Source organism: Arthrobacter sp. AG258, assembly GCF_004364695.1.
In the GTDB taxonomy this organism is placed as follows: domain Bacteria; phylum Actinomycetota; class Actinomycetes; order Actinomycetales; family Micrococcaceae; genus Arthrobacter.
Genome location: NZ_SOBI01000004.1, coordinates 283721 through 481757, shown reverse-complemented (window position 1 = coordinate 481757; position 198037 = coordinate 283721). Strand labels below are relative to the sequence as shown.

The window sequence follows — 198037 nt, the reverse complement described above, 5'->3', positions numbered from 1 at the left end:
TCCACCCGCGAACTGGGCAAGCACATCTTCAGCGCCCCTACGTTCTACTACAAGACGGGCATCGCGTTCATGTCCTGGCTCAACGGCAAGCAGCCCGGTTTCCAGATGGTGGGCGGCCTGCATTCGGGCCGCTCGGTCTGCCACCTGGCCAGGACCTTCGAGCTCGCGGACCAGGCCGGACTGCTGAAGGACCCCGCACTGGCGGCCTTCCGGATGTCCGACTACCTGCGCATCAACGGGGTGGGCGTATGAGCGACTTCGCACGCCTGTCCATCAACAGCGCCACCACCAAGAAGTGGACGCTCGCCCAGGTGGTGGAGGGGTGCGTCAACGCCGGCATTCCCTCGATCGGCCCCTGGCGGGACCGGGTGGAGGAGGCCGGCCTGGACAAGGCGGCCCGCCTGATCAAGGATGCCGGCCTGCGTGTATCCTCGCTGTGCCGCGGCGGGTTCCTCACCGCGGCGGACGCCGACGGCCAGGCGGCTGCGCTCGCGGACAACCGCGAGGCGATCCTTGAGGCTGTGGCCCTGGACACCCGGGAACTCTTCCTGGTGGTAGGAGGCCTGGCCCCGGGGGAGAAGGACGTCGTGGCGGCGCGGCAGCGCGTTGCCGACCGGCTCGCCGACCTGGTCCCGTTCGCTGCGGAGCACGGCGTACGCCTGGTGCTGGAGCCGCTGCACCCGATGTATGCGGCCGACCGTGCCCTGATTTCCACGTTGGGGCAGGCGCTGGACCTCGCCGCGCCGTTCGATCCCTCAACGGTGGGCGTCGCCGTCGACACCTTCCATGTCTGGTGGGACCCGGAACTGAAGGCGCAAATCGGGCGCGCCGGCCGGGAAAACCGCCTCGCCTCCTACCAGGTGTGCGACTTCAACATGCCCATCGCCGCGGACCCGCTGCTGTCCCGCGGGTACATGGGCGACGGCGTGGTGGACTTCGCCACGATCGGCACCTGGGTGCGGGACGCCGGCTACACCGGAGACATCGAGGTGGAGATCTTCAACCAGGAGATTTGGGACACGGACGGCAATGCCGTCCTGGCCACGGTCAAGGAGCGGTACGCGGAGCTCGTCCTCCCGTTCGCCTGACCGGATACAGACCGTGGGCTCCTGCCGGCGTTTTCCGCAGGCAGGAGCCCGCGCCCCATATGGAAGGACCCGGACCGCCGCAGGCGGTCCGGGTCCTTCGTGGTTTCGCGGACCGACCTAGGCGTGCGCCAAGGCGACGCTGCGGTAGCGGGCCAGCACGCCGGCGTCGTCCGTTCCCACGGGCAGCTCGACGGCGTCCGCGGACCAGGCGGGGAACTGCCCGGTGAGTGCGGCGGCGGCCTGGCGGGCCGCTCCGTCCGCGACATACTCGCCCGGGAGGGGAACCGTGACACGGGTTCCCAGCAGGCGCGCTGCGACGTCCTGCACTGCGTCGGACTGGGCGCCGCCGCCCACGAGGAGGATCCTCCGCGCGGCCACGCCCTGTTCCTGCAACGCTGCCAGGCCGTCAGCCAGGGAGCAGACCACGCCTTCGACGGCGGCGCGCGCCAGGTTGGCGGGGGTGTAGTTGGCCCGCGTGATGCCATGCAGGGTGCCGGTGGCGTCCGGGAGGTTGGGCGTCCGTTCCCCGTCGAAGTACGGGACCAGGGCCAGGCCTCCGGCGCCCGGTTCGGCAGAGAGTGCCAGCCTGTTGAACTCCGCCAGGTCGACGCCCAGCAGGGCGGCGGTGGCATCGAAAACACGCGTGGCGTTCAACGTGCACACCAGCGGAAGGTAGTGGCCGGCTGCATCGGCGAACCCGGCCACCAGTCCCGATGCATCCGCCGGCGCCGTGTCCGAGACGGCAAATACGGTTCCGGACGTGCCCAGGGACATGACGACGTCGCCCAAGTCCGCTCCGGCGCCGAGCGCGGCGGCCGCGTTGTCCCCGGCACCGGCTCCGAGCAGGGAGCCGGCGGGGGTGCGGCCCGCCTGTTCCAGTGGCCCGAGAACCTTGGGGACGGTGGGGACGTGTCCCAGCGCGGATGCCAGGACGTCCGGCAGGTACCGGCCCTCCGCCGACGAGTAGTACCCGGTGCCCGAGGCATCAGAGCGGTCCGTTGCCAGTGCGGCCAGGCCCGACGCGCCGCTGCCGGGCCCGTAACCGGCGAGCCGCCAGGTCAGCCAGTCGTGCGGGAGGCATACGGCCGCGACCTTGGCGGCGTTGTCCGGCTCGTTCTCCGCAAGCCAGCGCAGCTTGGTCACTGTCAGTGAGGCCACGGGGACGGTGCCCGTGGCGTTGGCCCAGTACCGGGCGCCGGTAACGGGGTCTCCGCTGCCGGCGCCGTTGATGAGCTCCACCGCTGCCCCGGCGCTGCGGGTGTCGTTCCACAGCAGTGCCGGACGGACCACGTCACCGTCTGCGTCGAGGCAGACCATTCCGTGCTGCTGGCCGCCGACGGAGATGGCGGCCACGTCATCCAGGCCGCCCGCTTCGGCAACGGCTTTTTGCAGCGCCGTCCACCAGTGGTCCGGATGGATCTCGGTGCCGTCGGGGTGGCCGGCGCGGCCTTGGCGGAGCAGTTCTCCGGTGTCCGCGTCGCGGATTACCACTTTGCAGGACTGGGTTGAACTGTCGATCCCTGCGACGAGTGCCATGGCCTAGCGGGCGCCCAGGAGGTGTTCGATGGCAAGCTGGTTGAGGCGGACGAACGCGAAGGAGCGCTCGGCGGCCTTGTCGGCGTCGAAGTCCTCGAAGGAGGCGGCGTCGGCGAGCAGGTCCGCGGTGCTTTCGCCGGCGTTGAGCGTGGGCTCGCCGAGTTCGAAGACGCCGGAGGCCTTGAGCGCCTCCTGGACTTCGGGGTTGGCGCGGAAGGCGAGGGCCCGCTCCTTGAGCAGCAGGTACATGGACATGTTGGCCTTCGCGGATTCCCAGACGCCGTCGTAGCCGTCGGTGCGGGAAGGCTTGTAGTCGAAGTGGCGCGGGCCGTCGTACTTCGGTCCACCCCCCGGGAAGCCGTTTTCGAGCAGGTCCACCGTGAAGAAGGCGCTGGTCAGGTCGCCGTGGCCGAAGACAAGGTCCTGATCGTACTTGATGCCGCGCTGTCCGTTGAGGTCGATGTGGAAGAGTTTGCCGGCCCAGAGGGCCTGGGCGATGCCGTGGGTGAAGTTCAGCCCGGCCATCTGCTCGTGGCCGGTTTCCGGGTTCAGGCCCACGATGTCGCCGTGTTCCAGTTGGGCGATGAAGGCCAGGCCGTGTCCGACAGTGGGCAGGAAGATATCGCCGCGGGGTTCGTTGGGCTTGGGTTCCAGTGCGATCCGCAGGTTGTAGCCCTTGTCCTTGATGTAGCCCGCTGCGGTGTCCACGCCCTCCTTCATCCGGTCAAGCGCGGCGGCCAGGTCTTTGGATCCGTCGTACTCGCTGCCTTCGCGGCCGCCCCACATGACGAAGGTTTCGGCGCCGAGTTCCGCGGCGAGGTCGATGTTGCGCAGGACCTTGGAGAGGGCGAAGCGGCGGATGGAGCGGTCGTTCGAGGTGAAGCCGCCGTCCTTGAACACCGGGTGGCTGAACAAGTTGGTGGTGACCATCGGAACCTTCAGGCCGGTCTCTGCCAGGGCTGCGCGGAAGTTCTTGTGGATCAGCTCCCGCTCGGAGGCGGTGGCGTCAAAAGGGACCAGGTCGTTGTCGTGGAAGGTGATGCCATAGGCGCCCAGTTCGCTGAGCCGGTGGACTGCTTCCACGGGGTCCAGCGCGGCGCGGGTGGCCACGCCGAACGGGTCGGCGCCGGTCCAGCCGACGGTCCAAAGGCCAAAGGTGAACTTGTCAGCGGGGGTGGGGGAGTGAGTCATGATGCGTCCTTGCAATCGAGTGCTCCGCCGGATGCGAAGCTTTAGTTTATTGCCTGAACTATATGGGTGGACGTAGGGTGGGGTCAAGGGTCCGGCGGGCACATGACGGCCGGGCCCACGTGCTGACGGAGGAGCTTTGTGATGGTGATACCGGCACCCGCCGTGGCGGGATCCGGGGGGTCGGCCCCTGGAAGCGTGGGTGACGTCCGGCGAAGCAACCTGGCCTTGGTGCTGGGGCGGATCGCCGACTTCCCGCGGGGGGCCCATCCCAGCCGCGCCCAGCTGGCAGCCGCTACCGGCCTGACCAAGGCATCCGTGTCCAGCCTGGTGCTGGATCTCCTGGATGCCGGCATCATCCGCGAGATCGGCTTCAACCCGCAGGGGCGCGGGCGGCCGGGTGTCGGGCTGGAACTCAACCCCGGCCGGGCAGTGATGGGGATGGAGATCAATGTGGACTACATCTCCGCTGCAGTGGTTGACCTGGCCGGAAAAGTGCTGGTCCGTGAAGTGCAGGAACGCGACAACCGCAACAGCGTGGACGGTCCCGTCATGGCGGCGCTCGCCGTTTTGGCCGCCCGGGTTCGGAGTGCGGCCGGGGAACATGGCGTCGAGGTCCTGGGCGGCGGGCTCGCCGTGCCCGGGCTGGTGGACCCTGCCGCCGCACGGGTGCTCACGGCACCCAACCTGGGCTGGGCCGGCGTCGACCTTGACCTTGGCGCCCTCCTGCCGGAAGCGCCGTTGGGGGTTGCCCTCTTCAACGAAGCCAACGCTGCGGCCTTGGCCGAGCTGCGGCACCGGCCCGATGGGGCATCCGATTTCCTCTTTGTCTCCGGTGAGGTGGGCGTCGGTGGCGGCCTGGTGATTGGGTCCGAACTCTTCACGGGCCCCGGCGGCCACGCCGGCGAAGTGGGCCACATCGTGGTGGACCCCGACGGCGCGCGATGCTCATGCGGCGGGACGGGCTGCCTGGAAACCGTGGCCGGCCAGGATGCCATCTTCGAGGCGGCCGGGATTGGACCCGTGGAACATTCGCGTTCGGCCGCCATGGCCAAGCTCCTCCAGGCGCTGGACGCACGGCAGCCCGGGGCGTTGGCCGCCGTCGAGCGTGCGGGGCGCTGCCTGGGCATAGCGCTCGCGTCAACAGCCCGGGTGGTCAATATTGCCTCCGTCGTCCTCGGCGGCCACTTCGCCGTCCTCGAACCATGGCTCCGCAGTCCGCTGCTTGAGAGCCTGCAAAAGTACGCTCCAGGCAGGTACGCGGCCGGCCAGGTCTCGGTATCGGCCGTGGGGGAGTCGGGGGCGCTCCTGGGTGCTGCCGGCAGTGTCATCCGGTCGCTCGTCGAAGCGCCGCACAAGCTGCTGGCATAGCAAGGGTTAATGCAAAAAACGCCCCGGTCCGAAGACCGGGGCGTATCCGGGTGCCCCAGGAGGGAATCGAACCCCCGACCGGCGGATTAGAAGGCCGCTGCTCTATCCCCTGAGCTACTGAGGCAATGGGTTCCGGCCTGTACGCCGGCGCCTCGAAAAGTTTACCTTGCCGGAGCTGCCGGCGCTGTCATCCGTCACCCACTGTCCCTCCACAAAGGCGCCTGCACCCTCGTTGTCCACATACACCAACCTCCCCCTCCTTCCGTCCGCCGTCGGGCGCAATGCTGGTCATGCCTGCACAGGGCAGCACCATTGAGACAGGACGAAGAGATGAGCGAAACGATCACCATCCGGGGCTTCGTGGCCACCGAGATCACGAGTTCCACCACGCCGGGGGGAGTGGCCACGGCCTCTTTCCGCGTCGGTTCCACCAGCCGCCGTTTCGACCGGGAAACCAAAACCTGGTATGACGGCCACACCAACTGGTTCACCGTCCAGGGCTACCGCCAGCTCGCGGGAACCCTTGGATGCAGTATCCGGAAAGGACAGCCCGTCATCGTGGTTGGCAAACTGAAGATCCGCACCTGGGAGAAGGACGGGCGCATCTACCACTCCACCGTCATTGACGCCGACACCGTGGGGCACGACCTTTCGCTGGGCTCGGCCAACTTCATCCGGACATCGTCACGGCCGGCGCTCTCGCTCGTGGAACAACCACCAGCCCCCGAGCCCGGCCCCCACCCGGGCTTGGACCAACTCCCGGATGAGCCCGAGGACAGGGACGACGAACACCCGGACGATGAAGGCCATCTGTCAGTGGTCATCGAGGACAGTGATGGTGCCATGGCCTCGCTTGACCTCGAAACGGGGGAACTCGCAGAAGTCTAGGAACCACGCATCAGCCTTCAGCGCGTCCCATCAGGTCCCGGGCGGGCGGAGCGGCGGCACCCCCCGGCCGTCCACCGCCCGTCCGCTTACGGGGCCATGGCAGAATGGCACCATGCGGCACACCCTTTCCCACCGGCAGTACAACCGGGCCGGTGCAGCGCTGGCGTGCGCCGTCCTGGCCACACTCTTGACAGGGTGCGTTGCCGGTCCTGCATCGAACGATCCCGCCATGGCCCAGCCCGGCAACCCGGCTCCGTCAGCTGCCGCCCAGGCCACGCAGGGACAGTCCGCGCGGCCCCAGGCCTCGGCGGCCACTGGTGAAAACAGCGGCGGGGCGCTCGCGGACACCTCCGGAGCTTCGTCGCAGGCCGCCGACGCCGCGGCCACCGAGACGGTGAAGCGGACGGTCACCGACGCCCTGACCAAGTTGGCCGCCGGTGCCCCCAAACCCGCCACGGGGCAGGTAAGCGACGCCCTGACGGGAGCCGGCATTTCACCGGGCGTGCTCCAGGTCTCGCAAAGCCGCACGCCGACCGGGCTGGAAGCGGATGCCATCGAGGCGGCGGTGCTGCAAGGCAAGGACTGCGTGATCGGACAGGTCCGGGAAGGGGCCGTGACCGTCACCGTCCTGCCCGTCCTTGCCAGCGGGAAGTGCTTCGTCGGGTCCTGATCGATCCGAAGGATCCCTGCAAATGTGAGATCTGCCCGCCGACCCACTAGATTTGAGACCATGGCGGAATTTATCTACACAATGACCAAGGCCCGCAAGGCCGTTGGCGAAAAGCTCATCCTTGATGACGTAAGCATGTCCTTCTTCCCGGGTGCCAAGATTGGTGTTGTGGGCCCCAACGGTGCCGGTAAGTCCACCATTCTCAAGATCATGGCCGGGCTGGACACGCCATCCAACGGTGAGGCCAGGCTCAGCCCCGGATACAGCGTGGGCATCCTGCTTCAGGAACCGCCGCTGAACGAGGAAAAGACCGTCCTGGGCAACGTCCAGGAAGGCGTTGGCGAGATCTACGGCAAGATCCAGCGCTTCAACGAGATCTCCGAGGAAATGGCCAACCCGGACGCCGACTACGACACCCTCCTCGAAGAGATGGGCAAACTGCAGGAAGCCATTGATGCCGCCGACGCCTGGGACCTCGACTCCCAGCTCGAGCAGGCCATGGACGCCCTCCGCTGCCCGCCGGCCGACGCCGACGTTACCAACCTTTCCGGTGGTGAGCGCCGCCGCGTGGCACTGTGCAAGCTCCTGCTGCAGAAGCCGGACCTGCTGCTCCTCGACGAGCCCACCAACCACCTGGACGCCGAAAGCGTGCTGTGGCTCGAGCAGCACCTTTCGAGCTACCCGGGCGCCGTCCTTGCCGTCACCCACGACCGGTACTTCCTCGACCACGTGGCCGAGTGGATCGCCGAGGTGGACCGCGGACACCTCTACCCCTACGAAGGCAACTACTCCACCTACCTGGAGAAGAAGCGCGCCCGCCTTGAGATCCAGGGCAAGAAGGACGCCAAGCAGGCCAAGCGCCTCGCGGAGGAACTGGACTGGGTCCGCTCCAACGCCAAGGGCCGCCAGACCAAGTCGAAGGCGCGTCTGGCCCGGTACGAGGAAATGGCTGCGGAGGCCGACCGCACCCGCAAGCTTGACTTCGAAGAAATCCAGATCCCGCCGGGACCCCGCCTCGGCGGCGTGGTGCTGGAGGCAAAGAACCTCCAGAAGGGCTTCGAGGACCGGACCCTCATCGACGGGCTGTCCTTCAGCCTGCCGCGGAACGGCATCGTGGGCGTCATCGGCCCCAACGGTGTTGGCAAGACCACGCTGTTCAAGACCATCGTGGGCCTGGAACCGCTCGACGGCGGCGACCTGAAGATCGGCGAGTCGGTCAAGATCTCCTACGCGGACCAGAGCCGTGGCGGTATCGATCCCAACAAGACCCTGTGGGAGGTCGTGTCCGACGGGCTGGACTTCATCCAGGTCGGCAACGTGGAGATGCCCTCCCGCGCCTACGTTGCAGCATTCGGCTTCAAGGGCCCGGACCAGCAGAAAAAGGCCGGCGTCCTGTCCGGTGGTGAGCGGAACCGCTTGAACCTTGCCCTGACCCTGAAGCAGGGCGGCAACCTGCTGCTCCTTGACGAGCCCACCAACGACCTCGACGTCGAAACCCTCAGCAGCCTGGAAAACGCCCTGCTGGAGTTCCCCGGCTGCGCCGTCGTCGTTTCCCACGACCGGTGGTTCCTCGACCGGGTGGCCACCCACATCCTCGCCTACGAGGGTGACGAGGAAAACCCCTCGAAGTGGTACTGGTTCGAGGGCAACTTCGAATCCTACGAGGAGAACAAGGTCGAACGCCTCGGACCCGACGCTGCCAAGCCGCACCGTGTGACCCACCGCCGCCTCACCCGCGACTAAACCGCGGCCGACAAAGCGGCCTACCCACGAAGACATAAGGGCGGCACCCGAGAGGGTGCCGCCCTTATGTCGTCCAGGGATTCCCTATGACCCGGATTCGGGCGTTCCCGCCGTGTCGAGCGGGACCCGCACCATGCCCTCCTGGGCCACGGAGGCGACGTGCTGGCCTGCCCTGTTGAAGATCCTGCCGGTGGCCAGGCCGCGGGCACCCTGGGCGCTGGGCGACTCCTGGACGTACAGCAGCCAGTCGTCCACCCGGGCGGGACGGTGCCACCACATGGCATGGTCCAGGCTGGCAACGTTCATCCCGGGGGTGATCCAGCTCAGTCCGTGCCTCCGGAGGATTGACTCGAGCAGGGTGTAGTCGCTGGCATAGGCCAGGGCCGCCCGGTGCAGGTTGGGGTCGTCCGGCACGGGACCGAGGGTCTTCATCCAAACGGCGTTGCGCGCCTCGCGCGGACCATTGGCCGAAACGTACAGGGCAGGGTCTACATGCCGGATGTCGAAGGGCCGCTCATACGCCCAATGCCGCGCCACCGGATGGTCGAACTTGCCCAGCAGGTCCGCAGTGCTGGGAAGCGACTCCGGATCCGGGATCCCGGCCGGCATGGCGGCCGCGTGTTCAATGCCCTCGGCTTCAACCTGGAAGGAAGCAATCATGGACAGGATCGGCACACCGTCCTGGTAAGCATGGACACGCCTGGCCGAAAACGACCTGCCGTCCCGCAACCGCTCCACACCGAACGTGATGGGCTTGTTGGCGTCGCCGGGCCGCAGGAAGTAGCCGTGCATGGAATGGACCAGCCGGTCCGGATCAACCGTCCTGGTGGAAGCAACAAGGGACTGCGCCAGCACTTGGCCGCCGAAGACCCTGTGATGCGGCTGCCGCTGGGAGGGGCCGAGGAAGATGTCCTCGTCCGTCCGGGCGCCTTCGAGATCACCAAGGTCCAGCAGTTCGATCAGCGATGAGGTGGGATCGCCGCTGGGGGGCGCCAGCAGTCCGGCTTCGGCTTCAGTCATGGTCCGACTCTAGACGGCGGCCGCGGAACCACTCAACCTGCCCGCAGCCGGTAGTGTTCTTGTTGTGTCTGATCTCCTCACTTCGTCCTTCCGTTTCGCCGATCCCAGGGATCTTGCGGACCTGAAGACGTTCGCCACCCGCGCCAAGGCAATTGACGACGGCGCCATCCGGCTCCAGGCCGCCGGCTCCGTCCTGGCGGCCTACGTGTGCGTCCTGCGGCCCCGGCTGCTTGGTGAATCGACCCCCACCATCCTGGGCCTGCGCACCATGGCGCTGGCGGAGCCGTCAGTGACAGACGTCACGGTGCCCCTGGCGGCCGTCCTGGACCGGCTTGCCCGCGCCGGCGCATCCGACGTCGACCTGCCGGTTCCGCCCACCACCGTCACCGAATCCTGGACCGGGGTAGGCGCCCCGCGTGGCGGATGGGAGCCGCTGGGCGCCATCAGCGACGCCCGCCTGCGGGAGGCCGCCGAGTCGGGCATCGGCGAAGTGGCGGGCATCGTGCCGGAGAAACCCGGCGCCCTGATCGTCAACAACGCCCGGGCTGCCGTGTGGGGACGCGAACTGGACCACTCCGGCCTGCCGGCCGGCGCAGCTTTCGCAGCACTTGCCCTGGGGTTCCTTGCCGACGGCGAACAGGCACTCTACCGTGCCGGCCGCTGGTTCAGGCTCAGTGGCCCGCGCGGGCACGTCCTGGCGCGCACCGGCAGCGGCCTCCTGTAAACCCGGGCTCCCGGCGGGCGGGCATCACGCGCCGGACGGACTGTTCACCATGGACAGGGCCGCACGCTCCATGTACTCCCACAGTGTTCCCTCATAGAGCGGCGGCAGGTCCAGGGTGTCCACTGCCGCGCGCATGTGGAACAGCCACCGGTCCTTTGCTTCCGGCGTGACCTTGAAGGGCATGTGCCGCATCCGCAGGCGCGGATGCCCGCGCTCCTCACCGTAGGTTGTGGGTCCGCCCCAGTACTGCTCAAGGAACATCAGGAACCGGCGCTTTGCCGGAGCCAGGTCTTCCTCCGGGTACATCGGCCGAAGCAGCGGATCGGCGGCGACCCCGTCGTAGAAAACATCAATGAGCTTCACGAACGTCTCGTGGCCGCCCACGGCTTCGTAGAAACTGTCGGTGTACGCCGGCTGGCTGAAGGGGTCGTTCTGCATCAGCTGGGGCCGCTGTGGCTGGAGGGGGCCCGGGACGCCGGGGCGTGGTTCGATGGGAAGAGTCATGCTACTCGCCGGCTTTCTGGTCAGTCTTTGGGGTCTCCACGTGGGCAGAGGCCTGGTCGGTGGTACCGTCCTCGGACTCATGCAGCGGAAGGTAACGGCCCTGCGAGCGGTTCCCCACGCGCAGGATCTCGCCATTGCGCAGGTACCAGATGGCGCCGTCGTCGGAGCGGACCCGCGTGATCCGGAGCCCCATGGACTCCACTACGCCCACCACCTCGCTGGTTTCGATGACATCGCCGATGCCGTACTGGTCCTCGATGGTGATGAAGATCCCGGCCAGGAAGTCGCGGATCAGCTGCTGGGCGCCAAAGCCGATGGCCACACCCAGGATTCCCACGCTGGTCAGCAGGGGAGCGATGTTGATGTCCAGGTTCTGCAGGACATACATGCCGGTGATGACTGCCACCAGGACCCCGACGATGCTGTTCAGCAGCGACCCGATGGTTTCCGCCCGCTGGACGCGCCGTTCGTGGTCCAGGGCCCTGAGGGCAGGTGCCACCCACTTGAACGTGGGTTTCTTGAAGAAGTTGCTTCCGGACGCCACCCGCTTGGTGATGCGCGAGATGATGAAGGTGGCAACAAGCCAGACGCCGACACCGACACCGACGCTGATCACTATGCCCGGAACGCTGACGCCGCCGGGCTGGCTGGAGACCGGGGGGATGATGGACAACATACTGACCATGGGGGGAAATAGCTCCTTGGGGGTTTGCGCTGTTCTCTTTCAACCCTAGCGCCGTAGCGTGGAGCAATGCGCATCCTCATCCTGGGCGGTACGGCCTTCCTCTCCAAGCACATTGCCGCGCAGGCGTTGGCCGCGGGACACGCCGTCACCTGCCTGGCCCGGGGAACCGCGGGTGGACCGCCGCGGGGCACGGCATGGGTGCAGGCGGACCGGTCCGCCGGCGCTGCGGCATATGCCCAGGTGGAGGGCGAGTGGGATGCCGTGATCGAGGTGGCGCGGGACCCCGGACCTGCCCGCGGCGCACTCAAGGCGCTGGCCGCCCGGACGGGGCACTGGACCTTTGTTTCCAGCTGCTCGGCCTACGCGGACCATTCGGTTCCGGGCGCGGCGGAGGACGCACCCCTCCTGCCTCCGCTCGCTCCGGGGATTCCGTCCGCGCCGGAGAACTATGGAGAGTCCAAAGTGGCCATCGAGGCGGCCACCCTTGAGGCGACTGCCGGGAACGCCCATCTGTGCCGCGCCGGCCTGATCAGCGGCCCCGGCGACCCGTCCGACCGATACGGCTACTGGCCCGCGCGCTTCGCCCGTAACCAGGAGCCGGTTCTGGTCCCGGATATTGCCGCCCATCCTACCCAGGCCATTGACGTCCGGGACCTGGCCGCCTGGATCCTGGCCGCGGCCGTACAGGGCACCACCGGTGCTTTGAACGCCTGTGGGGAAGAGGTGCCGTTCGGAGCCCTGGTGGATGCCTGCCGGGAAACAGCAGGCCACCAAGGTGCTCCGGCCACTGCCGCCGAAGCGTGGCTGGTGGCGCAAGGGATCAACTACTGGTCAGGCCCGGACTCCCTGCCGCTCTGGCTCCCGCCCGGCCACGAGGGTTTCATGGCCCGGAGCAACCAGGCCGCCAGGGCCGCAGGAATGGTGCTGCGGCCCTGGCGGGAAACCCTGGCGGACACCTTGGCCGACGAACGCGCCCGGGGGCTGGACCGGCCCCGCAAGGCCGGCCTGTCGCCCGAGGTGGAGCAGCGGCTGATCGCTATGCTCCACCAAGGCGGTGCCTAGCCTGCCACCGTAACGGGCTGGTGCCCCACCGGGAAGTTCACGCTCCGGGCAATGAAGCACACCTGGTTCGCCTCATGGTGCAGCCCGGCGGCCAGCTCAACCTGGCCGGCGTCGGCGACGGTGACCCTGGGGTGCAACGTCACTTGTTCGAACTGGCCGCTGCCGTCGCGGTTGAGCCGCATTACCCCGGAGGCCTCGTCCCGATAGTCAGTGACCACCACGCCATGCTTCACGGCCACGTGCAGGTAGGACAGCATGTGGCACTGCGCCAGGGCCGCCAGGAGGAGCTGTTCGGGGTTGTACCGTTCCCGGTCCCCATGGAATGTCGGGTCCGCCGAGCCCTTCAATACCGGCAGGCCCGGGATGAGCACGTCATGGTCCCGCGAGTAGCTCCGGTACGACGACGTGCCGCCACCCCGGTTGCCGGTCCACTGGACCGTCAGCGTGTAGGTGTGTTCGCCGATGCTCACCCCGCGCTGCCGTCCGGCAGCACGTCGGCTGCGCGGGCGCGCAGGGCCCGGGCCACGCCGTCGCGGTTTTCCAGCATCATCCGCCGCAGCGCGGCGCTTTCCGCGGGCAGCGACGCCAGGAAGGCGTCGGTCTGGTCGATGGTGGCCTGCGTGGTCAGCAGCGCCGGGTAGAGGCCGACGACGATCTGCTGGGCGAGTGCGTGGGTCCGGGTCGCCACGATGGCCGGCACCGCCGCGAAATACTTCTCCGCGTACGGCTCCAGCAGCGACCGGTCCCGGACCCGCATGAAGCCGGCCACTGCCGATCCCTGCAGGGCGTTGGACAGGTCACCCTTGACCACGATCGACTCCCAGGCGGCCGCTTTGGCCTCCGCCGTGGGAAGCGCGGCCTTTGCCAGGGCCGCGGCGTTCTGCCCGCTGGACGTGTTGTCCCGCTCCAGCTCGGCGTCGATGCCGTCCTGGCCCATCCGGCCGCCGGCCACCAAGGATGCCACGAGCTCCCACCGGAGGTCCTGGTCGACGGCCAGCCCGTCCAGGACCGCTGAGCCGTCCAGCAGGGCCGCTACCCGGTCGAGCTGGGACGCGCTGCCGGCAAGGAGGGCAAAGGACTTCACGAACTGCAGCTGCGCGTCGGAGCCGCCGGGGACTTCCGATGCCAGCTCCCACAACCTGTCTGCGGCTGCCACCATGGTGGCTTCGCGGTGTTCTTCCGCCACGTAGAAATTCAGGGTGGTGGCCAGCTGGCGGAGCTGGACCAGGATGACGGACGAATCGGTCTCCGCGGCCACATTGGCCAGGATCAGCTCCACGTACTTCCGTGCCGGTGCCTGGCCGTCCCGGGCCGCATCCCATGCCGAGTTCCAGACGAGGGTGCGGGGCAGGCTGGCCTCGAAGTCCTTGAGGTGTGCGGTGGCGGTGGCCAGGGATTTCGGGTCCAGCCGCACCTTGGCGTAGGCGAGGTCATCGTCGTTGACGAGGATCAGGTCCGGCTGCGCCAGGCCGGCCACGCCCGCCACCTCCGTGCGTTCGCCGTCGACATCCAGCTCCTCGCGGTGCACCCGCTCCAGCTTTCCGGCGTCGTTGAGGTTGTAGAACCCCACGGCAAGGCGGTGCGGCCGGAGGGTGGGCCACTCCGGAACGGCGGACTGCACGATCGCCAGGGACTTCAGCGTCCCGTCCTGGTCCACGTCCAGCTCGGGGGTGAGGGTGTTCACGCCCGCCGTCTCGAGCCACTGCCGGCCCCAGCCGTCAAGGTCGCGTCCGCTGGCCTTCTCCAGCTCCACCAGCAGGTCGCGCAGCTCGGTGTTGCGCCAGGAGTGCTTGGCGAAGTACTCCCGGACGCCAGCCATGAACTGTTCAGGACCCACCCAGGCCACCAGCTGCCGGAGCACCGAGGCGCCCTTGGCGTAGGTGATGCCGTCGAAGTTGACCTCGACATCCTGCAGGTCGTTGATCTCGGCGAAGATGGGGTGGGTGGTGGGCAGCTGGTCCTGGCGGTAGGCCCATGACTTCTCCACGGACGCGAACGTGGTCCAGGCACTGGTGAAGGACGTGGCCTCCACCGCGGCCAGGTGGGACATGTACTCCGCAAAGGACTCGTTGAGCCAGAGGTCGTTCCACCACCGCATGGTCACCAGGTCCCCGAACCACATGTGGGCCAGCTCGTGGAGCACCGTAATGGCGCGCCGCTCGATCTGCGCGCCGGTGACCTTGCTGCGGAAGACGTAGCCCTCCAGGATGGTGACCGCGCCGGCGTTTTCCATGGCGCCGGCATTGAATTCCGGCACGAACAGCTGGTCGTACTTCTCGAACGGGTAGGGGCAGCCGAACTGGGCTTCGAAGAACCCGAAGCCCTGCCGGGTCAGTTCGAAGATATTGTCCGCGTCCAGGTACTGCATGAGCGACTTCCGCGCGAACACGCCCAACGGGATGACGCGTCCGTCCGAGCTGGCCACCTCGCTGCGGACGGACTGGTACGGTCCGGCGATCAGCGCGGTGACGTAGGAGGACAGGCGCGGGGTGGGCGCAAATGCCCATACGGACCTGGCTCCGCCGTCCTCCGCGGGCGGGGCCTGCACCGGCTCCGGGGTGGGGGAATTGGACACCACATCCCAGTGCGAGGGCGCCGTGACCGTAAACGCGAAGGTTGCCTTCAGGTCGGGCTGTTCGAAGACGGTGAACATGCGGCGTGAATCCGGAACCTCGAACTGGGTATAGAGATAGACCTCGTTGTCCACCGGATCCACGAACCGGTGCAGGCCTTCGCCGGTATTCATGTAGGGCATGTCAGCCACGACGGTCAGCTCGTTGTGCTCCTCCAGCCCGGGCAGTTGGATCCGCACGCCGTCGGACATGGTTGCGGGATCGAGGGCGCGGCCGTTCAGCGTCACGCTGTGCACGGTCCGGGTCACAGCATCAATGAAGCTGGACGATCCCGGCACGGCCGTGAATTTCACGGTGGTGGTGCTGCCAAAGACCTCTCCGCCCCGGGTCAGGTCGAGGCTGACATCGTAGGACTCGGCGGTGATCAGTTCGGCGCGCTCACGGGCTTCGGCGCGCGTCAGGTTCATACCTGGCAAAGGAGGGCCTCCAGAGAAGTTTCGGTTGCCGGCCGGTGGTCCCGGTTCCGGCACTGTGCTGCATTCTTTCATCCTTGCAGTCCTTGGCAAGTTGCCCGGGTCACAGCTTGCCCGGGTCACAGCGCGCCGCGGCCCCGGCCGCGTCATTTCCTCCCGGGGTTGCGGGGGTAGCGTTGGATGCATGGGAAAGCTGCTGGATTCGGTGGATGCCAAGGCGCTGCGCTTTGCCCTCGGGTTCCCCGTCGCGCTCGCCGCCGCCTTCGCCTTCTGCGCCTGGCTGCTCCGGCCTGACCTTCCAGACCCGCTCGCGGTGCGCTGGACGGCCGACGGCGGTGCCGCCTTCGCCCCATTCGGCGCCTATGTGGGCGCAGGGGCCGGGGCGATTGTGGTTGCCGGCTGGGTGGTCCTGCTGCAGGCGGTGCCCCTGGGCAGGCCCGTGCTGATGCGCCGGATCATGATGGGCACCGGCTTCTTCCTCAGCCTCTTTATCACCTCGGCCCTGGCGGCAGGCCTCATCGGCCAGGTGGGGCTCGCTGACGCCCGGCAGTCACGCGTGGACATGACCGTCCTGGCGCTCGGGAGCGGCGCTGCTGTTTCCCTGGGCGTCACCATGGCCATGGTCTACAAGGCTGACCGGCAGTGGTCCCCGGACGACGACCGTGCCCTGCAAACCGCCATCGCCAGGGAAACGGACCCGGATCTCGCCTTGGACACCATCCGGTTGTGGGTGCACGCCCGGAGCTCGGTCTTCGTCATGATCGGCATCGCCACGCTGTTCCCGGCAGCGCTGCTCGCCGTCGTGCTGCCGTGGCTCGGGATCCTGCTGGTCCTCCTGGCCGCCGTCAGCACGGCGTTCCTGTTCGCCCGCGTCAAAGCTGACCGCGGCGGCCTGAAAGTCCTGCTTGCCGGAGTGGTACCTGTCATGGATGTCCCCGCCGGCGCCATTTCGGCCGCCAGCGCAGCCGAGGTGAGGGCCGCTGACTACGGCGGGTGGGGCTACCGGCACCACCGCGGCACCGCGGCGATGCTGGTCAGCAGCGGGCCCGCCGTCGTCGTGCGCAAGACGGACGGCCAGCGCCTGGCCGTAAGCGGCGGCACCCTGGACTCTGCGGCACGGCTGGCCGATGTCCTGACCAGGGTCGCGGCCAGGGCACGGCGCGGGGGCGGACCGCCGGCGGTTGGGCAGCCCGGGTCCTGACCCCGGAGCAGTCCTAGTATCCTTATCGGTGTTGTTCCGGCCCCCACCCGGCCGGCCGCCAGCCCACCGAACCGAACGGATCTTGCTCGTGACAACTTCCCCTGCCTTCCCGCGGGTCCACATCGCTACCGACCACGCCGGGATGGAGCTCAGTGCCCACCTGGTGTCCCACCTGACGGGCAAGGGGTACGAGGTGGTGGACCACGGGCCCAAGGTCTACGACGCCCAGGACGACTACCCCTCCTTCTGCATTAACGCCGCCCTCGCCGTGGTCGCCGACCAGCAGGCAGGCGTGCACGCCTTGGGCATCGTGCTGGGCGGTTCCGGAAACGGTGAGCAGATTGCCGCGAATAAGGTCAAGGGCGTACGTGCCGCCCTGGCGTGGAACCTTTCCACCGCCACCCTCGCCCGCGAGCACAACGACGCGAACGTGGTGGCGGTGGGCGGCCGCCAGCACTCGGTGGAAGAAGCCACCGAACTGATTGAGGCCTTCCTTGCCGAGCCGTTCAGCAACGATGAGCGCCATGTCCGCCGGATTGGCAAGATCGCAGCCTATGAGGCCACGGGCGAGGTCATCGAGTAGTGCCTGAGGGACATTCGGTCCGCAGGCTCGCCCGGCAGTTCGGAGACGTCTTCCTTGGCGAGACCCTGGCTGTTTCCAGCCCGCAGGGCAGGTTTGCCGGGGGAGCGGCCCTGCTTGACGGGCACGCCCTCGTCGCCGCCGAGGCACACGGCAAGCACCTGTTCCTCCACTTTGACAACGCGTTGGTGCTGCACGTCCACCTCGGCCTGTACGGCGCCTGGAGCTTCGGCGGCGACAGCACTTTCGCCGGCGCCTCCAGTATTGGCGCGCCCCGCCGGGTGGGGGAGCGGGAAGCCTTTTCCGGCGGGGATGACGACGGCGGCGAAGCGTACGAGGGTCCGCCGCCACCGGTGGGGGCCGTCCGGGTCCGGCTGGCCGGGAGCCATGGCTGGGCGGATCTGCGCGGGGCAACCACCTGCGAAACCATCACCGCCGCGGAGGCGGACGCCGTCCTGGCCCGGCTCGGACCGGATCCGCTGCGGAACCTGCGGGGCGACGCGGGCCGGTTCGCGGCGAACCTTCGGGCCCGGAAGACGCCGCTGGCTGCGCTGCTGATGGACCAGAAGATCATTGCCGGGGTAGGCAACGTCTACCGCGCCGAAGTGCTGTTCCGGCGCCGGCTGGATCCGTGGCTTCCCGGCGGCGCCGTCGCGGACGGCGATGCCCGGAAGCTGTGGCGTGACGTCGTCGCCGTCATGGCCGACGGCGTCGCCGACGGACGGATCATCACCACGCCGCCGAAGTACTGGACCCTCAATGGGACCACCGCCGCCAAGGCCGCTGCAGCCGGGAATCCCGTGCCGCCCATGGGTGCGCACTTCCCCGCCGGCGAGGACGTCCACTTCGTCTACAAGCGGCAGGGCCTGCCCTGCAGGGTGTGCCGGACCACCGTGCTCGTCACCGACCTCGTGGGGCGAAACCTCTACTGGTGCCCCTCCTGCCAGCGGCCGGCCGAGTAGGAAAAACGAAGAAGGCCCCTCCATGGAGGGGCCTTCTTGTGTTTATGGAGGGGACGACGGGAATCGAACCCGCGTAATCAGTTTGGAAGACTGAGGCTTTACCATTAAGCTACGTCCCCGAAGGAAGATCCGCTTTTCGCGGAAACTCCGGGCTGGCTGTTGAAGCCGGATACAACTAAACCTAATCCATGGCCTACGTGTCAAATGTGCATTCGCGACGCGTATCACCGTAGACTTGCCTGTGCACTTACGGGGTGTAGCTCAGCTTGGCTAGAGCGCCTGCTTTGGGAGCAGGAAGTCGCAGGTTCAAATCCTGTCACCCCGACTCTGCGGCCAGGACCAGCAGGCCTGGACATCCAACGCGTTTTGCAGAAACCCATCCCACAACCCAGGAGTACTTAGACCGTGAAGAGCGCTGTCGAGAACCTCACCCCCACGCGGGTCAAGCTCAATGTTGAGGTCCCCTTTGAGGAACTGAAGCCCAGCATCGACTCGGCCTACAAGACCGTTGCCTCGCAGATCCAGGTCCCCGGGTTCCGCAAGGGCAAGGTTCCCGCCAAGCTCATCGACCAGCGCGTCGGCCGCGGCTACGTCCTGGAGACCGCCATCAACGATGGCCTCAACGGCTGGTACCAGGCTGCCGTGCAGGAATCCGGCATCCGCCCCCTGAGCCGTCCCGAGGTGGAGATCACCGAGGTGCCCGATCCTTCCGCAACCGACGGCGGCCTGAAGTTCGCCGCCGAGGTTGACGTCCGCCCCGAAATCGAACTCCCTGATTACTCCGGCATCGAGGTCCAGGTGGCCGCCGCGGAATCCTCCGAGGCTGACGTCGACAAGGCCCTCGACGAGCTGCGCGGCCGCTTTGGCACGCTCAAGTCCGTTGACCGTCCGGCCGCCGACGGCGACTTCCTGACCATCGACATCACCGCCACGATCGACGGCGAAGAGGTTGACTCCGCTGCCGGCCTGTCCTACCAGGTGGGTGCCGGCACCATGCTCGAGGGCATGGACGAGGCCGTCACCGGGCTCAGCGCGGATGAGGACGCCATTTTCGACACCACCCTGGTGGGTGGCGACCACGCCGGCGAAGCCGCCCAGGTCAAGGTCGTCGTGAAGGCCGTCAAGGAGCGTGAACTGCCGGAGGCGAACGATGATTTCGCCCAGCTGGCCTCCGAATTCGACACCCTTGCCGAGCTCCGCGAGGACCTCGCCAAGCAGGCTGCCGACTCCAAGATCGTCGAGCAGGGCGTCGAAGCCCGCGACAAGGTCCTCGACAAGCTCGTCGAGCTGGTTGAGGTTCCCGTTCCCGACTCGGTCGTCGAAGAGCAGCTTGAAGCCCACTTCCAGGAGGGCAACGGCCACGGAGACGGCGAACACGACACCGAAGAGCACCGCGAAGAGGTCCGCGCCAATACGGCCCGCGCCTTCCAGAACGAAATCATCCTCGACGCCATCGCCGAGAAGGAAGAAGTCAACGTCAGCCAGAGCGAGCTGATCGACTACATCGTCACCACCGCCAGCCAGTACGGCATGGACCCCAACCAGTTCGCCCAGATCATCGATCAGAGCGGCCAGGTCCCCATGATGGTCTCCGAGGTCCGCCGCCGCAAGGCACTGGCCGTCGTCCTGGGCCAGGCCACGGTGACCGACACCGAGGGCAACGCAGTCGACCTGAGCGACTTTGTCCGCCCCGGCGGCGAGGAAGTTCCCGCCGAGGAAGCCACTGAGGCTGACGCCACCGACGCGGCGGAAACCGAAACTGCCGAGGCAGCGGAAACCACTGCCGACGCCAAGGCATAGTCCTTCCCAGCCGCAGCGAACGGCCCCTGGATCCTTCCGATCCGGGGGCCGTTCGCGTTGGGCGGCAAACCGGAGCGGGGCGCTGTCCGCCGATCGTGCGCCGTCAGCGAACAGCAGTCAGTGCGCGAACAAATCATCCGGGAAACCGGTTAGTGTCCAAGTAGTGATTTTCAGTGATGTCACCGTCACCAGTGAGAGGTAAATAAACATGTCACAGCACTCAGAGGCCCCCCGGATGGCGACCGTCGATCCTGCAGCCCAGGACAACTACATTTACAACCGCCTCCTCAAGGAGCGGATCATCTGGCTGGGCTCGGAGGTGCGTGACGATAACGCCAACGCCATCTGCTCGCAGCTGTTGCTCTTGTCCGCGGAGAATCCTGAAAAGGACATCTACCTCTACATCAACTCGCCCGGCGGATCCGTGACGGCAGGCATGGCCATCTACGACACCATGCAGTTCATTCCCAACGACGTCGTCACCGTGGCCACCGGCCTGGCAGCCTCCATGGGCCAGTTCCTGCTGTCCTCCGGCACCAAGGGCAAGCGCTACGCCACGCCGAACGCACGCGTGCTGATGCACCAGCCCTCCGGCGGCATCGGCGGCACCGCCTCGGACATCAAGATCCAGGCCGAGCTCATCCTGCACATGAAGAAGGTCATGGCGGAACTGACTGCCGAGCAGACGGGCCAGACCGTGGAGACCATCCTCAAGGACAACGACCGCGACAAGTGGTTCACCGCCACCGAAGCCCTTGAATACGGTTTCTTCGACAAGATCGCCGCGCACGCCGGGTCGGTTTCCGGCGGCGGCGGAACGTCCAACGGATCCTCCGGCGAATCAGCCTCGCAGAACTAACCGGCATCCAGAAACCCCTTCGATCAGGAGTAAACACAATGAACTACAACTTTGGGTGGTCCGCCGGGAATCTTCCGTCCAGCCGCTACGTCCTGCCGCAGTTCGAGGAACGCACGCCCTACGGCTTCAAGCGCCAGGACCCCTACACGAAGCTCTTCGAGGACCGCATCATCTTCCTCGGCGTGCAGGTGGACGACGCATCTGCCGACGACATCATGGCCCAGCTGCTGGTTCTGGAGTCCACCGATCCGGACCGCGACATCACCTTGTACATCAACTCTCCGGGTGGCTCGTTCACGGCCATGACTGCCATCTACGACACCATGCAGTACATCCGTCCCGAGATCCAGACGGTCTGCCTGGGCCAGGCCGCCAGTGCGGCGGCCGTTCTGCTGGCCGCCGGTACCCCCGGCAAGCGGCTGGCACTGCCCAATGCCCGCGTCCTGATCCACCAGCCGGCGCTCTCCGGCGGCCAGGGCGGCCAGGCCTCCGACCTTGAGATCCAGGCGGCAGAGGTCATGCGGATGCGCTCCTGGCTGGAGGACACCTTGGCCCACCACTCCGGACGCACGTCGGAGCAGGTCAACAACGACATTGAGCGCGACAAGATCCTGACGGCCGCTGAAGCGCAGGCCTACGGCCTGATCGACCAGGTGCTCGATTCCCGCAAGATCAAACCGCAGGCGATCACGCGGTAGCAGTGCCATTAGCCGGTGCGGCCAAGTTCATTTGGCCGCACCGGCCTTTTCATTCCACCCTTGGCGTCGAATGTGACCTAGAGTGGAAGATGTCACAAACCGGTCCCCGCTGGCCGGAAGAGATTTTTCAGCAACGGCGCAGGGCTGCCTGGCAGCAGGATACTAAGGGGTTCACATATGGCTCGGATTGGCGAGAGCACTGATCTGCTGAAGTGCTCTTTCTGCGGAAAGAGCCAAAAGCAGGTCCGCAAGCTCATTGCCGGGCCCGGTGTCTACATCTGCGATGAATGCATCGAGTTGTGCAACGAAATCATTGAAGAGGAACTCGCCGAAGTCGCGGACCTGGGCAGCTTCGAACTTCCAAAACCGCGGGAGATCTTCGACTTCCTGCAGGAATACGTCATAGGCCAGGAGCCCGCCAAGCGTTCCCTCGCCGTCGCGGTCTACAACCACTACAAGCGCATCCAGGCCGGGCACGCGCCCAAGTCCGGGAGCCTCGGCGACGCCGGGCACCATGACGACGTCGAGATCGCCAAATCCAACATCCTCCTCATCGGTCCCACCGGCTGCGGCAAGACCTACCTTGCCCAAACCCTGGCCAGGCGCCTGAACGTTCCGTTCGCCGTGGCAGATGCCACCGCTTTGACGGAGGCGGGCTACGTCGGCGAGGACGTCGAGAACATCCTGCTCAAGCTCATCCAGGCTGCGGACTACGACGTCAAAAAGGCCGAACAGGGCATCATCTACATCGATGAGATCGACAAGATCTCGCGGAAGAGCGAAAACCCTTCCATCACCCGGGACGTGTCCGGCGAGGGCGTCCAGCAGGCACTCCTGAAGATCCTGGAAGGCACGGTGGCGTCGGTCCCGCCGCAGGGCGGCCGGAAGCATCCGCACCAGGAATTCATCCAGATCGACACCACGAACGTCCTGTTCATCGTGGCCGGTGCCTTCGCCGGGCTGGAAGAGATCATCGGCTCGCGCTCCGGGCGCAAGGGCATCGGGTTCGGCGCCCCGCTCAACGAGGCCAGCAAGAAGGTCGACTCATACGGCGAAGTCATGCCGGAGGACCTGCTGAAGTTTGGCCTGATCCCCGAATTCATCGGCAGGCTTCCTGTCATCACCACCGTCTCCAACCTGGATCGTGACGCCTTGATCCAGATCCTGTCCACCCCAAAGAATGCCCTGGTGAAGCAGTACCAGAAGATGTTCCAGATTGATGGCGTGGAACTGGTGTTCGACGACACCGCCCTGGACGCCATCGCGGAGCAGGCCCTTGAGCGCGGCACCGGTGCCCGCGGCCTTCGCGCCATCCTGGAGGAAGTACTGCTTCCGGTGATGTTCGATCTGCCAAGCCGCGAGGACGTTGCCAGCGTGGTCATCACCGAGGATGTGGTGCTGCGGGGCGCCGAACCCACCCTGATTCCGCACGCGGCCAAGCGCCGCAAGTCTGCCTGACCGAGAGGATTTTCGTGACTGCACCCGCCAAGAACAAAGCCGATTTCTGGTTCGACCCCCTGTGCCCGTTCGCGTGGATTACGTCCCGCTGGATTGGCGAGGTGGAGGCCGTCCGTGACATCGAGACCGAATGGCACGTCATGAGCCTGGCCGTCCTGAACGAGGGCCGCGATCTTGAGCCGGCCTACCGGGAATCCATGGACAACGCCTGGGGTATGGTCCGCGTGATCATCGCGGCCCGCGAAGGGCACGGCCCGCAGGTCATCAAGCCGCTGTACGACGCCATGGGAACCCTGATCCACGAGCGTGGGGAGAAGGACCGGTCGGAGGTCATTGCCAAGGCCCTCGCCGAATGCGGCCTCCCCGAGTCCCTCGCCGACGCCGCGGCCACTGACGCTTTTGACGCTGAGCTCCGGGCCAGCCACGAGGAAGGAATCTCCCTGGTGGGCCAGGACGTTGGGACGCCGGTGGTGGCCTTCAACGGAACAGCCTTTTTCGGCCCCGTCCTGACCCGCATTCCGCGTGGCGAAGTTGCCGGGGAGCTGTGGGATGCAACCACCGCGATCGCCGGCTATCCCCACTTCTTCGAGCTGAAGCGCAGCCGCACTGAGAGCCCCGAGTTCGACTAGAACCCGGTTCGATTGCACGCCAAGGGCCCCGGGGGAACTACATGACAGTAGTTCCCCCGGGGCCCTTGCACGTGGCCCGGCACGGGAGAACAATGGTTCTTACCCACTTCGAAAGAAGCGGGACGCAGGAACCAAAGATTCAGTGATATGCAATTTCGACGCAGCCATCGGCAAAGTCGAATGCAAGCTGCCAGTGACGGAGCAGTAAGACCTGGAAACTCAGCGGATCCTGCCAGACCATCGGACAAACGTCACCAGATGGCCGAAAAGTCGAAGCCCCACCAACGGCAAAACGCTGATGGGGCTTCCCCTTTGCCCTGGAACCAGGGCGGCCTGACGGGACCGGGTGTCAGGCCTTGGCGGGCTCGTCGCTCGCGGCGAGGGCAACGTCGGTGACCGCAAGATCCCCGTCACCCACCACTAAGGTAATTTCGCGGGCGTTTGATGCCGCCTTCAAATCCGCCAGCCCGGCCCGCAGCTGTGCCGTCAGGGCCTCAGTTGCGGTGATCGTGGCGGACAGCACCTCGGTCCGTTGCTTGACCTTTGCCTCGGATTTGGCCTTGCGGACTCCGCTGAGGGCAATCCCCACCGTGGCCAGCATGGTGGTGTCACCGCCGGGAATCTCCAGCGCCGACGGCCATGCTGCGCGGTGGACTGAGCCGCTGCGCCACCAACTCCAGACTTCCTCCGTGGCGAACGGGAGGAAGGGGGCAAAGAGCCGCAGCAGGGCGTCCAGGGTGGTTGCCAAAGCGGCCAGCACCGACGCCTGCTCTGATTCGCCGGCGGCACCGTAGGCGCGGTCCTTGATCAGTTCCACGTAATCGTCCGTGAACTGCCAGAAGAACGATTCCGTGAGTTGCAGGGCCCGGGCATAGTCGTAGTTCTCAAACGCCTTGGTGGACTGGGCAACGACGTCGGCAAGTTGCGCCAGCAGTGCGCGGTCCAAGGGGTTGGTCAACACCGAAAGATCGTCAGAGAGGACAGAGTTTTCGGTGGCGCCCAGGTTCAGCACGAACTTGGAGGCGTTGAGCAGTTTGATGGCCAGGCGCCGGCCGATCTTCATCTGCGCAATCTCATAGGCGGTATCGGCCCCGAGGCGCGCAGAGGCGGCCCAGTAACGGACCGCATCCGAGCCGTACTCATTCAGCACATCCGTGGGGACAACGACGTTGCCCTTGGACTTGGACATCTTCTTGCGGTCCGGGTCCAGGATCCAGCCGGAGATGGCCGCGTGCTTCCAGGGCGCACTCTCCTGGAGGGCGTCGGCGCGGACCACAGAGGAAAACAGCCAGGTGCGGATGATGTCATGGCCCTGGGGGCGGAGGTCGAACGGGTACACCTTCGCGAAGAGGTCCTCGTTGCGGCTCCAGCCGCCCACGATCTGCGGGGTCAGGGATGACGTGGCCCAGGTGTCCAGGACGTCGGCATCTCCGGTAAAGCCGTTTGCCTGGTCGCGCTGCGTCTCGTCGAAGCCGGGCGCGGCGTCCGCTGCCGGATCCACGGGGAGCATGTCGTCCGAGGGGAGGATGGGGTGGTCGTAATCCGGGTTGCCCTGCCCGTCCAGCGGGTACCAGACCGGAATGGGCACGCCGAAGAACCGCTGCCGGGAGACCAGCCAGTCGCCGTTCAACCCGGCGATCCAGTTCTCGTAGCGGGAGCGCATGAACGAGGGGTGGAAGTCGATCTCCTTGCCGCGGCCGATCAGGCGTTCGCGGCGGTCCTCGTCGCGGCCGCCGTTGCGGATGTACCACTGGCGTGAGGTCACAACCTCGAGCGGCTTATCGCCCTTCTCGAAGAAGTTCACCGGGTGGGTGATCTTCTTCGGCTCACCGTCCAGCAGGCCGGCTTCCTTGAGCAGTTCCACCACGGCCTCCTTCGCGGAGAACGCCGTCTTGCCGGCAATGGCCGCGTACGCCTCCTTGCCGGACTCGCTGGTGATCCACTCGGGGGTTTCGCCGATGATGCGGCCGTCACGGCCCATGATGGCGCGCGTGGGCAACTGCAGTTCGCGCCACCAGGTGACGTCGGTCAGGTCGCCGAAGGTACAGACCATGGCGATACCCGAGCCCTTGTCCGCCTTTGCCAGCGGGTGGGCCTTGACCTCCAGTTCGACGCCGAACAGCGGCGACGTCACGGTCTTGCCGAACAGCGGCTGGTACCGCTCGTCGTCGGGGTTTGCCACCAGCGCGGCGCACGCGGCCAGCAATTCCGGACGTGTGGTCTCGATGAAGATCTTTTCGCCGTCTTCGGTGAAAAAGGGGTAGCGGTAGTAGGCGCCGGGAACTTCGCGGTCCTCCAGCTCTGCCTGCGCCACCGCCGTGCGGAACGTCACGTCCCACAGGGTCGGGGCCTCGGCCATGTAGGCGTCGCCGGCGGCCAGGTTGGCCAGGAAAGCGCGCTGTGACACGGCACGGGAGGTGTCATCGATGGTGCGGTACGTCAGGTCCCAGTCGACGGACAGGCCCAGGGTCTGGAACAGGTTCTCGAAGACCTTCTCGTCCTCAACAGCCAGTTCCTCGCAGAGTTCGATGAAGTTCTGCCGGGACACGACGTCGAAATCGCGCTGGTTCTTGGCCGGCTGGGCCGGTGGCCGGTAGTCGGCGTTGTACGGAACAGCGGGGTCGCACCGCACGCCGTAGTAGTTCTGCACGCGCCGCTCGGTGGGCAGGCCGTTATCGTCCCAGCCCATGGGGTAGAAGACGTTCTTGCCCGTCATGCGCATGTAGCGCGCCTGGACGTCCGTCTGGGTGAAGGAGAACATGTGCCCCACATGCAGGGAACCCGACGCGGTGGGCGGGGGAGTATCGATCGAGTAGACCTGCTCCCGGGTGGTGTCGGGGTTGAACTTGTAGGTTCCTTCGGACAGCCAGCGCTGGGTGAGCGTGGCTTCGAGGCCTTCGAGGGCCGGCTTGTCCGGAACGTTGATGGGGGCGGTGGTGGGCGTGTCTGTACCCTGCGTGTCTTCAGCCATTGGGCAATTCTTTCATGCCCGCTTCAATCCCACCCAACCAACGCCGGGCCGCCCGGTCCCGTTAGGGTGGTGCCATGACTGAGGACTTGCAGAAAAAGGCAGCATTGGTGACCGGAGCGAGCAGCGGAATCGGGGAAGCATCCGTCCGTGCCCTGCGCGCAGAAGGCTGGACAGTCTTCGCCGTCGCGCGCCGGGCAGACCGCCTCGCCACCCTGGCGGGTGAGACAGGCGCCGTGGCGATCCCGGCCGATATCGCAGAGGACGACGACGTGTCCCGGCTTCTTGCCCGGGTCACCGATGCGGGCGGCATCGATACGCTCATCAACATCGCCGGCGGCGCCCGCGGCGCCGACAGGGTAGGAGATGCCAGCACGGAGGACTGGGAGTGGATGTTCCGGGTCAACGTCCTGGGAACCATGAAGCTGACCCGCGCTTTCCTGCCGATGCTCCGCGCCACCGGCCGGGGCACCGTGCTCAACCTGACGTCGACGGCGGGACTGGACGCCTATGAGGGCGGCGGCGGCTACAACGCGGCCAAGTTCGGCCAGCACGCCATGACCAATGCCCTCCGCCTGGAGGAAGCGGAGCGCAACCTGCGCGTCATTGAGGTGGCGCCGGGCCTGGTGCAGACCGAGGAATTCGCGCTTAATCGGCTGGGCGATGCGCAGGCCGCCGGGAAGGTCTACCAGGGGGTGGAAAAGCCGCTGACCGCGGCGGACGTCGCGGACGTGGTCCGATACGCCGTCTCCGCCCCGCACCATGTCAACCTGGACCAAATTGTTGTCCGGCCTGTGGCGCAGGCCGCGACACACAAATTGATCAGGAAGGGCTAGGAGCCCCCGACGTGCAGGGTGGCAACCACCGCCGCATGGTCGGTGCCCGGAACCGGCTGGACTGAATAGTTCGTGGCCCTGATGTCCGGGCTGGTCACCACATGGTCCAACGTGATCCCGGGCAGCCGGTAGTCGCGCATCGGCCAGGTGGGCACGAGCCTCGTTCCCAGCGAGGCGGCCACGTCCACGAGGCTTCGGGTCCGGCCGGTTCCTGCCAGCAGCGACCGGAATTCGTGATGGTCGCAGGTTGCGTTGAAGTCGCCGGCCAGCAGCAGCGGTCCGGAGCCGGTGTCCACTCTCCCCACGGCCGAGAGGTCGCTGCGCCATCGCCTGACGGCCGCGCCTACGGGCGCCAAGGTGTGAACGGCCACCACCCGCAGGGCCGTCCCGCTGTCATCGGCCAGTTCGAGGCTGGCCACGGGCATGGTGAATTGGGTGCCGGGCAGCACTCCGGACTCTTTGAGCTTGTAGGTGGAATAGATGGCGGCGCCGCCTGCGCCCTCCCTGGCATGGGCAACGCGGTGGGGGAGCAGCTGGTCCAGGCCGGCCGCCGTCAGCCTCCGTGCCAGCGCGGGCGTGTACTCCTCCACGGCCAACAGGTCCACCCGCCGGTCACGGACCATCCCCACGATGCTGGGTGCGTCCGCACCGCCCAGTTCTGCGTTAATGGTCATGGCTACCAGCGTGACCGGCGCTGCGGCCTCGACCGCGGGCTCCCTGATGTCCAGTGGAACAAGCCACAAAACCTGGACCCCCAGCAGGACGGCTGCCACAGCCTGCTGCCAGCGGCGCCGCCCTGCGAAAGCCAAGGCAAGTGCTGCGGCGCCCGGGACTGCGAGCCACGGAGTGAAGGCCACCAGTTGCACCCCGAGCACCGGCCAATCGGCTGGTATTGCACGGAGGGCTGTTCCCGCCGCCACAGGCAGGACCGCGGGAAGAAACAGCCACCTGCACACCGCAGCCGCCCGCGCGCCGGGGGAAGAACCTTTCGATGCTGTCATGGGGCGAGTCTAGGCACCCATGCCCCGGATGTGATCGTGTTGGACATGGAGGTCTCCTTTTTGCGGAATTGCCTGGCCTCGACTACATCTACTCCGCCAGGATCGACAAGGCCGCAGGTTCAACGTTGAGGCTCCAGCCACGGGGCCAACCCTGTGGCAGATCGGTATCCCCAACACATCGGCTGAAGAATTCCACGTCCACGGTGGGCTGGCCGATCCTGCGATGCCGGCCAAGGCACCCACCAGCGGCAACCTGATGCAGCCGATGGCACCGTGCCGCCACCCCCGGCCTTCGGAATGGCACTGGACGCGGCGGAAATAGTAGACTGGCCAGTGGCTATGACCCGGCAATCACCGGTGAGCTTCCGGAAGAACACGCTGCCGCCCGTCAACGGCGGCCGCGCCAGTAGAACCGGACGGGTAAGCCCGTCACAGCAGTCAACGAGAGGCCGGTGCGGCGCCCGTTCCGCGAGGGACACGCAGTGCCGGTAAGTGAGGTGGTACCGCGGTGAGCGTGCAGTCCCAGGACGGCACGGACGCCGTCCTCGCATCCTGAACGGAACAGCCGGCCCGCGCCGGAGGTTCACCGCGCCCAACCCAGGATGTCGAACATGACGTTTTACCCCAAGGCCTCAGCCTCCAGCACCCCAGCCAGCGGCAATGCCGGCGTTTCCGCCTCCGTGAAGTTTCCGGAGATCGAAGAGCGCATCCTGAAGTACTGGGACCAGGACGGAACGTTCCAGGCCAGCATCGACCAGCGCAGCGCGGATGCCCCCGGCGGCGAGCCGGGCAGCAACGAATTCGTGTTCTACGACGGCCCGCCGTTCGCCAACGGCCTGCCGCACTACGGCCACCTCCTCACCGGTTACGCCAAGGACCTCGTGGGCCGCTACCAGACCCAGCGCGGGCGCCGCGTCGAGCGCCGCTTCGGCTGGGACACGCACGGACTGCCCGCCGAGCTCGAAGCCATGAAGCAGCTGGGCATGACGGACAAGACCCAGATCGAAGCCATGGGCATCGACAAGTTCAACGACGCCTGCCGGGCATCCGTCATGAAGTACGCCGACGAATGGCGCAGCTACGTCACCCGCCAGGCACGCTGGGTGGACTTCGACAACGACTACAAGACCCTGAACGTCGAGTACATGGAGTCGGTGCTCTGGGCCTTCAAGCAGCTGCACGACAAGGGCCTGACCTACAACGGCTACCGCGTCCTGCCGTACTGCTGGAAGGACGAGACCCCGCTGTCCAACCACGAGCTGCGCATGGACGACGACGTCTACAAGAACCGCCAGGACCAGACGGTCACCGTCACGTTCCCCATCCTGGCCGGCGACTCCGCGCTGTCCAAGCAGCTCGACGGCGTCCAGGCCCTCGCCTGGACCACCACGCCCTGGACGCTGCCCACCAACGCCGCGCTCGCCGTCGGCCCCGCCATCACCTACGCGGTGCTCCCCGCCGGACCCAACGGCGTCAAGGCTGCCTCGGCCGACGCCCCCGTCACGGGCAGCTTCCTGCTGGCGGCAGACCTGCTGGGCAACTACGCCAAGGACCTCGGATACGACAGCTTCGAGGACGCCGAGGCGGCGGTCGTTTCCACCCACACCGGTGCCGAACTGGAAGGCCTGGAGTACCGGCGGCTCTGGGACGACTTCGCCGACAACGAAAAGTACGGCATGGAGAACGCCTGGCGCTTCCTGGTGGCCGACTACGTGACCACCACGGACGGTACCGGTATCGTGCACCAGGCTCCGGCCTACGGCGAGGACGACCAGAAGGTCTGCGAGGAAGCCGGCATCCCGGTGGTGCTCTCCGTTGACGAGGGCGCAAAGTTCCTGCCCCTGTTCAAGCACGGCGAACTCCACGACATTGCCGGACTGCAGGTCTTCGAGGCCAACAAGCCCATCACCCAGGTGCTCCGCGCCCAGGGCCGGCTGGTCCGCCAGGCGAGCTATGAGCACAGCTACCCGCACTGCTGGCGCTGCCGCAACCCGCTGATCTACCGGGCCGTGTCCTCCTGGTACGTCGAGGTCACCAAGTTCAAGGACCGGATGTCCGAACTGAACCAGGAGATCAACTGGATCCCCGGCAACGTCAAGGACGGCCAGTTCGGCAAGTGGCTGGACAACGCCCGTGACTGGTCCATCAGCCGCAACCGCTACTGGGGCAGCCCCATCCCGGTGTGGCAGTCCACGGATCCCGACTACCCGCGCACCGACGTCTACGGTTCCCTCGCCGAACTCGAAGCGGACTTCGGCCGCCTGCCCCTGAACAAGGACGGCCAGGTGGACCTCCACCGCCCGTTCATCGACGAGCTCACCCGGCCCAATCCGGACGATCCCCGCATCCCGGAAGAGGGCCAGTCCGTGATGCGCCGGGTCGAGGACGTCCTGGACGTCTGGTTCGACTCCGGCTCCATGCCCTACGGCCAGGTCCACTACCCGTTCGAGAACGAAGCCTGGTTCAACACGCACAACCCGGCAGACTTCATCGTGGAGTACATCGGACAGACCCGCGGCTGGTTCTACATGCTGCACATCCTCTCCACGGCGCTGTTCGACCGCCCGGCGTTCCGGAACGTCATCAGCCACGGCATCGTGCTGGGCTCCGACGGGCAGAAGATGTCCAAGAGCCTGCGCAACTACCCGGACGTCTCCGAGGTCCTGGACCGCGACGGCTCCGACGCCATGCGCTGGTTCCTGATGTCCAGCCCCATCCTCCGCGGCGGCAACCTGATCGTCACCGAGCAAGGCATCCGCGACGGCGTCCGCCAGGTCATCCTGCCGCTCTGGAACGTGTACAGCTTCTTCACGCTCTACACCAACGCCGCAGACGGCGGCCGGGGTTACGACGCCACGCTGCGCTACGACGGCTACGCGGACACCCTGGACCAGTACCTGCTGGCCAACACCGGCGACCTGGTCCGGAACATGACGGCCCAGCTGGACTCTTATGACATCTCCGGTGCCTGCGACTCGCTGCGCAGTTACCTGGACATGCTCACCAACTGGTACGTCCGCCGCAGCCGGCAGCGGTTCTTTGATGAGGACAAGGACGCCTTCGACGCCCTGTACACGGCCCTCGAGACCGTCACCCGTGCCGCGGCGCCCCTGCTGCCGCTGGTGTCCGAGGAAATCTGGCGCGGCCTGACCGGCGGCCGGTCCGTGCACCTGGCAGACTGGCCGGACGCGGGCCTCTTCCCCGCAAACCCCTCCCTCGTCGAAGCCATGGACCGGGTCCAGCAGATCTGCTCGACAGGATCCTCGCTCCGCAAGGCAGCCAACCTGCGCGTCCGGCTGCCCCTGCAGGAGCTCACCGTGGTGGCACCGGGTGCCGGTGCGCTGGACGGTTTCGCCGCCGTCGTCGCCGATGAACTCAACTTGCGCGCAGTCCGCCTGCTCGACGCCGAGAACGCGTCCCCGGAGGAATTCGGCATACAGCAGAAGCTGGTAGTCAACGCCCGCGCCGCCGGCCCGCGGCTGGGCAAGAACGTCCAGGCCGCGATCAAGGGCGCCAAGTCCGGCGATTGGTCAGTGGACGACGACGGTGTGGTCACCGCGGGCGGGTTGCGCCTGGAGCCCCAGGAGTACAACTTGGAGACCGTCGTGGCGGATTCCGATGGCGGTGACGGCGGTTCCAAGGCCGTGGCCGTGCTGCCCGGTGGCGGCTTCGTGGTGCTGAACACCGAAGTGACCCCTGAACTTGAGGCCGAAGGCCTGGCCCGCGACATGGTCCGCGCCATCCAGCAGGCCCGCAAGGATGCCGGACTCAATGTCAGCGACCGGATCCGCACCACGGTAACCGCCGCGCAGAACGTCGTGGCCGCCCTGCTGGCGAACGCCGAACTGGTCAAGGGCGAGACCCTGACCGTTGACCTGGCTGCCGAACCGGCAGACGTGGACGAACCCGCCGTCGTGGTGGAAAAAGTGGAGGCCTAGGACATGACCGACGAATTTTCGGTGGAAAGCGTCTACGCGGAACTGCTGGGCCGGGCGCCGGAAAACAAGATGGAGCCTCGCCTGGCTCCGCTGTTCCGCGCCATGGACGTCCTCGGCGAACCCAACAAGGCGTTCCCGATCATCCACGTGACGGGAACCAACGGCAAGACCTCCACGTCGCGGATGATCGAGTCGGTGCTCCGCGCCCATGGCCTGAGCACGGGGCGGTACACCAGCCCGCACCTGTCCAAGGTCACCGAGCGGATCAGCATCGACGGACACCCCGTGCCGGATGAGACGTTTGTGCGGATCTGGGACGAAATCCGGCCCTACCTGCAGATTGTGGATTCGGAACTGGAAGCCGAGGGCCAGCCGCGGCTGACGTACTTCGAATGCCTCACCATCCTTGGCTTCGCCATCTTCGCTGACCAGCCGGTCAACGTGGCCGTCATCGAGGTGGGCCTGGGCGGCATCACCGATGCCACCAACGTCGGGGACGGCCAGGTCTCGGTGGTTACCCCGATCTCCTTGGACCACACCGACCTGCTCGGTGACACCACGGAGGACATCGCCCACGAAAAGGCAGGCATCATCAAGCCCGGCGGCTACCTCATCAGTGCCGCCCAGCCCATCGACGCGGCCCAGGTCCTGCTGGAGAAGGCCAAGGAAGTTGGCGTGCCCTTCCGCTTCGAGGGGGTGGAGTTCGGCGTCGAGTCACGCACCGTGGCCGTGGGCGGCCAGATGGTCACCATCCAGGGCATCGCCGGGCGCTACCCTGACCTGCTGGTGCCCCTGCATGGATCCCACCAGGCCCAAAACGCCGCCGTGGCGGTCGCCGCACTGGAGGCGTTCTTTGGCGGCGAAAAGGAACTCGACTTCGAGGTCCTGCAGGAAGGATTCGCTGCAGTGACCTCGCCCGGCCGCCTGGAAGTGGTGCGCACGGCGCCCACCATCGTCGTGGATGCCGCACACAACCCGGACGGCATCCGGGCCTCCGCCGCCGCCCTGCAGGAAGCATTCACGTTCACCAAGCTGGTTCCGGTAGTGGGCGTACTCAAGGAGAAGGACGCCGAAGAGATCCTGCGCGAACTCAAGGAATCCCTGGGCGGCCTGGCAGACGAGTACTGCTTCACCCAGTCCAACTCCCCGCGCGCAGTTCCGGCAGCCGAACTCGCCGAGCTCGCCATTGACCTTGGCTTCGGCGAAGACAAAGTGCACATCGCCGAGAAGCTGGACGACGCACTGGAATGGGCCGTTGAGCGGGCCGAAGCCAACGACGACCTCTCCGGCGCCGTCCTGGTCACGGGCTCCATCACCCTGGTGGCTGAGGCACGGATCTTGCTCGGAAAGACTGAGGCGTAATCCATGGCCAGACTGACAAAGGCACAGCGCGAGTGGCGCCCCGGGATGCCAAAGAAGCGCCGCTCCACCAAGGTCATGTTTGCCTCCACGGTGCTGCTCCTGGAAGCGTTCGTCATGTTTTTCGCCACCCTCGCGGTGTTCGGCCTGCGCCGGGAGGAGTTCCCGCCCGCCCTCATTTTGGGCGTGGGCCTTGCCCTGAGCGCCGTCATGGTGATGGCCTGCGCGGTCCTCAATAAGCCCTGGGGGGTGGCGCTGGGGTGGATCCTGCAGGTCATCCTGATCCTGACCGGCATCTTTGAGCCGGCCATGTTCCTGGTGGGCGCCCTGTTCGCCATCGCCTGGTGGTACGGGATCCGCACCGGCATCCGGCTTGACCGTGAAGCGGCGCAGCGCGCCCGCGAGCAAGCTGAATGGGAAGCCTCCCACCCGGACCAGGCCGCCGGCCCGGCCCAGCCATAGTCCCCGTAGACTTGACCTGAAACCCCACCCGAACCATTGGAGCAGTTGTGACCACAGAGCGCACCCTCGTCCTGATCAAGCCCGACGGCGTCGCCCGTAACCTGACCGGCGCCATCCTGGCCCGGATCGAAGCCAAAGGCTACAGCCTTGTTGAGCTGAAGAAGGTTGACGCCACCCGCGAACTGCTGGAGCAGCACTACGAAGAGCACGTGGGCAAGCCGTTCTATGAGCCGCTGGTGGAGTTCATGCTCAGCGGCCCGGTCGTGGCAGCCATCTTCGAAGGCCACCGCGTCATCGAGGGCTTCCGTTCGCTGGCCGGGACCACCGATCCCACCACGGCGGCGCCGGGCACCATCCGGGGCGACTTCGGCCGCGACTGGGGCCTGAAGGTCCAGCAGAACCTGGTGCACGGCTCGGACTCCACCGAATCCGCCGGGCGCGAGATCAAGATCTGGTTCCAGGGCTGACAGGCCCCGGAACAGCAAGAAGCCCTTGGTTCTTCGGAACCAAGGGCTTCTTTCGTCTGCGGCCTAGAAGCCGGAGGTACCTGCGAACACCTGGATGAACGCAAAAAAGATGGTGGCGATGACGGCAACATACAGCAGCGCCGTGATGATCCAGCCGGAGTCACCGAGGATGCGGGTTGCCCGGGCGGGCAGGGGGATCACTCCTGCCGTGATGTTCCTGATGGTGGTCCAGACGAAGAGCGGGATCATGGCCGACCACACGATCATGCAGAACGGGCACAGGATGTGGATGGAGTACAGGGCCTGGGACCACAGCCACACGACGAATGCGAAGCCCAGCGTGACGCCCGCCTGCAGGCCAACCCAGTACCAGCGGGCGAAGGTGGCGCCGGCGAGCAGGGCCATGCCCACGGTAATGATGATGGCGAAGGCCACGATTCCGATGAACATGTTGGGGAACCCGAACAGTGAACTCTGCCAGGTCTGCATGACCTGGCCGCATGAGATCCACGGATTCACATCGCAGACGGTGGTGTGGTTGGGGTCCTTGAGAACCTCGAGCTTCTCCAGGACAAGGGTTCCGGAGGCAAGCCATCCCACGATTCCAGTGATGACCAGAAGCCAGCCGAACGGCCGGTTCCGGGTCATCCGGGGAAGGTTTTCGGCAGCAGCGGTGCGCGGCGCAACGGCTCGATCGCTTTCGTGGGCGCTGACGGGGGAGATGCTGGGCATGGGTGTGGCGTCCTTTTCATCCGGTGCTCCTGTGCCTGATTGTAACGCCGGTGGCTGGTCCCGCCACCCAGGAAGGCAGGAGCAGCGCGGGCCTCCGCGGCGATCCGGCCCGGGTATGAGAGAATGAACGTGGCTGGAAGCCGATCCACATTCGGACTCCGGTCCGGTGGTTTGTTCCCAAGACCGCCAATGATGAGCAGGGCAGGCTTCGGAATTCTCCGGCACTCCCGCGACTCCATTGAGCGGCACCTGGTTGTGGCACGCAGAACAACGGGTTTCAGAACATCCACCGGCTCCTGTGGGCTGCCGCACCCCAATGACGGTGCGAACCCGGGAGCATCCATTTGACTTCTGTCAACGCCTGCGGGTTTTGACAATATGTGCCCCAATGGGTGCCGGATGTGGCGGTACGTCAGGGGCAGGAGTGTAGCCACATATGGATATTGATCGAGAACTGGCCGTTAACGACGAAGCAGTGGCCCCGGAGGCCGCTGCTGCACCGAAGAGGGCTCCAAGGGTCCGGCGCAAGGCGGCGCCCAAGGCTGCCGAAGCCGTAGCGGACGAAGCTGCCGCACCAGAGCCTGCGGCCGACGCGCCGGTGGAAGAACCAGCCGCGGAGAAGAAGGCCCCGGCCCGCCGCACCCGCGCCCGGAAGAAAGCCGACGCCGCCGAACCCCTGCCCGCGTTCGCCGACGACGCTGCGTCCACCACCGCCGCAGCCGTTGCCGCAGTTGAGGTATCCGCACCGGCGCCGGCCGATGAGGGCCAGGCTGCCGGCCCCGCCCCGGATGCCGAGGCGGACGTCGAAACGAAGCCTGTGCGCCGCCGTCGGGTAGCCACCCGCAAGGTCGCTTCCCCGGCTCCGGCCCCGGAAACTGCAGCGGCGGAAGCTGCTGCCGCCGCTCCGGTGCAGGACGCCGTGGAGGAAACCGCAACGGAGGAAACCCCCGAGGCGTCTGTTGCTGCCCCGGAAGCCGCCGCCCCCGCGGTCGAGGAGGTCCCGCAGGCGCCGGTGCAGGCACAGGAGCCCGCCGCCGCACCTGCAGCTCCCGAGGCCGGAAGCGACGCCGCGTCCACGGCGGCAGCAAGCCCCTTTGGTTCGCTGTTCCTGGAACCAGGTTCCCCCACGTCAGTCCTCTTCCAGGCGCCGGACCTGAGCACCGTGGTCCGCCCCGCAACGCCCGCGGCGGAAGAGACCGACGAGGAAGAGACCGACGACGCAGACGATTCCGCCAGCCGCCGCCGGCGCCGCAGCCGTGGCCGCCGTGGCCGCAGCCGCATCGGCGAGCGGACAGATGAAGACGTCGAGGGCGGCACCGATGACGCCGATGCCGAAGACGAAGCCGACGAGGACGCCAACGGGCCACTGGAAGACGGCGTGACCTCCCGCCGTCGCCGCCGCCGCCGCCGCGGTGACCAGGACCTGGAGTTGACCGGTGGGGAAGGCGACGATCCGCCCAACACGGTGACGAGGGTCCGTGCGCCGCGCGCGGTCAGCGAAGCGCCGGTCAACAACCGGGTCACCAGCGTCAAGGGCTCCACCCGCCTTGAGGCCAAGAAGCAGCGCCGCCGCGAATCCCGCGATACCGGCCGCCGCCGCACCGTGATCACCGAAGCCGAGTTCCTGGCCCGCCGCGAATCCGTGGACCGCCAGATGATCGTCCGGCAGCGCGACGACAGAATCCAGATCGGCGTCCTCGAAGACGGCGTCCTGGCTGAGCACTTCGTGTCCAAGACCCAGCAGGACTCGCTGATCGGCAACGTCTACCTGGGCAAGGTCCAGAACGTGCTGCCGTCCATGGAAGCCGCTTTCGTGGACATCGGACGCGGCCGCAACGCCGTGCTCTACGCCGGCGAGGTCAACTGGGAAGCCGTCAACCTCGAAGGCAAGCAGCGCCGGATCGAAAACGCCCTGAAGTCCGGCGACACTGTCCTGGTCCAGGTGACCAAGGACCCTGTGGGCCACAAGGGCGCCCGCCTCACCAGCCAGATCTCCTTGCCCGGACGCTACCTGGTGTACGTGCCCGGCGGCTCCATGACCGGCATTTCCCGCAAACTGCCGGACGTCGAACGCAACCGCCTCAAGCGCATCCTCAAGGACCGCCTCCCCGAGCACGCCGGTGTCATCGTCCGCACCGCCGCAGAGGGCGCCTCCGAAGAGGAACTCACGCACGACATCAACCGGCTGCGCGCACAGTGGGAAGGCATCGAAAGCCAGTCCACCTCCACCAAGGTCCTTGCCCCCGAACTGCTGTACGGCGAACCTGACCTGACCATCAAGGTGGTCCGCGACGTCTTCAACGAGGACTTCTCAAAGCTGATCGTCTCCGGCGAGGAAGCCTGGGACACCATCGAGGCCTACGTCACCTACGTCGCCCCGGACCTGGTGGGCCGCCTCGAGAAGTGGACCAAGGACCAGGACATCTTCTCCGCCTGGCGGATCGATGAGCAGATCCACAAGGCACTCGAGCGCAAGGTGTTCCTGCCCTCCGGCGGATCCCTGGTCATCGACCGGACCGAAGCCATGACCGTGGTGGACGTCAACACCGGCAAGTTCACCGGCAGCGGCGGCAACCTCGAGGAAACCGTCACCAAGAACAACCTCGAAGCTGCCGAGGAAGTGGTGCGCCAGCTGAGGCTGCGCGATATTGGCGGCATCATCGTGATCGACTTCATCGACATGGTGCTCGAATCCAACCGGGACCTGGTCCTGCGCCGCCTCGTCGAGTGCCTGGGCCGCGACCGGACCAAGCACCAGGTTGCCGAGGTCACGTCCCTGGGCCTGGTCCAGATGACCCGCAAGCGCATGGGCACGGGCCTGCTGGAAGTCTTCGGCGAGCAATGCGAGGCGTGTGCCGGACGCGGCGTCGTGACCCACGACGATCCCGTGGAGCACCGCCGCGCCAACATCGTGGCGGCCGAACACCACGTCCAGCGCGCCGACAACCGTCCCGAAGCCCGCGGGGAGGCCCACCGCCCCGACGGACAGCGGACCGATGCCGGCCAGCCCGGTGCACGCCCCGAGCGGAAACGCCGCCGTGGACGCGGCGGCCAGCAGGCCGAGGCAGTACCGGCGCCGGCAGTGCACGTGCACACTGTGCAGCCGGATCCCGGTGACGCCGAGCGGCACGCCAAGGCTGAAGCCACCCGGCTCGCGTTGGCCAACATCGCCGCGGCGGCCCACGCGGCGCATCTCCACGACGACGAGCTGGCAGCTGCCCGGCACGCGCCGGCAGAGCAGGCCACGGCCCCGCAAGCACCGGTCCAGCCTGCACCGGCAGCTGACGGGGAAAAGCACGACGCCGATACGCACGGGCGTCCCGCGGCGGTCCTGACGTTCGGCGGCGAGAAAGTCCCGCTTCCGTTCGTGGAGCACGCGGAGGAGCAGCAGCCCAAGCCCGCCCTGACGCTGGACCGGCTCGCGGAAGCATTCGCGCACCTCGGCCAGCCGGTTTCCGCCGTCGAGGACGCTCCGAAAAATCCTGCAGCGGCTGAACCGGCAACGGAACAGGCCGCACAGGAGCCCCGGCCGCAGGGCGGCGAAGCCCCTGCGCGGGCCGCGGAAGCACCGGCTGAAAAGGACTACTCCGACCACACGCTGGAGCAGACAAGGCAGCGCAGGCCGCGCCGCCACCGGGCCGCCAGCCGAGCCCAGGGCGCCGCGAACGAAACCGCCGTCCAGCACCATGAGAACGTCCAAGCCGCAACTACCGGGCACTCGCACGCAGCCAAGGCCCCCGAGCCCGCGAACCAGCAGCCCGCTGATAGCGGCAAGCGTTCCGAGGAACCCATCATCCTCGGCGTGGGCGTCCCGGCTTCGGAGCTCTAAATTCCGGCAGGCCACGGCGTCGCTAGGTGAAGTCCCCGTCTCGTGGACCATTCCCCCCGAAAGTACAGGGGGAACAGTCCACGAGGCGGGGACTTCCTGCATCCGGCCGCTGTCACCTTTAGCCCGGTACCGCGCCACCGGCTAGGCTGGGAAACCGACACGGGGTGCCGCGCAGAAGGCCGGCTGAGATCCACACCCGTTGAACCTGTCCGGCTAGTACCGGCGAAGGGATGTCTGTTGTCTTCGACCCTCTCCATGCCCCTGCCAAGTGCCTCCACTGACTCCTCCGGGACCCCTGCGGGGCGCGATATCCCACGCGTCCTCTCCATTGCGGGCTCTGATCCTTCCGGCGGAGCAGGAGTCCAAGCGGACCTGAAGAGCATTGCAGCGCACGGCGGATATGGCATGGCCGCCATCACGGCACTGACGGCGCAAAATACCCGTGGCGTTGTGGCCGTCCACGTCCCGCCTGCTGCGTTCCTGGCGCAGCAGCTCGATGCCGTCAGCGACGACATCACCATCGACGCCGTCAAGATCGGCATGCTCGGCGACGAAGCGGTGATCCGCACGGTCCAGCAGTGGCTCGACAAGGTGCGTCCCGCCGTCGTAGTCCTGGACCCGGTGATGGTGGCCACCAGCGGCGACCGCCTGCTGAAGGAAACCGCCGAAGCCGCCCTCCGCGACCTGCTTCCGCTTGCCCACCTCATCACCCCCAACCTGCCCGAACTGGCCATGCTGGTGGGCGAAGAGCCAGCGGGGGACTGGGAAGGTGCGCTGGACCAGGGCAGGCGCCTGGCGGATGCCACCGGCGCCACCGTCCTGGTAAAAGGCGGACACCTGTCAGGCGAAGGCTGCCCGGATGCCCTGGTGAACACCGCCGGTGTGCTGGCCCGGGACGTGGTGGAAGTGCCCGGCCCCCGCGTCAACACCCGCAACAGCCACGGGACGGGTTGTTCGCTGTCCTCTGCCATGGCCACGGTCCAGGCCCGGTTGGGCGACTGGGAAGGGTCGCTGCGGACGGTCAAGCCCTGGCTGGCCGGAGCGCTTGAGGATTCCGGCAGGCTGGAGGTCGGCCACGGGAACGGGCCCGTGCACCACTTCCACCATGTACGGCCCCACCTGCCGGAAGGCGGCTTCGCGGCCAGGCTCTGGGCCGAAGCCCGGCAGGACCTGGCGGATATTTACGCCCTGGACTTCATCCAAGGCCTGGTCTCCGGCGAACTGGCGGAAAAGGACTTTGCCTACTATCTGGCCCAGGACGCCCAATACCTGAACGGCTACTCCCGGGTCCTGGCCCGCGCCAGTTCCCTGGCCCCCTCCGAAGAGGAGCAGCTGTTCTGGGCAGGCTCGGCCCGGCAGTGCCTGGAGGTTGAATCGGAACTGCACCGCTCATGGCTCAGCACCCGGCCCGGGCAGACGGGCCTGGGACCCGTCACCAAGTCCTACGTCGACCACCTCACAGCCGTCTCGGCGTCGGGCAGCTATGCCGTCCTTGCCGCCGCCGTCCTGCCCTGCTTCTGGCTCTACGCCGAGGTTGGCAGGACACTGCACGCCCGGTTCCTCGCGGCGGGCGAACCGGACGGGCACGCGTACGCCGCGTGGCTCCGCACCTATGCCGACGAGGGCTTCGCCGAGGCCACCCGGCAGGCCATCGCCATGGTGGATGCGGCCGGACGGAAGGCCTCCGACCATGAACAGGCCGCCATGGTCACGGCGTTCAAGCAGTCCTGCCGGCTCGAAGTGGAATTCTTCGACGCGCCGCGCATTCACTCCTGACATCCAACGGCGGCGCCCCGGCTACAATAGATACGCACGGTTGCGGCGCTGCATGCCATGCTGTGGTTACTATCACAGCCGGCCCTCCGGAACCAGCCTCATTTGCGGCTGGAGACGGATTTAGCGTATTCTGGATCTTCGGTGCTTACGCCAACACTTGGGTTATGACCCCACGGCGTTGAGGCACAGCGAGAAACCAGGCTTTTATTGAGTCGGTTCCGCACGCAAATTTTGTTATAAACGTCGAGAGAAGTGAGTTCCCAAGTGGTGTACGCGATTGTCCGCGCAGGCGGCCGCCAAGAGAAGGTTTCCGTTGGAGACTTCGTTACCCTGAACCGCGTCGCCGGTGGAGCCGGCAGCACCATTGAGCTGCCCGCACTGCTCCTGGTTGACGGTGACAAGGTCACCTCCGCAGCCAAGGACCTGGCCAAGGTAACTGTTACGGCTGAAATCCTCCAGGACCTGCGTGGTCCTAAGATTGTCATCCAGAAGTTCAAGAACAAGACCGGCTACAAGAAGCGCCAGGGTCACCGCCAGGAACTGACCAAGGTCAAGATCACCGGCATCAAGTAACCACCGGTTACTGTTCAGGCATTTCAACAGATTCCCCAGAATTTAGAGGCAGGCATTCCAGATGGCACATAAAAAGGGCGCGAGCTCCACTCGCAACGGTCGCGATTCCAACGCACAGTACCTCGGCGTCAAGCGCTTCGGCGGCCAGGTCGTTTCCGCAGGCGAGATCATCGTCCGCCAGCGTGGCACCCACTTCCACCCGGGCGCCGGCGTAGGCCGTGGCGGTGACGACACCCTGTTCGCACTGACCCCGGGCGCCGTTGAATTCGGCACCCGCCGCGGACGTCGCGTGGTCAACATCGTTGCTGCTGCAGCCGCAGAGTAACAACCAGTATTGAAGCGGTGGAGCGGGCCTGAGGGCCCGCTCCACTGTTCTTTTAACCGCATTACAATCGTTGTGGCGTCCCCGGGCGCCGCTTGAACAGCATCTGAGGAGATCCACGTGGCCAGCTTTGTAGACCGGGTAGTACTGCATGTATCCGGCGGTACCGGCGGCCATGGATGCGTTTCCGTCCACCGTGAGAAGTTCAAGCCCCTTGGCGGGCCCGACGGCGGTAACGGCGGCAACGGCGGCGACGTGATCCTCCGGGTGGACCACCAGACCACTACCCTCCTCGACTACCACCACGCGCCGCACCGGCACGCCAGCAACGGCGGACCCGGCATGGGCGACTGGCGCGGCGGCAAGAACGGCGAAACCCTGGTCCTTCCCGTTCCGGACGGCACCGTGGTCAAGTCCAAGGACGGCACCGTTCTGGCCGACCTGGTGGGTGAAGGCACCGAATATGTGGCCGCCGCCGGCGGCATCGGCGGACTCGGCAACGCAGCCCTGTCCTCCCAGAAACGCCGTGCTCCCGGTTTTGCCCTGCTGGGAATCGAAGGCGAATCCCGCGACGTGGTCCTGGAACTGAAGTCCATTGCAGACATCGCGCTGGTGGGATTCCCGTCCGCTGGCAAGTCCAGCCTGATCGCCGCGATGTCTGCCGCCCGGCCCAAGATCGCCGATTACCCCTTCACCACCCTCATCCCCAACCTGGGCGTCGTCCAGGCAGGCGACGTCCGCTTCACGATTGCCGATGTCCCCGGCCTGATTGAAGGCGCCAGCGAAGGCAAGGGCCTCGGGCACAACTTCCTGCGCCACGTTGAGCGCTGCGCCGCCCTGGTGCATGTGCTCGACTGCGGCACGCTCGAATCCGACCGCGATCCACTCTCGGACCTCGCCATCATCGAAGGCGAACTCGAAAAGTACGCGGTGGACATGAGCTACGCAGGCTCCGACGGCCAAGTGGTCCCCCTCAACCACCGCCCCCGCCTCGTCGCACTGAACAAAGTGGACCTGCCCGACGGCAAGGACATGGCAGAATTCGTGCGCCCGGAACTGGAATCGCGCGGCTACCGCGTCTTCGAGGTCTCTGCCACCAGCCATGAGGGCCTGCGCCAGCTCGGCTTCGCCATGGCCGAAATCGTCCAAGCCGCCCGCGACGCCGTCGCGGCCGAACCTCCCAAGGTCCAGCCGGTCGTGCTCCGGCCGCGCGCCGTCAATGAAACCGGGTTCAAGATCCGCCGCGAGGAAAAGAACCTGGAGCCGCTGTTCCGTGTCCTCGGCGAGAAGCCCGAGCGCTGGGTCAAGCAGACCGACTTCACCAACGAGGAAGCCATCGGCTACCTTGCCGACCGGCTGGCCAAGCTGGGCGTGGAAACCGAACTGTTCAAGCAGGGCGCCAAGCCGGGGGATACCGTGGTCATTGGCGAGGACGACGGCGTTGTCTTCGACTGGGAGCCCACCATGATCGCAGGCGCGGAACTCCTGGCTTCACCCCGTGGCACGGACGTCCGGTTCGCCGATATCGGCGACCGCCCCACCCGCAGCCAGAAGCGTGAGGAACAACAGGAACGCCGCGACGCCAAAGCCGCCGCCCGTGCCGAACTCGAGGCGGAACGCAAAGCCGGTATCTGGACCGAGTCCGTCAGCGGACGCCGTGCTGCCCGCCCCGTCCAGGACAGTGGAATGGAAGCGGACGATGACCTCTAGGGTCGTGGACGCGGCGCCCGTTGCGGGCTCCGCGGACAGAAGCCTGCTGGCAGATGCCCGCCGCATCGTGGTGAAGGTGGGGTCCTCCTCACTGACCAGCATCAAGGGCGGCATTTCCGAGGAGTCGCTCACCGCGCTGGCCGACGCCCTCGCCGCCAAGCGCAACGCGGGTGCCGAAATCATCCTGGTCTCCTCCGGCGCCATCGCCGCCGGGTTGGCCCCGCTGGGGTTGGAAAAGCGTCCCCGGGACCTGGCCACCCAGCAGGCGGCGGCCAGCGTGGGCCAGGGCCTCCTGATGGCCCGGTACACCCAGGCGTTTGGCGCCCACGGCGTCACTGTCAGCCAGGTCCTGCTCACGGCCGAGGACCTGATGCGCCGCAGCCAGCACACCAACGCCCTCCGCGCCATGGACCGGCTGCTCAGCCTCGGAGTGGTCCCCGTCGTGAACGAAAACGACACCGTGGCCACCCACGAGATCCGCTTCGGCGACAACGACCGGCTCGCCGCCCTGGTGGCACACCTGGTGCGCGCCGACGCGCTTGTGCTGCTGTCCGACGTCGACGCCCTCTACGACGGTCCGCCGGCCCACGGTGCCAAGCGCATCCCGCTGGTCACCGGAGCGCAGGACCTCGAGGGCGTGTCCATTGGCAAAGCAGGCAAGGCCGGGGTGGGCACCGGAGGAATGATGACCAAGGTGGAAGCCGCCAGCATGGCGGCAGGCTCCGGCATCCACGCGCTGGTGACATCCACGCCCAACGCCGCCGCCGCCCTGAACGGCGAGGACGTCGGCACCTGGTTCTCCGTGAACGGCTCGCGCAAGCCCGTCCGCCTCCTCTGGCTGGCACATGTCGCGTCCGTGCAGGGCCGCCTGGTCCTGGACGACGGCGCGGTGCGGGCCGTGCGCCACCATCACACGTCCTTGCTGCCGGCGGGCATCTCGGCGGTGCATGGCGACTTTGAAGCGGGCGACGCCGTCGAACTGGCCGGTGCCGACGGCACCGTAGTTGCCCGGGGACTGGTGAACTACTCATCCCAGGAGCTGCCGCACATGCTGGGGCGCTCCACGAGGGAGCTGGGCGAGGAACTCGGCAGCGGCTATGACCGCGAAGTTGTTCATGTAGATGACCTGGTGCTGGTCCAGGCCCCCGGCTCGCCTAAACTTGGACTATGACTGACGCCCTGATCCACGCTGCCGTTGATACCGGAACCACTGCTGACCACGCGCAGACGGGCCCGGCGGCAGGACAGGAGACAGGGGTGCCGGCCGCCGCAGCGGACGTCGAAGCGGCAGTCCACGCCATCGCGGACCGATCCCGCCACGCCGCCCGCAGCATGGCCACCGCCAACCGGGCATGGAAGGACCGCGGCCTCCGCGCCGTGGGCGCGGCCCTGCAGGAGAACGTGCAGGCAATCCTCGCAGCCAATGCCATGGATGTCCGGCGCGGCCGGGACAACGGCACCTCCAAAGCGCTCCTGGACCGGCTCACCCTCACCGAAAGCCGTGTTGACGGCCTGGTGGCGGCCCTCGAGAACCTGGCCAACCTCCCGGACCCCGTGGGCAACGTTGTCCGCGGCCAAACCCTCCCCAACGGACTGCGCCTCCGCCAGGTCAACGTGCCCATGGGCGTTGTGGCAGCCATTTACGAAGCACGCCCCAACGTCACTGTGGACATCGCCGGCCTGGCGCTCAAGAGCGGCAACGCCGTCATCCTGCGCGGCGGCAGTGCAGCAGAAGCCACCAACCAGGTCCTGGTGCGGGTACTGCGCGAAGCCCTCGAATCCGTAGGCCTGCCGGCCGACGCCGTCCAGACCGTGGACCAGTTCGGCCGCGCCGGCGCCAATGTCCTGATGAAGGCCCGCGGCCGGGTGGACGTGTTGATTCCCCGCGGCGGCCGCGACCTCATCCAGACGGTGGTGACCAATTCCGCCGTGCCGGTCATCGAGACGGGAGAGGGAAACGTCCACATCTTCCTGGACGAATCCGCGGACGAGACCATGGCGGTGGAGATCCTGCTCAACGCCAAGACCCAGCGGCCCAGCGTCTGCAACACCGTCGAAACCCTGCTGGTCCACTCCGGCGCGACCGTGCTGCCCGCCGTCGCAACAGCCCTTCGAGACGCCGGGGTCCGATTGCATGTGGACCAACGGATCGGTGCAGCCTTGCCCGCCGGGATCGACGCGGAGCCGGCCACGGACGAAGACTGGGCCACGGAATACATGGACTTGGACCTTGCCGTGGCCATGGTGGACAGCCTCGACGAAGCCGTGCAGCACATCCGCACATGGTCCACGGGCCACACCGAAGCGATCCTCACCAACAACCTCGCCAACGCTGAACGGTTCATCGCAGAGGTGGATTCCGCAGCGGTCATCGTCAACGCCTCCACACGCTTTACCGACGGCGGTGAACTCGGCCTGGGCGCCGAGGTGGGGATCTCCACCCAGAAGCTGCACGCCCGCGGCCCGATGGGACTGACCGAGCTGACCACCACGAAGTGGATTGTCCAGGGCGAAGGCCAGGTCCGCGGGTAGCAACGCGGTAACATAGACCAGAACCTTAGAAAGCAGCGGAAGGTTCCGCTGCCTGAAAATCCTTGACCATAGGGGAGAAAATGCTGCTCCAGCAGATCGTCACGTCCATCGCCGCGGCAGGCGACGCAGCCCATGAGGAGCCCGCCCCGCTGCTGGCAGAGCCGTGGGTCTTCGGCGTGTCAATGTTCGCCATCCTGGTGGTCCTGATGTTCATCACGCTGTCCTACAACAACCTGGGCAACCGGCACGCGGCCACCGAAGAGCACGCGGATCCGCACCGCCAGCACCCCAACAAGCACGATCGCGGGCAGGGCCACTAACATTTCGCACAACCTGCACCGCAATGGTGCCCGGGGAAGGCTGCGGCTTGGTGTCATGGGTGGGACGTTCGATCCCATCCACCATGGGCACCTGGTGGCGGCCAGCGAGGTCGCGGCCGAATTCGACCTCGACGAGGTGGTCTTCGTGCCTACCGGGCAGCCATGGCAAAAGTCCCATAAACAGGTCAGCGAGCCTGAGCACCGTTACCTGATGACCGTGATCGCCACGGCCTCCAATCCGCGTTTCACCGTGAGCAGGGTCGACGTGGACCGGCCGGGTCCCACGTACACCATCGACACCCTGCGCGACCTCCGGGCCCAGCGGCCGGACGCCGACTTGTTCTTCATCACGGGTGCTGACGCCTTGGCTCAAATCCTGTCCTGGAAAGACATTGACGAGCTCTGGTCGCTGGCCCACTTCGTGGGAGTCACCCGCCCGGGGCACGTCCTGGACGGGATGGGCCGTAAGGACGTCAGTCTCCTGGAAGTGCCTGCCATGGCCATTTCGTCCACGGATTGCCGTGCCCGCGTGGCAGCGAACCATCCGGTGTGGTATCTGGTCCCGGACGGGGTGGTGCAGTACATCGCCAAGTACGACCTCTATGCCGATCCGCCGGCAGGCGCGGATGAACCACTTTCCGAAGCACGCGAACCAGCCAGTACTGAATGAGTTCTCAATGAGTCAGGAACAGCCTCCCATCCGCAGCCGCCGGGAACTCCGGAAGGCCAGGGACGCCCAACAGGGCACCCCGGCCATCACGGAGCAACGCCCGCCTGCCGCGAATCGGCCGGCCGAGGGTGCGCCCGAACCTGCCAGGCGGGCACCTGCCGCGCAGGACCCTGCGGTCCGCCCTGCCTCGACCGCAAGCGCCGAGCCTGCCGCGCGTCCAGAGGCTGTTCCAAGCCAGTCGGCCCCCCAGCGCTCATCGCAGATCCGTGCCCGCGACCGCGCCGCATTGCGCACCATCAAGGAGCTCGAAGAGAAGGAGGGGCAGCTGTCCGCCGGCGGTCCGCCCACCCGGCGCCAGCTGCGGTTGCAGCAGCTCAAGGAGCAGGCACTGACGGCCGCCAATCCAGTGGTTCCACCCGCGGCCGGCCCAACCTCCCCGCCGGCCGCCGGAGCTCCTGCGCCCACAGCCAAGCCGGCCGGCGGAAAGAACAGTGCGCCAGGTGACACCGTCAACCCGGGACCTACGACGGAAGCCGGCAGTTCCGCCCCGGACGGCATGACCGTGGAGCAGGCCCTGGAAGCACGGGCCCTCATCGCCGCACAGGCGCGGAACCAGATCGCCAAAATGGAGCACATCGCCTCCCAGGACCCCGAAGCGGTGGACCCGGAAATCCTCGCCGAACAGATCGCGCTGGCCGAGAGGGCCGCTGTCATGAACCGGCGGGCGATGGCCCGGCAAAAACTCGCCGAACAGGCGGGAGGCCAGGCCCAGGCCGCAGATCCCGCGAAGCAGGCAGCGGCTGCGGGCACCCAGGACAAATCCGGCCCATCCACCGCCAGCAACCTTGCCATGGTCACGCCGCTTGAGTTCGTCCAGGTGCCCGGCGTGGAGCGCCCGGTGATGAAACCGCCGGCAACTTCGCATGTTCCGGTCACCACCCGGCCCGGTACGAAGGTCCAGGCGGGCGGCAAACGCCGGCCGGCAGCCCGTACCAAAGCAGCGCCAGCCGAGTCCGGCACCGGCCGGTCCCAGGTGATTGCCAGGGCCGAAGCGGCCGCAAAGGCGGCCGGCCGGCCCAAACCGGCTGCACGGCCGGAGGGCCAGTCCGAAGACCTCTTCGAAGACCTGCCCCGGGTACCCGCACGGTCCGCCTACGGCCTTGATCCGCTGGACGCCGCAACAGCAGGGCTCAGCAGGGCGCGCCGCAACCGGGTCCTCCAGTTCTGCATCCTCGCGTTCGGGATCCTGGCACTGGTTGCCGGCATCATCCTGATCGTCACCGGCATGTCCCGCTGATCCCACCAGCGGCAACAAACACTTAACCCAAACAAGGAGTCCCGTGACTGCAACACAAACGTCCATCGCCATGGCCCGTACGGCCGCCAAGGCTGCCGCTGACAAGATAGCCCACGACATCGTGGCCCTTGACGTGAGCGAACGGCTGGCCCTGGCCGACGTCTTCCTCATCGCCTCTGCACCCAGCGAACGCCAGGTCAACGCGATCGTGGACGGCATCGAGGAAGAACTTGCCAAGCAGGACCTCCGCCCGGTGCGCCGCGAGGGCCGTTCCGGTGGCCGGTGGGTGCTCCTGGATTACTCGGACATCGTCATCCACGTCCAGCACGAGGAAGACCGCGTGTTCTACGCCCTCGAGCGGCTCTGGAAGGACTGCCCGGTGGTGGACCTGCAGCTCGGCGACGACGTCCCCGCCCAGGCCGGTGCGGCGGCCGACGGCGAGTAGGCGAGACGCCAGATCCGTGAATATTCCCGATTTGGAATTTTCGGAATTGCTGTTCTAAGATATTTGAGTTGCTTCGGGGGAGACGCCGGACAAAGCTTCTCGGAGCGGCAACATTCCGGGGCTGTGGCGCAGCTGGTAGCGCACCTGCATGGCATGCAGGGGGTCAGGGGTTCGAGTCCCCTCAGCTCCACCGGACATCCGCCGGAACCATCACGGTTCCGGCGGATTTTTTGTTCTGCGTTGTTCGCGGCAGCCGCCGGCAGCTTCCGGCGGCGGTCCATCGCCGCCGGTGCCGCGGGAAAAGCCCGATTGGCGTCCAGCGGAAAAGTGCATTACTCTGGTCAGGTTGCTCCGGGGAAATCGACCGAAGGAACGCGAAGTACGGGGCTGTGGCGCAGCTGGTAGCGCACCTGCATGGCATGCAGGGGGTCAGGGGTTCGAGTCCCCTCAGCTCCACCGTGCAAAGTAGGAAAAAGGGAACCATCACCTGGTGATGGTTCCCTTTTTCATTGCTCCCTGGAAGGGGGCGGCCCCGGTGCAAAACCCTTCCCGCGCAGGTCAAACCGGCGTACAACTGATCATGGAGGGCACAGCGTCCCGCCGCTGGTCTTCATTCACCAGAGTCCAGCCCCGGGACGTCGCTGACGAGGAGGTCGCAGATGTCCCAGGCGAATGAGTCCGGCTACGGTGCGAATGGCGAAGGGGTTCCCCGCGGGACGCCGCTGTCGCGTGACACAGCCATCCGGGGACCGGCCAGGCCGGCTCCGTATATTGGGGCCGGCCTCCTGCTGGCGGCAGCCATTCTCCTCCCGCTGATGCCGCAGCTGTACTCCTTTGACGCACCCCGGCTGGGCGGCATGCCGTTTTTCTACTGGTACCAGCTGGCATGGGTGCCAATTTCCGCCGTGCTGACCGGCACAGCCTATTGGCTGGTCACCAGGGAAGACCGACGACGGCGGGCTGAGGCACGGGCCGGCGGCCCGCCGAGGGCGGGTGGCGCCTCCGCCCGGACCGGCCGGGGAGGGGACCGGCCATGAACGGGCGCGAAATCAACTGGACCGCCCTGGTCATCGTGGTGCTGCTGTTCGTCGTCGTGGCCGTGATGGGGTTCCTCGCTGCCAAGTGGCGGCGCGGATCCGAAGTGGAGGGCCTGCACAGCCTTGACGAGTGGGGCCTGGGCGGCCGCGGGTTCGGAACCTGGATCACCTGGTTCCTGCTGGGCGGGGACCTTTACACCGCTTACACCTTTGTGGCGGTCCCGGCGGCCATGTGGGCCACGGGCGCGGTCAGCGGCTTCTTCGCCGTCCCCTACACGATCGTCCTCTACCCGATCATCTTCATCATCATGAGCCGGCTGTGGTCGGTCTCCCACCGCCACGGCTACGTCACCTCGGCCGACTTCGTGGGCGGCCGGTACGGCAGCCGCTGGCTTTCCCTGGCGGTGGCAGTCACCGGAATCGTAGCCACCATGCCGTATATCGCGCTGCAGCTTGTCGGCATCAAGGCGGTGCTCACGGTCCTGGGCCTGGGCAGCTCCGGCAACGTGCTGTTGACCGACCTGCCATTGATCCTGGCTTTCGTGGTCCTGGCCGCCTACACGTACACCTCGGGGCTGCGTGCACCGGCGATGATCGCCGTGGTCAAGGACCTGCTGATCTACCTCGCCGTCATCGTGGCCGTGATCTACCTGCCCATCAAGTTTGGTGGCTGGGACACGATCTTCAATTCCGCGCAGGCCAAACTGGGCACCGTCAACCAGGCCACGGGCAAGCCGGCCGGCGTCTTCATTCCAGGCGCCGCCAACTACTCCGCATACTGGTCACTCGCCCTTGGTTCAGCCATGGCACTGTTCATGTACCCGCACTCCGTGACGGCCGTGCTGGCCTCGAAGGCACGGAACACCATCCGCCGCAACGCCGCGATCCTCCCGCTGTATTCGCTGATGCTCGGCTTCCTGGCCCTGCTGGGATTCGTTGCCATCCAGGCCGGGACCAAGCCCATCGACCTGGATGGATCGGTCAACCCGCAGCTGGTGGTCCCTCAGTTGTTCCTTGACCACTTCCCGGCCTGGTTCGCGGGAATCGCGCTGGCCGCCATCGCCATCGGTGCCCTGGTGCCGGCAGCGATCATGTCGATCGCCGCCGCGAACATGTTCACCCGCAACATCTACCGCGACTTCATCCGGCCCGACGTGGACGCCAGGACCGAAGCGAAAGTATCCAAGATCGTCTCCCTGGTGGTGAAGGTGGGCGCACTGGTCTTCGTCATCGCCATGGACCAGTCCGCCGCCATCAACATGCAGCTGCTGGGCGGCATCTGGATCCTGCAAACGTTCCCGGCGGTAGTGGCCGGCCTCTACACCCGCTGGTTCGACCGGTGGGCCCTCCTGGCCGGCTGGGCAGTGGGCATCGTATTCGGAACAGTCTCCGCCTATAACGTGGTCAACCCTGTCACCAAGGCGCACTTTGGTGGCTCGGTGGCCGCCTTCCCGGGGACGGACTTCAGCGTGTACATCGCGGTGTCCGCGTTCGCGCTCAACCTGGTGGTCGCCGTCGTCCTGACCGTGGTGCTGCGGGCACTGAAGGTCCGGACGGGGGAGGACCTGACGCGGCCCACGGACTACGCCGCCGATGAGACCGACCCGAAGGTCGTGCAGATCGAGCAGACCCAGCATTACACCCAGCCGGGAGGCCCGTCGCCAGTGGCCTAGCCGCCCATCCGGGCCTGGTGTCACAACCAGTCGTGGCGGCGCAGTGGCGGCTCAGCCCCGCCCGGCCGGCGGGCAAGGACCTGGTTGACGCCGGTCAGCCCGTTTTCGAAGCCCAGGGCGCTGGCCGCCATGTAGAGGCGCCATACCCTGGCGCGCCCCGCCCCGGCGAGGGCTACCGCTTCGTCCCAGTTCTCTTCCAGCCGCCGAACCCAGGCCCGGAGGGTCAGGGCATAGTGGCGGCGGAGGGCCTCGACGTCGAGGACTTCGAACCGGGCTGTTTCCAAGGCGGCCACCATCTCGCCCAGGCTGATCATTTCCCCGTCGGGGAAAACGTACCGGGGAATGAACGAGTCGGGATCGGGGCTGGTGGGGCCGGCATTCCAGGAGATGGCGTGGTTCAGCAGCCGGCCGCCGGGCTTGAGCAGCCCGAAGAGCGCTGCGGCGTAGGAGGGGGTCTGGGCCCGGCCCACGTGCTCGGACATGCCAATGGAGCTGATGGCGTCGAACGGTCCGTCGTGCACATCCCGGTAGTCCTGCACCCGGATCTCCACGCTGCCGGTGAGGCCGGCATCTGCAGCCCGCTTGGCGGCCAGGGCGGCCTGTTCCATCGACAGCGTCACCCCCACCACGCTGACCCCGTACCTGGCGGCCGCGTGGAGGGCGAAGCTGCCCCAGCCGCACCCCACGTCCAGGACCCGCATCCCGGGCTGGAGGCCCAGTTTGCGGCAGACCAGGTCCAGTTTGGCCTCCTGCGCGGCGTCCAGGCCCACGTCCGGCGCCTGCGGATCCGGCGCGCCGGCGGCCGGCCATACCGCGCAGGAATAGACCATGGAGGATCCCAGCACCAGGGCATAGAAATCATTGCCGACGTCGTAGTGATGGGAGATGGCGGCAGAATCCCGGCCCCGGGAATGCATCCGGCCCTTCCGTGCAATGCGGGCCTCCTCCGGCGGCGGAACCGGGTTGGGACCTACCGCGCCCAGCCTGACCGCAGTCCGTGCCAGCAGCAACAGTTCGCGGGCAGTGGGCGGACGGAAGGGGCCGGGCTCGGCAAACTTCCCTGCCGAGCTCAGTGCCCCGAAGGCCGCGAACACGTCTCCCGGAGCGTCGATCTCACCCGCTACATACGCCCGGCTCAGTCCCAGCTGCCCCGGTGACCACAGCATCCGCCGGAGTGCCCGGCGTGACCTGAACTCCAGGACCGGGGCGTCCGCGGGCCCGGCCTCGGAGCCATCCCAGGCCCTCAGGCGCAAGGGGATCCGATCCGTCCCCAGCACCACCCCCAACGCTGTTGCCAGCCGGTCAGCATGTCCCGTGGCCTTGGCGGCTCCCGCAGTGTCCATGGGCCCACCCTAAGGCTGTGCTGCCCTCCGCGACTATCATTGGGGAGTGATTCCTGAGCCGACCGATGTGGTGGTCATCGGGGCGGGCCAAGCCGGCCTGTCCGCCGCCTACCACCTGCAGCGCCGGAGATTCGATTTTGCGGTGCTCGACGCCGAGGACGGTCCGGGCGGTGCCTGGCGGCATCGGTGGAAGAGCCTGCGCATGGCAACGGTCAACGGAATCAGCGACTTGCCGGGGATCCCCAAACCGGACGTCGATCCAACCGAGCCCAGCTCCCAATTCCTGACCCGCTACTTTGGCGGCTACGAGGCCGCCCTGGGCCTTGCCGTGCACCGGCCCGTCAAAGTGCGTGCTGTCCGGCGGGAAGACGAGGACCCGGCCGGACGGCTGAGGGTGGAGACGTCCGACGGCGTCTGGAGCGCCAGGGCCCTCATCAACGCCACAGGCACCTGGAGCCGCCCGTTCTGGCCCATCTACCCGGGCCGGTCCTCATTCCGCGGCCGGCAGCTGCACGTTGCCGACTACGTCTCCGCCGCTGAATTCACGGGCAAGCACGTGATTGTGGTGGGCGGCGGCATCTCCGCCGTCGGCCTGCTGGACGAGATTTCCCGGGTGACGTCCACCAGCTGGTTCACGCGCCGGGAACCGGTCTGGCGGGACGCCCCTTTCGATGCCCGGGCCGGGCACGACGCAGTGGCCCTGGTGGAGGACCGTGTCCGCCGGGGCCTCCCGCCGCAAAGCGTCGTATCGGCGACCGGACTCATCTGGACTCCGGCGCTCCGCGCAGCACGGGAGCGCGGCGTCCTTGACCGGCAGCCCATGTTCACGTCCATCGAACCGGACGGAGTCCGCCGCGCCGATGGCAGTTTCCTGACGGCGGACGTCATCCTGTGGGCCACCGGCTTCAGGGCCGAACTGGAACACCTTGCCCCGCTCCACCTCCGCGGACCGGGCGGCGGGATCGCGATGGAAGGAACCCAGGTGGCAGCTGAGCCGCGCGTCCACCTGGTGGGCTACGGTCCGTCGTCGTCCACCATCGGCGCCAACCGGGCCGGCCGGGCTGCAGTGGCAGCCATCGCGGCACTGCCCGGGATGGCTCCGGCGGCGGAAACGGTAACGTGGGGGTGACTCCGGGGAACCCGGGGCCGGCACGGACGACAGAAGGCGGCAGGACAGCGGTGGCAGCACATACCCTGGCGGAGATTTTCGATGTCCTGCGCCGGCGGCCCGATGTTGAAGCGCCCAACCTCCACGCCTGGGACGCCACGGACCGGCTGCTCCTGGACACCGCTGTGCAGCTTGGCCGGTCCGGCAGCACCATTGCCGTCATCGGTGACCGTTACGGCGCCCTGACCTTGGGCGCCTCCGCAGTCCTCGCCCCGGCCTCCCTGCGCGTGCACCAGGATCTGGTGACGGGGGAGCGGGCGCTGCGGTTGAACGCCGCGCAATGCGACGCACAGTTGCCGGGATACGCCGGTGACGGCACGGAGTTCGTCCAGCTGCCCCTCGGGCCTGAGCTCCTGGCAGGCGCGGAAACTGTCCTGCTGCAACTGCCCAAGACCCTGGCGGAGCTGGAGGAGATTGCGGCTGCCGTCGCCCGCCATGCGGCCCCCGGGGTGCTGCTGCTGGCCGGCGGCAGGGTCAAACACATGTCCCTGGGCATGAACGCGGTCCTGGAACGCTTTTTCGCGTCCGTCCAGCCGCAGCTCGCCCGGCAAAAGTCGCGGCTGGTCCTGGCCGCCGGACCAAAGCCGGCCGCACCGCCACGCTTTCCGGTGGTGGAGCACCTCGCTGAGCTGGACCTTGACGTTGCCGCCCACGGCGCTGTCTTCGCCGGCGCCAAACTGGACATCGGCACCCGATTCCTGCTGACGTTCCTGCCCGCCATGAAACCGGCACGGCACGCCGTCGACCTCGGCTGCGGCACCGGCATCCTCGCCGCCATGTACGCCCGCCAGTTCCCTGGCGCCGCCGTGACGGCCACCGACCAGTCCGCGGCCGCCGTGCAGTCGGCCCTCGCCACCGCACGGGCGAACGGCCTGGCGGACCGGATCACTGTCTTGCAGGATGACGCGCTCAGTACCTTCCCCGACGGCGCTGCCGATGCCGTCCTGCTGAACCCGCCCTTCCACGTTGGCGCCGGCGTCCACGCGGGCGCCGGGATCAAGATGATCGAGGCGGCAGGACGCGTCCTGGCCGCCGGCGGGGAGCTGTGGACGGTCTTCAACCGGCACCTTGCCTACCTGCCGGCGCTGGAACGGCACGTCGGACCCACCGTCGTGGAAGGCATGAATCCTAAATTCACCGTCACGCGAAGCGTCCGCCGTCCCCGCTGATCCGGGCCGGCGGCTGCCACCCGTTGACCGGCGCCCACCGCCAACCCGCCGCTGACGTGGACCGTTCCCGCGCCGCGCCGCCGCCCGGCCATGTGGGCGGGCGCCCGCCCGTAACGTACGATTCAAAGCATCACCGTATGCAGGTAGCCGAAGACGTTTAGGGGACACCGTGTCTGAGATCCGCCAATCTTCTCCGAGGCGCGGAACCAACTTGCCCAGGATGGGGGATTTCAACCTCACCGTCATCCTCGACGCGATCCGCAGGACCACCGGCGGTTTGAGCCGCGTGGAACTCGCGCAGATCGTGGGCCTGTCCCCGCAGACCATCTCCAATATTTCCCGGCGCCTGCTGGACCAGAACCTGATCGTGGAAGCCGGCAAAGAGGGCAGCGGACCGGGCAAGCCACGCACCATCCTGCGGCTCAACCCTGGCGGAATGTACGCCTTGGGTGTCCACCTTGACCCGGCAGTGACCACGTTCGTGGTCCTGGACCTCGTGGGGGCGGTGGTCCGGCATTCACGCATCAAGACCCCGGGCGGGAACGATCCCTCCGCCGTCATCACCACCATCGCCGCGGAACTGGCGCAGCTCGTCACCGATTCCGGCGTGGACCGCAGCCGCATCGCAGGCGTGGGCGTGGCCGCTCCCGGCCCCATCGACCTGGACAACGGCACCGTGGTGGACCCGCCGCTGCTGCCGGGCTGGGACCGGGTGGAACTGCGTGAGGCGCTGGCCAGGGCCACCGGCTACTCGGTGCTGGTGGACAAGGACGTCACCAGCGCGGCCGTGGCGGAAACCTGGGCGGGCGGCCCCAGCGGCGCGGGGAGCTTCGTCTTCATGTACATGGGGACCGGCATCGGCTGCGGCATCGTCCTCAACGACGAGGTCATTCGCGGAACCTCCGGCAATGCCGGCGAGATCGGCCACATCGTGGTGGATCCGGACGGCCCTCCCTGCGACTGCGGCCAGCGGGGCTGCGTCAAATCCTCCTGCATCCCGCAGGTGCTGGTGGCAGAGGCGGAAGCGGCCGGCATCCTGGAAGGGCCCCCCGCCAGCAGTGCCGCCGAAATCAAGCAGAGCTTCGCCGATCTCTGCGCACGCGCCTACGGCGGGGACGAACGGGCCTCCGCCATCCTGGACAAGTCAGCCGTCCTGGTGGCACGCGCAGTTTCAGTGGTCACCAACACCCTGGATGTTGAACGGGTTGTCTTCGGGGGACCGTTCTGGACGTGCCTGTCCCAACGCTACCTGGAGCTGATCCCGTCCCTCCTGGATACCAACAGCGCCGCCCGCCTGATCCACCCCATCGAGGTTGTGGGCACCGGCGTAGGCGAGGACGTGGGCGCCATCGGCGCAGCATCGCTGGTCCTGGAACATACCCTCGCGCCCCGCGCCCAGCGGCTGCTGCTGGAAAGCTGACCGGACCATGCTTCGCCGGGTATCCGCCACGGTGTCCCTGCTGGCCGCCGCAGCACTGGCCCTCGCCGGCTGTACTCCCGCCGATCCTGCAGGCGGCAAGACGATCAAGGTGGCCTACCAGAAGACGGATTCCTTCACCGCACTGGACACCATGTTCCAGGACGCCAAGAAGGAGTTCGAAGCAGCGCACCAGGGCATCACAGTTGAACTCCAGCCCATCCAGGCAAACGACGACGACTACGGCACCAAACTGGCCCTCGCGCTCAGGTCGCCTGCCACCGCCCCCGACGTTTTTTACGAAGACACTTTCAAGGTCCGTTCGGACGTGGATGCCGGGTACCTCTTGAACCTGGACAGCCGGCTGGCGGCGTGGGAAGACTGGGACAAGTTCGACGCCGGCGCGAAGGAAGCCGGGAAGGCGGACGACGGCGGCACCTACGCAGTGCCGCTGGGCACCGACACACGGGCCATCTGGTACAACAAGAAAGTCTTTGAAGCCGCGGGCATCGCGCTGCCCTGGCGCCCGGCCACCTGGCAGGACATCCTGGACACCGCCAGGAAGATCAAGGCCTCGAACCCCGCCGTGATCCCGTTCAACATGTACGCCGGCAAAGGCACCGGCGAGGGAACAGTGATGCAGGGGTTCTACGAGCTGCTCTACGGCACCGGTGCCGGCCTCTATGACCAGGATGCGAAAAAGTGGGTCGTCGGCTCAGCAGGCTTCAAGGATTCACTCGCCTTCCTCCAGACGCTTTACCAGGAGGGCCTCGCAGTGCCGCCTGCCGATGCGCTGGACCCGAACGTCTGGAAGAAGGTGTTCGGGGACTGGTTTCCGAAAGCACAGTTGGGCGCCACCGTGGAAGGCTCCTATACGCCGTCGTTCTGGCAAAAAGGTGGAAGCTATGAATGGCCGGCGTACGCGCAGGACATGGGCGTGGCCCCGTTCCCCACGCAGAACGGCGGGGCACCGGGTGCCGTGAGCATGTCCGGCGGCTGGACCTTGGCCGTGGGCGCGGAAACCAAGCAGCCTGACCTCGCCTTCACGTTCCTGACCACGGCGCTGAATGCAAAGAACTCCCTGCAGTTCACGGTCGCCAGTTCACAGATCGCCGTCCGCACCGACGTCGCAGCCGATCCGGGCTACCAGTCCGCCAACCCCTTCGTCAAAGACGTGTCCAGCCTGGTGTCGGTGACCCGATACCGCCCCGCCACCTCGGACTACCCCCGGATCTCCGCTGCCGTCCAGGAGGCCACCGAAGCCGTCATCACGGGCAAGAGGACCCCGGAGCAGGCGGCCGCCGACTACGACACGGCCGTGGCAGGCATCGTGGGCGGCGACAAGACCGTCCGGAAGTAGCGGTGGCACGCCACCACCAACGTCGGCAGCTCGCCCGCTACCTGCCGGTCCTGCCGGCCGTCCTGCTGCTTGCTGTCTTCCTGGCGGGCCCGGTGCTGTGGGCGTTCCAGGCCTCGCTGACCAATGCCGGACTGACCGGCCGGCATGCCAGGAACCCGGAATGGGTGGGTCTGGAGAACTACCAGCGGCTGTTGCAGGACCCGGTGTTCCCGCTCTCGCTGGCCCTGACGGTGCTGTTCGTGGGCGGCTCCGCCGTTCTGGGCCAGAACGTCCTGGGACTGGCCCTGGCGGTCCTTCTGCGCCGGGCACGGCCCGCAGTCTCGGCGGTGGTGGGTACCGCCGTCGTTGCCGCCTGGGTCTTGCCCGAAATCGTGGCGGCTTTCGCTGCCTACGCCTTCTTCAGCCGCGACGGGACGCTCAACCAGTTGCTCGGCGGGATGGGACTGGCGGAGGTCGACTGGCTCTACGCCGTGCCCATGCTGGCCGTGATCATGGCGAACGTGTGGCGTGGCACCGCCTTCTCCATGCTGGTGTACCGCGCGGCGCTGGGCGGGGTGCCGGCCGAGCTCACCGAAGCGGCACACATGGACGGTGCCGGCGCCTGGCAGCGGCTGGTGTTCATCACCCTGCCGGTGATCCGGGGCAGCATCGCCACCAACCTGATGCTGGTCACGCTGCAGACCCTGGCCGTGTTCACCCTGATCTGGGTCATGACCGCGGGCGGTCCGGCCAACGGCAGCTCCACATTGCCCGTCATGGCCTACCAGGAGGCCTTCAAATTCGGCGATATCGGCTATGGCACGGCGGTCGCTTCGGTGCTGATCCTGATCGGGGCAGTGTTCGGGGCCGCCTATCTTCGACTCTTGCGGGAGCAGAAGCCGTGACCGCCGCACGGACTGCCCTCCGGCCACGGGCCCGCCGCCGTCCGCGGGGGAGCGCGGTGGCGGATGCCGTCCTGCTGGTGATCGGCGCGTGCTTCGTGCTGCCGCTGCTGTGGCTGGTCCTCGGTTCGCTGGACCCGGCCGCCGGGCATGGCACCAAAGTTCCGCTGCGGCCTGCCCTGGACAATTTTTCCGCAGTCCTCACCCCGGAGCTGCTGTTCCGGCCGCTGTGGAACAGCCTGTTGCTTTCTGCAGGGACCGGTGCCGTGACGCTGGCAGCGGCCGTATTGGCTGCCTATCCGCTCTCCCGTTTCCGGTCGCGGTTCAACACCCCGTTCCTCTACGGCATCCTGTTCGGCACCTGCCTGCCGGTGACGGCCATCATGGTTCCGGTGTACGGATTGTTCGTTCAGCTTCAGCTGTTGGATTCCTTGCCCGCCACAGTGCTGTTCCTGTCCGCGACCAGCCTGCCCATGGCCATCTGGATGACCAGGAACTTCATGGATGCGGTGCCCTTGGCCGTGGAGGAGGCCGCCTGGGTGGACGGGGCGTCCCGGCTGGCTGCCTTGCGTTCAATCGTGCTGCCGCTCATGGGCCCGGGCCTGGGCGTGGTGTTTATCTTCGTGTTCATCCAGGCTTGGGGGAACTTCTTCGTACCGTTCGTGCTCCTGCTCTCTGAAGCCAACCAGCCGGCGGCGGTATCGATCTTCGGCTTTTTCGGCCAGTACGGGGCCGTGGCGTATGGCCAGCTGGCCGCGTTCTCCATCCTGTACTCCCTGCCGGTGCTGGCCCTCTACGGCATCGTGGCGCGCGGCGCCGGCAACCCGTTGGCGCTGTCGGGAGCTGTCAGGGGTTAGTCGATGTCCTCCAGCACCACCCCGAAGGGGAGGGTATCGTCCAGGTGGGCTTGGTGTCCGTGGTGGGTGTCCACCACGCGGACGCCGTGCAGTTTGTCCGCCGCGGACTGCATCAGGACCGGCCTGACGGTGTCGACGAACAACTGGTTCTTGCCGGCGAGGTACTCCTTGTAACTGTCTGGAAGCTCGGTCATGGCAAAAGGATAGACCTGCCCGGCCCGCATGGGGAGGGGTGCCCATTGCCGTTCCGGGCCCCGCGGTCTTGGATAGGATGGCGGGCGGGACACGGCCGGCCCGGCCCGCGACTCCATCACCGTCACCAGGGGGAATACCAGTGCTTTCGACCAGCGTGCCCGCAAGAATCGAACCGGCGGAGCTGGCCAGGGCGCAGCAGGTGGTCGCGAACATTTCCCGCAGTTTCGACGCCAAGGTGGTGGGGCAGTCCCGGCTGCGCGAATCGCTCCTGGTGGGCCTGCTGACCGGCGGCCACATCCTCCTCGAAAGCGTCCCGGGACTGGCGAAAACCACTGCGGCGCAAACGGTGGCCGAGGCCGTCAGCGCCGAGTTCCGCCGGATCCAGTGCACCCCGGACCTGCTGCCCAGCGACATTGTGGGAACCCAGATCTACGACGCCGCCAAAGGAACTTTCGTCACCCAGCTGGGTCCGGTGCACGCAAACATCGTGCTGCTGGACGAGATCAACCGCTCCAGCGCCAAGACCCAGAGCGCCATGCTGGAGGCCATGCAGGAACGCCAGACCTCCATCGGCGGCCAGGACTACCGGCTGCCCTCACCGTTCCTGGTCCTGGCCACCCAGAACCCGATCGAGCAGGAAGGCACATACCAGCTCCCCGAAGCCCAAATGGACCGCTTCATGCTCAAGGATGTGCTGGACTACCCCTCGCCTGCGGAGGAAGCGGAGATTATCCGCAGGATCGATGCCGGCATCTTCACCGCGGACCAGAAGCCTGCTGCCGCCGCCTCCCTCGACGCCATCACCGAAATCCAGGCCCTCGCCAGGCGGATCTACATTGATCCTGCGGTGATCAACTACATCGTGGGGCTGGTGTACGTGACCCGGCATGCTTCGCAGTACATCGACTCCCGGCTTGCCGGATTCATCGAATTCGGCGCCAGCCCCCGCGCCAGCATCGCCTTCAGCCAGGCGTCCCGTGCGGTGGCCCTGTTGAATGGCCGCGACCACGTCATCCCCGAGGACGTCAGGTCGCTGGCCCACCGGGTGCTGCGGCACCGGCTGATCCTGAACTTTGACGCCGTGGCCGAGCAAGTACCGGTCGAATCGGTGATCGACGCCATCGTCGCAGCCGTTCAGACCCCCTGACCCCGCATGCCAAGCCTGCTCCAGCGCGTGAAGTCGAAGATGGCCATCTTCGCGCAGCGGAAAGCCCGGGGAATGCTCGACGGCGAATACGGTTCCGTCTTCCGTGGCCGCAGCCTCGACTTCGATGACCTGCGCGCCTACGTTCCCGGTGACGAGGTCCGCGACATCGACTGGAAGGCCTCGGCGCGCCACGGCTCACCCCTGATCCGGCGCTATGTGGCAGTCCGGAGGCAAACAGTCCTCCTCGTTACCGATACCGGGCGCAACATGGCTGCGGATGCCAAATCCGGGGAGGCAAAGAAGGACATTGCCATCCTCGCACTGGGAGTCCTGGGCTACCTTGCCCTCCGCCATGGGGATGTGGTGGGCCTGGTCTGCGGCGACTCTTCCACCACCCGGTCCCTGCCCGCTAAGGGCGGTGAGGAGCACCTGGAGCGGCTGCTGAGGCACGTCGACACCAACACCAGGCTGGACGGCCCCCCGAGCAGGCTCCAGGACCAGTTGCAGCACGTGGCCGGCAACGTCAAGGGCCGCCGCCTGTTGTTCGTCGTCGCGGATGAACTGCCCGCTGATGACGCCACGGGCCGGCTCCTCCGCAGGCTCCGCGCGCAGCACGAGATCCTCTGGCTGACGGTCCGGGACGCGGACCTGGCGCCGTCCAGCCAGGAAATACGGGAGTCTTCCACAGCCGATTCCTTCAGCGTCGCCGATTCCGCGGTCCTGGCCTGGCAGCCTGCGGCGGCGGCCGGCGTGGCGGCCGCCTATGCCACCGCGGCCGCCCAGCGCGATGCGGAGCGCAAGGCCATGCTGCGTGCTGCGGGGATCGTTGAGGGGGATGTGGCCGCCAGCGACGACGTCATGACCGGCCTGTTTGCCCTGCTGGAAAGGCACCGGCGTGCAGGCTGACCCCGGATTCTACGGACCGCTGCCGTACAACCCCGCATGGGTGTGGTGCGGAGCGGCAATCCTGGCCCTGGTGGCCGGCTGGTACGCCTTCGTGTGGTTAAGCTCCCGTGCCGGCCGCGCTTCCGGTTCCGCACCGGCGCGTCCCGCCCTGACAGACCTCCCGTCGCTCAAGGCCGCCTACCTGCAGCGCATCCGTGACGTGGAACGCGATGCTGCAGCGGGCACCCTCGACGCCCGGGCCGCGCACCAGCAGATCAGCATGCTCCTGCGCGGATTCGTCCGGGACGCCACCGGGGTGGACGCCACCCGGATGACGCAGCAGGACCTGGCGCAGCACCCGCTTCCTGCGGCCGCGGACGCGGTCGAAGCCCTCTACCCGGCCGAATTCGGGCCCGGTCCGCTGCCCTCCGTGGGCGCCTCCGCGGCACGGACTTCGGCGGTGGTGCGCGCATGGAGTTGATGTTGTGGTGGGTGCTGCTGCCGGCTGCCGCTGCCGTGGCGTGGGCCGTGTGGGCCGGGCTGCGGCGCAACGGACGGGAAGACGTTCGACGCCGTCCGGTGGCCCACGCGGACCGGCTCACCGCGCTGCCGGAATACCAGGCAGCCCTTCGGCGGCACCGGAGATGGCTGCTCGTGGCCGGGACCGCGTGTGCCCTGCTGCTGGCCTCGACGGCGGTGGCTGCTGCCCGCCCCGTGGACGTGGCAACCACCAGGCCGGAGCAGCACAACCGGGACATCATGCTGTGCCTGGACGCATCCGGCTCCATGAGCAACGCCGACGCCGCAGTGGTGGACGTCTTCGCCGGCCTGGCCAGGAAGTTCGACGGCGAGCGGATCGGCCTGACCATTTTCGACAGCAGCGCTGTCCAGGTGTTCCCGCTGACGGACGATTACGCTTACGCCCAGGAGCAACTCCAGGCCGCCAAGGACGCTTTCGACGGCAAGCCCGGCAGCTCCGGATTCCTGGACGGCACCTGGAGCGGCCGTGGTTCCTCGCTGATCGGCGATGGCCTGGCGTCCTGCCTGAACAGTTTCCAGGGCGCCACCGGCCCGGGTGCCGCCGGACCGCAGCGCTCGCGGTCGGTAGTGCTGGCCACTGATAACTTCCTTTCCGGCAAACCCATCATGACCCTGGAGCAGGCGGCGCAACTGGCCAAGGAAAGGTCGGTGCACGTCTACGCCCTGAATCCGGGAGACGTTGACTACGGCGCCGGGACGGACCAGCCGGGCGCCCGGCTGCGGGCTGCGGCGGAGTCTACGGGCGGCTCCTACTACGCCCTGGACAGCCCTGACGCCGTGGCCGGGATCGTGTCCGGCGTCGAAAAGACCGAGGCTGCTGCAATCCAGGGAGCGCCGCGGGCCGTGCTGACGGAGGTTCCCGGAGTACCGCTGGCCACCGCAGCTCTGTCAGCACTGGTACTCTGCGCTGCACTGTGGCAGGTGCAGCCACCGCTGAGGCGCGGCCGGCATGGCACGCCGCCACGTCCCGCCGGGCCGGGGCGCCGTGCATGGTTCAGGCGTTCCGCCGTCGTCCTGCTCGTCGGGGCAGCAGCCCTGCGGCCCGGCCTGCCCGGCGGTAACGTGCCGGCCGCCTCGACGGACCTCAACGTGTTCTTCGTGGTGGACACCACCACCAGCATGGTGGCCGAGGACTACGGCGGCGCAACCCCGAGGCTGGAAGGCGTCCGCAAGGACATCAAGGCCATTGCGGAACAGCTGCCGGGCGCGCGTTTTTCAGTCATCACCTTCGACACCACCGCCCATGTCCGGATGCCGTTGAGCACCGATACCCTGGCCCTTGAGACCATCACCGACGTCCTCGAGCCCCAAGTCACCGCGTACGCCAAGGGCAGCAGCATCACCGCCGCCAGGCAGGTCCTCGCAGAGCGGCTGGCCGCCGCCCGGGACAGCCACCCCGGCCGCCCGCGGCTGGTGTACTACCTGGGTGACGGGGAACAGACCAGCGGCACGGAACCGGAGGCAATGGCGTTCGACGCCGGACTGGTGGCTGGGGGAGCGGTCCTCGGCTATGGCACGGCGGAGGGCGGCCGGATGAAGGAAAACTCCGGCCTGGACGCCGGCGACGGCTCTGCCGGCGGCGCTGGGACAGGACCGCACGGCGGATATGTCCAGGACAACGGCGCAGGGGACGCACGCTCCGTCATCGACGAGGGACGGCTCCGGACCATTTCGGCGCAACTGGGCCTACCGTACGTGCATCGGGACGCGGGCGCCCCGGTGGCGGACATGATGCGGCAGGCGCACCCGGGAAAGGCGGAACACTCGGACGGCGACGGTTCCGTCGCGGCCCGGACCGAGGTGTATTGGCTGTTGGCCGCCGGTGCGTTCCTGCTGGCCCTGCCCGAAGCGGCGGCGGTCCTGCGCCGGCTGCGCGGGCTCCCGCGGCCGGCACGGGCGGAGGCCGTACGGTGAGGCCTCCGGTCCGCCGCCGTCGCCTGCTGCTCTGGTCGCTGCTGCCGGTGCTCCTGGCGCTGTGCGTGGCGGCAAAGCTCCTCAGCCTCGGCGTCCTCGCCGAGCATGCTGCCGTACGGTACGCGGCCGGGGACGCCGCCGGCGTGGACGCCGCCGCCGGTGGCCTCGGCGTGGCCAACGTGGTGGAGCCGCACAAAGCGCCGTTCGCCGCCGGCGGCGCTGCGGTGCTGCGCGGAGACTACGGGGCAGCCCGGACCGACTTCGAAACGGCTCTCCGCACCGTCCCGGCCGGTTCCGGGGATGAATGCCTGATCAGGGTCAACCTGGCCCTGGTAATCGAACGCCTTGGTGACGAACGGCTGGAGGCCGGGGATCCGGCGTCGGCCGCTGCCCTGTACCAGGCCGCACTGTCCGCGGCGAAGGAGGCGCCGGGTTGCTTGTCGCCGGACGCGCCAGCCGGGGCCGGTGGACGGTTGGGGCAAGCCGCCGAACGGCTGGAAGGAAAGCTTAGCTCGGCCGCCCAAGGGCCAGGCCCAACAGCGGCACCATCGACGGAGCCCGCGCCCGACCCTTCGGCAGAGGCGCGGCAAAGCCAGCTGGACCAACTTCAGGACAGTGCGCGGCAGGCCGAGCGGGAACGGAACAGCGGCCGTGAACGCGAGCAATACCTGGACGACTCCAGCGGAACGGCGCCGGACCGGCCCTGGTAGGGCTGGTCCACCGGCGAAGGAAATTCTGCAGAGGGTGTGGAACACGCCGTAAAACTGCGTCTTATTCGGTTGCCGACTTGAATGCACCCTCCGTGCCCCCATAGAGTCGTAGACAAGTTACCGCGGTAACGTGTCAGCGATCCTCCGTTCCGGAGGGTGTGGGTGCCCCCATGTGGGCCTGACATTTGCTCACGGACTACTTCATTCCAGGCGTAACAGTCGCGGCTGCGTCCTCAATGGAGTCCCTCCGTGTTCCCCAAACTCAATTCATTGCGGGTTTCCCTGTAGATTTACCGGCAGGCAACCCCAGTGGCCCAAAGCCAAGGACGCAAATGTCACCACCAAGCCTCATTGAAGCACACCCAAACCTCTCGGACACCGCCCCGGTGGCACTCTCCTATGAGCTGTTCCCGCCGCGCTCCCCGGCCGCCGCCGAGACGCTCTGGACCACCATCCGTGAACTCGAAACCACGGCGCCCGACTACGTCTCCGTGACGTACGGTGCCAGCGGATCCAACCGTGACACCGCCGTCGAACTCATTAACCGGCTCCTGCTCGAGACCACCCTCCGGCCGCTGGCACACCTGACCTGCGTTGGAAACACGCCGCAGGAGCTGGCCGGAATCATCGGCGAACTGCTGGACATCGGAGTGCGGGGCATCCTCGCGCTGCGGGGCGACCTGCCCAAGGACGGCGTCCGGCCCTCCGACGGTGCACTGCGGTACGCCCAGGACCTGATCGAGCTGATCAGGCGGGTGGAGCAGCGGCGTTCAGCCCTGCTCTGCGCCGGAAAGATCGCCGTCGGCGTGGCCGCGTATCCCTCCCGGCACCCGGAATCGCCCAGCGAGGAACACGACGTCGAGGTGCTGCTGGCCAAGCAGCGTTCCGGCGCCGACTTCGCCATCACCCAGGTGTTCTTCGAGACCGAGCAGTACGCGAACCTCCTCACCAGGGCACGCCGCGCCGGAGTCACCATCCCCATCATCCCCGGCGTCATGCCGCTCACCAGCCTCCGCCGGCTCACCCGGCTCGGTGAACTGGCCGGCGTCGAACCGGCACCCGCACTGATGGAACGCCTGGCCGCCGCCGACAGCGACCTCGAACGCCTCCACATCGGCGTCGACGCCACGGTGAACCTGGCCAATGCCGCCCTGGATGCCGGAGCCCCCGGTATCCACCTCTACACCTTCAACGAGCACCAAAGCGCGCTCGAAGTGCTGGACAAGCTGGCCCTGCCGCGCCACAGCCGCCTGGGCACCCGCCGGGACTCCGCCGCCCGGCCCCAGCTCGCCAGCTGAGCACTTCCCGGCCGAACCCCACAGACCACCCCCGCACGCTCCACACTTCCTAGGAGAACTCCATGCCTGAACTGACCGCGCCCAAAAACACCCCGTTCCCGTCGGCATCGCTGCTCGGCTACCCGCGCATCGGCCGCCGCCGCGAACTCAAAAAGGCCGTTGAAGCCTACTGGGCAGGCAAAATTGACGCCGCCGCCCTCGACGCCGCCGCCAAGGACATCCAACTGACCACCGCCCGGCGCCTGCAGGACCTTGGCCTGACCGAAGCCGCCGCCGTGCCGGGGACGTTCTCCTACTACGACCAGGTCCTGGACACCACCGCCCACCTGGGCGCCGTCCCGGCCCGCTTCGGCAAGCTCCTCGACGCCGAGGGCCGCCTGGACATCGACGCGTACTTCACCCTGGCCCGCGGCAACAAGGACCAGCAGCCGCTGGAAATGACCAAGTGGTTCGACACCAACTACCACTACCTGGTCCCGGAGATCGGCCCGGAGACCAAATTCACCCTTGCCTCCACCGCCAAGGTGGACGAGTTCGCGTTCGCGCTGGAGAACGGCATCGAGACCCGCCCCTACATCGTGGGTCCGGTCACCTACCTGCTGCTGTCCAAGGCGTCAGACGACGCACCGGCCGGCTTTGCGCCGCTGTCGCGGCTGGCGGACATCCTCCCCATCTACATCCAGCTCCTCGAACAGCTCGCTGCCGCCGGCGCCAGCTGGGTCCAGCTCGACGAGCCCGCCCTGGTGGTCGACCAGGACCTCCCTGCCGCCCAGATCGAAGCCGCGGTTGCCCGGGCCTACGAGGTACTGACCGCTGCGGCCAACCGCCCGCAGATCCTGGTCTCCACCCCGTACGGTTCCCTCGACGGACAGCTTGGCACCCTTGCTGCCACCAACATCGACGCCCTGCACATCGACGTTTTCAAGGGCGCCGTTCCGTCCGCCGCGGCGCTGGCAGGACTGGGCAACAAGACCCTGGTTGCCGGCGTCGTTGACGGGCACAACATCTGGCGCAACGACCTTGCAGCGTCGGCGGCGAAGCTGGACGAACTGAAGGGCGCCGCCGCCAAGGTCGCCGTCTCCACGTCCACCTCCACCCAGCACGTTCCCCACGACGTCGATAAAGAAACCCAGCTGTCCGCGCAGCTCCGCAGCTGGCTGGCGTTCTCCGACCAGAAAGCCGCCGAAGTCAAGATCCTGGCGTCCTGGCTGGCCGACCCCGCGGCCGCACAGGCAGCCATCGATGACGCCACCGCCGTGATCGCTTCGCGTGCCACCGCCCACGGTGTCCGCCGCCAGGATGTGCGGGCCCGCACCGAAGCGTTGACGGCCGCCGACTTCAGCCGTTCCGAATACGCCGCCCGCGAAGCCGCCCAGGAAGCGGCGCTGCAGCTGCCGCCCCTGCCCACCACCACCATCGGCTCCTTCCCGCAGACCTCGGAGATCCGTTCCGCCCGTGCCCGCAACACCAAGGGCGAGCTGAGCGACGACCAGTACGAGCGGCTCATGAAGGACGAGATCAAGCGCGTCGTGGACCTGCAGGAAGAGCTGGGCTACGACGTCCTGGTGCACGGCGAGCCCGAGCGCAATGACATGGTCCAGTACTTCGCCGAGAACCTCGAAGGCTTCGACGTCACGGTCCACGGCTGGGTCCAGTCCTACGGCTCCCGCTGCACCCGCCCGTCCATCCTGTGGGGCGATGTCACCCGCAGCGCCCCCATCACGGTCAAGTGGGCGGAATACGCCCAGTCCCTCACCGCCAAGCCCATGAAGGGAATGCTGACCGGGCCCGTCACCATCCTGGCCTGGTCCTTCGTCCGCGACGACCAGCCGCTGGGCGAGACCGCCAACCAGGTTGGCCTGGCGCTGCGCGACGAAATCGCCGACCTCGAAGCCGCCGGCATCAAGGTCATCCAGGTGGATGAGCCCGCCCTGCGCGAGCTGCTCCCGCTGCGCAAGGCGGACCAGGCCGGTTACCTGAAGTGGTCCGTTGACTCCTTCCGCCTGGCCACCGCCGGTGCCGCAGACGCCACCCAGATCCACACCCACCTCTGCTACTCGGAGTTCGGCGTGATTATCGACGCGATCGACGGCCTGGACGCCGACGTGACCTCCATCGAAGCAGCCCGCTCCCGCATGGAGGTTGTCCACGACCTCGAGTCCCACGGTTTCGGCCGCGGCGTTGGCCCCGGCGTCTACGACATCCACTCGCCGCGCGTTCCGGGCGAAGCCGAAGTCACCGAGCTGCTGTCCACCGCCGTCAAGCACGTCCCGTCCCGCCAGCTTTGGGTCAACCCGGACTGCGGCCTGAAGACCCGCGGCTACGCCGAGACCGAAGAATCCCTGCGCAACCTGGCCAAGGCAACCCAGACGGTCCGCGCCGGCCTGCTGGAAGCGGCCAAGTAGGAAGTTTGAGAAGCGGGCAGGCGGCCGGTCACATCACGTGGCCGGCCGTCGCCGGTTTCTTCATCCGCCATGCGCCGACCGTCAGCCACACCGCCGACACCACGATGGCCGCAATGCCCACCAGCGTCGGTACCGCATTGTCGGCGGAGAACCCGGATTCCCCGATAATCCACCCTTGCGCCATATAGGCCAGCCCGGCCAGCGCCATCGCATAACCGGCTGTCCGGGACATTCGGTGCGAAGCGGCCACCACGAAACCCAACAACACCAACGCCGTGCCCAGCAGAATACTTTGATAGCTGCGCATGCCCCATTCCAGCCAGCGGATGCCCTCAGCCGTGGCGAACCGCGAGGCCTTCTCCGGTTCGGGCGAGGCAGCCCAGGCGTCCACCGCCTGTTTCAGGGCCACCCCATCCACCGCCTGCAGGGCTGCGTACAGCGCAATGGCCGCAACAGCGAAAAGGGCACCAAAGCGTGCCGTCCACGCGAGCGACCGGCGCTGGCCACCGAGCACGGTGGCCAGGCAAACCAGGCCCGCGCCCACCAACGCCATGCCCACGAACTGGCCCAGATGCACCGCGGTCCAGATTCCACTGTTGGCGTAGGCGGTGAAGGATGCCACGTGATCATTCGCGTCGTGGGATTCGGCGTGCAGGACGCCGGCGAGGATCGACACCACGACGCCGGCCAGCAGCAGCGAGGACGCCAGCCGCCGGGTTCCGCGACTGTCATCAAACACATCCATGGCGCCTGCACTCCTTAGTGCCGGGGTGTCACAACAGCGCCGGCAACCTCACGACTCCCAGACGATCTCGTCGTCGACCACGCCGTCCTGGTCAGCGCAGGCCACCAGGACCTCATCGGTAAAGTGCTCGCCGAGGGTGAAGTCCAGGACAAAGTAGCGTTCGGGCTGGCCGGGGTAGATGCCCACATGGCCGAGCTTCAGTGCTTTGAGGAACACCTCATTGGTGAGCTGGCTGCGGTCCTGGACACCGAACACCTTGTGCAGATGTTCTTCCTTGAGCGCGTTGCAGTGGAAGTGCAGGTATTCCTGCGGGCTGGTGCCCTCCTGCTCAAGTTCCTCGGCGATCATCTCGCGGACCTCGTCCACCAGTTCGGGCAGGAAACGCAGCCGGTATTCGACTTTCCGGAGCGCGGCTTCATCGAAGTGGTCGTGGGCATTGATGTTCAGGTCGAGTTCCAGCGGGTGGCCGCGCAGCTCGTGCCGGGCGGCGAAGAGATGATCCATGCCGTGGTTCAGGTCGATCTCTCCAAAGTGCTGGCTCGCTACCTTGTTCATATTCTCAACATAGACCCGAAGTCCGGCCCATTCCAGCGTTCGGGGCTAATTCACTGCGGTGCGCATGCCGGCAAGGGTTTCAGCCAGCAGGTCGACGAACAGCTGCACCCGTGCCGTTTTCCGGTCATTGATCAGAAGCGCGAACACGTTGCGTGCCAGCCGGATCTCGGGGACGTCCAGCACCACCACCCCAGCCGGTTTGTTCCGCAGCGCGAGCTCCGGGACAAGGGCGGCGCCCAGCCCGGCAGCTGCCATTTCCAGGCTTGCGTGGAAGTCGTCGCTGTGCGCCACCACGCGCGGGTGCAGGTTGCAGCCGGCGAAGAGCCGCTCAATCACCATGGCATCACTGGTGCCGGGGTGGTGCATGATCCATGGCATGTCGGAGAGATGGTCCGCTGCCACCTTCGCGTCGGCGCGGAATCCCCAGCCGGCAGGCAGCACCACCCGGAAGTCGTCGTCGCCAATCCATTGCCGGTTGATCGTGTTGGGCCAGGCGAAGCCAGTCTGGCCCACCTGGAACACCACCGCCAGGTCGAGGTCGCCGCCGGTCCGCAGCCCCTGGATGGTTTGGCCCGGTTCAGCCACGGACACCCGCAGGTCAATGCCCAGCTTCTTCCAGGCCGGATTTTTCAGGATCCGGGGCAGGACATAGGTGGCGAGGCTGGGGAAGATTCCCAGCCGGAGCTCCTGGCTTCCCGTGTCCTGTGCCCTGGACGCTGCCGCCATCAGGGCTTCGATGTCCGTGAGCACTTTCGCGGCGTGGCGGGTCATGACGACGGCGGCTTCCGTAGGGACCACGGCCCGCGCCGAGCGCTGGAAGAGCGTGACGCCGGTGTCCCGCTCCAGGGCGGACATCTGCTGCGAAACAGCGGAGGCAGTATAACCAAGTGTCGCGGCGGCCGCGGCGAATGAGCCAAGCCGCGTGACCTCCAATAAGGTCTTCAAGTGCACGGGGTTTACCACCAGCCCACAGTACTGCACCCATCCGCCGCCGCCACGGTACCGAATTGCCCTCTGTACACCCGGTCCGGCGGCAGATGTCCAACAGAGGAGCACGAATTGTCACCTAATCCAGCAGTAGATGCAGGCGGGCGGCGGCGCATCGCCGTCATCGGCAGCGGCGTGGCCGGACTTACGGCCGCCTACGTGCTGAACCGGCAGGACAACGTCACCTTGTTCGAGGCAGATTCACGCCTGGGCGGCCATGCCCACACCCACGACATGCCCCAGCCGGACGGCAGCGCCATCGGCGTCGATACTGGTTTCATTGTTCACAATGAACGGACCTATCCCACGCTGCTGCGCTTGTTCGCCGAACTGGGCGTGGAAACCCAGGACTCGGAGATGAGCATGTCCATCCGCTGTGACGGCTGCGGACTCGAATATGCCGGCGCCCGGGACGGCGCACGCGGCATCATCGCCAAACCGTCGAGCCTGCTGCGCGGCCGCTACCTGCTGATGCTCCTGGAGGTCACCCGCTTCTACCGGAAGGCGCGCGAACTGCTCAGGACCGCGCCGCCATCGGCCGTCAGCGGCGGGGTGGACGTTCCCGACCTGACGCTCGGCGCCTTCCTGGAGCGGGAAAAATTCAGCCCCTACTTCATCTCGCACTTCATGACCCCGGTAGTGAGCGCCGTCTGGTCCTGCGACCCCACCACCGCATTGTCCTACCCTGCGCGGTACCTCTTCACGTTCCTCGGCCACCACGGGATGCTGGGCATCAAAGGCTCACCCCAGTGGCGCACCGTCACCGGCGGCTCCGCCCGCTACGTCGAAAAGCTGGCTGCGGCCCTCCCCGATGTCCGGTTGGAAACCCCGGTCACTGCCCTTCGGCGGACCCCTGACGGTGTGGAACTGGCAACTGCCGCTGGGCTGGAAGCCTTCGACGCCGTCGTCATCGCCACCCACCCGGCGCAGGCACTGGGGTTCCTGGCCGACGCCACGCCTGAGGAGAAGGAAGCGCTCGGCGGCATGCCGTACTCGGTCAACCACACCGTCTTCCACCGGGACCCCGCAGTCCTGCCCGCGGCGGAGAATGCCAGGGCTTCATGGAACTACCGGCTTCCCGGCTGCGACGCCCGACCGGACAAAGTCCTGGTCAGCTACGACCTGACGCGCCTGCAGCGGCTTGAACCGGCCGACGGCAGGCCGTACCTGGTCAGTCTTGGCGAGTCCGAACTGATTGCCGACGTCGCCGTCCTGGACAGGATGGTCTACGAGCACCCGCAGTACACCCCCGAGTCCCTGCAGGCCCAGCAGGCCATCAAGGCTCTCAGCAACGACCGGATCGCCTATGCCGGGGCCTATCTTGGCTGGGGCTTCCACGAAGACGGCGCCCTCTCCGGGGTCCGTGCCGCGGAGCAGCTCGGCCGCACCTGGCCGGTGGCCAGGGCCGATGACGGCGGAAACTCCTCCGGCGAGGGGGAGCGGGAACTGCTTGCCGCGGAACCGGCGTGACCATGGGTGCCGCCATCTACCGCACCGCCATCTCGCATGTGCGGCAGACCCCGCTGAAGAACGCGTTCACCTACCGCAGCTACAGCTGGTTCGTGGACGTGGATGACCTGCCACGCCTGCCCCGCCTGCTCCGGCTACTGGCGGAATTCCGCGCGGGAGACCATCTGGGCGATCCCGGGGCCAGCTTCAGGGCCAACGTGGAGCGTTACCTGCGGACGCAGGGAATCGAGCCCGACGGCGGCCCCATCCACATGCTGACCAGTGCCAGGGTTTTTGGCTACGTCTTCAACCCGCTGACGCTTTTCTGGTGCTACGGCACCAACGGAGAGCTGCGGTGCGTGGTGGCCGAGGTCCACAACACCTACGGCGAACGGCACTGCTACCTGCTCCGGACAGACCCCTCGGGACGCGCGTCCGTGCCGAAGGCTTTCTACGTTTCACCCTTTAACGACGTTGACGGCGAATACCGGATGAAGCTTCCCGCCCCCGGAGAGCGGCTGGCGGTGTCAATCGTCCTGGAACGCGAAGGGCACCGACCCTTCGTGGCAACCATGGACGGCAAGCGTAAACCGGCCACCATCCGGAACATCCTCGCGGCAGCCGTTGCAGTGCCTGCCGCGCCGATGCTGGTATCCGCACTTATCCGGCTCCAGGGCGTTAAGCTCTGGGCAAGACGCCTGCCCGTCGTCGCCAGACCACATCACCCCCCACAGGAGGCAGTTCAATGACAATGACGGACGATAACGGCACCGCCTCGGCTGAGCGGCCGGCGGACCATCACGGTTCCGCCGCACCGTACACCGTGCCGCGGCCACCCGCGTCCATCGATGCGGGCATCTGGCCGGGAATCGCCGCCGTGCCTTCGGGTTTCAAGGCGAACGGTGCAGCGCGGATTGCGGACGGGATCTTCAAGGCCGCGGTGCGGCGCCTTCCGCTCGAGGTGCGCTACCCCGATGGCCAGGTGCTGGGTTCTGCCCCGGCCGGCTCGGGCGCACCCGTCATGACCATCCACCGGCCCGCGCAGTTTGCCCTGCGGCTGGGCGACGGGGGCTTGATCGGCCTGGGCGAGTCCTACATGGCCGGCGACTGGGATGCAGACAACCTGACAGCAGTGCTGGAGGTCTTCGCGGAGCGGGCGGGCACCCTGATACCGGCTCCGCTGCAGAAACTGCGGTCCATTTTCCTGCCGCGCCAGCCGCGGACGGAACGCAACTCCCTGAAGAACACCCGCTCCAATATCTCCCGTCACTACGACCTCTCCAACGAACTGTTCGCCACGTTCCTCGACGAGACCATGTCCTACTCCAGCGCGCTCTTCCCGGCATCGGGAAGCGCCGTGAAGGACATGCCGTGGGAGGGCTTCGCCGCCGCCCAGCAGGCGAAGATCGACCGGCTGCTGGACAAGGCCGGCGTCGGACCCGGAACCCGGGTGCTTGAGATCGGCACCGGGTGGGGCGAACTGGCGCTGCGTGCAGCCGCCCGCGGCGCCACCGTCTACTCGGTCACGTTGTCCAGCGAGCAGCAGGCGCTGGCCCGGAAACGGGTGGCGGAGGCAGGCTACGCGGACCAGGTGACCATTGAGCTGAAGGATTACCGTGCCGTGGAGGGCGAATACGACGCCGTCGTTTCGGTCGAGATGATCGAGGCCGTCGGTTACGAATATTGGGCCACGTACTTCCAAACCATCGAGCGTGTCCTTGCCCCCGGCGGAAAGGTGGCCATCCAGGCCATCACCATCGCGCATGACCGGCTCCTGGCCACCCGGACCGGATACACCTGGGTGCACAAATACATCTTCCCGGGCGGCGTGATTCCGTCGGTGCGGGCCATCGAGGAAGTCACAGAGAAGCGGACCGGACTGCAGGTGCGTGAACGCCTTGCCTTCGGCGAACACTACGCCGAGACGCTGCGCCTCTGGGAGGAACGGTTCATGGCGCGGAAGGACGAGGTTGCTGAACTCGGCTTCGACGCCGTCTTCCAGCGGATGTGGCTCTTCTACCTTTGCTATTCAAGGGCCGGTTTTGCCTCGGGCTACCTGAACGTCCAGCAAATTGTGCTGGACCGGAGGAAGAACGCTGCCGTCAACGGAGGCCGCTGATGACCGCTGCACTTGCCGAAACGATCGCAGAGGTGCTGCGGCCCGTGGTGGGCGGGGACCTGCCTGTCCGCCTGAAGGCCTGGGACGGTTCGGAAGCGGGGCCGGTGGACGCCCCGGTGGTCCTGCTCAACAGCCCGGACGCCATCCGCCGGTTGCTGTGGAACCCCGGCGAACTTGGCGCCGCACAGGCTTACGTCACGGGTGAACTGGACATTGACGGTGACCTCAATTCGGCGCTGCAGCAGCTGTGGGAAGTGGTCCGGCAGCGCCGGTTATCCGGCATCCGCCTTACGCCCGGAGTCATCGCCGGCATCGGCAGGATCGCCCGCTCGGCCGGGGCCCTGGGGACACCGCCGGCGCCCCCGGCAACGCAGGCCAAGGTCCGGGGACGGCTGCACAGCCTGATCCGTGACCGCGCCGCGATCAGCCACCACTACGATCTCAGCAACGACTTCTACGGCCTGATCCTGGACCCGCAGATGGCCTACTCCAGCGGTTACTGGACGGAAGCTCCCGGTCCGGGCTACGGCGTCGAGGATGCCCAGCGCGACAAGCTGGACCTGGTGTGCCGCAAGATCGGGCTGGAACCGGGTATGCGCCTGCTGGACGTTGGCTGTGGATGGGGTTCCCTCAGCCTGCATGCCGCGCGGCAGTATGGAGCCAAGGTAGTTGGTGTCACTCTCTCCGTGGAACAGAAAGCATTCATCGACGCCCGGATCAACGAGTACGGCCTGGCGGACCAGGTGGAGATCCGGGTACAGGATTACCGCGAGATCCCGGACGGGCCATTCGACGCCGTTGCCTCCTTGGAGATGGGCGAACATGTGGGGCAGAAGAACTATCCCGTCTACGCCCAGGCCTTGTTCGATAACCTGGCGCCGGGCGGGAAAGTGCTGGTACAGCAGATGTCCCGGCGCGGCCGCCACCCCGGCGGCGGTCCGTTCATCGAATCATTCATCGCGCCGGACATGCACATGCGCCCGGTGGGGGAGACGTTGAACTTCCTCGAGGGCGCAGGGTTTGAGGTGGAGGGGGTCGAGGGCATGCGCAGGCACTACGTCCGCACCCTTGACGCCTGGTACGCGACGTTCGAGCAAAACCTGGACCGGGCCCGGGAAATGATGGGCCCGGAAGTGGTCCGTGTCTGGCGGCTGTACCTGGTGGGGGCCCTCCGCAGCTTTGCCGAAGGCCGGATGGGCGTAGAGCAGATCCTCTGCAGCAGGCCCGCCCCGCTGTAGCGGCTCCCGCCGCTTCCACCAGCACCAGGCGGTGGGTGCGATTGGTCACCCCAAGGGGTTCCGAAGGTCACTTCGGGACCCCTTTTCCGTGCCCGGAAGCCCTGTGGACAACGCCGCGACACGCCGTCGTTTTCGCGACACGCTGGCCGTTAATTGTGGCTAAGTAGTCCACAGGGTGTGGACGGAACTTCCAAAAATCCCGGGATCCCGGCCATTTTATGGGGCCCTGCCTGTGGATTAACGGTGCATTAAATGACATACTTGTAATACATCATCTTGGGGTCCAAAAGAGGCGCCTGCACTACATGTAGTATCTACATACGGCTTGGACGGGGACACCGCACCAGCAAGAGATTTCAACTAAGGGGACAGCGACAATGACCGTAACGGTTTACACGAAGCCTGCGTGTGTTCAGTGCAACGCCACCTACCGTGCGCTCGACAAAAAGGGCATCACCTACCAGAGCGTCGATATCTCCCAGGACGCCGAGGCGCTGGAGCGCCTGAAGGCACTGGGCTACATGCAGGCTCCCGTTGTGGTCACCGACCAGGATCACTGGTCAGGCTTCCGCCCGGACAAGATCGAGGAACTGGCACTGTCCGCCGTTTCCTCCGTGGCCTAAGGTTTCCGCTTTTCCCGACAGCAACAAGCTGAGGTGACGTCCATGGTGGCACCCACAGCACAGCGTGACCATGCGGCTCAGCGCATGGAGGCGTCCGCATTGGCCGGTGCACAGGCTGATGCAGGGCCGGTCAGTACCGGCAGCCAGCTCATCTATTTTTCCTCCGCATCCGAGAACACCAGCCGCTTCGTCAGGAAGCTAGGCCGTGAGGTGGCCCGGATCCCGCTCTACGCGAAGGACGCGCCCCTCCTCGCCACCCGGCCGTTCGTGCTGGTGGTGCCTACCTACGGTGGCACCGGGGGAGAGGGGTCCGTTCCCAAGCAGGTCATCCGGTTCCTCAACAACCCGCAGAACAGGCAACTGCTCTGCGGCGTGATTGGTGCCGGCAACACGAACTTCGGGGACAACTACTGCATGGCCGGTGACATCATCTCCGCCAAGTGCAAAGTACCCCACCTTTATCGATTCGAACTTATGGGAACGCCGGAAGACGTCACCCGGGTCAACCAAGGATTGGACACGTTTTGGACACGACTGTCGCAGACACGGAAGTAACCAGGGCCGGGAAGCCCGAGATGCCGGCCGCCTACAAGGGCCTGGGCTACCACGAGCTGAACGCCATGCTGAACCTCTACGGTCCCAGCGGCGAAATCCAGTTTGAGGCGGACCGCGAGGCCGCCCACCAGTACTTCCTGCAGCACGTGAACAACAACACCGTGTTCTTCCATGACCTGGAGGAGAAGCTCGACTACCTGGTGAAGAACCAGTACTACGAGCGCGAAACGCTGGACCAGTACACGATGAACTTCATCCGTGAACTGTTCAACTGTGCCTACAAGAAGAAGTTCCGCTTCGAAACCTTCCTCGGTGCCTTCAAGTTCTACACCTCGTACACGCTGAAGACCTTTGACGGCAAGCGTTTCCTGGAGCGCTACGAGGACCGTGTGTGCATGGTTGCCCTGCACCTGGCCCGCGGCAACGAGCAGCTCGCCCTGCAGATGGTGGACGAGATCATCGAGGGCCGCTTCCAGCCGGCCACCCCCACCTTCCTGAACGCCGGCAAGAAGCAGCGCGGCGAGCTGGTCTCCTGCTTCCTGCTCCGCATCGAAGACAACATGGAGTCGATCGGCCGCTCCATCAACTCCGCGCTGCAGCTGTCCAAGCGCGGCGGCGGCGTGGCCTTCGCCCTGACCAACATCCGCGAGGTGGGCGCGCCCATCAAGCAGATCGAGAACCAGTCCTCCGGCGTCATCCCCGTGATGAAGCTCCTCGAAGACAGCTTCTCCTACGCCAACCAGCTCGGAGCCCGCCAGGGTGCCGGTGCCGTATACCTGCACGCCCACCACCCGGATATCTACCGCTTCCTGGACACCAAGCGGGAGAACGCGGACGAGAAGATCCGAATCAAGACCCTCTCCCTGGGCGTCGTCATCCCGGACATCACGTTCGAGCTGGCCAAGAAGGACGAGGACATGTACCTGTTCTCGCCGTACGACGTCGAACGCGTCTACGGCATGCCGTTCTCCGACGTCTCGGTCACCGAAAAGTACTACGAGATGGTGGACGATTCCCGGATCAAGAAGACCAAGATCAAGGCGCGCGAGTTCTTCCAGACCCTCGCCGAAATCCAGTTCGAATCCGGCTACCCGTACATCATGTTCGAAGACACCGTGAACCGGGCCAACCCGATCGACGGCAAGATCATCATGTCCAACCTGTGCTCGGAGATCCTCCAGGTCTCCCAGCCCACCACGTACAACGATGACCTGTCCTACGCCGACACCGGCAAGGACATCTCCTGCAACCTGGGCTCGCTGAACATCGCCAAGACCATGGACTCGCCGGACTTCGGCCTCACCATCGAGACTGCGATCCGCTCGCTGTCCGCCGTCTCCGACATGTCCAACATCACCTCCGTGCCGTCCATCGCCAAGGGCAACGACCAGAGCCACGCCATCGGCCTGGGCCAGATGAACCTGCACGGCTACCTGGCGCGGGAGCGGGTCCACTACGGCTCCGAAGAGGGCCTGGACTTCACCAACATCTACTTCTACTCGGTGGTGTACCACGCGGTGCGCGCCTCCAACCTGCTGGCCATCGAAACCGGCCAGACGTTTGGCGGCTTCGAGAAGTCCAAGTACGCCTCAGGGGAGTTCTTCGATAAGTACACGGAGCAGGAATGGGTTCCGCAGACCGAGAAGGTCCGCGAGCTCTTCAAGAACGTGCACATCCCCACGCAGGCTGACTGGCGCGAGCTGAAGGCTTCGGTCATGGAGCACGGCATCTACAACCAGAACCTGCAGGCCGTGCCGCCCACCGGCTCGATCTCCTACATCAACAACTCCACCTCCTCGATCCACCCGGTGGCGTCCAAGATCGAGATCCGCAAGGAAGGCAAGCTGGGCCGCGTGTACTACCCGGCGCCGTACCTGACGAACGACAACCTGGAGTACTACCAGGACGCGTACGAGATCGGCTACGAAAAGGTCATCGACACCTACGCCGCCGCGACCCAGCACGTGGACCAGGGCCTGTCCCTGACGCTGTTCTTCAAGGACACCGCCACCACGCGCGACATCAACAAGGCCCAGATCTACGCCTGGAAGAAGGGCATCAAGACGATCTACTACATCCGTCTCCGCCAGCTCGCGCTGGAAGGGACCGAGGTGGAGGGCTGCGTCAGCTGCATGCTGTAGCCCCGGCGGTCGAGCCAGTCGAGACCAAAGGTTGAGTACGACGGCGGGTGCCCGCCCGCCGTCGTACGCTTTAACTTAGAGAAAACCCACCCAACGCATAGGGGATGACATGACCGAAAAGGTCAAGCTGCTGAGCCACGTCGAGGCCATCAACTGGAACCGTATCCAGGACGACAAGGACGTGGACGTCTGGAACCGCCTGGTGAACAACTTCTGGCTGCCGGAGAAGGTGCCGCTGTCCAATGACGTCCAGTCCTGGAACACGCTGACGCCGGCCGAGCAGCAGCTCACCATGCGCGTGTTCACCGGCCTGACCCTGCTGGACACCATCCAGGGCACCGTTGGTGCTGTCTCGCTGATCCCGGACGCGCTGACTCCGCACGAGGAAGCCGTGTACACGAACATCGCGTTCATGGAGTCCGTGCACGCCAAGAGCTACTCCTCCATCTTCTCCACCCTGGCCTCCACCAAGGAGATTGACGAGGCGTTCCGGTGGTCCACGGAGAACGAGAACCTCCAGAAGAAGGCCCAGATCGTCATGGATTACTACCAGGGCGACGATCCCCTGAAGCGGAAGGTGGCCTCCACGCTGCTGGAGAGCTTCCTGTTCTACTCGGGCTTCTACCTACCCATGTACTGGTCTTCGCGGGCCAAGCTGACCAACACGGCTGACCTGATCCGCCTGATCATCCGCGACGAAGCCGTGCATGGCTACTACATCGGCTACAAGTTCCAGAAGGGCCTGGAGAAGGTTTCCGAGGAGAAGCGCCAGGAAATCAAGGACTACACCTTCGAGCTGCTCTTCGAGCTGTACGAGAACGAGGTGCAGTACACCCACGACCTCTACGACGGCGTGGGCCTGGCCGAGGACGTCAAGAAGTTCCTGCACTACAACGCCAACAAGGCCCTGATGAACCTGGGCTACGAGGCGATGTTCCCCGCTTCCGTCACCGACGTAAACCCGGCCATCCTGTCGGCGCTGTCCCCGAACGCGGACGAGAACCACGACTTCTTCTCCGGATCCGGTTCGTCCTACGTGATCGGCAAGGCTGTCAATACTGAGGATGAGGACTGGGACTTCTAAATCGGGTGTGAGAGAAGCTGGTTGGCGGTTTGCGGCTGGTTATGAGTTGACGACTTAGTTGGCAACACTGACAAGCTAGTTGGCGCTGTGACAAACAGGGGCGCGGCGCCAACTAGCTTGGCCAGCTTCAGTCGCTTGGCCACTTTGACCTTGGCTGGTAATCGGCGCCGCGCCCGGTGTACGTCCACCGGCAGTTCACACTGAAATGTTTCCGCAACCGGTGCAAATGGCAATCAGATCCGGGGATGGCCGCCAGCCCCGCCGCGCTGCGAAAGATCATGAATCCGTTGAGCCTGCATTCTCGTAGTCTCCGAAGCAAGATCAGCTCAAGCACCTTGTACGGGGTCCAGTCGGGTGGTTCAGTGCAGGCATGTCAGCAGCACCGACCGGGCCTCAGAGTCGTAAGCCGGTTGCCTCTCAGGAGGAAGCCCGGCGCAGGATCAACCGAATCGCGTACTGGTCGCTGCCCTTCATGATCGCCTTCGGGGTCTGGAATCTAATTCCGAACTGGCGGGAACGGGGCTCGCACCCGCGGCTCCGCTGGTCGGTCACAGCGAGCGATCCCCCAATCCCTCCTTGCCCGGCCCAGTCCAGCGACGGGCCTGCATGTACGTGGGGGACGGCGCTGCCGGGGGCTAGACTCGATTCATAAGCGAGCTTGGGGGAAGCAACGCATATGCGCATGGCAACAGGTTGTTTGGTATCCGCAGTCCTCATCGTCGCGCTGGCCGGATGTGAGTACACCGGCCCGGAGAGCGCGGCGGTCAGTTCCCAGGCCCAGGCCGGCCGCACGCGAATGCTGTCCTTTGAGGAAAACGTTGATGAAGTTGCGCGCGCACTTATGGTTTCTTCGGATGAACCAGGGATGCCGACGGTTGGGGAACCATTGGGGTAACTATCGGTTGACCTCGCGCCAGGGGACTACGTGATCAAGAGTGCATGTGCTGGTGTTCACGGTGTCACAGTCTCCATTGTCCAAGGCGAGAAGCCAACGATAGGGGTGCCCTACACGTGTGACTCTGTCTTGGAGCGATTTGTCCGGCACGCCGGCGGCCCGATCACCATCAGTACCGTCTCGCCCGTGGACAAGCCTGCCGCCGCCGGTGTCATGCTTGAACTCAACACTGATCCGCGCGCGTCAGAGTTTGAGGACATGTCGGAATGGGTGGCTCGGCAGCTTCAACCCAAACTGCCTGGACAGTTGGCGGGTGCCGCCAGCTCAAGCTCGCCCACGAGCCAAGGATTATCGGCAGAACCGGGCAGCTACGAAGTGCAGTTCCTTTGCGACGGAGCGGCCGACGTTGAGTTTTCAGTGGCCAGTTGGACAGGGGCGGAAGTTTTGAGCCAGATGAGCATTCCTTGCAACGGAAACGTCTTCAAGGCCCCTGTTGAGCTCCGGACTCGGGGAGCAGAATTCAGCATGGTCCCGAGCAGCGGGACCAAAACCCGTTATGCCTTCAAGCTTGTTCCAAACCCGTAGTCGCTTCCGGCAGAAGTGGTGCCGTCCGCTCGCGTGGTCGGGGGCCAGCTGATGGGCGGAGCTCTTCGTCCGGATAATGGTCTGCCTATCGCGTTTCGAGTGGGTGTTGCTTCGCCTCGCCCGCCATCCAGGGACCACGAATGCAGCGCCGGCAGTGAAGAAGACCCAGTCGATGCCGGTCCAGCGAAGCGGTCGGAATTAGACATGGGGAGTCCGGAGGGAGGCGTGTGCTGCAGCCGGCACACCAGCTTCCGGCCCACCTTGATTGGACTTACGCAATCGCTGGTGAGCTCCTTCGCGAGGTCCAGAGCGAGATAACCAGGGCTGTACCCCAAAGCAAGAACAGGGGATCCCACAACCATGCGTGTCCAATCATCGCGTTGAGGTCATAGCCACCTGAAGGATGGATCAACCTCCTAGGACGGCACTGCTGACGACGGTGTTCACGCCCCCGTAGCTGACCAGGAGCAGGCCTCCGGCCCAGCTCACCGCACGCCAGAATCTTCGCCAGGGCATACGGTCATGAGCGACGACGACGGGGATCGTCGCTGCCAGCAACTTTCCTATCCCAACGAGGCCAAGCACTAGCCCTGCCTCAAGTGGGGGCCTCCACGGACAGCTGGACCGCCCATTGGCCCACCGTGGCTACAAGCCATCGCCCACCCAGAGCCCAGTACAAGCTGAATCCGGCATGAACAATACCGGCTATGCATGCCAACCAAGCCAACGATCGGCTGAAGGACATTTTTCTCTCAAGCGTCACCTGGATCACTGTAGCTAATTGCTGAAGATCGGCGTCTGCTTGGAGGGCGCCGAGACGAACTGCGGCGCGCCGCCAGCGGCGTCTCGAAGCTGGGCACTGTCCAACGTGGTGGACGATTCTGGCATGCCCATGCGTGCCGCTGGGGGAAAAATGGGGCGCCAAGCCCGGACCATTCTTCGTCGCTCTCGTCCTGCGGGCGCGGCGGGGTGGCTCCGGGACGTGCAGGTCCTGGAAAAAGCCACGGTCGTCCTTGGTCCACGGGCGGCGACCAACCAGCGGAACGACGGCGTGAGCCGCCCTGGATCCCCTCATCCGTCCGGGACGGATGGGTAGCATTTCAGCCTCTATGCTCATGGCAGGACGACGACTCGCTTTGCGAACTTGGGAGATCTGATGAAACCTAAACTTGGGATGCCGTGGCCGTTGATGTTATCTGGCGGGTTACTCGTTCTCTCCGTCGCGGCCATGGTCCTGCTTGGCCAAATGGGGCGGCCCTACTTTGTTTATGCGGGGGGTGTGGCGGCGGGTGCCGCTGTGCTGTTGGGAACCTGCCTCCTTGCCGACGTCCGCGGATCGGCGCAATGGCTGGGGCAGGTCGCTCAGAACAATGCCTCGCTGTATGCAAAGGGGTCGGCTCCCGACAGCGGTGTCTACCGGATAGTGGGCGCAGGGATTGCTGTGCTGGGGGTTGCCATCGGCGTGGTCCTCCTGCTGAATCTGCCGCGGTGACTCGATCGGGACCGCCAACCTGCGACGAAGACTAGGACAAGCGCATGCAGGGTGGGCTGGTGTTCCTCTATTAGCCCGTGGCGCCTACATTTTATGTCCGCCACCGCCCACCGTTTGACGGGCTTTCTGTCGCCGTTCGTCGGCTTGGAGGATGCCGTCACGGACGGCAGCGCGGATGATGCCGTAGAGGAGGTAGAAGAACACTGCCACGAAGACGACGGACAGGACCAAGCTGTCGAGTGCCATTACTCTCCGTCACCTTCCGGCCAGTACTGCCGGGCGCCGGCCGCGGCGTCGCGGAGTTGGGTTCCGTCGAGGTCAATGGAGGTTTCAGGCATGCCCATGTCGGTCCATTGGGTGACCAGGCGCATGGCCCCCGCCGGCGGCAAGGGCCACAGCCAGAGGGTTCCGCTGGCCGCCATCTCGTCGTCCCCGCCGCTGCCGCCTTGGCCTTGAAAGAGAACCACCGGCGGCTCCGGCTGGGGTGCGTCGGGTGCAGGGTGGGGTCTGTTCAGCATCGCCCCGGTGGAGGCTTTGGAGCCGTCAGCAAACTCCACTCCGCAGAGAAGGGCCGCGAGAGGCATGCCGGCCTTGGCCCACCGGGCGTGCGGCTGGCTGAAGAAGGAAGCGTTGAGCTCAGCCCATTCTTCGTCGTTCTCGTCATGCCGACGCAACTTCCACGACAGATCAAAAAGGCAACCCGTGGAATACACCTTGACGGCTTCAACAGCCATGACGAACGTTGGCGACAGATGGAGGAAACGGCCAACCCCCACCACCGCGGGCAGCTCATGCCGCGGGGCGCCCGCCCATACGGGCGGTACGTAGCGGATGGTACGGCCCCGGCGTGGTAATTCGGGTACGGGCAGGTCCTGGAAGAAAGTCAAGGCGGTTCCTTGGGGTGCTGGCGTCGACTGACCAGCGGAACAGCAGTGCGAGCCCGCCGTGGATCCCCCAATCCGTCCTTACGCGGCCCAGTCTACCGGCCGGTCTTGCCGGATCCACCGCGAGGACCTCGCGTCTTGACTGTCGGCTGGCGGCGCTTCGGTACGAAGGGACCGCTACGTCCGTGCTGCAGCCACATCAGATGTTCGCGACTCCAGGTCCGGGGCGCGTGATGTCTTCGCGCAACTCCGGACCGTGAGAACACGAAAAGGGTGCGCCCCGTTCGCTGAGCGCACCCTTTCGATCCTCCACAACCCGGATCCCCATCCGTTACCCCTATCATAAGCATGCTGATAGTTAGGTGGTCAAGACATGGCGAACTTGTAGCGTTGGCAAAGGCTGCCCGAGGACGTAGCTGACTGGGTCACGGCCCACGGCCCACGGCCCACGGCCCACGGACCACGGACCACGGCCCGCGGCCCACGGCGCAGAGACCACGGCCGATGATGTAGAGATGGCCCTGGAGGCCGTTCAGCGCGTGGCGGGGCAGGACTCGGAGAGCGCCGAACTGGGGGACGATGCCGACGAGCCGGAATGGCGCGCATCGCTCGACGACTTGGTGGAGCCGCTCCGCGCAGCCCTGCGCTATCGTCGGCTGCAGGCCGGGAAGCGGGCGTGGCGAGGAGTCCGCCGCCGGGAAGGACGCGGATAAGGGGTGCGCCCGTTCACCGAGCGCACCCCCTTTATTCCCCTCACAGCCGTCTCCCGTCGGCTGCACCTATCATAAGCATGCTTAGCTTTGTTCGCGCAATACCCATTGTCTCTGAATGGCGACAGCGACAAAAAGCCTGGCCCTTGACGTGAAACGCGGGGGAGGAGGCCGGGTTCGCCAAACGATACGCTGGGATCATGACAATGGGGGAAACGGCGCAGGAGCCGCTGGTACACATTCAAGACTTCAGGATGGACTTCGGGGACACCACGGTCATCCGGGACCTGTCCTTTGATGTCCACGCCGGAGAGACCTTCGGGTTCCTTGGCAGCAACGGTTCCGGGAAGACCACCACGCTGCGGGCGCTCCTGGGTATTTACCGGCCCACGGCAGGGACGTTGCACATCGGCGGGAAGGTCTTCGAGCCCAGGGACGGGGCCAGCCTCGGATACCTGCCCGAGGAGCGCGGCCTGTACAAAAAGGAACACGTCCTGGACGTGATGGTGTACTTCGGCCGGCTCAAAGGATTGTCAAAGGCCACGGCCCGGTCCTGGTCCGAGGACTACCTGGAACGGGTCGGACTGGCGGGCAAAGCCAAGACCCGGCTCGACAAACTCTCCAGCGGCCAGCAGCAGAAAGTCCAGCTCGGGGTAACCATCATGAACAACCCGGGACTGCTGATCCTGGACGAGCCCACCAAGGGCTTCGATCCGGTCAACCGGCGGCTGCTGATGGACATCATCGAAGAGCACAAGCGGGCCGGGGCGACCGTCATCATGGTCACCCACCAAATGGAGGAAGTCGAGCGGCTCTGCGACCGCGTCATCCTGCTCAAGGACGGCGTCTCCCGCGCCTACGGGACAGTGGAAGAGGTACAGGAAGAATTCGGCGGCACCGTCTACCGGGTCACCCACGACGGTCCGCTGCCTGCGTCGGCCCTGTTCGACGTCGTATCGGAGGAGAACGGCCGGGCTGAACTCTCGCCGCGGCCCGGGGCAACGGAGGAATCCGTTCTCCGCGCGCTCGTGGACGCCGGCGCCGGTATCCGGTCCTTTACCCCGGCAAGGATTTCCCTGGATGAAATCTTCATCCAGGTTTACGGCGAACAGCATGAACTGGCGGAAGGCTGAGATGGCAATGGGACAGCACAACCTCGGCACCGTCATCTCCTTCGAGTTCTTCCGGACCATCAAGAAGCGCGGATTCGTGATCGCCACCCTGGCGCTCCCGGTCATCCTCGTGCTCATCTTCGCGCTGGTCTACGCGTCCAACGCCAGCACCAAGGACACCGCGGCCGCGCAGAAGAGCGCAAGGTTCGCGTTCACCTACACCGACGCGTCCGGAATCATCGTGCCCGCTGCTGCCAAACTGGCCGGCGGGACGGTAGCCGGCGACCCGGCGGCTGCCATCGCAGCTGTGAAAGACGGCACCTCGGAGGCATACTTCGCCTACCCGGCCGACCCTGCGAAGGAATCGGTGAAGGTTTACGGGGCTGACAAAGGCATGTTCGAGAATGATAAATACCAAGCAGTGGCCAAAGAGCTTCTGGCGGTCTCAGCCCAGAACCAGGTGGGCTCACCCGAGCTGACCGCTGCCCTGACCGGAGCCGTTAAGTTTGACTCGCAAACGTTCAAGGACGGCAGCGTCGCACCAGGCGTCGGCGGAATCATCCCGCCTTTGTTGTTCCTGGTCGTCTTCTACATTTCGATGATCCTTCTTTCGAACCAGATGCTGAACTCCACCCTGGAGGAGAAAGAAAACCGTGTCACCGAGATGATCCTGACCACGCTGAACCCAACCACACTCATTACCGGCAAGATCATCTCGCTGTTCGCCGTCGGGCTGGTCCAGATCCTGGTGTTCCTGGCGCCAGTGGGACTGGCTTACCTGTTCTTCCGGGACCGCCTGGCCTTGCCGGAGGTTGACTTGTCCTCCTTGGTCTTCGAACCCGGCCCCATGATCACTGGTGCGCTGCTCACGCTGGGCGGGTTCACGGTCTTCACCGGGGTCCTCGTAGCCATCGGGGCGATCATGCCAACCGCCAAGGAAGCCGGAACCGTCTTCGGTCCCCTCGTGGCGATGATGTTCATCCCCTTCTACACATTCAGCCTGATCATCTCCAATCCGGGTGCACTGATCGTCCAGATCTTCACCTACTTCCCGCTGACCGCTCCCGTCACCGCCTTGCTTCGCAACGGGTTCGGAACCCTCAACCCTGTTGAAGCGACCGTCGTCGTCGTCGAACTCTTCGTCGTCGGGACCCTGATCCTTCGACTGGCCGTCCATCTGTTCAGGTACGGATCCATTGAATACGGCCGCAAACTCTCCATTGCCGGAACGTTCCGTCGCAACGAGCTGGCCGCCAAATGACCCTGGTCCTGGCTCGGGGAAAGGTGCCATGACACCCGGTGCCGCCGGCGACGTCCTGATCAGGAGCGGCGTGATCCTGACAGGCCGGGCGCTCTTCAAGGGCTGGGCCATCACCACGACATTGTGGCTCGTCGGCCTGTATATCGTGCTGGCCGCCACCTCGCAGGGGTTCCTGCTCGACCTTGCCCTGATGGTCCTGATGTACGGGTATGGCATCGCGCTGGTGACGGGAGTCCCGCTGGCATGGATCCTTGGCCGCCTGCTCCGACCCATCCGCAACCAGTGGATCCATGTTGCCGCGTTCTTCATCGTGCCGACACTGGGCTTCTGGGCGCTGGGTTCCGTGCTCGGCTTCGGTTGGTCCGTCGGTGCCCTCGGCCTGTGGGCAACCGTTGGTTTCGCCGCTGCCCTGGGTCGACTGGCCGTCTGGCGGGATGTGGCCGTCAGATGACCGCGGGCCGGCCCGCCGCCCGGGAAGTGAGGCATTGAGGAGCCGCTCAAGCTGGGGTGTCATCCTTTTCATCGGTGCAGCCCTGTCGGTAACGGGTTTCTGCATACTTGACGATGCATATTGGGCCGCCAGGCGCGAGCACCAACTGTTGTTTGTCGGCGCCCCCTTGAACTCCCTGGCCGCTTGGCTTCTCGTCGTGGCGGTTCCCATCGGCGCCGCAGGCCTGCTGCTCCTTCTTCCGGTGCTGATCGGCCGTATTCGCAGGAGAGCGGTGCGACGGCTCGCCGGATGGACCATCGTAGGAGGGGCCGCAGCGGCTGCGACCTGTTTTGGGGTGGTTGCCGTTTTCGCCCTCCTAGAGGCCACGGGGATCGGAGATACGGTCAGGCTGGAAGCCGTGGACGGACGGTCGGTGCTCGTTACCCAGGACGGATTCGACGGAGACGTGGTGGACATTTATACGGAGAACGGCAGCTTCTACTACAAATGGGCCCGCAGCGCCCCGGAGTTGTCCGGGTGGCCGCGGGTAAAGGACCGGGAGTGCAGGCTCGACGCGGGTGAGGCGGTGCTGCTGCTGGTGTGCGGGGAGAAAACGGTGGAAATCGACGTCGAAGAACCGGCCAGGTGAAACCGGGGGCCAGGCGCTGCCTCTAAGACACACGCCAGCCGGTTACCCGCACTCCAGCCACCGCCCCCGTCCAGGGTGTGTCACCGTGTGCAGGCAGGGAAAGGTGCGCCGAAACATAGCCCTGTTGCAGGGTGATGACCTGTGACGTGGATCCCGGGCAGTCAACGGTGATTTCGACAGGCCAGAGTGTGACTTTGGGATTCTCCTGGCGGATGTAGATCGTAGCGTTTGGGGCGCCGATGCAGGCAGCCGTGACGGTGTATTCTCCAGCCGTGATGACCTGTTCAGTGGTGCCAAAACCGCTGGCGGGCCCGTCCAAGGGCCCTTCTTGAAAGAGCAGGGCGTCCCCCGGGACAGCCTTGAGGAGTCCGTCCAAATCCCGATAGTTCCCCACCTCGCGCTCAAGGACCTGGGGGTCGGGGCTTGCGACGGATTGCGCCGTCACGGCTGTGGCCGTGCCGTCGGTTTCGGCGCCGGGGCTGTGCGCCGGATCCGGGTAGTCGTAGGAACACCCGGCCGTTCCGGCCGCCGGCACCAGAAAGCAGAGGCTCATAGCCAGCCGGCGCCGGAAGCCTTTCATTCGCACGCTTCCATGGTGGGCGCGGCCACCGGTGAACGCAACCAACACCGGCGGACAAGGTGGGGCTGGACCGGCGGCGTTTGGGGGGCGGCACCCATGGTCTCGTGGATGCTCCGGCCGCCGGTCCTGTCCTGGTGCCAAGATCCTGCCCTCGCCGGCAGGATCTTGTTTTCAACGGTAGGACTGGAACCCCAGCGGCCGCCCACGATCCCCGCAAATTTGGCTCAAGATTCGGACCCGGGGCGCCGGCGATCAGGGCGGCAGCGCGCCGGTGCCGGCCCCGGACCAAGCCCTCAGCGCAGCCCGGCGAGTGCCGCAGACATTGCCGAAAGCCGCCTGGTCGAGGCAAGTCCCAGATGATACACGTGCAGTTCGTCGGCGCCGGCCGCATGAAGTGCGCCCCACTCGCCGGCCAGCCCGCCGCCGTCGGGCGCCTTTGGCGGCAGCGCCAGGACGTACGCGCCGGTGCGCACACCGTTGGTTGACATGGCTTGGACCGTCAGCGCACCGTCGTCCGGGTTGCCCCAGCAAGGCACGACGGCGGTCACGTCACCACGCTGCCTCCACAGCCGGCTCCTGCGCAGCGCCTCCACCGGCAGGAACGGTCCCGTGTTCCAGGGATCCGGGGACGCGTGCAAGGAGATTTGGGGATTGGAGCCGGAGGCTGCAACGGCCGTCAGGCACTGATCGAGAAGCGCTGCGGCGGCGTCCCACCTGACCTCCAGCAGCGGGAGGAAGTCCTGCGCCCCGGCCGCTGTGGCTGCGGTGAGCCCGGGATCCTCTGATTCCATAACTGCTGCACGCACCCGGCCCTGCTCCACGTCAGCCGGCAGGCCGCGAGCCTCATAGGAAGCCTTGCATGCCTCGCAGAAACACAGCGACAGCAGAGCCTGCACCCATGGTGAGTACTCCGCGCCCTCCGTCTTTTCATGCCTGTTCTGGTGGCTGAATCCCAGCGGCCCCACAGCTTCCAGGATGAGGCCGTCGGGCTGCCCGTGGGCCAGGACCTGGGCCACGATGCCGGCGGTGTAACCGCGGACCTCCGGGTGCGAGGGGCACAGGGCATAGCTGTAGACCTCGCCGAAGGCGTTGCGCACGCACATGCCGGGGTTGTTGCCCCCGGCTGCGCTTGAGTGGGTCAGGACCGTCCATGCGTCCACCGGGATGTTGGCGGCACGGAGTACCAAAGCGGCCTCACCGAACGCGTTGTCCGTGCCCGTCCATTCGCTCGCACTGCCCGGGACGATGGGGTTGGCTGCGAACGCATCCGCGGCGGGAACATAGAGTGCCGCGGATTGGGCGTCCACCACGCGGCGGCCGGGGTGCCTTGGCGTGCCGGCCCGCACCGAATGGTAAGCCGCCGCAAGCGCCACGCGATCCACGCCGCTGGCCTTGATCCAGTGAACGGCTCCGGGGTCACCCAGCACGTCCCAGGGATAGAGGTAGCCGGTGGCCCGCGGCGCCTGCGTGCCTACCACCGGGGGAGGTCCGCCGTGAAGTCGGGAACGAAGCGCTGCATGTAGCCGGTGTCATCGCGGGCCGTCATCCGGGCGTCCAGGTACTGCTGGTGCAGTTCGGCCAGTTTGTCCCGGTCCAGTTCCACGCCCAATCCCGTGCCTGTGGGAACCCGGACGCTGCCGTCCTCGAAGCGCAGGGCGCCGGGCTTGACCACATCGTTGTGCCCGTTCCAGGGATAGTGGGTGTCACAGGCGTACGTCAGGGCCGGGGTGGCCGCGGCCACGTGCACCATGGCGGCGAGGCTGATGCCCAGGTGGGAGTTGGAGTGCATGGACAATCCTATTCCGAACGTCTCACAGATGGCTCCGAGCTCCCGGGTGTGGCGCAGGCCGCCCCAGTAGTGGTGGTCGCCGAGGATGACCTGGACTGAGTCCAGTTCGACGCTCCGCTTGATGTGCTCGAACGCAACGACGCACATGTTGGTGGCCAGGGGCATGGTGGCTACGGCGGCCACCTGCCCCATTCCCTCAAGGCCCGGCGTCGGATCCTCCAGGTACTCCAGCAAACCCTCGGTTTCCCGGGCAACCCACTGGGACGTTTCCACTGTCCATGCGGTGTTGGGGTCGAGCCGCAGCGGCATGTCCGGAAACGCTTCGCGAAGGGCCCTGATGGCCTCGATTTCCTCCGCCGGCGGGAAGACTCCGCCCTTGAGTTTGATGGACTTGAACCCGTAATCGGCAATCATCTTTTGTGCCTGCCTGACAATGCCCGCGGGGTCCAGCGCCTCACCCCACTCGTCGCCGATGGCAGGTTTGCCGTCCATGGCCGGATGCTCCTTCCACTTGTAGAAAAGGTAGGCGCTGAAGGGAACTTCGTTGCGGACGGTGCCGCCCAGCAGTTCACTGACAGTCCGGCCCGTGGCGTGTCCCTGGATGTCCAGCGCGGCAACCTCGAAGGCGGAGAAGACGGCTGCCCGTTCGAACGCGGACAGGGCGGTGTCGAGGGCCTGGTTGATCAGCTGTTCCATCCGGGTGGTCTCGAAGACATTCACGCCTTTGATGGCGTTGGCCCCTACAGCAAGGTTGTCCAGCCGGCTGCGGCCGCCGGCGCATTCGCCCAGCCCCAGCAGGCCGTTGGCTGTCCGGACCTCAATGACCACCCGGTGGACCAAGGGTTCGTGCACTCCGACGGCGTTCAGCAGCGGAGGGTCTGAGAACGCAATGGGCGTGATGGTGATATCCGTGATGATGAGGTCCGCCGCTACGGGTGTGGACGCTGCGTGGATGGTGGTGCTGGTTTTCATAAGGTTTCTTTCGTGGAATGGGCGGCGGGGGAGTGAAGGGTATGCCCTACCCCTTGGTGGCGCCCGAAGTGATGCCGCGGATCATGGAGCGTTGCAGGAAGAGGTACACCAGGAGGCTGGGAATCATGGCCATCAGGGCGCCCGCCAGCAGTACGCCGGGGCCCACCGTGGTGTCATTGCGCAGCACCGAGAGCGCGACGGTCAGGGTGTAGTCGCTGGGGTCATTGGCGGCGATGAGGGGCAGCAGGTACTGGTCCCAGACCATCATGAAGCCGAAGATTCCGATGACGCCGAGGGCGGGTTTGCAGAGCGGCAGGATGATGGTGAACAGCATCCGGAATTCGCCCACTCCGTCCAGCCGGGCGGCTTCCTCGATCTCGCCCGGGATCTCCTTCATGAATTCACTCATGATGAAGATGGAGAAACCCCAGATGCCCACCGGGAGGATGACGGCCAGGACGGAACCGCGCAGGCTGATCCCCAGCAGCGGCAAATCTCCAAGGACCAGGGACAGCGGGATGCCGATAATCTCTTCCGGGAGCATCATGGTCATCAGGACCAGGAGCAGCACCAGCGCCTGTCCGCGGAACTTCCTCCGGCTCAGGCTGTAGGCGGCGAACACCGAAACTGTCATCTGCAGCAGGAGTCCGCCGCCGGCCACCACCAGGGAGTTCAGCAGGTAACCCCACAGCCCTTGTTGCGTGGCCGCCTCAAAATTCCGCAGCGTGAAGTTCTTGGGCAGCAGCGATATGTCCGTGGGGCTGGAATTCCGGTCAAAGGCACCGGAAATGATGGCCACGAAGGGCAGCGCAAAGATGCAGAAGACCAGCACGCAGAGCAGGACGCGGAGGACCATGTTCGGCCCCAGCCGGGGAGACCAGCCCAATGCGGTGTCGAATCGCGCTCCGGCGGAAGGCTTGGCTGGGCGCGCCTTGGGGCGGGAAACGGTATGGGTCATCGTACGGCCTTCCTTTTGCCAACAAGCTGTGTCCCCACCGTGAGCAGCAGGGTGACCACCAGCAGTAGGACGGCGGCCGCAGACGCGACCCCGATGTCATTGCGTTGGAATCCGAGAGAGTACATGCGCGTCATCCAGACTTCGGTGGACCCGGCGGGACCGCCGCCGGTGAGTACGTAGACCTCGGTGAAACTTCGAAGGCTCCGGATGGCGGCCAGGGTCAGGACAATCACCAGCGATGGGCGCAGGGCCGGCAGAGTGATATAGCGCAGACGCTGCCAGACGCTGGCTCCGTCCACCCCCGCCGATTCGTAGAGGGAACGGTCCACGCCGGTGAGGCCGGCGAGGATGATCACCATGTTGTAGGGTGCGCCGCTCCAGATGCCGACGACGGCGATGGACCACAGTGCCGTGTCCGTACCGTTGAGGAACTGCAGCGGACCGAGTCCCAGCCAGCCCAGGATATTGTTCAGCGGTCCGTCAGCGGTGGGAAAGTACAGGATCCGCCAGATCTCGCCTACGACGGCCAGGGCCGTCACAACAGGCAGGAAGATGGTGGTGCGCAGGATCCACAGCGACCGGGCCTGGCCTTCAAGGAGGAGGGCCAACGCGAACCCGACCACGAGGGCGCCCAGCGTCTGGGTTACGCCGAGTACCACCGTGTGGCCCAGGGCTTCCATGAACCGGGCGTCCGTCAGGACGCTGATGTAGTTGTCCATGCCGACAAACACGTCCCCCAGGAACGGCTGGACCTTGAAGAAGCTCAGCCGGATGCCCTCGACCATGGGGATGAACTTGAAATAGAGGCCCAGCACGGCCGCCGGCACCAGGAAGAGCCAGATGGCCAGGAGTTGCTTGCCGTTGCTGCGCTTCCTGCGCACCGGCACCTGCCCCGTGTCCGGAGCTCCGGTCAGCGACCGTGCTGGTTTGGTTGGGGCTGTGGTCATGACTTCGCGTTCTGGCTTGTCAGTTCGTTGTTGATGGCGGTGTCAAGGTCCTTGAGGCCGGACGACACGTTGTCTGCAGCGCAGTCGGAGGCGATCTTGTTCAGTGCTTCCGCGGCGGCCTGCTTGATCGGGACGAAGTTGATGGCGGACGGGAAGGCCTTCGAAGAGTTCTTCAACGCATCCTGGACCACGGCCCAGCGCGGATCGTTGTAGACGGCGGCGGCATCGACGCCCGAATTCACGGGAACCCGGACGATTGGCTGCTTGCCGGCGGTCATGCCCGCCTTCTGCCCCTCTGCCGAGACGAGGTAGTCGATGACCTGCTTGGTCTGGTCCTTCTTGCCATTGGTGGCAGTGACGTAGATGTTCTCGCCTTCTGCCAGGACGGTGTTGTCCTTGCTGCCCTTCGGGGTCTCGATGACCTCGTACTTGTCCTTGCCGAGCGAGGCATCGAACGAGGAGAAGTTGTAGGGGCCGGTCAGGATGATGCCTGTTTTGCCGGTCTGGAAGAATGGGGTCGCGGCGCTCGTGGCCGCGGTGAGGGCGCCCGGCTGGGTGTTGCCCGGGGTGCAGAACTGCTGCTTGATCCACGTGACGCCCGCTTGGGCGCCGGAGGCGGAGGCCGAGTACTTGCCGTTGCCGTCGTCCTTGAGGTAGGCCCCGCCGTCCTGCCAGAGGTAGGAGGAGGCCCACCAGCCGAAGTAGCCGCGCTCTGTGGAGCCGGGAACAGTCATGCCATAGGTGTCGGCCTGGCCGTTGCCGTCGGGGTCCTGCGTGGCGAAAGCGGTTGCGAGCTTTGCCAGGTCCTCCTGCGTCTTGGGGATGGGCAGGCCCAGCTTTTCACGCCAGTCTTTGCGGATCATCGTCACCATGGTCTGGCGGGAAAACGGTACGCCGTAGGTGGAGCCGTCCAGGCCTTGTGTTTCCTTCCACAGGGAGTCCGGGATCGTGTCATTTCCTGCGACGGAGGACTTGTCAATCTTCTGCAGGTAGCCCTGGGATGTGTAGTTGCCCAACGCAGCTGAGTCGTTGATGACGATGTCGGGCAGTTTCTTGGACGCCGCCCTGGTCTGAAGCTGCTGGTCCAGGTCCGGGACACCCTGGAAGTTGACCTGCACACCCGTCTTGGCGGTGAACTCCTTGAACAGTGCGGAGTATGTGGTGGCGGCATCGGTTCCGGCTCGCGCCCACACCTCGATGGGTTGTCCATCATCCTTCGCCGCCGGTGCCGAGGATCCGCTGCCGCAACCGGTCAGCAAGGCAGCCGAAGCTATGGACAGCGCCAGCGCCGCCCGGGAGCGGGACTTGAATTTCGAATCCACTCTGATTCTCCTTTTTACATATATAAATGACTGTTACTATGTGAAACGTACTTCACGAGAGTATGATCATGGTCACAGGCTGTCAACCACTGGAGGAAATCTTGGCCGCACGATCGAAGCCCGTCACTGTTGCCGTCACCGGAGGGGCGGGAATGATGGCCACGCTGCTGCGGCCTTATCTGGCAGAGGCCGGATATGCCGTCCGCCTGCTGGACCTGGCAGAGGCTGCCGACCCCCGTGCGCACGAGTCGGTATACGTGGGATCGGTAACGGACCCCGACTTCATGAACGCCGCCCTGGCCGGAGTCACCGGGGTTGTGCATTGGGGCGGCCTGCACCGCGAGATGACGTGGGAGGAAATTGTGTCCACCAACATCACGGGCACCCAGGTGACGCTTGAAGCGGCCCGTCGCAACGGCGTCGACCGTGTCCTCCTGGCCAGCTCCACGCACGCCGTGGGATTCCATCCCACGCACGCGGCGGCAGAGGATGCTGTCCTGCCGCCGCGCCCGGACACCTACTACGGCGTCAGCAAAGCCGCCGTGGAGGCGCTGGGCAGCCTGTACGCCGACAAGTTCGGCATGAAGGTGGTCAGTGCGCGCATCGGCACCGGCGGTGCGCGGCCGGACAACCTGCGGACCCTTGGTTCGTGGCTCTCCCCGGCGGATTCCTTCCGCCTGGTGGAGGCGGCACTCAGCGATGCGGGCGCGCCCGGCCACCATGTGGTGTGGGCGGTATCCGCCAACAGCCGGGGATGGGCGAACCTGGAAGCCGGCCGTGCCATCGGATTTGAGCCGCGGGACAATGCGGAAGAATTCGCCGGCGACGTTGACACCACGACTCCCGATGAATGGGCTGCACTCCTTGGCGGCGCCTGGGCGGGCAGTGACCATAAGGTGGGAATAGACAACTACCCGCACCTGGCCGTCAAATGAGTTGCGGCGAGCCGGGACTGTGGCGACAGGGGGAGCACTGATGGCATCACTCGAGGTCCAGGAGAGTCCGCGCGGGGAGGCGCCGGGCGGCGACGTGAAACTGGTAAAGTCCGCCGAGCGCACCATCGCGATCCTCGAGCTGGTCGCTGCGGCCCCGCAGCCGCTGACAACCGCCGAGATCTTCAAACTGACCGGCTATCCGCGCTCCAGCCTGCACTGGCTGCTGCTGACTTTGCTTGAGCTGAACTGGATCGAGCAGACGCCGGAGGGCGCCTACCGGATCGGGACGCATGCACTCCTGTGCGGCACCGCGTACCTTGACCGTGATCCTGTGATGGAACATGTCTCCGGCATCCTGGAAAAAGTCCGCAACGCGACCACTTTCACAACCCACTACGCCCGCCTGGACCGTTCCGACGTCATCTACCTGGCCACCCGGCAGGCAGTGGACCGCCGCCGGCTTTCCTCCCGGGTGGGCCGCAAGCTGCCGGCCCAGGTGACTGCGCTGGGAAAGGCCATCCTGTCCGAATACACCGACGAGGAAGTAAGGCAACGGCTTGGTCCGGGACCCTACGCCCCGCTGACCCCCAACACGGTGCCTGACTTCGGGGCCCTGCAGGCAGAGCTCGCCGAATTCCGGAAAACCGGGCACGCCGTGGAGTGGGAACAGAACACGGTTGGGCTGTGCTGTGTCAGTGTGGTGGTCCCGTACCGCATCCCCGGCACGGACGCCATGAGCTGCTCCATGCCGATCGAGCTGGCCACCGATGACGTCATCGAAAAGACCGTGGAGACCCTGCACTCAGCGGCCGGCGAACTGGCCCGCACTTTGCGCGCCGCAGGCATCCGCTAGGCCTTCCCTCAGGGCCTGGCTGCCGATCCGCCGGCCCCTGGCGGCAGCAGGGCGCTACGCCTCCCCGGCCCCGGCGTACAGGGCCAGCAAATCCCGGCTGAACTCGTGGGGCGAGGTTTCGCAGGGGCTGTGGCCACCCCGGTACACCCCGATCCGCGCCTTGATGGCCTGGGCAAACTGCCGGTGCAGGCTCAGCGGCCACAGGTCGTGGTCACCGACCGCTACGAACTTGGGCAGGGATGCCCCGGCCAGCTCCTGCCGGACATCCGGAACATGCTGCATGAGGGTGTAGATGTCCCGGATTGAGGCCCGCCGGGTGAAACGGAATCGATAGTTCACGAACCGCTGCCTGCCCCGCGGGACCCTCGCCACCCGGCCGCTGCGGATGCCCCAGATGAGCAGGGCGGCCCCTGCCCGGCCGTTCACCCACGTGCTGAACCGGCCGATCCTGCCCACTCCCTTGAAGCCATGTCCCGGTTCGGGCGGGCAGGCCAGCAGCGTCAAGGACCGGAAAAGCCCGGGCCGCTCCACATAGGCGAGCTGGGCGATGATGGCGGCGAACGAGTACCCAACCACATGGACCGGCGTTGCCGTCGTCTCCAGGACGGCCACAAAGTCATCCACGAACAGCCGGTAGTCGTAATGGTTGCGTGGCGGAACCAGATTCTCCGGGCCGGCCCCGGCTGACTGGTATTGGCCTGCAAGGTCGTAAGCGAGAACAAAGTAACCCGCCGCGGCGAGGTCCGGCATCATCAGGGAAAAATCCTCTTTCGACCCCGTGGCGCCGGGGACCAGCACGACGCAGGGATCATCCGGATCGCCCAACGCGACAGCCGCAAGCTTGCCGCTCGGCACGTCGATGGTGAAGTCCACCGAGCCTGGCGGCGGGACTGCCCAGTCGACGTCGCCGAGCCCCGCATCCAGCTGTGCGGCCGCGTCCGCCCGGGCACGACCGAGGTCCCCCGGGTCTTCCCCGTTCCCGCTCCGGCCAGGCTTTGCCATGGTCCCAACATAGTCCGGTAAACCCTACGTGGGGCCGCCCCCGAGAATCCGGCGTGCATCGGCCTGCGCTTGGAGTTGGGCCGTGCTGACCACGTCACCCGCCACGTTGCCGCCGGCGGAGGCCATGGTGCGCAGTTCCGCAACCGTCCGGGGCGGGTTCTCGCTGTGCGCGACCACGTGGCAGTTCCGGCACAGCGGGACGAGATCGGCTACGGGGTCAAGCTGATAGCTGTTCCCCAGCATCTCTGCCGGAACCAGGTGGTGCACGGCAACCATGGCGGCACCGGCCACTCCGTAGGTGGCTTCAAAGGAAAAGCCGCAGGCCGCGCAGGACGTGCCGTGGAACGCCAAACACAACCTGCGGGTATCCGGGTCCCGCTCGTAGCGGTTCACTTGGACGTGGCGGACGGCAGAAGGGTGAAAGGTTCCACCGGGGAGTTCATCGGGATCCGTCATCGCAGGACCTTGGATACGCCACAGCCTGTGAAGGGCCGGCTCGGACTCCGGCGGGACTTCCACCAAGGAGTGCGCGGACTCACCGGCAAGGAAACCGCCCGGAAACGCGGACTCAATGATTTCAGGGCCGGTCTGTTCACCCAAGGGCAGCAGCGAGTCGAAGACCACCGTGATGAACCAGCCAGTGTCTGAGGCATGGTCGGCTGCGGGGACCTGGTAAGGCTCGGACTCCACCAGCCCATGGCCGATCAGGCCATTGCCCTGCCCGCCGCCGCGCAGCAGCAGCCAGGCGTCCGTTCCCGGGATTGCTTCCGGCCGGGAATCGAGTTTCCACCGGTCCACGAACCTGCCGGACTCCATGACCTGTTCGACGGCGGCACGGTAGTCCCGGCGATGCAGGTCGTCGGCGTCCACGGCCAGTATTACTGCAGCCACCGTTCACCTTGCCTTGGCGCGCGGGGCCGGCCCCCACCGTGCAGCGGGATTTAGATCGGTTCCTTGGCCAGCGCCTTGGTCTTGGCGGGTGTTTCGCGCCCCAGCCTTTCATCGAGCGTGACCCGGAGCCTGGCCGCAGCGACCTGGACCCGGCGCTCGGCGGGGGTTGCCTTCTTTGTGGCCGAGGGGGCAGCGGCTTTCCGTGCGGGGTGGACATAACGCTGCTCAGGCGACGTTGCGCTCATGGTCCAACCTCCTCGGCATTTTCTTCGTCTTTCGTTTCATTCTCGCCCAAGATGGCGCGGCCGTCCACGCCGGCCGCCTCCTCCCATGGGCCCGTGTCCGTCTCAGTGTCCTCTCCGTTCTCTTCCCCGGAGACGCTCTTCCAGGCAATATCGAACAGCTCGAGCTCCTCGGTGCGCGCGAGCCCGCTCCGTGCCAGCACCTCCAGGGTGGCCAGCCCCAGCGCTTTGGTTCCTTCTTCCGGGTCCAGGGCCCTGTCCAAGGCCCACTGGGTCCGCCGCCACCACTCGGCCCGGCGGGACTTTTGGCCCTTTGTCCGGCTTGGTCCTGGTTCCATCCTGATTCCACGCAGTAAGGAGAGGGACATGGGTACTCTGGCCAGCCGGATTGGTGTGATCGTGCTTGCGCTGGGTGCCCTCCTGGTGGCGGTGCCGGCGGCGAGCGCCGCGGGTGCGCCCGTGGCCATCGTTGTGGAGGACACCGCAGGGGTGCTGGACCAGAACACGCTGGTCCCCGCCGTCGAAAGTATCCAGTTCTACGAACCCACCCGTATCGCAGTCTTCACCTACAACGGAACCGCCGCGGACAACCTTAACGAAAAGGTCCTCGCGTTTGCCCGGTCCCGGCATCCGGAATGGATCAGTGCGGATGGGCAGAAATGGGCGGACGGGTTATTCATTTTCGCGCTCGATCCTGTGGGCCGCCACGTGGGCACATACATGGGTGAGGACCGGAAAGTGTCCTTGGAGCAGCGTGGCGACATCCAGGACGCGTCGAAGGAACTCTTCCGTGACGCCCAGTGGACCGACGGCACCGTGGCCGGCATCCGCCGGGCCGCCGAGCTCATCAACCAGCCATGGTACCGCTCTGCCGGGTTCCTCATCACAGTGTGGGTAACGGGCGGGCTGGCGGCGCTGGGCGCAGCCGCATGGCTTACAGTCCGCGGCGTGACACGAGCCAGGTGCCGCAGGCAGATTGATCGGGGGGACCGCAGCTATTCCAACGTCAGCATGGACCTGGAGGTCACGGAGCTGAACGCGGGCACCATCCCCGAATCGTCGCGCTATGGCAGCCAGGTCCTGGAGAAGCACCGCACTTTCCTGAGCCGGTACGCAGCCACCACGGACTTGTCCAACCAGGTGCATGCGCTCCCGCGGCGAGCGCTGAGCCGGCGGAAAAGCCTCAACCTTGCCCGCGAATTCGCCGACAACGCAGCCCAGCTGGATGCCCTGGATGACGTCATCGCGGACAGCAACGCCCTGCTGAACCGCGCCGCCACCTGGCCCCCGGCCTGGGACCGGCAGCTTGCACCGTTCCGCGAGGACTTAGCCGGGCTGGAGCAGCTCCTGAGCAAGAGGCACGGGCAGGGCGAGTCCGCCAGCGCGGCGGCCCTGCGGTCCTTCAGGGACGAAAGCCTGCGGGAGATCGAGCGCTGGACGGCTGACCTGGCCGACGGAACAATCACGCCGGAGCAGGCACTGGACCGGCTCTACGATGCCCGTTCCCGGCTGTCGGAGCTGTTGGAGCAGCACGCCGAAACGGTCATCCAGGGGTTCGCCAGGAATGAGGACGAGGCGCGCTTGATGCGGGAGAAAATGGACGCCGCCCATGAAGGGCCCACCCACCACGGGCAGCGCAGGTACGAACCCAGCATCCTTGGCACGTGCTATCCCACATACCAGTTCTTCTCCGTTGCCACCTTCAACTCCGGGTTCAGCACCGGCATCGGCAGTGTCAACTCGGCCAGGGGCGGCGGCAGCACCACCGGGTACGGCAGCACCGGTGGGAGCTTTTCCGGGTCGGGCAGTTCGTCAAGCTTCTAGTTCCGGGGGCGGTATCCGGAGGCCTACGCGACGCCGCGCGCACCCAACCGGCCGATTCCGCGCCGGATGCTGTACCGGGTGGGTGCTGCGGGAGCGAGGACGAGTCCCGCTGGTGGCACCACGTCACGGATCAGTCCGGTCCCTGCACATTCCCGGACTTCTTCTATGGCTGCGGCCGCCGACCGCTTGTCCGTGAACGGGCCGGAGACAGCCAGAACGTGGCCGTCCGGCATCACAAGCCGGAATCGGATCCGGCGCGGATGTACAACCACAGCGGTGTTCCGGCCCAGACCACCATCCCAGAGGACACGGCCCGCGTTTAGGGCCCAAAGTCCCGGTTGGCCGGTTCCGGCTGCCGGGCAGGGCCCACGGCAGGGCGCCGAATACCAGGGCCACCAGCGGCAGGCTCCCGTCAAAGAGCAACAGGCCCAGGCCTCTTCATGCCTGGGCTCCGCCATATGGGGCGCCGGCGTAGACAGCACCATTCGGCCCGGCTGTCAGGCGGTTCCGTTGGTTCACCCAACGAGGTACCAAGTGCCCTGTTCTGTGGCGCCGGTCCTTGCACGTTTCCCGGGCCGCCGCTGAACCGGACTCCTCCCGAGGAACAATGGGCACCGGGCCTGCAGGCCAGCCTCCGCCAACTGCGCCGGGACATAGCCCGTGACGGGTGGCAACTATCTGCCCGCGGCACACAGCCCTGGGATCTGACCTTCAGCCGTGCCAGGAGCTGATCGACGGCGTCTGCCCTGCCTTAGGCAACGGGCCAAACCACCTTGGTCTGCCACGTGGCCGGATCCGGCTGCTTTTCCGGATCGCTCAAGTAGTATTCCCACACCATCCCGCCCGGGGTGGCGCCGTCTTCCTCCATGCGCTGCCGGATGGCATCGTAGGTGGTGCCCAACGTGTCATACGGGCCGCTGTGGATGGCCTCATACGCATCGGTGTCGGGAAGCGTCCCGCTGGCCACCTCGCCTGTTCCGTGAAAGCGTCCCGCGACGGGGAAACCCGCTTCGACGTCCACTGATTCGCCAGGCATACCGTGGTACAGCGCGAACGGCGGGCCTGCAGGGCTGGCGCCCTGCATCTGGACAGCCGCCATGACGGCACCGAAGGCCCTGCCAAAAAAGCCTGTCAGTGCGTCCATCGGGACGCGTTCGCGGACGACTGCCACAGCCTGCTCCGCAACGTGGGTCTTCCGCGGTTCCTGCCCATTTCCGTTCATGCCACCAGCATTGCCGCGAGGCCGGTTACATGACAGGGCCAAAGGTCACACCGCCACAAGGAGCGACGAGCCCGGTGCCGGGTCCAAATGCCCTACCCCAGGCAGTGCCGGACCGGTACGTTCGGCTCTATGCGTGAACACCATCGGTACACAGCTTTGAAGTGTCCTGAATGAGGAAGCCGGCCGCCCCGCCCACGGCGTCGGGCGGGCGCCTCGATGGAGTTGCCCCCGAAGGGCCCGCAAAGTTCCCCGCGGAGAAGGCGTGGCGTTTCACCAAGCAGTATCCCGTCGTCGCGCTGACGTGCCTGGTGCTGGCGGCCACGCTGGTGCTGATGCAATCCGGCCTGGAACTGCAGGTCCGGATCCTGGCCTCTGCCTATGCCGCTGTGATCGTGGTACTGCGTTCCGCCGGGATGGTCCGCGCCCTGCGGGAAGGGCGCTGGGGGATCGACCTCCTGGCGCTCATGGCGATCGGCAGCACCGTGGCAGTGGGCGAATACCTGGCCGCCCTGGTGGTCATCCTCATGCTGACCGGCGGGGAAGCGCTCGAAAACTTCGCCCAGGGACGTGCCGCCCGGGAGCTGCGGTCCCTGCTGGACCGGGCACCCCGCTTCGCGCACCGCGAGCGAGCCGGCACCGTGCTCGAAGATATCCCGATCGGCGAGGTGGTGCCGGGGGACGTGCTGATGGTACGCCCCTCCGAGCTGGTGCCGGTGGACGGCACGCTGCTGTCTGAAACGGCCAGCCTTGACGAATCTTCGCTGACGGGCGAGAGCCTTCCCGTGGAACACGCACGGGGGCAGGTGCTGCTCAGCGGATCGGTGAACGGTGTGGCAGCAATCCGCATGCGGGCATCGGCCACCGCGGCCGACTCCCAGTACAGCCGCATCATCGCCCTGGTAGAGGAAGCATCAAACAGCCGGGCCCCGGTGGTGAGGCTCGCTGACCGGTACGCCGTCCCCTTCACCCTCCTGGCACTGGCCATGGCCGCCACGGCCTGGATCCTGTCAGGTGAAGCGCTCCGCTTTGCACAGGTCCTGGTGGTGGCTACGCCCTGCCCGCTCCTGATCGCGGCGCCGGTGGCTTTCCTGGCCGGCACCAGCCAGGCCGCGCACAAGGGCATCATCATCAAGAACACCCGGACCCTCGAGCAACTTGCGAAGGCGCAGACAGCGGTTTTCGACAAGACCGGAACCCTCACCTCCGGGCGTCCCGTCCTTGTCGAGGTCCGGGTGGCCCCGGGCAAGGGCGGGTCCCTGGGCAGCCACCGGATCCTGCAGCTGGCTGCCTCGGCTGAACAATACTCCTCGCACGTCCTGGCAGGCTCGGTGATCGAGGCGGCACAGTTGGCCAACCTGGAGCTCCTGCCGGTACAGCAGGCGGCCGAAACTGCCACGCACGGGGTGGAAGCTGTCTGCGGCGGCCGGCGCGTGGTGGTGGGCAAAGCAGCTTTGGTCAGCAATGTCTCGACCGGGTTCCGTGAAACACCGGTCCACAGCGGCCAGCTGGCCATCCACGTGGCCGTGGACGGCGAGTACGCCGGTGCGCTGGTCATGAAGGATCCGTTACGCCGCAACGCCGTGGATACCCTGGCACAGTTGAACTCCCTGGGAGTGCGGAACACCATGCTGCTGACCGGGGACGCCCAAGCCACCGCGGCGCACATTGCCGAGGAAGCGGGAATCGGCCGCGTGCAGGCGGAATGCCTGCCGGAGGACAAAGTCAACACCGTGGCCGCCATCCGGGAACGCCCGGTCATCATGGTGGGCGACGGCGTCAACGACGCGCCCGTCCTGGCCGCCGCCGAGGTAGGAATAGCCATGGGCGCCAAAGGCGCAACGGCCGCCAGCGAATCGGCCGACGTGGTAATCATGCTCGATGACCTGTCCAAGGTGGCCCAGGCCGTCGCCATCGGCAAACGGACGGTAGCCGTGGCCCTGGTGAGCATCTGGACCGGGATAGGGCTCAGCCTGGTCCTGATGGCCATCGCCATGACTGGGTACATTCCCGCCGTCGCCGGTGCCCTCCTGCAGGAGCTGGTGGACCTGGCCACCATCCTGAACGGCCTGCGCGCCCTCCACGGTGCCGACCCGACGCGGATGGCAGGCTCCAGGCGCCCTTCGCCTGCTGCCGGCGTTGTCCGCCCGTCAGCATGACTTTCGGCCCTTCCGCCCAAATGCACCAGCGGCCAACGTGGTGGTATGAACGCAGAAACAGTGGCCAAGCCCGTCATCGTTGGCGTGGACGGTTCCGAATATTCCTCCGCCGCCCTGCGGTATGCCGGCAAGCTGGCCGCCCGCCTGGGGACCCGCCTTGAGGTCATCACATGCGTCGGGATGCCCGACTACCTGGTGACCTCACGCCTCGAGGGGGCAGACCGGCAGTTCACCGCGAGGCTGGAGGACGCCGCCGAACGGCTCGTGGAGGACGCCCTGGGCCGGGCCTTCCCGGGCGAGCGGCCGGCGAACGTCGATGTGGACGTCAAATTCGGGCCACCGGCGAAGGTGCTGGTGGACGAAAGCCGCCGGGCGCAGATGCTGGTGGTGGGCAGGCATGGAGAGGGCGGCCTCCTTAAGCAGTCCATGGGGTCCGTCACCAAGGCGTGCGCAGCGCACTCCGCCTGCCCGGTGCTCCTGGTGGGCCAGGAGGCGGACGCTGTGTGAGGACCGCGGAGGGCCTGACATCTGCAAGGGCCGCGCAACTCCTGGAACAGGCCGGCCCCAACCAGCTGCCCACTGAAAAACCCGTCCCGCAATGGCGGAAGCTCTGGGCCGAGATGACGCACTTCTTCGCCCTCATGCTCTGGTGTGCCGCCGGGTTGGCCTTCATTGCCGACATGCCCCAGCTGGCGGTGGCGATCGTCGTCGTCGTGATCGTCAACGGCGTGTTTGCCCACATCCAGCAAGAACGCGCCCAGCACGCCGCAGCCAAGCTGCGCGCCCTGCTGCCGGCCGACGTCATGGTCCGCCGGGACGGGAAGGTGCAGACCGTCCACGCCAGCGCACTGGTGGTGGGCGACGTGGTCCTGCTCGCTGCCGGAGACCGGCTCCCCGCCGACATGGCCCTCATGCTGGCCTCGGCATGCGCGGTGGATGAATCGATGCTGACCGGCGAAAGCGAATCGGTCTCCAAAGCGGCGGGAGACCGGGTCTGGGGCGGCACCTTCATGGTCAACGGTTACGGGGAAGCGACCGTCACGGCGACCGGCGCCAACACCAGGCTGGCCGGAATCGCCGACCTCACCAGCAAAGCGGTTTCGCCCCCCACACCACTGTCCCTGGAACTGCGCCGGATCGTCCGGGTCACCGCGGCGATGGCGCTGGGAATCGCCGCCGTCTTCTTCATGGCCTCGTTGCTGGTGGGTTTCCAATGGCGCGATTCGTTCCTCTTCGCCATTGGCGTTGCCGTGGCGCTGGTACCGGAGGGGCTCCTTCCCACCGTGACTCTCTCCCTTGCCATGGGCGCACAGCGGATGGCTGCACGCAACGGACTGGTGCGCAACCTCGAAGCAGTCGAAACGCTCGGGTCCACAACATTCATCTGCACCGACAAAACCGGGACCCTGACCCAGAACCGGATGAACGCCGTCGAAGTCTTCACCGCCGACGGATCCGTCCACGTGACCGGCGACGGGTATGGCCCCGACGCCGACGTGCAGGGACACGGAATGGACAAGGCGGCCGCCGCCGCACTCGCAGCACGGGCGGCGTCGCAGGGCCGGGCCGAGCTGCACGGCGGGCAGTGGCGCGCGCAAGGAGATCCGATGGAAGCAGCCCTGGACGTCCTGGCCCGCAGGCTGACTGGAACCGGACCCGGGGCAGCCCCTGCGCGGCGGTTGCCTTTTGACCCGGTGCGGCGCCGGGAATCTGCCCTTGTGGGAGCGGACCTGTTCTGCAAGGGCGCCCCCGAAACTGTGCTCCCGGTGTGCGGCGCGGTGCCGCCGCACGTCAAGGAACATGTTGAAGTGATGGCATCACGTGGCTTGCGCGTCATCGCCGTCGCGCGGCGGAGACTCGGGGGAGTGCCGGCAACATGGCAGACCGGCACGCCGGCCGACCTCGAAACCGGGCTGGAATTCCTCGGCCTGATTGGCCTCCAGGATCCGCCTCGCCCCGATGTGGGCGACGTGATTGGGATTGCGCGCCGGGCCGGCCTGAAGATCGCCATGATTACCGGTGACCATCCGGGGACCGCGGCAGCGATTGCCCGCCAAATCGGTCTGACGGGATCACCCGAATGTGTCCTTGAAGGTTCGGACCTTCCCGCGGACGACCAGGTTCTGGGGGCCCTTTTGGACCGGGACGGGGTAGTAGTCAGCAGGGTATCGCCCGAGCAGAAGCTCCGCGTCGCCAGGGCCCTGCAGGCCCGTGGGCATGTGGTGGCCATGACCGGCGACGGCGTCAACGACGGCCCTGCCCTCCGCGAAGCCGATATCGGCGTGGCCATGGGGCTCAGCGGGACCGACGTGGCGCGGGAGGCATCGGACCTGGTGCTCCTTGACGACCACTTCGGCACCATCGTCGCAGCCATCGAGCAGGGCCGTGCCACCTACGCCAACATCCACCGCTTCCTCACCTACCACCTCACTGACAATGTGGCGGAACTGACCCCCTTCGTCATTTGGGCACTTTCCGGCGGGCAGTTTCCGCTGGCGTTGGGGGTGCTCCAGATCCTTGCCCTGGATATTGGCACCGACCTGCTGCCGGCCCTGGCGCTTGGGGCGGAGGCGCCGGGCAAACGTGTCCTGTCCCGTCCGCCCGAACGCCGGCACCTCATGGACAGGCGGCTGATCATCAGGGTTTTCTGCATCCTGGGGCCGGTGGAGGCCACGACGGAAATGGCGGTGTTCGCCGCTGTCCTCGCGGCCGGCGGCTGGACCCGGGGGCAACCACCGGCTCCCGGCCTCCTGGCGGCCGCATCCGGCGCCGCCTTCATGGCGGTGGTCTTGGGGCAGCTCGCCAACGCCTTCGCGTGCCGGAGCGCCACCGTGCCGCCGTGGAAGCTGGGATGGGGGACCAACAGGCTGCTGGTGTGGGCCGTGCTGGCTGAACTGGCCATCCTGGCAGCATGCCTCTACGTGCCCTATCTTGCGGCAGTGCTGGGCCAGGCCCCGCCTACCCCCATGGGCATGGCCCTCGCCCTCCTCGCCGCCCCCGCCGTCCTGGCAGCCGACTGGATCCACAAAACTGTCCGGAACCGCCTGCGGCCGGCCCAGGGGTCCGCTGTTGCGTAAGTACTGATGCCGCTGAGGGGGCGGCACCGGGACCAAAGACTCTGCCTGCCCTGCCCGGCGGCCGCCAGAATCGAGCCATGAGTGCCCCCGCAGAAGCCGTCCTGGCCAACGTCAATGTCACCTGGATCGAAGACACCGGGCTCGCGGACATACCTTCGGTTGGCGGCAAGAACGCATCCCTGGGTGAGCTGAGCCGGTCCCTTCAATCCTCGGGAGTGCGGGTTCCCGAAGCATTCGCCACGACTGCCGCCGCCTACCGGACCTTCCTGGCAGCCAACGGCCTGGAACCGGGGATCCGGCAGCACATGGATGACCACCGCGCCGGCCGGGCAACGCTGCGCCAGGCGGGCGCAGCCATCCGGGAACTGTTCCTGCAAGCGAGTTTTCCCGACGCCATCGCCGCAGACATCCAGGAACACTACCGTGACCTGTGCAGCCGGACGGGGCAGGCCCAGGTGCCCGTGGCCGTGCGCAGCAGCGCCACGGCAGAGGACCTGCCCGATGCCAGTTTCGCCGGGCAGCAGGAGACCTTCCTGAACGTGGCGGGCGAGCGCGGCGTCCTTGATGCCTGCAGGCGCTGCTACGCATCGTTGTTCACCGACCGCGCCATCAGCTACCGGGAGATGAAGGGCTATGACCACCTGGACGTCGCCCTTTCCGTGGGGGTCCAAAGAATGGTCCGGTCCGACGTCGGCGCTTCCGGGGTGATGTTCTCGATTGACACCGAATCAGGCTTTCCCGACGTTGTGGTGATCAGCGCCGCCTGGGGGCTGGGGGAGACCGTGGTCCAGGGCACCATCAACCCGGACAAATACCAGGTGTTCAAGCCGCTGCTGGCCGACCCGCGGTTCAGTCCCGTCATCGAACGGGCCGTGGGCGCCAAGGAGCGCAAGATGGTGTACAGCCAGGGCGGTGATGCACGGACCCGGACCGTTGACACCAGCGAACGCGAGCGGCGCTCGCTGGTGCTGAGCGACCCGGAAATTGTCCTCCTGGCCCGGTGGGCCGCCGCCGTCGAACAGCATTACGGGCGGCCGATGGACATGGAGTGGGCAAAGGACGGCCTGACCGGTGACCTTTTCATGGTGCAGGCGCGGCCGGAAACTGTCCAGGCGCGCAGAAGCGCCTCCACCTTCCGGACCTACCACCTCCTGCACCCCGGCCCGGTCCTGGCAACCGGGGCGGCGATTGGCGATGCCATCGCCAAGGGCGCGGCGTGCGTGATCCGCGATGCGAAGGACATCGAGTCTTTCGTTGACGGTTCCGTGCTGGTCACCCGGATGACCGACCCCGACTGGGTGCCGGTCATGAAGCGCGCCGCCGGCATCGTCACCGATCACGGCGGGACCACGAGCCATGCCGCGATCGTCAGCCGTGAGCTTGGCGTGCCGGCCGTCGTCGGAACGCGCAACGCAACGGAGATACTGTCCGACGGCGCCCCGGTCACCTTGTCCTGCGCGGAAGGGGAGGAGGGGCGCGTCTATGAAGGACTGTTGGAGTACTCAGTGGAGGATGTGGACATGGCGGGTCTTCCCGCCACCCGAACGGATGTGATGGTCAACATCGCCAGCCCGGCCGCGGCGTTCAAATGGTGGCGGCTGCCTGCAGCCGGGGTGGGACTGGCCCGGATGGAGTTCATCATCAACAGCCTGATCCGCGTCCACCCCATGGCCTTGGTCCATCCGGAAAAAGTGACCGATCCGCAGGAAGCAGACCTCATCAGGCGGCTCACCAGCGGCTACGACGACCCGCAGGAGTACTTCGTGGACGTGCTGGCGACGGGAATCGCCAAGATCGCCGCTCCCTTACATCCGAAACCGGTGATCGTCCGGCTCAGCGACTTCAAGAGCAACGAATACAGCCACCTGGTGGGCGGCAGGTTCTTCGAACGTCCGGAGGAGAACCCCATGATTGGCTTCCGCGGCGCCTCCCGCTACTACAGCAACCACTACAGGGAAGGGTTCGCCCTGGAGTGCAGGGCCCTCAAACGGGTCCGGGAGCAGGCAGGATTCCGCAATGTCATCGTCATGGTCCCCTTCTGCCGCACAGTCGGCGAAGCGGACCAGGTCATCGAGGCGATGGCGGAGCACGGCCTGGTCCGTGGCGCTGACGGCCTGCAGCTCTACATGATGTGCGAGATCCCATCCAACGTGGTCCTGGCCGAGGAATTCGCCAAGCGCTTTGACGGCTTCTCCATCGGGTCCAACGACCTTACCCAGCTGGTCCTGGGAGTGGACCGCGACTCCGAGGAGCTTGCCGGCCTCTTCGATGAACGCGACCCCGCCGTGACGGCGCTCATTGCCGAGGCCATCCGCAAAGCCCACGCGGCCGGCATCAAGATCGGAATCTGCGGGCAGGGGCCCAGCAACCATCCGGACCTTGCCGAATTCCTGGTCGGCCAGGGCATCGACTCCGTTTCGTTGAACCCGGACACCTACGTCAAAACAGTTCCGGTCATCGCCGCAGCTGAAGCTGCGGCGGGCAAGGCGTCCTAAGCCAGCTGGACATAAAAAGTGCCTGGTCCCCGCGGGGGCAAGGCACCGGCGTCGTCCGCCCGGCGCTGCTCAGCCCCTGGTGATAGGGATCTTCGACGCGCTGGCTTCGACCGCCTGGTCAGGCATCGGGGCGCGGACCTCCAGGACGCCGTCCTTGTAGGCGGCGGTGACGTCCGCCTGTTGGACGCCACCGGGAAGCGGAATACGCCGGACGAAGGACCCGTACCGGAACTCGGAGCGGTAACTGCCTTTGTCCTTGTGTTCCTTCTTTTCCTCCCGCTGCGCCTTGATGGACAGCACGCCGTCGGAAACGGTGACGTCAACATCCTGTTCGGGGTCGATGCCGGGCAGCTCAGCCCGTACTACGAGGGTATTGCCGTCCACCATCTCCTCCACCCGGATGGCGGAAGTTCCCACGTCACCTTCGAAAAGCCGTTCGATGACGTCCAAGGGTGAGCGCCGTGAATCGAACCATTTCATCAGGTCAGTCATTACTGCCTCCTGCTCAAGTGGAAGCCGGACCATCGGATCGCCCGGCATTTCCACCATCCCCTCTTGGCAGGACAGCAGCCAGAGTCCAAGGTCCCAGCGCCGGTTCACCCGGCACGGGCGCGCCTGTGCCGGGTAAACCGGCCCACCCCTTCGATGGCCGCGCAGCCTGCCAGGCCAACCCCGACCGCGAGGGCCAGCAGGCCCGGGGGAGGCCAATCCACCCGGAAGAAATGCCGGGTCAGGGGCACACTGAACAGGAGGACCAGGCCCGCGTACATACCGGCCAGGATCAGGACCTTGGTGCCGTTGAGCGGCCGCGACGCCATCACCAGGATCCACGCAGCCAACAGACCCAAGGTTACGGTGGCTGCGGACTGCGCGTTCTCCCGGGTGTGCCCGCCGAAGCCTGTGGCGAGTGCACTGACGGCCAAAACGCACACGGCGGTGCAGAATCCCGCCGGCACGGCAAAGGCCAGGGAACGGCGGAGGAACCCGGGGGCATAGCGCTCGCCGCCCGGCTGCAGGGCCAGGAAGAAGGCCGGCAGGCCGATGGTCAAGCCGTCGAGTGCGGACAACTGCCGTGGCAGGAACGGAAAGGCCAGCAGCAGGATGCCGCACACCACGGAGATGACCGTGGCGTAGACGGTCTTGCTGAGGAATACCAAGGAAACCCGCTCGATATTGCTGATCGCCCGGCGCCCCTCATCCACCACCGCGGGCAGCCTTTCGAAGCGGCCGTCAAGGAGAACCAGCCGGGCCACCGCCTTGGTGGCCGGCGAGGCCGAGTCCATGGCGATGCCCAGGTCCGCCTCTTTCAGTGCCAGGACGTCGTTTACGCCGTCTCCGGTCATGGCCACCGTGTGCCCGCGCCGCTTCAGGGCCCTGACCAGATCCCGCTTTTGGGACGGCGTGACGCTGCCAAAGAGGCTCTGCGCGTCCACTATGTCCTCCAGTTGGGCCGGATCCCCGGGAAGGAGGCGTGCGTCGTACGCGGCCCCGTTGCCGAAGCCAACTCCCCGTGCCAGGGCCGCCACCGTCCGGGGGTCGTCGCCGGAGATGATCTTCACGGTGACGCCTTGCCGTCGGAAGTAGTCCAGTGTCGCGGCGGCGTCCGCCCGGATTCTTTCGCGGAAAGTTATCAGCAGCACCGGCTCCAGTGTCGTGGGGAGACCCGTCTCGCCCGCGTCCGGCGGCAGGATGTCCGGAAGGTAGGCCAAGGCCAGCGTCCGAAGGCCGGTGGAGGCCAGGGCGGCGGCCTCCCCGTGTGCCGCCGCGCAACCAGGGGAGCCTCCGAGGACGGCGTCCGGCGCGCCGAGGATCCACGTGCCGGCCGCGCCGGATTCCGGCCCCACAGTGACAGAACTCCATTTCCGGGCGGACGAGAAGGGGATGGCGGACCGTTCCGCCAGCGGCGGGGCCGCGGGAAAAGCCGCACCAATGGCCGCTGCAGTGCTGCCGCCTTCCGATTGGGCCCCGAACCACTCCAGCACCGGCTGCCAGCGTGCTGCCCGGAAGGCCCCCTGAGCGTGGACGGCGTCGAACACCATGGAGCCTGAGGACAGCGTGCCCGTCTTGTCGAGGCACAGGACATCCACCCTCGCCAGCACTTCCACGGCCGCCAGCTCCTGGATCAGGACCTTTTGGCGTGCCAGCCGGAGGCCTCCAACGGCGAATGCCACGCTGGTCATCAGCAGCAGGCCGAGGGGGATCATCGCCATGATCCCGGCCACTGCCCCCACCACGGCGGGGATCCACCGCCCCGAGCCGAAGGCACCCGTCCACCCGCCCCGGTCCTGCATCTGCGCGTTTACCAGCAGCAACGCAGTGGGCAGCAGCAACCATGTGATGACGACGAAGACCTTCCCCAGGCCCCTGCGGATCTCCGACGTGACCAGCGAGAACCGGCGTGCCTCCGCCGCGAGGCGGTACGCGAACGTATCCGGCCCCACCCTGAGCACGGTGGCCCGGCCGCTGCCCGCCAGGATCAGCGACCCGGAGAGCAGCACGGCGCCGCCCATCTTGGGAACCGGCTCGGATTCGCCGGTCAACAAGGATTCGTCCACCTCCAGTGAGGCTCCGCCCAGCAGCAGGAGGTCAGCCGTGACCTGGTCGCCGCCGGCCAGGACAACGGTGTCGTCGGGGACCAGCCCCGCCGACGGGATCCGTTCCCGTGCGCCGTTTCTTATCACCGTGTTCGTCGCCGCCTGCGTGATGGCCAACCGGTCGAGCGAACGCTTGGCCCGGTACTCCTGGACTATCCCGATCAACGAGTTGCTGATGGCCGACAACCCAAAGAGGGCGTCACGCCACTGGCCCAGGACGAACAGCAGGATGAAACAGCCGCCCACAACGGCGTTGAAAAGCGTCAACACGTTCGCCTGGACGATCGCCCTGACCGTTCGGCTGGTGGCCGTGGGCACGCTGTTGATCCGGCCGGCAGCGGTCCGCTCCTGGACTTCACCGGTGGTCAGCCCCTCACGGGCACGGCGGCCCTCCACATCGAGGGCGGAGGCCCCGGCTTTCCCGGCGGCCGGCATGGCATGCTCCACCAAGCGGGCGCGCTCAATCGCCGTGCTGCGGTACGTGCATCCGCGTGATGATGGTGGGGCATGGCGGCTGTGCCAGCACCGCGTGCACCGTGGAGCCCAGCAACAGCCGCTCGAAGCCGCCCTTGCCGCGGCTGCCCAGCACCAGCAGGCGCGCCCCGGAGGCGGCCCGGACCAGGGCAGCCGTGGGCTCCACGACGGTTTCCATCACCGTGTGCACGGTGAGGTCAGGGTAGTCCTGCCGCAGGCCTGCCTCCGTTTCGCCCAGGACAATCTGCTCCTCCTCGAGCACATGGGTGGCAAAACTGCTTGAGGGCAGTCCCGCCGCGATCCAACGGTTGGGCCCGGTGAACGCGTAGAGGACCGTCAGCTCCTCGCCCAGCATGTCGGCCTCGGCGGCAGCGTAGGCCACCGCCTGCGTTGACTCCTCGGAACCGTCCACCCCCACGAACACGCCGCGGCCGTCCTCTTGCCCCCCGCCGATGACCGCAACCGGACATTCGGCCGTTGCAGCAGCCTGGAGGGCACGGTCTGTCAGTGCGCCACGTGAGTGGCCGCTGGTACCCAGGACAAGCATTGCGGCCTCTTTCGAGTATGCGCCCAGCGCCGAGCCCACCCCTCCTTCGAGGAGTTTCAGCGAAAGGCTCAGCCCCGGGTAGGCGGCACTGACCTTCTCGCCGGCCTCCTTGAGCAGGCCCAGGCCTGATTCACGCAACACCTCGAAGTAGGGCAGTACTTCGGAGGCCATCCACCGGTCATCGACCACGGTGACGACGGCGAGGGGAGCCTTGAGCCTGTCGGCCCGTGCGGCGGCCCACATCAGGGCGGCGTCGGACGCCGGTGTGTTGGTGATGCCGACGGCGATTGGCTTGGCAGGTGCCATGGGGGCCATCCTTTGGAGTGTTGTGGCGTTGGATGGGGCGAGGTCGAAAGTCGGGTTCCTGGCCGCTGCGATCTTCAGTCCGCTGCCGGCTCCCGGGGCGGCCACCAGTGCGTAGGTGCCGCGATGACGAACCTCCGGCCGCTGATGTCGTGGGGCGTAACCCGGATCAGGGTGTTCTTCTGGCCCGGTTGCCACGGTGAGAGTCCGGCATCCATGGCGTCCTGGGTCTCCTCGGCATCGGAAACCACTGTGGCGTGCCCCTTGAGGATGACACTCCACGCGATGGTTCCGTACTGGTTCATGCCGTCCGCCTCAACAGCCACGGCCTTGCCGTCGAAGGAGGAGAGTTTTGTTGCCCCACCCGTCCGCATCAGCAGGGTTCCGTTGGTGGTGACAAAGTTCATGGGAAAGTTCTCGACCGAGTTGCCGTCCGTGAACGCGATCCTGCAAACGGATGTGGAATGAAGGAGTTTCCAACAATCGTGGACACCGAGTTCCTTGATTTCCGGATCTGCCCCTGCTGTGTTCATGGCCGTAGCCTAGGTCCGCGATCATTCGGCCGGTAGGGGAGAAGGTCCCGCCGGTACAGGGGGCTGGCGGCGGTGAGCCGGACTCAGCGTCAACGGCAGGGACTGCCTGCGGTTGACGCGGCCCCTAGACTACTGCCAGAGGATGTCTTCGAACACTTGATTCGCGCTACGGGCCTGCTGCCTTGCGGGCTTTTGCCGCCGGAGGTGGGACGTGAGCACTGAGCAGCCGTGGCGCTCCCCAATGCGGGACCAGATGGAAGACCTGCTGCTGGATACCCGCGAGCGGATCAACGGCCTCTTGGCGGCCGTCATAGCCGTCGCGGAGGACCTGAGCCTTGAAGCGGTCCTGGACCGGCTGGTGCGGTCTGCCTGCGCCCTGGTGGGTGCCGGCTACGGGGCGCTGGGTGTCATTGGCGAGGACCGCCGGCTCAGCCACTTCATCACGGTGGGAATTGATGAGGCGGGCATCCGTTCCATCGGAGACCTGCCCACCGGGCACGGTGTCCTCGGGCTCCTGATCCGCGAACCCAAGCCGCTGCGCCTTCATGACCTCGGCCAGCACCCCATAGCGTCGGGTTTTCCACCCAACCATCCGCCGATGAGGACATTCCTGGGTGTGCCGGTCCGCGTCCGGGACGAGGTATTCGGAAACCTGTACCTGACCGAAAAGCAGGGCGGCGTTGATTTCACGCAGGAAGACGAAGACCTCGCAGTGGCCTTGGCGGCCGCAGCCGGGGTCGCGATCCAGAACGCCCGCCTCTTTGAAGACAGCAGCCGCCGCCAGAAATGGCTGGAGGCCGGCATGGAACTGAGCAGTCGACTGATCATGGAGCCCCATGCAGGGGATGCGGAAAGCCTGGATATCGTGGCCGGAACCGCCCTCAAGGCAGCCGACGCCTCGGTGGCCTTCATCGGAGTTCCGGCCGGCGACGGCGTGATCCGGTGCCGGTCGTGCCTTGGCGTGCAGGGCATCAAGGCAGGGCAGGAACTGGTGGTTTCCAGTGCAGTAACCGGAGTCTTCGCAACCGGCGAATCTTTCGTGGCTCCGGAGCCGCGCCAGGTCTTTGAGCACGCGATTGTCGAAACGCTGGGGCCTGTCCTTGTCTGCCAACTGGGGCACGGCAACAGCGGCAACGGGGTGCTTGTCCTGGCCCGTGCCCACGGAGCTGCCGCTTTTACCCAGGCTGACGCCGAATCCAGTTCGATCTTTGGGAGCAGGATCGGCTTGGCCCTGGACCTGGCACGCGTGAGTGCCCTGCGCGAGCAGGACCTGCTCCTGACGGATCGGGAACGGATTGCCCGCGACCTGCACGACCTTGTCATCCAGCGGTTGTTTGCTGCCGGCCTGAGCATCCAAAGCCTGCGACGCTTCACCACAGACCCCGTGGCCCATGATCGAATTGCTGCGGTCACCAAGGAACTTGATGACACCATCCGCAAGCTGCGGGACACTATTTACTCGCTTCGCACGGCAGATGTGGAACGGGAGCCCCTCACCGGCCGGATCCTCCGGGTTGTCCGGGAAAGCTCGCGAAGCTACGGGCTGATTCCCAAGGTGTCGCTCGACGGTCCGGTGGATTCGGTCAGGGAAGATTTGGCTGCCCAACTGCTGCCCGTGCTCTCCGAAGCGCTCAGTAACGCGTTGCGGCACTCCGGTGCCGAGGAGATCCAGGTCAGCCTCACCGTTTCCGGCGATGACGTCCAGCTGTGCATTAAGGACAACGGCCATGGATTCAGCGGACCCGCCACGGAAAGCGGGCTTGCCAACATGCGCTACCGCGCCGGGCTTCTTGGCGGCCGCTGCGACATCGACACCATCCCCGGCGAGGGCACGTCAGTGAAATGGGTTGCCCGCCTGTCCTGAGTGCGCGTCGGCCGGCGGCGCGGCACCCCTGTTGGGGGTACCCGGTCAGGCGCCGTCCGTACTGTTCCGGGTGACGTAGACGGCGGCCTGCGTCCGCCGTTCAAAACCGAGCTTGGCCAGGATGGACGAGACGTAGTTCTTGACCGTCTTTTCCGCCAGGAACAGTTCATCGCCAATCTGCCTGTTGGTCAGGCCCTGGCCGATCAGGGCGAGCACTTTCTTTTCCTGGGTGCTCAGCCCGTCCAGGCGGGGGTCCGTGGGTGCTGTGGAAAGGCCCGCGATGATCCGTTGCTCAACGCCCGGTTCAAACAGGGACTCGCCCGCCGCCGCCCTCCGGATGCCGGCCAGGAGGTCATCGCTCCTGATCTGCTTCAGGATGTACCCGGATGCGCCGGCGAGGACGGCGCCGCGAAGGGCCTGCTCGTCGTCGTAACTTGTGAGGATCAGGCAACGCAGGCGTGGATCAAGGGACCTGACATCGCGGCACACCTCAATTCCGGTCCCGTCGGGAAGGCGCCCGTCAAGGACGGCAATGTCGGGGTGCAGGGCCGGGATACGGCGGGTGGCCTCGGCCGCCGAGCCGCTTTCGCCAACCACCACGAAACCCTCGCCCTCAAGGAGGTCCTTCAGGCCCTGCCGGACAAGTTCATGATCGTCAAGGATGAACACCCGGACCGGCCCGGAGGACCCGGTGGCTTCACTGCCGGCAGTTTCATGCATGTGCACCCACGCTCCCAAACGCTTGCAGGACCAAACCGCACCTGTGCGGGCAGCTCCCCGGAGCGGCCACACCCCATTCTTACCCGCAACCGGCCCCGCCGGAAGGGACCAAAGTCCGCCGCGCCGGTGCTGCCGCTGCCGGGTGCACCGTCCGGACCGTGGAGCTGCTGTATGCCGCATGACTTTTGGCCCTGGTCCGGCGGCCTGCTCCGGTCCACGCTTGGTCCGAAGGGCAACGGGAGGAAATGTGGCAACAGCAGGGAACCAAGGGCCGTCCGCGGCACCTGAACGGCGCCCCAGGATCATCGTCGCAGTTGATGGTTCCGACGCGTCCGTCGCGGCGCTGCGCGTGGCGCGGGCGGTGGCTGAACCCCTGGGGGCTCCGGTTGAAGCATGGGCGTGCTGGGATGTCCCGGCCGGTTACGGGATTTACCTGGCCGTAGGCATTGAGGGTTTCAAGTATGCCGCCGAGCAGGTGCTGGGCCAGGCGATCCGGGACGCATTCGGACAGGCGCCGCCCTTTGTGCACCCCCGGGTGGTCCGCGGGAAGCCCGGCCCCGTTCTCCTGGACGCGAGCCGCACCGCATCGCTCCTGATCGTGGGACGGCGGGGCCACGGCAGCTTTGTCCTTGGCTCGGTCAGTTCAACCCTTGTCAGCCATGCCCACTGCCCGGTACTCGTGGTCCACGCCGCGGAAACCGGTGCCGCGGAAGAAGTTGCGCTGACCGACGCGACGGCACAGCCCTGAAGCGCCCCTGAAGCCCTGCACCGCCGGCCCGCTTGAACGTCGACCCGCCTGGCCCGATGCCGCCCGGGACGCTTGGCCCCGCACAGCCGGGACGCCGGCGTCGTCCTGCTATTCGCTGGTGGTGCCTTCCATCCGGGTGGCGTGCGGGGCTGCCTTCCGCGGCGACCAGTGCAGATCTTTGATGGCCCAGTACCCGGCACCGTTCATCACCGTGAAGCCGGCAATACCAACGACAGGGGCGTGGGCCACCAGGCCAAGCAGGAGGATGCAGACCCCGGCCGCGAAGAGCACCACTGCGCGCCGGAAGCTTGTCCGGCGGGACAAGGCGAAGGCGTCGTGGTTCAGCAGTACGGCGAGCCTGGGGTCGTCTTGCTCCAGGCCGTGCCCGATCAGTTCGAGTTCCCTTTTCTCGAATTCGGAAAGAGGCATCGTGGGCTCCCCGTGTCCGTTTCCTGCGGACTTTGGCTCAGGTGCCCGGGTGGCCGCGCAGGACGGCCAGCCTGTTCTGGTACTCCGCAACGTCGATCTCCCCGCGGGCGAAACGCTCCGCCAGCAGGTCTTCCGCCATCCGCGGAGACGGAGGCTGTGGATTGTGCGGGGAGGGGGCCCGCAATGATCGGGCCAGCAGCACAATGCCGGTGATGATCGCTCCCCAGACCACCAGCATGCTGATGCTCATCAGGGCATAGCCCCACAGGCCCATGCCGTCGTTCCAGCCGTACACTTCCCCGACCTCCGATTCACAGAAGGCCGCCGCCAACCGGCTGCCTTCCCTTCCAGTATTGGATTGCGGGGTGGGCGCAGGCAGAGCCATTAGTCCCGTTCCGGCCGGCACCGGAGCCCTGCGCCGGCAGATCCGCCGCCGCTCGTGAGCCAGCGGGAAAACGATCTAGAAACCCTGCCGGCGCAGGCGCTTGTCGACGGCGACCGCCAAGGATGCGAGCATGGCCAGGCCGAGGATCCGCAGCCAAGCATCCAGTCCGATGGGGGCGGTATGGAAGAGTTCGTTCATGAGGGGAACGTAGGTGAGGGCCACCTGTCCGGCGGATTGGAGGCCCACCCCGAGGAGGAGCCAGCGGTTGCCGAATGGCCTGATCCGCCAGGCCGGCCGGGTAAGGGACCGGCAGCTGAAGAGGTAGGAGACCTCAACGGCCACGAAGAGATTCACGGCGGACGTCCGGGCCTGGGCAACGGATGCACCGACGGTGAGCTCGTGGCCAAAGAGCCACCAGGTGCCCGCGACCAGGAGCGCTGAGACGAGCATGACGCGCACGGTGAGGGCCCAGGTCAGGAGCGGACGGTCCGGTGCCCTCGGCGGCCGGGTCATCAGTCCGGGCTCTTTCGGTTCGAAGGCGAGCATCAGCCCAAGGGCAACGGCTGTGGTCATGTTTATCCAGAGGATCTGGGTAGGGAGGATGGGGAGCGTCCCGCCCGCCAGGATGGCCGCCAGGATCACCAGCCCCTCTGCCATGTTGGTTGGCAGGGTCCAGACCATGAACTTGACCAGGTTGTCGAAAACGTTCCGTCCTTCTTCAACGGCAGCCTCAATGGTGGCAAAGTCGTCATCCGTCAGGACAATGTCCGAGGCTTCCTTGGCCACCTCGGTTCCGCTGCGCCCCATGGATATGCCAACATTGGCCTGCCGGAGGGCGGGCGCATCGTTGACGCCGTCCCCGGTCATGGCCGCCACATGGCCCCGGGACTGGAGGGCCTGAATAAGGCGGAGCTTCTGTTCCGGGGAAACCCGGGCGAACACCGTGGCGCGTTCCACCGCATCCGGCAGCCGGTCGGCTGGAATGGTGTCCAGCTCCGCGCCGGTGAGCGCTGCTCCGGGTTCTGGACCGTTGGTCAGCCCTACCGCCGCGGCGACAGTCAGGGCGGTCCGGACGTGGTCGCCGGTGATCATCTTGACGGCCACCCCGGCGCGTCGGCACGCCAGGACTGACGATGCCGCCGCTTCACGCGGCGGATCGTGCATTGCCTGGAGCCCGGTCAGGGTCATGCGTCCTTCCAACTCCGTGCCGTCAAGGGCTCCGGTAGCCGCGGGGAGGCGCATCATGGCCGTTGCCAGCACACGCAGTCCACCGTCGGCGAGCGCATGTGCAGCATTGACCACGGCCTGCCTGCGGAGCGGCCTGGCGCCGCCTTGTGCGTCCATCTCGCCACCGCAGAGTTCAAGGACACGTTCCACGGCGCCTTTGACAAACACGAACCCGGTACCGTCCGGATGCGCGGAGCGATGCATCGTGGCCATGAACTGACGCTCAGGAGTAAAGGCCAGTTCGGCGTGCCGCGGCCAGCCGGCGAGGAACTCCGCAAGCGAGATGCCTCCCTTCCCGGCGGCCACCAGCATCGCGGCCTCGGTGGGATCTCCGCGCACCTGCCAGGTTGCTCCCTCGCGGCGGACACCGGCGTCATTGCAGGCTGCCCCGGCCAGGAGGCACCACCGCAGTGCCTCGTCCCGGATCCCGTCGCGCCCCAGGCACACCGGCGGCTGCGCTGTGCCGCCGGTGTGGATGGTGCTTGGGGGAATGATGTGTCCCTCCGGGCTGTAGCCGGTGCCTGTCACGCCATACCTGCCGGCAGGGGTCCAGAGGACTCGGACGGTCATCTGGTTTTCGGTGAAGGTTCCTGTTTTGTCCGAACAGATCACGGTGACACTGCCGATCGTCTCCACAACCGGAAGCCGGCGGACCACGGCACGGCGCCTCGCCATCCGGCGGACGCCGATGGCAAGGGCCACCGTGACAGCGGCTGGCAGGCCTTCGGGGATGGCCCCAACGGCAAGGGCGACGGCTGCGGTGAACATTTCTTCGGGCGGTTCACCGCGTGCCACGCCGGCAAGGAAAGCCACGCCCGCCAGGGCAAGGATGGCCGCGGTAAGCGTTGTGCTGAACCGTGCCAGCTTGCGCGTAAGGGGCGTGGCCTCGGGCCGGATGTCGCCGATGAGCCGGTGGATTTCGCCGAGTTCGGTTTCGCCGCCGATAGCGACGACGATCCCTGCCCCGGTTCCGGCAGTCACCAACGTGCCGCTGTACAGCATGTTCCGCCGGTCTGCCACGGGTGTGGACCGGGGGAGCACCACCTGGTCCTTGGCAACCGGTTCGGATTCGCCGCTCAGGGCGGATTCATCCACCCGCATCGCTGAAAGGCGGACCAGGCGCAGGTCGGCGGGGACCCTGTCACCCGCTTCCAGCAGCACCAGGTCTCCGGGCACCAGGTCTTCGGAGGGAATGCTCAACCTTTCGCCGCGCCGCACGACTGCCGCATGGGTGCGAACCATGGAGTGGAGGGCATCGAGGGCCGCGTCGGCCCGAACCTCCTGGATGAAACCGATGAGCGTATTGACCAGAACCACGGCGAGGATCACCCCGGCGTCCAGGAACCCGCGAAGGAACGCGGTCACCGCGGCGGACGCCAGCAGGACGTAAACCAGCGGGTTGTTGAACTGGCGCCCGAGTTTGCCGGCAATACCCCCGCGCCGTGACCGGGGAAGCATGTTCGCGCCGAACTGCGCCCGCCGGCGGACCACCTCGGCCGGGTCCAGGCCTGTGGCGGTGTCCGTGCCAAACAGCAGCACCACTTCGTGGACGGGCAGTCCATGGTGGGCCGGGCCCGGGGTGCCTGCCGGGGTGGTCCCTGCCGGCGTCTTGTTGCCCATGATGGTGGTGCGGCCGGAGGCTAGCGCGCCAGCAGGGCATCGAGAGTGACAAAACCGTAGCCAGCGGCCCTGATGCGGTCGATGACCCGGGGGAGGGCGTCCGCGTCGAGCGTGGTGCCGTCGTCGGGGTTTGAACCGATGTGCATCAGGACGATCTCCCCGGGCTGCAGCCCGGCCTGGACACGGTCGGCCACCGACTGGACGCTGGCGCCGCCACTGGTTCCTTTCCACCCCAAAGTGTCCACCGTCCATCGAACAGCCACATATCCCAGGGCGTTGACGGCCGCGATGGTCCGCGCATCACGGTCGCCGTAGGGGAACCGGAACAGGGGCCTGGGGTCGGCGCCCGCGGCCAGGATGGCCTGTTCTGCACTTCGCACCTCGTTGACGATGGCGTCCCCTGCCAGCCCGGTGAACCCTGGATGCGTCATGGAATGGTTTGCCACCCGGTGCCCGGCTGCGGCAATCTGTGCCACTCCCTGCGGGTTGCTGGCAGCCCAGTTTCCGGTCAGGAAGAAAGTGCCGGCAACGCCCTTGGCCGCGAGGGTGGACAGGATTCCAGCCAGCCCTGCCGCGTTGGCTCCGGCATCGAAGGTGAGTGCGACGTTGGGGCCTGCCCCGGGAACGACTGTGAGGTCCTGGCCGCGGAGGGCTTCGGGAAACTCCGGGAGCGGGGGAGCCGGGGGTGCCGGGGGTGCCGGGGGTGCCACCGGTTCATCCGGTACCTCGGAGGGCCCGGCCGGCGGGATCGTGGCTGGAGGTTCCACCGGTGTCCCGCCCGCTTCGGGCGTGTCCGTTTCTGCCGGCGGCGCAGTGCCGGGGGCAGCATCCGCGCTGGCTGATGCGGACCGGATGGGTTGGGTTGCGGTCGGGGCGTCAGACGCCCCCGACGGGGTGGGCAGGGGCGGGCCGGCCGCCGGTGCCGGGCGAAACAGGGCCAGGGCGACGGCGAGGACCACCAGCGCGCCGGCGATCGCCAGGGCGAGCGTCCGTCGTCGTACGTCATCCGCCGGCACTTGCCTCACCCGCCCGGCACGCCGGTGGCTGTTGGCGTCGTCGCCGTCGCCGTCAGGAGGCCTTGGAATCGGCGGTGCTGGCCTCCGGGGTGTGAACCACCAGGACCGGGCAGTGGGCATGGGCGACGACGGCGGAGCTCACCGAGCCCAGGAGCAGGCCGCCGAACCCGCCGTGCCCGCGGCGCCCCACCACGACCATGTCAGCCTCGCGGCTGGCGTCGATCAGCGCCTCCCGCGGATGGCTCCGGACCAGCGTGGCGGTGACGTTCGACGGCGTGTCGGCGCCGAAGGCCTGCGTCACGGCGCCGTCGAGGACTGCTTTAGCGCCTTCCTCGAAGCCTTCCACGCCCATCATCACGTAGCCGGTATACACCTGGGGGTAGTCCCAGCAGGCTACCGCCCGGACTTTGGCGCCCAACGGGACGGCCATCCGCTGGGCCTGGCGGAGGGCTTCAACGGACGCCTCCGATCCGTCGACGCCCACCACGATGTTGGTTATCGGTGCCCCGGCAACGCTCATGTCTGCTCCTTCATCGGACCCGGCTGGTCACGCCCATCATCGTTCGCCCCGGCGGCCGGGAGGTAGGGGCGAAGGTCACTGCGCCGGCCCCACGCTTTGGGGCCCGCCCGCCGGCGGCGGCCCGGCCGCGGCGGGTGGAAGGCCCGCCGGGGGAGCGGCCGGGGCCAAGCCGGGCTCACCGGCACCTTGGTCCAGCCGGAAGGGCGGGTACTCGTCACGCATCAGTGAGGTGTACACCAGGACCCTGTAGATCCAGCGGTCCACGCCGAGGATGAAATCGAACAATGGACGCTGGTAGCGGCCGGTGAACAACAGGATGACCGCCGCAATCAACACCAGCAGGCCCAGGAGGGACAGGCCCGATCCGCGTTCATACGTGCCACCGATGATGTCGTTCCCTGCCTCCCACCGCCACACGGCGCCCGTGGTGCCCGCGAATGCGGCCACGAGGAGAAGATGCGGGATGGCCAGGAGCCACCATTTCACCAGGACCAGGCCGCGGGAGAGCCTCTCAGGGTAGTCCACGTCGAAGTCGGCAGGATAGTTGGTGCGCCTCAGCGTGAAAGGCGGGTAGAGATCGGTGCCGACGGCGGCGTAGGCGTAGAAGGCCACCCGCCAGTTCCAGCGCATCACGCCGACGTTGAAATCGAACAGTGCCCGCGGGTAGTGGCCGGTGAACAGGATGGCGAATCCTGCCACGATCGTGGTGATGACGAAGGCGAACCAGAGGAAGAACAGCAGGATGAAGTGTGGAATGGCCAGGAACCACTTGACCAGCCACAACCAGCGGGAGAGGCCTGGATCAAGTTCGCCGACCAGCCTCGCCGGGTAGCCCGTGGGGGGAACAGGTACCGGAGCGAAGACTTGTGGTTCATGGAATGCCCCGTACGGCGCCGGAGTGCCGGGTACTGCTGGTCCGGCGGCCTGGCCTGGCCCGGCCATGGCCATCGCCGGGCCTGCGGTTGCCGGTGCTCCCACCGGCGGGCCGCCCCTTGGGGGTCCTGCGTGCCGCCCCAGCCCAGCCGCGCCGACAATGATCAGGGGTATCCCGATCAGCAGGGCAATAATCCCGGCCACCAGCAGGGCCGTGGCCGCCGGACGGAAGAGGTCTGAGTGGAAGCCCGCCTGCAGTTGGACGTCCACGCCGGAGGAGGCATCAGCGTTCATCACCACGATTTCCCAGGCCCCCGGTGCCAGGTTCCAGGTGAGTTCCTGCTGGCCGGAGCCGGAAACCGAGGCGCTCCAGATGCCTTGGTCCGCCGGCGGTGTGGCAGGACTGGTCCCGGGAACATCACGGTAATCGGCCCGGAACGGCCGCTGGGAGACGTTGAGCAGTTCGGAGTGGTGCACGCCGGCCAGGTACTTTTCGACGTCGGCCTGCGGTGCGATGCCAATGAAGACCGCCTTGCCCGCCGTCTCGGATTCTGCCCGCAGCCGCAGGGTACCAATGTCAAAGGGAAGCCGGCCGGGCACTTCCTGCCCCATGGTGTCGCCGCGTGGGGAAGTCAGGGCGAAGGAGTTCACCGAGAACCGTGACGTACCGGACGTGAGGAATCCGTCTCCCTGGATCGACCCCACCGCGGAAGCCACGGCGCCTCCCGCCAGTGCTGCAAGGCCCGGGAGTGCCAGCAGGATCCCAAGGATCAGCATGATGATTGCGGCGGGTTTTTTCATGGCGCCGGACCTTCCGGGTGGGGTCATGGACAGGTGGGGAAGAGGACCTGCAGGCTCTGCGGCTAGATGGTGTCCTTCATGGCCTGGGTCCGGGTAATGATGGTGGGGCAAGGAAGGTGCTTCAGCACGCCATGGGCGGTGGAACCAAGGAGCAGGCGCTTGAAGGAGCCCCGTCCGCGGCTGCCCACCACCAGGAGGCGGGCCCCTGCGGCGGCGTCGACCAGGGCGTCCACCGGGCCCTTGTCCGATACAAGGCGCTGGTGCACCGTCAGGTCGGGGTAGTCTTCCTTGAGCCCCGCGACGGTTTCGGAGAGGACAACGCGTTCCTCATCGACGATCAGGTCAGCGAGGGCGCCGGGTGTCAGGCCTGCATCGACGACCGGATTCGGGACGTTAACGGCGTAGACGACCGTGAGTTCGTCGCCATTGCGGTCTGCTTCGGCAGCGGCGAACGCGACAGCCTGGGTCGATTCCGCCGACCCATCCACGCCCACCACGACGCCCGTCCTGCCCTCAAGGTCCTGGGTTCCGATAACGGCGACCGGGACTTTCGCCGCGGTGGCAACCTGGAGCGCCCGGTCGGCCAGGGTGCCGCCGAGGTGTCCGCTCCCGGAGCCGATGACCATCATGGAGGCCTTCTTGGAGTATTTGGCCAACGATCCGCCCACGCTCCCGGTGAGCATTTCCGTGGCGGGCGTGATCGGGACGGATCCTTCAAGGCGCGCGGCGGCGGTCTTCAGGAGTTCCTCGCCAGCGTGCTGCAGGGTCCCGAACCAGGGGTAGGGCTCGGCGATCCACCGGTCATCGACGACGTGGAGGATCACCAGGGGCAGCTTGGCGTCGTGTGCACGACGGGCAGCCCACAAGACTGCGGCCTGGCTTTGTGCTGAATCGTTGGTGCCCACGGCGATGGGTTTCTGGGATGACATGGCCGCACTTCCTGCTTGTCGTGAAAGGGTCTTCCTGCCCTTCAAGACTGGCCCCCGCCCCACCGGCACTCTAGGGCCTAAAGTCACCGAAGCAGGCGTGCAGGAGGGCCGCTAGGCCGAAGGTGCCGGTGGATCGCCGGCCGTTGCTTCGCGTCCGGACAGCGTCCTGTAGATGGTCCATCCGACGGCGGCCAGCGGGACTGCGAGCAGCGCCCCGACCACCCCGGCCAAGGTGGCCCCGGCCGTCAGCGCCAGGATGATGACCAGCCCGTGGATCCGCAGGACCCGGCCCATGAAGACAGGCTGCAGGATGTGGTGTTCGAACTGGTTGGCAGCCACCAGGATGATCAGCACGATGAGCGCCGGTACCGGCCCGTTTTCCACCAGGGCTACCAGTACGGCGAGGCTGCCGGCGGTGGTTGCCCCGATGATCGGAATGAACCCGCCCAGGAAGACCACGGCGGCCAGCGGCACGGCCAGGGGGACCCGAAGGATGAGCAGCCCCACCAGCACCAGGATCGCATCGATCGCGGCAATGATGAGGGTGCCCCGGACGTAGCCGCCGAGCACCAGGAGGCTGCGTTCCGCGGCCAACTGTGCTTTTCCTTGATGGTTGCCGGGAAGGAACCCGATCAGGAACGACCGGATCCTCTCGCCGTCCTTGAGGAAGAAGAAAAGGATGACGGCCGTCAGGACCGTGCCGGCAGCAATCTCCCCTGCGGTCCTGAGTCCGGTCAGCGCATCGGCTCCCAGGGTTCCGCCGGCAAGGAACTTCTGGAATTCGTTGCGGGCCGCGTCGATTTGCGCGCCGGTCAGTGCGACGGGTCCCGTGGTGATGAATTGCTGCAGTTGGCCAATCCCTGCTTCCGCCCGTGCTGCCAGAACCGGGGCCTGCTGGCGGACCAGTGCAACGATGCCGCCCACCACTCCGGCCGCGACGGCGATGATCACCAGGAAGGATGACAGCACGGCCAGCGACCGGGGGAACCCGCGGGCGGCGAGCCACCGCACGGCGGGAGCCATTGCCGACGCCAGGATCAGGGCGACCAGCACGGGTACGGTCACCAGCGGAACCCGGGTGGCGGCCACCACGGCCACCCAGGCGAGCGCCAGCAGCGAGAGCGCCTGGACGGCCCTGATGCTGGCCCTGCCCAAACCATCCGCCCAGAGCGCTGACATCCTTGCCGCGGGGGACTGGGTCCGGGACGGTTCTGCCCCGTGACTGTCCGGGGATACATGGCTGCGTTCCATCGGTTCTCCTTGCTTGCGGTCAACGCCCGGCCCACGACATGATGCACCTTGGTTACCTTGTACCCCGCGTCCCCCTCAAAGTCGAAACAAGCGCACATGTTGACTGGGGCCGCCTGTTCACAGGCATGACGTTTACTCAGTAACCTTATTGTTCCCCGACCGGGCAACCCGAAAGGCGCCAGATCCATGGATTCCAAAGAATTGCTCCTTGAGTCCTTTGGCCGCCTCCCGGGCCTGGTCCGGCAGGTGCTCGACGGGCTCGACGAGGAACAGCTCCAGCACCGCCCCTCCGGCCGCGGCAACTCCATCGCCTGGCTGGTGTGGCACCTGGGGAGGGTGGAGGATGCGCAGGTCGCCTCCGCCTCGGAGTTGGAACAGGTCTGGACGTCGGAAGGCTTCGTGTCGCGTTTTGGCCTCCCGCTGGCGGAAGGCGACACGGGCTATGGCCACTCCAGCGGCCAGGTGGATGCTGTCCGGGCATCCGGTGAGCTCCTGCTTGAGTACTGTGAAGCAGTCCACCGGCAGACCACGAAGGTCCTCGAAAGCCTGGAAGAACAGGACCTGGACCGCGTGGTGGACAGGCGCTGGGATCCGCCGGTGACCCTTGGGGTGCGGCTTGTCAGCATTCTGGGGGACTGCCTCCAGCATGCCGGCCAGGCGGCCTATGCCAAGGGGCTGGATGATGCAGGGGCCAGCGGCGGCAGGGCCTGAAACTCTCCGTGCAGGAGGGGCGGGCGGCACCACGGCGATAGGGTTAACCCATGACGGCAGCAGCTGAATCCACGGTCACCTTCGACGGCCGCTTCGCCCGTGAACTGGCGGAACTTGCCGTTCCCTGGCAGGCCGAGGAAGCTCCGGACCCCGAACTCCTGGTCCTGAATGAAAAGCTCGCAGCAGGCCTGGGCCTTGACCCGCGATACCTCCACGGTCCCGAAGGGGTGCGCCTCCTCGTGGGCAACCACGTTCCCGCCGGTGCCACCCCGGTGGCGCAGGCTTACGCGGGCCACCAGTTCGGCGGCTACTCCCCATTGCTCGGCGACGGACGCGCGCTCCTGCTGGGGGAAGTCACGGACCGCGCCGGCCGCATGCTGGACATCCACCTCAAAGGCTCGGGGCGCACCCCCTTCGCCCGCGCCGGGGACGGCCGGGCCGTCGTCGGGCCAATGCTGCGCGAGTACGTTGTCAGTGAGGCCATGCACGCCCTGGGTATTCCCACCACGCGCTCCCTCGCCGTCGTGGCGACGGGGCGGCAGGTCCGGCGCGAGGGCATGCTGCCCGGTGCTGTCCTGGCACGGGTGGCCAGCAGCCACTTGAGGGTTGGGAGTTTCCAGTACGCACGGGCCACGGAGAACATGGACCTGCTCAAGCGGCTGGCTGACCACGCCATCAGCAGGCACTATCCGGACGCTGCAGTCGCCCCAAACCCCTATCTGGCACTGTTTGCGTCCGTCTGTTCCGCCCAGGCCGGGCTGGTGGCCCGGTGGATGCTGGCGGGATTCGTGCACGGGGTCATGAATACGGACAACATGACCATCTCAGGGGAAACCATTGATTACGGCCCGTGTGCGTTCCTGGATGCCTTCGATCCCGCCGCCGTGTTCAGTTCCATCGATGTCAGTGGCCGTTACGCCTACGCCAACCAGCCAGTCGTTGCCGAATGGAACCTTGCCCGCCTTGCCGAGGCAATGCTGCCGCTCGTTGACGAAGACGAGGACAAGGCTGTTGCTGCAGCGGTGGAGGTGCTCGGTGGATTCCGTGGACAGTACAGCACGGCGTGGACGGGCGGCATGAAAACCAAACTGGGTCTTGCCGCTGGAAACGCCAGCGACGACGCCTTGTCCAGCCTTATTGACGATGTGGTGGCCATCCTCAAGGACGGCCCGGTGGATTACACCCTGTTCTTCCGTAACCTTGGCAGGGCGGCCCGCGGCGACCTGCGCCCGGTGCGCGGGATGGTGATGGATTTGGCCGGCTTCGACGCCTGGTCGGAGCGGTGGTTGGCGCTGCAACCCGACGCAGGGCTGATGGACAGCGTCAACCCGGCGTACATTCCACGGAACCATCTGGTGGAGGAAGCCCTCGCCGCCGGCACGGAGGGAGATCCTGCCCCGTTGCAGCGCCTGCTTCAGGCCGTGACCGATCCTTTCACCGAGCGGGCCGGGCTGGAACGCTACATGGACGGTGCCCCGGCGGACTTCGGGACCTATACGACCTTTTGCGGGACCTGATCCGACGACAACAGGAGGGTGCCAACCGGAGACCCGGCTGCCACCCTCCTGTTGGGAGCAGGCTTTACTGCGCGAAGACTAGGCGACGCGGACCACTGAGTAGCCGCTGAGCCAGCTGATGGAGTGCACCTGCGTGGTGTAGCCGTTGACGCCGCCACTCACAACCTGGCCGTTGCCGGCGTAAACGCCCACGTGGCCCGAGGTGATGATGAGGTCGCCGGGTGCCGGGCTCCCGACCACGCTGCCGTACTGGAAGAACTGCGTGGGAGCCAGGTCGCCGACGCTCTTGCCGACGGAGCGCAGGGCCTTTTCAACCATGGCGGTGCAGTCCTGGCTCACGCCGACCTGGCCGTAGGCGGAGGCCAGGATGGCAGCACCGGTCCCGCTGCCGGTGGTGGACGCCACCGGCGTTGCTGATGCGTAGGACATGTTCATGCCGGTGTTCGCCGGTGCGGTGGCGGCTGCCGCCTGGACGGGGGCCGCTGCCGGCGCCGGGGCAGGTGCTGCCACGTAGCCGGCGCCGGGGATCTGGATCTGGTCACCGGGGTAGATGATGGACGACAATCCCAGGCCGTTGGCAGCCAGGACGTCATTGAGGCTGACTCCGTACGCGGCCGAAATCGCGCCGAGGGTGTCCCCGGAAACGACGGTGTGGACGGTTGCTGCCGCGGCTGCCGGAGCAGTTGCAGGAGCTGCGGCGGCCTGGACGCTGGCCTGCTCAGTGGTGTCCGCGCCCGTCACGCCCGCATGGGCCGGGGCGCCGACGCCGAACGCGATGCCGGACGCGGCGGCAACAGCGAGGGCCGGACGGCCAAACGAACGGGCCTGTGATTTGGCCGTCACGGCGAGTCCCTCGAGCGCAATGGAGCGGACCGGGGTCGCGCGGTGGCGGGCAGTGCTGAGATTCTTTGACACGATTGATCGCCTCTCCCATGCCTGCGGGGTGAGCTGTCGGGTTCGGGTTGGAGATACCCGGCCGAACATATCTCCGCGGTGGGCGGAGGAGCTGTCCGACTTAACCCCAAGACCTGAAAGGTCGTGGAAACTTGGTTCCCCCGTCCCTGCCAGCATGAATGCGGTTGAATCCCGGTATCAGCGGCAGGGCTCGGCAAACTGATGGGAGTGTCCCGTTTGGGGAGGGACACCAGAAGACCATAACCCGCCGACCCTCCCATTGTCACGTTTAGATAACATGCGAGGTTCTTCTCTCGTATTCAACCAACGATTGGATGGGTCCGATCCACCCACGCCGGGCTCCCGCCGGTCCGGCACCGGACCAAACGGGTAACAAAGCAGGCACGGCCGCCTTTCCGCTCCGGCGTGCCGCCGGTATGCTTCGGGACTATGCCCCTGTTCGTGACCATGCCCACGTCCCCACTGGTGGGGGGACTGCTCGCCATCGCAGTGGCAGCGGCCACGGTCCTGCCTGCCACGGCAGACGAGCCTGCACCTCCCGGTGGGTATCCGTCCTGGGCTGACGTGCAGCAGGCGCAGTCTTCCGAGGCAGCGAAAGCGGCAGAGATCACCACCATCAATGGGCTCCTGGACGGCCTCCAGACCCAGGCTGAAGCCGCCGGTAACACGGCGGTCCGGGCAGCGGCCGACTACGCCGCAGCCGACGCCGGGCTGCAAGCGGCATCGGTAAGGCTGGATTCATTGTCCGCCCAGGCTGCCCGCGCCAACGACGAACTGGCCCGGCATCGCAAGGAAATCGGAGCGCTTGCCGTCCAGGCGTACAAGACGGGCGGGACCAATACCGGATTCTTCGTGGCCCTTGATGCCCTGCGGAACAACAGCGTCCAAGGGCTCAACCTCGTCCAGCTGGTGGGCGACAAGACTGCTGCTCTGGTGGAGAAAACTGCGGCTGCCGGAAAAGTTGCCGCATCCCTGGCAGAGCAGGAAAAAGTGGCCCGCACTGAGCGGGAACGACTGTCCGGGGAAGCAAAAGCCAAACTGGACGCAGCCCGCTCCGCCCAGGACGCGCTTGCCCGGCAGGTAAATGACGAACAGCAGCACAGCACCGAACTGACCGCCCAGCTGGCCTCGCTGAAGGGAACGACGGCGGCACTTGAGGGGGAGTATCGCCAGGGCCAGGCGGCGCTGGCTGCCTATGAAGCGGCCCAGGAGGCCAAGCGCGCCGCTGCGGCGGAGCAGGCCCGCCGGCAGGCCGAAGCCGCGGCGCAGGCTGCCGCGGCCGCAGCCCGGCAGCCCAAACCCGCGGCTGCAGCTCCGGCCGGCAACGAGGCGGTACCGGCCCCGCCGGCCGACCCGGTTCCCGGCAGTCCGCCGCAGCCTGCCGTGCCCGGCCCGCCGCCCGTCGTCGTTCCCTCCGTCCCGGGCGGTGCCGTCAATGATCCTGCCGGCGCCAAGGCCTATGCCTCGGGACGCCTGGGTGCCCTCGGCTGGGGCGCCGACCAGTTCCAGTGCCTGTCCCAGCTGTGGACCAAGGAATCCGGCTGGCTGACCACGGCCACGAATGCCTCATCCGGGGCCTATGGCATAGCCCAGGCCCTGCCGCCGGGAAAGTACGCCAGCGCCGGAAGCGACTGGCTGACGAGTTACCGGACGCAGATTGACTGGGGGCTCGGCTACATCCGCGACCGCTACGGGTCCCCGTGCGGCGCCTGGAGCCATTCCGTCGCCCTGAACTGGTACTGACTGACGCGCTAGGCTTTCCGCATGCCAGATTTCGAACGGTTCAGGGTGCTGCTCGAAGAGGAACGGGCCCGGAGGTTGGCCCTGTTGCCGGCGCTGCGGGCTGATATCGACGCGGCCAACGCGGCCCGGCAGGACTCCAACGTCGATGACGAACACGATCCCGAGGGCGCCACGATCGCCTTCGAACTGTCGCAGGCGTCGGCATTGTTGAAGCAGAGTTCAGCCGGGCTGGACCAAGTGGAGGCAGCCCTGGAGCGGCTGGCCAACGGCACCTATGGAACCTGTGCGGTCTGCGGCGAGCCCATTGCGGCCGGCAGGCTCGAGGCGCGGCCCTGGACCCCATTCTGTATCCTTCATGCCTCTGCGGGGCGGGGGCGGTGACCGAGGTGCCCGACGTCGCGGCTGCTGCTGAATTTATCGACCGGACCCTTCAGAACGAGGGTGCCTGGTACCGGGCCGACGAGGTGGGCTACCGGCTGGGCGGAGCCCTGGCCTCCTACGGGTCTTCGATCGGCGCAGTCCGCGGCACAGTCCGGGACGCCCTTAGGAAGTTCAAGGACATGGGCCATGACACCACGGTCATGCTGGCCTCCGCCCTGTGGGGCCAGCCGAAACCAGGCTCGCAGCCGGTCTTCGAACGCCGGCTGGCCGCCGTTGTCCTGCTGCAAACAAAGGTGCAGGTGCTGCGGCATTCGGACCTCACCCGGCTGGAGGGCTTTCTCCGGTCGGCCCAGGCGGCAGAGCTGGCCGGGCCTTTGGTCTCCGACGTCCTGGTGCCCTTGCTGGCCGGCTTGGACCACCGAGACCGCCAGCGGGCCGCGGCTGTCCTGGCGCGCTGGCGCGCAGACCCTGAATCCCAACTCCAAACGGCAGCACGCCTCCTGGAGAAAGAGTTGACACAATGACCTGCAAGCCACAGAGGAGAGCCCATGAGTGAAGCGTTTGACCTGGAACGATTCGTCGCCGCCCAAGACAGTGGGGGAACCTACCGAAGCGCGCTTGGCGAATTGCAGCTCGGCAACAAGACCGGGCACTGGATGTGGTTCATTTTCCCCCAAGTTGCCGGGTTGGGGCAGAGCGCCACGTCGCGGACTTACGCCATCTCGTCCCTGGCAGAGGCACGGGCCTACCTGGACCACCCCGTCCTGGGCCCGCGCCTTCTTGAGTGTGCCTTGGCTCTCACCACGCATTCCGGCCGTTCGGCGTCGGACATCCTTGGCGGAATCGATACGCAGAAGCTCCGTTCGTCCATGACACTGTTTCTCCGGGCCGCGCCCGGAGAAACAGTGTTCAAGACGGTCCTGGCCCAATTTTTTGATGGCGAGCCGGATCCTGCCACGGATGAGCTCCTGGCCGGCCAGGAGGTCGCCGAATAACCGGAGGGCCCGCCGTGTTGGGCGGCCGGGAGCCTAGGGCGTGGGGCTGCCGCCGTTGACATTCAGTGTCTCGCCGACCACGTAGCTGGACTCGGGTGAGGCCAGGAAGACGTAGGCGGGGGCCAGTTCAGCGGGCTGGCCGGCACGGCCCAGGGGAGTGGATTGGCCGAACTCGGGCAATTCTTCCTTGGGCTGGCCGCTGCTGACCTGCAGCGGAGTCCAGATGGGCCCGGGCGCCACCGCGTTGACCCGGATTCCCTTGGGCGCAAGCTGTTGAGCCAGGCCCTTGGTGAAGTTGTTGATGCTGGCCTTGGTGGTGGCATAGTCCACCAGGGTCGGCGACGGGTTGTAGGCCTGGATGGACGTGGTGTTGATGATGGTGGAGCCGGCGGGCATGTGCGGCACGGCAGCCTTCGTGACCCAGAACATGGCGTAGACGTTGGTCTTGAGCGTGTGGTCGAACTGCTCATCCGAAATGTCCTGCAGATCCTCCTGTGCAACCTGCTTTCCGGCGTTGTTGACCAAGACGTCAACCCCGCCCAGCACTGCCACGGCAGTATCCACCAGTTCGCGGCACGCTGCGGAATCCTTCAGGTCGCCCGGCACCTTGACCGCCTTCCGGCCTGCGGCCTCAATGATCCCGGCGATGCGCGCGGCGTCTTCCTCTTCCTGCGGCAAGTAGGAAAGGACGACGTCGGCGCCTTCCCTGGCGAAGGCGATGGCCGTCGCGGCGCCGATCCCGGAGTCCGCGCCGGTAACGATGGCCCGGCGGCCTTCCAGCCGGCCGGTGCCGCGGTAGGTTTCCTCACCCAGGTCGGCCTTGGGCTCCAGGTCGGCGTCCAGGCCCGGTTCGGGCTGGTGCTGCTTGGGCGGGGAGATCTTTTCGTAGGCGGTCACGGGATTGCGGAAGGTGTACTGGTCAGTCATGGTGGTCCTCCTGTTCGGGTGGGACGCGGGCCCATTGGCGGCCCGGGACATGAAGCAGCCGGCAATTGCGGAAAGGGTAGCCAACAAAAACTAAGCTTGCTTACTGTTCCAGCCTAGGCAATTCCGGCCGCCGTGCCAAGCGCTCACCGCGGGACCTCCACCAGCCGGACCCCGGCAAGGGCGCCATCGTCGAGTACCGCCTCCATATAGGTGCAAACCGGCTGGCGCCGGCGGTCCGTAGGCGACCCGGGGTTCAGCAGCCGAAGCCCGCGCGGTGACACCGTGTCCCAGGGGATGTGGCTGTGGCCGAAGACCAGCACATCGGCGTCCGGGTACAGCGCTTCGCACCGGAGCTCGCGTCCTGTGGCCGGCCCGGTCTCATGGACCATGGCAAAGCGGACCCCATCCAGGGTGGCAGTTGCCGTTTCCGGCAGGCGCCGGCGCAGTTCGGGACCGTCGTTGTTGCCGTAGACGGCCAGCAGCCGCTTGCTCCGGCGTTCGAATTCGTCCAGCAGGGCTGCCTCCACCCAGTCGCCGGCGTGGAAAACCACATCGGCATTTTCGACGGCGGACCACACCTGCTCCGGCAGGTCCCTGGCGCGTTTTGGTACATGGGTGTCGGCGAGCAGGACGAGGTTCAGCGGCATACCGGAAATCCTGCCATGCGGCACTGTTCCGGTGCGCCCGCGGGTCGTACCCTTGGGCCGTGGAGGTGATTGCCATGGAGGCAGCCCAAGGCGACCGGATCGTGGTGCGCGGCAGGAACGTGGGGTCCGCGGACCGGCACGGGGTGATCCTGGAGGTGCGCGGCCAAGGCGGCGGCCCGCCCTACCTGGTCCGGTTCGACGACGGCCACGAAACAGTCATGTACCCGGGCGGTGATTTCGCCGTCGACCACGGGCAGGGCACCTGACGTCCCGCCGCTTCACCTGTCAAACTGGGGCAATGGACCATTACCCGCCCTCCAGCCTGTCCTCCACTCCGCCGCCGCGGACCGGCCCCCGCGATCCGGGCGACGCCTGGGTGGAAGGTGACCGCGGCCGGTTCTGGGGCAGGTTCGGAGCGGCCGGGGTCCTGGCCTGGGATCCCGCCAGGGGAGTCCTGCTGCAGCACCGCGCGGTATGGAGTCACAACGGCGGAACCTGGGGCCTGCCCGGCGGGGCCCTGCACCAGGGCGAAGAACCGGTCGACGGCGCCCTCCGGGAGGCCTACGAGGAAGCGTCGGTTCCGCCCGGCAACGTCGACGTTCTCTTTACCTCCGTGCTGGACCATGGCTACTGGTCCTACACCACCGTGGTGGTCCGTGTGCGGGAGTCCTTTGAACCGGTCATCAGCGATCCGGAGAGCATTGCCCTGCTCTGGGTTCCGGTGGCTGAAGTCCACGGCATGGAACTCCACCCCGGCTTCGCAGCAGCCTGGCCGGGCCTGATGGCACAACTGGACGCCGGGGAATCCTGGTAAACGGCGGCGTTGCAGCCGGGCCTAGTAGCCTTCGCCGTACTCGGCTGTCACCAGGATGGGCAGGTGGTCTGAATTGCCGCGCGGAAGGGTTTCCACGCTGGCGATATCCAGCCCCAGGGAGGTGGCGAAGTCGAAATGGCCCTTGAAAACCTTGTACCGGGTGTAGGTGCGCCGGTTGCTCAAGGAGAGGGCATAGCCGGAGTTCTTCATGTGCATATCCAGGTTCTTGGTGAAGAACGGATAATTGAAGTCGCCCACCATCAGCGTCATCAGGCCTTTGCCCATGCTGAGCAGTTCCGCGTGGGCCGCGTGGATCTGCTTTCGCCGCAATGAGTTCGACGCCGTCAGGGGTGCTGCGTGGAACGAGCCGATCACCAGTTCGTGTTCGGTCTGGTTGTCCATGACCCGCGTGCCGATCAGCCGCTCATGGGCCGGAGCAAGGACCCTGTCGTGCATCGATTTCTTCAACGCGAAGGACTGCGTGTCCAGGGCCGTGAACCTGCTGGTCCGGTAGTAGATGGCCAGGCCCAGCCTGTTGCCCTTGGTGGCATCCGCCAGATGGAGGGGGCCCAGGGTCTCCGGGAGGTCGCTGGAATCCACCTCCTGGAGGCACAGCGCATCGACGTCGTGATTCCGTGCCAGGGCGAGAAGTTCGCCGCTTGCGGCATGCTTGCGGAGGTTGTAGCTGATGACGCGCATGAAACACCTCTTTTGAGGGTTGCTGACAGGACCAGTTCCTGAGTGTAGTCCGCTTGGCTGTGGTACCCGCCAACATTTCGTTGCCTGCCGCGTCGCGGCGCACTCACTGGCGATAGGGTTAGTGGCAATTCACTGAACTTTGCTTAAGGGGCCAGCTTTGACTGCAGACCTGCCTGAACTCGCCGAGGGCAACTTCTACTACCAGGAACTGGGCGGGGGCCGGTTCCGGTCAACCATCCATGCCCAGGGTGCCTGGAACACCCACGAGCAGCACATGGCGCCGGCCTCGGGCCTGATGGCTGACCTCCTGGAACGGCACCAGCCGCGCGACGACATGCGGATGGCCCGGATCAGCTACGAGATCCTGGGACTGATCCCCGGTGGCGACTTCCGGATCGAGACCACCACGCTGCGGCCAGGCAGGACCATTGAACTTGTGCAGGCCGAACTGGTGGCCGGCGGCCGTACCGCCATCCGTGCCACGGCGTGGCGCATGCTGACCAGCGATACCAGCCCGGTAGCAGAGGTCGAAGACACGGCCATACCAGGCCCGGACGAATGCAAGCCGTACGATGGTTCGGCGGTCTGGCCGGGAGGCTACATCCGTTCCCTGGAAATGCGGGTGGCTGAGGGGCACCGCCCCGGCGCCGGGAAAGTGTGGCTCCGCACCGGGCACCCGCTGACCGACCGGGCCGACAGTGGCGACCTGGCGCGGCTGATGGGAATGGTGGACACGGCCAACGGAATCGCCGCCAGGGTCCCGCCCGGCAAGGACAGCTATGCCTTCCCCAACCTGGACCTGCAGATCCACATGTACCGCCGGCCGCAAGGGGAGTGGCTGGGGCTGGACAACGCCGTTTCCTTCGGCTCCGACGGGATTGGGCTCACGTCCACGGTGCTGCACGACCGGCAGGGACCTTTCGGCCGGGCGGAGCAAATCCTCACCTTGCGCAGGACCTGACGCCGCCTGGGCCTTTCCGGCCCCGGAAACCGGCCGTCCGGCTATGGTGCCGGAATGTATCGCTGAGTATCGTTGTGTATCGTTCGCGATTGACGAAGGAGTGCATCATGCGTGGTTCAAACCCTGCAGGCGGGTTCGGCGGGAACAACCTGGACGGAATGTGGCAAGCGGTCGAAGAGTTTCGCTCCAGGTTCGAGAAACGGGCTGGAACCCGGGCCGGGAAAGGCGAGGTCCGGGCGGCGATTCTGGCGCTGCTCGCTGAGCAGCCCATGCACGGTTACCAGGTCATCCACGAGATTGAGGAGCGCAGCGGCGGCAGCTGGAAGCCGAGCGCAGGGTCCGTCTACCCCACCTTGCAGCTCCTGGCAGACGAAGGGTCCATCAGGGCCGAGGAATCCAACGGCAGGAAGATCTACTCGCTGACCGATGCCGGCCGCGAAGAGGCGGCTGACTTGCACGGGTCCGCGCCCTGGGATCCCGCGGCCGCCACCTTCGGAACCGGCGGCGCCTCCCTTCCGAAGGCCGGGATTGAGCTGGCCCAGGCCGCGGCGCAGGTGGGCAGGACCGGTTCACCGGACCAGGTGCAGCAGGCAGTGGCGGTGCTCGACGAGGCCCGCCGGCGGCTGTACGCCATCCTCGCGCAGGACTGACCCGGGTGGCGCTGACCGTACGGGACCGGGCCGACCCGGCGTCGCCCATGCGGGAACACCGCGGCCGGTACCGGCGGATCCTCCGGTTTGCCGCCTGGCATCTTGCCACCACGTGGTGGTTCGAACTGCTGCTGCCCAGGGTGGGGCTGGGCAGCATCTCCACGCGGACACGGTCCCGACGGATGCAGAACTTTGCCCGCCGGTTCCACGACCTGGCCATCGACCTCGGCGGCCTGATGATCAAGGTGGGGCAATTCCTGTCCTCCCGGCTCGACGTCCTCCCGCCCGAAATCACCAAAGAACTCGAAGGGCTTCAGGACGAGGTGCCGCCCGTGGCCTTCCCGCTGATCGCCGCCCTGGCAGAGCGTGAACTGGGTGCCCCCGTGGGCCGGGTCTACGCCAGCGTGGACGAATCCGCGATTGCGGCCGCCTCCCTGGGCCAGGCCCACCGCGCCCGCCTGAATCTCCTGGACGCCGAAGATACGGGCCTGGACGCCGTCGTCATGAAGGTACAGCGTCCGGGCATCGGCGCGATCGTCGACGTCGACCTCGCCGCCCTTCGGAAGGTGGCCGGCTGGCTCAGCCATGTCCGCCTCGTCTCCCGCCGCGCGGACATGCCGGCGCTGGTGGAGGAATTCGCCCAGATCAGCCTGCAGGAGATTGACTACCTGCACGAGGCCGTCAACGCCGAACGCTTCGCCGCAGACTTTGCCGGCGACGCCAGGGTAGCAGTGCCGGAAGTCGTCTGGGAGCGCACCACCCGCCGCGTACTCACGCTCGAGGACGTCACGGCCATCAAAATCACCGATGCGGGAGCGCTCCGGACCGCCGGCATCGATCCCGCCGCGGTGGCCCCCGTTTTCGCGTCCATCATGTTCGACCAGCTCTTCACCAACGGGTTCTTCCATGCCGACCCGCATCCGGGCAACATCTTCGTCACGCCTGTCCCTGCAGGGACGGGGGGACCTGGCTGGAAGCTGACGTTCATCGACTTCGGCATGATGGGGGAGGTCACGGCTTCCACGCGCAGCGGCCTGCGGAAGCTCCTGATCGCTGCAGCCGCGCGCGACGGCAAGGGACTCGTGGCGGCGATCAACGACGTCGGCGTGCTGATGCCGTCGGCGGACAGCGCAGGACTGGAACGGGCCATGACCCAGCTTTTCGCCCGCTTCGGCGGCATGGGCTTTGCCGAACTCCGCGAGGTGGACCCCCGCGAGTTCCGCGACTTCGCGGTGGAATTCGGTGACGTGGTCCGCTCGCTGCCATTCCAGCTGCCGGAGAACTTCCTCCTGATCATCCGCGCCATGTCCCTGACGTCAGGGGTATGCAGCGCCCTGGATGAGCGCTTCAACCTCTGGGACTCCGTGGAACCCTACGCCGCGCAGCTGCTGCGGAACGAACGCGGCAACGTGGTCCAGGACGTGGCCCGGCAGGCCCTCGATGCCGCCGCTAACGCCTTCCGCCTGCCCGGCAGGCTGGACGCCCTGGCCGGCCGGCTCGAGGAAGGATCGCTTGAGGTCGCAGTCCCGCGGCTGGAGCGGCAGGCTGCCCGGCTGGAAAGGGCGGCGCGGCGCTCCGGTTCGGCCCTGGTGTTCGGTGCGCTGCTGGTGGCGGGCACCATCGTCCGCTCTGACGACCTGGTATTCGGCAACGTCCTGATGGCCGTTTCTGCGGTTCCCCTGCTGCACGCACTGTGGGCAGGGCGCCGGGGCCGTTAAAGCCCGTGCCGTCGTCGGGCGTAACCTAGGGGAGGCCCGTCCGCCGGCGGCCATCGACCCCAGGGAGTTCAGCAACAATGCACCACACCGGTACCGACGCCCGCCCGCTGACTGTGGTGCGGCAGGACGTGTCCCTCGGCGCGGGACGTGACCTCGAATTCGGGCTGGAGCTGCTGGCCAGGGCCAGGTCAGGCAGCCTCGGTCCCACCCTGCGCCTGTACCGGCCCGCTCCCACCGTCGCCTTCGGGCAACGGGACACCCGGTTGCCCGGATTTGATGCGGCCGCACGGGCCTGCCTGGCCAACGGATTTGAGCCCTTGGTCCGCAGGGCCGGGGGACGGGCCGCCGCCTACCACCAAGGGACCTTGGTGGTGGACCACATCGAACCGGACGCCGACGCAGTAGCCGGATCCAAAGCCCGGTTCGCCTATTTCGGTGAGCTCTTTGCCCAGGCCCTGCGAAGCGTCGGGGTCCAGGCCGCGGTAGGGGAAATTCCCGGCGAATACTGCCCCGGCGAGTTCAGTGTGCACGGAACCGATGCGGCCGACAGCTCCCGCCGCGTGAAGCTGGTCGGCACCGCCCAACGGGTGGTTTCCGGTGGCTGGCTGTTCAGCTCGGTGATTGTGGTGGAGGATTCAGGCCCGATCCGGAAGGTGCTCACGGACAGCTATGCCGCCCTCGGCCTGGACTGGGACCCGTCCACGGCCGGCGCCGCCGACGACCTGCTACCCGGGCTGGATGTGGCGGCCGTGGAACATGCCCTCCTGGAAACGTATGCGGGCCACGCCACCCTGGAAACTGCTTCCTTCAGCAGCCTGGGGGCGTGACCCGCATCAGTTCTTCGGCGCGAAGCCGGCTGTCTCCTGCCGCTTAGGCAGCGAGCCTGCTTTGGACCTCAGCAGCTGACGGGTTGGTGGCAGCGGAGCCGTCCGGGAACAGGACGGTGGGAACGGTGCGGTTGCCGCCATTCAGTTTCTCCACGAGTTCGGCGGTGCCGTCCACCTCTTCGATGTTGATTTCCGTGTAGCCGATGCCCTTTGCGTCCAGCTGCTTCTTCAGCCGGTTGCAGTAGCCGCACCAAGTAGTGGAAAACATGGTGATGGTGCCGGATTCGGGAGTGAAGTCCACGCGGATCTCCTAAACGTCGCTTGAAAGGTTTCCTTACGGTCAACGGTAGCGTGGCCGCCGGTATTCCCGGACTTTCCGGGGCGGCGGGGCGGCTGCATGACAGTATGTGGCGACGGTGGCATGCTGGTCCCATGTGTGGACGCTACGTAATGGCACGCGCCGTGGGGGACCTGCTGGCCGAGTTCGACGCCGAGTTGGAGGAGGAGGTCAGCATCCCGCCGTCGTGGAACGTAGCGCCAACGGACGCCGTCCCCATCGTCCTGGAGCGGCTGGTGGGGGATGCTGCAGGGGCCCGGCAGGTACGGCAGTTGCATGTGGCCCGCTGGGGCCTGGTCCCGTCCTGGGCCAAGGATCCCGGGATCGGGTCGCGCATGATCAACGCCCGCAGCGAATCGGTGCTGGAGAAGCCTGCGTTCAGGAAGGCCGTGAAGTCACGCCGCTGCGCCGTCCCCGCCGACGGGTACTACGAATGGAAGCAAGGGCCCGGGAAGTCCAAGCAGCCCTATTATGTGCACCCCGGTGAGGACCACGGGCTGGTATTCGCCGGCCTTTACGAGTGGTGGAAGGACCCGTCCATTCCGGAAGGGGAACCAGGGCGCTGGCTGCTGTCCACTTCCATCCTCACGGCGGACACCCCACCGCCCGGGACTGAATCCACCATCTTCGGGAAGCTGACGGAACTGCACGACCGCGTGCCCCTGCCCATGGACAAGGCCACCACGCAGGCTTGGCTGGACCCGCAGGCTGACGACGCAGCCGCTCTTGTGGACCTGGTGCGGGCCGGGGTCAAGGAAGCTGCCGCCGACTGGCACGTGGAATCCGTGGGCAAGGACGTGGGGAACGTCCGCAACAACGGACCGGACCTGATCCGCCCTGTGGAGGCACTGTTCTAGCAGTCCCTGCCAGGGTGCGGACGCCGTCACACGGTGACCGTGCCGGCGTCGTCCACGGTCCACGTGGGGTTGTAGGCGACTTCCCAGCGGAAGCCGTCAGGATCCGCGAAGTACCCCGTGTAGCCGCCCCAGGGCTGGGTAACGGGTTCGGCGATGATGGCTGCCCCCGCCGCTGCGGCCTCTTCCATGACCCGGTCCACGTCCCCGGCGCTGGCGAGGTTATGGCTGAGGGTGATGCAGGGAACCCCGTCCGGCGGGCTGACGCCTGCCTCCGCCTGCATCTGCCGGGCGTCCCAGAGGGAGAGCACCAGCCCGTGGTTCACCTGGATGAACAGCACCTCCCCGGCAACCTCGCGGTGGACCGGCCAGCCGAGGCCGTCGATGTAGAAGGCCCGCGACCGGTCAACGCTGCGGACGCCGAGGGAGATAAAGTCGACTCTTGGCTCCATGCTTCGATACTGTCAGATGATGGCGACAATTCAAGGAAACGATCGGGATGCCCAGGCCGACAAGGAACAGCTCGCAGCTGTCCGGGTTGCCGTCGATGAGGTGGATGACCAGATTGTCACCCTCATCGCCCGCCGCGAGCGGCTGATCCGGATCGCCGGCACCCTGAAAGGCGACGACGCCGAGGTGCGGGCCCCCGGCCGGGTGGAGCGGATCATCGAGCACGTCCGGGCCGCGGCAGAGAAAAAAGACATTGACCCGGACATCGTCGAGTCAACCTACCGGGCCATGATCTCCGCGTTCATTGAACTCGAACTGAAGATCCATAAGGAAAACAGCTAAGGAAACCCCTACAGGGCTTCCTCCACCGGAACCCCATGCTGGAACTCCCGACCGTCCGCCTCGCTGAAGGCTGACAGGACGTGTCCTTTCCCGAGCCCGTTCAAGGCCGTGGCGGGAAAGCTCCCGGTAATGGTGTTTTCCGAGTGGGATACGCCGGACAGGTCGTAGTCTTCTTCGATTCCCTGGTCCCGGTTGAACGCGTAGCAGGCAATGGCCTCCCCGTTCATGAATTCAATGCACAGCCGCCGCTGCGTTGAATAGTCCGGCGTGGCTCCCATCAAGCCCACCACGTAGGCGCCGGACTCCGGAATGGCGCCATCGATATCGAACGTGGCCACCAGGGTGGAGTCCTGGGTCTTGATGCTTGCCTGCTTCAGGAGTGCGTCATCGGTACTCATGCCATCATCCTGCTCCCTGCCGCACGGTCCGTCCACCCCCGCCTATGTTTTGCCGGCTCCCCGGCGTAGACTTGATTTATTCGAACACATATTCGAATGGAGCATTTGGGAAGAACCGTCCGGGAGGCGCGCATGGGCATGTTCAGCGAGTCCATAGACGTGGCATGTTCCCCCTCCGGGCAGCCTGAATCGTTAACGTGGGCAGGCAGGGACTATCTCGTCTGCGCCGAGCCCGCCCGGTGGTATGAACGCCGCCAGTGGTGGGCTGAAGACGCCAGGGCTCCCCTGGGGAGCGGCCCTGGCGTGGTGGACCACGAAATCTGGCGAATCCAGGTGCTTCCCGCTGCTGGGAACAATGCTTCAGAACCCCTGACCCTCGACCTCACCCGGCATGTTGGCAGCGGCCGGTGGCGGCTGCTGCGGATCCATGACGCCCTTCGCCCCAGAACAGCATGAGCTTCACCCACCTTCACGTTTCCACAGCATTCAGCGCCCATTACGGCGTCTCCTGGCCGGAGGAACTTGCACAGGCCGCCGCTAGGGACGGCGCCACTGCCCTGGCCTGCACCGACCGGGACGGCCTGTATGGCACCATCAAGCACCTCAAAGCCTGCATGGCTGCAGGCATCGACCCCATCGTGGGGGTGGACCTTGCGGTCTTCGACGACGACGGGGACCACCGCACGCAGGTAGCCGGGCGGGTGGTGGTGCTCGCCCGCGGGCACAACAATGGCGCGGGTTACCGTGCTCTATGCCGGCTGGTTTCCGATGCCCACGCCCGGACCTCCGGGAAGGCCGGGGGAACAGTGCCGGTAGCGGTCACCCGCGCCGAATTGGCCTCCCGGACCCTCGACCCGGCAACGCTCAAACCGGTGCTGACCGTGCTGATTGGACCGGATTCCGACGTCGGCAAGGCCATGGGAGGCAGGCGGTACCTCCGTCCCCGAACCCTTTTCAAACAATGGCTGGATGCCATGCCCGCGGGAACCGTCGTTGCAGAAATCGTCTCCCAGCTCAGCGCGCCCGGCTTCCCCCTCAGCACTGCCCATGCAGTCCGCATGCTCCGGCTCGCCGAAGAACACCACGTCCCCGCCATCCTCAGCAACGCGGTGCGGTATTGCGCTGCGGACGGGGCGCCAACCGCGGATGTCCTTGACTCTGCCCGGACGTTGAAGTCCCTGCCGGAGCTGGCAGGGGAACCGCTGCTCCAGCCCACAGGCCAGGGGTGGCTGAAAACCGCGGAACAGATGCACGGCCTGGGCAAGGAAATCATTACCGCAGCAGGGTATGGGGCCGCTGACCTCAAGCAACTGATGGCCCAAACCGAGGCGCTCGCCGACCTCTGCCGGATGGACCCCACCTCGGACATGGGATGGAAGCAGCCTGTGGTGCCGGAGGCATCAGTCATTGGAATTACCCGGGATCCGCATATGGAACTCATCCAGCGGTGCCATGCCGGAATTGGCAGGCGGTTCCCGGGGATCGGCGGACACGACGAAAAAACGATGCTGGCTCGGCTTGAGCATGAGCTGGGGATCATCCGGAACCTGGGGTTCTCGTCCTACTTCCTGACTGTGGCAGAGGTATCCCGGATGATCCAGGACATGGGAGTCAGGGCGGCAGCCCGTGGGTCCGGGGCGTCCAGCCTGGTCAATTATTTGATCGAGGTAAGCCACGTAAATCCGCTGCAGCACGATCTCATCTTTGAACGGTTCCTCTCCAACGACCGTGCCACCCTGCCGGACATCGACATCGACGTTGAAAGCGCTGAACGCCACAACGTCTACCGCCAAATCTTCGAACGCTTCGGCTCAGAGCGCGTCACCCTGATGAGCATGCAAAACGGCTACCGGGCCCGCGGGGCAGTGCGCGACGCCGGGATGGCGTTGGGGATGGACGATGACGAGGTGGGGGAAATTGCCAAGCAGTTGTGGCGGTTCTCGGCCAGGAAATTCCGCGAAGCGCTGCAGGAAAAACCCGAACTCAAGGCGTTCGCCGGCCGGGTGGAGCACAAAGACGCCGACGGAAACCAGCAGCTGGACCTTCTGGTCGACCTGACGGAGCGGCTGGACCGGCTGCCCCGGCATATCTCGATGCACCCCTGCGGCGTCATCCTGGGAGACGCCACGCTCCTGGACCGCACCCCTGTCCAGCCCAGCGGCCTGGGCCTGCCCATGAGCCAGTTCGATAAACACGACATGGACCCCATGGGAATGCTCAAACTCGATGTCCTCGGCGTCAGGATGCAGAGCGCCATGGCTTTCGCGGTCCGGGAAGTGATCCGCCTGCACCCTTCCAAGGCCGAGGTGGTGGCTGCTGGCCGCCACCCGGCAGGTCCGGATGGCAGGGGACCTGACTACATCGCCGCTGACGGCCGGATCGACCTCAACGCCGTCCCCCTCGATGACGAACCGACCTATGAGCTGATCCGCAGCACCCACACCCTCGGGTGTTTCCAGATCGAATCCCCGGGCCAGCGGGAACTGATTGGAAAGCTGGCACCCCGGGAGTTCAACGACCTCATTATCGACATCTCCTTGTTCCGGCCGGGACCCATGAAATCGGACATGGTCCGTCCCTTCCTGGAACACCGCCATGGGTTCGCCCCGGAGGTGTATCCGCACCCGGACCTCAAGCCCGTTCTCCAGGAAACCCATGGAGTGACGGTCTTCCATGAGCAGATCCTCAAGACGTTCAATGTCATGACCGGTTGTGGGCTGGCCCGCGCGGACGAATTCAGGCGCGCCTTGGGCAACGAAGCGCTGGAGACTGCGGTGGAGGAATTCTTCCGCCGCGAAGCCCGTGCCCGCAATTACGCTCCTGACGTGGTGGACAAGGTCTGGGGAACCCTCAAGGCCTTTGGCAGCTTTGGTTTCTGCAAGGCCCACGGTGCCGCTTTTGCCGTGCCCACCTACCAGTCTGCCTGGCTCAAGGCCCACCATCCGGAAGCGTTCCTCGCCGGGCTCTGGGAGCATGACCCGGGAATGTATCCCAAGCGGCTGCTGGTAGCCGAAGCCCGGCGTCTTGGCATCCCCATCCTGCCCCTGGACATCAACCGCAGCCAGGCGGAGTACCGGGTGGAACGGGTGGAGGAAGGCAAGGACCAGGGAAAATTGGGTATCCGATTGAGCCTGAACGGTATTTACGGGCTCTCAGCGACGGAATTGAAGCGGATTGTCGCCGGACAGCCCTACGACTCTTTGGCGGACCTCAGGGCGCGCTCGCGGCTCAGCAAGCCCAGCATCCGGCGCCTGGCGCAGCTGGGCGCCTTCGATTCACTGCACCGTGAAGCGGGAGGCCACGCAAACCGGGCCGATCTTGTGCAACACCTCCAACAACTCCAAGCAGGCAAAGGGGCACGGAAGGGAGTTGAAGTCCTTGAAGGGCAACTTTCCCTGCCCTTGGGGGATGTTGAACTGCGAAATATCAAACCCGGACTCCCGGCACCCACCCTGGTGGAGAATGTCAGGGCCGAACTCGATCTCATGGCCGTCGATGTCAGCAGCCACCTGATGGACAGCCACCGGCCGTTACTGGACAAGCTTGGCGTCACCACTGCTGACTCACTCCTCAGCCTGCGCAACGGCACCGAGGTCCTGGTGGCCGGTGTGCGGGTGGCCACCCAGACCCCTCCCATGCGCGGCGGAAGGCGGGTTGTGTTCATCAGCATCGACGACGGTACAGGCTGCGTGGACTCAGTCTTCTTCCATGAGGCCCAGGAGAGTGCAGGGCCCCTCCTTTTTGGCACCCGTTTGCTGTTGATCCGGGGCACCACCAGAAGGACCGGACCCCGGGGCATCAGCCTGAGCGCGAGCATGGCCTGGGACCTGGCCAGGACCGCGACTTTGCCGTTCCCGGAATCAACACCGCATCCGGACTCTGACGGTCCACATCCCCTTGACGGCATCAGCAGGGCACTGGCCATCACCGGTTTCAGCGGCTGAACCAAGCCCCGGGCACCACCTGCCGCGTTGGTCGGCCCCAGTCGGAACCGATAGCATTGACGATGGCTGGCTGTGGTCCCCGTATGCCACAAGCTATGAAGCCTGAACTTTGAATAGGAGACACCCGTGTCAGATGCCCAGCAGATCACCCTTCTCGTCGATGGCGAAGAGACCAAGGTGACTACCGGGACAACCGGTGCGGAACTCTTCTTTGAGCGCCGTGACGTTGTTGTAGCCCGCGTCAACGGCGAATTGAAGGACCTTGACCAGGAACTTCCCGAGGGCGCCGAAGTGGAGGGCGTCACCATCGATTCCCCCGACGGCCTGAACGTCCTGCGCCACTCCACTGCCCACGTGATGGCGCAGGCAGTGCAGCAGCTGCGTCCCGACGCCAAGCTTGGCATCGGCCCCTACATCACCGACGGTTTCTACTTCGATTTCGACGTGGCCGAGCCTTTCACCCCTGAGGACCTCAAGACCCTCGAAAAGATGATGCTCAAAATCGTCAACCAGAACCAGAAATTCGTCCGCCGCGTGGTCAGCGAGGACGAGGCCCGCGAGGCCATGAAGGACGAGCCCTACAAGCTTGAACTGCTGGGCAAGAAGGACGGCGCTGCCGAGGCCGGCGAGGGCGTTAACGTCGAGGTCGGCGCCGGTGACATCACCATTTACGACAACGTGGAGCGCAAGGAAGGCACCACTGTCTGGTGCGACCTCTGCCGTGGCCCGCACCTGCCCAACACCAAGCTCATCTCCAACGCCTTCGCGCTGACCCGGTCCTCGTCTGCCTACTGGCTGGGCAACCAGAAGAACCAGCAGCTGCAGCGCATCTATGGAACCGCCTGGCCCACCAAGGACGCGCTGAAGGCCTACCAGGAGCGCATTGCCGAGGCCGAGCGCCGCGACCACCGCAAGCTCGGCTCCGAACTTGACCTCTTCTCCTTCCCGGACGAGCTTGGCTCCGGCCTGCCGGTGTTCCACCCCAAGGGCGGCATTATCCGCAAGGAGATGGAGGATTACTCCCGCCAGCGCCACGTCGAGGCCGGCTACGAGTTCGTCTACACCCCGCACATCACCAAGGGCCACCTGTACGAAGTCTCCGGGCACCTGGACTGGTACAAGGACGGCATGTTCCCCGCCATGCACGTGGACGCCGAACTCAATGAGGACGGCACCGTGCGCAAGCCCGGCCAGGATTACTACCTGAAGCCGATGAACTGCCCCATGCACAACCTCATCTTCCGCGCCCGCGGCCGGTCCTACCGCGAACTGCCCCTCCGACTGTTCGAATTCGGTTCGGTGTACCGGTACGAGAAGTCCGGCGTGGTGCATGGCCTGACCCGCGTCCGTGGCATGACACAGGACGACGCCCACATCTATTGCACCCGCGAGCAGATGAAGGACGAGCTCACCAAGACCCTGACCTTCGTCCTGGACCTGCTCAAGGACTACGGACTGAACGACTTCTACCTGGAACTGTCCACCAAGGACCCGGAGAAGTACGTGGGCGACGACGCCACCTGGGAGGAAGCCACCAGGACCCTCGCCGAGGTGGCACAGGAGTCCGGGCTGGAACTGGTGCCGGACCCGGGCGGAGCCGCGTTCTACGGACCCAAGATCTCCGTGCAGGCCAAGGACGCGCTCGGCCGGACCTGGCAGATGTCCACCATCCAGTTGGACTTCAACCTGCCCGAACGGTTCGAACTCGAGTTCCAGGCCGCGGACGGAACCCGCCAGCGCCCCGTGATGATCCACCGTGCGCTGTTTGGATCCGTGGAGCGCTTCATGGGCGTCCTGACCGAGCACTACGCCGGCGCGTTCCCCGCCTGGCTGGCCCCGGTCCAGGTGGTGGGCATCCCCGTGGCGGAGGCCTTCAACGAGTACATGTTCGACGTCGTCGACGAGCTTAAAGCGGCGGGAATCCGCGCCGAGGTGGACACCTCCTCGGACCGGTTCCCCAAGAAGATCCGCACTGCCAGCAAGGACAAGATTCCGTTCGTGCTCATCGCCGGCGGCGACGACGCGGAGGCAGGAGCCGTGTCCTTCCGCTTCCGCGACGGCAGCCAGGACAACGGCGTGCCCGTGGCCGAAGCGGTCAAGCGGATCACCGAAGCCGTCCGCAACCGGACCAGCTAGCCGAACGGAAGCAGCAGAGTGCAGGAGAACACAGGCGCAGGGTATCCGGGTGATGCCGGCGTTACCGACGATTTCGACCTCGCCGGTGTCCCGGACGCCTTCCAGCGCCTGTGGACTCCGCACCGCATGGCCTACATCAAGGGCGGCCAGCACCAGTTCAAGAACGAAGACGATTGCCCCTTCTGCACAGGGCCCGCCCGCTCAGACGAAGAAGCGCTGATCGTCTACCGGGGCAGGACCTGTTACGTGGTGCTGAACCTGTTTCCCTACAACCCCGGCCACCTTCTGGTGTGCCCCTACCGGCATATCCCGGACTACACGGACCTGACCCGTGAGGAAACCGCCGAATTCGCCGAGCTCACCCAGACGGCCATGCGGGTCCTGCGCAAAGTATCCAATCCAGGGGGCTTCAACCTTGGCATGAACCAGGGCGTTGTCGGCGGAGCAGGCATTTCCGCCCACCTGCACCAGCACATCGTTCCGCGCTGGGGCGGGGACGGCAACTTCTTCCCGATCATTGCCCAGACCAAGGCCATCACCCAGACCCTCGACGAGGTCCGTCAACAAGTGGCCCAGGCCTGGCCCGGGGAGTCGGATGCTGAATAGGCACGCCCGCGGATTCTTCACCGCACTGTTCACCCCGCTGGCCCGTTGGCTGCTTCGGATGGGCGTGTCCCCGGACGCGGTCACTATTGCGGGAACCCTCGGCGTGGCCGTGGGGGCTTTGGTGTTCTACCCGCTGGGCCAGCTCTTCTGGGGAACGCTTTTTATCACGGCCTTCATCTTTTCCGACGTCCTGGACGGCATCATGGCCCGGATGCAGGATGTGAAGAGCCGCTGGGGCAACTTCCTTGACTCTACCCTGGACCGGGTCGCCGATGGCGCGCTCTTTGCCGGGGTAGCCGTCTGGTTCTACACCGGCGGCAGCAATGTCATCATCGCCACGGCAGCTTTGGTTTGCCTTGTCCTGGGCATGGTTGTCTCGTACGCCCGGGCCAAGGCCGAGTCGTTGGGGTTCACCGCCAATGTGGGGATCGCGGAGCGGGCCGAACGCCTGGTATCTGTCCTGGTGGTCACCGGCCTCACGGGGTTGGGCCTGCCCTCGGTGGTGCTCCTGGCAACACTGGTCCTCTTGGCGGCGGCCAGCCTTGTGACGGTGGTCCAGCGCATCACTTCCGTGCGCCGGCAGGCCTTGGCGGAGCCCACGCCTGCGGATTAGACATGATTAAGCCTGCCGTGCGGCGGGGGACTAGTATATAAGTGCCCGGTCAAGCGACCCGGCAATCCGTGCGTGCACCTCCGGCAGCTGCCGCCGCATGCCCGGCGAAGATCATCTGTCTACCCATAGGGGTTTTTGTGTCTACACCTGATGTAAGCAACGAGGCCGGTTCGTCCGCGAACAGCGTCACGGGCAGCAGCCGCGTGAAGCGCGGCATGGCCGAGATGCTCAAGGGCGGCGTCATCATGGACGTCGTCAACGTCGAGCAGGCCCGCATCGCCGAAGACGCCGGTGCCGTGGCAGTCATGGCGCTGGAGCGTGTTCCGGCCGATATCCGCGCCCAGGGCGGCGTGTCCCGCATGTCCGATCCCGACATGATCGACCAGATCATTGACGCCGTGTCCATCCCGGTCATGGCCAAGGCCCGCATCGGCCACTTCGTCGAGGCCCAGGTCCTGCAGTCCCTCGGTGTGGACTACATCGACGAGTCCGAGGTCCTGACCCCGGCCGATTACGTCAACCACATCGACAAGTGGAACTTCAAGGTTCCCTTCGTCTGCGGTGCCACCAACCTGGGTGAGGCCCTGCGCCGCATCAACGAGGGCGCGGCCATGATCCGCTCCAAGGGCGAGGCCGGCACCGGCGATGTCTCCAACGCCACCGGCCACATGCGCAAGATCCGGTCGGAGATCGCTAAGCTCGCCGCCCTGCCCGAAGACGAGCTCTACGTCGCGGCCAAGGAACTGCAGGCACCGTACGAACTGGTCAAGGAAGTTGCCGCTGCCGGCAAGCTGCCCGTCGTGCTGTTCACCGCCGGCGGCATCGCCACCCCGGCTGACGCCGCCATGATGATGCAGCTCGGCGCCGACGGCGTGTTCGTCGGCTCCGGCATCTTCAAGTCCGGCAACCCGGCCCAGCGCGCCGCCGCCGTCGTCAAGGCCACCACCTTCTTCGATGACCCCGACGTCATCGCCAAGGCCTCCCGCGGCCTGGGCGAAGCCATGGTGGGCATCAACGTCGACGAGATCCCGCAGCCGCACCGCCTCGCCGAGCGCGGCTGGTAAGTCGCTTCCGCGCCCGGTGGGCGCTGATCCTCGGCGTGCTATTCCCCGCCTTCCGCTGCCGCCATTTTTGGTGGTGGCTGGGGGCGGGGCCCCTTTTACGCACGCTGCCGGATCAGCACCCACCGTCGTGCTTTTCTTTATAGTACGACGCCGGTTCCTCACCTCTCTTGGTGGGGGACCGGCGTCGTTCTTTTGCATCGATTGCTCCGTACTTGTCGTTTTGGGGGCTCTAAACGACGCTTACTGGGCAATCGATGCGGCGTTACTCCAGGCCGCGGCGCTTGAGCAGCGGGTCGAGCCGGGCGTCCCGGCCGCGGAAGGCCCGGAAGGACTCCAGCGGGTCGCGGCTGTTGCCGCGGGAGAGCAGTTCGGTGCGGAAGAAGTCCCCGTTGGCCCGGGACAGGCCGCCGTTCTCCTTAAACCACTCGACGGTCTCGGCGTCGAGCACCTCGCTCCAGATGTAGGAGTAATAACCTGCCGCGTAGCCCGCCCCCGCGAAGATGTGCTGGAAGTACCCGGTCCGGTACCGCGGCGGAATCAGGCGGTGCCCGACTCCGGCCGCTGCAAGGGCCTTCGCCTCAAAGGCCAGTGCGTCATCAGGGATATCTCCCGGCTCCAGCACGTGCCAGGCGAGGTCGAGAAGTGCCGCGCCGAGGTACTCGGTGGTGGCGAAACCTTCTCCCCACAACCGCGATTCTTCCAGCCGCTCCACGACGGCCCGGGGCAACGGCTCCCCGGTGACGTGATGGCGGGCGTAGTTGGACAGCACCTCGGGCCACATGATCCACATTTCGTTGACCTGGGATGGGTACTCAACGAAATCCCGCGGCACGGACGTCCCGGCGAAGCGCGGATAGGTGACCGCTGACAACAGGCCATGGAGTGCGTGGCCGAATTCGTGGAACAAGGTGCGCAGCTCATCCAGGGTCAACAGCGTGGGTTCACCAGCCGCAGGTTTGGAAATATTGAGGGTGTTGATCACCACGGGCCTGGTCTCCAGCAGCGCTGACTGTTCAACGAGCGAGTTCATCCATGCCCCGCCGCGCTTGGTTTCGCGGGCGTAGTAGTCACCGAGGAACAGGCCCAGGCCGGCGCCGTCTTCATCGCGGACCTCCCAGATCCGTACGTCCGGGTGGTAGCCCTGGAGGTCGGTCCGCTCGTGGAACGTGATCCCGTACAGTGCTGTGGCGGCGAAGAAGACGCCGTCCGTGATGGCCCGGTCCAGTTCGAAGTACGGGCGGAGGGCTTGTTCGTCGACGTCGTACTTGTCCCGCCGCACCATGGCCGAATAGAAAGCCCAGTCCCAGGGTTCCAGGGGGTGGCCGGCAATTTCCGCCAGGGCTGCCGCCTCGGCGTCGGCATTGCGGACGGCAGCCGGGGCCATCCGGTTGAGCATGGTGTGGACCGCCTGGAAGTCAGGCGCCGTCTGCCGGTCCGCCACGAGCTCGGCGTAATTGGCGAAGCCCAACAGCCGGGCTTTCTCGGCCCGCAGGCCGGCCGTGGACCGGGCCAGGTCCAGGACGTCGAGGCTGCTGCCATCGCTTCCCCGCGCCACCGATGCTTCGAACAGGCGGCGCCGGACGTCCCGGTCCTGCAGCGCCGCCAGGGCCGGCTGGTTGCCGGGCTGGATGAGGGTGAGCAGGAATCCGCTGTCGTGGCCGGCAGCCCGGGCCGCCTCCGCAGCGCTGGCGACGTCGTCCGCGGGCAGCCCCGCGAGCTCGGCGGCATCGTCCAGGAGCAGCGACGCGGACTTCATGCCCTCCTTGACGCGCTGCCCGAATTCGGTGCCCAGCTGGGCCAGCTCGGCGTTGATGGCCCGCAGGCGTTCCTGGCCGGCGTCGTCCAGCTGGATGCCGGACTGGCGGAACTCCTTGAGGTATTCCTCCACCAGCCGGCCTGATTCGGCGTCGAGGCGGTCGGTGTCGATCGCGGAAAACCTGTCGAACAAGGCCCGATTGAGATATATCTCGTCCTGGTGGGCTGACAGGAGCGGCGACAGTTCCGTTTCCAGTTCCCTGATCCGCGGCGAGGCGTCGGCGGAAACCAGCGTGAAGAAGGCAGCTGCCGCCCGGTTCAGCAGTTGCCCCGAGCGCTCCATGGCAAGTGCAGTATTTTCGAAGGTCGGGGGCTCTTCAGAGTCTGTGATGGCCTTGATCTCGCGCACGTGTTCCGCCAACCCTGCCCTGACGGCCTCCCCGTAGTGCTCAGCGGTGAGGAGTGCAAAGGGCGGCAGGCCATACGGCAAGGGACTCGGGGTCAGCAGCGGGTTCGTCATGGGGTAAACCTTTCACAGCAGGCCACGCTTCTCAATTATCCGAAAAGGCGGCTGCGGCGCGTGGCCCTCCCTAGAATTGCGAGTGCGTGCCACGAACGGCCCGCACTTTGCGTGTCCTTTGCCTGGATCCGCAGCAGGTTGCCACCACGAAGGGATCCGGCCAATGACCAAGCCTGCCAAGAGGCCACGGGCCGCCATCCTGGGAATGCCCCTCCGCTGGATGGGTCCCGGGGCGGTGCTGGTGTTGGCAGTGGCGTACGCCTTGTTCTGGTACGCGGTGCGTCCGGCGGGGGAACCTGTCCTTGGCTACGTGGGTCAGCTTTTCGGCGGGGAGTCGGTCCTGCTGTACTCGATCGCCCTGGTCCTGGTCAGCACGCTCCCGCACGTCGAACCGATTTTTGGCGGAATTGACCACGCGGCCATCTGGCACCGGAGGGCGGCAATCTCGGCAACTGTCCTGTTGCTGCCGCACATTGAATTTGCGGCCAGCCCCGAGGCCACGAGCTTGGGCAAGATGCTGGCCGTGGTGGCCATCTGCGGCCTTATGACGCTGGTGGTGTGGGCCATCCTCCCGCGGTGGCGGACCATGCTTCCGGCGGCCGCCCGCCGCGTCGTCATCGCATTGCTGCAAACCCGGGCCTTCCAACTGGCGGCCCGGCTGCTCGGTGGTTATGAACGCTGGCGCGGTTTCCACCGGCTGACCGGGTTGTTCGTGGCTGCCGGATTCCTGCACGGCCTGCTGGATGCCAGCGCCTTCGAGGCGGCCCCCGCGTTGCGGTGGAGCTACGTGGCCATCGGGGCGACGGGTCTGGCGTTCTATGCCTATCGGGAGCTGCTTTCCCGCCACTTCCTGCCGCACCACGATTACCAGGTATCGGGCGTCCGGACGGTCGCTGCGGACCTGGTGGAGGTGGCCCTCCGTCCCCTGGGCCGCCCCCTGGGTTTCAAACCCGGGCAGTTTGCCATGATCTACCTGGAAACGGCAGAAGGCTGGCAGCGGCATCCATTTTCCATTTCCGGGCCCGCGGGCGAGGGCGGCATCAGCATCACGGTGAAGGCCCTGGGGGACCACACCACCAGGCTTCCGGACGTCATCCAGCCGGGGATGCCGGCGGTGGTCGGCGGGCCCTACGGACGTTTCGACCGGCACCGCGGCACCGCCGACCAGGTCTGGATCGCCGGCGGCGTGGGCATCACACCGTTCCTCAGCTGGCTCCGGTCACTCGACGGGGAACTGCATGAAAACGTCCATTTCTTCGTCACGTCGGCGGGACCCTCCCCGTTCGCCGACGAGATCGCCGCCGTCGCCAGGAACCATCCGCGGCTTATGGTCCACATGGTGGACACCGCGGCGGACGGCCGCCTGACCCCTGAGTCGGTCCTGGAAGCCGTGGGCACCGAACCACGCAGGCTGTCGGTGTTCATGGGCGGCCCGGACACCATGCTGCGCCAGTTCCGGAAGGCCTTCCGGGCAGCCGGAGTCCGCCGGGCCAACATCCACCGCGAGTATTTCCAATGGCGCTAGGCGGCGGCGCCCGCGTGCGGCAGTGACTTTAGCGGGGCCTGCGGGCCGCGTGCTCCCGCGCCAGGACAGCGTAGGCATCGTCCGGTGTTCCGGGGGAGAAGCTGCCGAACTTTCGTTCTGCCGCGGTCCGGATCAGAAAGTCGGCAATGGCCGGGTTCTTCGGCAGCAGGGAACCGTGCAGGTAGCTGGCCACAATATTGCGGTACCGGGCACCTTCGTGGCCGTCAGTGCTGTTGTTTCCTGTGCCCTTGGGAACCGTGCCCAGGGGCCTGACCCCGCTGCCCAGGGTGGTTTGCCCGCTGTGGTTTTCGTAGCCAAGGACTTCGCCGAACTCGCTGGTTGACACCTTGACATTACCGATCAGGCGCTCGTCCGTGCCGTGTGTTTCGACGTCAAGGATGCCGATGCCCGGAATCACTGCACCGGTGCGGGTCTTGAAGAAGCGGCCGAAAAGCTGGTAGAGGCCGCAAATGACCAGCATGGGCGCCCCTTCTTCGGCCAGTTCCCGCAATTCGCCGGCCCGGGCCTGCAGATCGTCCTGGATCACCAGCTGCCCGCTGTCCTGGCCGCCACCACCGACGATGATGTCCACATTGTCGGGAAAAGGATCGCCCACGTTGTATTCAAGGACATCGGGCGTGTAGCCGTGCCAGGCGATCCTGCGTTGCAGGACCAGGGCGTTGCCCCAGTCGCCGTAAATGTTCATGTCCCGCGGGTAGAGCTGCACCACGCGGAGCGTGCCCTTGGACGGAGCGGCAGCGGTCGAGGCTTCGGCTGGGTTCACGAGACAACCTCCACGGTGGTGATTTTGGCCAGCTCACGGCGGATGGCCAGCATGGCGGTGTATGTGCAGAAGATCCGCTTGGGCTTCCCGCGTCCTTCCCTGATGAAAGCCGCCAGCGCGGGGGCGATCTCGGGCTGGACGGCGCCGATACGGACGTCGTCGTACTGCAGCCGGAGGGCCATGTCATAGGCCCTGGAACCGGTCAGCTGGTCAACACCTTCGGCCCGGAGCGAATCGAATTCCACATCCCACAGCCAGGACATGTCCCGGCCGTCGGCGTAGTTGTCATTGATAGCGATCATGGTGGCGTACCCGCCGGCCGGGAAGGACTTGAGCCCCAGCCGGAATCCGCTCGGGTTCTTCACCAGGACAAGGTCGAGTGGCAGTCCGTCGACGGTCAGGCTTTCGCCGCGTCCAAACGCGGGCGCCACCCGGGAGAGCGCCTCCAACAACGTGGCGTGGTTGGCGGTGGCGGCTCCGCCGCCGCAAATGCTGCGGGCCAGCGTCAATGCCGCCGCGGCGTTGAAGATGTTGTATACGCCCCGCAGCTTCATCGCCGTGGTGACCGTTCCGCCGTCGTACGCAAACTCGGCGCTGTCCGCGCCCACCTTCAGCAGTACGACGTCGGCCGGCGGCTTTGCGGGCAGGGCCGCCGGAGCAGGGCTGCCGGGGGCTGCGCGCATGTCGTCGTCGTTGGGAAAGGTTCCCAGCAACGATTCGTCCAGGCCGAAGTACTTGACCTCCTGGCCGGTGAGGGTGTCCGCGATGCGTGCCACCCGCGGGTCCTCACGGTTCAGGACAACGGTTCCGGTGGTCTTGGCGGCGATGTGCTGGAGCAGCTGGGCGGTCTTGTCGATCTCGCCAAAGCGGTCCAGCTGGTCGCGCAGCACATTCAGCAGCAGGCAGTAGCGGGGCGGGACGCTGTTCACGAAGTGCACCGCGTGGGCTTCGTCGAGTTCCAGGACCGCGACGTCGGCGTCCAGCCGGCCACGCCAGTCCACTTCGCCCAGGAGCGCCGCCGCCACGCCGCGGGTGAAGTTGCTTCCGGTGCGGTTGGTGAAAACCTTCAGACCCTGGCTTTCGAGCAGTTCAACCACCATTTTCGTGGTGGTGGTTTTGCCGTTGGTGCCGCTGACGACGGCCACGCCGTGGGGGAGGGCGCTGAGCGTCCGCCGCATGAACCCGGGATCGATTTTCTCGACCACCAGGCCCGGCAGGGCCGAGCCGCCGCCCCGAAGCCGGGACACCCGGCGGACCAGCTTGCCGAGCGGAACACTGAAGAAGACCATGTTTTGAATATATCCCAGCAACGGCATGCAACCGCTGCCGGAAACGTGCTGCCGGACCGCGGGCGGCGGGCCTGGCCCGTATGCTGGAGGGATGACAAATCCCCCTTCAGCGGCTCCTGCGCGCGTGGGAGCAGGCCTGCGGATCGGTGTCCTGGCCCTGCAAGGCGATTTCCGCGAGCATCTCCACGCGGCCGAGGCCACCGGCGCCCGCGGCGTGCCGGTGCGGCGCCCCCGGGAGCTGGACGGCCTGGACGGCCTCATCATCCCCGGCGGAGAATCGACCACCATCGACAAGCTCGCCCGGGCCTTCGAGCTCGCCGATCCGCTCCGGAAGTACATCGCCGAAGGGCTCCCCGTCTACGGCTCGTGCGCCGGGATGATCCTGCTCGCCTCGGACATCGCGGATCCCGCAACCGATCTCTCCGGCGCCCCACAGCAGACATTCGGAGGACTGGACATCACCGTCCGCCGCAACGCGTTCGGGCGCCAGCGGGAGTCCTTCGAAACCGACCTGGACTTCAAGGGGCTGGACTTCAGCGCCACCGAATCCGGGGTGGCCCCTGTGCACGCCGTCTTCATCCGTGGCCCGTGGGTGGAGCGGGTGGGCCCGGGAGTGGAAGTCCTCGCCCAGGTTGAGCCGGCGGACCCGGAGCACGCCTCCCACGCCGTCCCGCTGCCCGGGGCGGCTAGAATTGTGGCAGTGCGTTCCGGCCAGCTGCTGGCCACCTCCTTCCACCCGGAAGTGACTGGCGAAAAACGCGTACACGAACTTTTTATCCGCATGATCAGAGGAGAAGCGTAAAGCATGTCAGGCCACTCCAAATGGGCGACGACCAAGCACAAAAAGGCGATCATTGACAGCCGCCGCGCAAAGTCGTTCGCCAAGCTGATCAAGAACATCGAAGTAGCCGCCCGGATGGGCGGCCCGGACCTCGCGGGCAACCCGGGCCTGGAACTGGCGGTAACCAAGGCCAAGAAGACCTCGGTCCCCAACGACAACATCGATCGCGCCATCAAGCGCGGCGCCGGCCTCACCGGCGAAGTGGTGGACTACACCGAGATCATGTACGAGGCCCGTGGCCCCCAGGGCTCGGCGCTGCTGATCGAGTGCCTCACGGACAACAAGAACCGCGCGGCCTCCGAGGTCCGCCTGGCCATCTCCCGCAACGGCGGCACCATTGCCGATCCCGGGTCGGTCAGCTACCTCTTCACGCGCAAGGGCGTGGTTAACCTGCCCAAGAACGGCCTGAGCGAGGACGACGTCCTGATGGCCGTGCTGGACGCAGGCGCCGAGGAAGTGAAGGACAACGGCGAGACCTTCGAGATCCACTCGGAACCGGGTGACCTGCAGGCCATCCGCGAGGCGCTGACGGAAGCCGGCATCGAATACGACACCGACGAGGTGGAGTTCGTCCCGTCGATGCAGGTGGAACTCGACGTCGACGGCGCCCGGAAGTTCCTGAAGCTGGCAGACGCCCTCGAAGACCTCGACGACGTCCAAAACGTCTACAGCAACGCCGACCTCAGCGACGAAGTCCAGGCTGCCCTGGAATCAGAGTGACGTCCCGCCTTGCCAACTAAGACCCGGCACCGGCGTTGACGCTCCGCGTCCTGGGCGTCGACCCCGGCCTGACCCGTTGCGGGATCGGCGTGGTGGACGTCGAGCGGAACCGCAGGGCCACCATGGTGGCCGTCGGTGTGGTGGGCACCTCGCCCGAGGAATCGCTGGACCGGCGGCTGCTGGTGATCGCCACCGCCATCGACGAGTGGCTGGACCGGTACGAACCCGAGGTCCTCGCCGTCGAACGCGTCTTTTCGCAGCTGAACGTCAGCACCGTCATGGGCGTGGCGCAGGCGTCCGGCGTCGTCATCGCGGCGGCCGCCCGCCGCGGCATCCCGGTGGCCCTGCATACGCCGTCGGAAGTGAAGGCGGCGGTCACCGGGAGCGGTTCGTCCAACAAGGACGCCGTGACCAAGCTGGTCACCAAGATCCTCCGCCTCGAGGCGCCGCCGCGGCCGGCTGATGCCGCCGACGCGCTGGCTCTGGCCATCACCCACGCGTGGCGGGCCGGAAGCGGTGCGGCCGTGGCAACCACCGGGCCAGGCAGTTCGTCCTTGACGCCGGCCCAGCGGGCGTGGGCCGAGGCTGAGGCCAAGGCGCGCCGCGCACGCTGAATGTCCCTGCCGCTTGCTAGGGTATTCGTAGATATGTTCGGATAGCCGGGTGCTCACTGCGAGGCCGGCGATACAACGGGAGCCCGGCCTTGATCAGTTTCCTCCGCGGAACCGTAGCGCACGTCGGCCTGTCCACGGCCGTCATCGACCTCAATGGCGCAGGCATGAGCGTGAACGCGACGCCGCAGACCCTCAGCCGGCTGCAGGTGGGCGAACAGGGGCAGCTCTTCACGTCCCTGATCGTCAGGGAAGACTCGCTGACGCTTTTCGGCTTCGCATCCGACGACGAACGCGAGGTTTTCGACGTCCTGCTCAGTGTCAGCGGTGTCGGCCCCAGGCTTGCCCTTGCCGTGCTGGCGGTCCATGAGCCGGAGGCGATCCGCGTCGCCGCGCACACTGGGGACAGCAAGACGTTCACCAAGGTTCCGGGGATCGGTCCCAAGGTGGCGGGCCGGATTGTGCTTGAACTGGCCGGCAAGCTCGTTCCGCACGGGACCGCTCCCGTGGCCGGCGCCGCAACCCCCGCCGAGGCCGCCTGGAAGCCGCAGGTGATCGCCGCGATGACCAGCCTTGGCTGGTCCGAAAAAGACGCGTCTGGCAGCATCGACAAGGCCTTGGCCGACGAACCCGAGGTCTCCTTCCGCGGCAATGTTCCGGAGATCCTGCGCACCACGCTCCGCTGGTTGGGCCAGGACGGCGCCCGGGCAGGCAACCGCGTAGGCAGCCGTGGCTGAACCGTCACTGGTTGCAGCGGGGGAGGAGCCGGAAGAACGGGCCATCGAGGCGGCGCTGCGGCCCAAGAACCTCGATGATTTCGTTGGGCAGCACCGCGTCCGCAAGCAGCTGTCCCTGGTGTTGCAGGCCTCCCGGATGCGCGGGCGGACGGCGGACCACGTGCTGTTTTCGGGGCCTCCCGGCCTTGGCAAGACCACGCTGGCCATGATCGTTGCCGCGGAGATGAATGCGCCCTTGCGGCTCAGCAGCGGCCCAGCCATCCAGCATGCCGGCGACCTCGCCGCAATTCTCTCCTCCCTGTCGGAGGGCGAGGTGCTGTTCCTGGACGAAATCCACCGCATGTCCCGGCCCGCAGAAGAAATGCTGTACATGGCCATGGAAGACTTCCGCGTGGACATCGTGGTGGGCAAGGGAGCCGGCGCAACCGCCATTCCGTTGGAGCTCCCGCCGTTCACCCTGGTGGGCGCCACCACCCGGGCCGGTCTGCTCCCGGGCCCGCTCCGGGACCGGTTCGGCTTTACCGGCCACCTCGAGTTCTACTCCGTTCCCGAACTTGAGCTGGTCCTGCGGCGCTCCGCCGGCCTGCTGGACCTGAAAGTGAACTCCGCGGGCTTCGCCGAAATCGCAGGCCGTTCCCGCGGCACCCCCCGCATTGCCAACCGGCTCCTGCGCCGGGTCCGGGACTGGGCGCTGGTGCACGGCATCGAGCAGATCGACTCACGGGCAGCTTCAGCCGCCCTGGACATGTACGAAGTGGACAAGAAGGGCCTTGACCGGCTGGACCGGGCCGTCCTTGAGGCCCTGATCACCAAGTTCGGCGGCGGCCCCGTAGGCCTGTCCACGCTCGCCATCGCCGTCGGTGAAGAAACCGAAACCGTGGAGACGGTGGCGGAACCCTTCCTGGTCCGCGAGGGCCTGCTGGGGCGGACCCCCCGCGGCCGGATCGCCATGGCGCCCGCCTGGACGCACCTGGGCTACGCCATCCCGTCGGGAGTCTTCGCGCAGGAACAGCTGGACCTTTTCGATTCCGGGGAAGAAGCCGCCGGCGCCGGCGAATGGGCCCCGGAAGGCCAATAGCAGGCTCCCTTCAGCTTTTCCCTTTAGACTGGTATGACGCCCGGCACGTTCGGCGCTTTGTTTCGCCGGTGGCCCTGACGCCTCCGTCGCTTGGGGAAGGAACCGTCAGGCTTTGCCTGCATCTACATCCCGCCCCGGCTGAAGCCAGGCCGACGTCGCTGGAAAACCGGCAACACCCACGCAAAAGAACGGAATTCCCCTTGGATCCAATGTCAATTCTCCTGTTCGTCATGCTCGGCGTCTTCATCTTCATGATGTTCCGCCGCAACAAGAAGACGCAGCAGCAGCAGGCAGAGCTCCAGTCGAAGTTTGCCCCGGGCGTGGAGGTCATGACCAGCTTCGGCCTTTTCGGCCGGATCGTGGACATCGACGAAGCAGAGAACAAGGTCACCCTTGAACTGTCCCCCGGAAACCTTGCCACCGTGCACCGCCAAGCGGTGACCAAGGTGGTCGAGCCTGCAGCTGAGCCGGCCGCCGCCTCGCCTGCCGTCCCCGACGATGCTTCCTCGCTCACCACCCCGGAGACGGGCAGCCCAGTGACGGGCACTGAGACTCCCGAGGAAACCCTGAAGCGCCTCAACGACGAGGGCAAGAAGGACAGCTAGGCCCGCTGGCTCCTTTCCTCCCTCTACCGCTGCGGATTGCCGCCGGCGCAGGCTGCAGCCCGCGCCGGCGGTTCTTCCGCGAATAAGAGAAAGATCGACAATGGCACGAACTGGCCGCAAGAAACCAGGGCTGCGCGTCCTGGTCTGGCTTGGCGTACTCCTGGCAGCACTGACCGCCGTCCTGGCGGGCGGCACCATCGCCGGACAAGCCAGCTGGGCACCCAAACTGGCCCTGGACCTCGAAGGCGGCACCCAGATGATCCTGGCGCCGAAGGTTGAGGGTGGTTCGGACATTAACGAACAGCAACTCAACCAGGCCGTGGCGATCATCCGCCAGCGCGTGGACGGCTCCGGCGTCTCCGAAGCGGAAATCAGCACCCAGTCCGGCCGCAACGTGGTGGTCAGCCTTCCCGGCACGCCGTCGGCTGAAACCCGGAACCTGATCCAGGCATCCGCCGACATGAACTTCCGCCCCGTGATCCTCAACGGTGACGGAGCAGCAGTGCCGCCGGAATCACAGACCCCGGACGACCAGCTGCCCAAGCCGACCGCTGCGCCGGCCAACAGCAGCGACACCAACTGGATCACGCCGGAAATCTACAAGCAGTTCGAAGCGCTGGACTGCAACAGCGCCGCAGCCGAGAAATCACAGCGGTCAGATCCCACCAAGCCATTGGTAACCTGCGAACCCGCCACCGCCAAAACCCCTGCCATCAAGTACATTTTGGGGCCGGTGGAGGTCAAGGGAACGAACATCGTCACCTCGTCCTTCCAGCTGCAGCAGGGCGCGCAAGGCGCGGTCACCAATGACTGGGCCGTGAACATCCAGTTCGACGCCGAAGGCACGGCCAAGTTCAAGGACGTCACCGAGCGCCTGAACCAGTTCTACGTCGCCGCTGGGGGCGAGTCTGGCACCGATCCCAAGTCCCAGTTCGCCATTGTGCTTGACGATCAGGTCATCTCCGCTCCCCGCTCGCTGGCCGTCATCACTGACGGACGCCCGCAGATCACGGGCGGCTTCACCGAGCAAACCGCCAAGGCGTTGTCCGACCAGCTGCGCTTTGGGGCCCTGCCCATCAGCTTCGACATCCAAAGCGAGCAGCAGATTTCGGCCACCCTCGGTGGTGAACAGCTGCGTATGGGCCTTTTGGCCGGCTTGATCGGCCTCCTCCTCGTGGTGGTCTACTCGCTGTTCCAGTACCGGGCGCTCGGATTTGTCACCATCGCATCCCTGGTGGTGGCCGGAGCCCTGACCTACCTGGCCATCGCGATCCTTGGCTGGACCGAGAACTACCGGCTGTCCCTGGCGGGCGTCGCGGGCATTATCGTCGCCATCGGCCAGACGGCGGACTCGTTCATTGTCTACTTCGAACGCATCCGTGACGAACTGCGTGAGGGCCGCGGCCTGGTGTCCGCCGTCGAAAACGGCTGGAAGCGCGCCAAGCGCACCGTCCTGGCCTCCAAGGCGGTCAACCTCCTCGCTGCGCTGGTCCTGTACTTCGTCGCTGTGGGCAACGTGCGGGGGTTCGCTTTCACCCTTGGCCTGACAGCCATCGCCGACCTCATCGTGGTGTTCATGTTCACGCACCCCACGCTGCAGCTCCTGGCGCGCACCAAGTTCTTCGGTGAAGGCCATAAGTTCTCCGGCCTGGATCCGGAACGGCTCGGAGCGGTGCCGCTGTACCGCGGTGCCGGTCGCATCCGGACCCCGGAGGACCGGCCCATGGCGGTGCGCGGCAAGAATGCCGGTGCCGCAGCCGAGGCCGAACGACGCATGACCATCGCCGAACGGCGCCTGGCGGAGAAGCAGGAACAGCTCGCCGGCTCGTCGAAAACCTCCGCGAAGGAGAACAAGTAATGTCAGGCTTCGCCAGTTTTGGTAACGAGCTCTACACCGGAAAGCGCTCCTACGACTTTGTGGGCGCCAAGAAGATCTGGTTCCTCATCGCCGCTGTGGCAGTGGCCCTGTCCATCCTCATCCCGGTGGCCAAGGGCGGCTTCAACCTCGGCATCGAATTCCGGGGCGGCTCTGAATTCACGGTCTCCAATGTTAAGACGACCGACGCCACCGTGGGTGAGCGCGCCGTCACCGATGTGGTGGCCGGCAGTGTCCCCCGCGTGGCGAACGTCGCGGGCAACACCATGCGGATCCAGACCGACAAGCTGACCGATGACGAAACCCTTAAGATCAAGCAAGGCCTGACCACGGCCTACGGAGTCACCGACAACGAAGTGACATCCACGTTCGTCGGTCCCACCTGGGGTGCTGACGTGACCAAGCAGGCGTTGATCGGCCTGGCGGTCTTCGTGCTCCTCGCGGCGTTGCTGATGGCCCTCTACTTCCGCACCTGGAAGATGTCGCTGTCGGCTCTTGCCGGCATGGCGGTGACGATGTTCATCACCGCCGGGGTCTACGCCCTCAGCGACTTTGAGGTCACGCCGTCGGCCATCATCGGCTTCCTCACGGTTCTCAGCTACTCGCTGTATGACACCGTGGTGGTCTTCGACAAGATCCGGGAAAACACCTCCGGCATTGATGCCTCCACCCGCCGGACTTTCGGCGAGGAGGTCAATCTTGCCGTCAACCAAACCCTGGTCCGTTCCATCAACACCATGATGGTGGCCATCCTCCCCGTCGGAGCCATTCTCTTCATCGGGGCCGGGCTTTTGGGTGCGGGAACCCTGCGCGACCTGTCGCTGGCCTTGTTCGTCGGCATCCTCATCGGCACCGCCGCGACCATCTTCGTGGCCGCCCCGATGTACGCGTGGCTCCGCCAGGGCGAACCGGACCTCGTCAAGCAGGCGCGGCGCGTGGAACAACGGCGGGCGGGTGCGGCGGAACGGCCAGTTCCGGCCTCGCCGGCCCAAGCCTGATCCGCCGCCGACGGCACCCGTTACTCCCGAAAGACCGGGCAACGCATCCTCTGCGTTGCCCGGTCTTCGCATATGCGGGGCCGGTTATAAAAGTCACTGCCTTGGGGAATAGACTGGGGTAATTAAATGGTGGTGAGGGGTGCTTCATTGGAAGAACGATCGGCGTCGGCGCCTACGGCAGAGGATGATAAGAATCCCGCCGGTGTACAGGCCGGTATGGCATCTTCGGCGCGCCCCGGTTCGTTGGTTCCCGTGGACAATTCAGGCTCGCGCGCCACGTTTCCCGGCCGCCGTGAGCGCACCAGGTCCCGGCTTGCCCGCCTGACCGGACGGGGGACGGCCACATACTCGCCCATCCTCGAACCACTGCTGCGGACGGTCCGGGCCAACAATCCCAAAGAGGACTTCGACCTCATCCAGCGCGCGTTCGACGTCGCAGAGCGAAGCCACCGCGGGCAAAAACGCAAGAGTGGCGACCCCTACATCACCCACCCAGTGGCCGTCGCCACCATCCTGGCAGAACTAGGGCTCAGCGGCACCACCCTGGCAGCGGCCCTGCTGCATGACACCGTGGAGGACACCCCGTATACCCTGGCGGACCTGAAGCGGGACTTCGGGCCCGAAGTGGCCATGCTGGTGGACGGCGTGACCAAACTGGACAAGGTCAGTTTCGGCGAAGCCGCTCAGTCCGAGACGGTCCGCAAGATGGTCGTCGCCATGGCCAAGGACATCCGGGTGCTGATGATCAAGCTGGCGGACCGGCTGCACAATGCGCGCACCTGGCGGTTCGTGTCCGCTGAGTCGTCAGCCCGCAAGGCGCGGGAGACCCTGGAGATTTTCGCTCCGCTCGCGCACCGCCTGGGCATGAACACCATCAAATGGGAGTTGGAGGACCTGTCCTTCGCGGCGCTCTATCCCAAGGTGTACGAAGAGATTGTCCGGATGGTGGGGGACCGGACCCCCGAGCGGGAAAAGAGCCTGGGCGTCATCCGCGACCAGATCACCGAGGACCTGCGTGCCGCCCGCATCAAGGCCACCATCACCGGCCGGCCCAAGCACTATTACTCGATCTACCAAAAGATGATTGTCCGCGACAAGGACTTTGACGACATCAATGACCTCATGGGTGTCCGTGTCCTGGTGGACTCCGTCCGGGACTGTTATGCAGCCCTGGGCACCATGCATTCGCGCTGGAACCCGCTGCCTGGCAGGTTCAAGGATTACATCGCGATGCCCAAATTCAACATGTACCAGTCCCTGCACACCACCGTGATCGGCCCCGGCGGCAAGCCGGTGGAAATCCAGATCCGCACGCACGAAATGCACCGCCGGGCCGAATACGGCGTGGCCGCACACTGGAAATACAAAGACCAGCCGAACCGCACCGCCGTCGGCCCCGGGAGCCCGCGCGACGGCGACATGGGCTGGCTGCGCTCCCTGGTGGACTGGCAGCAGGAAACGTCCGATCCGGGAGAGTTCCTGGACTCGCTCCGCTTTGAAATCAACGCCCGCGAAGTGTTCGTCTTCACCCCCAAGGGCGAGGTCATGGCGTTGCCGGCGGGATCGACACCCGTTGACTTCGCCTACGCCGTGCACACCGAGGTGGGGCACCGAACCATCGGCGCCCGGGTCAACGGGAAGCTGGTTCCGCTCAACAGCGAACTGAACCACGGCGACTGGGTGGAGATCTTCACCTCGAAAGCCGAGGGCGCCGGCCCCAGCCAGGACTGGCAGCACTTCGTTAAAAGCGCGCGGGCCCGCAACAAGATCCGGCAATGGTTCAGCAAGGAACGCCGCGAAGAGGCGATCGACCGCGGCAAGGAACTGCTGACCCGCGCCATGCGGAAGCAGAACCTTCCGCTGCAGCGGCTGATGACACACGAGGCCCTGGCCGCCGTGGCCGAGGAGTTCAAGTACACCGACATCTCCGGCCTCTACGCTGGCGTGGGTGACGGCCACACGTCGGCCCAGTCCGTCATGGAGAAGCTCATCGAGAGCCTGGGCGGCAACGAAAGCGCCGATGATGACGTCGAAGAGGTCAGCATCCCCACCCAGGTCACCAAGGCCCGCTTCTCCGATTCCGGCGTGGTGGTCCGCGGCGTGGGCGACGTCTGGGTGAAGCTGGCCCGGTGCTGTACCCCCGTGCCGCCGGATCCCATCCTCGGGTTCGTGACCAGGGGTTCGGGCGTTTCCGTGCACCGCACCGACTGCACCAACATCTCGGACCTCAAGGACCAGCCCGACCGGATCGTGGACGTTGACTGGGCGCCCACCCAGTCAAGCGTGTTCCTGGTGGAAATCCAGGTAGAGGCGCTCGACCGCAAATCGCTGCTCTCCGATGTCACCCGCGTCTTGTCGGAGAACCACGTGAACATTCTGGCGGCCAGTGTCCACACGTCCACCGACCGGGTGGCCATCTCAAAGTTCGCTTTTGAAATGGGCGACCCCAAGTACCTCAGCCACGTGTTGAGCGCGGTCCGACGGATCGACGGCGTGTTCGATGTCTACCGCACCACCGGGAACAAGCGCCGGAGCTAGCAGCGCCAGTTTTTCCAGCGCTGCCCGCTTGTGGGGAACCCGGGGTGTGGCTTCGATGGCACGGACAAGCAGCCGGAGTCCCACGTCCTGCTGCGGCCTGGCCAGTAAGGCCGTGAGGGCAGGCAGGGCTCGTTCCGCTTCCACGTGGAGGGCAATATCCAGCGCCGTCCGCAGCGGGGTGGAGACCATCAGCCCGCCCAGGCTGATGACATCGAGCGGACCAAGCTTCACTTCGTGAAGGGTGCAGCCGCGCGTGTTCCGCAGGCTCGATACCCTCCGTTTCGTATCCACCAGCAGTGCAAGCCGGTCAGGTTCCGCGGCACAACCGAAGATCCAGGCAGCGGTCATCCGGCCGGCCACCACACGTTGCCGTACCGCCGCGGGGACCACTGCGGCGGCCGCCCGGGCCCGGAGCTTCGGCGAGGCGGGCATCCCGGGCAGGGTGTAGCCGTGTTGGTGGAACCGGGCCAGCAGACCGTCGGCGGCGAGTGACTGCAGTTCGGGCGCAGCAAAGGGAGCCCCGGGGGCGTAGAGCTCCGGAAAACGGGGCGCTGAGGCGGCGTCTGTGCCCTGGAGTTGGCTGCCTGCACCGGGAGTGCCCGCAACGGAAGTGCTGGGTTGCCCGGGAGCCGGAGGAACTGGTGCTGTGGCCATGTCCCCATCCTGCCCGGATGGCTGTTAACGAGCACAGGCCCGGTCCGGGTTATGTGGATAACCGGACCGGGCCCGCGTCAGTCAGGGGAAGCGTCAGGACAGCTCGCTGGCCGAGCGCTGGATCTGGTCCAGCCATGCCTGGCGGGCTTCGAGGGCTTCCTGGGCGGCCTTGATCTTGCGCTGGTCGCCGCTCTTCTCTGCCTTTGCGAGGTCCTCCTGGAGCCCTGCAATGGCGGACTCCAGCTGTGACAGGGCGCTGTTGGTGCGGGCCTTGCGCTCCGGGTTGGACCGCTGCCACTGCTCTTCCTCGGCGTGGCGGACGGCGTCCTCCACCTTCCGCAGGCCTGCTTCAATCCGGCCCATGTCTGCCCGGGGCACCTTGCCTGCTTCTTCCCAACGGTCACGGACGGACTGCAGTGCCTTCTTTGCGGCCGCGAGGTCATTCACCGGGAGGATCGCGTTGGCCTCAGCCAGCAGCTCCTCCTTGACGGCGAGGTTGGCCGTGTACTCCTGGTCAATCTCGTCGTTGGCAGCCTGGCGGGAGGTGAAGAACACGTCCTGGGCGGCGCGGAACCGGGCCCACAGTGCGTCGTCGTCCTTCCGGCTGGCGCGCGGCGATGCCTTCCACTGGTCCATCAGCCGCCGGTACTCGCCGGCGGCGAAGCCCCAGTCCGTCGAGGTGGACAGCGCCTCAGCCTCGGCGATCAGCTTCTCCTTGGCGGCCTTGGCCGCCGAGTTGTTGCTGTCCAGCTGCGAGAAATACGCCCTGCGGTGGCGGTCGAAGACGGTACGTGCAGCCCTGAACCGCTTCCACAGTGCATCCTCGTTGCTGCGGCCCAGCCGGACACCGCTCTTCTGCGCGGCCTTCCAATTCTCGAACAACTCGTTCATCCGGGCACTGGAAGTCTTCCACTGCGTCTGCGCGGGATCCTGGCCGGAGATCTCCTCCGCTTCAGCCACGATGGCTTCCCTGGCCGCGAGTTCGGCGGCGCGGACGGCGTCGTGCTCGGCCTTTTCGGCTTTCTCGAGTTCCGTGATCTGGCCGGCCAGCTTTTTCAGCCTGGCCTCGGCGGCGCGGAGGTCGCCCACCATGTTCCGCTCGGCGAGCTGCTCGTGCAGGTGGGTCACGGTCTTCTGCATGTCAGTGCTGGGAGCCTTGGAGCTGACCCGCTGTTCCAGGAGCACGATCTGTGCCACGACGTCGTCGTACTTCCGGGCGAAGTAGATCAGGGCTTCCTCGCCGCTGACGCCGGGGTACTGCCCAACCGGGTGCTCACCGCCGTCGATCGTCAGGTAAACGTGGCCGTCCCCTTCCACCCGGCCCCACTTGGAGGCCTCGGCGACGGACGTGCTGGGAGCGGCAGGAACGGGTGCGGCGGCAGGAGCGGCTGCAGCAGGCTTCGGGCGCGACGCAAACGCGGCAGGAGAAGGCGCGGAAGGCCGGGGGCCCGCAGCAGGTGCTGCAGAGGGCGTTTCCTCGGGAGCGGCCTCTTCCGGGGCTGCGGATGCCGGTGGGTTCGTTGCTTCGGTGCCGGCGCCTTCGCTGGTGTCCGAGGCCGCCGCCACGGTCAGGTCTGTTGCTGTTTCGTCGGATTTCTGACTGTCTGTCACCGCTAAAAGTCTTTCGCTTGGAGGGAAATACTCACGTACTGCACCGTGTCCGCTTGGGCCCGGCGTCCTACTTCAGAGAAAACGAGTCTATCGTGACTGGTTGGATCGGTGCGCCGTCTGTGTCACTGGCCCCGGGCTTAATACCTGCGGCGGCAATCTTGGTCACTGCGTCCAGCCCGGAGGTCACTTTGCCCACCACCGTGTAGCCGCCGGCAGAGTCAGGATTGATGACAGTGTCCTTGTAGACAATGAAGAACTGCGTGCCGTTTCCGTAGGCGTTGTTGCCGCTCCGCGCCACGGCGATGGTTCCTGCGGGATATTTGTTGTCGGCAGGAGCATTTTCCAAGGGGCCCCAGGTGTAGTTCGGGTCACCCTGGCCGTCACCGTTGGCGGAGCCGCATTGCAGGACACCGAACTGGTCCGCTGTGGTCAAGCGGTGGCAGGTCTTGCCGTTGAAAAAGCCTTGGTCGCTGAGTGACTTGAACACTGCGGCCGCTTGGGGCGCCTTGGTGCCGTCCACTTCCACGCCAAGGGGGCTGCCGTTCAGCGACAGCTCACCGGAGAATGTCTTGCCGGCGGCGGTCTCGGCTGCGGGAATGTTCGCCCCGTTGGATACTTGCGGAGACGGGGTGGCGGAGGCGCTTGCGGACGCCGACGGGTCGGTCAGCCCGGCCTGCGCGGCAGCGTATTCGTCCTCGGTGGGATTTCCGGCGAAGGCGGTGAGTTGAAGCACGACGGCGAGCGCGACGGCGGCGGCTCCCGCGCCGGCGGCCACGAGGTTGTCGCGTTTGCGCCGCTTCTCCTGGCTGCGCCGCAGCTCGCGCTTGGCCTCCATTTGCTGGATGCGCCGTTTTGTTTCGCGGGCACTGCGTGAACTGGCCGCCAAGGGTCCTCCTCGTCGTCGGGCTGCTGATGCCCGGCGGATGGCCGCCGGGCGCAGGTGGGGCCGCCATCAGCGCCGGTCCGCTGCATTAGAGATGCACACGGATGGCGCATAAACTGGCTGCCGCACATAGTTTATGCATGGCTGGCTGTGCTGCCGCCGAACGTCGCCTTGGAGCGGCGCGCGGGCAGCCCCCGGCGCACCTTTCACCGTAAGGAGAACTTTCCCCATGGCACGCACCGCCTCCCTGTCCGGATTCCCCGAGTGGCTTCCCGAGGAGCGGCTGGTGGAGCTGCACGTGCTCGATACCCTGCGCCGGGTCTTTGAACTGCACGGGTTTGCCTCGATCGAAACCCGCGCCGTGGAAACGGTGGGCCAGTTGTTGCGCAAGGGAGAGATCGACAAGGAAGTGTACGGACTCAGCAGGCTGCAGGAGGACGAGGGCGACAACCCCGTCAAGGGCGGCAAGGCCGATCCACACGCCCTTGCCCTGCATTTTGACCTGACGGTCCCGTTTGCCCGGTACGTCGTGGAAAACGCCGGGTACCTGGCGTTCCCGTTCCGCCGGTACCAGATCCAGAAGGTGTGGCGCGGCGAGCGGCCCCAGGAAGGCCGGGCCCGGGAGTTCACCCAAGCGGACATCGATGTTGTGGGCGACGGTGAGTTGCCGTTCCGCTACGACGTGGAGATTGCCCTGGTGATCGCTGAGGCGCTCAGCGCGCTTCCCATCCCGGACTTCCGGCTCCGGATCAACAACCGCAAGCTGGCTGAAGGCTTCTACCGGGGGATCGGGCTCGATGACACCGCGGGCGTGCTGCGCAGCATCGACAAGCTCGAAAAGATCGGTCCCGCCAAGGTGGCGGAACTGCTGAAGACAGAGCTCGGTGCCACCGACGAGCAGGCAGCCAAGGCGCTGGAGCTGGCGGCCATCCGCACGGAAGACACCTCGTTCGTGGCGAAGGTCCGAGCCCTGGGCGTCAGCGACGAGCTCCTGGACGAGGGCCTGGATGAATTGGAGCAGGTGATTGATGCCGCCGTGCAGCGCGCCCCCGGCAAGGTGCTGGCGGACCTGAGCATCGCCCGCGGCCTGGACTACTACACGGGCACTGTCGTGGAGACTGTCCTGGTTGGCCATGAACAGCTGGGATCGATCTGCTCCGGCGGCCGCTACGATGCATTGGCGTCCAAGGGCAACCGGAAGTTCCCGGGGGTGGGCCTGTCCATCGGCGTCACCCGCCTCGTGTCCAGGATCCTCAGCCAGGACCTGGCCAAGGCCTCCCGTTCCGTGCCCACGGCCGTGCTGGTGGCCCTCAGCCACGACGACAGCTGGGGCGCAGCGCAGGACGTTGCTGCCCTGCTTCGCAGCAGGGGCATCCCCACGGAGGTCGCGGCGAAGGCGGAGAAATTCGGCAAGCAGATCAAGTTCGCCGACCGGCGCGGAATCCCGTTCGTATGGTTCACGGACGACGACGGCACGCACCAGGTCAAGGACATCCGGACCGGTGAACAGGTGGTGGCAGCCCCGGAGACCTGGACCCCGCCGCTGGAGGACCTCACCGTCCAGGTGAGCACCACAGCCGCACCGGCATCGGTCTAGCGGCCGCGCTGCCGGCCGCGCTGCTGCTGCCTGAAGCGCAGCACCAGCCAACGGCCGGCCGTACCCGCGGCCAGGACCGCGGCCATGGTCGACACAGGAGCCGGCGGCAGCGTGAAGGCCAGCACCACGCAGCCCAGGAAGCCCGCCGCGTTCAGCCAGCGCGGCGCGTAGCCCGGATGCGAAGCAAGGGTGTAGGCGGACGCGTTGGCAACTGCGTAGTACACCAGCACCCCGAAGCTTGAGAAGCCCACCACGGTCATCACGTCCGTCGTCAGCAGGAGCAGGATCACGACGGCGGCCACGGCCAGTTCCGCGACGAACGGAACGGTGTGCGCCCCGCCCACCCTGGCCAGGGGGCGGGGAAGGTCACCTTCCCGCGCCATGGCCAGGGTCGTGCGCCCGACCCCGGTGATCAGCGCGAGCAGGGTGCCCAGGCATGCGGCGGCGGCACCAACCTGCACCAGTGGTGCGCCCGCCGCCAGCTGCGATGCCAATACCGCGTCCAGGAGGGGAGTCCCGGCAGCAGCGAGCCGGCCTCCCAGATGGGCCTGCAAGAGTAGGGCCAGCAACAGGTAGATGGTGAAGGCAGAGGCCAGCGCGGCCAGAATGGCCCGTGGAATGGTGCGGGAGGGATCTTTGACTTCTTCGCCCAGCGTGGCGATCCGCGCGTACCCGGCGAAGGCGAAAAACATCAGCCCGGCCGCTGGAAGGACCCCGGCCGGGCCACCGGAACCCGGACCGGCCGCGTCCGCCGCAGGATGCGGTCCAAGGACTGCGGCAACGGCGACGAACACCAGCGTCGCCACGACCACACACAACAGGATCCGCGTGAGCTGGGCGGTGCGGGTAATCCCCAAGAGGTTGATGCCGGTCAGGGCAACCACGGCAGCGACGGCCACCGGCACGGCATAGCCCGGTGCCACGTAACTGCCGAAGGTCATGGCCATGGCCGCGCAGGACGCGGTCTTGCCCGTGACGAATCCCCATCCGGCGACAAAGCCGGGCCACTCACCCAGTTGCTTCCGGCCGTAAACATAAGTGCCGCCGCTGGTGGGGTACCGTGCGGCCAGCGCCGCGGAGGCAACCGCGTTGCAGTAGGCCACGACACCGGCGAGGACCACGGACCAGACCAGCAGGTTGCCGGCCAGGGCTGCGGCGGGGGCAAACACCACGAACACGCCGGCGCCCAGCATGGAGCCAAGGCCTATGGCGGTGGCATCGAAGGCGCCGAGCCGGCGTTGGAGCTGCTGGGGTTGGGCCATGAGGCGGCAGTACCTTTCCAGCGGGTAAACTCGGACGGGATCGTTCCCGGAACGATCATATTGAACTTCCCACTGTTTTCCCGCAGAAAGGCGTGCTGTGCTGCGCACACATGACCTCGGATCCCTCCGTTCCGAGCACATTGGACAAACCGTAACCCTGGCCGGCTGGGTGGGCCGCCGTCGTGACCACGGTGGTGTGGCCTTCGTGGACCTGCGCGATGCTTCCGGCGTCTCGCAGGTGGTGGTGCGTGAAGAAGAGGTCTTCCATGGCCTGCGCAACGAGTACGTCCTGCAGGTCAAGGGCACTGTTTCCCGCCGCCCCGAGGGCAACGAGAACCCGGCGCTGGCCACGGGCGAGATCGAGGTCATCGCCGAGGACGTCACCATCCTCAACACGTCGGACCCGCTGCCCTTCCAGATTGACGAGCACGTCGAGGTGGGCGAGGAAGCGCGCCTCAAGCACCGCTACCTCGACCTCCGCCGTCCGGGCCCCAGCCGGAACCTGCGCCTGCGCTCCGAGGCCAACCGCGTGGCCCGTGAATTGCTCCACGACGAGGGCTTCGTGGAGATCGAGACCCCGACGCTGACCCGCTCCACGCCGGAAGGTGCCCGCGACTTCCTGGTTCCGGCCCGCCTGGCACCGGGTTCCTGGTACGCCCTCCCACAGTCCCCGCAGCTGTTCAAGCAGCTGCTGCAGGTGGGCGGCTTTGAGAAGTACTACCAGATCGCCCGCTGCTACCGGGACGAGGACTTCCGCGCGGACCGCCAGCCGGAATTCACGCAACTGGACATCGAGGCCAGCTTCGTGGACCAGGACGACATCATCCGGCTGGGCGAGAACATCGTCAAGGCCGTATGGCAGCTCATCGGTGCCGACATCCCCACCCCCATCGAGCGCATCACCTATGCGGACGCCATGGCGCGCTTCGGTTCCGATAAGCCTGACCTTCGCTTCGGGCAGGAACTGACCGAGCTCACCGAATTCTTCAAGGACACCAACTTCGGCGTCTTCAAGGCCCCCTACGTCGGCGCAGTCGTGATGCCCGGCGGCGCTTCGCAGGCACGCCGCGCCCTGGATGCCTGGCAGGAATGGGCCAAGCAGCGCGGCGCCAAAGGCCTGGCCTACGTCCTCTACAAGGAAGACGGCGAACTCGCGGGCCCCGTGGCCAAGAACCTCACCGACACCGAACGCGCCGGCCTGGCCGACGCCGTCGGCGCCAAGCCCGGCGACTGCATCTTCTTCGCCGCCGGCGAGAAGACGCCATCGCGTGCCCTGCTGGGCGCCGCGCGCGTGGAAATCGGCCACCGCACCGGCCTGATCGACCCCACCGCATGGGCTTTCTGCTGGGTCGTGGACGCACCCATGTTCGAGCCTGCCGCCGCCGCCATCGCCTCCGGTGACGTCGCCGTCGGTGCCGGCAAGTGGACCGCCGTCCACCACGCCTTCACCTCACCGAAGCCCGAGTTCCTGGACACCTTTGACAAGGACCCGGAATCGGCGCTGTCCTACGCTTACGACATCGTGTGCAACGGCAACGAAATCGGCGGTGGCTCCATCCGTATCCACCAGCGTGAGGTCCAGGAACGGGTCTTTGAGCTCATGGGCCTGGACAAGGAAGACGCGCAGACCAAATTCGGCTTCCTGCTGGAGGGCTTCAAGTACGGCGCACCCCCGCACGGCGGCATCGCCTTCGGCTGGGACCGCGTTGTTTCGCTGCTCGCCGGCGTGGAGTCCATCCGCGACGTCATCGCCTTCCCGAAGTCCGGCGGCGGCCATGACCCCCTGACCGAGGCTCCGGCGCCCATTACGCCGCAGCAGCGCAAAGAGGCCGGCGTGGACTTCAAGCCGGAGGCTAAGAAGCCGGAAGAAAAGAAGTAGACGAAGGACGGCAGCCGCAGGGCGCCGTCCGTCACCGAAGGTTCCCCGGGGAAACCGGGGGACCTTCGGCCGTTAAGGAAGGAATGCCGGTGGCGAGCCCGGACGATGTGAAACCCAGTGCCCTGGAACTCGAATCTGCCATGGATGCAGCGTGGCCGGCCCGGGAACGGCAGGAGGCCGGAAACTGGGTGCTCCGGGCGGCGGATGGCGTCGCGCAGCGGGCCAACTCCATCTGGCCGCGTGTCCTGGAGGACGGCCACTCCGACGGCGACCTGGCCGCCTTGCTCGCCGAAGCAAGGGCCTGGTACCGCCTCCGCCGGCTGCCCGTGATCTTCCAACTGTTCGACCACCCCGCCACGGCAGCGCTCCAGGACCTGCTCGACGCCGAGGGGTTCACCCGCCAGTCCGAGACCGTGGTCATGACACGCAGCGCGGCCGCGGGCGGTACCCCTGAAGGCGGCCATAACGGCGCGGCGGTTGAACTGGCACCGATGCCGTCCGAGGACTGGCTGCGGGTCTGGTGGGAGGTGGACGGCCGCGGCGGCAAGGATGCCTTGGGCACCGCACGGGCAATCCTCGAAGGTTGCCCGTCGCTGTACGCCCTGGCGCGGGACAGCGACGGCCGCCCCGCCGCCGTCGGACGCCTTGCCATGCCTGCCGGCAGCACCCTCGGTGGGGTGTATGGCATGGCCACACGGACTGGCGCGCGCCGCAAGGGGTTTGCGGCAGCCATTCTCCATGCGCTGCTGCATGCCGGCGTCGACCACGGTATGACGGACTTCTGGCTGCTGGTGACGGCGCAGAACCATGGTGCCCGGGAGCTCTATTCAAGGGCGGGCTTCAGTGAGTACGGGCGCTACCTGTACCGCCAGGAGCGGCCCCGCCGGCCGCTGACGGGCTGCTGACCAGGCGGCGGCCCACGTTAGCCGGACGGGTCGGTTACCTGGACCCGGACGGAGCAGGCGTCCGCCGCGGCCTTCTTCAGCACGGCCGCCCGCGGCTCAATGACGTCGAGATATGCGAGGCGGGGCAGCGGGAGATAGGGCCGCAACGGCGGTTGCTGCAGGACAAGGTCAGCCAGGGCCCGGTCACCGCCCGGCACCACGTACTCGAACGGCGCACCACCGAATACCCCAGCCGCTTGTTCCGCCACGGAGGCCACCAAGGCATCCGCCTGGTTGGAACGGCGCCGGGCAAACCGCTGCTGGGACTGGCCGCCCGCCGCGGTACGCGACTGAACGTACCGGGTCCCGGCCTTGGACGCCAGCAGCATGCCTTCGCATGCCACCCCGACGCCGTAGCCGCCCCGACGCACCAGGAGCAGTCCCAGCCGGCGCGGCTGGGACGCAAGGGCGGCCAGCCGATCCACCGGGCCGTTGCCGCGTCCGGGACGGCCGTCAGCCGGCCACGGCGCCTGCAGGAGCGCCTCAGTGCCGTCAGCGGCCAAAAGCCGGAGGCCGTCGTCGTCATCCCGCAACCGGAAGCCGCCGTGGGAGGAACCGAAGCGTTCCACCCAGCCGGCCAGCCGGGCGCCGGCCACGAATGCCGTCCGGACCGATGGCGGGCCGCCGGCGGAAGCGGTGGCGGGCATAAGTGTTCCTTCGCTGTGGTGGGGGCGGGAAAATGCAGGAGGGGACTGGAAGTAGCCTATCTATGTGGATGATCTCTTCGGGCACGGCCCAGAAAACGACGACGACGACGATGCCGTCGCCGAGGCAGACGCCGGTACCGGAGCACAAGGCGCGCGAGGACAGGGTGCACGCGGACAGGGATCGCCGCGGAGCCCGCTGGCGGTGCGCATGCGGCCGCGCAGCGTGGATGAGGTGGTGGGCCAGCAGCACCTGCTCGGCCAGGGCTCACCCCTGCGGCAGCTGGCGGCGGGGGCCGACGCCGCGGGCCCGGCTGGTCCCAGCTCGCTGATCCTGTGGGGACCCCCGGGCACCGGCAAGACCACCCTTGCGCATGTCATTGCCCGCGGGCCCGGACGAAAATTCGTTGAACTGTCCGCCATCACGGCAGGGGTCAAGGACGTCCGGCGCGTCATGGACGACGCCCTGACGGCCCGCGACCTCTACAAGACCACCACCGTGCTCTTCCTGGACGAGATCCACCGGTTCAACAAGGCCCAGCAGGATGCGTTGCTGCCAGGGGTCGAAAACCGCTGGGTGGTCCTGGTGGCGGCCACTACCGAGAACCCGTCCTTTTCCGTGGTCTCCCCGCTGCTGTCACGGTCCCTGCTCCTGACGCTCAAGCCACTCACGGACGCCGATATAGAGGGCCTGCTGGTGCGGGCCGTGGAAGACCCCCGCGGTCTCGGCGGCAAGGTCAGGCTTGGCGACGAGGCCCTTGACCACCTGGTCCGGCTCTCCGGCGGCGACGCCCGCCGGGCGTTGACGGCGCTGGAAGCCGCGGCGGGGGTTGCCTTCGGCGACGCGGACGACGTCGAACGTTCTGTCCCGGAGGGCAGCGGCACCACCGAGCCGGTCACGGTGGAGTTGCGCCACACCGAGCGTGCCCTGGACGCAGCCGCGGTGCGGTACGACCGGGCCGGCGACCAGCACTATGACGTGGCCAGCGCCTTCATCAAGTCCATCCGGGGCTCCGACGTGGATGCCGCACTGCATTACCTCGCGCGGATGCTCGAAGCGGGGGAGGACCCCCGGTTCGTCGCCCGGCGGATCGTCATTTCCGCGGCAGAGGATGTGGGCATGGCGGATCCCACCGCGCTCCAGACGGCGGTGGCCGCAGCACAGGCAGTGCAGCTGATCGGGATGCCGGAAGGGCGGATCATCCTGGCCGAGGCTGTGGTCCACCTGGCCACCGCGCCGAAGTCCAACGCCGCCTACATGGGCATCAACAAGGCGATCGCCGATGTGCGGGCCGGCCTCGGGGTCGGAATCCCCGCCCACCTGCGCGATGCACACTATCCGGGCTCCAAGCAGCTGGGCCATGGTGTGGGCTACAAGTACGCCCACGATGCTCCGCACGGGGTGGCCAGCCAGCAGTATCCGCCGGATGACCTGGTGGGGCGGGACTACTACCAGCCAACGGGCAATGGAGCCGAACGGGACATCGCCGTGCGGCTGGAGCGGCTGCGGAAGATTGTGAGGGGCACGTAGCTGCCGTGGTAGGCTATATGTTTGTCTGGCAAGGCCCGGCGCACAATCTCCCCAATTTTACCGTTGAGAAGGTTATGCCCTGTGCCCAGTAGCAAAAGGCAGCGGTTGGCCGATGCTCTCCATCGTGGAGGCCAGTAACACTGACACACCGCAGATATTGGAAGGACACAAGTGGCTAACAACACTCGTGCTCGCCGTCAGGCCCGCCTCTCGCGGTCCCTCGGCATCGCTCTGACCCCCAAGGCCGCCAAGTACATGGAGCGCCGCCCGTACGGCCCCGGTGAGCATGGCCGCGCCCGCAAGAAGCAGGACTCCGACTACGCCGTACGTCTGCGCGAAAAGCAGCGCCTGCGCGCCCAGTACGGCATCCGCGAAGCACAGATGACCCGTGCCTTCGAAGAAGCCCGCCGCACCAAGGGCCTGACCGGTGAGAACCTCATCGAACTGCTCGAAATGCGCCTTGACGCCCTGGTCCTGCGTGCCGGCTTCGCCCGCACCATCGCCCAGGCCCGCCAGCTGGTTGTGCACCGCCACATCATGGTTGACGGCGTCCGCGTTGACCGTCCGTCGTTCCGCGTCGGCGAGGGCCAGCTGGTCCACGTCCACAGCCGCAGCGAGACCATGGTTCCGCTCCAGGTTGCCGCCGCCGGTGCCCACCGCGACGTCCTGCCTGCCGTTCCGGCCTACCTGGACGTCAAGCTGGAAGCCCTGCAGGCCCGCCTGGTCCGCCGCCCCAAGCGTTCGGAAATCCCGGTGACCTGCGAAGAGCAGCTCGTCGTCGAATTCTACGCACGCTAAATCCCAGCAGCGTATCCAAAGAAGCCCGTGGCAAGCGCCACGGGCTTCTTTGTATGTAAGGTACTTGGGGGACATCTGCGCATCGGGCCTTCCGGGCCCGGCCAGGATGGAACCCGACCACGGAATTTCGAGGAGATGAACGTCTATGTCTGGTGGCGATATTGCCGGCCTGATCGCTGCCGGGGTGTTCGCGCTCCTGGTGCTGCTGCTCGCGGTACCCATCCTGAAGCTGGGAAGTGTGTTCGACGAGGTGCGCACCGCCATCAAGTCCATCAGTGACGGCGCCACGCCCCTGATGGACGAGGTCACCGCCACCGTTTCGACCACCAACCAGCAGTTGAAGAAGGTCGACGGCATCTCGTCCAACGTCTCGGATGCGTCCGCCAACATTTCCGCCCTGTCTTCGCTGGTCGCCGCCACGGTGGGTTCGCCGCTGATCAAGGTGGCCGCGTTCAGCTACGGCGTGCGCAGTGCCTTCGCGAACCGCAGGAAGCCCGCAGCCGGCCGCCGCAGCCGCTAGATTCGAAAAGAACGAACATGAAAAGAATTGTTTGGATGGGAATTGGCGTGGCCATCGGCGTCATCGCGTTCCGTAAAGTCACCGAGGCGCAGGCCAACCTCGGACCCGAAGGCCTCAACCGTGCTGTTGGGCGCCTGGCAGACGGCGTCTACGACTTCGCTGATGCCGTCCGGGCCGGGATGCGCGAGCGTGAGACCGACCTCCGCGCCGCACTGGGCGTCGACTCCGCGGAACTGGTGCGCCGCTGAGCCCCGGGGCAAGCAACAGCAGCCAACGAAAACCGGCAGGAACCAATCCCGGATCCCGCCACCTGAATTAATTTTCCGCGCCCGGCAGGAGCCGCGGACCACGAAGGGTAAGAAAACAGCTCATGAAGTCGCAGGAGATCACTAAGCGCTGGGTGGACTTTTTTGTCAGCAAGGGCCACACCGCGGTTCCCTCCGCATCGCTGGTCTCCAGCGACCCCTCGCTGCTGTTCACGGTGGCCGGCATGGTCCCGTTCATCCCCTACCTCACCGCCCGTGAGGAACCGCCCTACTCCCGTGCCACCAGCGTGCAAAAGTGCATCCGCACCGGTGACATCGAAGAAGTGGGCAAGACGGCCCGGCACGGCACCTTCTTCCAGATGTGCGGCAACTTCTCGTTCGGCGACTACTTCAAGGAAGACGCCATCAAGTTCGCGTGGGAGCTGCTCACCACGAGCGTTGACGACGGCGGCTACGGCCTTCCGCCCGAGCGGCTGTGGGTGACCGTCTACGAAGAGGACGACGAAGCCGAGGAACTGTGGCTCAAGAACACCGGCGTCCCCGCTGAACGCATCCAGCGGATGGGCAAGTCGGACAACTACTGGTCCACCGGCCAGCCGGGTCCGGCCGGGCCCTGCTCGGAGATCTACTACGACCGCGGACCGGCCTACGGCATCGAAGGCGGCCCGCTGGCTGACGAGACCCGCTACATCGAGATTTGGAACCTCGTGTTCATGCAGTACCAGATCGAGAACGTGCGCTCCAAGGTGGACTTCGACATCGTGGGCGAGCTGCCCAAGAAGAACATCGACACGGGCCTGGGCATGGAACGCCTCGCCATGATCCTGCAGGGTGTCGAGAACATGTACGAGACCGACCAGGTCCGGCCGGTCATCGACAAGGCCGCGGAACTCTCCGGCAAGGAGTACACCTCCGCTGAGACTCCCGAGGACCCCCACCACACGGACGACGTCCGGATGCGGGTTGTGGCCGACCACATCCGCTCGGCCCTGATGCTGATCTCCGACGGCGTCACCCCGTCCAACGAGGGCCGCGGCTACGTCCTGCGCCGCCTGATCCGGCGTGCCGTGCGCTCCATGCGCCTGCTGGGCGTCGAACAGGCCTGCCTGCCGGAGCTGCTGCCGGCGTCGCGGGATGCCATGAAGGGCGTGTACCCCGTCGTTGACACCGACTTCGCCCGGATCAGCCGCATCGCCTACGCCGAGGAGAAAGCGTTCCTGCGCACCATTGCGTCCGGGACTGCGCGGCTTGAGGACGCCGTGAAGGAATCCAAGGCAGCCAACAAGCCGCTGTCCGGCGAGGACGCCTTTACCCTCCATGACACCTACGGCTTCCCCATCGACCTCACGCTCGAGATGGCCGAAGAGGCGGGCTTGAAGGTTGACGAGGCTGCCTTCCGCAGCCTGATGCAGGAACAGCGCCAGCGCGCCCAGGCAGATGCCAAGGGCAAGAAGGGCGGCCACGCAGACGTCACCGTGTTCCAGGAGCTCCTGGGCCAGGGTGAGACGGTCTTCACCGGCTACACCGAACTCGAAGGCGAGTCCCGTGTCCGCGGCCTCCTGAGCGCCGGACGCAAGGTCCAGCAGGCTGCCACCGGCGACGAAATCGAACTCGTGCTCGCCGAAACCCCGTTCTACGCCGAGGCCGGCGGCCAGGCTGCCGACACCGGCCTCATCACCGGTGACGGGTTCGTCGTCGAGGTCCTGGACGTCCAGCGCCCCATCAAGGGCCTGAGCGTACACAAGGCGATCGTCCGCGAAGGCGAGATCGGCGCGGACTCGCTGGTGCGCGCCGCCGTCGACCGTGAACGCCGGCACGCCGCCGAGCAGGCCCACACGGGCACGCACATCGTGCATGCCGCCCTGCACCAGATCCTCGGGCCGGAGGCCACCCAGCGCGGCTCCTTCAACAAGGCCGGCTACCTGCGCTTCGACTTTGCCTGGGGCGAAGGCCTGAGCACGGCGACGCGTTCGGAAATCGAAGAGGTGTCCAACCTTGCCATCCGCAACAACTACGCGGTGGAAACGAAGATCATGGGCCTGGCCGAGGCGAAGGCCATGGGTGCCATGGCCCTCTTCGGCGAGAACTACGGCAGCGAAGTACGCGTGGTGGAAATCGACGGCGCGTGGTCGCGCGAGCTTTGCGGCGGCACCCACGTTGCCAACACCTCGCTGATCGGCAGCCTGTCCCTCCTGGGCGAACAGTCCGTCGGTTCAGGCAACCGGCGCGTGGAAGCCTTCGTGGGCATGGAAGCTTTCCGCCACCTTGCCGCCGAGCGGGCCCTGGTGACCGAACTGACCGACCTGCTGAAAGTCCCGTCCGCCCAGCTCGCCGACAGGATTTCTGCCACGCTGGCCAAGCTGAAGGCCACCGAGAAGGAACTGGACCGGCTCCGCAAGGAACAGTTGGCCGCCTCTGCCGCGCGGCTGGTGGACACGGCCAAGGACGCGGGGGGAGTGAAGGTGCTGGCCCACGACGCCGGCACCGTCAGCGGAGCCGACGACCTCCGCGGCCTGGCCCTGGACCTGCGCAACCGGCTCGGCTCGGCGGCCTCCGCGGTTGCCGTCGCCGGTGTCGCCAACGACCGTCCGCTGATCCTGGTGGCCACCAACGAGGCAGCCAGGGAGGCCGGCGTCAAAGCCGGTGCGCTGGTCCGGATCGCCGCCGGCGTTCTCGGCGGTGGCGGTGGCGGCAAGGACGATGTTGCCCAGGGTGGAGGGACCGACGCCGGAAAGGTTGGCGCCGCGCTGGCCGCCGTCGTCGACGCAATTTCCGCGCGCTAATCCTGTCATGACCAATCCTGCAGCTGCCGGCGGCTACCCCCAGGGCGTCAAACTGGGGGTGGACGTGGGCACCGTCCGGGTAGGGGTGGCCCTGTGCGACCGCGACGGGATCCTGGCCACGCCCTACAAGACCCTTGACCGGAACGCCAAGAAGAACTCGGACGTGCGGGTCATCGCCAAACTGGCGGAGGAACAGGGAGCCGTCCAGGTTTTCGTGGGACTGCCGCGCACCATGAAGGGCGAAGAACACGCGTCCGCCAGGATGGCCACGGACTACGCCCTGCTGCTGGTTGAAGAGCTTTCCGCCCGCGGTTTGGCGGTCCCGGTGAACCTCGTGGACGAGCGGCTGAGCAGCGTTACGGCGCACCGGAACCTGCACGAAGCTGGCATGAGCAGCAGGAACCACCGTAAAGTAGTTGATCAGGTCGCGGCGGTGGGTATCCTTCAGCACGCCATCGACATGCAGAAAGCCAGGGGAGCGGATGTCGGCTCACGCGTGACAGCGCCATCCCCGACCGTGGACCTGGGGGCCGGTGGGGTGGACGAACCAGTCCGCGCCATCTCCGCAGACACGGCCCGATTTTCAGATAATGGAAGGCAACAGTGAGCCCTGCCAACATTGACGACACTTCCGGCCCGCAGGACGCCGGGGCCGCGAGGCCGTTGACCCGCAAGGAACTGCGCGCACGCGAAAAGAGCCTCAATACCGGCGGCCACGACGCCGTCCCCGAGCAGGCCTATGAGACGGGCGAGGTCCCCCCGCCTCCCGTCACGCCGCCGGCAACCGCACCCTCGGCCGGAGAACCAACCTTTGCTCCGCTGCCTGGCGCCGAGGACGTGCCGGCTGCGCCCGATGCGCCGCCATCCATCCAGGACGGACCGCACCCCGGTGACTCCCACCCCGCTGGATCCTGGAGTAACGGGCCTTCCGCCGGAACCCACCACGACGCCGTTGCGCCGCCGCATGACAACGTGCAGGTTGGCGACGACGTACACCAGCACGAGGAGCTGGCGCACGTCCCGGATACGGAGCACCCCGGGGACGCGTACGCCTACGCGGACGTTGCACACCACCAGGACGTACAGCACCACGACGACGTGGCCCACCACCCGGACCACGCCCCCTTCGCCGACGGCCACCATGACGCCGACGGGCACCATTACGGGGAAATCCCCGACGACCATTCATACGACGCCGGATACCACGACGATGCGCATCCGGATGCTGCCCACCCGGATGCCGCCCATGAGCTGCTTCCCGTGTCCTCGGCAGCCCAGTCAGTGCCCCGGCCCTCGAAGAAGGTCCGGCGCCGGCGCAGGTTGCTGGCGCTGTTCCTGACGCTCGCTGTGTTCGTGACGGCCGTGGCCGTGGGTGCCCAATTCCTCAAGCCCCTCCTTGGCAGCGGCAAGCCATCGGACTTCCCCGGACCGGGGACGGGCGAGGTCCACGTGACCGTGGCAAGCGGCGAGGGCACCCGGTCCGTAGCTGTCGACCTTGAGAACCAGCGGGTCGTCGCCAATGCCGACACCTTCATGCAGGCGTTCCATGCCTCCGGCGCAACGCTGTCGCCGGGCGACTACGTCTTCAAGACCGAAATGAAGAACGCCGACGCCGTTGATGTCCTGGCCGGCAAAGACAAGTCCAAGGTCATCTACTTCGCCCTTAGCGCAGGTCTGCGGATCGGTGAGTCGCTGCAGGCAATTTCCGAGGGTTCGGGCGTTTCCATCCAGCAGCTGCAGGCCCTGAGCAACCAGCCTGCCCAGTTTGGCTTGCCGGCAAACGCGAAGAACCTCGAAGGTTACCTCGCCCCCGGAGAATACCGCTTCCCGCTCGGAACCCCGGCCAAGGACATCCTGCAGGCCCTCGTGAAAGCCACCACCGATGAGCTGGTGTCGCAGGGAATCACCGACCCCGCCAAGCAGTACGAGGCCGTCATTGTGGCCAGCATTGTCCAGGCCGAGGGTGGCCAGGCCGATTACGGCGACGTGGCCGGTGCGATCTATAACCGGCTCAAGCCGAACGACCAGACCGGCGGTTTCCTCCAGGTGGATTCGGCGGTGACTTACGGCTTGGGCACCAAGAGCCTGAACTTCACGGATGACCAGCGTAAGGACAAGTCCAACCCGTACAACACCTATGCCAACCCCGGACTCCCGCCGGGCCCCATTGGTTCGCCCGGCAAGACTGCCATCGACGCGGCAGCACGGCCCAAGTCCAATGACTACCTGTACTGGGTGACCGTCAACCTGGACACCAACGAAACGAAGTTCGCGAAGACGCTCGCCGAACATAACGTCAACGTTGAGCAATACAACGCGTGGTGCAAGGCCAACGCGGGCCGCTGCACATGAGCCTGCGGGCTGCCGTCCTGGGCCACCCGATCAGCCACTCAAAGTCTCCCGCGCTGCACCTTTCGGCGTATGAGCGGCTGGGCGCGGCCATCAGCTACACGGCCATCGACGTCACCGAGCAGTTGCTGCCGTCGTTCATGCGCCAGATCCGGAACCAGCCCGGCTGGCGCGGGCTCTCGGTGACCATGCCGCTGAAGACCGCCATGCTTGATGAAGTGGACGAAGTCCGCGGAGTGGCGCAGACCCTGGGGGTCGTGAACACAGTCACCTTCGAGGAATCCGGCGGCGCAGTGAAGACGGTAGGTTCCAACACCGACGTCCCGGGGATCGTGAATGCCCTGCGCCACGCCGGGACGGCTGCGGCGCCGTCCGCCGTCATCCTCGGCGGCGGCGGCACGGCGGCGTCGGCTGTTGCTGCCCTCAAGGAACTTGGCACCACCGCGGTCCAGGTGTACGTCCGTGATTCGTCGCGGACGTCGGACGTCCGCGCCGCTGCGGGCAGCCTGGGGGTCGCGCTGGAGGTCCGCCCCCTCACCGCCGCCGCGCGCCCGACGTCGGAAGCCGACGTCGTCATCTCCACTTTGCCGCCACGCGCGGCCGACGGGCTCGCCGCCGAAATCGCCGCCTTGAAGACGACGACGCCGGGTGTCCTCCTGGACGTCGCCTACGATCCCTGGCCCAGCCTGGTGGCCTCTGTGTGGCAGGCCGGAGGCGGCCGCGTGGTGCCCGGCCTGGAGATGCTGTTGTACCAGGCGGTGGAGCAGGTGCGGCTTTTCACCCGGCGCGGGGAAGACGTTAACGCAGCTGTCATAGATGTGATGTGTGACGCAGTCGGCCTTGCCCGACGGGCGTTCTGACCGCCCTACGTGGCAGGATGGAAATTATGCGTTGGTTGACTGCCGGTGAATCCCATGGCCCGGCTTTGATGGGAATTATTGAGGGCGTCCCGGCTGGTGTGGAAATCACCAGCGGGGACATCGCAGACTCCCTGGCCCGCCGCCGGCTCGGCTACGGCCGCGGCGCACGGATGAAATTCGAGCAGGACGTGGTCACCATCCTTGGCGGTGTACGGCACGGCCGCACCCAGGGCGGTCCCGTCGCCATCCAGGTGGGCAACACCGAATGGCCCAAATGGGAGCAGATCATGTCTGCCGACCCCGTTGACGCTGAACTCCTCGCCGACCAGGCCCGCAACGCACCGCTGACGCGGCCCCGTCCGGGCCACGCCGACTTCACCGGCATGCAGAAATACGGGTTTGATGAAGCGCGTCCTGTCCTGGAACGCGCCAGCGCCCGCGAAACGGCAACCCGGGTTGCCCTCGGCACCGTGGCAGCCCGGTTCCTCCGGCACCTCGGCATCGAACTGGTCAGCCACACTGTCTCCATCGCCAGCGTCACCGTGCCCGAAGGCCGGCCGCTGCCGTTGCCCGGCGATGTCATCGCGTTGGACACGGATCCGCTGCGCTGCTTCGACCGCGAAACCTCCGACGCGATGGTTGCGGAGGTCGACGCCGCGCACAAAGAAGGCGAAACGCTGGGAGGCGTGGTCGAGGTCCTCGCCTACGGGCTTCCGCCGGGACTTGGCAGCTACGTGCACTGGGACCGCCGGCTCGATGCCCGGCTGGCCGCAGCGCTCATGGGCATCCAGGCCATCAAGGGCGTGGAGGTGGGCGACGGTTTCCTGACCGCTGCACGCCGGGGTTCAGCCGCCCACGACGAAATTGTCCGTGACGGCAAGGGCCGGATCGGCCGTGCCAGCAACCGGGCCGGCGGTATCGAAGGCGGCATGAGCATCGGCGACGTCCTCCGGGTCCGCGCCGCCATGAAACCGATCGCCACCGTGCCGCGCGCCCTGCGCACCATCGACGTCAGCACCGGCGAACCGGCCAAGGCCCACCACCAGCGCTCCGACGTCTGTGCCGTCCCGGCTGCGGGCGTCGTGGCCGAGGCCATGGTGGCACTGGTCCTGGCCGAAGCCGTCATGGAGAAGTTCGGTGGTGACTCCGTGCCGGAAACCGCCCGCAACATCAAGGGTTACCTGGACAACATCCCGGCTTCCCTGGACTCGATCGGCCAGTAGTGCTCCATCACAGCAGTACCGGCCCCGCAGGCGGCCGGCCGATCGTGCTCATCGGCCCCATGGCCGTCGGCAAATCGGCCATCGGCCAGCAACTGGCGCAACAGCTGGGCGCCCGCTTCATTGACACCGACGCCGTCATCGTTGCCGGCCACGGTTCCATCGCCGATATCTTCGCGGGCCGCGGGGAGCACGCGTTCCGCGAAATCGAAGCCCGGACCGTCGCCGACGCCGTTGAGGACGCGGCCGGGACCACCACGGTGATTTCCCTGGGCGGCGGGGCCGTACTGGACTCCGGGACCCAGCAGCTCATGGGCCGCTGCACCGTGGTCTACCTCGAATGCGACGCTGATACGGTGGCAGGCAGGATCGCCCGGAACTCGGGCCGGCCACTCCTCGCCGGCGACGCCATGGGCCGCTGGACAGCAATGTTTGCCACCCGCAGGCCGGTCTACGAGAGGCTGGCCGACATCACCCTGGACGTCCGCCACGGCTCCATACCCGAGCTCGGCGCACGGCTGGAAGCAGCACTGCGGCACCACGCAGCTGCCAAACAGGAAGTTGAGAAGTGAACACTCAATCAACAGTCATCAACGTCACCGGCGAAGGTGCTGGAAACAACTACGGCGTCGTCGTGGGGCGCGGCCTGCTTGGAGAACTTCCCGCCCTGTTGGGTGAACGCGTCCGCCGGGTGCTGGTGATCCACCCCCGCGCGCTGCGCCTCACCGGAGACACCGTCCGCGACGAGCTGGCCGAGGCCGGCTTCACCTCGCTTACGGCGGAAATCCCGGACGCCGAGGAAGGCAAGCACATCCAGGTCGCGGCATTCTGCTGGCAGGTCCTGGGCCAGAACGACTTCACCCGCTCGGACGCCATCGTGGCTGTGGGCGGGGGAGCAGTCACCGACCTCGCCGGCTTCGTAGCCGCTACCTGGCTGCGCGGCGTCAAGGTCATCCACATGCCCACCAGCCTGCTGGGCATGGTGGACGCCTCGGTAGGCGGCAAAACCGGCATCAACACCGCGGAAGGAAAGAACCTCGTGGGGGCGTTCCACCCGCCCGCGGCCGTCCTGGCCGACCTGGACACGCTGGAAACGCTGCCGAAGAACGAGATCATTTCCGGGCTTGCCGAGGTCATCAAGTGCGGCTTCATTGCCGACCCCGCCATCCTCGATCTCGTGGAGAAAGACCCGGCCGCAGTGGTGGACCCCCGCTCCGACGCGCTGCGCGAGCTGATTGAACGCGCCATCGCCGTCAAGGCGAAGGTGGTTTCCGAGGACCTCAAAGAATCCGGGCTCCGGGAAATCCTGAATTACGGACACACCCTGGGCCACGCCATCGAGCTGGTGGAACGCTACTCGTGGCGGCACGGCGCAGCCGTGTCCGTGGGCATGATGTTTGCGGCCGAACTTGCCCGCAGCGTGGGCAGGCTCAGCGATGCCGACGCCGACCGGCACCGAAGCATCCTGGACGGCCTTGGGCTGCCGGTCACCTATCGCCGGGACCGCTGGCAGGGTCTGCTGGATGGGATGCGCCGCGACAAGAAGTCCCGCGGCGACCTGCTGCGTTTCGTGGTGCTGGACGGAATCGCCAAGCCGGGCATCCTTGATGTGCCGGACACCTCGCTGCTGTTCGCCGCGTACCAGGAAATTGCGTCCTGATGCAGGGCGACATGAATGGCACCGCCGACTGGCCCCAGGCCGGATTTCCCGGCATCCGCATAAACCCGGATACCCTGATGCCCCAGATCGTCAACGAGGACGCTGTCCGGGAAGCCCTGTCGGCCTCCACCGACCCCGCGGACCACATTTTCGTCCTGTTGGTCGAGGGCCATGCCTCCGAAGCGGCTGAACTGCTGGCCGAAGCACGGTTCAAGGACCCGGAATCGTTCCGGCTGCGCGTTTTCGAAGCCGAGGTATTGAGCGTCACCCACCGGATGGACCGCGCCATAGAGCTGTTCCGGCAACTCCTGGCCGAGGTGCACGGCACGCCCCGCGAAGCGCTGGCACTGCAGTTCCTGGGCAAGGCCCAGTACGCAGCCGGCCAGACCTCGGCCGCCGTTGAGTCGTTCTCCAAGGCGCTGGACCTGCGGGTGGCGCAGTCCGCGGATGCTGCCCAAATCTATTCCTCCACCGTGGCGCTCCAGCGTGCACGGGACATCCTGGAATTGGCCTGCTGAGGAGGCAGGCGGCGGCAGCGGACAAGCTGCCCGGTATTTACCGGTAGAATGGTTGTGGAATTTTTGCATCCACGCGATTTTTGACAAACACGTGCAGGCGGGCCGCTTTGGTTTGCCCGCCCGGCATACAGCACCTGGCCCACACGGCCGGATAAAGGAACCAGAGGAAACCAGTGGCAACCACTAACGACATTAAGAACGGAACGGTCCTGAAGCTTGAGGGCCAGTTGTGGAACATCATCGAGTTCCAGCACGTCAAGCCCGGCAAGGGCGGCGCCTTTGTCCGCACCAAGATGCGCAACGTGATGTCCGGCAAGGTTGTCGACAAGACCTTCAACGCCGGCCTCAAGATTGAGACGGCCACCGTCGACCGCCGCGACTACCAGTACCTGTACCAGGACGGCGCGGACTTCGTGTTCATGGACACCTCCGACTACGACCAGATCACCGTTTCCGGGGCCACGGTGGGGGACGCCACCAACTTCATGCTTGAGAACCAGATGGTGAACATCGCCATCCACGACGGCAACCCGCTCTACATCGAACTGCCGCCGAGCGTCGTCCTCGAAATCACCTACACCGAGCCGGGCCTGCAGGGCGACCGCTCGTCCGCCGGCACCAAGCCTGCCACCCTGGAAACGGGTTACGAGATCCAGGTGCCGCTGTTCATCGAGAACAACACCAAGGTCAAGGTGGACACCCGCGACGGCAGCTACCTGGGCCGGGTCACCGAGTAGTGAGCGCCCGCGGTAAAGCCCGCAACAGGGCACTGGATGTTCTTTTCGAGGCGGAGCAACGCTCTGTTTCGGCATTTGACGTGCTCCGCGCACGCCGGGAAAAGACCGACCAGGTGGTCAACCCCTACACCTTGGAAATCGTTGAGGGCGTAGTGTCCCAGCAGGCAGCCATTGATGAGTTCCTGGAGACCTACTCGCAGGGCTGGAGCCTGGAACGGATGCCGTCAGTGGACCGCATCATCCTCCGCATCGGTACGTGGGAGCTCCTGTACAACGACGACGTCCCCGACGGAGTTGCGGTCAGCGAAGCCGTTGCACTGGCCAAGACGCTGTCCACGGATGAGTCTCCGCAGTTCATCAACGGCCTGCTCGGGCGCTTGCAACAGCTGAAGCCTTCGCTGCTCGCCTAGCGAAGAGCCCAGGTTTGCGGCGTCAGCCGAACGCCAAGGGGCCCGCCGGACATCCGGCGGGCCCCTTCTGCGTTCTCAACGGGCGATGGCCGCCCGGAGCTCCAGGATCCTTTGGAGCTGGTGCCGCTCCTCGGCCTGGTGAAGAGGCACGTCCCGCCCGCTCAGGATCCGCTGGCGGATATTCGCGAGCTGTGTGGCCGCTTTCAGGAACTGCTTCATCTGCGGTCTCCGGCCCGCGGTGGCGGCCCAGGACAACGCCGTGCGCCTTCCGGCGGGGGTCGCCAGGAGCTGCACCTCGTCCGGCGTGAACCAGCCCGCGGCCGAATACTCCAGCAGCCGCTGCCGGGTCAGGCGCTTCTCGGCAACCCGAAGGAAGATGATGCCTGCCGCCGCCAGCAGGAAGATCGGAACCTGGACCATGATGTAGTCCAGCAGGAAGCCCCTGCCCATGCTGTTCCACCTGTTGTGCAGGAACATGGCCGGCAGCAGCCCTGCCAGGAAGGCTCCCACGGACGCTCCGGTATGCCACTTCCGCGCGGCGAACCCCATCACCAGTCCCGTGGTTCCGGTGAAGATCGCGTGCGCGAAGGGCGACATCACGCCTCGGAGGAAGAAGATCTGGGCGAGGTCGCTGGCTGGGGAAGCCGATTCGGCCACGGCCCTGCCGAAGTAGAGGATGTTCTCGGTGAAGGCGAACCCGCCGGCGATGGTGAAGGCAAAAACGACGCCGTCAACGGGCCCGTCGAATTGCCGTCGCGCTGCCAGCAGGATGATCAGCAGGCCCAGGGACTTGGCGAATTCTTCGACCACGGGCGCCTGCACGGTGGCCATGTACGTCTGCAGGTCCGCCTGGTCCGTGAACTGGAACGCGATCACAAAGAACGGCTGGATGAGCAGGGTCACCGCAACGGATACCGCAGCACCCCACACGAAGGCGAACAACAGCAGCCGCTTCGGCTCCGGTTCCCACCTGTCGATAATGTGGACCGCCGCCAGGACCACGGACAAAGGAACCAGGGACGCGAGGAACCCGATCAGGAATCCGCCGGCGCCGGTATTGGACAGCAGGAACGGGACCACCAGGAACAGGCTCAGGAACGCGAGCACACCGCCTGCGATGGACAGTCCCGCCAGTCCGGTCCGTGCCCGGGATACCCGCAGCGCAGTCCCCGGGAGGTGCGGACCGACCGTGGCCAAGGGCTGGCCGCCGTGCCCCGGTGCCGGGCGGTAGTGTCCTGGATGGACCTGGCCCATCCAGCTGGGGTTGGCCTGCCGGGGGACCGGCCCGGGTGCTTCGCGGTAGGGGTCCTCGGGGAGCCCTGGTGTTGGTTGCTGCGGATACGTCGGCATAACGGAAAGCCTAGGCGGGGGGCGCCGGAGCGCCAAGGAACCACGAATCCGCGCCAGCCGATGTGACCAGCAACGCGTCTCCCGGGCGCAGGCACGGCGAGGCGATGTGGTAATTTTGAACAGCAAATGTTCCTTTTTTAATTCCGTCCTGTGAGGCGGGGAAAGGGGAGACGAGCGTTGACTTCTGTCACCAGCGCACCGGTTCCAGCCAGGGTTGTCCTCAGCCAGGCGGACATCGACCGGGCACTCACTCGTATCGCCCACGAGATCCTCGAAGCCAACAAGGGATCCCGGGACTTGGTCCTGCTGGGCATTCCCCGCCGCGGATACCCGCTGGCTGTCCGGCTGGCCGAAAAAATTGCGGCTGCCGACGCCACCGTGGACGCCGCCGCCATCGTGGGCCAGCTTGACGTCACCATGTTCCGCGACGATCTTTCCCACCAGGGGACCCGGCCGCCGTACCCCACCAAACTGCCCCGGACGGGGATCGACAACAAGGTAGTGGTGCTGATTGACGACGTCCTGTACTCGGGACGCACCATCCGCGCCGCCCTGGACGCCCTCGTTGACCTCGGCCGCCCGCGCATCGTCCGGCTGGCCGTCCTGATCGACCGGGGCCACCGCGAACTTCCCATCCGTGCTGACCATGTGGGCAAAAACCTGCCCACCTCCTCCGCCGAAAAGGTACGGGTCCGGCTCGAGGAGACCGACACACCCCAAGGCGGATCACCGGTCAACGAAGTCGTGATCGAGGGCGGCGCATGAAACACCTCCTGTCCACCCAGGACCTCAGCCTTGAAAATGCCATCCGCATCCTGGACACCGCCGAGGAAATGTCTGCCGTGGGCGAGCGGGAGGTCAAGAAACTCCCGGCCCTGCGCGGACGCACGGTGGTCAACCTTTTCTTCGAGGACTCCACCCGGACCCGGATCTCCTTTGAAGCCGCAGCCAAGCGGCTCTCTGCCGATGTGATCAACTTCGCCGCGAAGGGGTCCTCGGTATCCAAGGGAGAATCCCTCAAGGACACCGCCCAGACGCTGTCCGCCATGGGGGCCGACGCCGTCGTCATCCGCCACTGGGCTTCCGGCGCGCCGCACCGGCTCGCCGCAACGGACTGGATCGACGCCGGCGTCATCAACGCCGGTGACGGCACCCACGAACACCCCACCCAGGCCCTCCTGGACGCCTTCACCATGCGCCGGCACTGGGCGCGGCTGGCCGGAACGGCGTCGGAGGGAACAGACCTCAAAGGCCTGCGCGTCGCGATCGTCGGCGATGTCCTGCACTCACGCGTGGCACGGTCCAACGTCTGGTTGCTCCGGACCCTGGGCGCGGAGGTCACCTTGGTGGCGCCACCCACCCTGCTGCCGGTCGGCGTCGAACAATGGCCCTGCAACGTCAGCTATGACCTCGACCAAACCCTGGCAAACGGCGTGGACGCCGTCATGATGCTCCGCGTCCAGGGCGAACGCATGAACGCCTCGTTCTTCCCCAGCACCAGGGAATACTCCCGCCGCTGGGGCTTCGACGACAACCGGCTTCGCGCCCTGGACGACCTCGGCATGACAGACACCATCATCATGCACCCAGGTCCCATGAACCGGGGCCTGGAAATCAGCGCCGCCGCAGCCGACTCACCCCGGTCCACCGTCCTGGCACAGGTCCGCAACGGCGTGTCCGTTCGGATGGCCGCACTGTACCTGCTGCTCTCCGGGGATTCCCGCGAACCAGCCGCAACCCGGGCCCCGGCCTACACCACCGCCGCGCCCATGAAGGAGAGCATCTGATGACGACCACCACCGGAACCTACCTCATTAAGGGCGCCTCCATCCTGGGCGGCGAAGCCTCGGACGTGCTGATCCGTGACGGCATCATCGCCGAGATCGGCCACGGCCTGGATGCCGGCGGAGCCACGGTGATCGACGCCGCCGGCTGCGTGGCGTTGCCCGGCATGGTGGATGTCCACACCCACCTGCGCGAACCCGGCCGCGAGGACGCCGAAACCGTCGAAACCGGAACCCGCGCAGCGGCTCTGGGGGGCTACACGGCTGTTCATGCCATGGCCAACAGCACTCCCGTCGCCGACACCGCCGGCGTCGTCGAGCAGGTCTACACCCTGGGCCGGGCCGCAGGCTGGGTGGACGTGCGCCCGGTCGGGGCCGTCACGGTCGGACTGGCGGGGGAGCAGCTGGCGGAACTTGGCGCCATGGCCGACTCCCGCGCCCGGGTCCGGATGTTCTCCGACGACGGCATCTGCGTCCACGATCCCGTCCTGATGCGCCGGGCGCTGGAATACGTCAAGGCGTTCGACGGCGTCGTGGCCCAGCACGCGCAGGAACCCCGCCTCACCGCCGGGGCACAGATGAACGAGGGCGACGTCTCCGCGGTTCTCGGCCTGACCGGCTGGCCTGCCGTCGCCGAGGAAAGCATCATCGCCCGCGACGTCCTGCTGGCCCAGCATGTCGGCTCGCGGCTGCACGTCTGCCACGTATCCACGGCAGGCTCCGTGGAAATCATCCGCTGGGCCAAGGAACGGGGCATCGACGTCACCGCCGAGGTGACCCCGCACCACCTGCTGCTGACCGATGACCTCGTGCGCAGCTACGACCCCGTCTTCAAGGTCAACCCGCCGCTGCGCACCGATGCCGACGTCCAGGCATTGCGTGCCGGGCTCGCAGACGGCACGATCGACGTCGTGGGTACCGACCATGCACCGCACCCCAGCGAGCACAAGGAATGTGAATGGGCGCAGGCCGCCATGGGCATGACCGGACTTGAAACGGCCCTCTCAGTCGTGCAGCACGCCATGATCGAAACCGGACTGATGACATGGCGGGACTTCGCCCGCGTCACCTCCACGGCCGCGGCTAAGATCGGGCGGCTGTCCGACCAGGGACGGCCCATCGAAGCCGGTGAGCCCGCCAACCTCATTTTGGTGGACCCGGCAGCCCGCTGGACCGTCGATCCGTCCACGATGGCCACCATGGGCCGCAACTCGCCGTTCAAGGGCCGGGAATTGCCGGGCAAGGTGGTTGCCACCTTCTACAAGGGACACCCCACGGTGCTCGAGGGTGCACTGAACACGCCCCACCCGGACGCCGCAGCCACCACGGCGGGCGTTGCCTGATGGACAAAATCCTCCCCGGACTTGCCATGCTGGCGGTCGTCGCCGTCGTCTTTGTCCTCCTGGGCATCGGCTGGCGCAACCGGCTCAGGCGCCAGGCCGACGTCGAACAGCTGCCCGAGGTGCCTGCGGCACCCGGTGAACCCGCCGCCGTCGCCGAAGGGCAGTACGTTGCCACCACCACCGCCGGTGACTGGCTCGACCGGATCGCCGTCCACGGCCTCGGGATCCGCACCAATGCAACCCTCGCGGTCTACCCGCACGGCGTCCTCTACGAACGGGCCGGAGCGCCGGCGCTCTACATCCCTGCCGCTTACCTGACCGGTGTCCGGCAGGACAGCGGCATGGCCGGGAAGTTCGTCGAGAAAGACGGCCTGCTCGTGCTGGCCTGGATGCTCGGCGCGCATGAGCTTGACACCGGCTTCCGGACCCGACGCGCCGCCGACAAAGACGTGCTTTACCAGGCCCTTCAGGAATTGATTTCGTCAGCCCCAGCGGCTGGTGCCACCAGTGGAAAGTAAGACAGTGAAAGCGAATACATTGACAGCAACCACCTCCGCTCCTGTGTCAGCCCCGGCTGCGCTGGTTCTCGAAGACGGCCGCATTTTCCGAGGCACCAGCTACGGCGCCACCGGCACCGCCCTGGGCGAGGCCGTCTTCGCCACCGGCATGACCGGCTACCAGGAAACCATTACCGACCCGTCCTATGCCCGCCAGCTCGTGGTACAGACGGCACCCCACATCGGCAACACCGGTGTGAACAGCGAGGACGCCGAGTCCCGGCGGATCTGGGTGGCCGGCTACATTGTCCGGGACGCTGCCCGCCGGCCCTCCAACTGGCGCTCCGAGCGCTCCCTTGACGAGGAACTGGTGGCCCAGGGCATCGTCGGCATCCAGGGCGTGGACACCCGAGCCATCACCCGCCACCTGCGCGAGCACAAGACCATGCGCGCCGGCATCTTCTCCGGCGGGGCGGCAGAGGCCACGGACAAGGAACTGCTCGACGCCGTCCTGGCCAGTGCGCCCATGGAAGGTTCCCGCCTGGCCGAGGAGGTCAGCGTCGACGAAGCCTACGTCGTGGAACCGAAGGACCACGGCTGGGAAGGTGAACCCCGCTTCACCATCGCGGCGATCGACCTCGGCATCAAAGCCATGACCCCGGTACGGTTCGCCGAGCGGGGCGTCCGCGTCCATGTGCTGCCGGCCACCGCCACCCTTGAGGATGTCAAGGCCGTCAACCCGGACGGTTTCTTCATGTCCAACGGCCCTGGCGACCCAGCGACCGCAGACGCCCAGGTCAAGCTGCTCCGCTCAGTCCTGGACGAAAAGCTGCCGTACTTCGGCATCTGCTTCGGCAACCAGATCCTGGGCCGGGCATTGGGCTTTGGCACGTACAAGCTCCGCTACGGACACCGCGGCATCAACCAGCCCGTGATGGACCGCCGCACCGGGAAGGTCGAAATCACCTCCCAGAACCATGGCTTCGCCGTGGACGCCCCGCTCGACGGCGCCACCCAGGCGCCGGAATCACGGTACGGCCGGGTGGAAGTCAGCCACATCAGCCTGAACGACGACGTCGTGGAAGGCCTCGCCTGCCTGGATATCCCGGCGTTCTCCGTGCAGTACCACCCCGAAGCTGCCGCCGGCCCGCACGACGCCGCGTACCTGTTCGACCGCTTCATCGACCTGATGGCGGACACCAAGGACGCTGACACCAAGACTGCCAACGACAACAAGACCGAGGACAAGAAGTAATGCCAAAACGTACAGACCTCAAAAGCGTCCTCGTCATTGGTTCCGGCCCGATCGTCATCGGCCAGGCCGCCGAATTCGACTACTCCGGCACGCAGGCCCTGCGCGTCCTCAAGGAGGAGGGCCTTCGCGTCATCCTCGTGAACTCCAACCCGGCCACCATCATGACCGACCCCGAGTTCGCCGACGCCACCTACGTTGAGCCCATCACCCCCGAGGTGGTGGAGAAGATCATCGCCAAGGAACGGCCGGACGCCGTCCTGCCCACCCTGGGCGGGCAGACCGCGCTGAACACCGCCATCGCCCTGGACAAGAACGGTGTACTGGAGAAGTACAACGTCGAGCTGATCGGTGCCAACATCGCCGCTATTGAGCTGGGCGAGGACCGGGAAAAGTTCAAGGGCGTCGTGGAGCGCTGCGGCGCGGAATCCGCCCGCAGCCACATCATCCACAGCATGGATGAAGCCCTCACGGCAGCCGACGACCTGGGCTACCCCATGGTGGTCCGCCCCTCCTTCACCATGGGCGGCCTGGGCTCCGGACTGGCCTACAACGAGGACGACCTGCGCCGCATTGTCGGCCAGGGCCTGCAGTACAGCCCCACCAGCGAGGTGCTGCTCGAGGAGAGCATCCTGGGCTGGAAGGAATACGAGCTCGAAATGATGCGGGACAAGAACGACAACGTGGTTGTCGTCTGCTCCATCGAGAACTTCGACCCCGTGGGCGTGCACACCGGCGACTCCATCACGGTTGCTCCGGCGCTGACCCTCACTGACCGCGAGTACCAGAAGCTGCGCGATGTCGCCATCGCCGTCATCCGCGAGGTGGGCGTCGATACCGGCGGCTGCAACATCCAGTTCGCGATCGACCCCGCCACCGGCCGTGTGGTGGTCATCGAAATGAACCCGCGCGTCTCCCGCTCCTCCGCACTGGCTTCCAAGGCCACCGGCTTCGCGATCGCCAAGATCGCCACCAAGCTCTCGCTGGGCTACACCCTGGACGAGATCCCCAACGACATCACCCAGAAGACCCCGGCGTCCTTCGAACCCACCCTCGACTACGTGGTGGTCAAGGTGCCGCGCTTCGCCTTCGAGAAGTTCCCTGCGGCGGACAACACCCTTACCACCACCATGAAGTCGGTGGGCGAGGCCATGGCGATGGGCCGCAACTTCACCGAAGCACTGCAGAAGGCACTGCGCTCCCTGGAACAGAAGGGCTCGCAGCTGGACTTCAGCAGCGTCCCTGAATGGGAAGTGGCCGAACTCATCGAAAAGGCCAAACGCCCCACCACCGAGCGCCTGCACCAGGTCCAGCGCGCCCTCCTGGGCGGCGCCACCGTGGGGCAGCTTTTCGAGGCCACCAAGATCGATCCCTGGTTCCTTGACCAGCTCCAGCTGCTCAACGAGATCTCCCGCGAAATCCGCCAGGCCGGTGCTCTGACAGCGGACATGCTCAAGCGCGCCAAGCGCCACGGTTTCTCGGACGAGCAGATCGGCTCCCTCACGCACAACCCTGAGGCAGTGGTCCGGGGCGTCCGCCAGGCCCTCGGCATCCGCCCCGTCTACAAGACCGTTGACACCTGCGCCGCCGAATTCGCCGCCTACACGCCGTACCACTACTCGGCCTATGACGAGGAGGACGAGGTCGCGCTGCACTCCAAGCCGTCCATCCTGATCCTCGGCTCAGGCCCCAACCGCATCGGCCAGGGCATCGAGTTCGACTACTCCTGCGTCCACGCGTCCATGGCGCTCCGCAAGGCCGGCTATGAGACCGTCATGGTCAACTGCAACCCGGAAACCGTCTCCACCGACTACGACGTCTCCACCCGGCTGTACTTCGAGCCCCTTACGCTGGAGGACGTCCTCGAGGTCATCGCGGCCGAGGAACGCACGGGCGGCGTCATGGGCGTGTTCGTCCAGCTTGGCGGCCAAACCCCGCTGAAGCTGGCGCAGCAGCTCGCCGACGCCGGCGTGCCCATCCTGGGTACCTCACCGGAGG

181 protein-coding genes, 5 tRNA genes and 2 riboswitches (1 of these 188 only partly in view) are annotated in these 198037 nt (G+C 66.5%); of the genes, 126 read left to right on the top strand and 60 right to left on the bottom strand.

What is annotated here, in order from left to right; genetic code table 11:
- Together DFO47_RS11445 and DFO47_RS11440 are read left to right on the top strand one after the other, a co-directional pair.
- The coding region (locus DFO47_RS11445; RefSeq protein WP_133831684.1) for a DUF993 family protein at nucleotides 1–252 on the top strand (252 nt) is incomplete at its 5' end.
- Complete coding sequence (locus tag DFO47_RS11440) at nucleotides 249–1088, top strand: sugar phosphate isomerase/epimerase family protein (RefSeq protein WP_133831683.1); 840 nt, start codon at nucleotides 249–251, stop codon at nucleotides 1086–1088. The genes DFO47_RS11445 and DFO47_RS11440, both read left to right, overlap by 4 nt.
- Before the next feature lie 117 nt (nucleotides 1089–1205).
- On the opposite strand, the gene xylB is transcribed toward DFO47_RS11440, so the two are convergent.
- Nucleotides 1206–2624, bottom strand: coding sequence for a xylulokinase (gene xylB / locus DFO47_RS11435; protein ID WP_133831682.1), 1419 nt, complete (start codon nucleotides 2622–2624; stop codon nucleotides 1206–1208).
- Nucleotides 2625–2627: 3 nt separating this feature from the next.
- Complete coding sequence (gene xylA / locus DFO47_RS11430; protein WP_018761597.1) at nucleotides 2628–3815, bottom strand: xylose isomerase; 1188 nt, start codon at nucleotides 3813–3815, stop codon at nucleotides 2628–2630.
- Between the two features lie 141 nt (nucleotides 3816–3956).
- On the opposite strand from xylA, the gene DFO47_RS11425 reads away from it, so the two are divergent.
- The gene (locus DFO47_RS11425; RefSeq protein ID WP_133831681.1) at nucleotides 3957–5183 is read left to right on the top strand and encodes an ROK family protein; all 1227 of its coding nucleotides are present in this window, start codon (nucleotides 3957–3959) and stop codon (nucleotides 5181–5183) included.
- A 51-nt stretch (nucleotides 5184–5234) separates the two neighbouring features.
- Here the strand turns inward: DFO47_RS11425 and DFO47_RS11420 are convergent.
- Nucleotides 5235–5307, bottom strand: a tRNA-Arg gene (locus tag DFO47_RS11420).
- Nucleotides 5308–5513: 206 nt separating this feature from the next.
- On the opposite strand from DFO47_RS11420, the gene DFO47_RS11415 reads away from it, so the two are divergent.
- From DFO47_RS11415 to ettA, 3 genes are all read left to right on the top strand, one after another.
- Complete coding sequence (locus DFO47_RS11415; RefSeq protein WP_133831680.1) at nucleotides 5514–6071, top strand: single-stranded DNA-binding protein; 558 nt, start codon at nucleotides 5514–5516, stop codon at nucleotides 6069–6071.
- A gap of 112 nt (nucleotides 6072–6183) precedes the next feature.
- Complete coding sequence (locus DFO47_RS11410) at nucleotides 6184–6741, top strand: hypothetical protein (RefSeq protein ID WP_109044450.1); 558 nt, start codon at nucleotides 6184–6186, stop codon at nucleotides 6739–6741.
- 60 nt (nucleotides 6742–6801) lie between these two features.
- The gene (gene ettA, locus DFO47_RS11405) at nucleotides 6802–8484 is read left to right on the top strand and encodes an energy-dependent translational throttle protein EttA (RefSeq protein WP_018761593.1); all 1683 of its coding nucleotides are present in this window, start codon (nucleotides 6802–6804) and stop codon (nucleotides 8482–8484) included.
- A gap of 84 nt (nucleotides 8485–8568) precedes the next feature.
- Here the strand turns inward: ettA and DFO47_RS11400 are convergent, their stop codons facing one another.
- Nucleotides 8569–9504, bottom strand: a complete 936-nt coding sequence (locus DFO47_RS11400; RefSeq protein WP_133831679.1) for an acyl-CoA thioesterase II — start codon at nucleotides 9502–9504, stop codon at nucleotides 8569–8571.
- Between the two features lie 64 nt (nucleotides 9505–9568).
- Between DFO47_RS11400 and DFO47_RS11395 the strand changes: the two genes are divergently transcribed.
- Entirely contained in the window at nucleotides 9569–10228 is a 660-nt protein-coding gene (locus DFO47_RS11395; protein WP_133831678.1) for a hypothetical protein, read from the top strand.
- A 24-nt stretch (nucleotides 10229–10252) separates the two neighbouring features.
- Here the strand turns inward: DFO47_RS11395 and DFO47_RS11390 are convergent, their stop codons facing one another.
- Both DFO47_RS11390 and DFO47_RS11385 read right to left on the bottom strand, forming a co-directional pair.
- A complete protein-coding gene (locus DFO47_RS11390) occupies nucleotides 10253–10732 on the bottom strand; it encodes a globin (protein WP_133831677.1) in 480 nt (159 codons plus the stop codon).
- Nucleotide 10733: 1 nt separating this feature from the next.
- Nucleotides 10734–11417, bottom strand: coding sequence for a mechanosensitive ion channel domain-containing protein (locus DFO47_RS11385; protein ID WP_018761589.1), 684 nt, complete (start codon nucleotides 11415–11417; stop codon nucleotides 10734–10736).
- A gap of 66 nt (nucleotides 11418–11483) precedes the next feature.
- Between DFO47_RS11385 and DFO47_RS11380 the strand changes: the two genes are divergently transcribed.
- Nucleotides 11484–12479: an NAD-dependent epimerase/dehydratase family protein gene (locus DFO47_RS11380; protein WP_133831676.1), complete on the top strand. Its 996-nt coding sequence runs from the start codon at nucleotides 11484–11486 to the stop codon at nucleotides 12477–12479.
- Here the strand turns inward: DFO47_RS11380 and DFO47_RS11375 are convergent.
- The gene (locus DFO47_RS11375; protein ID WP_018761587.1) at nucleotides 12476–12949 is read right to left on the bottom strand and encodes an OsmC family protein; all 474 of its coding nucleotides are present in this window, start codon (nucleotides 12947–12949) and stop codon (nucleotides 12476–12478) included. The two genes, DFO47_RS11380 and DFO47_RS11375, sit on opposite strands and share 4 nt — an antisense overlap.
- Nucleotides 12946–15519 carry an aminopeptidase N gene (pepN, locus tag DFO47_RS11370; protein ID WP_133831675.1) on the bottom strand — a complete coding sequence of 858 codons (2574 nt, stop codon included), beginning with the start codon at nucleotides 15517–15519 and terminating at the stop codon, nucleotides 12946–12948. Before pepN ends, DFO47_RS11375 begins: the two co-directional genes overlap by 4 nt.
- Before the next feature lie 190 nt (nucleotides 15520–15709).
- Between pepN and DFO47_RS11365 the strand changes: the two genes are divergently transcribed.
- The 3 genes from DFO47_RS11365 (at nucleotide 15710) to DFO47_RS11355 (ending at nucleotide 18268) form a co-directional block, all read left to right on the top strand.
- Nucleotides 15710–16726, top strand: coding sequence for a hypothetical protein (locus tag DFO47_RS11365; protein WP_133831674.1), 1017 nt, complete (start codon nucleotides 15710–15712; stop codon nucleotides 16724–16726).
- An 88-nt stretch (nucleotides 16727–16814) separates the two neighbouring features.
- A complete protein-coding gene (locus DFO47_RS11360; RefSeq protein ID WP_018761584.1) occupies nucleotides 16815–17309 on the top strand; it encodes a ribose-5-phosphate isomerase in 495 nt (164 codons plus the stop codon).
- On the top strand, nucleotides 17309–18268 hold the full coding sequence (locus tag DFO47_RS11355; RefSeq protein WP_133831673.1) for a DNA-formamidopyrimidine glycosylase family protein: 960 nt from the start codon (nucleotides 17309–17311) through the stop codon (nucleotides 18266–18268). Before DFO47_RS11360 ends, DFO47_RS11355 begins: the two co-directional genes overlap by 1 nt.
- A 45-nt stretch (nucleotides 18269–18313) precedes the next feature.
- On the opposite strand, the gene DFO47_RS11350 is transcribed toward DFO47_RS11355, so the two are convergent.
- Nucleotides 18314–18387 (bottom strand) — tRNA-Gly (locus DFO47_RS11350).
- 131 nt (nucleotides 18388–18518) lie between these two features.
- On the opposite strand from DFO47_RS11350, the gene DFO47_RS11345 reads away from it, so the two are divergent.
- The 6 genes from DFO47_RS11345 to DFO47_RS11320 all read left to right on the top strand — a co-directional run bounded on the left by DFO47_RS11345 (nucleotide 18519) and on the right by DFO47_RS11320 (nucleotide 23712).
- Nucleotides 18519–18593: transfer RNA gene (locus tag DFO47_RS11345), tRNA-Pro, on the top strand.
- An 80-nt stretch (nucleotides 18594–18673) separates the two neighbouring features.
- Nucleotides 18674–20068 (top strand): trigger factor, encoded by a 1395-nt coding sequence (gene tig, locus DFO47_RS11340; protein ID WP_133831672.1) that lies wholly within the window; start codon nucleotides 18674–18676, stop codon nucleotides 20066–20068.
- 235 nt (nucleotides 20069–20303) lie between these two features.
- Entirely contained in the window at nucleotides 20304–20927 is a 624-nt protein-coding gene (locus tag DFO47_RS11335; RefSeq protein WP_018761581.1) for an ATP-dependent Clp protease proteolytic subunit, read from the top strand.
- Nucleotides 20928–20965: 38 nt separating this feature from the next.
- Nucleotides 20966–21625 (top strand): ATP-dependent Clp protease proteolytic subunit, encoded by a 660-nt coding sequence (locus tag DFO47_RS11330; RefSeq protein WP_018761580.1) that lies wholly within the window; start codon nucleotides 20966–20968, stop codon nucleotides 21623–21625.
- 177 nt (nucleotides 21626–21802) lie between these two features.
- The gene (gene clpX / locus DFO47_RS11325) at nucleotides 21803–23083 is read left to right on the top strand and encodes an ATP-dependent Clp protease ATP-binding subunit ClpX (RefSeq protein WP_018761579.1); all 1281 of its coding nucleotides are present in this window, start codon (nucleotides 21803–21805) and stop codon (nucleotides 23081–23083) included.
- A gap of 14 nt (nucleotides 23084–23097) precedes the next feature.
- Entirely contained in the window at nucleotides 23098–23712 is a 615-nt protein-coding gene (locus tag DFO47_RS11320) for a DsbA family protein (RefSeq protein ID WP_279586704.1), read from the top strand.
- 349 nt (nucleotides 23713–24061) lie between these two features.
- On the opposite strand, the gene valS is transcribed toward DFO47_RS11320, so the two are convergent.
- A complete protein-coding gene (gene valS / locus DFO47_RS11315; RefSeq protein WP_133831670.1) occupies nucleotides 24062–26683 on the bottom strand; it encodes a valine--tRNA ligase in 2622 nt (873 codons plus the stop codon).
- Between the two features lie 74 nt (nucleotides 26684–26757).
- Here valS and DFO47_RS11310 point away from each other — a divergent pair, with 74 nt between their 5' ends.
- Nucleotides 26758–27516 carry an SDR family oxidoreductase gene (locus DFO47_RS11310; RefSeq protein ID WP_133831669.1) on the top strand — a complete coding sequence of 253 codons (759 nt, stop codon included), beginning with the start codon at nucleotides 26758–26760 and terminating at the stop codon, nucleotides 27514–27516.
- Here the strand turns inward: DFO47_RS11310 and DFO47_RS11305 are convergent.
- Entirely contained in the window at nucleotides 27513–28517 is a 1005-nt protein-coding gene (locus tag DFO47_RS11305) for an endonuclease/exonuclease/phosphatase family protein (protein WP_243835448.1), read from the bottom strand. The genes DFO47_RS11310 and DFO47_RS11305 overlap by 4 nt on opposite strands.
- Before the next feature lie 611 nt (nucleotides 28518–29128).
- Between DFO47_RS11305 and ileS the strand changes: the two genes are divergently transcribed.
- The 4 genes from ileS to ndk are packed head-to-tail and all read left to right on the top strand — an operon-like array spanning nucleotide 29129 to nucleotide 34743.
- A complete protein-coding gene (gene ileS, locus DFO47_RS11300; protein WP_133831668.1) occupies nucleotides 29129–32455 on the top strand; it encodes an isoleucine--tRNA ligase in 3327 nt (1108 codons plus the stop codon).
- A gap of 3 nt (nucleotides 32456–32458) precedes the next feature.
- Nucleotides 32459–33817 carry a folylpolyglutamate synthase/dihydrofolate synthase family protein gene (locus DFO47_RS11295; RefSeq protein ID WP_109044460.1) on the top strand — a complete coding sequence of 453 codons (1359 nt, stop codon included), beginning with the start codon at nucleotides 32459–32461 and terminating at the stop codon, nucleotides 33815–33817.
- A gap of 3 nt (nucleotides 33818–33820) precedes the next feature.
- Nucleotides 33821–34276, top strand: a complete 456-nt coding sequence (locus DFO47_RS11290; protein ID WP_026264535.1) for a DUF4233 domain-containing protein — start codon at nucleotides 33821–33823, stop codon at nucleotides 34274–34276.
- A 47-nt stretch (nucleotides 34277–34323) separates the two neighbouring features.
- Nucleotides 34324–34743: a nucleoside-diphosphate kinase gene (ndk, locus tag DFO47_RS11285; RefSeq protein ID WP_018761571.1), complete on the top strand. Its 420-nt coding sequence runs from the start codon at nucleotides 34324–34326 to the stop codon at nucleotides 34741–34743.
- Between the two features lie 63 nt (nucleotides 34744–34806).
- On the opposite strand, the gene DFO47_RS11280 is transcribed toward ndk, so the two are convergent.
- Nucleotides 34807–35475 carry a vitamin K epoxide reductase family protein gene (locus DFO47_RS11280; protein ID WP_018761570.1) on the bottom strand — a complete coding sequence of 223 codons (669 nt, stop codon included), beginning with the start codon at nucleotides 35473–35475 and terminating at the stop codon, nucleotides 34807–34809.
- 436 nt (nucleotides 35476–35911) lie between these two features.
- Here DFO47_RS11280 and DFO47_RS11275 point away from each other — a divergent pair, with 436 nt between their 5' ends.
- The 15 genes from DFO47_RS11275 (at nucleotide 35912) to DFO47_RS11205 (ending at nucleotide 51659) form a co-directional block, all read left to right on the top strand.
- Nucleotides 35912–39304, top strand: a complete 3393-nt coding sequence (locus DFO47_RS11275; protein WP_133831667.1) for an Rne/Rng family ribonuclease — start codon at nucleotides 35912–35914, stop codon at nucleotides 39302–39304.
- Between the two features lie 150 nt (nucleotides 39305–39454).
- A riboswitch (TPP riboswitch) is annotated at nucleotides 39455–39552 on the top strand.
- 7 nt (nucleotides 39553–39559) lie between these two features.
- A complete protein-coding gene (thiD, locus tag DFO47_RS11270; protein ID WP_026264534.1) occupies nucleotides 39560–41080 on the top strand; it encodes a bifunctional hydroxymethylpyrimidine kinase/phosphomethylpyrimidine kinase in 1521 nt (506 codons plus the stop codon).
- A 264-nt stretch (nucleotides 41081–41344) separates the two neighbouring features.
- Nucleotides 41345–41653 (top strand): 50S ribosomal protein L21, encoded by a 309-nt coding sequence (rplU, locus tag DFO47_RS11265; protein ID WP_018761567.1) that lies wholly within the window; start codon nucleotides 41345–41347, stop codon nucleotides 41651–41653.
- 61 nt (nucleotides 41654–41714) lie between these two features.
- Nucleotides 41715–41978 (top strand): 50S ribosomal protein L27, encoded by a 264-nt coding sequence (gene rpmA / locus DFO47_RS11260; RefSeq protein WP_009372867.1) that lies wholly within the window; start codon nucleotides 41715–41717, stop codon nucleotides 41976–41978.
- A gap of 117 nt (nucleotides 41979–42095) precedes the next feature.
- On the top strand, nucleotides 42096–43685 hold the full coding sequence (gene obgE, locus DFO47_RS11255; RefSeq protein ID WP_133831666.1) for a GTPase ObgE: 1590 nt from the start codon (nucleotides 42096–42098) through the stop codon (nucleotides 43683–43685).
- Nucleotides 43675–44856, top strand: coding sequence for a glutamate 5-kinase (gene proB, locus DFO47_RS11250; RefSeq protein WP_109044464.1), 1182 nt, complete (start codon nucleotides 43675–43677; stop codon nucleotides 44854–44856). The genes obgE and proB overlap by 11 nt, the downstream gene beginning before the upstream one ends.
- Complete coding sequence (locus DFO47_RS11245) at nucleotides 44853–46217, top strand: glutamate-5-semialdehyde dehydrogenase (protein WP_133831665.1); 1365 nt, start codon at nucleotides 44853–44855, stop codon at nucleotides 46215–46217. Before proB ends, DFO47_RS11245 begins: the two co-directional genes overlap by 4 nt.
- A gap of 80 nt (nucleotides 46218–46297) precedes the next feature.
- Complete coding sequence (locus tag DFO47_RS11240; RefSeq protein ID WP_018761563.1) at nucleotides 46298–46537, top strand: hypothetical protein; 240 nt, start codon at nucleotides 46298–46300, stop codon at nucleotides 46535–46537.
- Between the two features lie 40 nt (nucleotides 46538–46577).
- Nucleotides 46578–47207 carry a nicotinate-nucleotide adenylyltransferase gene (gene nadD / locus DFO47_RS11235; protein ID WP_255414767.1) on the top strand — a complete coding sequence of 210 codons (630 nt, stop codon included), beginning with the start codon at nucleotides 46578–46580 and terminating at the stop codon, nucleotides 47205–47207.
- Between the two features lie 7 nt (nucleotides 47208–47214).
- Nucleotides 47215–48504 carry a hypothetical protein gene (locus DFO47_RS11230; RefSeq protein ID WP_133831664.1) on the top strand — a complete coding sequence of 430 codons (1290 nt, stop codon included), beginning with the start codon at nucleotides 47215–47217 and terminating at the stop codon, nucleotides 48502–48504.
- A 43-nt stretch (nucleotides 48505–48547) separates the two neighbouring features.
- Nucleotides 48548–48949, top strand: a complete 402-nt coding sequence (gene rsfS, locus DFO47_RS11225; protein ID WP_026264528.1) for a ribosome silencing factor — start codon at nucleotides 48548–48550, stop codon at nucleotides 48947–48949.
- Between the two features lie 117 nt (nucleotides 48950–49066).
- Nucleotides 49067–49139: transfer RNA gene (locus DFO47_RS11220), tRNA-Ala, on the top strand.
- Nucleotides 49140–49332: 193 nt separating this feature from the next.
- Nucleotides 49333–49405 (top strand) — tRNA-Ala (locus tag DFO47_RS11215).
- A 203-nt stretch (nucleotides 49406–49608) separates the two neighbouring features.
- Nucleotides 49609–49986, top strand: coding sequence for a DUF3311 domain-containing protein (locus DFO47_RS11210; RefSeq protein WP_133831663.1), 378 nt, complete (start codon nucleotides 49609–49611; stop codon nucleotides 49984–49986).
- A complete protein-coding gene (locus tag DFO47_RS11205) occupies nucleotides 49983–51659 on the top strand; it encodes a sodium:solute symporter (RefSeq protein ID WP_109044468.1) in 1677 nt (558 codons plus the stop codon). The genes DFO47_RS11210 and DFO47_RS11205 overlap by 4 nt, the downstream gene beginning before the upstream one ends.
- 20 nt (nucleotides 51660–51679) lie before the next feature.
- On the opposite strand, the gene DFO47_RS11200 is transcribed toward DFO47_RS11205, so the two are convergent.
- Nucleotides 51680–53002, bottom strand: coding sequence for a class I SAM-dependent methyltransferase (locus DFO47_RS11200; RefSeq protein ID WP_133831662.1), 1323 nt, complete (start codon nucleotides 53000–53002; stop codon nucleotides 51680–51682).
- Nucleotides 53003–53048: 46 nt separating this feature from the next.
- Here DFO47_RS11200 and DFO47_RS11195 point away from each other — a divergent pair, with 46 nt between their 5' ends.
- From DFO47_RS11195 to DFO47_RS11170, 6 genes are all read left to right on the top strand, one after another.
- The gene (locus DFO47_RS11195) at nucleotides 53049–54131 is read left to right on the top strand and encodes an FAD-dependent oxidoreductase (protein WP_133831661.1); all 1083 of its coding nucleotides are present in this window, start codon (nucleotides 53049–53051) and stop codon (nucleotides 54129–54131) included.
- 50 nt (nucleotides 54132–54181) lie between these two features.
- The gene (locus tag DFO47_RS11190) at nucleotides 54182–55339 is read left to right on the top strand and encodes a class I SAM-dependent methyltransferase (RefSeq protein WP_109044470.1); all 1158 of its coding nucleotides are present in this window, start codon (nucleotides 54182–54184) and stop codon (nucleotides 55337–55339) included.
- 220 nt (nucleotides 55340–55559) lie between these two features.
- The gene (locus DFO47_RS11185; RefSeq protein WP_133831660.1) at nucleotides 55560–56759 is read left to right on the top strand and encodes an ROK family transcriptional regulator; all 1200 of its coding nucleotides are present in this window, start codon (nucleotides 55560–55562) and stop codon (nucleotides 56757–56759) included.
- Nucleotides 56760–56766: 7 nt separating this feature from the next.
- Nucleotides 56767–58116: an extracellular solute-binding protein gene (locus tag DFO47_RS11180; RefSeq protein WP_133831659.1), complete on the top strand. Its 1350-nt coding sequence runs from the start codon at nucleotides 56767–56769 to the stop codon at nucleotides 58114–58116.
- A gap of 2 nt (nucleotides 58117–58118) precedes the next feature.
- Entirely contained in the window at nucleotides 58119–59000 is an 882-nt protein-coding gene (locus tag DFO47_RS11175; RefSeq protein WP_109044473.1) for a sugar ABC transporter permease, read from the top strand.
- 56 nt (nucleotides 59001–59056) lie between these two features.
- On the top strand, nucleotides 59057–59854 hold the full coding sequence (locus DFO47_RS11170) for a carbohydrate ABC transporter permease (RefSeq protein WP_347876404.1): 798 nt from the start codon (nucleotides 59057–59059) through the stop codon (nucleotides 59852–59854).
- Here the strand turns inward: DFO47_RS11170 and DFO47_RS11165 are convergent.
- Nucleotides 59851–60048: a hypothetical protein gene (locus tag DFO47_RS11165; protein ID WP_231369860.1), complete on the bottom strand. Its 198-nt coding sequence runs from the start codon at nucleotides 60046–60048 to the stop codon at nucleotides 59851–59853. The two genes, DFO47_RS11170 and DFO47_RS11165, sit on opposite strands and share 4 nt — an antisense overlap.
- A gap of 140 nt (nucleotides 60049–60188) precedes the next feature.
- Between DFO47_RS11165 and DFO47_RS11160 the strand changes: the two genes are divergently transcribed.
- The 7 genes from DFO47_RS11160 to metE all read left to right on the top strand — a co-directional run bounded on the left by DFO47_RS11160 (nucleotide 60189) and on the right by metE (nucleotide 68948).
- Nucleotides 60189–61196: a MoxR family ATPase gene (locus tag DFO47_RS11160; RefSeq protein WP_109044476.1), complete on the top strand. Its 1008-nt coding sequence runs from the start codon at nucleotides 60189–60191 to the stop codon at nucleotides 61194–61196.
- A gap of 6 nt (nucleotides 61197–61202) precedes the next feature.
- Nucleotides 61203–62102: a DUF58 domain-containing protein gene (locus DFO47_RS11155; protein ID WP_133831657.1), complete on the top strand. Its 900-nt coding sequence runs from the start codon at nucleotides 61203–61205 to the stop codon at nucleotides 62100–62102.
- Nucleotides 62092–62562 carry a hypothetical protein gene (locus DFO47_RS11150; RefSeq protein WP_133831656.1) on the top strand — a complete coding sequence of 157 codons (471 nt, stop codon included), beginning with the start codon at nucleotides 62092–62094 and terminating at the stop codon, nucleotides 62560–62562. The genes DFO47_RS11155 and DFO47_RS11150 overlap by 11 nt, the downstream gene beginning before the upstream one ends.
- The gene (locus DFO47_RS11145; RefSeq protein WP_243835444.1) at nucleotides 62553–64535 is read left to right on the top strand and encodes a VWA domain-containing protein; all 1983 of its coding nucleotides are present in this window, start codon (nucleotides 62553–62555) and stop codon (nucleotides 64533–64535) included. The genes DFO47_RS11150 and DFO47_RS11145 overlap by 10 nt, the downstream gene beginning before the upstream one ends.
- Entirely contained in the window at nucleotides 64532–65245 is a 714-nt protein-coding gene (locus DFO47_RS11140) for a hypothetical protein (RefSeq protein WP_133831655.1), read from the top strand. Before DFO47_RS11145 ends, DFO47_RS11140 begins: the two co-directional genes overlap by 4 nt.
- 332 nt (nucleotides 65246–65577) lie before the next feature.
- Nucleotides 65578–66543, top strand: coding sequence for a methylenetetrahydrofolate reductase (locus DFO47_RS11135; protein WP_133831654.1), 966 nt, complete (start codon nucleotides 65578–65580; stop codon nucleotides 66541–66543).
- Nucleotides 66544–66605: 62 nt separating this feature from the next.
- A complete protein-coding gene (gene metE, locus DFO47_RS11130; RefSeq protein ID WP_133831653.1) occupies nucleotides 66606–68948 on the top strand; it encodes a 5-methyltetrahydropteroyltriglutamate--homocysteine S-methyltransferase in 2343 nt (780 codons plus the stop codon).
- 28 nt (nucleotides 68949–68976) lie between these two features.
- Here the strand turns inward: metE and DFO47_RS11125 are convergent, their stop codons facing one another.
- Genes DFO47_RS11125 through DFO47_RS11115 form a run of 3 tightly spaced genes read right to left on the bottom strand, consistent with a single transcriptional unit; the run spans nucleotide 68977 to nucleotide 71211 of the window.
- Nucleotides 68977–69693 carry a hypothetical protein gene (locus DFO47_RS11125; protein ID WP_133831652.1) on the bottom strand — a complete coding sequence of 239 codons (717 nt, stop codon included), beginning with the start codon at nucleotides 69691–69693 and terminating at the stop codon, nucleotides 68977–68979.
- A gap of 48 nt (nucleotides 69694–69741) precedes the next feature.
- On the bottom strand, nucleotides 69742–70248 hold the full coding sequence (locus DFO47_RS11120; RefSeq protein ID WP_018761541.1) for a DUF2004 domain-containing protein: 507 nt from the start codon (nucleotides 70246–70248) through the stop codon (nucleotides 69742–69744).
- Between the two features lie 45 nt (nucleotides 70249–70293).
- Nucleotides 70294–71211, bottom strand: coding sequence for a LysR family transcriptional regulator (locus DFO47_RS11115; protein WP_026264521.1), 918 nt, complete (start codon nucleotides 71209–71211; stop codon nucleotides 70294–70296).
- A 96-nt stretch (nucleotides 71212–71307) separates the two neighbouring features.
- Between DFO47_RS11115 and DFO47_RS11110 the strand changes: the two genes are divergently transcribed.
- The 10 genes from DFO47_RS11110 to DFO47_RS11060 all read left to right on the top strand — a co-directional run bounded on the left by DFO47_RS11110 (nucleotide 71308) and on the right by DFO47_RS11060 (nucleotide 83416).
- Nucleotides 71308–72705 (top strand): FAD-dependent oxidoreductase, encoded by a 1398-nt coding sequence (locus DFO47_RS11110; protein WP_133831651.1) that lies wholly within the window; start codon nucleotides 71308–71310, stop codon nucleotides 72703–72705.
- Complete coding sequence (locus DFO47_RS11105; RefSeq protein WP_133831650.1) at nucleotides 72702–73433, top strand: DUF1365 domain-containing protein; 732 nt, start codon at nucleotides 72702–72704, stop codon at nucleotides 73431–73433. The genes DFO47_RS11110 and DFO47_RS11105 overlap by 4 nt, the downstream gene beginning before the upstream one ends.
- The gene (locus DFO47_RS11100; RefSeq protein ID WP_018761537.1) at nucleotides 73430–74803 is read left to right on the top strand and encodes a class I SAM-dependent methyltransferase; all 1374 of its coding nucleotides are present in this window, start codon (nucleotides 73430–73432) and stop codon (nucleotides 74801–74803) included. Before DFO47_RS11105 ends, DFO47_RS11100 begins: the two co-directional genes overlap by 4 nt.
- Nucleotides 74803–76041 carry a cyclopropane-fatty-acyl-phospholipid synthase family protein gene (locus DFO47_RS11095; RefSeq protein ID WP_133831649.1) on the top strand — a complete coding sequence of 413 codons (1239 nt, stop codon included), beginning with the start codon at nucleotides 74803–74805 and terminating at the stop codon, nucleotides 76039–76041. The genes DFO47_RS11100 and DFO47_RS11095 overlap by 1 nt, the downstream gene beginning before the upstream one ends.
- 377 nt (nucleotides 76042–76418) lie before the next feature.
- Entirely contained in the window at nucleotides 76419–76664 is a 246-nt protein-coding gene (gene nrdH / locus DFO47_RS11090; RefSeq protein WP_013601222.1) for a glutaredoxin-like protein NrdH, read from the top strand.
- An 84-nt stretch (nucleotides 76665–76748) separates the two neighbouring features.
- Nucleotides 76749–77219, top strand: a complete 471-nt coding sequence (nrdI, locus tag DFO47_RS11085; RefSeq protein WP_133831703.1) for a class Ib ribonucleoside-diphosphate reductase assembly flavoprotein NrdI — start codon at nucleotides 76749–76751, stop codon at nucleotides 77217–77219.
- Nucleotides 77220–77239: 20 nt separating this feature from the next.
- Nucleotides 77240–79360 carry a class 1b ribonucleoside-diphosphate reductase subunit alpha gene (gene nrdE, locus DFO47_RS11080; RefSeq protein ID WP_133831702.1) on the top strand — a complete coding sequence of 707 codons (2121 nt, stop codon included), beginning with the start codon at nucleotides 77240–77242 and terminating at the stop codon, nucleotides 79358–79360.
- A 109-nt stretch (nucleotides 79361–79469) separates the two neighbouring features.
- Nucleotides 79470–80444 (top strand): class 1b ribonucleoside-diphosphate reductase subunit beta, encoded by a 975-nt coding sequence (gene nrdF / locus DFO47_RS11075; RefSeq protein WP_018761532.1) that lies wholly within the window; start codon nucleotides 79470–79472, stop codon nucleotides 80442–80444.
- 1081 nt (nucleotides 80445–81525) lie between these two features.
- Complete coding sequence (locus DFO47_RS11070; RefSeq protein WP_133831648.1) at nucleotides 81526–81924, top strand: hypothetical protein; 399 nt, start codon at nucleotides 81526–81528, stop codon at nucleotides 81922–81924.
- A 1156-nt stretch (nucleotides 81925–83080) separates the two neighbouring features.
- Nucleotides 83081–83416 carry a hypothetical protein gene (locus DFO47_RS11060; RefSeq protein ID WP_133831647.1) on the top strand — a complete coding sequence of 112 codons (336 nt, stop codon included), beginning with the start codon at nucleotides 83081–83083 and terminating at the stop codon, nucleotides 83414–83416.
- Nucleotides 83417–83500: 84 nt separating this feature from the next.
- Here the strand turns inward: DFO47_RS11060 and DFO47_RS21115 are convergent, their stop codons facing one another.
- On the bottom strand, nucleotides 83501–83662 hold the full coding sequence (locus DFO47_RS21115; protein WP_166651708.1) for a hypothetical protein: 162 nt from the start codon (nucleotides 83660–83662) through the stop codon (nucleotides 83501–83503).
- On the bottom strand, nucleotides 83662–84303 hold the full coding sequence (locus DFO47_RS11055; protein ID WP_133831646.1) for a hypothetical protein: 642 nt from the start codon (nucleotides 84301–84303) through the stop codon (nucleotides 83662–83664). The genes DFO47_RS21115 and DFO47_RS11055 overlap by 1 nt, the downstream gene beginning before the upstream one ends.
- A gap of 907 nt (nucleotides 84304–85210) precedes the next feature.
- Here DFO47_RS11055 and DFO47_RS11050 point away from each other — a divergent pair.
- From DFO47_RS11050 to DFO47_RS11035, 4 genes are all read left to right on the top strand, one after another.
- Nucleotides 85211–86143 carry an ATP-binding cassette domain-containing protein gene (locus DFO47_RS11050; RefSeq protein WP_166651707.1) on the top strand — a complete coding sequence of 311 codons (933 nt, stop codon included), beginning with the start codon at nucleotides 85211–85213 and terminating at the stop codon, nucleotides 86141–86143.
- Nucleotides 86091–87383, top strand: coding sequence for an ABC transporter permease (locus DFO47_RS11045; RefSeq protein ID WP_347876403.1), 1293 nt, complete (start codon nucleotides 86091–86093; stop codon nucleotides 87381–87383). The genes DFO47_RS11050 and DFO47_RS11045 overlap by 53 nt, the downstream gene beginning before the upstream one ends.
- Nucleotides 87384–87411: 28 nt before the next feature.
- The gene (locus tag DFO47_RS11040) at nucleotides 87412–87834 is read left to right on the top strand and encodes a hypothetical protein (RefSeq protein WP_018761522.1); all 423 of its coding nucleotides are present in this window, start codon (nucleotides 87412–87414) and stop codon (nucleotides 87832–87834) included.
- A 196-nt stretch (nucleotides 87835–88030) separates the two neighbouring features.
- Nucleotides 88031–88462 carry a hypothetical protein gene (locus tag DFO47_RS11035; protein ID WP_133831645.1) on the top strand — a complete coding sequence of 144 codons (432 nt, stop codon included), beginning with the start codon at nucleotides 88031–88033 and terminating at the stop codon, nucleotides 88460–88462.
- A 22-nt stretch (nucleotides 88463–88484) separates the two neighbouring features.
- Here the strand turns inward: DFO47_RS11035 and DFO47_RS11030 are convergent, their stop codons facing one another.
- From DFO47_RS11030 to DFO47_RS11005, 6 genes are all read right to left on the bottom strand, one after another.
- Nucleotides 88485–89042, bottom strand: coding sequence for a hypothetical protein (locus DFO47_RS11030; protein WP_133831644.1), 558 nt, complete (start codon nucleotides 89040–89042; stop codon nucleotides 88485–88487).
- 293 nt (nucleotides 89043–89335) lie between these two features.
- Complete coding sequence (locus DFO47_RS11025) at nucleotides 89336–90520, bottom strand: hypothetical protein (protein ID WP_133831643.1); 1185 nt, start codon at nucleotides 90518–90520, stop codon at nucleotides 89336–89338.
- Nucleotides 90514–91803, bottom strand: a complete 1290-nt coding sequence (locus DFO47_RS11020) for a glucarate dehydratase family protein (RefSeq protein WP_133831642.1) — start codon at nucleotides 91801–91803, stop codon at nucleotides 90514–90516. The genes DFO47_RS11025 and DFO47_RS11020 overlap by 7 nt, the downstream gene beginning before the upstream one ends.
- Nucleotides 91804–91849: 46 nt before the next feature.
- The gene (locus DFO47_RS11015; protein ID WP_133831641.1) at nucleotides 91850–92761 is read right to left on the bottom strand and encodes a carbohydrate ABC transporter permease; all 912 of its coding nucleotides are present in this window, start codon (nucleotides 92759–92761) and stop codon (nucleotides 91850–91852) included.
- Nucleotides 92758–93708 (bottom strand): sugar ABC transporter permease, encoded by a 951-nt coding sequence (locus DFO47_RS11010; protein WP_018761516.1) that lies wholly within the window; start codon nucleotides 93706–93708, stop codon nucleotides 92758–92760. Before DFO47_RS11010 ends, DFO47_RS11015 begins: the two co-directional genes overlap by 4 nt.
- Nucleotides 93705–95030, bottom strand: a complete 1326-nt coding sequence (locus DFO47_RS11005) for an extracellular solute-binding protein (protein WP_133831640.1) — start codon at nucleotides 95028–95030, stop codon at nucleotides 93705–93707. The genes DFO47_RS11010 and DFO47_RS11005 overlap by 4 nt, the downstream gene beginning before the upstream one ends.
- Before the next feature lie 101 nt (nucleotides 95031–95131).
- On the opposite strand from DFO47_RS11005, the gene DFO47_RS11000 reads away from it, so the two are divergent.
- Complete coding sequence (locus DFO47_RS11000) at nucleotides 95132–95965, top strand: NAD(P)-dependent oxidoreductase (RefSeq protein ID WP_243835442.1); 834 nt, start codon at nucleotides 95132–95134, stop codon at nucleotides 95963–95965.
- A gap of 40 nt (nucleotides 95966–96005) precedes the next feature.
- The gene (locus tag DFO47_RS10995; protein WP_109044495.1) at nucleotides 96006–96818 is read left to right on the top strand and encodes an IclR family transcriptional regulator; all 813 of its coding nucleotides are present in this window, start codon (nucleotides 96006–96008) and stop codon (nucleotides 96816–96818) included.
- A gap of 54 nt (nucleotides 96819–96872) precedes the next feature.
- Here the strand turns inward: DFO47_RS10995 and DFO47_RS10990 are convergent, their stop codons facing one another.
- Genes DFO47_RS10990 through DFO47_RS10975 form a run of 4 tightly spaced genes read right to left on the bottom strand, consistent with a single transcriptional unit; the run spans nucleotide 96873 to nucleotide 99291 of the window.
- Complete coding sequence (locus DFO47_RS10990) at nucleotides 96873–97820, bottom strand: alpha/beta hydrolase (protein WP_208294394.1); 948 nt, start codon at nucleotides 97818–97820, stop codon at nucleotides 96873–96875.
- A gap of 24 nt (nucleotides 97821–97844) precedes the next feature.
- Nucleotides 97845–98711 carry a restriction endonuclease gene (locus DFO47_RS10985; protein WP_243835440.1) on the bottom strand — a complete coding sequence of 289 codons (867 nt, stop codon included), beginning with the start codon at nucleotides 98709–98711 and terminating at the stop codon, nucleotides 97845–97847.
- A 50-nt stretch (nucleotides 98712–98761) separates the two neighbouring features.
- On the bottom strand, nucleotides 98762–98956 hold the full coding sequence (locus DFO47_RS10980) for a hypothetical protein (RefSeq protein ID WP_133831638.1): 195 nt from the start codon (nucleotides 98954–98956) through the stop codon (nucleotides 98762–98764).
- Nucleotides 98953–99291 carry a hypothetical protein gene (locus DFO47_RS10975; RefSeq protein ID WP_243835438.1) on the bottom strand — a complete coding sequence of 113 codons (339 nt, stop codon included), beginning with the start codon at nucleotides 99289–99291 and terminating at the stop codon, nucleotides 98953–98955. The genes DFO47_RS10980 and DFO47_RS10975 overlap by 4 nt, the downstream gene beginning before the upstream one ends.
- 28 nt (nucleotides 99292–99319) lie before the next feature.
- On the opposite strand from DFO47_RS10975, the gene DFO47_RS10970 reads away from it, so the two are divergent.
- Nucleotides 99320–100777 (top strand): DUF5129 domain-containing protein, encoded by a 1458-nt coding sequence (locus DFO47_RS10970; RefSeq protein ID WP_133831637.1) that lies wholly within the window; start codon nucleotides 99320–99322, stop codon nucleotides 100775–100777.
- A 23-nt stretch (nucleotides 100778–100800) separates the two neighbouring features.
- On the opposite strand, the gene DFO47_RS21485 is transcribed toward DFO47_RS10970, so the two are convergent.
- Together DFO47_RS21485 and DFO47_RS10955 are read right to left on the bottom strand one after the other, a co-directional pair.
- Complete coding sequence (locus DFO47_RS21485) at nucleotides 100801–101235, bottom strand: YegP family protein (protein WP_133831636.1); 435 nt, start codon at nucleotides 101233–101235, stop codon at nucleotides 100801–100803.
- A gap of 293 nt (nucleotides 101236–101528) precedes the next feature.
- Complete coding sequence (locus tag DFO47_RS10955) at nucleotides 101529–101999, bottom strand: GyrI-like domain-containing protein (RefSeq protein WP_133831634.1); 471 nt, start codon at nucleotides 101997–101999, stop codon at nucleotides 101529–101531.
- Nucleotides 102000–102169: 170 nt separating this feature from the next.
- Between DFO47_RS10955 and DFO47_RS10950 the strand changes: the two genes are divergently transcribed.
- The 4 genes from DFO47_RS10950 to ppsA all read left to right on the top strand — a co-directional run bounded on the left by DFO47_RS10950 (nucleotide 102170) and on the right by ppsA (nucleotide 109727).
- Nucleotides 102170–104155 (top strand): heavy metal translocating P-type ATPase, encoded by a 1986-nt coding sequence (locus DFO47_RS10950; protein ID WP_133831633.1) that lies wholly within the window; start codon nucleotides 102170–102172, stop codon nucleotides 104153–104155.
- Between the two features lie 45 nt (nucleotides 104156–104200).
- Nucleotides 104201–104662: a universal stress protein gene (locus DFO47_RS10945; RefSeq protein ID WP_018761504.1), complete on the top strand. Its 462-nt coding sequence runs from the start codon at nucleotides 104201–104203 to the stop codon at nucleotides 104660–104662.
- Nucleotides 104659–107232 carry a cation-transporting P-type ATPase gene (locus tag DFO47_RS10940; RefSeq protein ID WP_133831632.1) on the top strand — a complete coding sequence of 858 codons (2574 nt, stop codon included), beginning with the start codon at nucleotides 104659–104661 and terminating at the stop codon, nucleotides 107230–107232. Before DFO47_RS10945 ends, DFO47_RS10940 begins: the two co-directional genes overlap by 4 nt.
- 77 nt (nucleotides 107233–107309) lie before the next feature.
- Entirely contained in the window at nucleotides 107310–109727 is a 2418-nt protein-coding gene (gene ppsA, locus DFO47_RS10935) for a phosphoenolpyruvate synthase (protein ID WP_133831631.1), read from the top strand.
- Between the two features lie 69 nt (nucleotides 109728–109796).
- On the opposite strand, the gene DFO47_RS10930 is transcribed toward ppsA, so the two are convergent.
- From DFO47_RS10930 to DFO47_RS10915, 4 genes are all read right to left on the bottom strand, one after another.
- Nucleotides 109797–110219: an Hsp20/alpha crystallin family protein gene (locus tag DFO47_RS10930; protein ID WP_133831630.1), complete on the bottom strand. Its 423-nt coding sequence runs from the start codon at nucleotides 110217–110219 to the stop codon at nucleotides 109797–109799.
- A gap of 104 nt (nucleotides 110220–110323) precedes the next feature.
- Complete coding sequence (locus DFO47_RS10925) at nucleotides 110324–112756, bottom strand: HAD-IC family P-type ATPase (RefSeq protein ID WP_133831629.1); 2433 nt, start codon at nucleotides 112754–112756, stop codon at nucleotides 110324–110326.
- A gap of 25 nt (nucleotides 112757–112781) precedes the next feature.
- Nucleotides 112782–113648 (bottom strand): universal stress protein, encoded by an 867-nt coding sequence (locus tag DFO47_RS10920; protein WP_133831628.1) that lies wholly within the window; start codon nucleotides 113646–113648, stop codon nucleotides 112782–112784.
- A gap of 74 nt (nucleotides 113649–113722) precedes the next feature.
- Nucleotides 113723–114178 carry a pyridoxamine 5'-phosphate oxidase family protein gene (locus DFO47_RS10915; protein WP_133831627.1) on the bottom strand — a complete coding sequence of 152 codons (456 nt, stop codon included), beginning with the start codon at nucleotides 114176–114178 and terminating at the stop codon, nucleotides 113723–113725.
- A gap of 241 nt (nucleotides 114179–114419) precedes the next feature.
- Here DFO47_RS10915 and DFO47_RS10910 point away from each other — a divergent pair, with 241 nt between their 5' ends.
- Nucleotides 114420–116042 (top strand): GAF domain-containing protein, encoded by a 1623-nt coding sequence (locus DFO47_RS10910; protein WP_133831697.1) that lies wholly within the window; start codon nucleotides 114420–114422, stop codon nucleotides 116040–116042.
- Nucleotides 116043–116087: 45 nt separating this feature from the next.
- Here DFO47_RS10910 and DFO47_RS10905 read toward each other — a convergent pair whose 3' ends face one another.
- Nucleotides 116088–116762 carry a response regulator transcription factor gene (locus tag DFO47_RS10905; RefSeq protein ID WP_133831626.1) on the bottom strand — a complete coding sequence of 225 codons (675 nt, stop codon included), beginning with the start codon at nucleotides 116760–116762 and terminating at the stop codon, nucleotides 116088–116090.
- 247 nt (nucleotides 116763–117009) lie between these two features.
- Between DFO47_RS10905 and DFO47_RS10900 the strand changes: the two genes are divergently transcribed.
- Nucleotides 117010–117510, top strand: a complete 501-nt coding sequence (locus DFO47_RS10900) for a universal stress protein (RefSeq protein ID WP_018761495.1) — start codon at nucleotides 117010–117012, stop codon at nucleotides 117508–117510.
- 108 nt (nucleotides 117511–117618) lie between these two features.
- Here the strand turns inward: DFO47_RS10900 and DFO47_RS10895 are convergent, their stop codons facing one another.
- The 8 genes from DFO47_RS10895 to DFO47_RS10860 form a co-directional block, all read right to left on the bottom strand.
- Nucleotides 117619–117939 carry a DUF3040 domain-containing protein gene (locus tag DFO47_RS10895; RefSeq protein WP_018761494.1) on the bottom strand — a complete coding sequence of 107 codons (321 nt, stop codon included), beginning with the start codon at nucleotides 117937–117939 and terminating at the stop codon, nucleotides 117619–117621.
- A gap of 37 nt (nucleotides 117940–117976) precedes the next feature.
- Nucleotides 117977–118234, bottom strand: a complete 258-nt coding sequence (locus DFO47_RS10890; protein WP_206073878.1) for a hypothetical protein — start codon at nucleotides 118232–118234, stop codon at nucleotides 117977–117979.
- A gap of 165 nt (nucleotides 118235–118399) precedes the next feature.
- Nucleotides 118400–121171 carry an HAD-IC family P-type ATPase gene (locus DFO47_RS10885; RefSeq protein ID WP_133831624.1) on the bottom strand — a complete coding sequence of 924 codons (2772 nt, stop codon included), beginning with the start codon at nucleotides 121169–121171 and terminating at the stop codon, nucleotides 118400–118402.
- A 20-nt stretch (nucleotides 121172–121191) separates the two neighbouring features.
- Nucleotides 121192–122187 carry a polysaccharide deacetylase family protein gene (locus DFO47_RS10880; protein ID WP_133831623.1) on the bottom strand — a complete coding sequence of 332 codons (996 nt, stop codon included), beginning with the start codon at nucleotides 122185–122187 and terminating at the stop codon, nucleotides 121192–121194.
- Between the two features lie 52 nt (nucleotides 122188–122239).
- Nucleotides 122240–122707 carry a universal stress protein gene (locus DFO47_RS10875; protein WP_133831622.1) on the bottom strand — a complete coding sequence of 156 codons (468 nt, stop codon included), beginning with the start codon at nucleotides 122705–122707 and terminating at the stop codon, nucleotides 122240–122242.
- 75 nt (nucleotides 122708–122782) lie between these two features.
- Complete coding sequence (locus tag DFO47_RS10870; RefSeq protein ID WP_133831621.1) at nucleotides 122783–124381, bottom strand: DUF4389 domain-containing protein; 1599 nt, start codon at nucleotides 124379–124381, stop codon at nucleotides 122783–122785.
- 62 nt (nucleotides 124382–124443) lie between these two features.
- Entirely contained in the window at nucleotides 124444–125310 is an 867-nt protein-coding gene (locus tag DFO47_RS10865) for a universal stress protein (protein ID WP_133831620.1), read from the bottom strand.
- Between the two features lie 111 nt (nucleotides 125311–125421).
- Entirely contained in the window at nucleotides 125422–126561 is a 1140-nt protein-coding gene (locus DFO47_RS10860) for an AI-2E family transporter (protein WP_243835436.1), read from the bottom strand.
- Nucleotides 126562–126747: 186 nt separating this feature from the next.
- On the opposite strand from DFO47_RS10860, the gene DFO47_RS10855 reads away from it, so the two are divergent.
- Nucleotides 126748–127272 (top strand): DinB family protein, encoded by a 525-nt coding sequence (locus DFO47_RS10855; RefSeq protein WP_018761486.1) that lies wholly within the window; start codon nucleotides 126748–126750, stop codon nucleotides 127270–127272.
- A 50-nt stretch (nucleotides 127273–127322) separates the two neighbouring features.
- Nucleotides 127323–128789 carry a protein adenylyltransferase SelO gene (locus DFO47_RS10850; protein WP_133831619.1) on the top strand — a complete coding sequence of 489 codons (1467 nt, stop codon included), beginning with the start codon at nucleotides 127323–127325 and terminating at the stop codon, nucleotides 128787–128789.
- Nucleotides 128790–128867: 78 nt separating this feature from the next.
- Here the strand turns inward: DFO47_RS10850 and DFO47_RS10845 are convergent, their stop codons facing one another.
- Nucleotides 128868–129704, bottom strand: a complete 837-nt coding sequence (locus DFO47_RS10845) for a LysM domain-containing protein (protein WP_133831618.1) — start codon at nucleotides 129702–129704, stop codon at nucleotides 128868–128870.
- A 3-nt stretch (nucleotides 129705–129707) separates the two neighbouring features.
- A riboswitch (cyclic di-AMP (ydaO/yuaA leader) is annotated at nucleotides 129708–129880 on the bottom strand.
- Nucleotides 129881–130133: 253 nt separating this feature from the next.
- Here DFO47_RS10845 and DFO47_RS10840 point away from each other — a divergent pair.
- From DFO47_RS10840 to DFO47_RS10825, 4 genes are read left to right on the top strand one after another with little or no spacing between them, the layout of a single operon-like run.
- Nucleotides 130134–131447 (top strand): lytic transglycosylase domain-containing protein, encoded by a 1314-nt coding sequence (locus tag DFO47_RS10840; protein WP_133831617.1) that lies wholly within the window; start codon nucleotides 130134–130136, stop codon nucleotides 131445–131447.
- Nucleotides 131448–131468: 21 nt separating this feature from the next.
- Nucleotides 131469–131828, top strand: coding sequence for a TraR/DksA C4-type zinc finger protein (locus tag DFO47_RS10835; protein WP_018761482.1), 360 nt, complete (start codon nucleotides 131469–131471; stop codon nucleotides 131826–131828).
- Nucleotides 131825–132352 carry a DNA alkylation repair protein gene (locus DFO47_RS10830; protein WP_133831616.1) on the top strand — a complete coding sequence of 176 codons (528 nt, stop codon included), beginning with the start codon at nucleotides 131825–131827 and terminating at the stop codon, nucleotides 132350–132352. Before DFO47_RS10835 ends, DFO47_RS10830 begins: the two co-directional genes overlap by 4 nt.
- A gap of 24 nt (nucleotides 132353–132376) precedes the next feature.
- Nucleotides 132377–132823, top strand: coding sequence for a DUF1810 domain-containing protein (locus DFO47_RS10825; RefSeq protein ID WP_133831615.1), 447 nt, complete (start codon nucleotides 132377–132379; stop codon nucleotides 132821–132823).
- A 33-nt stretch (nucleotides 132824–132856) separates the two neighbouring features.
- Here the strand turns inward: DFO47_RS10825 and DFO47_RS10820 are convergent, their stop codons facing one another.
- Both DFO47_RS10820 and DFO47_RS10815 read right to left on the bottom strand, forming a co-directional pair.
- A complete protein-coding gene (locus DFO47_RS10820; RefSeq protein WP_018761479.1) occupies nucleotides 132857–133750 on the bottom strand; it encodes a glucose 1-dehydrogenase in 894 nt (297 codons plus the stop codon).
- A 143-nt stretch (nucleotides 133751–133893) separates the two neighbouring features.
- Nucleotides 133894–134397 (bottom strand): metallophosphoesterase, encoded by a 504-nt coding sequence (locus DFO47_RS10815; RefSeq protein WP_133831614.1) that lies wholly within the window; start codon nucleotides 134395–134397, stop codon nucleotides 133894–133896.
- Between the two features lie 74 nt (nucleotides 134398–134471).
- Here DFO47_RS10815 and DFO47_RS10810 point away from each other — a divergent pair, with 74 nt between their 5' ends.
- On the top strand, nucleotides 134472–134663 hold the full coding sequence (locus DFO47_RS10810; protein WP_018761476.1) for a DUF1918 domain-containing protein: 192 nt from the start codon (nucleotides 134472–134474) through the stop codon (nucleotides 134661–134663).
- Between the two features lie 32 nt (nucleotides 134664–134695).
- A complete protein-coding gene (locus DFO47_RS10805; protein ID WP_109044516.1) occupies nucleotides 134696–135211 on the top strand; it encodes an NUDIX hydrolase in 516 nt (171 codons plus the stop codon).
- Between the two features lie 21 nt (nucleotides 135212–135232).
- On the opposite strand, the gene DFO47_RS10800 is transcribed toward DFO47_RS10805, so the two are convergent.
- Entirely contained in the window at nucleotides 135233–135910 is a 678-nt protein-coding gene (locus DFO47_RS10800; protein ID WP_018761474.1) for an endonuclease/exonuclease/phosphatase family protein, read from the bottom strand.
- 157 nt (nucleotides 135911–136067) lie between these two features.
- Here DFO47_RS10800 and DFO47_RS10795 point away from each other — a divergent pair, with 157 nt between their 5' ends.
- From DFO47_RS10795 to DFO47_RS10780, 4 genes are all read left to right on the top strand, one after another.
- Nucleotides 136068–136871: a thioesterase family protein gene (locus DFO47_RS10795; protein ID WP_133831613.1), complete on the top strand. Its 804-nt coding sequence runs from the start codon at nucleotides 136068–136070 to the stop codon at nucleotides 136869–136871.
- 107 nt (nucleotides 136872–136978) lie between these two features.
- The gene (locus tag DFO47_RS10790; RefSeq protein WP_018761472.1) at nucleotides 136979–137521 is read left to right on the top strand and encodes a PadR family transcriptional regulator; all 543 of its coding nucleotides are present in this window, start codon (nucleotides 136979–136981) and stop codon (nucleotides 137519–137521) included.
- Between the two features lie 47 nt (nucleotides 137522–137568).
- Nucleotides 137569–139239, top strand: coding sequence for an AarF/UbiB family protein (locus DFO47_RS10785; protein WP_133831695.1), 1671 nt, complete (start codon nucleotides 137569–137571; stop codon nucleotides 139237–139239).
- Between the two features lie 77 nt (nucleotides 139240–139316).
- Nucleotides 139317–140066 carry a lipoate--protein ligase family protein gene (locus DFO47_RS10780; protein WP_133831612.1) on the top strand — a complete coding sequence of 250 codons (750 nt, stop codon included), beginning with the start codon at nucleotides 139317–139319 and terminating at the stop codon, nucleotides 140064–140066.
- Nucleotides 140067–140109: 43 nt separating this feature from the next.
- On the opposite strand, the gene DFO47_RS10775 is transcribed toward DFO47_RS10780, so the two are convergent.
- Nucleotides 140110–140367, bottom strand: a complete 258-nt coding sequence (locus DFO47_RS10775) for a mycoredoxin (protein ID WP_018761469.1) — start codon at nucleotides 140365–140367, stop codon at nucleotides 140110–140112.
- Nucleotides 140368–140498: 131 nt separating this feature from the next.
- On the opposite strand from DFO47_RS10775, the gene DFO47_RS10770 reads away from it, so the two are divergent.
- A complete protein-coding gene (locus DFO47_RS10770; protein ID WP_133831611.1) occupies nucleotides 140499–141260 on the top strand; it encodes an SOS response-associated peptidase in 762 nt (253 codons plus the stop codon).
- Between the two features lie 26 nt (nucleotides 141261–141286).
- Here the strand turns inward: DFO47_RS10770 and DFO47_RS10765 are convergent, their stop codons facing one another.
- Entirely contained in the window at nucleotides 141287–141709 is a 423-nt protein-coding gene (locus tag DFO47_RS10765; RefSeq protein WP_018761467.1) for a VOC family protein, read from the bottom strand.
- Nucleotides 141710–141725: 16 nt separating this feature from the next.
- On the opposite strand from DFO47_RS10765, the gene DFO47_RS10760 reads away from it, so the two are divergent.
- On the top strand, nucleotides 141726–142049 hold the full coding sequence (locus DFO47_RS10760; RefSeq protein WP_109044521.1) for a chorismate mutase: 324 nt from the start codon (nucleotides 141726–141728) through the stop codon (nucleotides 142047–142049).
- An 8-nt stretch (nucleotides 142050–142057) separates the two neighbouring features.
- Here the strand turns inward: DFO47_RS10760 and DFO47_RS10755 are convergent, their stop codons facing one another.
- A complete protein-coding gene (locus tag DFO47_RS10755) occupies nucleotides 142058–142447 on the bottom strand; it encodes a hypothetical protein (RefSeq protein ID WP_109044522.1) in 390 nt (129 codons plus the stop codon).
- A 132-nt stretch (nucleotides 142448–142579) separates the two neighbouring features.
- Between DFO47_RS10755 and DFO47_RS10750 the strand changes: the two genes are divergently transcribed.
- The 6 genes from DFO47_RS10750 to pdxS all read left to right on the top strand — a co-directional run bounded on the left by DFO47_RS10750 (nucleotide 142580) and on the right by pdxS (nucleotide 150810).
- The gene (locus DFO47_RS10750) at nucleotides 142580–142903 is read left to right on the top strand and encodes a DUF6504 family protein (protein WP_133831610.1); all 324 of its coding nucleotides are present in this window, start codon (nucleotides 142580–142582) and stop codon (nucleotides 142901–142903) included.
- Nucleotides 142900–146391: a DNA polymerase III subunit alpha gene (dnaE, locus tag DFO47_RS10745; RefSeq protein WP_133831609.1), complete on the top strand. Its 3492-nt coding sequence runs from the start codon at nucleotides 142900–142902 to the stop codon at nucleotides 146389–146391. The genes DFO47_RS10750 and dnaE overlap by 4 nt, the downstream gene beginning before the upstream one ends.
- Before the next feature lie 126 nt (nucleotides 146392–146517).
- Nucleotides 146518–148527, top strand: coding sequence for a threonine--tRNA ligase (gene thrS / locus DFO47_RS10740; RefSeq protein WP_018761463.1), 2010 nt, complete (start codon nucleotides 146518–146520; stop codon nucleotides 148525–148527).
- Between the two features lie 18 nt (nucleotides 148528–148545).
- Nucleotides 148546–149133: an HIT domain-containing protein gene (locus tag DFO47_RS10735; protein WP_133831608.1), complete on the top strand. Its 588-nt coding sequence runs from the start codon at nucleotides 148546–148548 to the stop codon at nucleotides 149131–149133.
- The gene (gene pgsA, locus DFO47_RS10730) at nucleotides 149123–149746 is read left to right on the top strand and encodes a phosphatidylinositol phosphate synthase (RefSeq protein WP_133831607.1); all 624 of its coding nucleotides are present in this window, start codon (nucleotides 149123–149125) and stop codon (nucleotides 149744–149746) included. Before DFO47_RS10735 ends, pgsA begins: the two co-directional genes overlap by 11 nt.
- 137 nt (nucleotides 149747–149883) lie before the next feature.
- The gene (gene pdxS, locus DFO47_RS10725; RefSeq protein WP_026264497.1) at nucleotides 149884–150810 is read left to right on the top strand and encodes a pyridoxal 5'-phosphate synthase lyase subunit PdxS; all 927 of its coding nucleotides are present in this window, start codon (nucleotides 149884–149886) and stop codon (nucleotides 150808–150810) included.
- 262 nt (nucleotides 150811–151072) lie between these two features.
- On the opposite strand, the gene DFO47_RS10720 is transcribed toward pdxS, so the two are convergent.
- Nucleotides 151073–153085 carry a M3 family metallopeptidase gene (locus DFO47_RS10720; RefSeq protein ID WP_133831606.1) on the bottom strand — a complete coding sequence of 671 codons (2013 nt, stop codon included), beginning with the start codon at nucleotides 153083–153085 and terminating at the stop codon, nucleotides 151073–151075.
- A gap of 163 nt (nucleotides 153086–153248) precedes the next feature.
- On the opposite strand from DFO47_RS10720, the gene DFO47_RS10715 reads away from it, so the two are divergent.
- A complete protein-coding gene (locus DFO47_RS10715) occupies nucleotides 153249–154610 on the top strand; it encodes a hypothetical protein (RefSeq protein WP_133831605.1) in 1362 nt (453 codons plus the stop codon).
- 28 nt (nucleotides 154611–154638) lie between these two features.
- Here the strand turns inward: DFO47_RS10715 and DFO47_RS10710 are convergent, their stop codons facing one another.
- Nucleotides 154639–155394, bottom strand: coding sequence for a glutamine amidotransferase (locus DFO47_RS10710; RefSeq protein WP_109044529.1), 756 nt, complete (start codon nucleotides 155392–155394; stop codon nucleotides 154639–154641).
- Nucleotides 155391–156683 (bottom strand): Mur ligase family protein, encoded by a 1293-nt coding sequence (locus DFO47_RS10705; RefSeq protein ID WP_208294393.1) that lies wholly within the window; start codon nucleotides 156681–156683, stop codon nucleotides 155391–155393. Before DFO47_RS10705 ends, DFO47_RS10710 begins: the two co-directional genes overlap by 4 nt.
- 91 nt (nucleotides 156684–156774) lie before the next feature.
- Here DFO47_RS10705 and pdxT point away from each other — a divergent pair, with 91 nt between their 5' ends.
- The 9 genes from pdxT (at nucleotide 156775) to DFO47_RS10660 (ending at nucleotide 166687) form a co-directional block, all read left to right on the top strand.
- Nucleotides 156775–157485: a pyridoxal 5'-phosphate synthase glutaminase subunit PdxT gene (pdxT, locus tag DFO47_RS10700; protein ID WP_133831603.1), complete on the top strand. Its 711-nt coding sequence runs from the start codon at nucleotides 156775–156777 to the stop codon at nucleotides 157483–157485.
- A gap of 3 nt (nucleotides 157486–157488) precedes the next feature.
- The gene (locus tag DFO47_RS10695) at nucleotides 157489–158244 is read left to right on the top strand and encodes a YebC/PmpR family DNA-binding transcriptional regulator (RefSeq protein WP_018761454.1); all 756 of its coding nucleotides are present in this window, start codon (nucleotides 157489–157491) and stop codon (nucleotides 158242–158244) included.
- A gap of 35 nt (nucleotides 158245–158279) precedes the next feature.
- Complete coding sequence (ruvC, locus tag DFO47_RS10690) at nucleotides 158280–158858, top strand: crossover junction endodeoxyribonuclease RuvC (protein ID WP_018761453.1); 579 nt, start codon at nucleotides 158280–158282, stop codon at nucleotides 158856–158858.
- Between the two features lie 89 nt (nucleotides 158859–158947).
- Nucleotides 158948–159592, top strand: coding sequence for a Holliday junction branch migration protein RuvA (gene ruvA / locus DFO47_RS10685; RefSeq protein ID WP_018761452.1), 645 nt, complete (start codon nucleotides 158948–158950; stop codon nucleotides 159590–159592).
- Entirely contained in the window at nucleotides 159585–160670 is a 1086-nt protein-coding gene (ruvB, locus tag DFO47_RS10680; protein ID WP_018761451.1) for a Holliday junction branch migration DNA helicase RuvB, read from the top strand. Before ruvA ends, ruvB begins: the two co-directional genes overlap by 8 nt.
- Nucleotides 160671–160879: 209 nt before the next feature.
- Complete coding sequence (gene yajC, locus DFO47_RS10675) at nucleotides 160880–161275, top strand: preprotein translocase subunit YajC (RefSeq protein WP_018761450.1); 396 nt, start codon at nucleotides 160880–160882, stop codon at nucleotides 161273–161275.
- 100 nt (nucleotides 161276–161375) lie between these two features.
- Complete coding sequence (gene secD / locus DFO47_RS10670; RefSeq protein ID WP_109044534.1) at nucleotides 161376–163133, top strand: protein translocase subunit SecD; 1758 nt, start codon at nucleotides 161376–161378, stop codon at nucleotides 163131–163133.
- Nucleotides 163133–164149, top strand: coding sequence for a protein translocase subunit SecF (secF, locus tag DFO47_RS10665; protein ID WP_109044535.1), 1017 nt, complete (start codon nucleotides 163133–163135; stop codon nucleotides 164147–164149). Before secD ends, secF begins: the two co-directional genes overlap by 1 nt.
- Nucleotides 164150–164296: 147 nt before the next feature.
- Nucleotides 164297–166687: a bifunctional (p)ppGpp synthetase/guanosine-3',5'-bis(diphosphate) 3'-pyrophosphohydrolase gene (locus tag DFO47_RS10660; protein WP_109044694.1), complete on the top strand. Its 2391-nt coding sequence runs from the start codon at nucleotides 164297–164299 to the stop codon at nucleotides 166685–166687.
- Here the strand turns inward: DFO47_RS10660 and DFO47_RS10655 are convergent.
- From DFO47_RS10655 to DFO47_RS10645, 3 genes are all read right to left on the bottom strand, one after another.
- Nucleotides 166568–167341: a type IV toxin-antitoxin system AbiEi family antitoxin gene (locus tag DFO47_RS10655; protein ID WP_231369858.1), complete on the bottom strand. Its 774-nt coding sequence runs from the start codon at nucleotides 167339–167341 to the stop codon at nucleotides 166568–166570. The genes DFO47_RS10660 and DFO47_RS10655 overlap by 120 nt on opposite strands.
- A 93-nt stretch (nucleotides 167342–167434) precedes the next feature.
- On the bottom strand, nucleotides 167435–168952 hold the full coding sequence (locus tag DFO47_RS10650; protein WP_133831602.1) for a DUF349 domain-containing protein: 1518 nt from the start codon (nucleotides 168950–168952) through the stop codon (nucleotides 167435–167437).
- Nucleotides 168953–169019: 67 nt separating this feature from the next.
- Nucleotides 169020–169838, bottom strand: a complete 819-nt coding sequence (locus DFO47_RS10645) for a peptidylprolyl isomerase (RefSeq protein ID WP_018761445.1) — start codon at nucleotides 169836–169838, stop codon at nucleotides 169020–169022.
- A gap of 226 nt (nucleotides 169839–170064) precedes the next feature.
- On the opposite strand from DFO47_RS10645, the gene hisS reads away from it, so the two are divergent.
- Nucleotides 170065–171432: a histidine--tRNA ligase gene (gene hisS, locus DFO47_RS10640; protein ID WP_133831601.1), complete on the top strand. Its 1368-nt coding sequence runs from the start codon at nucleotides 170065–170067 to the stop codon at nucleotides 171430–171432.
- Here hisS and DFO47_RS10635 read toward each other — a convergent pair.
- A complete protein-coding gene (locus tag DFO47_RS10635) occupies nucleotides 171429–172694 on the bottom strand; it encodes an APC family permease (protein WP_133831600.1) in 1266 nt (421 codons plus the stop codon). The two genes, hisS and DFO47_RS10635, sit on opposite strands and share 4 nt — an antisense overlap.
- Before the next feature lie 97 nt (nucleotides 172695–172791).
- Between DFO47_RS10635 and aspS the strand changes: the two genes are divergently transcribed.
- Nucleotides 172792–174573: an aspartate--tRNA ligase gene (gene aspS / locus DFO47_RS10630; RefSeq protein WP_109044539.1), complete on the top strand. Its 1782-nt coding sequence runs from the start codon at nucleotides 172792–172794 to the stop codon at nucleotides 174571–174573.
- Between the two features lie 83 nt (nucleotides 174574–174656).
- Nucleotides 174657–175478 carry a GNAT family N-acetyltransferase gene (locus tag DFO47_RS10625; RefSeq protein WP_133831599.1) on the top strand — a complete coding sequence of 274 codons (822 nt, stop codon included), beginning with the start codon at nucleotides 174657–174659 and terminating at the stop codon, nucleotides 175476–175478.
- Between the two features lie 17 nt (nucleotides 175479–175495).
- Here DFO47_RS10625 and DFO47_RS10620 read toward each other — a convergent pair whose 3' ends face one another.
- Nucleotides 175496–176164: an acVLRF1 family peptidyl-tRNA hydrolase gene (locus DFO47_RS10620; protein WP_018761440.1), complete on the bottom strand. Its 669-nt coding sequence runs from the start codon at nucleotides 176162–176164 to the stop codon at nucleotides 175496–175498.
- Between the two features lie 64 nt (nucleotides 176165–176228).
- On the opposite strand from DFO47_RS10620, the gene DFO47_RS10615 reads away from it, so the two are divergent.
- From DFO47_RS10615 to nusB, 14 genes are all read left to right on the top strand, one after another.
- The gene (locus DFO47_RS10615) at nucleotides 176229–177692 is read left to right on the top strand and encodes a replication-associated recombination protein A (RefSeq protein ID WP_133831598.1); all 1464 of its coding nucleotides are present in this window, start codon (nucleotides 176229–176231) and stop codon (nucleotides 177690–177692) included.
- A gap of 171 nt (nucleotides 177693–177863) precedes the next feature.
- Nucleotides 177864–178490: a 30S ribosomal protein S4 gene (gene rpsD, locus DFO47_RS10610; protein ID WP_009357431.1), complete on the top strand. Its 627-nt coding sequence runs from the start codon at nucleotides 177864–177866 to the stop codon at nucleotides 178488–178490.
- A gap of 145 nt (nucleotides 178491–178635) precedes the next feature.
- On the top strand, nucleotides 178636–179010 hold the full coding sequence (locus tag DFO47_RS10605; protein WP_018761438.1) for a DUF948 domain-containing protein: 375 nt from the start codon (nucleotides 178636–178638) through the stop codon (nucleotides 179008–179010).
- Nucleotides 179011–179027: 17 nt separating this feature from the next.
- Nucleotides 179028–179258 carry a DUF6167 family protein gene (locus DFO47_RS10600; RefSeq protein ID WP_243835433.1) on the top strand — a complete coding sequence of 77 codons (231 nt, stop codon included), beginning with the start codon at nucleotides 179028–179030 and terminating at the stop codon, nucleotides 179256–179258.
- A 122-nt stretch (nucleotides 179259–179380) separates the two neighbouring features.
- Nucleotides 179381–182059 (top strand): alanine--tRNA ligase, encoded by a 2679-nt coding sequence (gene alaS, locus DFO47_RS10595; RefSeq protein WP_133831597.1) that lies wholly within the window; start codon nucleotides 179381–179383, stop codon nucleotides 182057–182059.
- A 7-nt stretch (nucleotides 182060–182066) separates the two neighbouring features.
- Nucleotides 182067–182666: a Holliday junction resolvase RuvX gene (gene ruvX, locus DFO47_RS10590; protein WP_018761435.1), complete on the top strand. Its 600-nt coding sequence runs from the start codon at nucleotides 182067–182069 to the stop codon at nucleotides 182664–182666.
- Nucleotides 182663–184411 carry an endolytic transglycosylase MltG gene (gene mltG / locus DFO47_RS10585; RefSeq protein ID WP_133831596.1) on the top strand — a complete coding sequence of 583 codons (1749 nt, stop codon included), beginning with the start codon at nucleotides 182663–182665 and terminating at the stop codon, nucleotides 184409–184411. The genes ruvX and mltG overlap by 4 nt, the downstream gene beginning before the upstream one ends.
- Entirely contained in the window at nucleotides 184408–185268 is an 861-nt protein-coding gene (locus tag DFO47_RS10580; protein ID WP_133831694.1) for a shikimate dehydrogenase, read from the top strand. The genes mltG and DFO47_RS10580 overlap by 4 nt, the downstream gene beginning before the upstream one ends.
- A 23-nt stretch (nucleotides 185269–185291) precedes the next feature.
- Nucleotides 185292–186491, top strand: coding sequence for a chorismate synthase (gene aroC / locus DFO47_RS10575; RefSeq protein ID WP_026264491.1), 1200 nt, complete (start codon nucleotides 185292–185294; stop codon nucleotides 186489–186491).
- On the top strand, nucleotides 186491–187060 hold the full coding sequence (locus DFO47_RS10570; RefSeq protein WP_018761431.1) for a shikimate kinase: 570 nt from the start codon (nucleotides 186491–186493) through the stop codon (nucleotides 187058–187060). Before aroC ends, DFO47_RS10570 begins: the two co-directional genes overlap by 1 nt.
- Nucleotides 187057–188148 carry a 3-dehydroquinate synthase gene (aroB, locus tag DFO47_RS10565; protein WP_018761430.1) on the top strand — a complete coding sequence of 364 codons (1092 nt, stop codon included), beginning with the start codon at nucleotides 187057–187059 and terminating at the stop codon, nucleotides 188146–188148. The genes DFO47_RS10570 and aroB overlap by 4 nt, the downstream gene beginning before the upstream one ends.
- Nucleotides 188148–188666: a tetratricopeptide repeat protein gene (locus DFO47_RS10560; RefSeq protein ID WP_018761429.1), complete on the top strand. Its 519-nt coding sequence runs from the start codon at nucleotides 188148–188150 to the stop codon at nucleotides 188664–188666. Before aroB ends, DFO47_RS10560 begins: the two co-directional genes overlap by 1 nt.
- A 173-nt stretch (nucleotides 188667–188839) precedes the next feature.
- Entirely contained in the window at nucleotides 188840–189403 is a 564-nt protein-coding gene (gene efp / locus DFO47_RS10555; protein WP_018761428.1) for an elongation factor P, read from the top strand.
- Complete coding sequence (gene nusB / locus DFO47_RS10550; protein WP_018761427.1) at nucleotides 189403–189813, top strand: transcription antitermination factor NusB; 411 nt, start codon at nucleotides 189403–189405, stop codon at nucleotides 189811–189813. The genes efp and nusB overlap by 1 nt, the downstream gene beginning before the upstream one ends.
- Nucleotides 189814–189888: 75 nt before the next feature.
- Here the strand turns inward: nusB and DFO47_RS10545 are convergent, their stop codons facing one another.
- Entirely contained in the window at nucleotides 189889–191163 is a 1275-nt protein-coding gene (locus DFO47_RS10545; protein WP_133831595.1) for a PrsW family glutamic-type intramembrane protease, read from the bottom strand.
- A 177-nt stretch (nucleotides 191164–191340) separates the two neighbouring features.
- Between DFO47_RS10545 and pyrR the strand changes: the two genes are divergently transcribed.
- The 6 genes in view from pyrR to carB are tightly spaced (at most 19 nt apart) and all read left to right on the top strand, a layout consistent with a single transcriptional unit that may run on beyond the window.
- Nucleotides 191341–191928, top strand: a complete 588-nt coding sequence (pyrR, locus tag DFO47_RS10540; protein ID WP_018761425.1) for a bifunctional pyr operon transcriptional regulator/uracil phosphoribosyltransferase PyrR — start codon at nucleotides 191341–191343, stop codon at nucleotides 191926–191928.
- Nucleotides 191925–192950 (top strand): aspartate carbamoyltransferase catalytic subunit, encoded by a 1026-nt coding sequence (locus DFO47_RS10535; RefSeq protein ID WP_133831594.1) that lies wholly within the window; start codon nucleotides 191925–191927, stop codon nucleotides 192948–192950. The genes pyrR and DFO47_RS10535 overlap by 4 nt, the downstream gene beginning before the upstream one ends.
- Entirely contained in the window at nucleotides 192950–194290 is a 1341-nt protein-coding gene (locus tag DFO47_RS10530) for a dihydroorotase (RefSeq protein WP_133831593.1), read from the top strand. The genes DFO47_RS10535 and DFO47_RS10530 overlap by 1 nt, the downstream gene beginning before the upstream one ends.
- Nucleotides 194290–194808 carry a hypothetical protein gene (locus tag DFO47_RS10525; RefSeq protein ID WP_133831592.1) on the top strand — a complete coding sequence of 173 codons (519 nt, stop codon included), beginning with the start codon at nucleotides 194290–194292 and terminating at the stop codon, nucleotides 194806–194808. Before DFO47_RS10530 ends, DFO47_RS10525 begins: the two co-directional genes overlap by 1 nt.
- A 19-nt stretch (nucleotides 194809–194827) precedes the next feature.
- A complete protein-coding gene (carA, locus tag DFO47_RS10520) occupies nucleotides 194828–196042 on the top strand; it encodes a glutamine-hydrolyzing carbamoyl-phosphate synthase small subunit (protein WP_243835432.1) in 1215 nt (404 codons plus the stop codon).
- On the top strand, nucleotides 196042–198037 hold the 5' portion of the coding sequence (gene carB, locus DFO47_RS10515) for a carbamoyl-phosphate synthase large subunit (RefSeq protein ID WP_133831590.1). Its footprint extends 1328 nt past the window's final position; the window shows 1996 of its 3324 coding nt (coding positions 1–1996); the start codon lies at nucleotides 196042–196044; its stop codon lies off the right edge, out of view. Before carA ends, carB begins: the two co-directional genes overlap by 1 nt.

Bases quoted from the DNA above. Each gene is read 5' to 3' on its own strand.
- yajC (WP_018761450.1), top strand. From the start codon at position 160,880: ATGTCAATTCTCCTGTTCGTCATGCTCGGCGTCTTCATCTTCATGATG.
- clpX (WP_018761579.1), top strand. From the start codon at position 21,803: ATGGCTCGGATTGGCGAGAGCACTGATCTGCTGAAGTGCTCTTTCTGC.
- DFO47_RS10980 (WP_133831638.1), bottom strand. From the start codon at position 98,956: ATGAGCGCAACGTCGCCTGAGCAGCGTTATGTCCACCCCGCACGGAAA.
- DFO47_RS10790 (WP_018761472.1), top strand. From the start codon at position 136,979: ATGCGTGGTTCAAACCCTGCAGGCGGGTTCGGCGGGAACAACCTGGAC.
- DFO47_RS11155 (WP_133831657.1), top strand. From the start codon at position 61,203: ATGCCAAGCCTGCTCCAGCGCGTGAAGTCGAAGATGGCCATCTTCGCG.
- DFO47_RS10525 (WP_133831592.1), top strand. From the start codon at position 194,290: ATGGACAAAATCCTCCCCGGACTTGCCATGCTGGCGGTCGTCGCCGTC.
- DFO47_RS11335 (WP_018761581.1), top strand. From the start codon at position 20,304: ATGGCGACCGTCGATCCTGCAGCCCAGGACAACTACATTTACAACCGC.
- DFO47_RS10815 (WP_133831614.1), bottom strand. From the start codon at position 134,397: ATGCCGCTGAACCTCGTCCTGCTCGCCGACACCCATGTACCAAAACGC.
- DFO47_RS10695 (WP_018761454.1), top strand. From the start codon at position 157,489: ATGTCAGGCCACTCCAAATGGGCGACGACCAAGCACAAAAAGGCGATC.
- DFO47_RS10750 (WP_133831610.1), top strand. From the start codon at position 142,580: ATGGGCATGTTCAGCGAGTCCATAGACGTGGCATGTTCCCCCTCCGGG.
- DFO47_RS10885 (WP_133831624.1), bottom strand. From the start codon at position 121,171: ATGGGCAACAAGACGCCGGCAGGGACCACCCCGGCAGGCACCCCGGGC.
- xylA (WP_018761597.1), bottom strand. From the start codon at position 3,815: ATGACTCACTCCCCCACCCCCGCTGACAAGTTCACCTTTGGCCTTTGG.
- dnaE (WP_133831609.1), top strand. From the start codon at position 142,900: ATGAGCTTCACCCACCTTCACGTTTCCACAGCATTCAGCGCCCATTAC.
- DFO47_RS10785 (WP_133831695.1), top strand. From the start codon at position 137,569: ATGCGGGAACACCGCGGCCGGTACCGGCGGATCCTCCGGTTTGCCGCC.
- DFO47_RS11275 (WP_133831667.1), top strand. From the start codon at position 35,912: ATGGATATTGATCGAGAACTGGCCGTTAACGACGAAGCAGTGGCCCCG.
- DFO47_RS10875 (WP_133831622.1), bottom strand. From the start codon at position 122,707: ATGAGCGTTGCCGGGGCACCGATAACCAACATCGTGGTGGGCGTCGAC.
- nrdE (WP_133831702.1), top strand. From the start codon at position 77,240: ATGCCGGCCGCCTACAAGGGCCTGGGCTACCACGAGCTGAACGCCATG.
- ettA (WP_018761593.1), top strand. From the start codon at position 6,802: ATGGCGGAATTTATCTACACAATGACCAAGGCCCGCAAGGCCGTTGGC.
- DFO47_RS11145 (WP_243835444.1), top strand. From the start codon at position 62,553: ATGGAGTTGATGTTGTGGTGGGTGCTGCTGCCGGCTGCCGCTGCCGTG.
- DFO47_RS11400 (WP_133831679.1), bottom strand. From the start codon at position 9,504: ATGACTGAAGCCGAAGCCGGACTGCTGGCGCCCCCCAGCGGCGATCCC.
- DFO47_RS10870 (WP_133831621.1), bottom strand. From the start codon at position 124,381: ATGAAAAAACCCGCCGCAATCATCATGCTGATCCTTGGGATCCTGCTG.
- DFO47_RS21485 (WP_133831636.1), bottom strand. From the start codon at position 101,235: ATGGCGGAGCCCAGGCATGAAGAGGCCTGGGCCTGTTGCTCTTTGACG.
- DFO47_RS11045 (WP_347876403.1), top strand. From the start codon at position 86,091: ATGAAATCTTCATCCAGGTTTACGGCGAACAGCATGAACTGGCGGAAG.
- DFO47_RS11380 (WP_133831676.1), top strand. From the start codon at position 11,484: ATGCGCATCCTCATCCTGGGCGGTACGGCCTTCCTCTCCAAGCACATT.
- DFO47_RS11060 (WP_133831647.1), top strand. From the start codon at position 83,081: ATGAAACCTAAACTTGGGATGCCGTGGCCGTTGATGTTATCTGGCGGG.
- nrdI (WP_133831703.1), top strand. From the start codon at position 76,749: ATGGAGGCGTCCGCATTGGCCGGTGCACAGGCTGATGCAGGGCCGGTC.
- DFO47_RS11125 (WP_133831652.1), bottom strand. From the start codon at position 69,693: ATGGATGTGTTTGATGACAGTCGCGGAACCCGGCGGCTGGCGTCCTCG.
- pgsA (WP_133831607.1), top strand. From the start codon at position 149,123: ATGCTGAATAGGCACGCCCGCGGATTCTTCACCGCACTGTTCACCCCG.
- DFO47_RS11305 (WP_243835448.1), bottom strand. From the start codon at position 28,517: ATGACAGCATCGAAAGGTTCTTCCCCCGGCGCGCGGGCGGCTGCGGTG.
- DFO47_RS10800 (WP_018761474.1), bottom strand. From the start codon at position 135,910: ATGCGCGTCATCAGCTACAACCTCCGCAAGCATGCCGCAAGCGGCGAA.
- DFO47_RS11240 (WP_018761563.1), top strand. From the start codon at position 46,298: ATGCTGCTCCAGCAGATCGTCACGTCCATCGCCGCGGCAGGCGACGCA.
- DFO47_RS10925 (WP_133831629.1), bottom strand. From the start codon at position 112,756: ATGCCGGCCGCCGGGAAAGCCGGGGCCTCCGCCCTCGATGTGGAGGGC.
- DFO47_RS10535 (WP_133831594.1), top strand. From the start codon at position 191,925: ATGAAACACCTCCTGTCCACCCAGGACCTCAGCCTTGAAAATGCCATC.
- ruvX (WP_018761435.1), top strand. From the start codon at position 182,067: ATGACCAATCCTGCAGCTGCCGGCGGCTACCCCCAGGGCGTCAAACTG.
- proB (WP_109044464.1), top strand. From the start codon at position 43,675: ATGACCTCTAGGGTCGTGGACGCGGCGCCCGTTGCGGGCTCCGCGGAC.
- DFO47_RS11295 (WP_109044460.1), top strand. From the start codon at position 32,459: ATGACCGACGAATTTTCGGTGGAAAGCGTCTACGCGGAACTGCTGGGC.
- DFO47_RS11020 (WP_133831642.1), bottom strand. From the start codon at position 91,803: ATGAAAACCAGCACCACCATCCACGCAGCGTCCACACCCGTAGCGGCG.
- DFO47_RS10600 (WP_243835433.1), top strand. From the start codon at position 179,028: ATGAAAAGAATTGTTTGGATGGGAATTGGCGTGGCCATCGGCGTCATC.
- thiD (WP_026264534.1), top strand. From the start codon at position 39,560: ATGCCCCTGCCAAGTGCCTCCACTGACTCCTCCGGGACCCCTGCGGGG.
- ileS (WP_133831668.1), top strand. From the start codon at position 29,129: ATGACGTTTTACCCCAAGGCCTCAGCCTCCAGCACCCCAGCCAGCGGC.
- DFO47_RS10840 (WP_133831617.1), top strand. From the start codon at position 130,134: ATGCCCCTGTTCGTGACCATGCCCACGTCCCCACTGGTGGGGGGACTG.
- secD (WP_109044534.1), top strand. From the start codon at position 161,376: ATGGCACGAACTGGCCGCAAGAAACCAGGGCTGCGCGTCCTGGTCTGG.
- DFO47_RS10905 (WP_133831626.1), bottom strand. From the start codon at position 116,762: ATGCATGAAACTGCCGGCAGTGAAGCCACCGGGTCCTCCGGGCCGGTC.
- metE (WP_133831653.1), top strand. From the start codon at position 66,606: ATGCCTGAACTGACCGCGCCCAAAAACACCCCGTTCCCGTCGGCATCG.
- DFO47_RS11205 (WP_109044468.1), top strand. From the start codon at position 49,983: ATGAACGGGCGCGAAATCAACTGGACCGCCCTGGTCATCGTGGTGCTG.
- DFO47_RS11310 (WP_133831669.1), top strand. From the start codon at position 26,758: ATGACTGAGGACTTGCAGAAAAAGGCAGCATTGGTGACCGGAGCGAGC.
- DFO47_RS11100 (WP_018761537.1), top strand. From the start codon at position 73,430: ATGACAATGACGGACGATAACGGCACCGCCTCGGCTGAGCGGCCGGCG.
- DFO47_RS10910 (WP_133831697.1), top strand. From the start codon at position 114,420: ATGCGGGACCAGATGGAAGACCTGCTGCTGGATACCCGCGAGCGGATC.
- DFO47_RS11180 (WP_133831659.1), top strand. From the start codon at position 56,767: ATGCTTCGCCGGGTATCCGCCACGGTGTCCCTGCTGGCCGCCGCAGCA.
- DFO47_RS10805 (WP_109044516.1), top strand. From the start codon at position 134,696: ATGGACCATTACCCGCCCTCCAGCCTGTCCTCCACTCCGCCGCCGCGG.
- DFO47_RS10975 (WP_243835438.1), bottom strand. From the start codon at position 99,291: ATGGAACCAGGACCAAGCCGGACAAAGGGCCAAAAGTCCCGCCGGGCC.
- DFO47_RS10715 (WP_133831605.1), top strand. From the start codon at position 153,249: ATGACCAAGCCTGCCAAGAGGCCACGGGCCGCCATCCTGGGAATGCCC.
- DFO47_RS11245 (WP_133831665.1), top strand. From the start codon at position 44,853: ATGACTGACGCCCTGATCCACGCTGCCGTTGATACCGGAACCACTGCT.
- DFO47_RS10950 (WP_133831633.1), top strand. From the start codon at position 102,170: ATGAGGAAGCCGGCCGCCCCGCCCACGGCGTCGGGCGGGCGCCTCGAT.
- DFO47_RS10945 (WP_018761504.1), top strand. From the start codon at position 104,201: ATGAACGCAGAAACAGTGGCCAAGCCCGTCATCGTTGGCGTGGACGGT.
- DFO47_RS10620 (WP_018761440.1), bottom strand. From the start codon at position 176,164: ATGCCCGCCACCGCTTCCGCCGGCGGCCCGCCATCGGTCCGGACGGCA.
- pdxT (WP_133831603.1), top strand. From the start codon at position 156,775: ATGACAAATCCCCCTTCAGCGGCTCCTGCGCGCGTGGGAGCAGGCCTG.
- DFO47_RS10770 (WP_133831611.1), top strand. From the start codon at position 140,499: ATGTGTGGACGCTACGTAATGGCACGCGCCGTGGGGGACCTGCTGGCC.
- DFO47_RS10930 (WP_133831630.1), bottom strand. From the start codon at position 110,219: ATGACTGACCTGATGAAATGGTTCGATTCACGGCGCTCACCCTTGGAC.
- DFO47_RS10920 (WP_133831628.1), bottom strand. From the start codon at position 113,648: ATGGCACCTGCCAAGCCAATCGCCGTCGGCATCACCAACACACCGGCG.
- secF (WP_109044535.1), top strand. From the start codon at position 163,133: ATGTCAGGCTTCGCCAGTTTTGGTAACGAGCTCTACACCGGAAAGCGC.
- nrdH (WP_013601222.1), top strand. From the start codon at position 76,419: ATGACCGTAACGGTTTACACGAAGCCTGCGTGTGTTCAGTGCAACGCC.
- DFO47_RS10545 (WP_133831595.1), bottom strand. From the start codon at position 191,163: ATGCCGACGTATCCGCAGCAACCAACACCAGGGCTCCCCGAGGACCCC.
- DFO47_RS11390 (WP_133831677.1), bottom strand. From the start codon at position 10,732: ATGACTCTTCCCATCGAACCACGCCCCGGCGTCCCGGGCCCCCTCCAG.
- DFO47_RS10970 (WP_133831637.1), top strand. From the start codon at position 99,320: ATGGGTACTCTGGCCAGCCGGATTGGTGTGATCGTGCTTGCGCTGGGT.
- DFO47_RS11290 (WP_026264535.1), top strand. From the start codon at position 33,821: ATGGCCAGACTGACAAAGGCACAGCGCGAGTGGCGCCCCGGGATGCCA.
- DFO47_RS10850 (WP_133831619.1), top strand. From the start codon at position 127,323: ATGACGGCAGCAGCTGAATCCACGGTCACCTTCGACGGCCGCTTCGCC.
- DFO47_RS11015 (WP_133831641.1), bottom strand. From the start codon at position 92,761: ATGACCCATACCGTTTCCCGCCCCAAGGCGCGCCCAGCCAAGCCTTCC.
- pepN (WP_133831675.1), bottom strand. From the start codon at position 15,519: ATGAACCTGACGCGCGCCGAAGCCCGTGAGCGCGCCGAACTGATCACC.
- DFO47_RS11280 (WP_018761570.1), bottom strand. From the start codon at position 35,475: ATGCCCAGCATCTCCCCCGTCAGCGCCCACGAAAGCGATCGAGCCGTT.
- DFO47_RS10780 (WP_133831612.1), top strand. From the start codon at position 139,317: ATGCACCACACCGGTACCGACGCCCGCCCGCTGACTGTGGTGCGGCAG.
- DFO47_RS10720 (WP_133831606.1), bottom strand. From the start codon at position 153,085: ATGACGAACCCGCTGCTGACCCCGAGTCCCTTGCCGTATGGCCTGCCG.
- alaS (WP_133831597.1), top strand. From the start codon at position 179,381: ATGAAGTCGCAGGAGATCACTAAGCGCTGGGTGGACTTTTTTGTCAGC.
- ppsA (WP_133831631.1), top strand. From the start codon at position 107,310: ATGAGTGCCCCCGCAGAAGCCGTCCTGGCCAACGTCAATGTCACCTGG.
- DFO47_RS10765 (WP_018761467.1), bottom strand. From the start codon at position 141,709: ATGGAGCCAAGAGTCGACTTTATCTCCCTCGGCGTCCGCAGCGTTGAC.
- DFO47_RS21115 (WP_166651708.1), bottom strand. From the start codon at position 83,662: ATGGCACTCGACAGCTTGGTCCTGTCCGTCGTCTTCGTGGCAGTGTTC.
- DFO47_RS10655 (WP_231369858.1), bottom strand. From the start codon at position 167,341: ATGGCCACAGCACCAGTTCCTCCGGCTCCCGGGCAACCCAGCACTTCC.
- DFO47_RS11440 (WP_133831683.1), top strand. From the start codon at position 249: ATGAGCGACTTCGCACGCCTGTCCATCAACAGCGCCACCACCAAGAAG.
- DFO47_RS11210 (WP_133831663.1), top strand. From the start codon at position 49,609: ATGTCCCAGGCGAATGAGTCCGGCTACGGTGCGAATGGCGAAGGGGTT.
- DFO47_RS10760 (WP_109044521.1), top strand. From the start codon at position 141,726: ATGATGGCGACAATTCAAGGAAACGATCGGGATGCCCAGGCCGACAAG.
- DFO47_RS11185 (WP_133831660.1), top strand. From the start codon at position 55,560: ATGGGGGATTTCAACCTCACCGTCATCCTCGACGCGATCCGCAGGACC.
- DFO47_RS10835 (WP_018761482.1), top strand. From the start codon at position 131,469: ATGCCAGATTTCGAACGGTTCAGGGTGCTGCTCGAAGAGGAACGGGCC.
- DFO47_RS10635 (WP_133831600.1), bottom strand. From the start codon at position 172,694: ATGGCCCAACCCCAGCAGCTCCAACGCCGGCTCGGCGCCTTCGATGCC.
- DFO47_RS10810 (WP_018761476.1), top strand. From the start codon at position 134,472: ATGGAGGCAGCCCAAGGCGACCGGATCGTGGTGCGCGGCAGGAACGTG.
- DFO47_RS10705 (WP_208294393.1), bottom strand. From the start codon at position 156,683: ATGGTCTTCTTCAGTGTTCCGCTCGGCAAGCTGGTCCGCCGGGTGTCC.
- rpmA (WP_009372867.1), top strand. From the start codon at position 41,715: ATGGCACATAAAAAGGGCGCGAGCTCCACTCGCAACGGTCGCGATTCC.
- valS (WP_133831670.1), bottom strand. From the start codon at position 26,683: ATGGCTGAAGACACGCAGGGTACAGACACGCCCACCACCGCCCCCATC.
- DFO47_RS11120 (WP_018761541.1), bottom strand. From the start codon at position 70,248: ATGAACAAGGTAGCGAGCCAGCACTTTGGAGAGATCGACCTGAACCAC.
- DFO47_RS10605 (WP_018761438.1), top strand. From the start codon at position 178,636: ATGTCTGGTGGCGATATTGCCGGCCTGATCGCTGCCGGGGTGTTCGCG.
- nrdF (WP_018761532.1), top strand. From the start codon at position 79,470: ATGACCGAAAAGGTCAAGCTGCTGAGCCACGTCGAGGCCATCAACTGG.
- DFO47_RS11135 (WP_133831654.1), top strand. From the start codon at position 65,578: ATGTCACCACCAAGCCTCATTGAAGCACACCCAAACCTCTCGGACACC.
- DFO47_RS10560 (WP_018761429.1), top strand. From the start codon at position 188,148: ATGCAGGGCGACATGAATGGCACCGCCGACTGGCCCCAGGCCGGATTT.
- DFO47_RS11230 (WP_133831664.1), top strand. From the start codon at position 47,215: ATGAGTCAGGAACAGCCTCCCATCCGCAGCCGCCGGGAACTCCGGAAG.
- DFO47_RS11330 (WP_018761580.1), top strand. From the start codon at position 20,966: ATGAACTACAACTTTGGGTGGTCCGCCGGGAATCTTCCGTCCAGCCGC.
- DFO47_RS11165 (WP_231369860.1), bottom strand. From the start codon at position 60,048: ATGACCGAGCTTCCAGACAGTTACAAGGAGTACCTCGCCGGCAAGAAC.
- DFO47_RS11410 (WP_109044450.1), top strand. From the start codon at position 6,184: ATGCGGCACACCCTTTCCCACCGGCAGTACAACCGGGCCGGTGCAGCG.
- DFO47_RS11385 (WP_018761589.1), bottom strand. From the start codon at position 11,417: ATGGTCAGTATGTTGTCCATCATCCCCCCGGTCTCCAGCCAGCCCGGC.
- DFO47_RS11010 (WP_018761516.1), bottom strand. From the start codon at position 93,708: ATGACCACAGCCCCAACCAAACCAGCACGGTCGCTGACCGGAGCTCCG.
- DFO47_RS10855 (WP_018761486.1), top strand. From the start codon at position 126,748: ATGGATTCCAAAGAATTGCTCCTTGAGTCCTTTGGCCGCCTCCCGGGC.
- DFO47_RS11425 (WP_133831681.1), top strand. From the start codon at position 3,957: ATGGTGATACCGGCACCCGCCGTGGCGGGATCCGGGGGGTCGGCCCCT.
- DFO47_RS11365 (WP_133831674.1), top strand. From the start codon at position 15,710: ATGGGAAAGCTGCTGGATTCGGTGGATGCCAAGGCGCTGCGCTTTGCC.
- DFO47_RS10820 (WP_018761479.1), bottom strand. From the start codon at position 133,750: ATGACTGACCAGTACACCTTCCGCAATCCCGTGACCGCCTACGAAAAG.
- DFO47_RS11040 (WP_018761522.1), top strand. From the start codon at position 87,412: ATGACACCCGGTGCCGCCGGCGACGTCCTGATCAGGAGCGGCGTGATC.
- DFO47_RS10755 (WP_109044522.1), bottom strand. From the start codon at position 142,447: ATGAGTACCGATGACGCACTCCTGAAGCAGGCAAGCATCAAGACCCAG.
- DFO47_RS10580 (WP_133831694.1), top strand. From the start codon at position 184,408: ATGAGCCTGCGGGCTGCCGTCCTGGGCCACCCGATCAGCCACTCAAAG.
- DFO47_RS11095 (WP_133831649.1), top strand. From the start codon at position 74,803: ATGACCGCTGCACTTGCCGAAACGATCGCAGAGGTGCTGCGGCCCGTG.
- DFO47_RS11200 (WP_133831662.1), bottom strand. From the start codon at position 53,002: ATGGACACTGCGGGAGCCGCCAAGGCCACGGGACATGCTGACCGGCTG.
- DFO47_RS11415 (WP_133831680.1), top strand. From the start codon at position 5,514: ATGAGCGAAACGATCACCATCCGGGGCTTCGTGGCCACCGAGATCACG.
- DFO47_RS10825 (WP_133831615.1), top strand. From the start codon at position 132,377: ATGAGTGAAGCGTTTGACCTGGAACGATTCGTCGCCGCCCAAGACAGT.
- DFO47_RS10895 (WP_018761494.1), bottom strand. From the start codon at position 117,939: ATGCCTCTTTCCGAATTCGAGAAAAGGGAACTCGAACTGATCGGGCAC.
- DFO47_RS10530 (WP_133831593.1), top strand. From the start codon at position 192,950: ATGACGACCACCACCGGAACCTACCTCATTAAGGGCGCCTCCATCCTG.
- hisS (WP_133831601.1), top strand. From the start codon at position 170,065: ATGGCACGCACCGCCTCCCTGTCCGGATTCCCCGAGTGGCTTCCCGAG.
- DFO47_RS11030 (WP_133831644.1), bottom strand. From the start codon at position 89,042: ATGAAAGGCTTCCGGCGCCGGCTGGCTATGAGCCTCTGCTTTCTGGTG.
- DFO47_RS10995 (WP_109044495.1), top strand. From the start codon at position 96,006: ATGGCATCACTCGAGGTCCAGGAGAGTCCGCGCGGGGAGGCGCCGGGC.
- DFO47_RS10915 (WP_133831627.1), bottom strand. From the start codon at position 114,178: ATGAACACAGCAGGGGCAGATCCGGAAATCAAGGAACTCGGTGTCCAC.
- DFO47_RS11050 (WP_166651707.1), top strand. From the start codon at position 85,211: ATGACAATGGGGGAAACGGCGCAGGAGCCGCTGGTACACATTCAAGAC.
- DFO47_RS10865 (WP_133831620.1), bottom strand. From the start codon at position 125,310: ATGTCATCCCAGAAACCCATCGCCGTGGGCACCAACGATTCAGCACAA.
- DFO47_RS10955 (WP_133831634.1), bottom strand. From the start codon at position 101,999: ATGAACGGAAATGGGCAGGAACCGCGGAAGACCCACGTTGCGGAGCAG.
- DFO47_RS10990 (WP_208294394.1), bottom strand. From the start codon at position 97,820: ATGGCAAAGCCTGGCCGGAGCGGGAACGGGGAAGACCCGGGGGACCTC.
- xylB (WP_133831682.1), bottom strand. From the start codon at position 2,624: ATGGCACTCGTCGCAGGGATCGACAGTTCAACCCAGTCCTGCAAAGTG.
- DFO47_RS10860 (WP_243835436.1), bottom strand. From the start codon at position 126,561: ATGGAACGCAGCCATGTATCCCCGGACAGTCACGGGGCAGAACCGTCC.
- DFO47_RS10625 (WP_133831599.1), top strand. From the start codon at position 174,657: ATGCCGGTGGCGAGCCCGGACGATGTGAAACCCAGTGCCCTGGAACTC.